This window comes from Acinetobacter oleivorans DR1, assembly GCF_000196795.1.
GTDB classification, from domain to species: domain Bacteria; phylum Pseudomonadota; class Gammaproteobacteria; order Pseudomonadales; family Moraxellaceae; genus Acinetobacter; species Acinetobacter oleivorans.
In genome coordinates this window covers 1038089-1268774 of record NC_014259.1, presented here as the reverse complement: position 1 = coordinate 1268774, position 230686 = coordinate 1038089, and the positions used below count along the sequence as shown (strand labels likewise).

General features: G+C 38.2%; 209 protein-coding genes, 5 tRNA genes and 2 pseudogenes (2 of these 216 cut by a window edge). 100 read left to right on the top strand and 116 right to left on the bottom strand.

Going from position 1 to position 230686, the window contains the following annotated elements:
* From AOLE_RS05935 to AOLE_RS05890, 10 genes are all read right to left on the bottom strand, one after another.
* Window positions 1-91, bottom strand: partial view of a hypothetical protein gene (locus AOLE_RS05935; protein WP_013197254.1) — the 5' portion only. 557 nt of this gene lie to the left of the window's left edge; the window shows 91 of its 648 coding nt (coding positions 1-91); the start codon lies at window positions 89-91; the stop codon falls past the left edge of the window.
* Between the two features lie 100 nt (window positions 92-191).
* Window positions 192-2081: a M48 family metalloprotease gene (locus AOLE_RS05930; protein ID WP_005306963.1), complete on the bottom strand. Its 1890-nt coding sequence runs from the start codon at window positions 2079-2081 to the stop codon at window positions 192-194.
* 78 nt (window positions 2082-2159) lie between these two features.
* A complete protein-coding gene (gene purF / locus AOLE_RS05925) occupies window positions 2160-3701 on the bottom strand; it encodes an amidophosphoribosyltransferase (protein ID WP_005306965.1) in 1542 nt (513 codons plus the stop codon).
* Window positions 3702-3726: 25 nt separating this feature from the next.
* Window positions 3727-4314, bottom strand: coding sequence for a CvpA family protein (locus AOLE_RS05920; protein WP_013197252.1), 588 nt, complete (start codon window positions 4312-4314; stop codon window positions 3727-3729).
* A gap of 6 nt (window positions 4315-4320) precedes the next feature.
* A complete protein-coding gene (locus tag AOLE_RS05915; RefSeq protein ID WP_004791270.1) occupies window positions 4321-5325 on the bottom strand; it encodes a quinone-dependent dihydroorotate dehydrogenase in 1005 nt (334 codons plus the stop codon).
* Window positions 5326-5414: 89 nt separating this feature from the next.
* Entirely contained in the window at window positions 5415-5894 is a 480-nt protein-coding gene (gspM, locus tag AOLE_RS05910) for a type II secretion system protein GspM (RefSeq protein WP_013197251.1), read from the bottom strand.
* Window positions 5894-7033 (bottom strand): type II secretion system protein GspL, encoded by a 1140-nt coding sequence (gspL, locus tag AOLE_RS05905; RefSeq protein WP_013197250.1) that lies wholly within the window; start codon window positions 7031-7033, stop codon window positions 5894-5896. The genes gspM and gspL overlap by 1 nt, the downstream gene beginning before the upstream one ends.
* Before the next feature lie 23 nt (window positions 7034-7056).
* Window positions 7057-7512 (bottom strand): SixA phosphatase family protein, encoded by a 456-nt coding sequence (locus tag AOLE_RS05900; RefSeq protein ID WP_013197249.1) that lies wholly within the window; start codon window positions 7510-7512, stop codon window positions 7057-7059.
* Window positions 7513-7568: 56 nt separating this feature from the next.
* Entirely contained in the window at window positions 7569-8642 is a 1074-nt protein-coding gene (locus tag AOLE_RS05895; RefSeq protein ID WP_005306983.1) for an NAD(P)H-dependent glycerol-3-phosphate dehydrogenase, read from the bottom strand.
* Between the two features lie 34 nt (window positions 8643-8676).
* Window positions 8677-9252: a nitroreductase family protein gene (locus tag AOLE_RS05890; protein ID WP_013197248.1), complete on the bottom strand. Its 576-nt coding sequence runs from the start codon at window positions 9250-9252 to the stop codon at window positions 8677-8679.
* A gap of 209 nt (window positions 9253-9461) precedes the next feature.
* Between AOLE_RS05890 and AOLE_RS05885 the strand changes: the two genes are divergently transcribed.
* Window positions 9462-9842 carry a hypothetical protein gene (locus tag AOLE_RS05885; protein ID WP_003650739.1) on the top strand — a complete coding sequence of 127 codons (381 nt, stop codon included), beginning with the start codon at window positions 9462-9464 and terminating at the stop codon, window positions 9840-9842.
* A 38-nt stretch (window positions 9843-9880) separates the two neighbouring features.
* On the opposite strand, the gene rhlB is transcribed toward AOLE_RS05885, so the two are convergent.
* Window positions 9881-11032, bottom strand: a complete 1152-nt coding sequence (rhlB, locus tag AOLE_RS05880) for an ATP-dependent RNA helicase RhlB (protein WP_004791258.1) — start codon at window positions 11030-11032, stop codon at window positions 9881-9883.
* A 103-nt stretch (window positions 11033-11135) separates the two neighbouring features.
* Window positions 11136-11348, bottom strand: coding sequence for a cold-shock protein (locus AOLE_RS05875; protein ID WP_000126912.1), 213 nt, complete (start codon window positions 11346-11348; stop codon window positions 11136-11138).
* A 375-nt stretch (window positions 11349-11723) separates the two neighbouring features.
* On the opposite strand from AOLE_RS05875, the gene AOLE_RS05870 reads away from it, so the two are divergent.
* From AOLE_RS05870 to AOLE_RS05850, 5 genes are all read left to right on the top strand, one after another.
* The gene (locus tag AOLE_RS05870; protein ID WP_004791256.1) at window positions 11724-11969 is read left to right on the top strand and encodes a sulfurtransferase TusA family protein; all 246 of its coding nucleotides are present in this window, start codon (window positions 11724-11726) and stop codon (window positions 11967-11969) included.
* 133 nt (window positions 11970-12102) lie between these two features.
* Window positions 12103-12969, top strand: coding sequence for an RNA polymerase sigma factor RpoH (gene rpoH, locus AOLE_RS05865; protein WP_004791254.1), 867 nt, complete (start codon window positions 12103-12105; stop codon window positions 12967-12969).
* 112 nt (window positions 12970-13081) lie between these two features.
* Window positions 13082-13447 carry a DUF423 domain-containing protein gene (locus AOLE_RS05860; RefSeq protein ID WP_004643452.1) on the top strand — a complete coding sequence of 122 codons (366 nt, stop codon included), beginning with the start codon at window positions 13082-13084 and terminating at the stop codon, window positions 13445-13447.
* Window positions 13448-13460: 13 nt separating this feature from the next.
* On the top strand, window positions 13461-13658 hold the full coding sequence (gene thiS, locus AOLE_RS05855) for a sulfur carrier protein ThiS (RefSeq protein WP_004791249.1): 198 nt from the start codon (window positions 13461-13463) through the stop codon (window positions 13656-13658).
* 13 nt (window positions 13659-13671) lie between these two features.
* A complete protein-coding gene (locus AOLE_RS05850) occupies window positions 13672-14457 on the top strand; it encodes a thiazole synthase (protein ID WP_001154366.1) in 786 nt (261 codons plus the stop codon).
* Window positions 14458-14594: 137 nt separating this feature from the next.
* Here the strand turns inward: AOLE_RS05850 and AOLE_RS05845 are convergent, their stop codons facing one another.
* Both AOLE_RS05845 and yaaA read right to left on the bottom strand, forming a co-directional pair.
* Complete coding sequence (locus AOLE_RS05845; RefSeq protein ID WP_023274168.1) at window positions 14595-15218, bottom strand: HD domain-containing protein; 624 nt, start codon at window positions 15216-15218, stop codon at window positions 14595-14597.
* Window positions 15219-15237: 19 nt separating this feature from the next.
* Window positions 15238-16011, bottom strand: a complete 774-nt coding sequence (gene yaaA / locus AOLE_RS05840) for a peroxide stress protein YaaA (protein WP_013197246.1) — start codon at window positions 16009-16011, stop codon at window positions 15238-15240.
* 125 nt (window positions 16012-16136) lie between these two features.
* Here yaaA and AOLE_RS05835 point away from each other — a divergent pair, with 125 nt between their 5' ends.
* Window positions 16137-16769: an alpha/beta hydrolase gene (locus AOLE_RS05835; protein WP_013197245.1), complete on the top strand. Its 633-nt coding sequence runs from the start codon at window positions 16137-16139 to the stop codon at window positions 16767-16769.
* 59 nt (window positions 16770-16828) lie between these two features.
* On the opposite strand, the gene rtcR is transcribed toward AOLE_RS05835, so the two are convergent.
* Window positions 16829-18427, bottom strand: a complete 1599-nt coding sequence (gene rtcR / locus AOLE_RS05830) for an RNA repair transcriptional activator RtcR (protein WP_013197244.1) — start codon at window positions 18425-18427, stop codon at window positions 16829-16831.
* Between the two features lie 67 nt (window positions 18428-18494).
* On the opposite strand from rtcR, the gene AOLE_RS05825 reads away from it, so the two are divergent.
* From AOLE_RS05825 to rtcA, 5 genes and pseudogenes are all read left to right on the top strand, one after another.
* Complete coding sequence (locus AOLE_RS05825) at window positions 18495-19469, top strand: ribonuclease Z (protein WP_013197243.1); 975 nt, start codon at window positions 18495-18497, stop codon at window positions 19467-19469.
* Between the two features lie 254 nt (window positions 19470-19723).
* Window positions 19724-20992, top strand: a complete 1269-nt coding sequence (locus tag AOLE_RS05820) for an RtcB family protein (RefSeq protein WP_013197242.1) — start codon at window positions 19724-19726, stop codon at window positions 20990-20992.
* A gap of 2 nt (window positions 20993-20994) precedes the next feature.
* Window positions 20995-21378 (top strand): DUF7684 family protein, encoded by a 384-nt coding sequence (locus tag AOLE_RS05815; protein ID WP_013197241.1) that lies wholly within the window; start codon window positions 20995-20997, stop codon window positions 21376-21378.
* A gap of 12 nt (window positions 21379-21390) precedes the next feature.
* Window positions 21391-21836, top strand: a pseudogene (locus AOLE_RS05810) (DIP1984 family protein).
* A gap of 259 nt (window positions 21837-22095) precedes the next feature.
* Window positions 22096-23142 carry an RNA 3'-terminal phosphate cyclase gene (gene rtcA / locus AOLE_RS05805; RefSeq protein ID WP_013197240.1) on the top strand — a complete coding sequence of 349 codons (1047 nt, stop codon included), beginning with the start codon at window positions 22096-22098 and terminating at the stop codon, window positions 23140-23142.
* A gap of 35 nt (window positions 23143-23177) precedes the next feature.
* Here the strand turns inward: rtcA and AOLE_RS05800 are convergent, their stop codons facing one another.
* From AOLE_RS05800 to pheA, 4 genes are all read right to left on the bottom strand, one after another.
* Window positions 23178-24638, bottom strand: coding sequence for an aminoacyl-histidine dipeptidase (locus AOLE_RS05800; RefSeq protein ID WP_013197239.1), 1461 nt, complete (start codon window positions 24636-24638; stop codon window positions 23178-23180).
* Window positions 24639-24808: 170 nt separating this feature from the next.
* A complete protein-coding gene (locus AOLE_RS05795; RefSeq protein ID WP_005068294.1) occupies window positions 24809-25192 on the bottom strand; it encodes a hypothetical protein in 384 nt (127 codons plus the stop codon).
* Window positions 25193-25319: 127 nt separating this feature from the next.
* Window positions 25320-27566 (bottom strand): bifunctional prephenate dehydrogenase/3-phosphoshikimate 1-carboxyvinyltransferase, encoded by a 2247-nt coding sequence (locus tag AOLE_RS05790; RefSeq protein ID WP_013197238.1) that lies wholly within the window; start codon window positions 27564-27566, stop codon window positions 25320-25322.
* Window positions 27567-27673: 107 nt separating this feature from the next.
* Window positions 27674-28783 (bottom strand): prephenate dehydratase, encoded by a 1110-nt coding sequence (gene pheA / locus AOLE_RS05785; protein WP_003650703.1) that lies wholly within the window; start codon window positions 28781-28783, stop codon window positions 27674-27676.
* Between the two features lie 185 nt (window positions 28784-28968).
* Between pheA and AOLE_RS05780 the strand changes: the two genes are divergently transcribed.
* Together AOLE_RS05780 and AOLE_RS05775 are read left to right on the top strand one after the other, a co-directional pair.
* Window positions 28969-29913 carry an alpha/beta hydrolase gene (locus AOLE_RS05780; RefSeq protein WP_023274165.1) on the top strand — a complete coding sequence of 315 codons (945 nt, stop codon included), beginning with the start codon at window positions 28969-28971 and terminating at the stop codon, window positions 29911-29913.
* A 108-nt stretch (window positions 29914-30021) separates the two neighbouring features.
* A complete protein-coding gene (locus AOLE_RS05775) occupies window positions 30022-30648 on the top strand; it encodes a hypothetical protein (RefSeq protein ID WP_023274164.1) in 627 nt (208 codons plus the stop codon).
* Window positions 30649-30698: 50 nt separating this feature from the next.
* Here AOLE_RS05775 and AOLE_RS05770 read toward each other — a convergent pair whose 3' ends face one another.
* Together AOLE_RS05770 and AOLE_RS05765 are read right to left on the bottom strand one after the other, a co-directional pair.
* On the bottom strand, window positions 30699-31844 hold the full coding sequence (locus tag AOLE_RS05770) for an acyl-CoA dehydrogenase family protein (RefSeq protein ID WP_004791229.1): 1146 nt from the start codon (window positions 31842-31844) through the stop codon (window positions 30699-30701).
* Window positions 31845-32007: 163 nt separating this feature from the next.
* Window positions 32008-33366, bottom strand: coding sequence for a dicarboxylate/amino acid:cation symporter (locus AOLE_RS05765; RefSeq protein ID WP_005307027.1), 1359 nt, complete (start codon window positions 33364-33366; stop codon window positions 32008-32010).
* A gap of 506 nt (window positions 33367-33872) precedes the next feature.
* Here AOLE_RS05765 and AOLE_RS05760 point away from each other — a divergent pair.
* Window positions 33873-34886 carry a glycosyl transferase family protein gene (locus AOLE_RS05760; RefSeq protein ID WP_013197235.1) on the top strand — a complete coding sequence of 338 codons (1014 nt, stop codon included), beginning with the start codon at window positions 33873-33875 and terminating at the stop codon, window positions 34884-34886.
* 202 nt (window positions 34887-35088) lie between these two features.
* On the opposite strand, the gene AOLE_RS05755 is transcribed toward AOLE_RS05760, so the two are convergent.
* Both AOLE_RS05755 and AOLE_RS05750 read right to left on the bottom strand, forming a co-directional pair.
* Window positions 35089-35361: a YeaC family protein gene (locus AOLE_RS05755; RefSeq protein WP_004791223.1), complete on the bottom strand. Its 273-nt coding sequence runs from the start codon at window positions 35359-35361 to the stop codon at window positions 35089-35091.
* The gene (locus AOLE_RS05750; RefSeq protein WP_004791221.1) at window positions 35358-36266 is read right to left on the bottom strand and encodes an NAD(+) kinase; all 909 of its coding nucleotides are present in this window, start codon (window positions 36264-36266) and stop codon (window positions 35358-35360) included. Before AOLE_RS05750 ends, AOLE_RS05755 begins: the two co-directional genes overlap by 4 nt.
* Window positions 36267-36451: 185 nt before the next feature.
* Here AOLE_RS05750 and mrcB point away from each other — a divergent pair, with 185 nt between their 5' ends.
* Together mrcB and AOLE_RS05740 are read left to right on the top strand one after the other, a co-directional pair.
* A complete protein-coding gene (gene mrcB, locus AOLE_RS05745; RefSeq protein ID WP_013197234.1) occupies window positions 36452-38848 on the top strand; it encodes a penicillin-binding protein 1B in 2397 nt (798 codons plus the stop codon).
* Window positions 38849-38869: 21 nt separating this feature from the next.
* Window positions 38870-39418: a tetratricopeptide repeat protein gene (locus tag AOLE_RS05740; RefSeq protein ID WP_013197233.1), complete on the top strand. Its 549-nt coding sequence runs from the start codon at window positions 38870-38872 to the stop codon at window positions 39416-39418.
* Window positions 39419-39440: 22 nt separating this feature from the next.
* Here AOLE_RS05740 and AOLE_RS05735 read toward each other — a convergent pair whose 3' ends face one another.
* Window positions 39441-40343 carry an NUDIX domain-containing protein gene (locus AOLE_RS05735; protein WP_013197232.1) on the bottom strand — a complete coding sequence of 301 codons (903 nt, stop codon included), beginning with the start codon at window positions 40341-40343 and terminating at the stop codon, window positions 39441-39443.
* Window positions 40344-40479: 136 nt separating this feature from the next.
* Between AOLE_RS05735 and hemP the strand changes: the two genes are divergently transcribed.
* Complete coding sequence (gene hemP, locus AOLE_RS05730; protein ID WP_004643472.1) at window positions 40480-40650, top strand: hemin uptake protein HemP; 171 nt, start codon at window positions 40480-40482, stop codon at window positions 40648-40650.
* 72 nt (window positions 40651-40722) lie between these two features.
* Here hemP and AOLE_RS05725 read toward each other — a convergent pair whose 3' ends face one another.
* The 4 genes from AOLE_RS05725 to AOLE_RS05710 form a co-directional block, all read right to left on the bottom strand.
* Window positions 40723-42063, bottom strand: coding sequence for a sensor histidine kinase (locus AOLE_RS05725; RefSeq protein WP_013197231.1), 1341 nt, complete (start codon window positions 42061-42063; stop codon window positions 40723-40725).
* Window positions 42060-42722 carry a response regulator transcription factor gene (locus tag AOLE_RS05720; RefSeq protein ID WP_005307039.1) on the bottom strand — a complete coding sequence of 221 codons (663 nt, stop codon included), beginning with the start codon at window positions 42720-42722 and terminating at the stop codon, window positions 42060-42062. The genes AOLE_RS05725 and AOLE_RS05720 overlap by 4 nt, the downstream gene beginning before the upstream one ends.
* A gap of 107 nt (window positions 42723-42829) precedes the next feature.
* Complete coding sequence (locus tag AOLE_RS05715; RefSeq protein ID WP_005307042.1) at window positions 42830-43189, bottom strand: NirD/YgiW/YdeI family stress tolerance protein; 360 nt, start codon at window positions 43187-43189, stop codon at window positions 42830-42832.
* Window positions 43190-43264: 75 nt separating this feature from the next.
* Window positions 43265-45022 (bottom strand): GspE/PulE family protein, encoded by a 1758-nt coding sequence (locus AOLE_RS05710; RefSeq protein ID WP_013197230.1) that lies wholly within the window; start codon window positions 45020-45022, stop codon window positions 43265-43267.
* 289 nt (window positions 45023-45311) lie between these two features.
* On the opposite strand from AOLE_RS05710, the gene AOLE_RS05705 reads away from it, so the two are divergent.
* A complete protein-coding gene (locus tag AOLE_RS05705) occupies window positions 45312-46583 on the top strand; it encodes an MgtC/SapB family protein (protein ID WP_013197229.1) in 1272 nt (423 codons plus the stop codon).
* A 19-nt stretch (window positions 46584-46602) separates the two neighbouring features.
* Here the strand turns inward: AOLE_RS05705 and tsaA are convergent, their stop codons facing one another.
* Complete coding sequence (gene tsaA, locus AOLE_RS05700) at window positions 46603-47325, bottom strand: tRNA (N6-threonylcarbamoyladenosine(37)-N6)-methyltransferase TrmO (RefSeq protein WP_013197228.1); 723 nt, start codon at window positions 47323-47325, stop codon at window positions 46603-46605.
* 101 nt (window positions 47326-47426) lie between these two features.
* Between tsaA and AOLE_RS05695 the strand changes: the two genes are divergently transcribed.
* On the top strand, window positions 47427-48206 hold the full coding sequence (locus AOLE_RS05695) for a ferredoxin--NADP reductase (protein WP_005307052.1): 780 nt from the start codon (window positions 47427-47429) through the stop codon (window positions 48204-48206).
* A gap of 53 nt (window positions 48207-48259) precedes the next feature.
* Here AOLE_RS05695 and AOLE_RS05690 read toward each other — a convergent pair whose 3' ends face one another.
* Complete coding sequence (locus AOLE_RS05690; RefSeq protein ID WP_013197227.1) at window positions 48260-49129, bottom strand: PhzF family phenazine biosynthesis protein; 870 nt, start codon at window positions 49127-49129, stop codon at window positions 48260-48262.
* 230 nt (window positions 49130-49359) lie between these two features.
* Here AOLE_RS05690 and AOLE_RS05685 point away from each other — a divergent pair, with 230 nt between their 5' ends.
* The 4 genes from AOLE_RS05685 (at window position 49360) to abeS (ending at window position 53078) form a co-directional block, all read left to right on the top strand.
* On the top strand, window positions 49360-50826 hold the full coding sequence (locus tag AOLE_RS05685; protein ID WP_081399120.1) for an aminotransferase-like domain-containing protein: 1467 nt from the start codon (window positions 49360-49362) through the stop codon (window positions 50824-50826).
* Window positions 50827-50882: 56 nt separating this feature from the next.
* Complete coding sequence (gene trhP, locus AOLE_RS05680) at window positions 50883-52253, top strand: prephenate-dependent tRNA uridine(34) hydroxylase TrhP (RefSeq protein WP_023274162.1); 1371 nt, start codon at window positions 50883-50885, stop codon at window positions 52251-52253.
* 2 nt (window positions 52254-52255) lie between these two features.
* Complete coding sequence (locus tag AOLE_RS05675) at window positions 52256-52519, top strand: YfhL family 4Fe-4S dicluster ferredoxin (RefSeq protein WP_013197224.1); 264 nt, start codon at window positions 52256-52258, stop codon at window positions 52517-52519.
* 229 nt (window positions 52520-52748) lie between these two features.
* Complete coding sequence (abeS, locus tag AOLE_RS05670) at window positions 52749-53078, top strand: multidrug efflux SMR transporter AbeS (RefSeq protein WP_003650669.1); 330 nt, start codon at window positions 52749-52751, stop codon at window positions 53076-53078.
* A 74-nt stretch (window positions 53079-53152) separates the two neighbouring features.
* On the opposite strand, the gene AOLE_RS05665 is transcribed toward abeS, so the two are convergent.
* The 5 genes from AOLE_RS05665 to AOLE_RS05645 form a co-directional block, all read right to left on the bottom strand.
* Window positions 53153-53929 (bottom strand): ABC transporter ATP-binding protein, encoded by a 777-nt coding sequence (locus tag AOLE_RS05665; protein WP_013197223.1) that lies wholly within the window; start codon window positions 53927-53929, stop codon window positions 53153-53155.
* Window positions 53930-53938: 9 nt separating this feature from the next.
* Window positions 53939-54652, bottom strand: a complete 714-nt coding sequence (locus AOLE_RS05660; protein ID WP_005307068.1) for an ABC transporter permease — start codon at window positions 54650-54652, stop codon at window positions 53939-53941.
* Window positions 54649-55338 carry an ABC transporter permease gene (locus AOLE_RS05655; protein WP_013197222.1) on the bottom strand — a complete coding sequence of 230 codons (690 nt, stop codon included), beginning with the start codon at window positions 55336-55338 and terminating at the stop codon, window positions 54649-54651. Before AOLE_RS05655 ends, AOLE_RS05660 begins: the two co-directional genes overlap by 4 nt.
* A gap of 91 nt (window positions 55339-55429) precedes the next feature.
* The gene (locus AOLE_RS05650) at window positions 55430-56215 is read right to left on the bottom strand and encodes an ABC transporter substrate-binding protein (RefSeq protein ID WP_005307073.1); all 786 of its coding nucleotides are present in this window, start codon (window positions 56213-56215) and stop codon (window positions 55430-55432) included.
* A gap of 175 nt (window positions 56216-56390) precedes the next feature.
* A complete protein-coding gene (locus AOLE_RS05645) occupies window positions 56391-57419 on the bottom strand; it encodes a LysR family transcriptional regulator (RefSeq protein ID WP_013197221.1) in 1029 nt (342 codons plus the stop codon).
* Window positions 57420-57620: 201 nt separating this feature from the next.
* On the opposite strand from AOLE_RS05645, the gene adeF reads away from it, so the two are divergent.
* Genes adeF through AOLE_RS05630 form a run of 3 tightly spaced genes read left to right on the top strand, consistent with a single transcriptional unit; the run spans window position 57621 to window position 63515 of the window.
* Window positions 57621-58841, top strand: coding sequence for a multidrug efflux RND transporter periplasmic adaptor subunit AdeF (gene adeF, locus AOLE_RS05640; protein ID WP_013197220.1), 1221 nt, complete (start codon window positions 57621-57623; stop codon window positions 58839-58841).
* Window positions 58842-58847: 6 nt separating this feature from the next.
* Window positions 58848-62027 (top strand): multidrug efflux RND transporter permease subunit AdeG, encoded by a 3180-nt coding sequence (gene adeG / locus AOLE_RS05635; RefSeq protein WP_005307082.1) that lies wholly within the window; start codon window positions 58848-58850, stop codon window positions 62025-62027.
* A gap of 12 nt (window positions 62028-62039) precedes the next feature.
* A complete protein-coding gene (locus AOLE_RS05630; RefSeq protein ID WP_013197219.1) occupies window positions 62040-63515 on the top strand; it encodes an efflux transporter outer membrane subunit in 1476 nt (491 codons plus the stop codon).
* Window positions 63516-63577: 62 nt separating this feature from the next.
* On the opposite strand, the gene glyA is transcribed toward AOLE_RS05630, so the two are convergent.
* Window positions 63578-64831 carry a serine hydroxymethyltransferase gene (gene glyA / locus AOLE_RS05625; protein ID WP_013197218.1) on the bottom strand — a complete coding sequence of 418 codons (1254 nt, stop codon included), beginning with the start codon at window positions 64829-64831 and terminating at the stop codon, window positions 63578-63580.
* Window positions 64832-64892: 61 nt separating this feature from the next.
* On the opposite strand from glyA, the pseudogene AOLE_RS20650 reads away from it, so the two are divergent.
* Window positions 64893-65054 (top strand): annotated as a pseudogene (locus tag AOLE_RS20650) (hypothetical protein).
* Window positions 65055-65077: 23 nt separating this feature from the next.
* Here the strand turns inward: AOLE_RS20650 and AOLE_RS05620 are convergent.
* On the bottom strand, window positions 65078-66307 hold the full coding sequence (locus AOLE_RS05620; protein ID WP_005307091.1) for an alpha/beta hydrolase: 1230 nt from the start codon (window positions 66305-66307) through the stop codon (window positions 65078-65080).
* Between the two features lie 249 nt (window positions 66308-66556).
* Here AOLE_RS05620 and AOLE_RS05615 point away from each other — a divergent pair, with 249 nt between their 5' ends.
* The 11 genes from AOLE_RS05615 to AOLE_RS05560 all read left to right on the top strand — a co-directional run bounded on the left by AOLE_RS05615 (window position 66557) and on the right by AOLE_RS05560 (window position 75722).
* The gene (locus AOLE_RS05615) at window positions 66557-67243 is read left to right on the top strand and encodes a 3'-5' exonuclease (protein ID WP_005307096.1); all 687 of its coding nucleotides are present in this window, start codon (window positions 66557-66559) and stop codon (window positions 67241-67243) included.
* 147 nt (window positions 67244-67390) lie between these two features.
* Window positions 67391-68023: a hypothetical protein gene (locus AOLE_RS05610; RefSeq protein ID WP_005307099.1), complete on the top strand. Its 633-nt coding sequence runs from the start codon at window positions 67391-67393 to the stop codon at window positions 68021-68023.
* 101 nt (window positions 68024-68124) lie between these two features.
* Window positions 68125-68201: transfer RNA gene (locus tag AOLE_RS05605), tRNA-Arg, on the top strand.
* 117 nt (window positions 68202-68318) lie between these two features.
* Complete coding sequence (locus AOLE_RS05600; protein WP_005307103.1) at window positions 68319-69254, top strand: ABC transporter ATP-binding protein; 936 nt, start codon at window positions 68319-68321, stop codon at window positions 69252-69254.
* Window positions 69251-70024 carry an ABC transporter permease gene (locus tag AOLE_RS05595; RefSeq protein ID WP_004791025.1) on the top strand — a complete coding sequence of 258 codons (774 nt, stop codon included), beginning with the start codon at window positions 69251-69253 and terminating at the stop codon, window positions 70022-70024. Before AOLE_RS05600 ends, AOLE_RS05595 begins: the two co-directional genes overlap by 4 nt.
* Window positions 70021-70833 carry an NADPH-dependent 7-cyano-7-deazaguanine reductase QueF gene (gene queF, locus AOLE_RS05590; RefSeq protein ID WP_013197217.1) on the top strand — a complete coding sequence of 271 codons (813 nt, stop codon included), beginning with the start codon at window positions 70021-70023 and terminating at the stop codon, window positions 70831-70833. Before AOLE_RS05595 ends, queF begins: the two co-directional genes overlap by 4 nt.
* Window positions 70834-70856: 23 nt before the next feature.
* Entirely contained in the window at window positions 70857-71507 is a 651-nt protein-coding gene (locus AOLE_RS05585) for a hypothetical protein (protein ID WP_004791021.1), read from the top strand.
* A gap of 127 nt (window positions 71508-71634) precedes the next feature.
* Window positions 71635-72777, top strand: coding sequence for a rod shape-determining protein RodA (rodA, locus tag AOLE_RS05580; protein ID WP_005307110.1), 1143 nt, complete (start codon window positions 71635-71637; stop codon window positions 72775-72777).
* 19 nt (window positions 72778-72796) lie between these two features.
* On the top strand, window positions 72797-73798 hold the full coding sequence (gene mltB / locus AOLE_RS05575; RefSeq protein WP_013197215.1) for a lytic murein transglycosylase B: 1002 nt from the start codon (window positions 72797-72799) through the stop codon (window positions 73796-73798).
* A gap of 289 nt (window positions 73799-74087) precedes the next feature.
* The gene (locus AOLE_RS05570) at window positions 74088-74699 is read left to right on the top strand and encodes a septal ring lytic transglycosylase RlpA family protein (protein WP_004791014.1); all 612 of its coding nucleotides are present in this window, start codon (window positions 74088-74090) and stop codon (window positions 74697-74699) included.
* A gap of 573 nt (window positions 74700-75272) precedes the next feature.
* Window positions 75273-75722 (top strand): Mpo1 family 2-hydroxy fatty acid dioxygenase, encoded by a 450-nt coding sequence (locus tag AOLE_RS05560; RefSeq protein ID WP_013197214.1) that lies wholly within the window; start codon window positions 75273-75275, stop codon window positions 75720-75722.
* A gap of 43 nt (window positions 75723-75765) precedes the next feature.
* Here the strand turns inward: AOLE_RS05560 and AOLE_RS05555 are convergent, their stop codons facing one another.
* The 6 genes from AOLE_RS05555 to rpsB form a co-directional block, all read right to left on the bottom strand.
* Complete coding sequence (locus tag AOLE_RS05555; protein ID WP_013197213.1) at window positions 75766-76083, bottom strand: AzlD domain-containing protein; 318 nt, start codon at window positions 76081-76083, stop codon at window positions 75766-75768.
* A gap of 1 nt (window position 76084) precedes the next feature.
* Entirely contained in the window at window positions 76085-76801 is a 717-nt protein-coding gene (locus AOLE_RS05550) for an AzlC family ABC transporter permease (protein ID WP_013197212.1), read from the bottom strand.
* 93 nt (window positions 76802-76894) lie between these two features.
* Window positions 76895-77719: an AraC family transcriptional regulator gene (locus AOLE_RS05545; protein WP_013197211.1), complete on the bottom strand. Its 825-nt coding sequence runs from the start codon at window positions 77717-77719 to the stop codon at window positions 76895-76897.
* A gap of 104 nt (window positions 77720-77823) precedes the next feature.
* Window positions 77824-78309 (bottom strand): DUF3465 domain-containing protein, encoded by a 486-nt coding sequence (locus tag AOLE_RS05540; protein WP_013197210.1) that lies wholly within the window; start codon window positions 78307-78309, stop codon window positions 77824-77826.
* A 65-nt stretch (window positions 78310-78374) separates the two neighbouring features.
* Complete coding sequence (tsf, locus tag AOLE_RS05535; RefSeq protein WP_004791001.1) at window positions 78375-79250, bottom strand: translation elongation factor Ts; 876 nt, start codon at window positions 79248-79250, stop codon at window positions 78375-78377.
* A 137-nt stretch (window positions 79251-79387) separates the two neighbouring features.
* Complete coding sequence (gene rpsB, locus AOLE_RS05530; protein ID WP_002118204.1) at window positions 79388-80140, bottom strand: 30S ribosomal protein S2; 753 nt, start codon at window positions 80138-80140, stop codon at window positions 79388-79390.
* 210 nt (window positions 80141-80350) lie between these two features.
* On the opposite strand from rpsB, the gene map reads away from it, so the two are divergent.
* The 4 genes from map to AOLE_RS05510 all read left to right on the top strand — a co-directional run bounded on the left by map (window position 80351) and on the right by AOLE_RS05510 (window position 85587).
* The gene (gene map, locus AOLE_RS05525) at window positions 80351-81175 is read left to right on the top strand and encodes a type I methionyl aminopeptidase (protein ID WP_004790999.1); all 825 of its coding nucleotides are present in this window, start codon (window positions 80351-80353) and stop codon (window positions 81173-81175) included.
* 206 nt (window positions 81176-81381) lie between these two features.
* On the top strand, window positions 81382-82452 hold the full coding sequence (locus AOLE_RS05520; RefSeq protein WP_013197209.1) for an OmpW/AlkL family protein: 1071 nt from the start codon (window positions 81382-81384) through the stop codon (window positions 82450-82452).
* A 401-nt stretch (window positions 82453-82853) separates the two neighbouring features.
* A complete protein-coding gene (locus tag AOLE_RS05515; RefSeq protein WP_013197208.1) occupies window positions 82854-84200 on the top strand; it encodes an MFS transporter in 1347 nt (448 codons plus the stop codon).
* Window positions 84201-84372: 172 nt separating this feature from the next.
* Complete coding sequence (locus tag AOLE_RS05510) at window positions 84373-85587, top strand: MFS transporter (protein ID WP_013197207.1); 1215 nt, start codon at window positions 84373-84375, stop codon at window positions 85585-85587.
* Window positions 85588-85830: 243 nt separating this feature from the next.
* Here AOLE_RS05510 and sthA read toward each other — a convergent pair whose 3' ends face one another.
* Window positions 85831-87243 carry a Si-specific NAD(P)(+) transhydrogenase gene (sthA, locus tag AOLE_RS05500; protein ID WP_004790990.1) on the bottom strand — a complete coding sequence of 471 codons (1413 nt, stop codon included), beginning with the start codon at window positions 87241-87243 and terminating at the stop codon, window positions 85831-85833.
* A gap of 196 nt (window positions 87244-87439) precedes the next feature.
* Between sthA and lipA the strand changes: the two genes are divergently transcribed.
* The 3 genes from lipA (at window position 87440) to AOLE_RS05485 (ending at window position 91687) form a co-directional block, all read left to right on the top strand.
* Window positions 87440-88453 (top strand): lipoyl synthase, encoded by a 1014-nt coding sequence (lipA, locus tag AOLE_RS05495; RefSeq protein ID WP_013197206.1) that lies wholly within the window; start codon window positions 87440-87442, stop codon window positions 88451-88453.
* A 281-nt stretch (window positions 88454-88734) separates the two neighbouring features.
* Window positions 88735-91197 (top strand): acyl-CoA dehydrogenase, encoded by a 2463-nt coding sequence (locus tag AOLE_RS05490; RefSeq protein WP_013197205.1) that lies wholly within the window; start codon window positions 88735-88737, stop codon window positions 91195-91197.
* A 106-nt stretch (window positions 91198-91303) separates the two neighbouring features.
* Window positions 91304-91687: a carboxymuconolactone decarboxylase family protein gene (locus tag AOLE_RS05485; protein WP_000043120.1), complete on the top strand. Its 384-nt coding sequence runs from the start codon at window positions 91304-91306 to the stop codon at window positions 91685-91687.
* A 38-nt stretch (window positions 91688-91725) separates the two neighbouring features.
* Here AOLE_RS05485 and AOLE_RS05480 read toward each other — a convergent pair whose 3' ends face one another.
* Both AOLE_RS05480 and AOLE_RS05475 read right to left on the bottom strand, forming a co-directional pair.
* Complete coding sequence (locus tag AOLE_RS05480; protein WP_013197204.1) at window positions 91726-92262, bottom strand: cysteine peptidase family C39 domain-containing protein; 537 nt, start codon at window positions 92260-92262, stop codon at window positions 91726-91728.
* Window positions 92263-92391: 129 nt separating this feature from the next.
* On the bottom strand, window positions 92392-93219 hold the full coding sequence (locus AOLE_RS05475) for a DUF3592 domain-containing protein (RefSeq protein ID WP_013197203.1): 828 nt from the start codon (window positions 93217-93219) through the stop codon (window positions 92392-92394).
* A gap of 284 nt (window positions 93220-93503) precedes the next feature.
* Here AOLE_RS05475 and ahcY point away from each other — a divergent pair, with 284 nt between their 5' ends.
* The 6 genes from ahcY to AOLE_RS05445 all read left to right on the top strand — a co-directional run bounded on the left by ahcY (window position 93504) and on the right by AOLE_RS05445 (window position 103364).
* Window positions 93504-94886 (top strand): adenosylhomocysteinase, encoded by a 1383-nt coding sequence (ahcY, locus tag AOLE_RS05470; RefSeq protein ID WP_013197202.1) that lies wholly within the window; start codon window positions 93504-93506, stop codon window positions 94884-94886.
* A 74-nt stretch (window positions 94887-94960) separates the two neighbouring features.
* Entirely contained in the window at window positions 94961-95797 is an 837-nt protein-coding gene (gene metF, locus AOLE_RS05465; RefSeq protein WP_013197201.1) for a methylenetetrahydrofolate reductase [NAD(P)H], read from the top strand.
* An 18-nt stretch (window positions 95798-95815) separates the two neighbouring features.
* Window positions 95816-96538 (top strand): 16S rRNA (uracil(1498)-N(3))-methyltransferase, encoded by a 723-nt coding sequence (locus AOLE_RS05460; protein ID WP_013197200.1) that lies wholly within the window; start codon window positions 95816-95818, stop codon window positions 96536-96538.
* 134 nt (window positions 96539-96672) lie between these two features.
* The gene (locus AOLE_RS05455) at window positions 96673-99525 is read left to right on the top strand and encodes a putative bifunctional diguanylate cyclase/phosphodiesterase (protein WP_013197199.1); all 2853 of its coding nucleotides are present in this window, start codon (window positions 96673-96675) and stop codon (window positions 99523-99525) included.
* 238 nt (window positions 99526-99763) lie between these two features.
* A complete protein-coding gene (locus AOLE_RS05450; protein ID WP_005307164.1) occupies window positions 99764-102034 on the top strand; it encodes an NADP-dependent malic enzyme in 2271 nt (756 codons plus the stop codon).
* Window positions 102035-102125: 91 nt separating this feature from the next.
* Window positions 102126-103364: a multifunctional CCA addition/repair protein gene (locus AOLE_RS05445; RefSeq protein ID WP_013197198.1), complete on the top strand. Its 1239-nt coding sequence runs from the start codon at window positions 102126-102128 to the stop codon at window positions 103362-103364.
* A 44-nt stretch (window positions 103365-103408) separates the two neighbouring features.
* On the opposite strand, the gene AOLE_RS05440 is transcribed toward AOLE_RS05445, so the two are convergent.
* On the bottom strand, window positions 103409-104584 hold the full coding sequence (locus AOLE_RS05440) for a S1C family serine protease (protein WP_013197197.1): 1176 nt from the start codon (window positions 104582-104584) through the stop codon (window positions 103409-103411).
* Between the two features lie 194 nt (window positions 104585-104778).
* Here AOLE_RS05440 and AOLE_RS05435 point away from each other — a divergent pair, with 194 nt between their 5' ends.
* The 6 genes from AOLE_RS05435 to AOLE_RS05410 all read left to right on the top strand — a co-directional run bounded on the left by AOLE_RS05435 (window position 104779) and on the right by AOLE_RS05410 (window position 107373).
* Window positions 104779-105537, top strand: coding sequence for a Nif3-like dinuclear metal center hexameric protein (locus AOLE_RS05435; RefSeq protein WP_013197196.1), 759 nt, complete (start codon window positions 104779-104781; stop codon window positions 105535-105537).
* 147 nt (window positions 105538-105684) lie between these two features.
* Complete coding sequence (locus tag AOLE_RS05430) at window positions 105685-106311, top strand: superoxide dismutase (RefSeq protein ID WP_003650584.1); 627 nt, start codon at window positions 105685-105687, stop codon at window positions 106309-106311.
* Between the two features lie 145 nt (window positions 106312-106456).
* A tRNA-Asn gene (locus tag AOLE_RS05425) sits at window positions 106457-106532 on the top strand.
* Between the two features lie 8 nt (window positions 106533-106540).
* Window positions 106541-106616: transfer RNA gene (locus tag AOLE_RS05420), tRNA-Asn, on the top strand.
* Between the two features lie 181 nt (window positions 106617-106797).
* Window positions 106798-106873 (top strand) — tRNA-Asn (locus AOLE_RS05415).
* 56 nt (window positions 106874-106929) lie between these two features.
* Complete coding sequence (locus AOLE_RS05410) at window positions 106930-107373, top strand: DUF2726 domain-containing protein (RefSeq protein ID WP_013197195.1); 444 nt, start codon at window positions 106930-106932, stop codon at window positions 107371-107373.
* 11 nt (window positions 107374-107384) lie between these two features.
* Here AOLE_RS05410 and AOLE_RS05405 read toward each other — a convergent pair whose 3' ends face one another.
* From AOLE_RS05405 to glnA, 5 genes are all read right to left on the bottom strand, one after another.
* A complete protein-coding gene (locus AOLE_RS05405; protein WP_035331519.1) occupies window positions 107385-107585 on the bottom strand; it encodes a hypothetical protein in 201 nt (66 codons plus the stop codon).
* Window positions 107586-107697: 112 nt separating this feature from the next.
* The gene (locus AOLE_RS05400) at window positions 107698-109002 is read right to left on the bottom strand and encodes an alpha/beta hydrolase family protein (protein WP_013197193.1); all 1305 of its coding nucleotides are present in this window, start codon (window positions 109000-109002) and stop codon (window positions 107698-107700) included.
* Between the two features lie 112 nt (window positions 109003-109114).
* A complete protein-coding gene (gene ubiA / locus AOLE_RS05395) occupies window positions 109115-109993 on the bottom strand; it encodes a 4-hydroxybenzoate octaprenyltransferase (RefSeq protein ID WP_013197192.1) in 879 nt (292 codons plus the stop codon).
* Window positions 109990-110499: a chorismate--pyruvate lyase family protein gene (locus AOLE_RS05390; RefSeq protein WP_004790961.1), complete on the bottom strand. Its 510-nt coding sequence runs from the start codon at window positions 110497-110499 to the stop codon at window positions 109990-109992. Before AOLE_RS05390 ends, ubiA begins: the two co-directional genes overlap by 4 nt.
* Before the next feature lie 126 nt (window positions 110500-110625).
* Entirely contained in the window at window positions 110626-112041 is a 1416-nt protein-coding gene (gene glnA, locus AOLE_RS05385) for a type I glutamate--ammonia ligase (protein ID WP_171056845.1), read from the bottom strand.
* A gap of 747 nt (window positions 112042-112788) precedes the next feature.
* Between glnA and AOLE_RS05380 the strand changes: the two genes are divergently transcribed.
* The 6 genes from AOLE_RS05380 to AOLE_RS05355 all read left to right on the top strand — a co-directional run bounded on the left by AOLE_RS05380 (window position 112789) and on the right by AOLE_RS05355 (window position 119589).
* Complete coding sequence (locus tag AOLE_RS05380) at window positions 112789-114330, top strand: peptide MFS transporter (RefSeq protein ID WP_013197191.1); 1542 nt, start codon at window positions 112789-112791, stop codon at window positions 114328-114330.
* Window positions 114327-116129: an aminopeptidase P family protein gene (locus tag AOLE_RS05375; protein WP_013197190.1), complete on the top strand. Its 1803-nt coding sequence runs from the start codon at window positions 114327-114329 to the stop codon at window positions 116127-116129. Before AOLE_RS05380 ends, AOLE_RS05375 begins: the two co-directional genes overlap by 4 nt.
* Before the next feature lie 295 nt (window positions 116130-116424).
* Complete coding sequence (locus AOLE_RS05370) at window positions 116425-117009, top strand: anthranilate synthase component II (protein WP_003650566.1); 585 nt, start codon at window positions 116425-116427, stop codon at window positions 117007-117009.
* A 9-nt stretch (window positions 117010-117018) separates the two neighbouring features.
* On the top strand, window positions 117019-118068 hold the full coding sequence (gene trpD, locus AOLE_RS05365) for an anthranilate phosphoribosyltransferase (RefSeq protein ID WP_013197189.1): 1050 nt from the start codon (window positions 117019-117021) through the stop codon (window positions 118066-118068).
* 9 nt (window positions 118069-118077) lie between these two features.
* The gene (gene trpC, locus AOLE_RS05360) at window positions 118078-118884 is read left to right on the top strand and encodes an indole-3-glycerol phosphate synthase TrpC (protein WP_005307209.1); all 807 of its coding nucleotides are present in this window, start codon (window positions 118078-118080) and stop codon (window positions 118882-118884) included.
* Window positions 118885-118893: 9 nt separating this feature from the next.
* Window positions 118894-119589, top strand: coding sequence for a Smr/MutS family protein (locus AOLE_RS05355; protein WP_005307211.1), 696 nt, complete (start codon window positions 118894-118896; stop codon window positions 119587-119589).
* 10 nt (window positions 119590-119599) lie between these two features.
* Here the strand turns inward: AOLE_RS05355 and xdhC are convergent, their stop codons facing one another.
* Genes xdhC through xdhA form a run of 3 tightly spaced genes read right to left on the bottom strand, consistent with a single transcriptional unit; the run spans window position 119600 to window position 124466 of the window.
* Entirely contained in the window at window positions 119600-120583 is a 984-nt protein-coding gene (gene xdhC, locus AOLE_RS05350; RefSeq protein WP_013197188.1) for a xanthine dehydrogenase accessory protein XdhC, read from the bottom strand.
* 6 nt (window positions 120584-120589) lie between these two features.
* Entirely contained in the window at window positions 120590-122965 is a 2376-nt protein-coding gene (gene xdhB, locus AOLE_RS05345) for a xanthine dehydrogenase molybdopterin binding subunit (protein ID WP_013197187.1), read from the bottom strand.
* Window position 122966: 1 nt separating this feature from the next.
* A complete protein-coding gene (gene xdhA / locus AOLE_RS05340) occupies window positions 122967-124466 on the bottom strand; it encodes a xanthine dehydrogenase small subunit (RefSeq protein ID WP_013197186.1) in 1500 nt (499 codons plus the stop codon).
* Between the two features lie 260 nt (window positions 124467-124726).
* Here xdhA and folE point away from each other — a divergent pair, with 260 nt between their 5' ends.
* Window positions 124727-125275 carry a GTP cyclohydrolase I FolE gene (gene folE, locus AOLE_RS05335; RefSeq protein ID WP_004707702.1) on the top strand — a complete coding sequence of 183 codons (549 nt, stop codon included), beginning with the start codon at window positions 124727-124729 and terminating at the stop codon, window positions 125273-125275.
* 148 nt (window positions 125276-125423) lie between these two features.
* A complete protein-coding gene (locus AOLE_RS05330) occupies window positions 125424-126575 on the top strand; it encodes an extended-spectrum class C beta-lactamase ADC-193 (RefSeq protein ID WP_013197184.1) in 1152 nt (383 codons plus the stop codon).
* A gap of 69 nt (window positions 126576-126644) precedes the next feature.
* On the opposite strand, the gene AOLE_RS05325 is transcribed toward AOLE_RS05330, so the two are convergent.
* From AOLE_RS05325 to hemE, 4 genes are all read right to left on the bottom strand, one after another.
* A complete protein-coding gene (locus AOLE_RS05325; protein WP_023274161.1) occupies window positions 126645-128528 on the bottom strand; it encodes an Lnb N-terminal periplasmic domain-containing protein in 1884 nt (627 codons plus the stop codon).
* A 70-nt stretch (window positions 128529-128598) separates the two neighbouring features.
* Window positions 128599-129069 (bottom strand): DUF3015 family protein, encoded by a 471-nt coding sequence (locus AOLE_RS05320; protein ID WP_005307224.1) that lies wholly within the window; start codon window positions 129067-129069, stop codon window positions 128599-128601.
* A gap of 148 nt (window positions 129070-129217) precedes the next feature.
* Window positions 129218-130012 (bottom strand): DUF817 family protein, encoded by a 795-nt coding sequence (locus AOLE_RS05315; protein ID WP_013197182.1) that lies wholly within the window; start codon window positions 130010-130012, stop codon window positions 129218-129220.
* Between the two features lie 5 nt (window positions 130013-130017).
* A complete protein-coding gene (gene hemE, locus AOLE_RS05310) occupies window positions 130018-131091 on the bottom strand; it encodes a uroporphyrinogen decarboxylase (protein ID WP_013197181.1) in 1074 nt (357 codons plus the stop codon).
* A gap of 302 nt (window positions 131092-131393) precedes the next feature.
* Here hemE and AOLE_RS05305 point away from each other — a divergent pair, with 302 nt between their 5' ends.
* A complete protein-coding gene (locus tag AOLE_RS05305) occupies window positions 131394-132632 on the top strand; it encodes a L,D-transpeptidase family protein (protein ID WP_013197180.1) in 1239 nt (412 codons plus the stop codon).
* A gap of 186 nt (window positions 132633-132818) precedes the next feature.
* On the top strand, window positions 132819-133505 hold the full coding sequence (locus AOLE_RS05300) for a pirin family protein (RefSeq protein WP_013197179.1): 687 nt from the start codon (window positions 132819-132821) through the stop codon (window positions 133503-133505).
* A gap of 35 nt (window positions 133506-133540) precedes the next feature.
* Here AOLE_RS05300 and AOLE_RS20835 read toward each other — a convergent pair whose 3' ends face one another.
* Together AOLE_RS20835 and AOLE_RS05295 are read right to left on the bottom strand one after the other, a co-directional pair.
* Entirely contained in the window at window positions 133541-133777 is a 237-nt protein-coding gene (locus tag AOLE_RS20835) for a hypothetical protein (protein ID WP_081399119.1), read from the bottom strand.
* 215 nt (window positions 133778-133992) lie between these two features.
* On the bottom strand, window positions 133993-134616 hold the full coding sequence (locus AOLE_RS05295; RefSeq protein WP_013197177.1) for a helix-turn-helix transcriptional regulator: 624 nt from the start codon (window positions 134614-134616) through the stop codon (window positions 133993-133995).
* A 255-nt stretch (window positions 134617-134871) separates the two neighbouring features.
* On the opposite strand from AOLE_RS05295, the gene AOLE_RS05290 reads away from it, so the two are divergent.
* Together AOLE_RS05290 and AOLE_RS05285 are read left to right on the top strand one after the other, a co-directional pair.
* Complete coding sequence (locus tag AOLE_RS05290) at window positions 134872-135840, top strand: threo-3-hydroxy-L-aspartate ammonia-lyase (protein ID WP_013197176.1); 969 nt, start codon at window positions 134872-134874, stop codon at window positions 135838-135840.
* Between the two features lie 113 nt (window positions 135841-135953).
* Entirely contained in the window at window positions 135954-136865 is a 912-nt protein-coding gene (locus AOLE_RS05285; protein ID WP_013197175.1) for an ornithine cyclodeaminase family protein, read from the top strand.
* 88 nt (window positions 136866-136953) lie between these two features.
* Here AOLE_RS05285 and AOLE_RS05280 read toward each other — a convergent pair whose 3' ends face one another.
* The 4 genes from AOLE_RS05280 to AOLE_RS05265 all read right to left on the bottom strand — a co-directional run bounded on the left by AOLE_RS05280 (window position 136954) and on the right by AOLE_RS05265 (window position 140539).
* Complete coding sequence (locus AOLE_RS05280; RefSeq protein WP_013197174.1) at window positions 136954-137574, bottom strand: M17 family peptidase N-terminal domain-containing protein; 621 nt, start codon at window positions 137572-137574, stop codon at window positions 136954-136956.
* A 17-nt stretch (window positions 137575-137591) separates the two neighbouring features.
* A complete protein-coding gene (locus AOLE_RS05275; RefSeq protein WP_013197173.1) occupies window positions 137592-139052 on the bottom strand; it encodes an alginate export family protein in 1461 nt (486 codons plus the stop codon).
* 109 nt (window positions 139053-139161) lie between these two features.
* Window positions 139162-140076, bottom strand: coding sequence for a hypothetical protein (locus tag AOLE_RS05270; protein ID WP_013197172.1), 915 nt, complete (start codon window positions 140074-140076; stop codon window positions 139162-139164).
* 31 nt (window positions 140077-140107) lie between these two features.
* Window positions 140108-140539, bottom strand: coding sequence for a DoxX family protein (locus AOLE_RS05265; RefSeq protein ID WP_013197171.1), 432 nt, complete (start codon window positions 140537-140539; stop codon window positions 140108-140110).
* Window positions 140540-140815: 276 nt separating this feature from the next.
* Between AOLE_RS05265 and AOLE_RS05260 the strand changes: the two genes are divergently transcribed.
* The 3 genes from AOLE_RS05260 (at window position 140816) to chrA (ending at window position 144081) form a co-directional block, all read left to right on the top strand.
* Window positions 140816-141703 carry a LysR family transcriptional regulator gene (locus AOLE_RS05260; RefSeq protein ID WP_023274160.1) on the top strand — a complete coding sequence of 296 codons (888 nt, stop codon included), beginning with the start codon at window positions 140816-140818 and terminating at the stop codon, window positions 141701-141703.
* A gap of 102 nt (window positions 141704-141805) precedes the next feature.
* Entirely contained in the window at window positions 141806-142732 is a 927-nt protein-coding gene (locus AOLE_RS05255; protein ID WP_023274159.1) for a chromate resistance protein ChrB domain-containing protein, read from the top strand.
* On the top strand, window positions 142729-144081 hold the full coding sequence (chrA, locus tag AOLE_RS05250; protein WP_013197168.1) for a chromate efflux transporter: 1353 nt from the start codon (window positions 142729-142731) through the stop codon (window positions 144079-144081). Before AOLE_RS05255 ends, chrA begins: the two co-directional genes overlap by 4 nt.
* Before the next feature lie 105 nt (window positions 144082-144186).
* On the opposite strand, the gene AOLE_RS05245 is transcribed toward chrA, so the two are convergent.
* The 5 genes from AOLE_RS05245 to AOLE_RS05225 all read right to left on the bottom strand — a co-directional run bounded on the left by AOLE_RS05245 (window position 144187) and on the right by AOLE_RS05225 (window position 148443).
* Complete coding sequence (locus tag AOLE_RS05245; RefSeq protein WP_013197167.1) at window positions 144187-144732, bottom strand: TetR/AcrR family transcriptional regulator; 546 nt, start codon at window positions 144730-144732, stop codon at window positions 144187-144189.
* A gap of 785 nt (window positions 144733-145517) precedes the next feature.
* Window positions 145518-145724 (bottom strand): hypothetical protein, encoded by a 207-nt coding sequence (locus AOLE_RS05240; RefSeq protein WP_013197165.1) that lies wholly within the window; start codon window positions 145722-145724, stop codon window positions 145518-145520.
* 68 nt (window positions 145725-145792) lie between these two features.
* Entirely contained in the window at window positions 145793-146020 is a 228-nt protein-coding gene (locus tag AOLE_RS05235; protein WP_003650533.1) for a hypothetical protein, read from the bottom strand.
* Between the two features lie 107 nt (window positions 146021-146127).
* Complete coding sequence (locus AOLE_RS05230; RefSeq protein ID WP_003650532.1) at window positions 146128-146343, bottom strand: cold-shock protein; 216 nt, start codon at window positions 146341-146343, stop codon at window positions 146128-146130.
* A gap of 396 nt (window positions 146344-146739) precedes the next feature.
* Window positions 146740-148443, bottom strand: a complete 1704-nt coding sequence (locus tag AOLE_RS05225) for a hypothetical protein (RefSeq protein WP_013197164.1) — start codon at window positions 148441-148443, stop codon at window positions 146740-146742.
* Between the two features lie 179 nt (window positions 148444-148622).
* On the opposite strand from AOLE_RS05225, the gene AOLE_RS05220 reads away from it, so the two are divergent.
* Window positions 148623-149507 (top strand): hypothetical protein, encoded by an 885-nt coding sequence (locus AOLE_RS05220; RefSeq protein ID WP_013197163.1) that lies wholly within the window; start codon window positions 148623-148625, stop codon window positions 149505-149507.
* A gap of 376 nt (window positions 149508-149883) precedes the next feature.
* On the opposite strand, the gene AOLE_RS05215 is transcribed toward AOLE_RS05220, so the two are convergent.
* Window positions 149884-150879 carry a hypothetical protein gene (locus AOLE_RS05215; RefSeq protein ID WP_013197162.1) on the bottom strand — a complete coding sequence of 332 codons (996 nt, stop codon included), beginning with the start codon at window positions 150877-150879 and terminating at the stop codon, window positions 149884-149886.
* Between the two features lie 154 nt (window positions 150880-151033).
* Here AOLE_RS05215 and AOLE_RS05210 point away from each other — a divergent pair, with 154 nt between their 5' ends.
* Window positions 151034-151330 carry a hypothetical protein gene (locus tag AOLE_RS05210; protein WP_013197161.1) on the top strand — a complete coding sequence of 99 codons (297 nt, stop codon included), beginning with the start codon at window positions 151034-151036 and terminating at the stop codon, window positions 151328-151330.
* A gap of 59 nt (window positions 151331-151389) precedes the next feature.
* Window positions 151390-151644, top strand: coding sequence for a hypothetical protein (locus AOLE_RS05205; protein ID WP_013197160.1), 255 nt, complete (start codon window positions 151390-151392; stop codon window positions 151642-151644).
* Between the two features lie 34 nt (window positions 151645-151678).
* On the opposite strand, the gene AOLE_RS05200 is transcribed toward AOLE_RS05205, so the two are convergent.
* The 9 genes from AOLE_RS05200 to efp all read right to left on the bottom strand — a co-directional run bounded on the left by AOLE_RS05200 (window position 151679) and on the right by efp (window position 158380).
* Window positions 151679-152062, bottom strand: a complete 384-nt coding sequence (locus AOLE_RS05200; RefSeq protein ID WP_013197159.1) for a hypothetical protein — start codon at window positions 152060-152062, stop codon at window positions 151679-151681.
* A 152-nt stretch (window positions 152063-152214) separates the two neighbouring features.
* Complete coding sequence (locus AOLE_RS05195; RefSeq protein ID WP_013197158.1) at window positions 152215-152937, bottom strand: HNH endonuclease; 723 nt, start codon at window positions 152935-152937, stop codon at window positions 152215-152217.
* Between the two features lie 3 nt (window positions 152938-152940).
* Window positions 152941-153444, bottom strand: coding sequence for an AAA family ATPase (locus tag AOLE_RS20640; RefSeq protein ID WP_264652248.1), 504 nt, complete (start codon window positions 153442-153444; stop codon window positions 152941-152943).
* A 19-nt stretch (window positions 153445-153463) separates the two neighbouring features.
* Window positions 153464-154111, bottom strand: a complete 648-nt coding sequence (locus tag AOLE_RS20635) for an ATP-binding protein (RefSeq protein WP_013197156.1) — start codon at window positions 154109-154111, stop codon at window positions 153464-153466.
* A gap of 107 nt (window positions 154112-154218) precedes the next feature.
* Entirely contained in the window at window positions 154219-154809 is a 591-nt protein-coding gene (locus AOLE_RS05185; protein WP_013197155.1) for a hypothetical protein, read from the bottom strand.
* A gap of 190 nt (window positions 154810-154999) precedes the next feature.
* A tRNA-Val gene (locus tag AOLE_RS05180) sits at window positions 155000-155076 on the bottom strand.
* 168 nt (window positions 155077-155244) lie between these two features.
* Window positions 155245-155550, bottom strand: coding sequence for a YbdD/YjiX family protein (locus AOLE_RS05175; RefSeq protein WP_004790909.1), 306 nt, complete (start codon window positions 155548-155550; stop codon window positions 155245-155247).
* Window positions 155550-157646 (bottom strand): carbon starvation CstA family protein, encoded by a 2097-nt coding sequence (locus AOLE_RS05170; RefSeq protein WP_013197154.1) that lies wholly within the window; start codon window positions 157644-157646, stop codon window positions 155550-155552. Before AOLE_RS05170 ends, AOLE_RS05175 begins: the two co-directional genes overlap by 1 nt.
* A 164-nt stretch (window positions 157647-157810) precedes the next feature.
* Window positions 157811-158380 (bottom strand): elongation factor P, encoded by a 570-nt coding sequence (gene efp / locus AOLE_RS05165; protein WP_004790907.1) that lies wholly within the window; start codon window positions 158378-158380, stop codon window positions 157811-157813.
* Between the two features lie 73 nt (window positions 158381-158453).
* On the opposite strand from efp, the gene epmB reads away from it, so the two are divergent.
* From epmB to AOLE_RS05150, 3 genes are read left to right on the top strand one after another with little or no spacing between them, the layout of a single operon-like run.
* Window positions 158454-159470 carry an EF-P beta-lysylation protein EpmB gene (epmB, locus tag AOLE_RS05160; protein ID WP_013197153.1) on the top strand — a complete coding sequence of 339 codons (1017 nt, stop codon included), beginning with the start codon at window positions 158454-158456 and terminating at the stop codon, window positions 159468-159470.
* Window positions 159471-159485: 15 nt separating this feature from the next.
* The gene (locus AOLE_RS05155) at window positions 159486-161231 is read left to right on the top strand and encodes a hypothetical protein (protein ID WP_023274156.1); all 1746 of its coding nucleotides are present in this window, start codon (window positions 159486-159488) and stop codon (window positions 161229-161231) included.
* A complete protein-coding gene (locus AOLE_RS05150; RefSeq protein ID WP_081399280.1) occupies window positions 161228-163339 on the top strand; it encodes an EAL domain-containing protein in 2112 nt (703 codons plus the stop codon). The genes AOLE_RS05155 and AOLE_RS05150 overlap by 4 nt, the downstream gene beginning before the upstream one ends.
* A 63-nt stretch (window positions 163340-163402) precedes the next feature.
* Here the strand turns inward: AOLE_RS05150 and rpmE are convergent, their stop codons facing one another.
* The 4 genes from rpmE to AOLE_RS05130 all read right to left on the bottom strand — a co-directional run bounded on the left by rpmE (window position 163403) and on the right by AOLE_RS05130 (window position 167525).
* Window positions 163403-163627 carry a 50S ribosomal protein L31 gene (gene rpmE, locus AOLE_RS05145; protein ID WP_004652835.1) on the bottom strand — a complete coding sequence of 75 codons (225 nt, stop codon included), beginning with the start codon at window positions 163625-163627 and terminating at the stop codon, window positions 163403-163405.
* 195 nt (window positions 163628-163822) lie between these two features.
* Entirely contained in the window at window positions 163823-164794 is a 972-nt protein-coding gene (locus AOLE_RS05140) for a bile acid:sodium symporter family protein (RefSeq protein WP_171056844.1), read from the bottom strand.
* A gap of 132 nt (window positions 164795-164926) precedes the next feature.
* On the bottom strand, window positions 164927-165328 hold the full coding sequence (gene gloA / locus AOLE_RS05135) for a lactoylglutathione lyase (protein WP_005307276.1): 402 nt from the start codon (window positions 165326-165328) through the stop codon (window positions 164927-164929).
* A 22-nt stretch (window positions 165329-165350) separates the two neighbouring features.
* The gene (locus AOLE_RS05130) at window positions 165351-167525 is read right to left on the bottom strand and encodes an AmpG family muropeptide MFS transporter (RefSeq protein WP_013197150.1); all 2175 of its coding nucleotides are present in this window, start codon (window positions 167523-167525) and stop codon (window positions 165351-165353) included.
* Window positions 167526-167690: 165 nt separating this feature from the next.
* Between AOLE_RS05130 and AOLE_RS05125 the strand changes: the two genes are divergently transcribed.
* Window positions 167691-170309 carry a Lon protease family protein gene (locus AOLE_RS05125; protein WP_013197149.1) on the top strand — a complete coding sequence of 873 codons (2619 nt, stop codon included), beginning with the start codon at window positions 167691-167693 and terminating at the stop codon, window positions 170307-170309.
* Window positions 170310-170359: 50 nt separating this feature from the next.
* On the opposite strand, the gene AOLE_RS05120 is transcribed toward AOLE_RS05125, so the two are convergent.
* From AOLE_RS05120 to surE, 3 genes are all read right to left on the bottom strand, one after another.
* Window positions 170360-171289, bottom strand: a complete 930-nt coding sequence (locus AOLE_RS05120) for a LysR family transcriptional regulator (protein WP_005307284.1) — start codon at window positions 171287-171289, stop codon at window positions 170360-170362.
* Window positions 171290-171390: 101 nt separating this feature from the next.
* Entirely contained in the window at window positions 171391-172215 is an 825-nt protein-coding gene (locus tag AOLE_RS05115) for a peptidoglycan DD-metalloendopeptidase family protein (protein WP_005307286.1), read from the bottom strand.
* Between the two features lie 111 nt (window positions 172216-172326).
* Window positions 172327-173097 carry a 5'/3'-nucleotidase SurE gene (surE, locus tag AOLE_RS05110; protein WP_005307288.1) on the bottom strand — a complete coding sequence of 257 codons (771 nt, stop codon included), beginning with the start codon at window positions 173095-173097 and terminating at the stop codon, window positions 172327-172329.
* A gap of 101 nt (window positions 173098-173198) precedes the next feature.
* On the opposite strand from surE, the gene AOLE_RS05105 reads away from it, so the two are divergent.
* From AOLE_RS05105 to AOLE_RS05065, 9 genes are all read left to right on the top strand, one after another.
* The gene (locus tag AOLE_RS05105; protein ID WP_005307290.1) at window positions 173199-173570 is read left to right on the top strand and encodes an MCR_0457 family protein; all 372 of its coding nucleotides are present in this window, start codon (window positions 173199-173201) and stop codon (window positions 173568-173570) included.
* A 152-nt stretch (window positions 173571-173722) separates the two neighbouring features.
* Entirely contained in the window at window positions 173723-174145 is a 423-nt protein-coding gene (locus tag AOLE_RS05100; protein WP_004790891.1) for an MCR_0457 family protein, read from the top strand.
* Window positions 174146-174271: 126 nt separating this feature from the next.
* Window positions 174272-175420, top strand: coding sequence for a D-alanyl-D-alanine carboxypeptidase PBP5/6 (dacC, locus tag AOLE_RS05095; protein WP_005307294.1), 1149 nt, complete (start codon window positions 174272-174274; stop codon window positions 175418-175420).
* 90 nt (window positions 175421-175510) lie between these two features.
* Window positions 175511-176062, top strand: a complete 552-nt coding sequence (locus AOLE_RS05090) for a gamma carbonic anhydrase family protein (RefSeq protein WP_013197148.1) — start codon at window positions 175511-175513, stop codon at window positions 176060-176062.
* Window positions 176063-176206: 144 nt separating this feature from the next.
* A complete protein-coding gene (locus tag AOLE_RS05085; RefSeq protein ID WP_005307298.1) occupies window positions 176207-176695 on the top strand; it encodes an NUDIX hydrolase in 489 nt (162 codons plus the stop codon).
* A 4-nt stretch (window positions 176696-176699) separates the two neighbouring features.
* Window positions 176700-177833 carry a tRNA 2-thiouridine(34) synthase MnmA gene (mnmA, locus tag AOLE_RS05080; protein WP_005307300.1) on the top strand — a complete coding sequence of 378 codons (1134 nt, stop codon included), beginning with the start codon at window positions 176700-176702 and terminating at the stop codon, window positions 177831-177833.
* Between the two features lie 13 nt (window positions 177834-177846).
* Complete coding sequence (hflD, locus tag AOLE_RS05075; RefSeq protein ID WP_004643577.1) at window positions 177847-178578, top strand: high frequency lysogenization protein HflD; 732 nt, start codon at window positions 177847-177849, stop codon at window positions 178576-178578.
* Window positions 178579-178633: 55 nt separating this feature from the next.
* On the top strand, window positions 178634-180022 hold the full coding sequence (gene purB / locus AOLE_RS05070) for an adenylosuccinate lyase (RefSeq protein WP_013197147.1): 1389 nt from the start codon (window positions 178634-178636) through the stop codon (window positions 180020-180022).
* An 82-nt stretch (window positions 180023-180104) separates the two neighbouring features.
* Window positions 180105-180743: a DUF2238 domain-containing protein gene (locus AOLE_RS05065; protein ID WP_013197146.1), complete on the top strand. Its 639-nt coding sequence runs from the start codon at window positions 180105-180107 to the stop codon at window positions 180741-180743.
* Window positions 180744-180783: 40 nt separating this feature from the next.
* Here AOLE_RS05065 and blp2 read toward each other — a convergent pair whose 3' ends face one another.
* The 9 genes from blp2 to AOLE_RS05020 all read right to left on the bottom strand — a co-directional run bounded on the left by blp2 (window position 180784) and on the right by AOLE_RS05020 (window position 193630).
* Window positions 180784-182982 (bottom strand): Ig-like repeat protein Blp2, encoded by a 2199-nt coding sequence (gene blp2 / locus AOLE_RS05060; protein WP_013197145.1) that lies wholly within the window; start codon window positions 182980-182982, stop codon window positions 180784-180786.
* A gap of 245 nt (window positions 182983-183227) precedes the next feature.
* Window positions 183228-183845, bottom strand: coding sequence for a cytochrome b/b6 domain-containing protein (locus tag AOLE_RS05055; protein ID WP_013197144.1), 618 nt, complete (start codon window positions 183843-183845; stop codon window positions 183228-183230).
* Window positions 183846-183982: 137 nt separating this feature from the next.
* Complete coding sequence (gene sohB / locus AOLE_RS05050; RefSeq protein WP_005307305.1) at window positions 183983-184945, bottom strand: protease SohB; 963 nt, start codon at window positions 184943-184945, stop codon at window positions 183983-183985.
* A 146-nt stretch (window positions 184946-185091) separates the two neighbouring features.
* Entirely contained in the window at window positions 185092-185994 is a 903-nt protein-coding gene (gene pstB, locus AOLE_RS05045; protein ID WP_005307307.1) for a phosphate ABC transporter ATP-binding protein PstB, read from the bottom strand.
* Between the two features lie 13 nt (window positions 185995-186007).
* Window positions 186008-187405, bottom strand: a complete 1398-nt coding sequence (gene pstA, locus AOLE_RS05040) for a phosphate ABC transporter permease PstA (protein ID WP_004790867.1) — start codon at window positions 187403-187405, stop codon at window positions 186008-186010.
* The gene (gene pstC, locus AOLE_RS05035; RefSeq protein ID WP_005307309.1) at window positions 187402-188781 is read right to left on the bottom strand and encodes a phosphate ABC transporter permease subunit PstC; all 1380 of its coding nucleotides are present in this window, start codon (window positions 188779-188781) and stop codon (window positions 187402-187404) included. Before pstC ends, pstA begins: the two co-directional genes overlap by 4 nt.
* Window positions 188782-188880: 99 nt before the next feature.
* On the bottom strand, window positions 188881-189912 hold the full coding sequence (locus tag AOLE_RS05030; protein ID WP_013197143.1) for a substrate-binding domain-containing protein: 1032 nt from the start codon (window positions 189910-189912) through the stop codon (window positions 188881-188883).
* 476 nt (window positions 189913-190388) lie between these two features.
* On the bottom strand, window positions 190389-191768 hold the full coding sequence (locus AOLE_RS05025) for an amino acid permease (protein WP_013197142.1): 1380 nt from the start codon (window positions 191766-191768) through the stop codon (window positions 190389-190391).
* A gap of 140 nt (window positions 191769-191908) precedes the next feature.
* Window positions 191909-193630: an alpha-keto acid decarboxylase family protein gene (locus AOLE_RS05020; protein ID WP_013197141.1), complete on the bottom strand. Its 1722-nt coding sequence runs from the start codon at window positions 193628-193630 to the stop codon at window positions 191909-191911.
* A 134-nt stretch (window positions 193631-193764) separates the two neighbouring features.
* Between AOLE_RS05020 and AOLE_RS05015 the strand changes: the two genes are divergently transcribed.
* A complete protein-coding gene (locus AOLE_RS05015; RefSeq protein ID WP_004643588.1) occupies window positions 193765-194250 on the top strand; it encodes an Lrp/AsnC family transcriptional regulator in 486 nt (161 codons plus the stop codon).
* Between the two features lie 70 nt (window positions 194251-194320).
* Here AOLE_RS05015 and AOLE_RS05010 read toward each other — a convergent pair whose 3' ends face one another.
* From AOLE_RS05010 to AOLE_RS05000, 3 genes are all read right to left on the bottom strand, one after another.
* Entirely contained in the window at window positions 194321-195751 is a 1431-nt protein-coding gene (locus tag AOLE_RS05010) for an aldehyde dehydrogenase family protein (RefSeq protein ID WP_013197140.1), read from the bottom strand.
* 285 nt (window positions 195752-196036) lie between these two features.
* On the bottom strand, window positions 196037-197569 hold the full coding sequence (locus AOLE_RS05005; protein ID WP_013197139.1) for a pyridoxal phosphate-dependent decarboxylase family protein: 1533 nt from the start codon (window positions 197567-197569) through the stop codon (window positions 196037-196039).
* Window positions 197570-197571: 2 nt separating this feature from the next.
* The gene (locus tag AOLE_RS05000; protein WP_013197138.1) at window positions 197572-198945 is read right to left on the bottom strand and encodes a diaminobutyrate--2-oxoglutarate transaminase; all 1374 of its coding nucleotides are present in this window, start codon (window positions 198943-198945) and stop codon (window positions 197572-197574) included.
* A 466-nt stretch (window positions 198946-199411) separates the two neighbouring features.
* On the opposite strand from AOLE_RS05000, the gene AOLE_RS04995 reads away from it, so the two are divergent.
* On the top strand, window positions 199412-200113 hold the full coding sequence (locus AOLE_RS04995) for an SIMPL domain-containing protein (RefSeq protein WP_013197137.1): 702 nt from the start codon (window positions 199412-199414) through the stop codon (window positions 200111-200113).
* 60 nt (window positions 200114-200173) lie between these two features.
* Here the strand turns inward: AOLE_RS04995 and AOLE_RS04990 are convergent, their stop codons facing one another.
* Window positions 200174-200797, bottom strand: coding sequence for a TetR/AcrR family transcriptional regulator (locus tag AOLE_RS04990; RefSeq protein WP_013197136.1), 624 nt, complete (start codon window positions 200795-200797; stop codon window positions 200174-200176).
* 118 nt (window positions 200798-200915) lie between these two features.
* Between AOLE_RS04990 and AOLE_RS04985 the strand changes: the two genes are divergently transcribed.
* Window positions 200916-201380 (top strand): hotdog fold domain-containing protein, encoded by a 465-nt coding sequence (locus AOLE_RS04985; RefSeq protein ID WP_013197135.1) that lies wholly within the window; start codon window positions 200916-200918, stop codon window positions 201378-201380.
* A gap of 35 nt (window positions 201381-201415) precedes the next feature.
* Here AOLE_RS04985 and AOLE_RS04980 read toward each other — a convergent pair whose 3' ends face one another.
* Both AOLE_RS04980 and AOLE_RS04975 read right to left on the bottom strand, forming a co-directional pair.
* Complete coding sequence (locus AOLE_RS04980) at window positions 201416-202510, bottom strand: fatty acid desaturase family protein (RefSeq protein ID WP_004790847.1); 1095 nt, start codon at window positions 202508-202510, stop codon at window positions 201416-201418.
* A gap of 12 nt (window positions 202511-202522) precedes the next feature.
* Complete coding sequence (locus tag AOLE_RS04975) at window positions 202523-203590, bottom strand: ferredoxin reductase (RefSeq protein ID WP_013197134.1); 1068 nt, start codon at window positions 203588-203590, stop codon at window positions 202523-202525.
* A gap of 140 nt (window positions 203591-203730) precedes the next feature.
* Here AOLE_RS04975 and fabR point away from each other — a divergent pair, with 140 nt between their 5' ends.
* Both fabR and AOLE_RS04965 read left to right on the top strand, forming a co-directional pair.
* Window positions 203731-204426: an HTH-type transcriptional repressor FabR gene (gene fabR, locus AOLE_RS04970; protein ID WP_013197133.1), complete on the top strand. Its 696-nt coding sequence runs from the start codon at window positions 203731-203733 to the stop codon at window positions 204424-204426.
* A 166-nt stretch (window positions 204427-204592) separates the two neighbouring features.
* The gene (locus AOLE_RS04965) at window positions 204593-205609 is read left to right on the top strand and encodes an AI-2E family transporter (protein ID WP_004790840.1); all 1017 of its coding nucleotides are present in this window, start codon (window positions 204593-204595) and stop codon (window positions 205607-205609) included.
* Between the two features lie 58 nt (window positions 205610-205667).
* On the opposite strand, the gene rapA is transcribed toward AOLE_RS04965, so the two are convergent.
* From rapA to AOLE_RS04935, 6 genes are all read right to left on the bottom strand, one after another.
* Window positions 205668-208505, bottom strand: a complete 2838-nt coding sequence (gene rapA, locus AOLE_RS04960) for an RNA polymerase-associated protein RapA (RefSeq protein WP_013197132.1) — start codon at window positions 208503-208505, stop codon at window positions 205668-205670.
* Between the two features lie 144 nt (window positions 208506-208649).
* Complete coding sequence (locus AOLE_RS04955) at window positions 208650-209288, bottom strand: RluA family pseudouridine synthase (RefSeq protein ID WP_013197131.1); 639 nt, start codon at window positions 209286-209288, stop codon at window positions 208650-208652.
* 132 nt (window positions 209289-209420) lie between these two features.
* Complete coding sequence (locus tag AOLE_RS04950) at window positions 209421-210125, bottom strand: isochorismatase (RefSeq protein ID WP_013197130.1); 705 nt, start codon at window positions 210123-210125, stop codon at window positions 209421-209423.
* Between the two features lie 62 nt (window positions 210126-210187).
* The gene (gene hemL, locus AOLE_RS04945) at window positions 210188-211486 is read right to left on the bottom strand and encodes a glutamate-1-semialdehyde 2,1-aminomutase (RefSeq protein ID WP_013197129.1); all 1299 of its coding nucleotides are present in this window, start codon (window positions 211484-211486) and stop codon (window positions 210188-210190) included.
* 42 nt (window positions 211487-211528) lie between these two features.
* Entirely contained in the window at window positions 211529-212140 is a 612-nt protein-coding gene (gene thiE, locus AOLE_RS04940) for a thiamine phosphate synthase (protein ID WP_013197128.1), read from the bottom strand.
* A 116-nt stretch (window positions 212141-212256) separates the two neighbouring features.
* Entirely contained in the window at window positions 212257-212640 is a 384-nt protein-coding gene (locus AOLE_RS04935; RefSeq protein WP_043961951.1) for a DUF962 domain-containing protein, read from the bottom strand.
* A gap of 165 nt (window positions 212641-212805) precedes the next feature.
* Between AOLE_RS04935 and AOLE_RS20870 the strand changes: the two genes are divergently transcribed.
* On the top strand, window positions 212806-214269 hold the full coding sequence (locus tag AOLE_RS20870) for a CYTH and CHAD domain-containing protein (protein ID WP_013197126.1): 1464 nt from the start codon (window positions 212806-212808) through the stop codon (window positions 214267-214269).
* A gap of 35 nt (window positions 214270-214304) precedes the next feature.
* Here AOLE_RS20870 and AOLE_RS04925 read toward each other — a convergent pair whose 3' ends face one another.
* The gene (locus AOLE_RS04925; protein WP_004790825.1) at window positions 214305-214937 is read right to left on the bottom strand and encodes a hypothetical protein; all 633 of its coding nucleotides are present in this window, start codon (window positions 214935-214937) and stop codon (window positions 214305-214307) included.
* Window positions 214938-215044: 107 nt separating this feature from the next.
* Between AOLE_RS04925 and AOLE_RS04920 the strand changes: the two genes are divergently transcribed.
* Entirely contained in the window at window positions 215045-215428 is a 384-nt protein-coding gene (locus AOLE_RS04920) for a DUF3144 domain-containing protein (protein WP_004790823.1), read from the top strand.
* Window positions 215429-215489: 61 nt separating this feature from the next.
* Here AOLE_RS04920 and AOLE_RS04915 read toward each other — a convergent pair whose 3' ends face one another.
* The 4 genes from AOLE_RS04915 to AOLE_RS04900 all read right to left on the bottom strand — a co-directional run bounded on the left by AOLE_RS04915 (window position 215490) and on the right by AOLE_RS04900 (window position 221828).
* The gene (locus AOLE_RS04915) at window positions 215490-218252 is read right to left on the bottom strand and encodes a M16 family metallopeptidase (RefSeq protein ID WP_013197125.1); all 2763 of its coding nucleotides are present in this window, start codon (window positions 218250-218252) and stop codon (window positions 215490-215492) included.
* Between the two features lie 122 nt (window positions 218253-218374).
* Window positions 218375-219193 carry a PhzF family phenazine biosynthesis protein gene (locus AOLE_RS04910; protein ID WP_013197124.1) on the bottom strand — a complete coding sequence of 273 codons (819 nt, stop codon included), beginning with the start codon at window positions 219191-219193 and terminating at the stop codon, window positions 218375-218377.
* Window positions 219194-219343: 150 nt separating this feature from the next.
* Complete coding sequence (locus tag AOLE_RS04905; protein WP_005307367.1) at window positions 219344-220738, bottom strand: L-cystine transporter; 1395 nt, start codon at window positions 220736-220738, stop codon at window positions 219344-219346.
* 208 nt (window positions 220739-220946) lie between these two features.
* Window positions 220947-221828 (bottom strand): LysR family transcriptional regulator, encoded by an 882-nt coding sequence (locus tag AOLE_RS04900; protein WP_013197123.1) that lies wholly within the window; start codon window positions 221826-221828, stop codon window positions 220947-220949.
* 48 nt (window positions 221829-221876) lie between these two features.
* On the opposite strand from AOLE_RS04900, the gene AOLE_RS04895 reads away from it, so the two are divergent.
* Both AOLE_RS04895 and AOLE_RS19725 read left to right on the top strand, forming a co-directional pair.
* Window positions 221877-223103 (top strand): YbfB/YjiJ family MFS transporter, encoded by a 1227-nt coding sequence (locus AOLE_RS04895; protein WP_013197122.1) that lies wholly within the window; start codon window positions 221877-221879, stop codon window positions 223101-223103.
* The gene (locus AOLE_RS19725) at window positions 223100-223225 is read left to right on the top strand and encodes a hypothetical protein (RefSeq protein WP_013197121.1); all 126 of its coding nucleotides are present in this window, start codon (window positions 223100-223102) and stop codon (window positions 223223-223225) included. Before AOLE_RS04895 ends, AOLE_RS19725 begins: the two co-directional genes overlap by 4 nt.
* Before the next feature lie 40 nt (window positions 223226-223265).
* Here AOLE_RS19725 and icd read toward each other — a convergent pair whose 3' ends face one another.
* Window positions 223266-224522, bottom strand: a complete 1257-nt coding sequence (gene icd / locus AOLE_RS04890) for an NADP-dependent isocitrate dehydrogenase (protein ID WP_013197120.1) — start codon at window positions 224520-224522, stop codon at window positions 223266-223268.
* Window positions 224523-224718: 196 nt separating this feature from the next.
* On the opposite strand from icd, the gene AOLE_RS04885 reads away from it, so the two are divergent.
* Window positions 224719-225507 carry an rRNA large subunit pseudouridine synthase E gene (locus AOLE_RS04885; protein WP_004790791.1) on the top strand — a complete coding sequence of 263 codons (789 nt, stop codon included), beginning with the start codon at window positions 224719-224721 and terminating at the stop codon, window positions 225505-225507.
* 118 nt (window positions 225508-225625) lie between these two features.
* Here AOLE_RS04885 and AOLE_RS04880 read toward each other — a convergent pair whose 3' ends face one another.
* Both AOLE_RS04880 and AOLE_RS04875 read right to left on the bottom strand, forming a co-directional pair.
* A complete protein-coding gene (locus tag AOLE_RS04880; RefSeq protein ID WP_005307379.1) occupies window positions 225626-227863 on the bottom strand; it encodes an NADP-dependent isocitrate dehydrogenase in 2238 nt (745 codons plus the stop codon).
* 398 nt (window positions 227864-228261) lie between these two features.
* Window positions 228262-229965 carry a M61 family metallopeptidase gene (locus AOLE_RS04875; RefSeq protein WP_013197119.1) on the bottom strand — a complete coding sequence of 568 codons (1704 nt, stop codon included), beginning with the start codon at window positions 229963-229965 and terminating at the stop codon, window positions 228262-228264.
* A 171-nt stretch (window positions 229966-230136) separates the two neighbouring features.
* Here AOLE_RS04875 and AOLE_RS04870 point away from each other — a divergent pair, with 171 nt between their 5' ends.
* Window positions 230137-230686: the 5' portion of a D-alanyl-D-alanine carboxypeptidase PBP6B gene (locus AOLE_RS04870; RefSeq protein WP_013197118.1), read on the top strand. The gene runs 770 nt beyond the window's last position; 550 of the gene's 1320 nt are visible here — the first part of the coding sequence; its start codon is at window positions 230137-230139; its stop codon lies off the right edge, out of view.

Here is a 230686-nt window from a genome sequence, read left to right as displayed (position 1 = left end):
TTTGAGCATTATTTTTTTGGCACACCTGTGTCTTAGGAATCCATACATCAATCCCTAAAGTCGCCAATATATTTCTTTGCTGCCCAATCATGTTTAAATCAATACCTCTGCTTAAGCTACATTCTAACGGGCTTGAGTTTTTTTTTCAGTGTTTTATTTCGTTCAGCTGTTTTTATAATCGTAGATGTCTTTTAAATAATCATCACACTATTTCTTTTTTGCATTTGCTCAACAATTTCTTCTGTCTCAAAGCCAAATCGCCAATAAAGTAATTCAAGTACATCTAGTTCGTCTTGTGTGATAATACGATCACTCCACAAGCACATTTCTGCAATCGCAAGAATACTAAGACGGTCACGCAATAATAAACCTGCAATGTCATTTAAAATTTCAGCCAAATCTAAAGGCTCGTCTGAAATCTCATCATAGACATACATTTCATCTGGATTAAGTAGCGAACGCAAAATACGTTCACGTACTTCTAACTGATTTGGACTATTAATTTGCTGGACATGAAGCAAGGCATCAATTAAACGAACAATTTGAGGTTTTACTTCTTCAAATGCTGTTGGCAAATGTAACGGCATTAAATTCAACTCATATTTAACCCGCTCCAGCAAAAGCGCATCTAGCAAACCAATCTCACCATCTTCTTGAATAATAAGCGCTAGTTTTGTTAGAAATTGTCGCGCAATACTTGCCGGCATATGCCCAATGTTTTTACAAGCATCATGAAATATCTGAATATGAATACGCCCATCAAGATTTAATAAAGCATCAATAATGGCATGGCTAACTGGTGCATCTTTAGGGATGAATTCTCGATATTGGCGAATCATCAAAATAGCGACCATTACCTCGCGGGAACCCGTAGCAGTTTGTAGTGCACGCTGAATGAGCTCAGGACGCTTTTTATTGCGACGCACATCACTACTAAGAGGCTTAATGGCATCATTTAATGCAAAACTAATGGGTGATAATCTTAATAAAGGCAAAGGCTGTGGAGATGACCATGGAACATAAATTTCTTTTTCAGATTCTTCTAAAAAATGAAATAAACTAAATAACGGACGATTGCGAAGCTTTTTTAAATTTTCTAATTGTAAATCTTGTAGCAAAGTCGGATTTAACTCGTAAATACGTTCACGAATACTTGGGTGAATATTCATCCAACTTTGCGGACTCAGTGAGTTAGCAAAACACATATGCGCGATTGATTCAGAATAGGCACTATGAATTTGTGAGCCAGAATGGTGAACATAAATACGCAACAAAGTCTGCGTATTAGCACTATTTTTTAATAATCGTACCGTTTTTTGGTCATTACGAAATGTGCGTCCACTCAAAGTTAAATATTTAATAAATCGGGTAATTAATACGCCTAGGCTTCCAGCTAGCCAAATAACACCACCCACTGCAACAAAGACTGTTTCAAATTTATGTTTATAACCTGGACTGTAGCGCTTAAAACCTTGTTTCGCTAATTTACTACCCCACTGACTAAATGTCGTTAATCCACTATATAAAATCTTTAATTTAGTATTCTCAACAGCCTCACCTGATAAAATTTGATTAAACTCATGACCTAACAAACCATATAATTCAAGTTTATCCAGATTTTGCAAAGCTCCCCATGTCAAAATGATCACAATATCTTTAGGGTGAAAACCTGCCGTAAGTGCATTTACGCCTACTTCATCAGGTAAAACATATAAGGTTGGAACTTTAAGTGAAAAATTTTGCGCCAAATATTCAGTAATTTTTAATGCTTCAAGCTCTTCAGGTGTACTTTCTTCTTTTACTAAACGACGCGCTTTCAGTTGTTTTGCTAAAGAATGTCCACCTTTACGCAAGATATAAAGTTCAGTAACTACCGACCAAACCATAATAAAAAGTAATAGCGCGACGAAATAAGGACTTAAGGTATGCCACCAAATGGGCTGACTATAATCAAAAAAATGGACGAGTAAACCTAAAATTAAATTTAAGATAAAAATAGTAAGCAGCACAGCAACCAAACACATAGTGATGGACCATGCCATATTCTTATTTTCGATTAGATAGTGGCTTACTTCTTTCAATGTAAATATTCCCAATTACATTGTTAGTTTTCATCATAAAAGAAAAAAGCGGGAAACACCCGCTTTTTTCAGCTATTTCTATTCTTCTTTAATGCCTGTTAAATCTACAGAAGCAGCGTCAACATTCACATCAATGTAGCCATCTTTTTTCTTTTTAGCAGAATCATTACGCTTCTGCTCCAAATTATTTAGATAAGCACCATCAATATCGCCTGTTACATAAACGCCATCAAACACCGAGCAATCAAACTCAGTTAGATCAGGTACTTTGCTAGTACGTACAGCATTTTTCAAGTCTTCCAATTCTTGGAAAACTAAACGATCAGCACCAATAATTTCCTGGATCTCTTCTACACTGCGTTCTGAAGCAATAAGCTCAGCTTTAGCAGGCATATCAATACCATAAACGTTTGGATACATCACTTTTGGTGCTGCTGACGCAAAGTATACTTTTTTTGCACCAGAATCACGTGCCATCTGGATAATTTCGTTACAGGTTGTACCACGTACAATTGAGTCATCAACCAGTAAAACATTCTTACCTTTAAACTCAAGTTCTACAGGGTTTAATTTCTGGCGTACTGATTTTTTTCGTTGTTGCTGACCTGGCATAATGAAGGTACGACCGATATAACGGTTTTTCATAAAACCTTCACGGAACTTCACACCTAGAATATTTGCAAGTTCTAATGCTGAAGTACGGCTCGTATCCGGAATTGGAATAACCACATCAATATCGTGGTCCTCACCCCAGTCACGTAAAATTTTATGGGCAAGTTTTTCACCCATTTTTAAACGAGCTTTATAAACTGAAATTCCGTCAATAATGGCATCAGGACGTGCAAAATAAACATATTCAAAAATACATGGACGGTATTTTGGATTAGCTGCACATTGTCTTGAGAATAATTCACCATCTGAATTGATGAAAATTGCTTCACCTGGTTCAATATCACGCTCAATTTTAAAACCAAGTGCTGTAATAGCAACTGATTCAGAAGCGATGATGTATTCCATCTCGCCTTTTTCAGTCATACGTGAACCATAAATCAATGGGCGAATACCGTTTGGATCGCGGAAACCAACCAAACCATGACCAGTAATCATTGCCACTACGCCATATGCACCTAGACAGCGCTCGTGTACACGAGAAACTGTGTGAAAGATATCATCTGGTGTAGGATTTAAAGTACCGTTCTTTTGCAACTCATGCGCGAATACGTTCAAAAGAACTTCTGAGTCAGAGTCCGTATTCATATGACGTAAATCTGTTTTAAACAGGTCATCATGAATATCTTCGGCATTGGTTAAGTTACCATTATGTGCAAGTGTAATACCGTAAGGTGAGTTCACATAAAATGGTTGTGCTTCAGCACTGCTAGCAGAACCAGCAGTTGGGTAACGTACATGGCCAATACCATAATTACCAAGTAATGCTCTCATATGACGAGTATGAAAAACATCACGCACCATACCGTTATCCTTACGAAGGAAAAGACGGCCTTCATGGCAGGTTACTATTCCAGCTGCATCTTGCCCACGATGTTGCAACATCGTTAAAGCATCAAACAACATTTGGTTCACTGGCGATTTACCGGCTATACCAACAACTCCACACATAGCAACCTCGCAGACAAGCTAGGAATTAATAAAAAGGATTCTTTGTCGAATGGTCGGATCGGTTTTCTAAATCTTCCGATTCGTCCATTGGTTTTGAAGGGGTGCTTGATGCACTACCTCCAGATGTTATTTGATGAAATGCCTCACTTGCAGCATCTTTAGACAATTCAGTCGCTAAAGGTGCATAAGGCAGTAAAAATTGTATAAGTACGGACTGTTTCCAGCTTGGTGAACTCTCAACCCAAGGCCCAACGCCTTGCATTGTAATCAACACAACCAACAAGCCCTTTAAGGAACCAAAAGCACCACCTGCTAAACGATTTAATGGCCCCAATTTCAGACTTTTCAAGAGGCCATTTAAAAATGCAGTGACGATCCATGTTAAAACAATGATCATCAGTGCTATAAATGCAAAAGCTGCAATTTTTTGAACAACCGGATCATGACTCAAACCAGACATGGATGGCGCAAGAAGGACAGCATATTTTGCACCCATAATTAATGCAATGATCCATCCTACCAAGTTCGCAAAGGCTTTGATAAATCCTTGTCGCAAACCGTTTAGCCCCCCAATGAGCAAAAGTATCAGAATAATGATATCAATTGTGTTCATATTCACTTAAGTCATGGCTGCAACACATTGTTTTACTAATATAGGACCGGTGTAAATCAATCCGCTATAGATTTGTACTAATGTTGCTCCAGCTTGCTGTTTGACTGCTGCTTGTTCACCCGACAAAATTCCACCCACGCCAATCAACGGGATTTGCCCTTTTAACGTTTGGGCAAACAAACGTAAGCATTCGGTACTTTTTTCAAAAACAGGCGCACCTGATAATCCGCCCGATTCATTACCATTAGGAAGGTTTTCTACACCGTCTCTAGATAAAGTCGTATTGGTAACGATTAAACCATCAATCTTAAATTGCAATAATTGTGCTGCAATAAACTCAACATCTTCAGCTGTTAAATCAGGTGCAACTTTTAAAACCAAAGGAACATAATGGTTATATTGCTCGGCAAGCTCAAGTTGCCTTTCTTTTAATGTTTGCAATAATTCAGTTAATGCATCGCCACTTTGTAAACTTCTTAAGTTTTTAGTATTTGGAGATGAAATATTAACAGTAATATAAGAGGCGTAGTTATAAACTTTCTCAAGGCAAATTAGGTAATCATCTACAGCCTTTTCTACAGGCGTATCTGCATTCTTACCAATATTAATGCCTAGAATTCCTTTAAATTTTGAAGCTTTGACATTCTCAACAAGCTTATCAACACCATCATTATTAAAACCCATGCGGTTAATAATGGCTTTAGCTTCAGGAATACGGAACAATCGTGGCTGTGGATTACCCGACTGAGGACGCGGTGTAATTGTTCCAATTTCAATAAAACCGAAACCCAGTCCAGCTAAAGAATCAATATGTGCACCATTCTTATCAAGTCCAGCCGCCAAACCTACCGGATTTGGAAATTCAATTCCCATACAGGTTGTTGGTTTTGACTCTACGCTTTGGCGTAGCAGGCCGAACTTATGTGCTTTATCAAGCATAGATAATGTTAATTCATGGGCACGCTCTGGTGCTAAACTAAACAACATCGGGCGAGCAAGTGAATATAACATACCAATCACAATCTACTGATTTTAGGTAGGCATATTATAGGCACAGGCAGCACAAAACACCATGCTTAAGAACACCATATTTTAATATGTTATTGAACCGTCGCTGTTAATTTAATCTGTCCGTCACTTGAAACCATTTCCATTTTTTGAATACTTAAGCCCATTTGTGCAAGTTGGGTTAAAAAGTTCGCTAAAATTGCATAATTCTGATGAGTAACAATAATTTGTAACTGCTCACCATTTTGTTGAGAAGTGACCGTTAAGCCTTGTTGCTGAGCTACACGTTGTATTTTTTCTGATTGACCCAACTCAAGTTCATTTGCGGGTTTCATGGTAACCGCATTGCTCTGCATCCATACCATCAAATCTTTTAAATCATTTAATCGTTGCTGTTGCTGCTCTGCCAAAGAATGCATTTTCCAAAGTGAAGCTCCTACAATAGCCACGACGACAAAGATTGTAGTAAAGACCACCATAATACGTTCACGTACAGTTAAGCGATCCAAATATTGAACGATCTGTTCAACCCACTGATCAAAGCGGTTTTGCAATTGAGTTATCATTTTCATTATTGTATTTTCACCACCCCGATTGCCCCACCACCATCGGCTTGAACATTACCGAGCTCTGCTTTGAATCCCTGCTGGTTAAGTTGCTGAGTTAAAGCTTGCAAATCATCTGCCGACTTTGCTTTTAATGCCATTGTTAATATTGACGCATCATAATTTAACTGCTGAGCTAAAATTTGTCTTTGCATTAAAATAGGCCCAACACGACTCAATAAAGAAAGTGCTTGTGTATCACCTTGCTTACTCATGCGTAAATGACTTTCAAATTGGCTTTTTATGTTCTGCTCATTCACACGACTAGAAGAACCAAACCAATATTTATATTGCTCAATCGTCTGCTCAGCGGTTTGATTAGCCACACTTTTTAACTTTACCCAGCGCAACAGGTCATAGCTAAACTGAACCACTATAATTGCTAAAATAACAGCAGCACATGCTTTCCAATAACCCGAAACAGTTTGCTCTTGCCCTTTAGCTTTAGGTAAAACATTAAAAGGATGCTGTTTAGGTTTATCTAAAGCCTGAAATTGATAAATAAATTCTGAACGCTGCTCAGCACTTGATGCTGCCATCAAGCTTTCTAATTGCTCTGATGTCAAACCACTATATTGATAATGTGTTTCAACCGGCTGGAACTCTAAAAACAATCCCAGATCATCTAGAGAATTACCAACCCATTTACTTTCACGTACAAGTAATTTCTGATCAATATTGCATAAGACTACTTGCTGATCTTGAGGTTCTGGTAAAATTAAAAAGTCTGGCAATAAAGCAACGAGTTTAATAGGCAGCAAAGCCATTGCATGTTGCCATGTTTCTACTGTTGTTTTTGCCACTCCCAATACGGTCAATTGATCAGCATGAAAATGGTGAACCACTTTCATATGATCAATCGGCAAAGTCACAAATTCTTCAAGCAAATATTTAACACCGTCTGCCCCGAGTTGCTTGTAATGAGACTTTGCCATGTGCTGCTGGAGTACCTGAGCATGGCGACTAGGGAAAAAGATGACAGCTTCTTTTCCTTGATGTAGTTGCAGATCTTGTATTAATTGATCAAGACTTACTGCCTGCAACCAGTTTTCTCCGTTAGACCAATGCCATATTCCATTGGTTTCAGGCATCCATAAATACAGCATAATGGGCTAAATGACCTTTTTAATTATATTGTGGGTACAAAACTATTTTTTTGTGTTGATAAACCAGTAGCAATCACAGCCTGATCATAAATTCGAGCTTCGGCAAGTGCAAATGGATTAAAGTTTTCATGAGTCAGTAGTTCAGCAATATGCCCTACTACATTCATATGACACACGACTACAATTGACTCATACGGAATCTGAGACAACCACTCAACTGCTTCTTTCGCATTATCGTCCGGTTTAATTTTATCGCATAACAGCACGGGAACATCTTTAAAATAAGTTTGAATATGCGCTAATGTTTCTTGAGCACGCAACAACGGACTCACTACGAAAATATCTGGCTTAACAATATCTTTTAAAAATGTTGCTGTTTGCTCAGCTTGAGCATGCCCACGAGCAGTAAGTGGACGTTTAGTATCATTACCATTTACTGGAGGAGCAGCTTCCCCATGACGAACTAATGTCAGTTGCATAAATATTCCTTGTTAATAATTCTTGCATTATAACCGTAATTTATGACATTTCTTCTTCAGACTTCATGATGAGGTAAAACAAACTCAACATCACTACGGTGCCCATTTTTCATAAGAGATAAGGCAATATTTAATGGAGGCGCCCCCTCAAAGATAACTTCATATAAAGCGTTGGTAATTGGCATATATACATCTAGTTCTTCTGCTTTACCGCGTACCTGAACAATCGTATTAATTCCTTCAGCGGTTTGTCCCAATTCTTTACTCGCTTGGTCAAGTGTTTTACCTGAACCCAAAGCATAACCAATTTGATAATTACGGCTTAATGGACTATTACAGGTTGCAAATAAATCACCCACACCAGATAAACCCAAGAAAGTAAGTGGATTTGCACCCTGCTTTACCGCGAAACGACTCATCTCAGCCAAAGCACGCGTTAAAATCATACTCTTGGTGTTTTCACCAATTTTGTAAGCTGCACCAATTCCCATTGCAACGGCGTAAATATTTTTAAGTGCTCCACCCAGTTCAACACCATGTACATCATCACTACCAAAAACTCGGAATAACGCACTATGCAGAGCGTGCTGTACAGCATAACGAACGAGTTCAGAATCACTGGCAATAACAGTACCCGATGGCATTCCCGCCATAATCTCTTTAGCGAGGTTTGGTCCAGACAATACCCCATAAGGCACTTCTGGCAATTCTTCTCGAATAATATCGCTCATGAAGCTAAAAGTTTTAGCCTCGACACCCTTGGTTAGAGAGACAATCGCTTGTGCAGTAATAAAAGGAGCAATTTGTTTTAAGACATCACGAAATGAATGGCTAGGAATGGCCACTAAAATAATATCTCGATCACATACTGCTTGTTCAAGGTCAGACACAGCACGCAATGAGGACTCTAAAACAAAGTCTGGCAAATAACGTTTATTAATATGGGTTTTATTGATTTCTTCAGCTGTATCAGCATCACGAATCCAGATCATGGTATCGCAGCCATTACGTGCAGCTAAATTCGCCATAGCCGTACCAAAACTGCCTCCACCTAAAACAGTAATACGTAATGCTGTTTTTTTATCGACCGCAACAGGTTCCACTAAATCTGTAAACTTAAATTCAGTCATGCTTTATTATCCTATTTCTTACTTCTACAGACTTTCATGCCTGCCAAACTTTTACGAATTCTTTACTTTCAATATCTGCACGCGGCGCAATCGCTTTAGCTGCCGTACCCACATAAATAATACCTGAGATTAAATCGTGTGGTTGCAATCCTAAATGTTGTTTTAACCAGTTTGATTCGACAACAGCGCCACTACGCCACATGGTAGAAAAACCTTGAACTTGTAAAGACAATAAAAGGTTTTGTATGGCAGCCCCAGTACTTAAAATCTGTTCAAAATGTGGAACTTTAGGATGATCTTGAAGTTGCGTAAGCGCTAAAATGAGTAAAGGTGCGCGGAAAGGATGTTGCTTCACTCGCTCAAGCTGTGCTGAGTCGGTTTCACCTAAATCAGCCAAAGCTTTTGCTAAAACTTCACCAAAGGCACCACGTTGCTCAGCCTCGATAACGACAAAACGTGTTGGTTTAAGTCTATGGTGGTCAGGAGCAGTTAACGCAGCTTGAAAAGCCAACTCTAATTGATCTGCATTTGGAGCAGGCTCAATCAATTGACCAATAGATTGACGTTGGTGAATATTCTGATGAATTATCTGTATTGCTGAATCCGTCATTAATATTGATCTAACTCAAAAAATTCAAAATAGATTAGCATAATCTACAGATAATCCACCATTGTATCTAGAACATAAAAATAACGAGTTCGTGCTTTGACATTTTTTTAAGACAAAACATCAAAACTTATACAACGTCTTCAAAATCAATTAGAAAACTTGTGTTCAAATAGTGAGATCTTTTGACGATTAGCGATATTAGGTGAAACATGAAAAAAATAATTTTAGCGAGTGCGTTGAGTAGTGTTGTTTTATTGCTAGGTGCTTGTGCCACTACGCCTAAGAACACTTTGGCAGTTCAAAAAGAAAATAATCAATTTGAAGTCACAGGTATTGGTAAAACGAATCTAATTGCAAAAAATAATGCGATTACTGCCGCTCAAAAAACTTGTTCAAAAAGCACCAGCCCTGTTGTGGTAGATGAAAAAACAACATACAACGGTGTATTAAAAGATGTTGTAAGCGAAAAAACTGGCCAAATGGTTGAAGCAGCGGCTGGTGTAATTGGCACCTTAACTGGCAAAAATGCATCACTTGCAAAAGACGATGATTATCAAACAACCCTTACCTTCTATTGTAAAATTAATTAATCAAAAAAAATCCCAATCAACTGATTGGGATTTTTTTATTAGCAATAACCGTCTAGACGGGTTAATGGCAATTTCTTACCAATTGCTTTTTCAATTTCCGGCAAGTAAAAAGCATCATCTTCAGATAAGAAACTAATACTTACACCTTGTGAGCCAGCACGACCTGTACGTCCAATGCGATGTACATAATCATCTGATTGCTCAGGTAAAGTATAGTTGATCACATGAGATACGCCATCAACATGAATACCACGGCCTGCAACATCAGTTGCAATCATGACGTTATTTTTACCCTGCTTAAACTGCTCTAACATTTTTAAACGTTTATCTTGAGCAATTTCACCTGAAAGCATTCCGACCCGATATCCATCTCTCTTTAAATGATCATAAAGACGGCGTACTTGATCACGTCGATTCGCAAAAATCATAACTTTATCAATAGGCTCTTCACGCAAAATATCTTGTAGTAAACGATATTTATCTTGTTTAGCGACTACATAAACGCGCTGCTCAACATCGTTGTTAGTTTTTTGCTCAGGCTCAATCTCAACAGTGATTGGCTCAAACAACCATTGTCTTGCCAAGTTAAGCACATCATAACTAAAAGTAGCCGAGAACATGAGCGTTTGACGTTGTTCCTTACGTGGGGAATAACGCACAATACGTTTTACAGAAGGAATAAAACCCATGTCCAATAAACGGTCAGCTTCATCGATGACTAAAAATTCAATTTGATCGAGCCAAACTTCTTTTTGTTCTACAAAATCAATTAGACGCCCAGGAGTGGCAACGATGATGTCGACAAAATTAGCATCTAACTGTTTCTTTTGCTTATCGAAATCTACGCCACCCAAAAGTGTCACGATGTGTAAATCTGAAAATTTTGTGAGTAACTTTGCATCGCTTTCGATTTGCAGTGCCAATTCACGCGTAGGCGCCAAAATCAAGGCACGTGGCTCACCACGAAAACGCTGCTCTTGAATTGGGTTATGTAACAAGTCATTAATTACACTAATAAGGAAAGCAGCAGTTTTACCTGTTCCTGTTTGCGCTCTACCAATCGCATCATGCCCGCCCAACGTATATTTTAAAACCTTTTGCTGAATCGGGGTCATTTGCTTAAACCCTAAAGCATCAATCGCCTTTTTAAGTTGCGGATGTAAATTCAAGGTTTCAAAACCAGATGTCATAAATACGTGCTCTAACAAACAATCTCTCTAATGAGAAGATCATTATAAACAAAAACGCCCCAATTCAAAAATTGGAGCGTCCATGATTCATCAAAAAGATGAATTAGTCTAAAGGCTGAACGTTTTCAGCTTGAAAACCTTTTTGACCTTGTACTACACTAAATTCTACGCGTTGGCCGTCACGTAAAGAACGGTGACCGTCACCAACGATTGCGCGGAAATGAACAAACACGTCATCACCACCGTTACGTTGAATAAAGCCAAAACCTTTAGTGTCGTTAAACCACTTTACTACGCCTTGTTCGCGAGCTGTCATAAGTCAATCCTCAGATGTTGAAAAAAGGACCTTCCGGTGTTGCAAACAGCAGAGCAAACAAGTGTTTAAAATATTTATAATCTTAAAGCTTGTAATCATTCTGTAAAACTATCAACAATTTCCGGTTACATCCATTTGTTATAAGATTTTTAAACCAATTTAAGTGTGTGGTAAATCTTAAAACGGTTCGAGCTTACCACGGGTTTATGACAATTAATAGAATTTTTTTCAATTATTCCCCGTATTTTTAGTCGTTTTTTTAAACAGCTTATTACAATATTTTTTATAGGTAATTGCTTGTTTCTTCTTTTATAAAATGTGCAGCATTTATAAAAAAATTTGTTAGAATAATTTTTTTAGTTGTTTTGATGATGAATGACCAACACTTCTTCTACTACAGCACCCATTGAAATTAATGCTTTGGGCCAACCCTGTCCGATGCCTTTATTAATGCTAAAACGCGAACTCAAAAAAGTATCGGGTAAACAGCTATTCTTATTAAAATCTTCTGACCCACACAGTGAAATAGATGTAACTCGTTACTGTGGTTTACATCATTTTATGTGTCAGACAACACATATATCTGAAAGAGAATTTCACTATTTAATTGAAACTCAATGATTCTTTGATAAACTAAAAGATTAGAAATTGCATAAAATTTTACATTTCTCTACCCAATTTTCCTTAATTATGAAGCTGATTCAAATTAAGATGAATTTATTGGTTATCCCATCCGATCCTACAAGGAGAAATCATGAGTGACAGCAGCAATCAATTGATGCCCCTGTCATTGTCTGCGCCCGGTGTAAACCTTGGTGCATATATCAGTACTGTCAATCAGATTCCTATTTTAACGGCCGAGCAAGAAAAAGAACTTGCTGAACGTTATTATTATGACCAAGATCTTGATGCCGCAAAAATGCTGGTAATGTCGCATTTACGTTTCGTCGTTCACATTGCGCGCAGCTATGCAGGTTATGGCCTACCACAAGGCGACCTTATTCAAGAAGGTAATTTAGGCTTAATGAAAGCCGTGAAGCGTTTCGACCCAAATATGGGCGTGCGTCTTGTCTCTTTTGCCGTCCACTGGATTAAAGCAGAAATTCACGAATACGTTATTCGTAACTGGCGTATTGTCAAAATTGCAACGACCAAAGCACAGCGTAAATTATTTTTCAATTTACGTAGTTTAAAAAAATCGAGTAAAAAATTAACGCTCGAAGAAGCTCAATCGATTGCGAATGACTTAAATGTTACTGCAGAACAAGTTCTGGAGATGGAAGGTCGTTTAACCGCTTATGATGCTGCTTTCGAAGCTCAAGGCGACGACGACGATGACACCCCACACACTGCACCTGCATTGTATCTTGAAGATAATCGCTATGATCCAGCTCGTTTAGTTGAAAATGAAGACTGGGAAGAGCAAAGTACATCTGCTTTACATGATGCAATGGATCAGTTAGATGATCGTTCGCGTAATATTTTACAACGTCGTTGGTTAGATGATGATAAATCTACTCTCCACGAGTTAGCAGCCGAATATAATGTATCAGCAGAGCGTATTCGTCAGCTTGAAAAGAATGCAATGGAAAAAATTAAAATTGCTATGTCTGCAAGCTAAAAAATAAGTTTAAAAATAAAAGGGCGTTTAGCCCTTTTGTTTTATCTGGCTATGTTTAGCCAACCCAATCTATGATAACGTTGCCCTTCATTATTCATTTGCGTTTTTTGTTATGTGGATTGCCATTTCAGCCCTTAATCTTGCCTTTGCAGTCATGTTGGGTGCTTTTGGAGCACATGGTCTTAAAGCTCATGCGAGTCCAGAGCAACTTGTTTGGTGGCATACTGCAACCGACTACTTTTTCTACCATGCTTTAGGCTTATTAGCACTTGGTATTTTAAGCAAAGTCATCCTGACGTTCCCTATTAAGTTGCCATTCATATTGATTCAGATTGGTATTTTATTTTTCTGTGGTTCACTCTATATCATGGCACTTGGATTACCGAGAATTTTAGGGGCAATTACCCCAATTGGTGGAGCATTTATGATAGCTGGATGGCTCGTTTTGGCTTGGAATGCCCTCAAATACGCAAAATAATTGGAATGTGATCATGCAAATTTATTTAAATGGCGAATTAACGGACACGCCTTGTCAAAACCTGTTGCAACTCATTCAGGAAATGGCACTTGAAGGAAAACGCTTTGCTGTTGAGCACAATCAGCAAATCGTTTCTAAAAGCAAATTAGAGCAAATCACTATTGCTCAACATGACCGTATCGAAATTATTCACGCTGTTGGCGGCGGCTAAGTCGGAGTTATCCATGCAAGACACCCCTCTCATTATTGGTTCACGTTCTTTTCAATCTCGTTTATTGGTAGGAACTGGCAAATATAAAGACTTAAATGAAACGGATTTAGCTATTCAAGCCAGTGGTGCAGAAATCGTAACTGTCGCAATTCGCCGTGTGAATATTGGACAAAATCCAGATCAACCAAATTTACTGTCTGTCATTCCACCAGAAAAATATACAATTTTGCCAAATACCGCAGGTTGTTTTGATGCTGATAGCGCAGTTCGTACTTGTATGCTAGCACGTGAGCTACTCGATGGTCATAACCTAGTAAAACTTGAAGTTCTAGGCGATGAAAAGACGTTATATCCAAATGTAACCGAAACTTTAAAAGCAGCTCGAACTTTGATTGATGACGGTTTTGAGATTATGGTCTATACCTCTGATGACCCAATCATTGCGCAAGAGCTTGAAAGTATGGGCTGTGTCGCGATCATGCCTTTAGGTAGTCTAATTGGTTCAGGTTTAGGTATCTTAAATCCGCACACTATTTCAATTATTAAAGAAAATGCAAAAGTACCCGTTTTGGTAGATGCAGGCGTTGGTACAGCAAGTGACGCTGCTATTGCAATGGAACTTGGTTGTGACGGCGTACTGATGAATACAGCAATTGCAGCTGCTCAAAACCCTATTTTGATGGCTTCTGCAATGAAAAAAGCTGTTGAAGCTGGACGTGAAGCATTTTTAGCAGGACGCATGCCACGTAAACGTATGGCAAATGCAAGCTCACCAGAAACAGGTTATTTCTTTAAGTAATTTATTTCCAAGGAATCACTGCTTTTTCAGTGGTTCCTCTCTCCTCTCATGTAGCCATTTTCACTTTTCAAAAAAGACTAGAAATCTATATCGCTTTATTCTAATTAACAGATCTAAATTGTTATATTTAGCTTAGGCTATTCTAATATTTGCTTTAAGTTCTGCTTGGCATTTAGCTCAAAATTCTTTTGGAAATATGTAGTTTGATAAAGTGGCTCAGACTGATAAAAATGCACTAAAACTTCTTTTCTTTTAATTAAATATACTTCGGGATCAACCCAAGCATACTCCTTCTGAATTTGTTGTTCATATTGTATAAAACGTTCAGGTGTTGCAGCCAAAATAGATAAATCAATATCTAATAAAAATTGCAAATCTGTTTCATTGGTTAACGCATGCTTTTGAGTCGCAAGAATCCAACGCTTTATTTTCTGCACTGTATTTACTGGTAAATATTGAGCCATGTATTGTTCAAATAACTCAGCACTCTTAAGCTCATTGTTTTTAGCTTTTGGATCATAGATCGCATCATGAAACCAAAGTGCCAATGCAACTGCATGTGCATCATTTAATTCTGATCTAATTGACTCAAGCAGATTTAAGCATTCATATATATGTTGAACAGTATGATAGGCTCGCTGCTTTTCACTATAAGCCGCAATAAGTTCATCATAGATTTTCTGCGGTTCAGAAAAATGATAATGCTGATGCAGCTCAAACCAAAAATGTTTTAGTTTTGATAAATAAAGCTGCATCATCATATATTAACCGCGCTTAGGATTATTGCTCATCACGCTTAAATACCAACTCTTTTGCTGATGAACTCTCAGCATCAAAGTAGTATCCATCAGTATTAAACGCTTTGATGTCTTCAGCTTTATTTAATTGGTTTTCAATCATAAAACGAGCCATTAAACCACGTGCTTTTTTCGCATAGAAACTAATGACTTTATATTTACCATTTTTCTGATCAAGAAAAACAGGCTTAACAATTTCAGCCTTAATTTTCTTCTCATTGACCGATTTGTAATACTCATCTGAAGCTAAGTTTACAAGTAATTCAGATTTAATTGCAGCCAAATCTTCATTAATCTGGTTTGTGATAATTTCACCCCAGAACTCATACAAATTATGACCACGCGTATTTTTTAATTTAGTGCCCATCTCAAGACGATAAGGCATCATTAAATCTAATGGACGTAATAAACCATATAGACCAGAGAGCATACGCAAATGCTGCTGTGCAAAATCAATATCTTTATCTTTTAAATGGTACGCATCTAAGCCCGTATAGACGTCACCTTTAAATGCATAAATTGCCTGACGAGCATTTGAAAAATCAAATTCGGGCTTCCAATCTCTAAATCGGTCTACATTTAATGTGGCAATTTTTTCACTAACACTCATTAAACTCGCAATTTCCGAAGCAGAAAGTTTACGGCTAACATCAATTAATTGTGCTGAGTGTTCTAACAAGCGAGGCTGAGTAAACTCATCTGTAGGTAACGCTGTTTCATAATCCAAAGTTTTTGCAGGAGAAATTAAAGCAAGCATACATAACCTGAAAAAATTATTCTTAATACCAACTATAACAGTAGATATTTTTTAATGCTAACTCGTGTTTTCAATGACGACTATCGGTAAAATAGCATCACGTATTGTTATTTAGCGGTTCTTATATGTCTGAGCAAACTTTCATCCAGGGTCCAGTAGGTAAAATTGAACTTTTCGTTGACCGCCCTGAAGGTGAAATCAAAGGCTTTGCGGTTGTTTGTCATCCGCACCCATTGCAAGGTGGAACCCCTCAACATAAAGTCCCTGCCCTTTTAACCCAAATCTTTAATGAATATGGTTGCATTGTTTACCGCCCGAGTTTTCGTGGCCTAGGTGGTAGTGAAGGTGTTCATGATGAAGGCCATGGTGAAACTGAAGATATCTTAGCTGTCATTGAACATGTTCGTAAGCTTCATGAAGGCCTACCATTTTATGCTGGCGGTTTCAGCTTCGGCTCACATGTTCTGGCAAAATGCTTTGCCCAGCTTAATCCTGAATTACGACCTATACAGTTAATTTTATGCGGTTTACCAACGGCTACTGTAGTAGGTTTACGCCACTATAAAACCCCTGAAATTCAAGGCGATATCCTACTCATCCATGGTGAGCAAGATGACATCACCTTACTTTCAGATGCAATTGCATGGGCAAAACCACAAAAGCATCCAATTACGATTTTACCGGGCGCTAATCACTTCTTTACAGGTTATTTAAAACAGCTTCGTCAAATCATTACACGCTTTATTATCATGAAATAAAGTGTATTTGATGGACATAGATTGAGTCTATGTCCATCATTTCATAAGTGCTGTAACTGCTAAAAATTATTCCAACTTAATCCAAAACGGGCTAAATATTTTTTCACTCGGTCGCTATCGTTCGTTGTATTACGTTGTTGACGAGATACTGAAAAGAGTTGTCTTCCCGCCTCTGCCATTGATTTTGAATTTTCACAGACTTTGAGCACACCTCGTAATTGAATCTGATCAAATTCATCTATCTGTTCTAGCTGCTCAGGACTCAAATAGTTCAACAAAATATCTGTATTTTTACCATTGTAAGATTCATCCTGAGTAATCCAAAGTTGCTTTAGGCGTTGAATTTCTTTTTCTACAGCTTCACGACGAATTAACTCACCATGAGATAAAGTTGCCAAACGAGTTACGCTCGCTGCTAAATCTCTAAAATTTCCTTGCCATGATGCATCTACTGATTTAGCAAACTTTAAATATGTTTCTAAAGCATCACGTTGAAAACGTAATTGTCTTTGATGAATTGCAGCAAAACGCTGTAGCTCAAAATCAATATTGGGTGCAATATCTTCTACACGGTCTTTTAAATTTGGTAAGAAGAACGTCCACGTATTCAAACGAGCCCATAAATCTTCACGAAAACGGCCAGCTTGAACCTCATTACGCAAATCACGGTTAGTACCAGCTATTAGTTGAAAATCGGCCTGAATTTCCTTATCGCTCCCAACAGGAAAAAAGCTTTTATCCTCTAGTGCTTTTAGCAGCATAGCTTGCTCATCAAGTCCCAATTCACCGATTTCATCTAAAAATAAAATGCCTTGGTCAGCACTTTTTAATAAACCAGCACGAGATGCAGCTGCTCCTGTAAATGCACCTTTTATGTGACCAAATAAGGTCGACATAGCACTATCACCACGTAAGGTTGCACAGTTAACATCGATAAAACGACCGCTTAATTGAAATTTATCTTTCTTTAATTGAAAAATCTGTTTTGCCAAATGAGACTTACCAACACCTGTTGCACCCATAATTAAAATAGGTGCACTAGAGCGGGTTGCAACTAATTCAACTTCCTCAATAAGCTGATTAAACGCTTTATTATGAGTAGAAATATTTGCTTTAAGTTGTTGCCAATTTTGTTTTTGTTCATCATCGAATCGCTGTTTTAAAACATCGTATCGAGACAAATCCAGATCAATAATTCTATATTCACCTTCTGAGGTCTTTTGCTGATTAGGTGAACTTTGGATAAGTTGAGCAGGTAAATAATGTGCATCTACCAATAAATACCAACAAATTTGGGCAACATGTGTTCCCGTTGTGATATGCAATAAATAGTTATTTTTTTCGACATCAAACGGATAGGTTTTTACAAAATCATAAAGTGCACCATAAACTTCAGCAAAATCCCAAGGGTCTCTAATACTCACCTTATGTCCAGAAACCTGAGTTTGTGGAGAAATTTCTTTTGCGTCTGCTGCTATAGATTTAACTAAATTATGATGTTGTCGATCATGTAACAATACCAATTCATCTACAAGCAAATCTTCATGCATTAACAGGCTAATCGTAGGACGCCAACGTTGCCATCGATCTGGCTTTCTCCCCTGATCAAGGGTAGAACCGACAAAGCCAATAACAACTGTTTTCTTTGCATCCGCCATAATTTCTATAAAATTTTATAAGTGTCTATAATATACAATACGCATTTGACCAAAAAATTCCAAGAATATGCTTCATTTTACTTTTTTAGGTACATCTTCGGGTGTACCAACCTTAACACGTAATGTTTCAGGATTAGCAGTTCGTAACAGCAAAAATAAGGACTGGATTTTAATTGATGCCGGCGAAGGTACACAGCACCGCGTTCAACAAGCCAGACTTTCTCTACAGAACTTAGTTGCCATTTGTATTACACACATTCACGGCGACCATTGTTATGGTTTAGTTGGTTTATTGGCAAGTGCAGGCATGAATGCCCGTAGCAAACCCTTAATCGTGATTGCACCGAAAGAAATTCAGCAATGGTTTGAAATCACTGCCCAGCTTACTGACTTACACTTATCTTACTCACTGCAATTTATTGATGTAAATGAAGTAATAAAGCCACAACAGATCACTGATGAATTCATTGTTCAAGCACACCCACTAAGTCATCGTGTTCCAAGTTTTGCTTTTAGCATTTACATCAAATCGATTCAGAAGAAGTTAGATATCCAAACCTTAACTCAGCTTGGCGTACCTCAAGGTGATATGTGGGGCCATTTAAAACGAGGCTACAATGTTGAATTTGAGGGACAAACTTTAAAAGCTCAAGACTTTATCAAAATACAAAATCAACAAGTTCATGCAATTATAGGTGGTGATAATGACCAACCTGAACTATTAGCTGATGCTTGCAAAGATGCTCAACTCCTCATTCACGAATCGACTTACTTGCAAACAGTTTTAGATAAAGTCGGCAAAGGTCCTATGCATAGCTCAGCAAAAATGGTGGCTGAATTTGCAGAACAGCAATCTTTAAGTAATTTAATTCTGACGCACTTTAGCCCCCGACATCAAGATAGAGCTGGACAGCAAGCTATTACTGAAGAAGTTCGCCAGTTTTATAAAGGTCATTTTTATTTAGCCAATGATTTTGATGAGTTTACTTTAAATGAAGCTGGACAGCTTTTAAAAGTAGATAAAAACCGTAAAACCAATTAATTAAGTATATCCAAAAAGATAGTTAAATATATTTTTATATATATTTTTAATATTAGAAACCGCCAACAAAATTCATCCGATAGAAAATAAAATTATTTTATTTATTTTTTTCAACAATTTATACACTATTTAAGTATTCTCTTTAAAAGTTGGCACACTCAGTGCAATAGTACAAAGCACACAACATCATTGGGATATTGTGAATAACACCTGCCTGCAAACGCTTGGCAGGCAGGCTTTGAAAGGAAAAGAAAATGTCTGTCATTGAAGAAATTAACCAACAAGCTCAATTTGAACAAAAGCAGCAAGAACGTTCTTATCAAGTTCTGCAAAATGAAAAAAGTATGCCAGTCAAAATGTGGACTAAAGGCGTGCTTGTTGATGACAACTCAAAACAACAATTATTGCAAACTGCTCAAATGCCTTTTATTTATAAATGGATGGCTGTAATGCCAGATGTACACTTCGGTTTAGGAGCAACTATTGGTAGCGTGATTCCAACTAAAGGGGCAATTATTCCTGCTGCTGTGGGTGTAGATATTGGTTGTGGAATGATGGCAACCCGTACAAGCTTAACTGCTTCAGATTTACCAGATAATTTACATGCTCTACGTACTGAACTAGAACAATTAATTCCCCATGGAATGACTAAGCGCGGACGTGATCGTGGTTCATGGGAAACTCCACCAGAAATGGTAGATCAAGCTTGGGCTGATCTGGTTGCAGATTTTGAATACATTTGTGCAAAACATCCACGTTTAAAAAACACCAATAATCGCAAGCACTTGGGAACTTTAGGTACTGGAAACCACTTTGTTGAAATCTGTTTAGATGAGCATGATCATGTCTGGATTATGTTGCATTCAGGTTCTCGTGGTGTAGGAAATGCTATCGGTAACCATTTTATCGAACTTGCACGTAAAGACATGCAGAAGCATTTCATTAACTTACCAAATAAAGATTTAGCATACCTAGTTGAAGGAACTGAACATTTTGATGATTACTGGTTTGCGGTAGGTTGGGCTCAACGCTTTGCGATGAAGAACCGAGAAATCATGATGCAATCTGCGATTAAAGCCTTGGCTACGATTGTACCAAAGCCTTTTCAGGCACGTTTGGAAGCAGTGAACTGTCACCATAACTATGTGGAAAAGGAAGAACATTACGGTGAAGAAGTAATGGTCACTCGTAAAGGTGCAGTCCGTGCGCGTCTAGGTGAATATGGAATTATTCCAGGTTCAATGGGAGCGAAGTCGTTTATTGTCCGTGGGCTTGGAAATCAGGAATCTTTCTGTTCATGTTCGCATGGTGCAGGCCGTGTTATGAGCCGTACTGAAGCAAAACGACGTTTTACTGTTGAAGATCAGATTGCACAGACTGAAGGTGTGGAATGCCGTAAAGATGCTGCTGTTATTGATGAAATTCCTTCGGCATATAAACCGATTGAAGATGTAATGAAAGCACAAAGCGATTTGGTTGAAGTGGTTTATACATTAAGACAAGTGGTTTGTGTTAAGGGGTGATTATGGAAAAAGATAGTTTAGATATTCGAAGCTATAGAATCAGGGCAAATGAAGAAAAGCATCTGATCCTGCCTGAGCACCCCTATTCCATCATCTTGGTTGTGGAAACCGATCAAATTCTGCCTAAATGGCGTAATTGGATCTGTGAGCAGATTGTCTATTCAAAACACTGTATTCAAGCAATGGTTACAGGGTATGAGTGTTCTATTTGGCATGATGTCCTAGATGAAACATATCTAGTTTTTTACAACTATCAACCACCAGCCGATCATTGCTTTATGACAACTTGGCATGAAGATGAAACTTTAGAAGACATTACTGAATGTGCAAAAACTACGATGCAATTAGAAGATATTTCGAACTTAGTGATTGTACATATTGAATAAAAGGTAAATAAAATGAAACTCGCAGAAGCACTTTTACTGCGAAGCGATCAACAAAAAAAGCTCGCTTCCTTAAAACAACGAATCAATGCCAATGTATTGGTACAAGAAGGTGATGAACCTAGTGAAGATCCAAATGAACTGATCAAACAGGTATTTGCTTTAACCCAAGAAAGCAATCAATTAATTTGACTAATGCACAGGCAAAACTGGAAGATGGCAAAGTATTGTTGTCTCTATTAAGTTTGCGCGATAGTTATGCTGAACAGCATAAGATTTTAATAGATGCGATTGCCAATACACGTCGAGAACCTGATCGGTATAGCTCACGTGAAATTAAGTGGAAGAAAGTCATTCCTGTTTCTAGCTTACAAAAGCAGGCGGATGATATCAGTGCGAAACTCCGTGACTTAAACGTTAAAATTCAGGCTGCTAATTGGCAAATTGATCTAATCGATTAAACAATAGATTTTGTGAAATCATTTTCACAATCAAAGTTTGGACATACTGGGCGAGTACAAGATCCTGCGTTACTCCGATCTGAGGGATTGAAAATAATTCAGGCGGCTATGGCAGCATGTGAGCCGTGCATCGATATTCACTTATCAGGCTCAGCACTATGCACCTAGTAAACCTTTGTCAAAAGCAAAGTCACACGTTACTTCGCATTACCATGTACTGACAGTATGTTCATTAAATTAGAAAATAAGGAAAATAGAAGTGAATACAGTTTTGGCAAATATGCCCAAAACCATCCAAATTGATGGTTCACAAGGTGAAGGTGGTGGACAGATTTTAAGAACCGCCCTTGCCCTCTCAATGATTACAGGTCAGCCATTTGAATTAATTAATATACGTGCAGGACGTAAAAAACCAGGGTTAATGCGCCAGCATTTGGTGTGTGTACAGGCATCTCAACAAATTAGCCAAGCCTATGTGGAAGGTGCTGAATTACATAGCCAACGTTTATATTTCGCACCTCAGCATGTTCAAAGTGGTAAATATCAATTTCAAATCGGTTCTGCGGGTAGTACAACACTGGTTTTACAAACGCTTCTACCTGTTTTGTTATTACAAAATGAAGCTACCGAACTCACCATTTCAGGGGGTACACATAATCCACTTGCACCAACAGCAGATTTTATTGAACACTGCTTTTTACCTGCTCTAGCGAAGATTGGAATTAACGTCGATTTTAGATTAAATAAAGCTGGCTTTTTTCCAATTGGTGCTGGTGAAATTCAGATTACTGTTCAGCCATGGCAAGATCGAAACAGCTTAAATTTATTAGATCGTGGTGCTTTGCAAGGCAATGAAGCTTTTGCAGCTGTATTAAATCTTTCAGAAGAAGCACAGATAGCAAAACGTGAATTAACCACATTAAGTAAAAAACTAAACTTAAGCTCTCAGCAGCAATTTCATTTAAATGGAATTAGCCAAGGCAATACAGTGTATGTGAAAGTTACTCATCAATATCACACTCAACTATTTACAGCTTTAGGTGAGATGCGCAAAAGTGCAGAGCAAATAGCTGATCATTTAGCAAAAGATGTAAATCTATATTTATCTTCACAGGCTGTTGTAGATGAGTATTTGGCAGATCAATTGCTTCTACCTTTAGCTTTAGGTCAAGGTGGTGAATTCACCGCACAATGTATTAGCGAACACACTCGTACTCAAGCAGCCATGATTGAAAAATTTATTGATTGTGAAATCGAGTTTGTAGAATTAAATCCAGATCATTTCCATATAAAAGTTAAAGTTTAAGAAGCTCATAACTGAGCTTCTTATCTCTTAAAAAATTACTCTACAGATGCTAAAGCGGTTACTAGTAGCTTCCAGCACTTCTCTACGGTATCAACCTTAACTCGTTCACCCGGTGCGTGTGCACCTTGAATATCCGGTCCAAACGAAACCATCTGTAAATCTGGATAATGTTCAGCAATAATCCCGCACTCTAAACCCGCATGAATCACTTTAAGATTTGGCTCAATGTTAAATGCCTTTTGATAGGCTTGTTGTAAACACTTTAGAGCAGCTGAGTCAGGATTTGGTGTCCAACCCGAAACTAAGGGCGTGAGTGCAGAAGCGATATTAAATTGACTAAAATGTGCCTGAATTTTTTCTGCAAAATCTTGAGCTTCTTGGTTCACCATTGAGCGAACCATTAAAACAGCTTTTCCACCCTCTCGATTTAGTTTTACCACCCCAATATTATTTGAAGTTTCAACTACGTCTGGTAAAGCTTGACTCATACTTGCAACGCCGTAAGGGCTTGTTGCTAAAGCTTGTAACCACTCGTTTTGCTGTTGTTGAGTAATGACTTCGGTTACTTCCGTGCTATTCGGTTGAATACTTAATTGCAGATTGTCATCAATACCTTGTAGCTGTTTTTTCCATGCTGTTTGATATTCATCAAGTAATTTTTCTAGTTCTGGTAACTGATTAGATGAAATTGCAATGGTTACTACTGCTTCTCGAGGTAATGCATTACGAGCTGTACCACCTGTAAATTCAACAAGTCGTCCACCAAGCTTTGCTAAATACTCATTTAAAAAGCGGGCCAGAATAACGTTGGCATTGCCACGTCCTAAATGAATATCTACACCAGAGTGACCACCTTTAAGGCCAGCAATCTGAATATTTACAACCGTCAAATTTTCAGAAATTGGTTCATACGTGAGTGATTGTTCTACTTCAACATCAATACTGCCAGCACATCCGAGATATAACTCGCCCCACTCTTCTGTATCAATATTAAATAACCATTTTCCTTTTAGCACACCTGCCTGTAAAAGCCGTGCACCGCTCATCCCTGCTTCTTCATCAACAGTTAAAAGAACTTCAATTGGTCCATGAGCAATATCATTTGAGTCTAAAACTGCCAAGGCTAAAGCTACCCCAATGCCATTATCAGCACCTAAAGTAGTATCTTTAGCAATTAACCAGCCATCTTCAAGAACTGGGCGAATTGGGTCTTTAAAGAAATCATGTACCGTGCCAGTATTGGCTTGTGTCACCATATCTAAATGGCCTTGCAGAATAACTCCAGACACATGTTCTTTACCCGCGGTCGCATTTTTACGGATAATTAAATTACCGACTTCATCTACGTAAGTTTCTAAATTTCGACTTTCAGCCCAATTTTGTAAAAATTCACGAAGTTGCTGCTCATGTTTTGAAGGGCGAGGAATAGTGCAAAGTGTTTGAAAATGCTGCCAAACCACTTGAGGAGATAACGCTGCAATATTAACTTGTGTCATGAAAACCACACTCTAATTATGTATATATCTTAATAATTTCAATATACACAATGCATTAAAGATAGGTAGGGATTTCAGGAAAGATTTTGTATTTTTATATTTAATCTAAAGAAATTGTACGACTTTTCTAAAAAGCCGTACTTCATGAATAAGTCTTAACAGTCGTATGCTTAGTTTTTCCATTCAAATGCTGAAAAGCTATGATCAGCTTTCAAACTATTTTCAACGGCCTGTGCAAGCTGACGAATAATGCTTTGTGTTTCGATTTTCTCAAACCAGTCTTGCTCTTCATCAGGATTGGCAGAGATTTCACACATCAAATGCCCTTCATGGTCTGTTTTCTGACAAGTAATCGACAAAGGTAAAAGATGATTATCAATACTCACTTCTACCTTTTCATGCTCATGCACAATATGCTGTGCATCAAAGCCATAATGCCCCAATTGTTTAAACAGTAAAGCGGCTACATATTCTTGAGTGATATGGCATTCATTTGGTGGATGATCAAGCACCCCATGTTGTGGGCAACTGGCAATAAATTGTAATTTTTTCATCCTTTGTCCTAACACTTTTATCATTATCTGCGCTTAGCATAAGCAATAAACAAACAGCAGCCAAGCCTTTAGCCCGCTGCTGCCGTTGCTATTGTGTTAGCAATTATAAAATGTGTTAGGTCAAAAGTTATTGGCTAACTTCGATTGTTAAACCTGCACGATTCGCCAACTCAGTGAAAGTTGGGAAACTTGTCGCCACAGTTTCAGTACCCTGAATTGTAATCGGACCAGAATTACGAAGACCTGCCATACTAAAACTCATGGCAATACGGTGGTCATGATGTGATTCAATTTCACCACCAGCAAAGATTGGTGACCAATCACCTGACTTACCCTTACCTTCGATAATGATTCCATCATCAGTTGGCGTGCAGTCAATACCCATGATTTTTAAGCCATCTGCCATAACCTGAATACGGTCAGATTCTTTCACACGAAGTTCTGCCGCACCAGTTAGTACCGTTTGGCCTTCGGCACAAGCTGCTGCAATAAATAAAGCTGGGAATTCATCAATTGCTAAAGGTACTTGGTCTTCTGGCATATGAATGCCTTTAAGCGTGCGTGAACCTTTAATATGAATATCCGCAATAGGTTCGCCACCAGCAATACGTTCATTTTCAACAGTTAGATCAGCACCCATCTGTTTTAAAATTTCGATTACGCCAGTACGTGTTGGGTTAATACCTACAGCTTCCAGAACAACATCGGAACCCTCAGTAATTGCAGCACCCACCATAAAGAAAGCAGCAGATGAAATATCAGATGGTACTTGAATATCAGTACCTACTAATTTACCGCCACCAACAAGAGAAATCTTGTTGCCTTCGGTTTTAACATCATAACCAAATGCACGAAGCATGCGCTCTGTGTGGTCACGAGTTGGTTCTGGTTCAGTGACTGAAGTTTCACCTTCAGCCCACAAACCAGCAAGTAAAATACCCGACTTCACTTGAGCAGATGCCATAGGTAAATCGTATTGAATGCCTTTTAATTGCTGGCTACCCGTAATGCTGACAGGTGGTGTACCTTTCTCACCGGTAGTCTGAATTTGTGCACCCATTAAACGTAATGGTTTAGCAATACGCTCCATTGGACGTTTAGAAAGTGACGCATCACCCGTCATCACTGAATCAAACTTTTGCGCTGATAGCATACCTGAAAGCAAACGCATGCTTGTACCAGAGTTACCCATATACAATGCACTTGCAGGTGCTTTTAAACCATGCATGCCTACGCCATGAATGGTCACTTCCCCATTCTTTGGGCCTTCAATGCTTACGCCCATGTCACGGAAAGCTTGCAAAGTTGCTAAAGCATCTTCACCTTCGAGGAAGCCTGTTACATGCGTAGTGCCTTCGGCAATAGCACCAAACATAATGGAGCGATGTGACACAGATTTGTCACCCGGTACGGTAAATTTACCTTTAAAAGCCTTATTTCCCGGTAAGATACTGAATTGCTGTGTCACCTTATTTTTCTCCATTAAAGGTTTTTTGGCTAACATATGATTGAAATGCTGACGTGCTGCCTGAGCATGGCCGAGTAAACCCATTAATGCATGAGAATCTTCGTTTTCAATCAATTTTCTAAGTACGGTAAGTTGCTTTTCAAAGCCATCTACAGCATTTAATATCGCTGTTTTATTGGCAAAGAAAATGTCATGCCACATTTGGGGATCACTAGCCGCAATCCGTGAGAAATCACGAAAACCACCTGCTGCATAACGGAAAATATCAAGATTATCTTCACGGTTTGCAAGTTGCTCGACCAGATTAAATGCCATTAAATGTGGTAGATGACTCGTATGCGCAAGCACTTCATCATGCTTAGCAACATCCATACAAATGACTTCAGCTTTAGCAGCTGACCAAAGTTGAATCAGTTTATCAACAGCCCATTCTGCACTTGTCGGTAACGGCGTTAAAATTACTTTGTGATTTGCAAATAGGTCAACCTTACCTGCATGAACACCCGTGTGTTCACTACCTGCAATAGGGTGTCCCGGTACAAAACCTGCTGGTAAATTTTCACCAAATACAGCTTTTGCTGCATCAACGACATTACCTTTTGTACTTCCCACATCAGTTACAATCGTGGTTTCTGACAAATAAGGTTTAATTTGCTCAAGCACTTTTTGTGTAGCACGTACGGGCAAGGCTAAAACGACTAAATCTGCCCCTTTCACGGCTTCAACAGGATCAGAAAATCCTTCTTGTATTAAGCCAAGTGATTTTGCATCTTCTAAAGTTTTCTGTGAGCGTGTAGATGCAACAACAGTTGTGGCCAACTTTTCTGCAACAATAACACGAGCTAAACTCGACCCGATGAGTCCTAAACCAATAAATGCAACTTTTTTAAATAGGGGTTGTGACATAACTTCAACTTTGCTTTTGCTCAAAGTTATTTAAACCATTGAGCAATTTGTTTTTAAGCATAATGACATGCTTATCTTGATGCATGTCATTATTCCAACATAAGTGATTACAGAACAGCAGCAGGATAAGAACCTAAAATACGAATCTCTTTCACCATTGGGCGAATATCATTAATCGCAGCAGCAACATTCTCTTGTTCGATATGACCTTCTAAATCGATAAAGAATACATATGCCCACTTTTCAGGTAATGCTGGACGAGTTTCAATACTTGTTAAGCTAATATTATGTTTTGCAAATGGCGCTAAAATTTCTAATAAAGCACCCGCACGGTCATGTGCTGAAATCAATAACGATGTTTTATCGTTGCCGCTTTGTGGAATTTTTTCACGGCCAATCACCAAGAAACGAGTTGTATTTTCGGGATTATCTTCAATATTGCTATGTAAGATTTCAAGGTTATACATGCCTGCTGCAATATCAGATGCAATCGCTGCTGAATGCCATTCGTTGCGAATACGGCGGGCAGCTTCTGCATTTGAGTTTAAAGCAACACGTTCAACACCAGGATAATGCGCGTCTAACCACTGGCGACATTGTGCCAAAGTTTGCTGATGAGCATAAATCTGCTTAATACTATCTTTACGTGTATTTTCAGAAACAAGAAATTGATGATGAATACGTAATTCAACTTCACCAATCACATTTAAATTCGATGTTTTAAAGCAATCTAAGGTATGGTTTACAACACCTTCAGATGAGTTCTCAACTGGAACTACACCGTAATGCGCACTACCTGCTTCCACTTCACGAAAAACTTCATCAATCGTTGGAAGTGGGCGTACAACCGCATCTTTACCAAAATGCTTAAGCACAGCAGATTGAGTAAAAGTACCTTCTGGCCCTAAAAATGCAATACTTTGCGGCGCTTCTAAAGCAAGGCAAGCAGACATAATTTCACGGAACAAACGTGCCATGGTTACATCAGACAAAGGACCTTGGTTACGCTCCATAACTTTACGTAAGACCTGAGCTTCACGTTCAGGACGATAAAACAAAGGATTCTCTTCGGAAGCAAATTTAGCTTTCGCAACAGCTTCAGCAAGGCTTGCGCGTCGATTTAATAATTCTTGAATCTGTTGATCCACGCTATCAATATCTTCGCGAATTTGTTCTAAACTAAGAGAAGTCGTTTTGTTTTGATCATCGTTGATCATTAGAATGCAGCCTCAGTAAAATCATCTTTTAAACGAGAGTATAACAATAGTCTGCTTTGATTTGTTAGGCAATATGGCTGTAAGAGCTTTTTTCATTAACCTTATTTGCACACATTCCGTGAATCGCTTTATTTGATAATGATTTTCATTTATCATTTGTGTAATAAATTTTATTATTCCCCATTATGCATAAATCATTTTTCTTTTTACCTTGCTGTTTCCTTTTAAGCTCATTAATAAGTAGCTCTGTTTTGGCTCAAACTTCTACACAAAATCAATCCAAAATCATTTTTCAAAATAATCAGGCACAATTTCAAATTAAATCTAAAAATACAGGCCATGATTATCTTATTCAAATTTATAAACCACCCGTTGCCCCACCCCAACATGGTTATCCAGTACTTTATATATTAGATGGCAATGCAACATTCCCAAGTGCTGCCAATATTGCCCAGTCTATTGGTGCAGGTTCAGCAAAATTAGGCCTAGACCCACTCATGATCGTCGCGGTTGGTTACCCGCAGCAAAAAACTTTTGATGTGCAAAAACGCGCTTATGATTACACACCAAAACCTTCTGCTGAATTTCAGGCACAAGGTAAATATAAATATGGCGGTGCTGACAAATTCATCAATTTTTTAAATGATGAACTCAAACCAGAAATTGCAAAACAATTTCCAGTTAATAGTCAACAACAGAGTCTATATGGACATTCTTTTGGAGGCTTGTTGGTTCTTTATCATTTTTTTCAAAAGCCAGATGCATTTCAGCGTTATTTTGCTGCAAGCCCTTCTCTTTGGTTTGATCAAGGCATGTTATTCCAACAGTTAAATCATTGGCAAAGTCAAAAACAAAGCAACTCTCCGATGCTTTTGACCACGGTCGGTACACATGAACAAGGCGGGCCTCGCACTCAACTTGATAATAAATTTAACGAAACAGATTTCTTTAAAGCTCTGGAAAATAAACGTTCAGATCAATTTACTTATTGGCATTTTTATAACCCTGCTGAACAACACATTACAAATTTGTATGCAAGTCTACCCAAAGCCCTTATGTTTGCTTCGTGCAAAGACCTAGAAAGCTGTAAATCTTTATTTGATGGGCCATCACAGCAGCCAGCCAAGTAAAAACATAATTACATTTAAAGATGATTATTTCGTTGTTCTTAAAGATAGTCCTCTTAATGCATAGATTGGTTATACTGACCCAATATGTCATAACAACAGTAAAATAGAATGAATAAAATTATTGTTTTAGGCTTACTGGGTCTTACAAGTTTTAGTTTAACGGCTTGTGGCGGTTGCCCCTTAATCGCAGGATGCAATGGTAGGGATAATTCTCCGTACTATATGACAACTGTCAGTAATCAAGTTCGTGGTATTCCAATCCCACCTAAAACCAAGCTCACCTATAAGTCCCAAAATTTCAGGCAGAAATTTGAGCAAACACATGCTTTAAAAGAGAAAAATTTATCAGGGATTGCTTTACCAGAAAATACAGCAATCATTTGGGGCGGTATGCCAGTAGACATGTTTATACAGTTTTCTAATCCCGAAATGAAAGGTTTCTCGGTCTATCCAGCACGAGGATTTAAAGCAGAATTATCAAATGAGTTTTTACGTTTATGGAAAAGTTGTGAAAGTGATTTAAACATTAACTTAAAGAATCCAAATGACTGGTCATTTAATCCTGAAAATATGAAAATAACTGGTTGTGGTGTCGTCTTTCAAGAACGTAGTGAATACACCGAAGATTCATTTCATCAAGATGAAGCAGATGAGTTTTTAAGAAAGATGAATCATGCATTACAGCAATTGCCGAAACAACAAGACTATCCTGTCATTCAACAAAAGACCAAATAGTTAAAAACAAAACAGCCTGTTCTAAGACAGGCTGTTTTTTCTCTGCTTAATTAGGCTTTGCCAATTAATCCACGTGCTACGATTTCTTTCATAATTTCATTTGTACCACCGTAAATACGTTGGATACGGGCATCTACAAAGAAACGTGAAATTGGATATTCAGTCATATAACCATACCCACCAAAAAGTTGGAGTAAGTTGTCTGCAACCTTCATTTGCATATCACTACTGAAACTTTTCAATGCCGCAGCCGTTTCTACATCTAGTTTGCCTTCTTGATATAAGGCAACGTTTCTTTCATAAAAAGCCGCTGTTGCAAGCTCATCAATTTTTGCTTGTGCTAAAACAAAACGAGTATTTTGGAACTGTGAAATGGGTTGACCAAATGCTTGACGCTCTTTTACATAAGCTGTTGCCAAATCAATCGCACCGCGAATTGCCCCAATTGCAGTAGATGCAATTGCAGTACGTTCACGAGGTAACTCTTGCATTAAATAAGCAAAACCTTGCCCAGCTTGACCAAGTAATTGGTTTTTAGGTACTTTCACATTGTCAAAAAACAACTCAGATGTATCTTGAGAATGTAGGCCGATTTTGTCTAAATTTGTGCCTTTTTTAAAGCCTTCCAAATGTGTATCTGCCAATAATAATGACACACCTTTCGCCCGTGCTTGAGGATCAGTTTTTACTGCAAGCACGACAAGATCAGCATGCTGTCCATTTGAAATAAATGTTTTTGAACCATTTAATAAATAGTGATCGTCTTGCAAAATGGCACTGGTACGCATTGATTGTAAATCTGAACCTGCTCCAGGTTCAGTCATACCAATTGCACCAACAACTTCACCTGTTACCATTTTCGGTAACCAATATTGTTTTTGCTCTTCTGTCCCGATATGTAAAATATACGGTGCGGCAATTTCAGAGTGGCAAGAAATAGCTGTTGATAATGCACAAAAGCCAGCACGTGCAGATTCTTCAACCAGCATCAATGAATAGTAAGTTGGAACCCCATAACCACCATATTCTTCTGGAACATCCACACATAAATAGCCATTTTCACCCAGTTGATTCCAAACTGAACGAGGCATGATTCCTTCGCGTTCCCATTGGTCGTAGTGAGGCGCAATATGCTCACTCATAAAACGTTTAAAATTATCACGGAATAATTCTAAATCTGCATCGTATGCCAACATAATATTTTCCTTCAGCTTTATTGTTTTATCGAATCTCATTGCTGTGCATGCTAATCATTTTTTTAGCAACTGTCATGGCATAGCTGCTCATTAAAACTGTACTTTTCAGTCAGCCAATAAAAAAGGAAGCTTTAGCTTCCTTTTTTATATAGGTTTATTTGAATTAATCTAGACCTTCAGCGACTTGAGGACTTTTTGGTTCCATCATTTTTCTGTCGACTTCATCTGGATTATTTAAAGCATCATTAAGCTTATCTTTATCTAAAGCACCGACCCATTTAGCAACAACAATCGTCGCTAAAGAGTTACCAACGAGGTTAGTTAAAGCACGTGCTTCTGACATGAAACGGTCAATACCTAAAATCAATGCCAAACCTGCAACCGGAATATGTCCAACAGCAGACAAAGTTGCCGCCATAACAATAAAGCCAGATCCAGTTACACCCGCCGCACCCTTAGATGAGATTAAGAGTACTAATAACAAAGTAATCTGATGTTGAATATCAAGCTGAGTATTCGTTGCCTGAGCAATAAAGATTGCTGCCATAGTCAAATAAATTGACGTTCCATCTAGGTTAAATGAATAACCTGTTGGAATAACCAAACCGACTACAGACTTTTCACAACCTGCAATTTCGAGTTTACGCAACATGCGAGGTAAAACAGATTCAGAAGAAGATGTACCAAGTACAATTAATAACTCTTCACGAATCATGCGAATCATTTTGAGGATACTGAATCCACTCATACGGCTGATTGTACCCAAAATCAAGAAGATAAAGAGTAGACACGTAACATAGAAGCAGAGAATTAATTGCCCTAATTGTACAAGTGAACCAACGCCATATTTACCAATGGTGAATGCCATTGCACCGAATGCACCAATCGGAGCCAGTTTCATAATCATGTTCACAATGTTAAAGAACACATGTGCAACTTGATCAATAAATTTTAAAACTGGACGTCCTGCATCACCTAACTTATGTAAAGCAAAACCAAAGAGAATTGCAAAAAGAAGGACTTGTAAGATTTCACCATTTGCAAATGCGCCAACAACCGTATCTGGAATGATGTGCATTAAGAAATCAATGGTAGATTGTGACTCACCAGAACTGACGTATTTTTGAATGCCCGAGGTGTCTAGAGTTGTAGGGTCAATATTCATCCCTACACCCGGTTTAGCAATGTTAATTACAACAAGGCCAATCAGAAGTGCAATTGTTGAAACAACTTCAAAATATAACAACGCGACGCCGCCAGTTTTTCCGACTGACTTCATGCTTTCCATGCCAGCAATACCGCTGACCACGGTACAGAAAATAACTGGAGCGATGATCATCTTGATCAAACGAATAAAGGCATCACCTAATGGCTTGAGTTTCTCACCTAAACCTGGGATATGCTGTTCAACACCATTGACAATTTGCGTTGAGCTTGGGGAAAAATGCCCTACCAAAACACCCGCAATAATCGCAATAATCACCTGAAAATAAAGTGATTTATAAATCGGTTTTTTAGCCATAACTTTACTTCAATCTATATTTCCAAGTCCGTTGGAAATACCAAAATGAAACGTCTATTCTTTACGAATACACAGCCCTAACCTTTCACATGAACACCGCAAAAGGGAAACGGTTCTTTGTAAACAAAAAACCTTCCTACTACCTCAATGAAAACAAAAAAAGTTGTTTTCTAAAACAGGAGAATACCTGAAGTTTCTAACCACTTTGAGTAGTTAGAAATAACCTCTTACTTTTTCAATAAAAAGCTGAAGATATAGGAGAATCACAGAAAATTATGATATGAGTGCTCAAAAAAAGCACAAGAAAGTGTACTCGAATTAAATAATGATTCGGTTAAATTTTTAGCTAATACGCGCAAAAAACACTCATGCAGCCTTAAGACTTTAGTATAAGAAACACTTTTGATATTTTTTCGACAGTTTTTTATGTCATATTGATTAAATACTTGTGGACATTTCATTTTGAGCTGCCTACATCCCATCATTTTTATTGTTTTTGAACCACGATGAATACTAAACGTAATATCTATAAAGATGCTGAACACCCATTCGCTCAATATGTCCGTATTTTAGGTAAGGGAAAAAGTGGTTCACGCTCTTTAAGCTATGAAGAAGCTTATCAAGCATTTAGCATGATTTTAAAAGGTGAAGTGCTTGATGTTCAGTTAGGTGCTTTTTTAATGCTACTTCGTGTTAAAGAAGAATCTATTGATGAACTCGCGGGATTTGTTCAAGCCACTAGAGATCAACTCAATTTTCAACCTTTAGACGTTGATTTAGACTGGTCATCTTATGCGGGTAAACGTAAACATTACCCATGGTTTTTGTTAGCAGCTCTTACGCTTGCCCAACATGGCTATAAGATTGTTATGCATGGTGCATCAGGTCACACGCTTAACCGTGTCTATACCGAGCAAGTTTTAGAATATCTGGGTTATCAAATTTGTCATTCTGAACAAGAAGTACGAACACAACTAGCAGAGCAAAATTTCGCATACTTACCACTAGATGTGATTTCACCAGTTTTAAGTGAACTGATTTCTTTAAGAAATGTAATGGGATTACGTTCGCCTATTCATACTTTAGCCCGTCTCATTAATCCTTTTAATGCTAAAGCTACCTTACAAGCTATATTCCATCCAGCGTATAGAACCTCTCATCAACATAGTGCACTGCGCTTAGGCTATCAAAATAGTGCTGTGATTAAGGGTGAAGGCGGTGAATTTGAGCGAAATCCAGATGCAAAAACACTCATTTGTGGCATTAAAAATGGTGAGCTCTATGAACATGAGTTACCAAAACTCACGCCTGAACGTAGTCCAACTGAAGAAGAATTAGATTTAGCAACTTTCAAAGCAGTATGGCTAGGTCAGCAGCACCATGAATACGGTGAAATGGCAGTAACAGAAACAATGGGAATTGCGCTATATACCATGGGCGTTGTTGCGAGTTTTGAAGAGGCAATGCAGAAAGCAAAAGTATTGTGGGAAACAAGAAATTCAAGCAATCTTAATGCGTAGTTAACATATGCTATCGTGAAAGTCGACATGGATGTCGACCGTATCACTGCGATACATGGAAGTATCGTCAGTGATACAAAGGATTTTTGGTTACTTTTGATCCTTCAAAAGTAATAAAAGCCTATATACTACAACTTATAAAAAACATGCTATATGAGGCTGTATGGAATAACCAAAAATAAATTTTCTGTCTTATTAAATTTTAAACAAAACGAATTGGTTTAAATTCTGGCTCATGTTTGTGGTGATCATCTTCACAAACCTCACCCTCTTCTTTCGTACCACGGTCAATATAACCACTACGCTGCTCTTCTGGTAAGTTCTTTAACTCCCAAGCAATTACAGCTTGCATACAAGTTTCACGCTGCTCTTTTGTTAAAACAACGCCATTTGGCCATTTACCAATTTCTACTGCTGTTTTTAAACGCTCTACGATCTCAGGGTTTAAAATAGATAGCATTTGTTCAATATTCATGATTCATCTCTTTGGAAAGATTCAAAATCTTGGTTCCAACCAAGTTTGGTACGGCAGGCCATATAAAAATCATAACCTGGTGGATGCAATAAACTTAGTTTAAATGGATGTTTGCGGATGTGTAAACTATCTCCAACATTGAGCGATATGCTATGTTGACCATCTGCACTCACCATTGGTAACACCCGATTTTCGCGAATAACAATCTTAATTTCGCTTTGTCCACCGACTACGATCGGACGTGATGACAATGTATGCGGATGCATTGGAACTAATGCAATCGCATCCATACTTGGATGTAAAATTGGTCCACCACCTGACAACGCATAAGCTGTTGATCCAGTTGGAGTCGAAACAATTAAACCATCACTATGCTGGCGATAAACATATTGACCATCAATGTTGAGTTCGAAGTCAATCATGTGGACCGACTTACCCGAGTGCAAAACGACATCATTTAAAGCAATGGCATCATAAATGACTTCGCCATTTGTTCGCACTTCCATTTCAAGTAAGAAACGGCGATCAAGTTGAAAATGCCCTTGAAGCACTTGGTCAAGTTTAAAAATCGCTTCTGATGGTTTGATATCGGTTAGAAAACCTAATCGACCACGGTTGATACCAATAACAGGTGTATTGTAACGAACTAAAGCTCTTGCCGCGTGGAGTAAAGAACCGTCCCCGCCAACTACAATAACTAAATCAGCAACTTCACCTAATAAATGACGGCTTACTACCTGTGCATGATCATAAGGCACTAATTCAGCAGTTTCCTGATCAAAAATGGGGTTTAAACCTAGGTTCAATAAATGATCATGAATTAAACATAGTGTTTCTACAACTGATGATTTATCTGGTCGACCGATTAACCCGACGTTTCTGAAGGACTTATGTGAAATTTGCACGAATGAGTAAGCTCCGCTGCGATACTTGCCTATAATAACATTAACCTGATTAATTTAAAAAAACATAACTACAAGATGCTGTAAAATTCAATCTAAGTTTTCCAATTATTCACAGTTTTATCATTGCAAATTGATGACAAGCTATCGCATCATTACAGGCATTGTTAGGGTTTTATCTCATTTTTATGAAGTTTGAACGTGGTATCGGTTTCTTTGCACTAATCTTTTCCATTTTGGTCATTGGTGCTTTTATTGCTCTTAGTATCTATCTGATTCGTTTAGATAATATTATCCGTGAAAAATTTGAAGGACAACGGTGGGATATTCCTGCCAAAGTGTTTGCACGACCTCTGGAAATTTATAACAACGCACCTATTTCCCAAGCAAATTTCACTCAAGAATTGAAGCTACTGGGTTACAAAACTTCAAGTAATTATGACAAGTCTGGAAGTTATGTTGCTCAAGGCAGCAACATGTATATTCACACACGTGGTTTTGACTACGGTGACAGTGTTGAACCTGAACAAGTCTTAGAGTTAAGTTTTGCAAATGATCAAGTTGTTGAAGTTCGAAGTACCAAACCTTCTTCAACTGGCGTTGCACGCTTAGAACCGTTACTCATTGGAGGAATTTATCCTCAACACAATGAAGACCGTGTACTTATTAAACTGAATAATGTCCCTAAACCACTTATTGAAGCTTTAATTTCTACAGAAGACCGCAATTTTTATCATCATCATGGTATTTCAATTCGCGGTACAGCTCGTGCACTAGTGAGTAATATCACGGGTGGAAAGCGTCAAGGTGGCTCAACCCTGACTCAACAATTAGTTAAAAACTTCTATCTCACACCTGAGCGTACATTAAAACGTAAAGTTAATGAGGCCTTAATGGCTTTGCTCATCGAGCTGCATTACAGCAAAGATGAAATTTTAGAAGCCTATTTAAATGAAGTGAATCTGGGCCAAAACGGTAGCTACTCAATTAATGGCTATGGTTTGGCTTCACAATTTTATTTTGGTTTGCCATTACGTGAACTTAGCGTTGCACAACAAGCTTATTTAGTAGGTTTGGTACAAGGCCCTTCTTTATATAATCCTTGGAAAAACCCTGAAGGTGCAAAAAAACGTCGCGACACTGTGTTAAATAACATGCGTGTGATGGGTTATTTAACTCAAGCCGAATATGAAGATGAAATTGCACGTCCTTTAAATGTATTAAGTAAACCAAGTTTAGGGCCTGCAAAATTCCCAGACTTTTTAGATATTGTGCGTCGCCAGTTGCGTACAGAATATCAAGAAAGTGATTTAACCAATCAGGGATTACGTATTTTTACGACCTTAGATCCAATTACTCAAACTCAAGTTCAAAACGCGTTTAAAGCTTCAGTAGAACGCTTAGCCAACAGCAACCCAGCACGTTTGAAAAACCTACAAGGTGCTGTACTGATTGCCCATCCTGAAAATGGTGAGCTTGTTGCAGCAGTTGGCTCTACACAAGACTTTACTGGTTTTAACCGTGCTTTAGATGCAAAACGTCAAGTCGGTTCTTTATTGAAACCTGTGATTTATTTAAGTGCGATTGAATCTGGTCGTTATAACTGGGCAAGCCAAATTGAAGATGCTCCAATCAGTGTTCCTGTAGATGGCGGTAAAAGCTGGACACCTAAAAACTATAGTGGTGGTGGACATGGTGTAGTAAGTCTGAGCGAAGCATTAGCAAACTCATACAACCTTTCTGCTGTACGTTTGGGTCAAGAGTTTGGTTTATCAACATTTACCAATAATCTAAGAAAGTTTGGTGTTGAATCAACGATTCCTGCCTACCCTTCTATTTTCCTTGGGGCAGTCAATATGTCACCAATGGAAGTGCTCGGAATCTATGAAAACTTCGCCACAGGCGGTTTTAAATATCCAACTCGTGCAATTCGCTCTGTGGTAGATGCGAATGGTCGTTTACTTGACCGTTATGGCCTGAATGTCCAACAAACGATTGATCCAGCTGTTGGCTATATCATGAACTATGGTTTACAACAGGTTATGTCTTCGGGTACTGGTCGTTCAGCCTATAGCAGCTTATCTCCAGCTTTAAAATTGGCGGGTAAATCAGGTACGACTAACGATACACGTGACTCATGGTTTGCAGGTTATTCGGGTAACCATGTCGCTGTAGTATGGTTAGGTTTAGATGACAACAAAGTAACAGGATTAACAGGCTCATCTGGTGCATTGCCAGTATGGACTAACGTAATGAAACAGTTACGCCAAACTCCTGTGAATATACGTCAACCAGACACTGTACAGTGGCAGTGGATTGATCGTGCAACAGGTGATTTATCTGCTCAGGCTTGTGATGGCGCTATGTATATTCCGATGCTAACACATACGGTTCCGCACCGTGCTACACCATGTGGAGCACCTTATTATCAAGTTGATCCAACATATACGCCACAAAGTGATAACACAACGTCTGACTCTCAGGATGATAATACCGACAGTTATATTCGTGAAAGTGAAAGTCAGATGCAACAAGATCTGTCAAATAACTCACGTGTAATTTCAAGTGGTAGTTATAACAACTAAGCGTAAACAGGAAATTAGGATATGTTGAAGAAAGGTGTTTTTTATATTGGTGCTGTTCTTATGGTCGGCTGTACAACTTTGCCCGATCATTCTGACTCCAAAGAGAAAACACCTACTCCTCCAGTCAAAAAGACGCAAACTCCATCGGGTGTAAAAATTACACCTTATGATCATCCGGAAATTCAACGCAAAAATTTACAGGTGATCGTTCCTCAACAGAAAAATCCTCAACATTTTAGTGATGATGGCAGCCAGTTACCTGCATTTAAAGTTTTAATGCAAAAAACACAGCAGGCTTATAAAAACCAGCAATGGTCAGAAGCTGAACGCTATGCACTTCAGGCACAGCGTTTAGCACCGCAAGCAGCTGAGACTTATTTATTTCTTGCACTTACTGCAAATCATAAACAGCAATATTCTAATGCTGAGTCTTTAGCACGACGTGGTTTAAGCTTTGCTCAGAGCCAAGCAATGAAAAAACAGCTTTGGCTAACTATTTTAAAAGCTGGGCAACAGCGTAATAACCCAAAAACTGTTCAAGAAGCACAACAAGCATTAAAAGCGCTCTAGCTTTTAATGCTTTTATGTCTTATTAAAAATTACGAATACCCGCCAAGCCATAAGCACCGTGTTGCTGTGCTGTGACTAAATCATCAGGACTCATGCCTCCCAAAGCGAATACGGGAATCTGGCATTTCTCAATCAAGTCATTTAAACGATCCCACCCTAATGCGCTCGCATCTGGATGGGTCTCTGTTACTTTGACAGGACTTATAAAAACAGCATCGCAGCCAATTTGCTGAGCATGTTGTAAAGAAACTGCATCGTGGCAAGCAGCAATAAAACGCACTCCCACTTCCAAGTCGCCTTTATGCAAACTCATTAATTGGGATTGCTTAAGATGTACTGTTTTTATATGAGTTTTTAACTCAGGTTTTAACTTGTGCCAAACATCGATATTCACGATTAATTTTGAAAGCTGATCGGTATCTAAAAGAGCTAACTTTTCTAGATCTGCCTGATCAAAACTATCTTTTTCACTACGCCAATACACTAAAGTGTCATCATTTTCGACTGGTGTCAGCGTAGGGCTAATTTTAATAAAATGCGGCCAATACAATCTTTTTATGATGTCTTTATTCGCTTTTGGAAAGTTTAAGTGAAGTAATTGTTCACGTGTGTACCATGCCCATGGTTGATGAATAAGATTTAATAGTTCATCAGGCACATAACTATGGAATAAATGTAAATTGACAATAATGTCGTCATATTCATGGTGAATATAATCAAATTGATGCCAATCTTTTAAACCAATACCCACTTCTTCATAGATTTCACGGCGACAGGCTTCTTCGGGTGTTTCACCCTGCTCAACTTTCCCGCCCGGAAACTCATGCTTTCCACCTTGATGCTGCTGCTCTTCGCGCCATCCAACTAGTATTTTTCCACGATGGATCAAGATTGCTATAGCGACATCGACGATTGGTTTGGGCATTTTTTTACTCTCTAAAACTTTTCTCAAGTGTAAGCAAATTTTATCATTTTATAAAATCTTAAAAATCTCATTGACAGATCTATTCGATAATGATTATCATTTAAATCGTTCAAGAACATACCACGGAGCACAACAAATGAACGCACCTTTTAGCTTATTTACTCGTAACAATGAAACAGCTCATGCCTTACCAATGTTACATTCTAACAACCTCTTTGCATTAGGCCGTGAAATCCGCATTATGCATGCTGGCGAGGAATATCGTTTACGCCTCACTCGCAATAATCGCCTAATTTTAACTAAATAAAAAATACACTCGCGTTTCAATAATATTCGTGGGAAAACAAAAAATGGATAGCATGGGTAACCATGCTATTTTTTATAATGGAAGATTAACTTCTACCCTCAAACCACCCTGTTTAGCATGCATAAAACGCAATTCACCATTATGCAATTCAATAATTTTTCTTGTAATTGAAATTCCCAATCCTGAACCTTGCTGCTGAGTACCTAATACTCGAAAAAACCGCTGTCCTAAACGTTGCAATACCTCATCATCTACACCATTTCCTGTATCTTCTATAGCGACCTTAATTTGCTGTTCGTCCTGACTAATCTCAACATGAATAGAACCTAAATTCGGACTATAACGAATGGCATTATCAAATAAATTTCTAAAAGCAATAAACAGTAATTCTTCATTCGCAAAGGTTTTAGTTTCTGTCGATAAGGTATTTGTCTCTATCAACATCTGTTTAGCATTCGCATCTAAAGTTACAGTTTCAATGACTCTAGCCAATAAGTAATTTAAATCGATAACTGTTTTTGGAAGTTGTGGCTGCTCTGCTTCATTGGGTTCTAGGCGAGCCAGAAGGAGTAAGTTTTCAAGTACTTTTGTACTTCTTGAAACGTCCTCTTGTATGCGCTCAAAGTCCTGATGAAGTTCTGGAACATGTTGATATTTACGCTGTAAAACTTGAAGGCGCATTTGTATGGCAGATAATGGAGAACGTAGCTCATGGGAAGCATCCGCTGTAAAACGCTGCTCAGCCACTAATGCCCTTTGCAATCTTGCAAGTAATTGGTTTAAAGCATCAATCACGGGTTGAATTTCGGTAATGACATCTGGGTCTTGAATTGGGTCTAAATTTGAAGCTGTTTTTTGGGCAATACGTCTAGAAAGTAAATTTAGCGCAGCCAATTGTTGCTCCGTACGCCAACTTACAATGACCCATTGCAGCAACCAGAACAACACCATAAGACCACTATAGCCTGCAAGTGCTTTGAGTACTTCTTCAATACGTGTACTCATTGGCTGAAAGACTTCAACTTCTAGTTGAGAGTCTTCTTGTTGTGCAGCCAGACTACGCCATAATTGACCATCAAACCAAAAATATGAAAAACCTTCAGATAATTTTCCTTGTTCAAAAAGTTCATGTTGATAACTATGAGAATGAGTAAGTAATTGCCCAGAGCTTAATAACTCATACTGAATATCAAATTCATCACTGAGCTGATCAAACTGCTTCATAGAATGTTTAGAAAGGTCAGAAACTAGCAAAGTATCTGAAATTTCATCCATGATTTCATCTTGCACTGACATGTTGTGATAAACAGAAAATATGGTAAGTAAGCTTAAAGCCACCAAGCCCACCACCACACTACTCCACATGGTGGTTTTAACCAGTTGTGACTGCAAAGATGAGCGATTCGATTTCATTTTAAATCTCCCATACGGTAGCCTAATCCCCGTATGGTTTTAATGCAGCTACTTCCAATTTTTTTTCGAAGCTGATAAATAAATACTTCGATGGCGTTACTTTCAATTTCCTCACCCCATGCATAGAGTGCTTCTTCTAATTGATCACGGGTAATAATATGTTCTGGATGAACCATCAGCTTACGCAATATTTGGAATTCTTTTGCCGTTAAATCAATAGACTTGCCAGCACTTAATACAACTTTCGCTTGTGTATCAAGTTGCAAATCACCCCACGTTAAAATCGATTGTTGACTTAACGTTTGTTTACGCAATTGAGCGCGAATTCGGGCAGAGAGTTCTTCTAAACTAAAAGGCTTAACCAAATAATCATTTGCGCCTAAATCTAGTCCTTCTACTCGATCATGAATGCTGTCACGTGCGGTAATAAAAATAACAGGAACATTTTTTTGTTTATAACGGATCGTTGTTAGAACTTTCTCACCCGCTAATTGCGGCAGTCCCCGATCAAGTAAAATACAGTCATAGTCATGCTGTTCGATTGCCGTAAGCGCATAATCACCTCTTTCCACCCAATCGACCTGATAACCATCTAACTCTAACCATGATTGAATACTTTCAGCTTGAGAGCGATCATCTTCTGCAAGCAAAATTCTCATCTATTTTTCCTGTTATATGCTGTTTTAATCTTGCCAAGCCTTTATAAAAAAAGCAAAGCCGCATCATTTAAATGCGGCTAAAAGTAGTAGATTCAGAGATCAATGAATTAAAACTGAACTTGATCAACCTCAATTTCTACACGTTTTAAAGGTTTATAGTCGATGTCTACTTCACCAATTAGAGTGACATTTGTATTTGCTGAAATAGGACGACCCTGCCAAAGCTCATCATCTACATCCACTGTAATGCTACCTGTCTTGTCACGAAATTGATATTTTTCATCACCTAAAGATTTTACAACCTGCCCATGTAATTTGACTGGTGTATTATCTTTTGCCGTTAATGCATGCTTAACAGTTGTCAGAGTTGCTGGTGCAATTGCTGCCTGATTCACAGGTGTATTTGCCATAGCTACGCCAGTAACAGTTAGACCCGTAGTCATTAGTATCGCTTTAAGCATTTTCATAAGATCACCTTTTTAACCACATCTTCGAATAGCGTAAGTACAACAGGCATAGATGAGGTGAATCTTAAGAAAAAGTTAATTTAATGGCACAACCCGTAATACCTCTTCTAATGTTGTAAGACCATCAATTACCTTACGAGCACCTGCAATTCTTAAAGGTTCTATACCTTCTTTTTTAGTTTGCGTTCTCAAATCATTTAAGGTCATATGGCTACTAATAAGATGCTTAAGCTCAAGACTGACTGGCATAAATTCATAAATACCGACTCGCCCTTTATAGCCTGTATGACGACATTGTTCACACCCTACTGCCTGATAAACTTTTTCTGGCATTTCCATAATGTAGTCGAATGTTAAATGTTGCCATTCATCCTCATTAATATGAGTTTGCTGTTTGCAGTGTGGACAAAGTTGTCGCACTAAACGCTGAGCCAGTACACCTAAAATAGTTGCTGCTGTTAAAAATCGCTGCACACCTAAATCATGCAAGCGAGTCAAACTGGACGGCGCATCATTGGTGTGTAAAGTTGATAACACCAAATGACCTGTAAGTGCCGCCTGAATGGCCATATTTGCTGTATCTTGATCGCGAATTTCCCCAATCATAATAATATCTGGATCTTGTCGCATAAGTGCACGAACACCATCTGCAAAACCTAATTCAATTGCGTTATTGACCTGCATTTGGTTAAAACTAGGCTCTAGCATTTCAATCGGATCTTCAATGGTACAGACATTAACCTGATCTGTTGCGAGTTGCTTTAAAGATGAATATAACGTTGTGGTTTTACCTGAACCTGTGGGGCCAGTGACCAAAATAATCCCATGGCTATTTTTTGTTAATTGCTGCCACTGTTGTAATAAACTCTGTTCAAAACCAAGTTGATGAAAAGAACGTACCAACACATCGGGATCAAAAATACGCATGACCAGTTTCTCACCAAACGCTGTTGGTAAGGTTGATAAACGGAGTTCAGTTTCTTGACCTTTAGGTGTCCGTGTTTTTAATCGACCATCTTGCGGTTTACGTTTTTCCGCTACATTTAAACGCCCTAAAATTTTAATTCGGGAAATTACGGCAGTCAGCGTATTTGATGGCATGTTATAAATGGTGTGCAACACACCATCAATACGAAACCTGACTTTACCATTGTCTTTACGCGGTTCCATGTGAATATCACTGGCACTCTGCTCGAATGCAAACTGTAAAATCCAGTCAACCAATTTCACAATATGCTGATCATTCGCATCTGGATTCTGACTATCGCCAAGTTGCAAAAGCGCTTCAACATTTTTAGTGTCACGTTCATGAGCTGCATCTTTTTGAGCGGAATTTACTGCACGACTGACCTGATAATATTCACGTAAATAGCGTTGCAACTGTTCAGGATTAAGTAATACTCGTTCAATTTTTTTAGGCGACAGACTCCGCTCTAAATTGTTTAGCCAATCTGTTTGAAATGGTTGATCTGTTCCAATCACGATTCGATCGGCATGAATTTCCACAGCTAAAATATGATTGCGAATGGCAAACTCTTGTGACATTACCTGCGTTAAAGCGCTAACATCTGCCTTTAAAGGATCAATCACAAATAAAGGGAGCTGAACCTGATCTGCAAACCATAAACACAAGCGGTTTAAACTTAAATGAGCGTGTGTGTGCTGCTGATCCTTTAAATTAAAATGTGCAATCCACTGTAATGGATGCCACTTTAACTGGTCTTTTTGGCGGTGACTTGACTGTACCAGTAATTTATCTCGTTCTGTAATCCGACCTTCTTGTAATAGTTGTTCTAGACACCAATACGTATCTATTTGTACATGTGCATTCATGCGTTATCCCCAATATATTTTTATAATATAGCAGAGATATTTCTGATTTATCTCCTCACAAATTTGCTAAACCCTACTTTTAAATATTATTTAACTTCAAATAATTAAACCAATTCTCAACTTAATATTTTTTTGCGTCATAGTTCATATCTATAAAAATACTGTGTATGTGGTTTTGTCTAAAAAAGACACTATGCTCACTATAATAAAAAGCATAAACTGAACGTGAATATATGATTTTTAAAACGATTCAAATCTACTTATAACAATAAACCAAAGAGGAAGTAATATGGAGCTTCCAATGACAATGTCATTACAAACAACTTCATTTGAAGAATTCATTACCGTTATTGCTGCGGCGCTCGGTTGTGGCTTATTAATTGGTTTAGAACGTGAGCGAAGTAAGCTTAAACATGAATATAAAACATTTGCTGGATTTCGTTCTTTTGCAATTAGTTCATTATTAGGCGCCATCTGTTTTTTATTCGGCACTGAAATTGGAATTGTAGGTGCCCTTCTCATTGGGGCAATTAGTATTGTATCTCTTAAAAATCAGCCCAATGACCCCGGTGTGACCACCGAACTTGCCTTTATTATGACTTACTTTATTGGGGCACTTTGTATTTGGAATATTTCGCTCGCTGCTGGCCTCGCCGTAATCATGACCATTATTTTACTGGCAAAGCAGTCTATGCATGGCATTGCCAGTCAGTGGATTACCGAATCGGAATTGCGTGATGGTATTTTTCTACTTGCCTTGCTGTTAATAGCACTGCCTTTAGTACCCAATAAACCCTTTTGGGGCCCAGTTTTAAATCCGCATGTGATTTTAAAATTACTCACTTTGATCTTATTTGTACAAGCACTCGCCCATATTGCGAAACGGTTACTCTCATCTAAAAACGCTTTATTACTCTCTTCTTTAGCTTCGGGATTTGTTTCCAGTACAGCGTCCATTGCCAGTTTAGGTTTAGAAGTACGCTCTGGCAGAGCCAATGCAACTACAAATGCAGGCGCTGCATTAATGTCGTGTGTTTCAACACTCATTCAAACTTTAATTATTGTGATTGGAATTAGCTTTGCTTGGTTTAAGTTGATTATATTTCCTACCCTTATTGCATTAGCAGTTTTAGCAATCTGGGCTTTCATTTTATTGCGTAAAGCAGAGCCCAGTACAACTTCGCCCGAACTCGACTCAAGAATGTTCAGCTTAAAAGAAGCCATTATTATTGCAGGCACACTCACCCTCATTCAGGCAGGTGTTTATGGCTTAAGTATCTCTTTAGGCGATGCTGGATTAATCGCAGGTACTCTGCTCGCATCTTTATTTGAAATACATGCAGCTATTGCGGCAGTCATTGTGCAAGGTGAACCTGATAGCACCCATATGACGCCTTTATTAATTGCATTTTTAGGAGGCTTTGCGGTTCATGCGCTTGCCAAAAGTGTGAACTCTGCTATTTCGGGCGGGCTACGCTATGCCCTTGCTTTTGTTCCCGCCCAACTCATTCATATGGCTATATTTATTAGTTTACTTTGGCTCAACATCCATTGGTTTTAAAAGATTTCTACTGTGCAAGCTAAGAAGTCTTCACCACATCAATGACCGTAACTACAAATTGATCAACTTTAAAATGAATATCAAAATCTGAAAATTTCATTTTATAGATTCGTTCAGCGTCTTCTTGATAGGCAGGCCGAGGATCTAAAGATAAGACTTGCTCAAGCTCATCAATGTGCTGTGAATTCATTTCATTATTTTGCAGAAAATATTTTTGCGCTGTTAACGCAGCTTCTGACCAAACGACTGACTTCCGTTCAGGTTCTGCATGTGCATAACCACTTTCTGCATCAATAATTGCATCAGAATATTGAATATAAGGTTTGATATCTAAAATTGGAGTGCCATTTAATAAATCACTTCCTGTGATATAGACCCGAACAGACTTACCGACTTTTTCCACTTTATTCAGTTTTACAACTGAAAGCCCGATTGGAGATGGTCGATACATGCTACGTGTAGCAAACACCCCAATTTTCTCATTACCACCTAAACGTGGTGGACGAACCTGTGGACGGAATTTATCGGCACTCCCCTGATTTTTGTTGTCATGAAACTGCCAAACTAGCCAGAGATGACTGAACTGCTCAATTCCCTCAAATGCCAATAAGTCATTATAAGGTTCTACCATATCGATATAAGACTCGATATTTACCAAATTAGGCTGGCGTGGAATACCAAATTTTTCGCGATATGGGGAACACATGTGGCCAATTATTGGGAAGGTGACAGAATTGTTCATCACTTTTTCTTATAAACACAATTAAATATATTCAGTTTATCGGGAATGAAATTAGATTAGAATAGCTATCTGTTTTCTTTTAATCGTGATCGAGACCTTTAATGGCTGCTTTTAACGTCGAACGCATTACTCATGTTCACCACTGGAATGACACACTTTTCAGTTTTAAAACTACACGCGATACTAGCTTACGTTTTAAAAATGGTCAGTTCGTAATGATCGGACTAGAAGTGAATGGCAAACCGTTAATGCGTGCGTATTCGATTGCAAGTGCAAACTACGAAGAAGAGTTAGAATTTTTCTCAATTAAAGTACAAGACGGTCCTTTAACTTCAATTTTGCAAAAAGTACAAGTTGGCGATGAAATCTTAATTTCTAAAAAACCGACAGGTACTTTGGTTCATGATGACCTTTTACCGGGTAAAAACTTGTACCTTTTATCTTCTGGTACTGGCCTTGCACCATTCTTATCAATTATTCGTGACCCTGAAACTTACGAACGTTTTGAAAAAGTAATTGTTGTTCATGGTACACGCTATATTTCTGAATTAGCTTACCAAGATTTAATTTTGGATGAACTTCCAAAAAATGAATTCTTTGAAGAGTTAGGTATTAAAGACAAACTTGTTTACTACCCTACAGTAACTCGTGAACCTTTCCACACTCAAGGCCGTGTAACAACTGCAATTGAAACTGGTGCTTTATTTGAAAAAATCGGTTTACCACGTTTTAACCGTGAAACTGACCGCGCAATGCTTTGCGGTAGCCCTGCATTCTTAAAAGACGTTGCTGCGTTACTTGACCAACACGGTTTAGTTGAATCACCTCGTATGGGTGAAATGGGCGACTACGTGATTGAGCGTGCGTTCGTAGAAAAATAAGATTTTTCTAATAAAAAAACCGAGGCAAAGTCCTCGGTTTTTTTATATCTGTTTTATAACTTGATTGTGCCATCAATACAGGTAACAGCCGTTCCACCGACTAAAATTTTATCCTGATGCAATTCAAGTTGAAGCTGTCCGTCACGACCTAAAGCCTGCCCCTGTGAAGAAAGAACTGTGTCATTTTGTGCTGGTAAAATACCATAGTGACGAATGAAAGATGCCACACTGCCATTACCACTACCACAAACTGGATCTTCATTTATTCCACAAGCAGGTCCAAATGAACGAACTTCTATGTGTTTTTGCTCATCATTACTTTCATAAAAACCAAAAACTGTCGCACCCGTAACTTTCATTTCTAAATCATGTTGTTTTAAGGCTACAAAGTCTGGTTGAGTCGCTAAAACAGCTTCAGCATTCACCGCTTGTAATACTATCCAACGTGCGCCTACATCAACCAATGTAGCATTCCATTGAGTATTAATTTCACATTTTAAAATTTCTGCTAATTTCTCAGTGTGCATTGCATCAAGTGGAGTAATTTTAGGCTTAGGGAGTTCAAATGAAATATGCCCTGAGTCACTCACGGTAAGTGTTACCAAACCCGCAGCACATTGCTGTACCACCTTACCTTTTTGAGCTGTCACGAGGCCTGCTTCAAGCAAAGCATAGGCAGTACCAATTGTAGGATGTCCTGCAAATGGCAACTCACTTTGTGGAGTAAAAATTCGAACCTGATAATCAGCTTGCGAATCGGTCGCAGGGAGCACAAATGTCGTTTCAGAAAGATTCGTCCAATTCGCAATTTCCTGCATCTGTTCAGATGTTAAGGTACTGGCGTCCATAATGACTGCGACAGGATTACCTTTAAATGCTTGTGAAGTAAAAACATCAACTTGTTTAAATGCAACAACAGACATAGACCACTCCTACTGATTTTAAAATTAAAAAATATGGCTTTTAAGTCCTTACCATTTTTTGATCTTACTGATTTATTTTTAACGGTCACAGTATCAGTTAATATGAAAAATAATAGACACAGTTTTCAAGTTTAGATTTGTGTTAAATGAACTAATCACAAGCAATTACAATATTTGAGTTAAATAAAAGATCACGATAAAGTGTATCCACTACCTTGGCTTTTTAATGAATTGACATGTACAAATATAAAAAAGTGAGTGATGACCTAACCTTTCAAATTCAGAATGGCAGGCAGCCTATTGGTTCACGCTTACCATCAATTCGCGACTGCGCAAATCATTATCAGGTCAGCATTAACACCGTAAAAGAAGCTTATCGTCAGCTTGAAGATCAAGGTTTAATTTCAGTTCGTCCACAGTCTGGTTACTATGTTTGTCATGCACCTTCAAACTTACTAGAGCTCGAAGAGCGTTATGTCAGTGAAGAAAAAGTATCACTTTCAGGAATTAGTTGTTTTCTCGCACAAATTGTTAAAAAGCAGATGGATCCCCACTATGTCAATTTGGCTCTGGCTTGCCCTACAGGTGAAAATTTCTACCCAATTGAACGCTTAAAACGCTTAACTGCTCAAGTTTTACGGACGCAGCCAGACATTTTTAAAAACTATACTTTACCGCCCGGCTCTATACGTTTACGTACACAAATTGCGAGGCGAAGTTTACAGCTTGGTATGTTTCTTTCAGCAGATGATATTGTGCTCACTCATGGCACCATGGAAGCTTTAAGTCTCGCGATTATGGCAACAACTCAAGCGGGTGACAGCATTGCACTTGAGATCCCTACATTTCACAATCTGTACCCACTCCTTCATAATTTAGGTCGAAAAATCATAGAAGTGCCGACTTCGCCACATACAGGTATGTGCCTAGATGCTCTTGAAGAACTCTTAAAATCTAAAAGTGTACAAGCCATATTAACTATTCCAACAGGACACAATCCTCTCGGTTTTAGCATGCCTGAAAGCAACCGCCGTCGCTTAGCAGAGCTTGCTAATCAATTTCAAGTTCCCGTCATTGAAGATGCAATGTACGCCGAATTGCAACTGACTGAACCACTCTTACCCAACATTAAGGCATTTGACCAAAATGGATGGGTTTTGGTGTGTGGTAGCTATACCAAGACTGTAGCACCTGACTATCGAATTGGTTGGTTAGAAGCTGGACGCTTCCGTAATATTGTGCAGCAGCTTAAATTTACAACCACTGTTGCCGAACCAGCTTTACTCACAGAAACGTTGGGACTTTTTTTAGAAAATGGCGGATATGATCTGCACTTAAGGCATCTTAAAAAACGCTATCAACAACAAATTGACACCATCAAATCTTATATATGTCGTTATTTTCCACTCGGTACTCGAGTCAGTCGTCCGCAAGCAGGATTTATTTTATGGTTAGAGCTCCCCGAATCCATTGATGCACTAGAACTGTTTCATCAGGCAATGGATGAAAAAATCTTATGTATGCCGGGAATTTTATGTTCGGCTGATAAACGTTTTAGTCATTGTTTACGCATAGCAGCGTGTTTCGAGCTAAATCCTAGAATGTTAAATGCTTTGATGCGCTTAGGAGAGTTAGCAAAAAATATGCTACCCGCGCAAAAAGATATAGGTCAAATCCCTACTAATTCAGTAGGTTGAATCCAAAATGTGGAGTTAATAAAATAAAACCATATATTTTTTATGCCTTTTATTTTATGAAAACTGAACTCCTTTCTCCCGCAGGTTCACTAAAAAACATGCGCTATGCTTTTGCCTATGGTGCAGATGCCGTATATGCAGGACAACCACGTTACAGTTTACGTGTGCGTAATAATGCTTTTGATCATGACAATTTAAAAATTGGAATTGATGAAGCGCATGCTTTGGGTAAAAAGTTTTATGTTGTGGTGAATATTCAGCCACATAACAGCAAATTAAAAAATTTTATTCGTGATCTTGAATCTATTGTAGCAATGCAGCCAGACGCACTTATTATGTCTGATCCGGGCTTAATCATGCTGGTGCGTGAACACTTTCCAGATGTGCAAATTCATCTATCGGTTCAAGCCAACGCCATTAACTGGGCCACTGTTAAATTCTGGAAAGATTACGGTTTAAGCCGTGTCATTTTATCGCGTGAGTTGTCATTAGAAGAAATAGAAGAAATCCAGCAACACGTACCAGATATTGAACTCGAAGTTTTTGTGCATGGCGCTCTATGCATGGCCTACTCAGGCCGCTGCCTACTCTCTGGTTATATGAATAAACGTGATGCCAACCAAGGTGCTTGTACCAATGCTTGCCGTTGGGACTATAAACTGCATGAAGCTCAAGAAGATGCAAACGGCGACGTGATTCCAGTTACTCAGCTCAACACCTCAGAAAAGTCTTGCTGCTCATCAGCACAATCAGAGACAACTTCAGCTCAAACTTTGCTTGTACAACGTAATGATGAAGAAATGTTTGCTGCTGAAGAAGATGAACACGGCACCTATTTTATGAACTCCAAAGATTTACGTGCGGTACAGCATGTAGATCGTTTAACCAAAATGGGCATCGCCTCACTGAAAATTGAAGGCCGTACTAAATCCTATTTTTATTGTGCCCGTACTGCCCAAATTTATCGAAAAGCCATTGATGATGCTTTAGCAGGTAAACCATTTGACTCAAGCTTAATGGCTCAGCTCGAAGGGTTGGCGAACCGTGGTTACACCGAAGGTTTTTTAAGACGTCATGTACACAGTGAATATCAAAACTATGCCGATGGTTCATCACATTTTGACTATCAACAATTTTGCGGCGAGGTTTTAGAGCGTTACGGTGATTATATTCGCATTGAAGTTAAAAACCGTTTTGTGGTTGGCGACTCACTTGAGCTGATGACGCCTCAAGGCAATATCACCTTTACCTTAACCGAAATGCGTGATTTAAAAGGTAACCCAATTACAGATGCTAAAGGTTCGGGGCATTTTGTTGAAATTCCACTCTCACAAGATGTTGACATCAGTTATGCCCTACTCGTACGCAATTTGCCGCATGCGAAAGAAAGTATTACTGCATCTACATTGGCTTATTCAGCGAGTTAAACATGGCACTTTTGATTACGAGTGACTGCATCAACTGTGATATGTGCTTACCTGAATGCCCCAACATCGCTATTTTTGAAGGGAGCAAAGTTTATGAAATTGATCCTCTTCGTTGTACCGAGTGCGTAGGCTTTTACGATGCGCCTACGTGTAAGGCGGTTTGCCCTATCGATTGCATAAAAACAGACCCTGCGCATATTGAGAATAAAGAGCAACTACTAGAGAAATTTAAAGGGTTAAATTTACTCGGCGAATCTATTTTTTAAAATAGTCTATAGAGGGTCAAGCTAAAGTCACTGATCCTCTTTTTATGACTATGCAGATCAATGATTGAATAAATAGCTGAGAACACTTTGCTAGTGATAAAATCAATTTATCAGTTCAGTTTGATTTACTGGTCATTTTGTACCAAAAAAATTAAACAATCGTTAAAACTGCCAAACCATTTCAACATTTCATGTAGATTGATTAAAACTCATTCTGGCGCAGCTCCCCATGTCTTATCTTTATTTAGCAATTGCGATTGCTTGTGAAGTCATTGCAACTTCAGCTTTAAAAGCATCTCAAGGTTTTACTGTTCCTATTCCATCCATCATTACAGTTGTAGGCTATGCGATCGCTTTTTATTTATTGTCCCTGACGCTAAAAACCATTCCGATCGGAATTGCATACGCCATTTGGTCGGGCGCCGGTATTATTTTAATTTCTGCAATTGGCTGGATATTTTACAAACAGCATTTAGATTTGGCGGCCTGCATTGGTCTTACTTTAATGATTGCAGGTATTATCATTATTAATGTGTTTTCTAAAAATACCCATCTATAAAATATAATTAAAAAAGTAACCGAGTAAGATGCGAATCTTTTTTAAAAAATTTCACCTTACTCGTTATAAACAGCTTATTTCAAACTGCCCGTCAAAAATTGCTTTAAACGCTCACTTTTCGGATTGTTGAGTACTTCATCAGGATGGCCCTGCTCCTCAATTTTCCCTTGATGCAAGAAAATCACCTGATTAGACACATGGCGTGCAAAACCCATTTCATGTGTCACCACAATCATGGTACGGCCTTCTTCAGCCAAACTCTGCATAACCTTGAGTACTTCACCCACCAACTCCGGATCAAGTGCACTGGTTGGTTCATCAAATAGCATCACTTCCGGTTCCATTGCCAAAGCACGAGCAATTGCTACCCGTTGCTGCTGGCCACCAGATAAAAATGCTGGATATTTATTCTCAACACTTTCAGGCAATCCAACTTTACGTAGATATTTCCGTGCACACTCTTCTGCTTCAGCACGTTTTACCCCAAGCACATGAATTGGCCCTTCAATGACATTTTCAAGCACTGTCATGTGAGACCATAAATTAAAGTGCTGGAACACCATCATCAGTTGGGTACGCATTTTTTGTAGTTGCTTTGGATCAACCACTTTTAAATTGCCTTTTTTATCAAAGACTGTGCGCAATTTTTCACCATTAAGTTTAATGGTGCCATTGCTCGGTTGTTCTAAAAAGTTGATACAACGCAGCAAGGTACTTTTACCTGAACCGGATGAACCAATAATACTAATCACATCGCCAGCATTTGCATCAAGTGATATCCCTTTCAGTACTTCATGATCGCCAAATGTTTTGTGTAAATCACGAATCACTAGTTTTGCAACGTGTTCCATTTATGTCTCCTAATGATTCGATGGCTTTAAAAATGCCAACCAACGTTTTTCCAACTTACGAAATATCCAAATCAAAATAAATGCCAACATCGCATATAACACCGCGGCAATCCCAAAAGCATTGAAAGTGTCATAAGTTGCGGCATTCACATCGCGCGCAATTTTTAAAATATCTGGAACAGTTGCTGTAAATGCAATGGTTGTCGCATGCAACATCAAAATGACTTCATTACCGTAAAATGGCAAAGCACGGCGTAACATCGACGGAATGATAATACGTGTGTAGAGTTTCCATTTGGACATACCGAAAGCTTGGGCGGCTTCAATCTCGCCATGTGGAATAGAACGAATCGCTCCTGCGAAGATTTCAGTCGTATATGCACCAGTATTGAGCGCAAATGCCAAAATGGTGCAATTTATGCCCTCTCTAAAAAATGCATCGAGCGTCTGATGTTCATGGACATAATCAAAGCTGTAAATACCTGAGTAAATAATCAGCAATTGGATGTACAGTGGTGTGCCACGAAAAACGTAGGTAAACAACCAAACAGGACCACGCAACCAAAGATTTTCTGATACTCGTGCAAGTGATAAAGGCACAGCAAGCACAAAGCCAATACCAATAGAAAGCACCAATAACCAAGCAGTCATCGCGACACCGGTCATTTGTAGGCCATCGGTCCAAAGGTATGCCTGCCAATATTGTTGAAGGATTTCAATCATAATTGTCCCTTCCTCACACCAGCAGAATAACGACGTTCAAGCCACATTAAAATCAGGTTCGACACGGTGGTAATTGCCAAATAAATCGCAGCAGCCACGATACTGAAAAAGAACAGTTGCATGGTACTTCTACCCGCATCTTGCGTAATTTTTACAATATCAGTCAGGCCAATAATAGAAACAAGTGCAGTCGCCTTAATCAAAACCTGCCAATTATTACCAATGCCAGGCAATGCAAAACGCATCATTTGAGGGAATAAAACACGTCGGAAAACCTGCCAAGGAGTCATCCCATAGGCCATTGCTGCTTCAATTTGACCCGTTGGAACCGATTGAAATGCACCACGAAAGGTCTCGGTAAAATATGCACCATAAATGAACGCCAAAGTAATCACACCAGCCACAAAAGGATTAATATCAATTTGATCCATTTGCAGTGCTTCAGTAATTTGGTTTAAACCTAACTGCAAGCTATAAAATAACAGCAGCATAATTACTAAATCAGGCACACTACGAATGAGCGTGGTATATGCAGTCGCAATATAGCGTAAAGCTTTAATATTAGAGAGTTTTGAACTCGCACCAATTAAGCCAATAATGACAGAAAGCAAAAGTGACAACAGCGCAAGCTGTATGGTCATCCATGTTCCGCTGAGAAGGAGTGGCCCATAGCCAGATAAAAACATGACTCATCTTCTCCTTAAAAACAATATCTAATATTGATGAGATGAGAATAGATTTTAAAATGTCGGCACTAAGCCGACATTTTTCACATCATTAGTAAATGTTAAAGGAGAAATATTTTTTCTCGAGTTTCTTGTATGTGCCATCCGCAATGATTGCTGCGAGAGCTTTGTCAATATTCGCTTTCAAATCTGCATCTTCTTTGCGTAAACCAATCGCTGCGCCTACACCCAATGTTTTTGCATCAACCACATTGCTGCCGACAAAAGTAAAGTTTTTGCCTTTTGGTTGTTTTAAGAAAGCACCATCAACCATGATTGCATCTTGTAAAGTTGCATCTAAACGACCTGACATCATGTCTTGATAAATCAAATCTTGGACTGGATAAGGTACAACAGTTACACCTTTTGTTGCCCAATAGGTTTTAGCATAAGTTTCTTGAATTGTGCCCTGTTGTACCCCTACACGCTTACCTTTCAATGATGCAGCTGTTGGTAATAACGGTGAGCCTTTTTTTGCAACCATACGTGTTGGTGTGTTGTAGATTTTGCTACTAAACAAAATTTGTTTCGCACGTTCATCAGTCACCGTCATTGATGAAAGAATACCGTCAAATTTTTTCGCTTTAAGTGCTGGAATCATCCCATCAAAAGAGTTTTCAACCCAAACACATTTGGCTTTGAGTTTTGCACAAATAGCATTACCCAAATCAACGTCAAAACCAGTTAACTTGCCATCTGGTGTTTTATATTCAAATGGTGCATAAGAGGATTCAGTACCAAAACGAATCACCTTCCAATCCTTTGCTTGAACATTCGTTGCAACAGCAGCCAAAACTAAGGTTGTTGAAACGAACATTTTTTTCATAAAGCTTGCCATCTTGAAGCTTCTCCTTAAAATCCAAATAAGGTGATAAAAACTTGAGTAATTTCTAAATTACTCTTCTGCCGAAATAATTGCAATTTCTATACCAGTAAATTAAGGATTTATGAAGATGTCAAAACAGCTGGTCGTATTACCTCATTAAATGTTGAAAAATCACTCAAATTTTAAGTTAGTTTTTGAGTGTGTAAGCCTCTGCCATATTTTCATTTTGAACCAATGTCCGGATGGTGTATTCATGGTTATGTTCTTTGGCACTGGCAAATTCACATTTTTGATCTAATGACATTGAGCAACCACTCAGCAATGGACAACCTGCAAATAATTCGGCTACCCAATCAACAAATACACGGACTTTAGGCGATAAATGACGGTTTTGTAGATAAACGACTGATATTGGCATAGGTGCTGGCAACCATTCAGTCAATACCTCCCTAAGCGCACCAGACTCTAAATGTTTTGCCACCATATAATATGGACACTGAATTAACCCAAAGCCCTGTACTGCCAAATCAATATATGAATCACCATCATTGACAGAAACGCGCCCTTTCACACCAACGCTGTGTATTTCCCCATCAACCATAAAATCCCAGTCGATATTGCGTCCGGTACGACTATTAAAGTAATGCACGACTTGGTGTTTTTGTAGATCATTAATAGTTTTTGGTTCGCCATGTTCCGCCAAGTAACGTGGTGCAGCAACCGTCACACACTGAATTGTTCCGATACGACGTGCCACCAAACTTGAATCTTTCAACTGACCAATACGAATGACACAATCCACCGCATCTTGCACCAGATCTACGGGGCGATCACTCATTCCAATCACCAAATCAATATCAGGATATTTGGAATGAAAATCACACAGCATCGGAATCAGAATCAACCGCCCGATTGAAGCTTTAACATCAATGCGCAGTCGTCCTCGAGGTCCACGTTCTGAATCATGAAAAGTCGATTCAACATCTTCGACATCGGCTAAAATTCGTGTAGTACGTTCATAATAAACCGCACCATCAGGTGTCAAACTGAGTTTACGGGTGGTTCGGTTTAATAAACGAACCTGTAAATGTTTTTCTAAACCCTGAATGGTTGTAGTCACAGAAGCACGCGGTAGGCCTAAACTGTCAGCCGCTAAACTGAAACTATTTGTTTCGACAACTTTGTTAAATACTTTCATGGCATGAAATAGATCCACACGCACACTCCTATCAATTAATGCATTTTTTCATTCAAACACATCAATTGTTATAAAAATACGAATAGTGTTATCGAATTTAATATATTTATTCGTAATTGACAAACTTTTATGCTCCGTTCATCCCATAAACCCTGTTTCTCCCATACGGACCATAATTAAAAGTCTGAAAACAGGTATCCAAATAAGTAGGAGCACCTCATGTCATTTTCCCGCAAACAGTTTGCGCTGTCTGCCATCTTTGTCGCCATTTTGGCAACGGGTGGCAGTTTTATGTTTTTACATGAAAATGCCGATGCAAAAGCTGCACCGACCACAGCTCAACAAGCTGCTACTGTTGATATTTCTAATGTCATCAGCAAAACCATTACCGATTGGCAAGAATATTCCGGTCGCTTAGAAGCCATTGATCAAGTCGATATTCGGCCACAGGTTTCAGGTAAACTCATTTCCGTACACTTCAAAGATGGCAGTCTGGTTAGAAAAGGCGAATTACTTTTTACCATTGATCCGCGTCCTTTCGAAGCAGAACTCAATCGTGCCCAAGCTCAACTTGCTTCAGCTGAAGCACAAGTGACTTATACAGGTTCTAATCTTTCTCGTATTCAACGTTTAATTCAAAGTAATGCTGTATCTCGTCAAGAGTTAGATCTAGCTGAAAATGATGCACGCTCAGCCAGTGCCAACCTGCAAGCCGCTAGAGCAGCCGTTCAATCTGCCCGTTTAAATCTTGAGTACACCCGCATTACTGCACCAGTCAGTGGTCGAATTTCTCGTGCCGAAGTGACTGTGGGCAACGTGGTCTCTGCGGGTAATGGAGCACAGGTTTTAACAAGTTTGGTGTCTGTATCTCGCCTCTACGCATCTTTCGATGTTGATGAACAAACTTACCTCAAATACATCAGTAATCAACGTAATTCAGCACAAGTTCCTGTCTATATGGGACTTGCCAATGAAACTGGGTTTTCTCGTGAAGGAGTCATCAACTCAATCGACAATAACCTAGATACAACCTCAGGTACGATTCGTGTCCGCGCAACTTTCGACAATCCAAACGGAGTTTTATTACCGGGTTTATATGCTCGAATCCGTCTGGGTGGTGGTCAACCTCGTTCAGCAATTTTGATTAGTCCAACCGCGGTCGGGGTCGATCAAGATAAGCGTTTTGTTGTGGTAGTCGACGCTAAAAATCAGACCGCTTACCGTGAAGTAAAACTTGGCACACAACAAGATGGCTTGCAAATCGTAAATAGCGGATTACAAGCGGGTGACCGTATTGTTGTAAATGGTTTACAGCGGATTCGTCCGGGTGACCCTGTTACCCCGCATCTTGTTCCAATGCCAAATGCACAAATCACTGCGAGCAGCACTACTCCTCAACCTCAGCCAACAGAAAAAACATCAACTCCGGCAAAAGGTTAATCACATATGAATATTTCTAAATTTTTTATTGATCGGCCGATCTTTGCTGGTGTGTTATCAGTATTGATTCTACTTGCCGGTTTACTGTCGGTATTTAAATTACCTATTTCAGAATATCCGGAAGTTGTTCCACCATCTGTGGTGGTACGTGCTCAATATCCGGGTGCAAACCCGAAAGTAATTGCTGAAACTGTTGCTTCTCCGCTTGAAGAATCCATCAACGGCGTTGAAGACATGCTGTATATGCAATCTCAGGCAAACAGTGACGGTAACTTAACCATTACGGTGAACTTTAAGCTTGGTATTGACCCAGACAAAGCTCAGCAATTGGTTCAAAACCGTGTATCTCAGGCCATGCCTCGCTTACCTGAAGACGTACAGCGTTTAGGTGTCACTACGTTAAAAAGCTCACCTACTTTAACTATGGTTGTACATCTGACTTCACCAGATAATCGCTATGACATGACCTACTTACGTAACTACGCGGTGCTCAACGTAAAAGACCGTTTGGCACGCTTACAAGGTGTAGGTGAAGTCGGTTTATTTGGTTCGGGTGACTACGCAATGCGTGTATGGCTCGACCCACAAAAAGTAGCGCAACGTAATCTCACAGCAACTGAAATTGTGAGTGCAATCCGTGAACAAAACATTCAAGTTGCAGCAGGTACCATTGGTGCATCGCCAACAAATTCTCCTGTACAACTTTCAGTGAACGCTCAAGGGCGTTTAACGACTGAGCAAGAATTCTCAGATATCATTTTAAAAACTGCTCCTGATGGCGCTGTTACCCGCTTAGGTGATGTTGCACGCGTTGAACTTGCAGCTTCACAATATGGCTTGCGTTCATTACTCGATAATAAACAAGCGGTTGCTATTCCAATTTTCCAAGCGCCAGGCGCTAATGCTTTGCAAGTTTCGGATCAAGTGCGTAGCACGATGAAAGAACTTTCAAAAGATTTTCCATCTTCAATTAAATACGACATTGTTTACGATCCAACCCAGTTCGTACGTGCCAGTATTAAAGCGGTTGTTCATACCTTGCTTGAAGCGATTGCACTAGTTGTTGTGGTTGTGATTTTATTCTTACAAACATGGCGTGCTTCAATCATTCCATTACTTGCTGTACCAGTTTCAATTATTGGTACATTCGCGCTCATGCTTGCTTTTGGTTACTCGATCAATGCGCTTTCTCTGTTCGGGATGGTACTTGCCATCGGGATTGTGGTCGATGACGCCATTGTCGTCGTCGAAAATGTCGAGAGGAATATTGAAGCAGGCTTAAGCCCAAGAGATGCAACTTATCGCGCGATGAGAGAAGTGAGCGGACCGATTATTGCCATTGCTTTAACGCTTGTTGCCGTATTCGTTCCACTCGCCTTTATGACAGGCTTAACAGGCCAGTTCTATAAACAATTTGCCATGACCATTGCCATTTCAACAGTCATTTCGGCATTTAACTCCCTTACTCTATCTCCTGCTTTAGCAGCCATGTTACTGAAAGGACATGATGCTAAACCTGATGCATTAACCCGCCTTATGAACCGTGTATTTGGACGTTTCTTTGCGCTGTTTAACCGCGTATTTACCCGAGCGTCAGACAACTATGGTAAAGGCGTAAGTCGTGTTATCTCTCATAAAGCATCGGCAATGGGTGTATATGCTGCTCTTCTAGGCTTAACGGTTGGTATTTCTTATATTGTTCCGGGTGGCTTTGTTCCCGCTCAAGACAAACAATATTTGATTAGCTTTGCTCAATTACCAAATGGCGCGTCTTTAGATCGTACTGAAGCTGTCATTCGTAAAATGAGTGACACTGCTCTTAAACAGCCTGGTGTAGAAAGTGCAGTTGCCTTCCCTGGCCTATCAATTAACGGTTTTACCAATAGCTCAAGTGCCGGTATTGTCTTTGTGACCTTAAAGCCATTCGATGAACGTAAGGCCAAAGACTTATCTGCAAATGCAATTGCTGGTGCGCTCAACCAGAAATATTCAGCCATTCAAGATGCCTATATTGCGGTTTTCCCACCCCCACCAGTGATGGGCTTAGGCACCATGGGCGGCTTTAAACTTCAACTCGAAGACCGAGGTGCCTTAGGCTATTCAGCATTGAATGATGCTGCACAAAACTTTATGAAAGCAGCACAATCAGCCCCTGAACTGGGTCCAATGTTCTCAAGTTATCAAATTAACGTACCTCAGCTGAACGTAGATCTGGACCGTGTAAAAGCCAAACAACAAGGTGTTGCTGTGACTGATGTTTTCAACACCATGCAGATTTATTTAGGTTCTCAGTACGTTAACGACTTTAACCGCTTTGGACGTGTTTATCAGGTTCGAGCACAGGCAGATGCCCCTTTCCGTGCTAATCCTGAAGATATTTTGCAGCTTAAAACCCGAAACAGTGCGGGACAAATGGTGCCTTTATCTTCATTGGTGAATGTAACTCAAACCTATGGTCCAGAAATGGTAGTTCGTTATAACGGTTACACATCAGCCGATATTAACGGTGGCCCTGCACCGGGTTATTCATCTAGCCAAGCAGAAGCTGCGGTTGAACGTATTGCTGCTCAAACTCTACCACGTGGTATTAAGTTTGAATGGACAGATTTAACTTACCAAAAAATCTTGGCTGGTAATGCAGGACTCTGGGTATTCCCAATTAGCGTTTTACTGGTGTTCTTAGTTTTAGCCGCTCAATATGAAAGTCTAACTTTGCCTTTAGCTGTAATTTTAATTGTACCGATGGGAATCCTGGCAGCTCTGACGGGTGTTTGGCTGACAGGTGGAGATAACAACATCTTTACCCAAATTGGTCTGATGGTACTGGTCGGGCTGGCCTGTAAAAATGCCATCTTAATTGTCGAATTTGCGCGGGAACTTGAAATGCAAGGGGCGACTGCTTTTAAAGCAGCGGTTGAAGCAAGTCGTCTACGTTTACGTCCAATTTTAATGACTTCTATTGCATTCATTATGGGTGTAGTCCCACTTGTTACCTCAACTGGTGCAGGTTCTGAAATGCGTCATGCCATGGGTATTGCGGTGTTCTTCGGCATGATCGGTGTAACGCTGTTTGGTTTGTTCCTGACCCCTGCCTTTTATGTCCTGATTCGCACACTGAACAGTAAACATAAATTGCATTCGGCAGCAGTTCATGAAGCGCCTTTATCTACCCCACATGATCATTAAGGAGGATATTTGATGGCTACAACAAAACAAAGCTTATTATTGTCCTCACTCATGGGAAGCCTGCTGCTTGCAGGCTGCTCTTTGGCTCCAGAATATCAACCTGCAAAGGTGATAGTTCCAGTCAAATTTAAAGAGTCTGATCCTAAATTTGAAGACAATAATTGGAAAATTGCCCAACCTGCCGATCAGCAGATTCGAGGTGAATGGTGGCGTGTTTTTAATGATGCTCAATTGAATGAGCTCGAACAACAAGCCATTTCTGGAAACCAAAGTCTTAAAGCGGCAGCAGCTAATATTCAAGCTTCACGTGCGTTACGTTCAGCAGCACAAGCTGAACGTTTGCCAAGTATTGATGCTGGCTTTGGTCCAACTCGTCAAAAACCCTCTCCTGCTTCACTAGGTTTAGATGAAAATGCCCATACATCTGCACAAACCTTATGGCGTGCTCAAGCGAATGTTTCATATGAGCTCGATTTATTTGGTCGTATCGCCAGTAGTGTCAATGCAGCAACAGCTGATGTACAGCAACAAGAAGCTTTATATCAGTCGACACTTTTAGCTTTACAAGCAGATGTTGCCCAAGGTTACTTTCTCATTCGTCAGCTTGACGCTGAACAAGCAATTTATAATCGCACTATTAAACTGCTTGGCGAGACACGTGACTTAGTTCAAACCCGATTTAAGAATGGTTTGGTCAGTGAATTAGATGTTTCTCGCGCACAAACTGAACTGGCTACCGCCCAAACCAATGCACTGAACATTGCTCGTAACCGAGCCAATGCAGAGCATGCACTTGCAGTATTGTTAGGCAAAACACCTGCTGATTTTAGCTTGGTAATTCAACCATTAACTGCAAACAGCCTCCGTCTGCCAGCAGGTTTACCTTCAGCTTTACTTGAAAGACGACCTGATATTGCTGCTGCCGAGCGTGCTATGGCAGCAGATAATGCACGTATTGGAATTGCACGCGCTGCTTTCTTCCCGAAACTAGACCTGACAGGTGCACTCGGTTATGAATCTTCAACTTTAGGTGATTTAGGTAAATGGTCGAGCCGTACATTCTTACTTGGTCCAGTCGCAGGCACTATTTTATCTTTGCCATTATTTGACGGCGGACAACGTAAAGCTGGAGTCGCTCAAGCGCGAGCTGCCTATGAAGAAAGCGTCGCAAACTATCGCCAAACTGTACTAAACGCATTTCGCGAAGTTGAAAATGGTTTATCTGACCAAAGAATTCTCGATCAGCAAATTCAGGCTCAAAGCCAAGCGCTATCTTCTTCTCGTCATGCAAATCAGCTTTCTCATCTACGTTATCGAGAAGGTGCGATTAGCTATCTTGATGTGATTGATTCAGATCGGACTATTTTGCAACAAGAACAACTTTCTGCACAGCTTAACGGCACTAGAATGATGGCTAGTGTAAATTTAATCCGTGCATTAGGTGGTGGCTGGCATAGTTTCGCGTCATCGGTAAAATCTGAAAGTTAATTCTTATCTAATTAACTTGATATAAAAAAAGCGCCATACGGCGCTTTTTTTATATTTACAACTTATTGTGCGTATACAGGGAATTTTGCACAAACAGTTTCAACTTTCGCTTTTACATCAGCAATAACTTTTTCGTCACCTTTGCTGTCAATCACGTCAGCGATCCAACCAGCAAGTTCGCGAACTTCAGCTTCACCGAAACCACGAGTTGTTACCGCTGGAGTACCGATACGGATACCAGAAGTCACGAATGGAGAACGTGGGTCATTTGGAACTGAGTTTTTGTTCACAGTAATGTGAGCAGCACCTAACCAAGCATCAGCCTCTTTACCAGTTACATCTTGCTTGATTAAAGATAACAAGAATAAGTGGTTTTCTGTACCACCAGAAACAACGTCATAACCACGAGCAATTAACACTTCAGCCATAGCTTGAGCATTTTTCACAACTTGTTGTTGGTAAGCTTTAAACTCATCAGACATTGCTTCTTTGAAGCAGATTGCTTTAGCAGCAATCGCATGCATCAATGGACCACCTTGGTTACCAGGGAATACAGCTGATTGAAGTTTTTTCTCGATTTCTTCATTCGCTTTCGCAAGGATTAAACCAGAACGTGGACCACGAAGTGTTTTGTGAGTCGTAGTTGTAGTTACGTCAGCAATTTGAACTGGGTTTGGATATACGCCAGCAGCTACAAGACCTGCAACGTGAGCCATATCAACAAAAAGGTAAGCGCCAACTTTATCCGCGATGTCACGGAAACGTTGCCAATCTACAACACGGCTGTAAGCAGAGAAACCAGCAACGATCATACGTGGCTTGTGCTCTAATGCTAAGCGTTCAACTTCTTCATAATCGATCTCGCCAGTTTCAGCGTTTAGACCATATTGAACTGCATTATAAGTTTTACCAGAGAAGCTTACTTTAGCACCGTGAGTCAAGTGACCACCGTGAGCCAAGCTCATACCTAAAACAGTATCGCCTGGGTTAAGAAGTGCTAGATAAACAGCAGAGTTAGCTTGTGAGCCAGCGTGTGGTTGAACGTTTGCGTAATCTGCACCAAAAAGTTCTTTAGCACGATCAATCGCCATTTGCTCAATGATATCCACATATTCGCAACCGCCATAATAGCGTTTACCTGGATAACCTTCTGCATATTTATTCGTAAGTTTTGATCCTTGCGCTTCCATCACAGCAGGAGAGCAATAGTTTTCAGAAGCAATTAACTCGATATGTGCTTCTTGACGCTCACCTTCAGAAGCAATTGCTTGAGCTAATTCTGGATCAAATTCAGAAATGGAAATATTGGCAAACATTAGCGGGGGTCCTATAAAATTAGGGCTTTTAAGCCGTGCTAAGATTGCGACATATTGTAGCATGAACTTTATAATTAAACAGAATGAAGTTAGCTCAGTTTTAAATAAAAATGGCTCAAGTTTTATAAAAAATGAGCCATTGTTTATAAATCAATAAAAAAGCTGCTTTAAAGCTTATATTTTAAACTTTTTCATCATTCACTTTAGCTTACAAGAAGGTTAAAAATACTTTAAATATCAATAACTCTATTGTGCTGTTAGCAAAGTCTGAACATTTCCAACAATGTTGTCTACATTACTACTCATCGCCGTATTATGGTCCCAGTTACCAGTCACATAACTATTAATTTTAGTACCTACGACAGTGGCATTAGATATCAAAATATCTGTAGCTACTTTAGGAACTGTTGTATCTGCTAGCCCCTGATAAATGATGACTGGTGTAGATACTTTTGCCTGTAAAGGTTGAGAATCTTTATCTAAGAATGTTTTAACCAAGGGTACTGCCATAAAGTTAGGTTGCGTACGTGTGTAACCATCAAGTGTCCCACCATTAGCTTTTTTATAATCATCCATAGCTTTTTTAAAAACATCTTCCAAAGGCCCAGCACAAATTGTTTCTGCTTGTGCGGCAATACCTGAAATTTGTGAAGTAAATACTTGTCCATAATCAAAGCTCGGCTGTGTGTTGCGAATACCTGCGGTAACCAAAGCCGTATAGGTATCAAGCTGTGCATAGGTTCCAATTTTAACCCCTATTGGTTGATTCGCAACTTGTGCCTCTCCAGCCACTAAAATAAAACCTAAATTAGAAGCAGGTGCTACCGCTACTGTACCTTTATAGTCTAGCTGAGCACGACTTGCATATTGTGCAGCGCTCAACGCAGCATGTCCCCCTTGTGAATGTCCGACTGTCAGCCATTTTTTTGAAGTTAATAAATTACGCTGTGATAAATAGTTACGTGTTGCAACCACGGCATCAGTAATTGAATAAGCTTCACTTTTAACATTTAAAAATGGATGTATACCTGCTGTGCCTAAACCTTCATAGTCAGGTGCAACAACAACATAACCAGCTGCAAGTAACTTACTAATTAAATCTTTTGTACTGTCTGTTAAAGCTGCTTTACTTGGTGCACAAGCATCTGCAACACCCGTAGTGCCATGTGCCCAAACGACAATTGGCCAACCGCCTGCTGGTGCTGGTGTATTTGGTGTGAATACCAAACTAGTTGCCTGTACTTCTTGGCCACTTTGACCTAACATTTTATAGGTCAAAATACTACTTTCAGCAGCAACTGATCCTAGGTTGGTGCTCGTGTAAGCATCTACTTTAACCACTGGGTTTTGAATATTATTGGTTGGAGTACCAGATGGATTAGTACTTACTGGGCTGTCATCGCTACTTCCTCCACCACATGCCGTCAACAATAAACTTGTGCTAAGAACACTGGTCATGAACAGTTTCATTTTCATTGGTATATCTTCCCTTAAATTCCATTTTTGTTTTGCTTTAGTTTTTTAATCAACATTTTCTAATGTCTTAAAAACAATTACGCCTAATCTTTATTTTTCGCAAGTTCTATTGGATGAAATTAATCTATGAAAACTTTATTTTTAATATAAATTGACGTTCTCGCTACTTTATAGCCTCACTTCATGTTTTAAAGTAGATAGCCAACTGTTACCATTCATAGCTACTTGTTATTGTTTAAAGGGCCAGTTATGCAAACCATTATTTTAGATACAGAAACACATACACTAAATGGTTTGCCTATTGAAATTGCATATGCCCCGATCGAAATTAATGAAGGCAAGCTCACCTTAGATAAAAGCAAATTGTTTGATCAGCTCTATCAAGTCGGTGCCCCTATTTCCTACGCCGCTATGGCAGTTCACCATATATTAGAGTCAGATTTAGAAAACCAGCCTCACTATAAAACGTTTAAATTACCAGAGAGCACGACTTATATTATTGGTCACAATATTGATTACGATATTGCCGCAATTGCGCGTTGCGGTGTAGATGTATCGAATATTAAACCGATTTGTACTTTAGCTTTAGCGCGTAAAGTTTGGCCTGAAGCAGAAGCACATAATATCTCCGCCCTCATCTATATGATTTCTCAAGGCAGCAGTAAAGCTCGTGAATTACTCAAAGGTGCACACCGTGCCGATGCAGATATTATTTTGACTGCTAATATTTTGATGCATATTGTCTATCATTTAAATATTCAAGATATTGAAGAGCTATACCGAGTTTCTGAAGAAGCACGTATCCCCACAACGGTTAACTTTGGTAAGCATAAAGGCACAGCAATTGCTGAACTTCCTAAAGACTATATTCAATGGTTATTACGCCAAGATGAGCTTGATATTTACCTTCGCAAAGCATTAGAAAGTGTACTTTAATGACTTAAATAGATGATATTCATCAATTCTTCATCATATTGTCATTTTTGAGTTTTATGGTTAACCCCATTTATATTTTATTAAAAACAGCACTGTTCAACTCAGAAAATTGAACAGTCTGATTTATGTATATATTGGGGAAACATAATGGCTGGTTTTTATAGAACCAATTTAGGAAGAGTTGCACTTCAACAACGCAATATTGTTTTAAATGCAAAACAAAGGCGTTTATTACTCTTGATAGACCATGAGGATTTTCAAAACTTAAATGGTGAATTTAAAAAACGCATTGCTTCTCCGGAATTGATTCAACAACTTGTCGACTTAGAACTTATTGCCCCAGCTGCCTCTACAGAAACATTAACTGATGAAGAAATTATTTTAAAAACCTCACAAATAAATAAAGTAGAAGAAAATCAAAAAGAATCTATTGGTAGCTCCATAGCACATTCCCCGAATCTTGTTGGAGAAATCCAGCTTTCCGAGCAAAAAACTTTAGATCAGTCCAGTACTACATATTTTCAACCAGTAATATCTTCTAAGGCTCTTTCTTTCGAAGAAATACAACTATTAATGATGAAAACGCTTAGCAGTTATTGCGGACTAATGACTAAACCACTTGTTCAAAGAATAGAGAAAACGACTACAATACAAGAACTTAAATTATATCAGATACACTGGATTACAAATTTACAAGAATCACGCATTCCCCCTCAGGAACTTGCAAGTGCTTTACGTACAATTAACTATTCAATTCAGCTTCTTCAAGAAAGTATATAAAATATTGAACAACTTGCTGTTTAATTAAGCATTAAAGTCACTTGGCACGTATTTCGTGCTTTACCTGCCAGTGTTTTTTTCCTATGATGTGCCCCACGCATGCGCTCGTAGCTCAGTTGGATAGAGTACAGGTTTCCGAAACCTGGGGTCGTGGGTTCGATCCCCGCCGGGCGCACCAGCTTTTATATAATAACTTCATAAATTTATCTCAATTTTATAAAATTCCGACTATTTTACTTGGTTTATTAATCATTATCGCTCAAAATATACCCCTCTTTCATAATGTGAGAATTTCATGACTGATGCTTTGGTTTTAAGAGATTTGTCCAAAACATATCGTAATGGTTTTCAGGCGTTAAAAGGTATTAACCTCACTGTGCCTGAAGGTGAATTTTATGCGTTGTTAGGCCCAAATGGTGCCGGCAAATCAACAACCATTGGTATTATCAGCTCCCTCACGAAAAAAACCTCAGGAACAGTTGAGATTTTTGGGCATAATCTCGATACACATCCATCTCTGGCAAAGCAGCAGCTTGGTGTCGTTCCTCAAGAATTTAACTTTGGACAGTTTGAAAAAACATTCGATATTTTAGTCACTCAAGCTGGCTATTACGGCATCCATAAAAAGATTGCAGAAAAACGTGCTGAACATTATTTAGAAAAGCTCGGCCTGTGGGAAAAACGTAATATACAAGCACGTATGCTGTCTGGTGGTATGAAGCGTCGTCTAATGATTGCCCGTGCCATGATGCATGAGCCTAAACTTCTTATTTTAGATGAACCTACTGCTGGTGTAGATATTGAATTACGCCGTTCTATGTGGGACTTTCTGACTGAAATGAACGAAAGCGGTACTTCTATTATTTTAACGACCCACTATTTAGAAGAAGCAGAAATGTTGTGTCGTCAAATTGCGATTATTGACCGCGGTGTAATTAAAGAAGATACCAGCATGAAGAACTTCCTTAATCAGCTCAATGAAGAATCATTTATCTTCGATTTAGCCGAACCGATTGGGCCGCTTCAGTTAAATATTATTGGTGTAAAGTTTAACTTAATCGATAGCAATACATTAGAAGTAACGATGGATAGAGCGCATACATTAAATGACCTATTCCAGCTATTAGAATCTCAAGGTATTCGTGTTCGTAGTATGCGTAATAAATCGAACCGTTTAGAAGAGTTATTTGTCAAAATGGTCGAGAAAAATCTTGAAGGAGAGGCAAAATGAATTTTAGCCAACTGCAAATTGCTCTCTGGACCATCGTTCGTAAAGAAGTACGCCGTTTTCTACGCATTTGGCCACAAACCCTATTACCACCTGCGATTACAATGAGTTTGTACTTTGTCATTTTCGGTAATTTGGTGGGTTCACGCATTGGACAAATGGGTGGCGTGAGCTACATGCAATTTATTGTGCCCGGCTTAATTATGATGGCGGTCATTACCAATAGTTATGCCAACGTTTCTTCAAGTTTCTTTAGTGTGAAATTTCAAAAAAGCATTGAAGAACTTATCATGAGTCCCGTGCCACTCCATATCATTTTATGGGGCTATGTAATTGGCGGTATTTGTCGTGGTGTATTAGTGGGTGCTATTGTGACTGCAATGAGCATGTTCTTTACTGACCTTTTCATACACAACTGGTTCGTAACTATATATACAGTCTTAATTACGTCGGTTCTTTTCTCATTAGGTGGTTTTATTAATGCAGTCTATGCAAAATCATTTGATGATATTTCTATTATTCCAACATTTGTACTTACTCCACTCACCTACTTAGGTGGTGTGTTTTATGCCATTAGTGCACTTGGTCCTTTTTGGCAAAAACTTTCTTTAATTAACCCTATTGTTTATATGGTTAATGCTTTCCGTTTCGGCATTTTAGGTCATAGCGATGTGAATGTTTCATTCTCTTTAATCATTGTGACATCATGCTGTGTTGTACTTTACGGAATTGCTTACTATTTACTTGCTCGTGGTTCAGGAATGCGTGAATGAGTGTCGAACAGTCTTTATTGGGTAAAGAAACCCAATATCCAACTAATTATCAACCTGATGTTTTGTTTCCAATTGCCCGTGCTCAGTCTCGTGAAAGCTATTCACATATTGAAGGCATTACCCAAGGTAAAGATTGGTGGCATGTTTTTGAAATCTCATGGTTAAACGCTCATGGTATTCCACAAGTTGCGATTGGCAGAATTACACTGCCCGCTTCTTCACCGAATTTGATTGAGTCAAAGTCATTAAAACTTTACTTCAATAGTCTTAATTTCACTCAATTTGATTCGAAAGAGTCATTCATTGGAACGGTTGAAAAAGATCTCTCAGCTGCTGCGGATGCAAAAGTTGAATTAACCTTATTTCAGGTTGATGATTTAGAGATTTCTAAACCTCAAGGTATTTGTATTGATGACCTTGCGCCAGAACGTTTAGAGCAACATCCTGATGCGACTCTTTTAAAACGAGATGAGTCTGGTGAAGAAGTTGAAATTGAGCTGTATTCTCATCTTTTGAGAAGTAACTGTCCAGTCACGGGACAGCCAGATTGGGGTACAGTTTTTATTCGTTTTAAAGGCAAAAAACCTTGTTATCGTAGTGTTTTAGCTTATATTATCTCGTACCGTCAGCATAACGGCTTTCACGAACAGTGTGTTGAACAGATCTTTGCCGATATTTGGCAAAATCTAGAGCCTGAGAAGCTGATGGTTTATGCAACTTATACTCGTCGCGGCGGACTTGATATTAACCCTTGCCGAGTATCGGATCTTTCATGGATGCCAAAACCGATTCGATTGGCACGACAATAAAACGAATAATTTGAGGATACACCATGCCGTTTTTTGGTTTTACCCCTTCTGAAGGCTTATTGAACGATATACAAACTGGAATTGCGAATAAAAATTCTAGCGAACCTTTATATCCACTTCGCGATAAGATTGCTTTACAACTTAATGAAGAGATTATTGATAATGTCTTAATTCAGTTAGTTCAGCATTTTCCTGCAAGTGAAAAGCGCGATACTGCCGAAAAACTAGCAGGCTATGTCAAATCAACTGTTGCTGTTCTTTTAAAGCAATTGTTAAGCAAAGCACCAAATGATGTGGTTAAACAGTCAGTAGAGTTTTCTGAAAAAAGCTTATTTAAAGACCCACAAGGCCAATATAAAGTAGGCGTAAATTTAGATGCAGGTTTAGTGACTAACCTTAAGCATAACTTTGCTGAGCTTGAAGCAGGCAATGACATTAATAAAGCTGCTTTAGCTGAGTTATATAAACAATTCGGCGATGCCATGATTAAACACTTCATGTCTGATTTTAATAAAACATTAGACCTTGGCATGATTAAACGTAAAGCAGCCGATATTGGTGCAGCAGCTGTAACAAAAGCTGTTCACATTGCGATCGACAAATTGATTCCAAGCTTAAATCGTACTGAACTAAAAGCGATGGCTGAATATCATGATGGTTTATTCTTTAACTAATAAAAAATAGACTATCGGAAACCTAGCGAAAGCTAGGTTTTTTTATTGCAAAATATTGATATACATTGCCATTAACCAAGTTTATGTTAGCATGCGCCAAGCACTGATTGACCTTAGTTAACGCCGCATGTCTCCTAGTCCACAATATAAATTTTTACGCCAAGCTCCTCGAGATGGTCTTAGCACTGCTATGCAACCATCAAAGTGGCAACAACTCCATGTTGACCCTTGGCTATGCCTATTTCTGCTCTTAAATGCGCTATTAGGTTTAACCGTACTATATAGTGCTTCTGCACAAGATGTGGGGTTAGTGAGTAAACAAGCCATGAGTTTTGGTATTGGCTTTTTAGTGATGTTTGGTCTAGCCCAAATTCCGCCAAAGGTCTATCAAGCTTTTTCACCCTATTTTTATTTATTTGGCTTATTTTCACTTTTGGCAGTCATGATATTTGGTGAAGTCCGAATGGGTGCTCAGCGCTGGATTGATATTCCGGGTTTCGGAAGTGTCCAACCCAGTGAATTCATGAAAATCGGCATGCCCATGATGATTGCCTGGTTTTTAGCACGTAAACCACTTCCCCCTAGTTTTTCACAAGTTGTTTTATCATTAATGTTAATTGGTATTCCTTTTTTACTGATTGCAGAACAACCTGACTTAGGGACATCACTTTTAGTATTAGCAAGCGGTATATTTGTTTTATTTTTAAGTGGACTATCGTGGCGTATGATCGGTGCTGCGGGAGCCTGTGCTGCAGTGGTTATTCCGATTGCTTGGGAATTTCTTTTACACGACTATCAACGTCAAAGGGTTTTAACGTTACTTGATCCAGAGGCAGATGCGCTCGGTACAGGTTGGAATATTATTCAATCTAAAACTGCAATTGGTTCTGGCGGTTTTTCAGGTAAAGGCTTTCTTGAAGGTACCCAATCACATTTGCACTTTTTGCCTGAAGGTCATACCGACTTTATTATTGCTGCGTACTCCGAAGAGTTTGGGCTCATCGGTGTACTTATTTTAGTGATTCTTTATTTTGCTATTATTTTTAGAACATTCCAAATCGGTTTACAAAGCTTCCATAACTATGGACGTTTAGTTGCTGGCGCCTTTGGTTTGTCTTTTTTTGTTTATGTATTTGTAAATGCGGGAATGGTCAGTGGTATTTTACCTGTAGTAGGTGTTCCCTTACCTTTTATGAGTTATGGCGGAACAGCTATTATTACTTTAATGGCCACCTTTGGTTTAGTCATGTCCATTCATACACATCGATAATCTGGAATTTCAAAACGATATGTTGTCTCAACACTTAAATAAAACTTTAAAAATGCTTGCTTTATGTACTGGTTTAATCAGTACAAGTCACTTCGCTCAGGCCAACGATTTTGCAACACATCCTGATTATGTAAATTTTAAACAAAAAACGATGAGCGCTTATGGGTTAAGTGGCGATCAAGTTGATGCAGCTATGAATGGTGCAAAAAATTTACCAAACATTCTAAATATTATGACTCGTCCAGGTGAAAGCAAACCTTGGTATGACTATCGTTCTATGTTTTTGGTTGAAGGAACAATTCAACGCGGTGTGCGTTTTAAAAACCAATATGCAGATGCTTTAAACCGTGCTGAACAACAATATGGTGTATCTCAAGCTGTCATTTTGGGCATCTTGGGTGTTGAGACAGGTTATGGCGCAAATAAAGGTTCATTTATTACACGTGATGCATTAGCCACACTTGCTTTTGGCTACCCTCGCCGTGCTGAATATTTTGGTGATGAACTTGCTGCTCTTATTGCATGGACTTATAAAGAAGGTTACCCAACAAGTAGTATTGTAGGTTCCTATGCAGGTGCAATTGGCTATCCACAATTTATGCCGAGTAATATTAGTAAATATGGGGTCGATTATGATGGTAATGGACACATCGATTTAAGAAACTCTGCAGAAGATGCAATCGGTTCAATCGCAAATTACTTAGCAAAACAAGGATGGCAACGCGATCAACCTATCGGGTTTATGGCACGTTATACAGGGTCAAATCCAGAGAGTGTTATTGCTAAAGATTTAACTCAACCTTTTCCATATGGTGCATTAAAGACACTCGGGGTTTCACCTTTAAATCCTTTAGTTAAAATTGATGATCTGGATATGGTGAATGTTATTCAATTACAAGACTATAATGGTCCAATTTACTATTTGACTTACCCGAATTTTCAAGTGATTACGACCTATAATAAGAGCCGTATGTATGCTACTGCTGTATGGTTATTAGGCACTGAAGTGGCTAGCCGATAGGCTAGCTTTTTTATGAGTTATGTAAAAGTCAATAAATATTTTTGTTAAATAGATCACAATACGCACAAATTTAATATTCTGTTACACTTTTGATTATTTTTTAACCTAGAACTGTAAGTTTTTGCCCTTTTTGTAACTATTTCTCGTTAAAGACTAGACACTCTCCGTAAGCGATGAATATTATCCACCCCAATGTAGCAATTGCAAAAGTGAATAATAAGACATGTTCACTTTAAATTTCAGTCAATCGCTGAAAGAAAAAAGTACATGTTCTCAGGAGTTTATACAAATGCAGTTATCGCTGAAATACGTTCTTGCACTGACGGCTAGTTTAAGCATAGCCCCATTGCACGCTGAAATGGTGCAATCTTCATCATTAAATAGTGATGTAGATGGTTCTAATTTAGCAGCTCGTGTATTGAGTAAAGATACTCAAAATTTTAATTCTCGTTTTTCTAACATTAACAGTCTTTCAATCACTGAACGTTCTGGCGATCAAATCCGTCGTCAAGCTATCGCAGCAAAAATTGAAATCCCTGAAGATGAGCCTTCAGTGATTGAAAAACTTAACACAGTAGCTTCAAACACTGTTCGTAAGTTTAGCCAAACTGGCATGGCTTCATGGTATGGTCGTCAATTCCATGGTCGCAAAACAGCAAGTGGTGACACATTCGATATGAATGCTCTTACTGCTGCTCACCGTAGCCTACCGTTGAACTGTTACATTCGAGTAACGAATAAAGACAATGGTAAAAGTGTGGTTGTAAAAGTAAATGACCGTGGTCCTTTCCATGGCAATCGTGTACTTGACCTATCTTACGGTGCAGCTAAACGTCTTGGTATTACCAATGCTGGAACTGCAAAAGTAAATATTGAGCGCGTTGATGGTCCAACTTCATAAGTTATAGACTCTAGAGCTCATGTAAAAAGCCGCAATTTTTTCTGCGGCTTTTTTATGTTTTAAACTATGAAAATAATTCCTAGCTTAGGGTAAAAAAATTATCTTTTTTAACCCTTCTCCAACCCCAGATTTGATTATTTTTCGAACAAAAAATTGCATTTATTTTATCAAAGTCTATTTCGCTTCTAAATTGCGCTTAGAGCGACTTTAATAAATTTGCGCTACCCTAGTACCATTTTTCTAAAATAAGGGCTATTTATGGCGTTTTTAGAGTAGATGAATAGAGCTTTTTCACACAATTTTCCCACCCATCTCAAAATTACACTTTTTTTGGTGTTTTCATCATTGAGCAACACAGAAAAAATATTATGAAATATTGCACCCTTTTTTTGAGTTCGAATTGACTCTTTTTTCAATCAGCGCCACATTATTTTTTTCTTCTACCCCTTCCTCAGTTTTTACTGCCAAGTCGCTATAGTTGAATAGTGTTGGTTTCTTGTCGAATTTCCCCAGAACAGGCTAAAATACATCCAGAAAAAAGAAATCAAAGTTAAAACAAGGAGCGTGCCATTAATGAAATCCGTTACAGAATGGTTTGACGAATATAGCGAAAGCCATCAAAACCCAACCAATAAACAAATTCACTGGCTCTGCGTTCCTGCCATTTTATTTTCTATTATTGGAATCATTGCCCATTTCAGCACCTTGCTCACTGCTCTATTACTTGTACTCACTTTAGTATTTTATGCTCGTTTAGATCTTGTACTTGCTGTTGCAATGGCAGCTTTACTTGTTGTTATGGCATGGCTCATTTACACCCTACCTGTAGGAGTAGGATTTTATATTGCTATTTTTGTGATTGCTTGGATCGGACAGTTCTATGGCCATAAAATTGAGGGCAAAAAGCCATCGTTCTTTAAAGATTTACAATTTTTACTCATTGGCCCCGTCTGGTGCATGGATGCCTATCTAGGAAAAATCTTACCTAAATGGAAAAGTAGACAAAAACACGCAATATCCTAATTGTTGAATTAAAGCTGGATCATCTCGATTCAGCTTTTACATTTTAGTAATTTATTAGAAAATTTATAAAATAGAAAAAAACCAAACTAGCAATAACACTTAAAAGTACTTTCTTCAGATAAAGGGCAATCACAATACAAAAGATTGCTGCATAAATATAAGGATTATCAATAATTCCTTTTAAATTATCGCCATCAAAAAAAACAACTGGAATACAAATTGCGGTTAATAAACAAGGTGCAGAATAATTAAGCATCTTATTCATAATAAGCGGCAATTTAATTTTAACAGTGGGTTCTAAAAAATAATAACGATTAAAAAAGACGATTGCTGCCAAACCTAAAATCATAAACCAAGACATATTATTGCTCCTTACCTATTTTTTCAGTTAACACAGCAACCAACATCCCGATTAATCCTGAAAGTAAAATTGCCCCTTCAACTTGATAAAATTTAAAGAAAAATCCGCTTAAACAAGTCATTAGCACACCAGCAATTACAGGCATTCCCTTACATAGCGGCACTATCATGGCAATAAAAATAGCCACAATTGAAAAATCTAAATGATAATTTAGTAGATCTGGAATCACTGTTGCCAAAAGTATTCCAACCAAGCTAAAAACTACCCAGAATAAATAAAAAGACAGACCTGCACCTAACAGATATTCTGGCTGTCTTTTTTCACCAGATGCACACACCGCAAATAATTCATCCGTTAATAAAAAACCTAAACTTAACCGTTTCGATAGAGACAAAGCAGAAATGTCATTTCTTAAAGTTAATGCATAAATAAAATGCTGAGCCGTTAAAAAGAAAATCGTCACATAAATTGTAAAAGTAGATGCCCCTTCTATTACCATGCTTAAACTAACTAATTGAGCTGCTCCAGCAAAAACAATTCCCGACATAGCAAGGGCTTTATAAAAAGATAAACCTGCATGAATTGCCATAGAGCCTGCCAAAATTGCCCAGGGAATAACAGAAATTGACAAGGGCAAAATATCCATTGCACCACGTAAAAAAAGATAGGATGGCTTATTTTTTGGAAACCTCACCAACTGATGAAGCTGAATATTCATATATAAAATCCAAGATAAAAGATCTCTCTATAAAATGCGTAATGAGAGTTGATTTATATTGAATAAAATTGCTGTAAATAAATTTTTAATAATCTAGTTATTTAGGCTAGCTACATATTGAGTAGGCGTCACTCCCATTGCTTTTTTAAAGTGACGATTAAAATGGCTTTGATCAGAAAAACCACATTGCTGTGCCACCATCGCAATTTGGTCACCCTGTTTTAATAATTGTCTTGCTTTTTGTAAGCGTGCTTGAACAAGCCAAGCATGAGGTGGCAAGCCCACATATTTTTTAAATTGTCTTAAGAAATGCCATGCACTTAGACCCACCATGTCAGCCAGATCTTGCAAAGAAAAGTTTGTTTCAGGCATTTCTACCAGTAATTCTTTAACTCTTAATATTTTTGAATATGCTTCAGGCAACTCACAAAAAGTATGATTTGATTGACCATGTCGCTTCATTAAACAGGCTAAAGTCGATAAATACATCGTTTCTTTAAGTAAAAAATTATCTTTTTGTTCTAATAAATCAAAGAGTAAACATAGTTGTTGAGCCAAACCCAAGTCACGAATGACAGCTTGAGGAAACCATGGCGCCCCACGTGAATTTTCAAAAAAATCTTGGCTGACTTCTGCCAACATTTCAGGTGTAGGATAAATTGCCCGATATCGCCAACCTGACTCTACCGCAGATGAACCCGTATGAATTTCGTCAGCGTTTACTAAAATAATGTCGCCTTTAGGAGCTACATGCAGCTGGCCTGTCCTAAAAAAAGACTGTGCTCCCTCTTCAATCACACCAATACAGTACCCTTCATGAGTATGCTTCGAAAATTGTGTTTGGTGATAATGTGCTTTTAGTAACTCTAAACCGCCCAGCTCTCGCACATGCAGATAATCGGCTTGCTCCCGCTGCATAAATACGTCTCATCTATTCAATAAAAAAACCATAGCATGTTTTAAGAAACTGAATAGAATAAAATTGCTCTATAAAAACAATCTCTTTATTTGTTTATTCGGCTTTATTGGTAGATTTGCCCATCATGTTTGAGCCAACCGCTTTCATGACGATTTTGTGGATCACGATGAGTCCAGTGCAATACACCACCTTTTGGGTTATATTCATATTCACCATAAAAATCTACGACCTCACCTTTTTTCAAATTAGGAATTTTAGGTGCTAAATCAATATTATGTGCGACTAAAATTGAAAGGCCATTTTTTAGTACAAGAATAAATTTCTGGTGTCTCGACCCATCATTGTCATCTCTTAAAATTGCTTTTACTCGGCCACTTCCCTGCACTTGAACATTACTTTGTCTCTGCTCATAAGCAGCTTTTATTGTATCCGCCCCATTATTTGAAAGTGTAGTTTCAGTATGCTGAGCTTCGGGCATGACTGATGATGGCGATTGATTTTGCTTATGCCCAGATAAATCCAGACCAAAATATGCAGCAATCAATAAAATTATGACACCACCAATACTGAGATTTTTTTTATTTGTCATTGTCTACCCTTAATTTAACTGAGATAAAAAAAGCCCCAATGGGGCTTTTTTTATTGTGATACAAATTACTTCGCAGCAGCTTGAGCAGCAGCAACTTCTTCAGCGAAGCTCATTTCTGCTTTTTTCTCAATACCTTCACCAACTTCGAAACGTACGAAGTTAGCAACAGTAGTACCAGTTGCTTTTAATACATCAGCAACTTTTTTGTCGTTGTCAATTACGTACATTTGACGATCAAGAGCAACTTCGTTCAAGTATTTATCAACTGAACCAGTTACCATTTTCTCAACGATGTTAGCTGGCTTACCAGATTCTAACGCTTTCGCTTCAGCAATTTCTTTTTCTTTAGCGATAAGGTCAGCAGGAACAGCTTCAGCATTTACAGCTACTGGGTTGAATGCAGCAACGTGCATTGCAATACCTTTACCAGTATCAGCGTCACCAGTATAAGAAACTACAACACCGATTTTTAAACCGTGTTTGTAGATAGCCAAGTTTTCGCCTTCAACGATTTTCGCACGACGAACTTGGATGTTTTCACCGATTTTTTGAACAAGCGCAATACGAGCTTCTTCAACTGTTTGACCGTCTGCTAATTTTAATTCAGCGATTTTAGCAGCATCAGTTTCACCAGCAGCTAAAGCAGCAGTAGCAACAGCTTTAGAGAAGTTAGAGAAGTTTTCGTCTTTAGCAACGAAGTCAGTTTGACAGTTAACTTCAACTAGAATTGCTTTGTTGCCTTCTTGAACGATTGTGATTGCACCGTCAGCAGCAATGTTACCAGCTTTTTTAGCAGCTTTAGCTTGACCAGATTTACGAAGGTTATCAATAGCAAGCTCGATGTCACCGTTCGCTTCTGTTAATGCTTTTTTGCATTCCATCATTGCAAGACCAGTACGGTCACGTAATTCTTTTACCATGCTTGCAGTAATTGCAGTCATGTTGATCTCCTAAAATCGGTAGAAAATAAATCTTTTCAACAAAAACGGCCCAAAGAAACTCTGGGCCGTTTGCACTCTCGACGCTTAATTTGCCACCATTACATGTCGCAAAAATGACAAGCCTGCGTCAAAACGCATTAAGCCTCAGAAGCGTCTTTCGCAGCGTCATCGCCTTTTGCTTGAGCGTTCGCTTGAGATTGAGCGTATTCTTTACCAGCAAGAATTGCGTCAGCCATAGCTGAAGCATATAGAGTTACTGCACGGATCGCATCGTCGTTACCCGGAATAACGTAATCAACGTTGTCTGGGTTAGAGTTTGTATCAACGATACCGATAACAGGAATACCTAAGTTCTTCGCTTCTTTGATTGCAATCGCTTCGTGATCAACGTCGATTACAAATAATGCGTCAGGTAAACCACCCATGTTTTTAACGCCGCCTAAAGAACGCTCAAGTTTTTCCATCTCACGAGCACGTTCTAAAGCTTCACGTTTAGTAAGCTTAGCAAAAGTACCATCTTGAGATTGAGTTTGAAGATCTTTTAAACGGTTGATAGATTGGCGAAGTGTTTTCCAGTTCGTCAACATACCACCTAACCAACGGTGATCTACATATGGTTGACCAGCGCGTTGAGCTTGTTCACGGATGATGTTAGAAGCAGCACGTTTTGTACCAACGAACAAAACTTTGTTCTTTTTGCTTGCTAATTGGTTAGCGAAGTTCAAAGCATCATTTAACGCAGGAACAGTGTGCTCAAGGTTGATGATGTGAATTTTGTTACGCGCGCCAAAAATGTATTGACGCATTTTTGGGTTCCAGAAACGAGTTTGGTGACCAAAGTGCGCGCCTGCTTGAAGAAGGTCACGCATGCTTACGTTGTAATCTGCCATTTTCTTTACCTTAAAAGTTGGGTTAGGCCTCCATATATCCGCATTCTCCACCCTTTTACAGGCACCCAGAGTAATGTGACGATATATGTGCGGATTTTTTACTCCACCTATCAAATTTGTTCGTAAAAGATATTCACGAAAAGCATTTGATAAAATGGGCGGCTATTTATACCATAGACACTTGTAAATTACCAAAAGTTTTTAGAGATCATGAACAGTACTTATACAGCTCCACGTCGATTAATCAAAACTCCAGATGAAATTGAAAAAATGCGCATTGCAGGACGACTGGCGGCTGAAGTTCTAGAGATGATCAAGCCGTATATCAAGGCGGGTGTAAGTACACTTGAACTTGATACCATTTGCCGTAATCACATTGAAAATGTACAACATGCTATTCCTGCCTGTGTCGGCTATGGTGGCGCTCCTGGACGCCCTGCTTTTCAGCACTCTATTTGTACTTCGGTTAACCATGTTGTCTGCCATGGCATTCCTTCTGAAAATAAAACGTTAAAAAACGGCGATATTTTAAATATTGATGTGACTGTGATTAAAGATGGTTATCACGGCGATACAAACATGATGTATATCGTCGGTGGTGAGACGTCTATTTTAGCCAATCGTCTATGTAAAGTTGCTCAAGAAGCGATGTATCGTGGAATGGCAACTGTTAAAGATGGTTCATATTTAGGTGATATTGGCCATGCGATCCAGAAATATGTCGAATCAGAGCGTTTTAGTGTGGTACGTGAATATTGTGGCCACGGTATTGGTACCGTTTTCCATGATGAACCTCAAGTATTACATTATGGTCAAGCTGGAACAGGTATGCGTCTGGAAGCTGGTATGACTTTTACTATTGAACCTATGGTAAATGCTGGCGTATGGCAAACTAAACTATTAGGCGATAAATGGACTGTTGTAACGAAAGACCATAAACTTTCAGCTCAATATGAACATACTATTTTAGTGACTCAAACAGGCATTGAAGTTTTAACTGCACGCCCTGAAGAGGATTTATCTCGCTTCAACTAATAGTTTAACAAACTTAAATAAAAGGCTGCTTTATGTAGCCTTTTATTATTTATTATGTATTTAAAATTAACAAATATTGCCAAATATAAACAATTATTTCAAAAAAATTACAATTATTAATTTTTAATAAACAATCATTTTAATAAAACGCGGTATGGTTGGCTCAATAAAAATCAGTAAACAAATGTCGGACATGGAGTCCATTTATGATGAAAAAGTCATTATTTTGTATGACAGCTGCCTTTTTTGCCCTGCCAACAATCACTAACGCCGCTTCACCATATTTTAGTTTAAAGGATGGTGATGGTTTCAAACGTTTTTCAGTCTCTGCTGGTCCTTTATATGTTAAACCGACTGGTAATGCTCAGCCTTTTAGAATTAATACTTCTGTTAAAGAAAATGAGCAATCTAAAGTCGGAGATATTAAAGTTAAAACAATTCAAGACAACATTTCAGACAGTAATAGTAATGTCGTTCTTGAACAGCTCATTGGTGTTATTGGTTTAGGTACAGATACGATTCCTTCTTGGCTAAGCGGAACAGCTGAGGTGCGCGGTCTAAGTCAATGGGACGCTGACAAAACAGGTTTAGAAGCCGATGATGTCACCACCTTAGGATTGATGAGTAATTACTTTTTTACAGATAATTTTTCATTAGAGTTAAAAGCTGGGATTCCACCTAAAGTTGACTTACAAGGAAAAGGGAAAATTTATGCGCCTTTTTCAGCCACAGCAAAACCCGCTGGTGGGATTCTTGGATCTATGGAACTTGAAAATAATCTTTTCATTACAGATCTTGAAGGACATGGGAGTGCCGCTTCAGCACGTGCTTGGACGCCAGCATTTGAATTTCAATATCACTTCGGCAAAACTGGTGTAAATAAATTTAGACCCTATGTTGGACTAGGGGTCATGTACGCTTATTTCAGTGAATTAGAAATGAATCCAGAAATTGAGAAAGATTTAGTCAATGCTGGTCATATGATTGTGAATATTAAAGATGGTAAAGCAGGTGCTGCTTTAGAAAGAAAAACTAGCTCAGGAGATCCTAAAGTAGAACTTGAAGCTTCAGATGCTATTGCTCCTGTAGCGACTTTAGGTTTCACCTACGACTTTAATGATAAATGGTATGCCGTTGGCTCTGTTTCCTATGCTCACTTAAAAACAGATACGACGATTACAGTAAATGATGCTAAGTATGGTGAATTAATCAATGCAAAAGCAGATATCGAAATTAACCCAATTTTAGGTTACGCCGGTGTCGGTTACCGCTTCTAACTTCTGCATCATGAAAAGCTATAAAGACTTATATAAGTTTTTATAGCTTTCTTTCACTCTATTTCGCCTAAAAATTGCTTCTTTTTAAATCAAAATGCTAAAAAAATGAGCATTTTTTATAAAAAATACAGCTGTAGAAACCTTTTCAAATTCTTATTAATACCCTCTTATTTTTTATTATTTTTCTATTCACAAACTAACTTAATAAAATTAGAAAGTAATTTTTCCTTTTTAGTAAAATTCATTTTTTGGCACAAGCTTTGCTTTATTCAGAGCATGATGAATCAATGATGATTCAATGAATAAACAAAGACGGCCAACGATGTCCGCTCTGATCGGTCTGCAGATAGGCAATAAATTGCCATGCAAATTAAATTTCGTTCAGTTCAGAGGGACGGCGTATGTCTTCAAATATCCAATTAGATGCAAAAAAAGCAACTGAAATTAAATTATTCAGTTTTTCAACTCCAGCAATGCGTGCCTTCCATATGACATGGCTCGCTTTCTTTGTATGTTTCTTTGCATGGTTTGCGTGTGCACCATTAATGCCCGTGATTAAAGGTGAGTTTGGCTTAACAAAAGATCAAATTGCTAATATTAATATTGCTGCTGTTGCTATTACTATTTTAGTTCGGCTTATTGTCGGACCACTCTGCGACGAATATGGCCCCCGTATTACGTACACCACTCTCCTATTAGTTGGCAGCATTCCAGTATTTGGTGTAGCTGCTGCCAATAGTTATGAATCTTTTCTATTCTTTCGCTTACTTATTGGTGCGATTGGCGCAAGCTTCGTCATTACTCAATATCATACAAGTGTCATGTTTGCACCTAACGTTGTAGGAACAGCAAATGCGGCAACGGCTGGCTGGGGAAATGCTGGCGGTGGAGCAACACAAGCTTTAATGCCTTTATTGCTCGGTGCAATTGTGATGTTTGGTGTTGAACAAACCATGGGATGGCGCGTGGCATTAATCGTACCTGGCGTAATGATGGTTATTGTTGGCATTCTTTATTGGAAATTAACTCAAGATTGCCCTCAAGGAAACTTTAAAGAAGTTCGCGCGCAAGGTATTGAGGTCGGAAGTGGTAAAAAAGGTGGTACTGCCATTTTAATGCAAGCCGCTCGCAACTATCGTGTCTGGATTTTATTTTTGGCATATGGTGCAAGTTTTGGAATTGAGATTTTTATCCATAACGTTGCAGCAATGTATTATGTCGATCAATTTAAAATGGATTTAAAAACGGCTGGACTAACTGCCGGAATCTTTGGTCTTTTAGCATTATTCGCTCGAGCGCTAGGCGGTATCATTTCCGATAAAGTTGCACTCAAAAAAGGTTTAGATGGCCGCACGAAAGTACTTGTGCTCATGATTTTAGGTGAAGGTTTATTCTTAATCCTCTTCTCGCAAATGAATGCTGTTGCGCTCGCTATTATTTCCATGACTATTTTTGCATTGTTTACGCATATGGCATGTGGAGCAACTTACGCTCTCGTACCCTTTATCGATCGCACTGCATTAGGTGGAGTTGCAGGGATTATTGGTGCGGGTGGCAATGTTGGTGCTGTTGCAGCAGGTTTCTTACTTAAAGGCTTACTCGATGTTCAAACTTGCCTGTTTATTTTAGGCGGTCTGGTTATGGTCGCAGGCTGTAGTGTAATTTTGATTCGCTTCACCACTGAACATAAAGAAAAAGAACAAGTTCTTTTTGAACAAGCATTACTTGAACGTAATTCAACAGCTTAATTTTTATAAGAAGCAGAGATCAAAATGATGTCTGCTTCTTCAAATTTCTTATCATAAAATATTTACATTACTCACTTTTTAATTCTTCTTAAATATTCTTATTATCTATATCGATATTTTTCGATATATCTTTTACAATAAATGACCACATTATTATAATTTTCCATTAACGATGACTAAAACTGCTCACAACTTTTCCCAGCCACTTATCTATATGCTGATTGGTAGTGCCCTTATTTTGGCTCTTTCTTTAGGTGTTAGGCATGGTTTTGGACTTTATTTGGTCCCAATGAGCCATGAGATTGGCTGGGGCCAACATGTTTTTAGTCTTGCAATCGCCATGCAGAACCTGATCTGGGGTGCCGTTCAACCTTTTACTGGCGCAATCGCAGATAAATATGGCAGTAAAATTGTGGTTGCTGTTGGCGGATTACTTTACGCCCTTGGCTTACTGTTAATGGCTTTTAGTTCAAGTGTACTCATTTTGAATTTAAGCCTAGGTCTTATTATTGGTTTAGCTTTATCAGCAACCTCTTTTACAGTTTTACTTAGTGCAGTAGGCCGAGCTGCCCCTCCAGAAAAAAGAAGTATGGCAATGGGAATTGCAAGTGCAGCAGGTTCTTTCGGTCAGTTTATTATGTTGCCATCTACCCTTCTCTTACTCAAGAATGTTGGATGGTCAGCTGCCCTAATGGTTAGTGCGCTGTTAATTGCTCTTATTATTCCCCTTGCATGGATGTTAAAAGGACCAAGCAATCAAACACCAAAAGCAATTGCACAACCTCAGCTTACATTTAAACAAGTACTGAATATAGCCAGAAAACATAAACCCTTTTGGTGGTTAGCCTTAGGCTTTTTAGTCTGTGGATTTCAGGTGGTCTTCTTAGGTGTACATTTACCCGGCTATTTAATCGATCACGGCTTTGATGCAGCTACAGGTACCGTGTTTCTGGCCCTAGTTGGACTATTTAATATTGTGGGGACTTATGGTGCTGGCTGGTTAGGAGATCGCTTCTCAAAACCTAAGTTATTAATGGCGCTTTACGGCAGCCGTGGCATTGCGATCATTGCCTTTTTGTTATTACCTTTAAGCATTTATACGGTATATGCTTTTGGAATTATTATGGGCCTTTTATGGCTCTCAACAGTTCCGCTCACGAACGGTATTGTGGCAAATATGTTTGGTGTTAAATACCTTTCAATGCTGAGCGGCATTGTATTTTTCACCCATCAAGTCGGTTCTTTCTTTGGCGGTTGGCTTGGCGGTGTTAACCATGACTTAACAGGTAATTACAATGCGATTTGGCTATGTTCAATAGCATTGAGTATATTAGGGGTAATCGTACATTTCTTTGTAAATGAGGAGGCTGTTATTCATGACGCATAATGCCTTACTTTTGAAAACAATTATGACTTTTATCCTAGTCACGCTTTTGGTGCTTTCTATAATTTTATGGAAACAAACACCGGATTTATTTGAATATTTTAACCAAGCATTTTGTCCACACTAGTATGATGAAAAGCTGAAATCATATTTTGGATTGTCATAAAAATATAAAAAACCTGTGGTGTAATGAAAATAAAAAAGCCCGCAAATTTGCAGGCTTTTTTATTGAAAACTTATTTAAAATCAAAACAAGCGATTCATACCGTTAAGTGCAGCTACACGATATGCTTCAGCCATTGTTGGATAGTTAAACGTCGTTTCAACAAAATATTTCAAGGTATTGTTTGGGCTGTGCATAACTGCTTGCCCAATGTGGATAATTTCGGCAGCGTTATTACCAAAACAATGAATACCTAAAATTTCCATAGTGTCACGGTGGAAAAGAATTTTTAACTCACCTACTGTATCACCAGTAATTTGTGCACGAGCTAAATGACGGAAAGAAGCTTGACCCACTTCATACGGAATTTTTTCTTCCGTTAATTCCTGTTCATTTTTACCAATTGATGAGATTTCAGGAATGGTATAGATACCAGTTGGGATATCACGTACTGGTTTCGCATCTTCACCACTCATGTTTGCGCCAGCACAGCGCCCTTGGTCATAAGCAGCAGAAGCAAGTGATGGCCAACCAATTACATCACCAGCAGCATAGATGTTTTCAACTTCAGTTTGATATTGATCATTTACTGAAAGCTGGCCGCGGTTGTTTGGAACTAATCCAACGTTCTCAAGACCTAAGCCCTCTGTGTTACCTGAACGGCCGTTACACCAAAGAATGGCATCGGCTTTAATCTTTTTACCACTTTGTAAGTGTAAAACAACATGGTCATCAAACGTTTCAAGATGATCCATTTGTTCGTTGTGACGAATTAACACACCTTGTTCACGTAAGTGATATGACAAAGCATCAGCAATTTCATCATCTAGATAACTTAATAGTTTTTGCTGAGTATTAATCAAGTCAACTTTATGATCTAGACCAATAAAGATTGAGGCATATTCACAGCCAATAACGCCCGCGCCGTAAATAATAATTTTTTGAATTGAATAATCAAGATCAAGAATCTTGTCCGAATCAAACACGCGAGGATGATCAAAGTCGAGACCTTGCGGATGATAAGGACGACTACCTGTCGCAATCACGATTTGCTTACAGATAATTGTCTCTTTAATACCTTCATGGCTAAAAACTAGAACTGTATTTTTATCTTGAATATATGCACGACCGTGGAAGACACCAATCTTGTTACGGTCATAAAAACGTGTATGTGTATCAACCTGTTGTTGAATCACTTTGTGTGCATTACGCAGAACCTGTTTCATGGTGAACTGTTTCCATTCACCTACTTTTTGAAACATTGGATCACGCTGATAGCGAATAATACTAGAAACTGTTTGACGTAATGCTTTACTTGGAATCGTTCCCACGTGTGCACAGTTACCACCAAGTTGATCACGCACATCTACAATTGCAACACGCTTACCAGCTTTTGAAAGCTTCATTGCCGCGCCTTCACCCGCAGGTCCAGAACCGAGAACTACCGCATCGTATTTAACGAAATTCCCACTAACGACCTCTTTTTTACGTGGCATTGAAAGCTCCTTCCTCTCTTGAATGACCATATTTTATAATAGATTATGACTAATATGCGGTGAATTTATGTATTTCTCAACCCTATATTTCTGAATAGCCACATTTATTATATGAATAGTTATTTTCCGCTATTAACTGAAGAACTTCGCTATAATACAATGTCAATGTCTCTATAAACGAGTGGAAAAGTTAGATATGTCAGAACACCGTAAACCTGAACAGGGTGTAAAACTTCGTGGCGCAGAAAAAGTCGCAAGAATTCCTGTAAAAGTTGTACCTACGGTTGAAGTGCCGCGTAAACCTGACTGGATTCGTGTCAAGATGACGGCACCAGAAGAAGTTCAGCGTATTAAAACGACTTTACGTGCTCAAAAACTCCATACCGTTTGTGAAGAAGCCGCTTGTCCTAACCTACCAGAATGTTTTGGTGGTGGTACGGCAACATTCATGATTATGGGCGATATTTGTACACGCCGTTGTCCTTTCTGTGATGTAGCTCATGGTCGTCCAAATGCGCTCGATGCTGACGAACCTCGTCACATGGCAGAGACAATTGCTAATCTTAAGCTCAAATATGCGGTAATTACTTCGGTTGACCGTGATGACTTACTTGACGGCGGTGCACAGCACTTTGTGGACTGTATCAAAGAAGCTCGCGCGCTTAGCCCTACGACATTGCTTGAGATTTTAGTACCAGATTTCCGTGGACGTATGGATATTGCTTTACGCATTATGACTGAATGTCCGCCAGACGTATTTAACCACAACATTGAGACTGTGCCTCGTCTATATAAAGCAATGCGTCCAGGTTCAGACTATCAACACTCTTTAACCTTATTAAAAATGTTTAAAGAATACTGCCCAGATATCCCAACAAAATGTGGTTTGATGGTCGGTATTGGTGAAACTGAAGAAGAAGTTATTGCATTGCTTGATGACTTACGTGCTCACGATGTTGACTATGTGACTATTGGTCAATATTTACAGCCATCTAAACAACATGCGCCAATTGACCGCTTTGTAACGCCAGAAGAGTTTGAACGTTATGCAGAGCATGGCCGCAAACTTGGCTTTAGAAATATTTGGTCTGCACCAATGGTTCGTTCAAGCTATTTTGCTGATCGTCAATACCATGGTGAACCAGTACCAGAAGTTCGTCGTAAAGTAGATCCAGCTAAAAAAATTGCTGTTCAAACCGTCGAAGCTTAATAAATTAAATATCTATAAAAAGCCCTCTAACACAGAGGGCTTTTTATTTGTATAAGAAAATCAATAACATTTCTTGACAAATCGATAAAACAAGCCATTACACTTTCACTGAAAAATATCTTATACCTAAAAGTACGATATATCCCTGCTCTAGCATATACATCAATTGCGACATAAAAAATTAAATTTAAACAGCATTAAAAATGAGCTAGTTAAGCCTTAAATCTCTCCTCGCTTTTTTGTAACTTCTAACTTGAGGGCTTATCTAGCAAGGAGCAAGTATGATTTTCCTACTCTTTGTTTTAAGTATCGTCATTCAGCTTTTTGCAATATGGGCAATTTTCTTTTTTAACCTAAACCGAATCATTGGCAGTGTAATTACGATTGTGGTAGCTATATTTACTGCACTCATATTAACGCCATGGGCTCTCATTTTAGGTATTCCTCTCATTGCTCTTAGTATCATTATTTTATTTGCACCATTACGCTTTAACCTGATTACTAAACCTGCATATAAAACATTAGCAAACTCAATGCCGAGTATCAGTACAACTGAACAAGAGGCCTTAGAAGCAGGTACCAGTTGGTGGGAAAAAGAATTGTTTATGGGGGCACCTGATTGGTCTCAATTTGAAAAGTATCCCTACCCAACGTTGTCAGAAGAAGAACAAAGTTTTATTGATAATGAAGTTGAGCTACTTTGTAGCATGCTCAATGAGTGGGAAATTCATCATCACTTAAAAGATCTTCCACCAGAGGTTTGGCAATTTATTAAAGACAAAGGTTTTTTAGGCCTCATTATTCCAAAATCCTTTGGCGGCAAAGAATTTAGCTCATTTGCGCAAAGTCGTATTATGAGCAAAATTGCTTCACGCTCACTCACCACTGCTGTGAGTTGTATGGTTCCCAATTCGTTGGGACCGGGTGAGCTACTCATGCACTACGGTACTGATGCTCAAAAGCAACAATATTTACCGGGCCTAGCTAAAGGTGAAGAAATCCCATGCTTTGGTTTAACCAGTCCAGAAGCAGGTTCAGACGCTGGTGCCATTCCAGATTCAGGTGTTGTTTGCTACGGCGAATATGAAGGTGCTCAAGTTCTTGGGCTCCGTATGAATTTCTCTAAACGCTGGATTACCCTTGCGCCAATTGCCACAGTCGTAGGTCTTGCATTTAAACTATATGACCCTGAAGGGTTACTCGGCGATAAAAATAAAACAGAGTACGGTATTACCTGTGCCCTCATTCCTGCCAGTCATGCAGGCGTGAAAATAGGAGCACGGCATTTTCCAGGCTCTCCATTTATGAACGGAACCGTAGAAGGAGAAGATGTTTTCATTCCTATTGACTGGATTATTGGTGGGCAAGAAAATGCCGGTAAGGGCTGGCGAATGCTAATGGAGTGCTTAGGTGTTGGTCGTGGTATTTCCCTTCCAGCTTTAGCAACAGCAGCAGGTGAAATGAGCTATTTAACCGTTGGTGCTTTTGCGAAAATTCGTCAACAATTTAATATTTCTGTTGGTAAATTTGAAGGCGTACAAGAAGCGACCAGTGAAATTGCCAGCGATGCCTACATGCTCGAAGCATTCCGTTATTTAGTGACATGTGGCCTAAACCAAGGTGGAACACCTGCGGTAATGACTGCCATGGCAAAATATTATGCAACTGAAACGATGCGTAAAGTCGTTAATCACGGAATGGATATTGCTGGAGGACGTGCAATTCAACTTGGACCACGTAACTTCCTTGCCCTTACCTATCAAGCGATTCCAATTGCAATTACGGTAGAAGGCGCAAATATTTTGACTCGTTCATTGATGATTTTTGGTCAAGGTTCAATGCGCTGTCACCCTTATCTTTTTGAAGAATTGCAACTTCTTCAATCTGAAGATAAAGCTAATGCAGTTCAAAAATTCGATGATTTATTATTTAAACATTTAGCCTATACCTTTAACCGGGGGGCAAAATCATTTGCTTATGGTTGGACAGGTGGCTCAAACGATGCCCCTCAATCAGTAGATCAATTTACTGCCAGTTACTATAAGACGATTAACCGTTTTAGTGCCAACTTTGCACTTGTTTCGGATATGTCACTTGGTTTACTTGCAGGAGACTTAAAACGCAAAGAAATGTTATCAGGACGCTTGGCAGATATTCACGCGCACCTCTTTATTTCTACTGCGATTTTAAAATTTTATGAAGCTGGCCAAAAAACTGAAGCTGAACAACTTCACGCTAAATTAGCTCTACAAAAAGCTTTCTTAAATATTCAGGAAGCATTTTGGGGATTATTTGAAAACTTCCCAGCTAAACTTCCAGCAACATTTGTAAAATGGATCTGTTTCCCTCTTGGCCGTGTCATTTCAAAACCTGACGATGAGTTAAAACAGCAAGTCGCTGAACTTATGATGCAAGAGCATCCTTTTAGAGAACAGCTTAAACATCACGTATTTTATTCAACTAAAGCCGATGATGTGACTGGACGTTTAGAACATACATTCCAAATTCTACGAACCCTTGAACCACTTTGGGATAAGTTTAAAAAAGCTGAATCTAAAGGCAAATTTACAGGACTTACTTTCGAAGAAAATATTGCACAAGCGATAAAAGAAGGTTTTATTACTGAAAGTGAAGCTCAACAATTATTGCAATACAACGCAATTCGATTCGATAGCATGCTTACAGATGTATTTGATAAAGATTTAAATAAAGACCTGCCTTTATCGAACCCTCATCAAATTTAGTGACTGATGCCTCCACTAATTCACTATTGCAATCACACTTGATTCGCATTAATTAATAAACAGCCATAAAAGCGTCAATCGACGCTTTTATTTTTAGGAGAAATTAATGTCTAAGCAAGATTACGAAAATGGATTAAAAGTTCGCACAGAAGTGATGGGAGAAGCTTTTGTAAAACGCGCCCAAGAAAACACCGTACCCTTTACTCAGCCTTTACAAGACTGGATTAACGAGCATGCATGGGGATCGACTTGGCAGCGTGAAGGCGTATTACCACGTAAATATCGTTCATTAATTACTTTGGCAATGTTAACTGCACTTAAGTCACCCACAGAACTCAAAGGCCATGTTCGTGGTGCACTTAACAATGGCTGTACAGTTGAAGAGATTCAAGAAACTTTATTGCACAGCCTTCCATATTGTGGCGCGCCTGCTACACAAGAAGCTTTTCGTGCTGCTTTAGAAGTGATTCAAGAATATCAACAAAAATAATTTCAATATGAGCCAGAACTCTACTGGCTCTTTTTAATCTAATTCAATTTAGTCGGATGTATCTGAAAATTACGGTCATCAATCACGATAGCTTGACGACAAATCCCTTCAACTTGACGTTGCTTTTCAAAAACTGCTGCTGACATCGGTTCAAAGCTATCAAAGAAACAGATATTTTTTTCATCTATTGAATACACAAGTGACTGGTTCCCCACTCCAGCTAGAGTATCGTAATAGACAATCACCATTTTGCCATTTTGAATTTCAGCTTGAATATCCTGATAACTTAACGCAGGTCCTGTCGGTATTTTCAATACCTTTGCTTCTTTATAACTCATTCGTTCACTTGGGCTAATATTAGGATCTTCATCTGAATGAAATGACACTTCAAATCCTAGTTTCTTTACTGCAACAGCTAAGGCAATAGTATAGGTGCCCCCTTCGTCGTGTCGGCAAACTTTAATCAACTCAGCAACATCAATTTGTACTCCATGATGTTGAAGCACCATCCAAACCGCAAAAACACCACAGTTTGCTTCTAGATTCTGCAAAGAATCAGGAATCTCTAAAGTCATAGATTCACTCTCAAGATGATATGAGGCGGATGATATATAAATCTATCTCTAAAATTAAGATTAATTAGCAAAGCTTCAATTTATAAAGCTTTGTGCAACAAAGTCGTTTGCATTTAATTTCTTAAATCGTCATGGTGCATTTTTGATATACAAAAATAAAATCCAGCTTACAAACAATACCGCCCACCCTCCTATAAAGAAGATGGCTATAAACAAATACCTTTTCGGCTTTGACCATACTTGAATTTTATTTTTTGGATTGATGACTTTCTTTATAATTAAGCCCAAAATCGCCAATAAGATAAAGATAGATACTAACTGTATACCCCATAAAATCTTTGCAAGCCATGAACCCCGTATATCAAGCCATTGTTGCGAATAAAAGAATATGGATTCTTGCGGTTTAGCTGGATTGACTAATACCACAGCCTGACCATTTAAAAATTGATGTTTCAATTTAGATTCAGAGAGCTGGCGTAGTTCTGGGGGTTCATCTGTCAATAACATTGAATATTGGCGTACTAAATCACTCTGCTCCGCTGAATAATGTTGCCCCTGATATTCATATTGATAAATCACACGCACATAGGCATAACTGACACTTCTCGAACGCCTATAAACATCTGATTTTGAATCGACCAGCTGAACCTGATAAGTAGGCTGCCAATGCGGATGCGTCCATTCAAATTCTTTTAATTGTAATTTAGGAGAAGCTCCCCAAACGATTTGCAAAAGCACATAACAAGTAAAGATTGAAATAATATGAAATAAAATCCGATGGCTTGAAATATATTTTCTAAGAATGAACAAATAAATAGTGAAATGAAATCCGATGGCATAGATCACGATGCGTAGATTTTCCCCATAGAAAAACATCAAAAAAAGCCCGAAAACTGCTGCAAGAACACCCAATATAACGACTATATTTTCTTTTAAAGAATCCAACTTTTCATTCATCCACTTATTTCACATCTTTATTTTTATCGCCAATCAAGTTTAAGACATCACCGTGCCGCTGAATACGGTTGATACGTTTTTATACAATCTACATTGGAACAAAACTAAAATGTGAGTACAATACTCCGCAGTCGAGGGATGCTGCGACTTTTTCACAGGTACATAAATGTGAAATCGCTAGGCTCGACGATTCGGTTAGACCGGCCTTCAAGAATAAGCCTCTAATCAACAACGGCATCCGCGAACATAATGATCAATTTTTATTTTTAATTAAGGAGATCGTAATGAACGCGGTTAATGCTTCATTTACAGATTATAAAGTTGCTGACATCTCTCTTGCTGACTACGGTCGTAAAGAAATCAAACTTGCTGAAGCAGAAATGCCAGCTCTAATTGGTTTACGTAAACGTTATGCAGCGTCCAAACCACTTGCTGGTGCAAAAATCCTTGGTTGTATTCACATGACCATTCAAACAGCGGTTCTTATTGAAACGCTTGTTGAATTAGGTGCTGAAGTTCGTTGGACTTCATGTAACATTTTCTCGACTCAAGACCATGCTGCTGCTGCAATAGCTGCTCGCGGTATTCCTGTTTTTGCTTGGAAAGGCGAAACTGAAGAAGAATATGTATGGTGCCTTGAACAACAAGTGAATGTTAATGGTCAACCTTGGGATGCCAACATGATTTTGGACGATGGCGGTGACTTAACTGCTCTTGTTCATGAAAAATACCCTGCTCTTTTAGAACGCATTCACGGTATTACTGAAGAAACGACTACAGGTGTTCAACGTCTTATCGAAATGTGGAAAGACGGTTCTTTGAAAGTACCTGCAATTAACGTAAATGACTCAGTTACTAAATCTAAAAATGACAACAAATATGGTTGCCGTCACTCATTAAATGATGCAATCAAACGTGCAACTGACATGCTTTTATCTGGTCGTCGTGCGCTTGTGATCGGTTACGGTGACGTTGGTAAAGGTTCTGCTCAATCTTTACGTCAAGAAGGCATGATTGTTCGTGTAACTGAAGTTGATCCAATTTGTGCAATGCAAGCATGTATGGACGGCTACGAAGTTGTATCTCCATACAAAAACGGCGTACAAACAGGTAAAAAAGAAGATATTAACCAAGACTTACTTGGCAACACTGACCTTGTTGTAACGACTACTGGTAACTACCACGTATGTGATGCTGCAATGTTAGATAGCTTAAAAGCTGGTGCAGTTGTATGTAACATCGGTCACTTCGACACAGAAATCGACACAGCTTATTTACGTGGTTACAAGTGGGTTGAAGTGAAGCCACAAGTTCATCAAGTTTATCGTTCAGAAGACGAAAACAACTACCTCATTCTTCTTTCTGAAGGTCGTCTTGTAAACCTAGGTAATGCAACTGGTCACCCATCACGCGTGATGGATGGTTCTTTTGCTAACCAAGTGTTAGGTCAAATTCACTTATTCCAAGAGAAATTTGCTGACCTTCCTGCAAACGAAAAAGCTGCAAAAATTCGTGTAGAAGTTCTTCCTAAGAAACTTGACGAAGAAGTTGCTGCGGCAATGGTTGCAGGTTTTGGTGGTGTACTTACTCAATTAACTCAAGAGCAAGCTGGCTATTTAGGTGTTGCTGTTGAGGGACCATTCAAGTCTGACGCTTACAAATACTAAGAACTTAAGGGCAGACGGTGAACCGACTGCCCTTTTTTCTAAAAATATTGTTTCGCTGTTTACAAGGATTTGACATGACTAAACGTATACCCATTTCTTTTGAGTTTTTCCCACCGAAAACTGATGCCGGTGCTGAAAAACTTCGTATTGTTCATCAAGAATTACAACTATTAAATCCAGATTTCTTCTCGATTACCTATGGTGCTGGTGGTTCTACTCGCGAACGTACTCTTGCTGCTATTGACGATTTCAATGGTAAAGGTACACCAGTTGCACCTCACCTTTCATGCATTGGTGATGATAAAACGCGTATTGCTGAGTTACTAGATTTATATAAAGCTCAAGGCATTAACCGTATTGTCGCTTTACGCGGTGACTTACCTTCTGGTCAAGTCGGGCTTGGCGAACTTCCTTATGCTCAAGATTTAGTACGTTTTATTCGTGAGCACTCAGGTGATCATTTTCATATTGAAGTTGCAGCTTATCCTGAAATGCACCCTCAAGCTGAAAACCTTGATTCAGATATCCAACGTTTTATTGAAAAAGTACAAGCTGGCGCTAATGCAGGAATTACACAATTCTTCTTTAATCCAGACTCATACTTTTATTTTATTGAACGTTTGGAAAAAGCTGGAGTTAATATTCCTGTTGCTCCTGGCATCATGCCGATTACCAATGCCAGCAATTTAATTCGCTTTGCTGATGGTACTGGCGCAGAGATTCCTCGTTGGATCCGTAAACAATTACAAGCCTATGGCGATGACAGCGAGAGTATTAAAGCTTTTGGTCATGAAGTTGTTGTGAAGCTATGTGAACGCCTGATCGCAGGTGGTGCACCAAGCTTACATTTCTATTCAATGAATCAAGTCGAACCTACTCGTCAACTCGTTGTTGATCTTGGTTTAAATTAATTTTGTAAGGCGTACCCAATGAATCGTTTTTTTATCGAAACTGAACTTACAGTTGGTTCAACTATTCAACTAACTGAATCAGTATTTCATCATTGGGTGCGTGTCTTACGTGCACAATTACAAGAACAAGCGACTCTCTTTAATGGCCAAGGTGGCGAATATCTCGCGACATTAAGCGAAATTAATAAAAAAAATGCGTTTGTCACACTTGAGAATTTTAACCCTAATAACCGTAATGCCCCATTTAAAGCAGTTCTTGGTCAGGTCATGAGTAAAGGTGACCGAATGGATTATGCCATTCAGAAAGCCACTGAACTTGGCGTAAGCAAGATTCAGCTTTTAACCAGTGACCGCTGTGAAATGCGTTTAAAATATGACCGAGATCAAAAAAAATTAGATCACTGGCAAGCTGTTGCAATTGCAGCCTGTGAGCAATGTGGCTTGAACTTAGTCCCAGAAGTATTAGCCCCTATCTCTCTTAATGAATGGTTAAGTTCTTCAGAACTTCCTCAATCTAAATTTGTTTTAGCGCCAGAAAAAGAACAAAAAGATGTATTAGCAGGCATCCAACCTGAACTTGCTTTGTTAATTGGACCAGAAGGCGGTTTAAGCGAGAATGAAATTACTCAAGCCAATCAAGCTGGTTTTATGAACTGGTGCATTGGTGACCGTGTTTTACGTACAGAAACTGCACCAGTCGTCGCCTTATCTATTTTAAATTATCGGTTTTTATCCACCTAAGTTCATTGAACATTGATTAAATCGCTATTTAAAGTTAATTTACTTTTATTGTATGAATAAAATTTCAAATTCTTTATCACTGATAAATCAGATTCTTTCTGTATATATGTAAAAAAATAGGATAGAAAAATCTTATGTCTGGGCTTCAGGAAGAATATTTACAGCATCAAACAAAAATTGAGCAGCTAAAACTTTCAATTCAATATATACGCTGGTATTTAGTTAGCTTAATACTGCTATGTCTCATCTCATACGCTATTTTTTCTTATTATTTTTTATCTTCAATAACAATATTTAACTGGTCTATGGGCCTCACTGTTGCCTCTCTTACCTGCCTATTATTTGTTCCAAATATTTTAACGCACTATCGTACTATTAACTTTATTAAAAAAGCTGATCTTATCTTACAAAGCATTTGTTTTATTTCAGGAGTTTTATTAGGGGCATCGGTTACGGTTATTCACTTTTATCTTCCTCAAGAGCTTGTCACCCTACCAGATGCTCATATTTTAATTGCTTTGTTTATCACTTCTGCCCATATCATTGGACTGACTTTTTTAACGCAACAACCTCGATACTTTTATCTCTTATTTATTCCCAGTACATTACCCCTATTAATTGCACAATTTACACATACACCCATTACTCAGCTGCCTTTTTATTTCGCCTATAACATCGCTTTCATAGCTACCATACTCTGTGCTTACGCAACTCAACGTAACTATCAAAAAATTTCTCAACTATTATTTAGAAATAAACAGCTCATTCAAATTTCAGAACAACATACCCAATGGGCTGAAGAGTTATGTGTACAACTTCAACAAGAAGTGAATAAATCGAAAGATATTGAAGCCCAGCTTCAATTTAATAACCATTTACTAGAACAAAAAGTACGTGAACGCACATACGATCTCACTAAAATGAATGAGCAACTCGAAAGCCACCACTACAATTTAGCTTTTGCAAATGAAACGGCAGGCATTCGACCTTGGGACTGGGATATTGAAAATCAAAAATTAGAAATTACCTTTTTCGATCAACAAAAGCTGACTCAAACGACCGTTATTCATCTCAATACTATTTTAGACCGCGTACATCCAAGCGATAAGAAACTGTTTAACGAGCGTTTAAAACAACATCTGGAAGGAATTACAGATCATTTTAATATCAATTTTAGGATTTTACGTCGAGATGGTTCATGGCGATGGATTCATGATGTAGGTCGTGTCATTACCAGAGATCCCAAAACACAAAAAGCGCTTCGAATGGTTGGGATGACTCGAGATATACATCAAGAGAAAAAAGATCAAGAACACTTAAGACTATCGGCAATTGTGCTTGAACAAGCAGCCGAAGGCATCTTCATTTTAGACGAACACCTAAACTATATTGATATTAACCCTTACTACGAAAAATTAACCGGATTTTCTAAATCGGAACTTCTAAATAAAGAATTATTTAGCATTGCGATTAATCAAAAAGAATTACAACAACAATTTCACACTTCAATTACCCAACAGCTCCTCGAAACTGGGGAATATATGGGTCAATTCGATGAAAAGTTTAGTTCTGGCAAAAGCGTCTATTTGTGGTTACACATCAATGTGGTCAAAGATGAGTTCCATCAAATTACAAATTATATTGGATTTGCACGTGACCTCACTGAGCAAAAACGTCAGGAACAACATCTCTCCTATTTAAAAAATTACGATAGTCTCACCCACTTGCCTAATCGTCTTTACTATTACAATCAATTACATCAATATCTTGTAAACCCTTCATATAACATTAAAAATTTAGCACTGATACGAGTAAATATTGACCGTTTCCGCGCTTTTAATGAATTTTTAAATAATGATAGTGGTGATGAGCTCCTTAAACAGTTCGCACAACGATTACGCTTAATCAATATTAATGCAATTTTAGTTGCCTATTTAAATAGTGACGATTTTGCAATTATTTATGAAATCTCTCCAATTCATCCAAATATTGAGCAATATTGCCAAAACATCCTGCAAGCGCTCAACGCACCTTTTTATATTGATAATCACGAATATTTTATTACAGCATCTATCGGTGTGGCATGCTTTCCTGAGCATGGCCGACAAATTGACCATCTTAATAACCATGCAGAACAAGCACTTTCAGAAGCAAAGCGCTTAGGGGGCAACACCATTTCTTACTATTGCAATAAAGCAGAACATCCATATAAAACTGCTGATTTAGAACAAGAGTTACGTAAAGCCATTCAAAATGATGAATTTGTCATTTATTACCAACCCAAAATTAATCTACTAGATCAATCTATTATAGGTTTTGAAGCATTAATACGTTGGCAACACCCTGAAAAAGGATTAGTCATGCCAAATATGTTTATACCTTTTGCTGAGCGTAGTAGCCTGATTTCAGATATTGGTAAAGTCGTTTTAGATAAAGTTGGAAAACAATTACAAGAATGGAAAAACGCAGGCTACACAAACGTTCAAGTCTCTGTAAATATTGTCGCTCAGCAAATACATCGTGGCTTATTACTTAATGATCTAGATGAAGTTTTGCAAAAATATAATATACAAGGTTCTGATCTTGAACTTGAAATTACTGAGTCGGCTTTATTAGACAATACAGATAACGTCAAAACGCTATTACATGCGATAAAACAACGAGATATTTCAATTGCTTTAGATGACTTCGGTACAGGTTACTCCTCTTTGGCTTACCTAACTGAATATCCAATTGATGTACTAAAAATTGACCGTGCTTTCATTTCTAAAATTGGTGATCACAAACAAGAAGCGATTGTAAATGCCATGATTGCAATGGGTAAAAGTATGGGTCTTAAATTGGTTGCCGAAGGTGTAGAAACAGAAGAACAAGTTGCCTATCTGCAAAAACAGCAATGTGATTTTTTACAAGGCTATTTCTTTAGCCGCCCTATCCCAGCTGAGCAGATTATTCCTTATCTACAAACAGATTCGCATATTTATTAATTCTTCCAACTCTCTATTTTTACATATGCTGCTTTTTCCAAAAATGAGCGTTTTTGACTGTGAGAAATAAAGAAGTAGTGTTATATTCTTTAGCATTTAGCTCACTACAGGGCTATTGGCAATTCGTCTACTATTCTCTTAATTGGTAAAAATTAAAGCATAGTAAAAGAACTGAGTTGCCTTCTCCCTGAATGAGTGATTTGACTAGTTTGCTTTTTTGTATCAAATAGAGACTCAGATGGACGATCAATCTTTAAAACAGGCCGCTTTAAATTACCATGAATATCCAAACCCAGGGAAAATCAGCGTTACCCCAAGTAAGCAACTTGTCAACCAACGAGATTTGGCTTTAGCCTACTCACCCGGAGTTGCTGCGCCATGTTTAGAGATTGAACGTGATCCTTCAACTGCTGCTAAATATACAGCTCGCGGAAACTTGGTTGCTGTAGTAACTAACGGTACAGCTGTTCTTGGTTTAGGTAATATTGGCCCATTGGCTTCTAAACCTGTAATGGAAGGTAAAGGCGTTCTCTTCAAAAAGTTTGCTGGTGTAGATGTATTTGACATCGAAATTGCAGAAAACGATCCAGATAAAATTGTAGATATCGTTGCCTCTCTTGAGCCAACCTTTGGTGGTATCAACCTCGAAGATATTAAAGCGCCTGAATGTTTCTATATTGAAAAGAAACTTCGTGAACGTATGAAGATTCCTGTATTCCATGACGATCAACATGGTACAAGTATTATTGTAGGTTCTGCTTTGCTCAATGCATTGCAACTTGTAAATAAGAAAATTGAAGAAATCAAAATTGTAGCTTCAGGTGCAGGTGCAGCAGCACTTTCATGTTTAGACTTGCTTTGTGCGCTTGGTGCTAAAAAAGAAAATATCATTGTTGCCGACTCTCGTGGTCTATTAACCACTTCACGTGAAGGCTTAGACGAATCTAAAAAACGTTATGTTCAAGATATTTCAGCATCTCAGCTTCATGAAGTAATGGCTGGCGCTGATATGTTCTTGGGTCTTTCTGCTGCTGGTATTCTCACCAAAGAAATGGTGAAACAGATGGCTGAGAACCCTATTATTTTTGCTTTAGCAAACCCAGATCCAGAAATTTTACCTGAACATGCACATGAAGTACGTTCTGACGTCATTATGGCAACTGGTCGTTCTGACTATCCAAACCAAGTAAATAACGCATTATGTTTCCCATACATTTTCCGTGGTGCACTTGACGTTGGCGCAACTACAATTAATGAAGACATGAAAATTGCATGTGTACATGCAATTGCACGTATGGCTCATGTTGAAGCTGATGCTGCAACATATGGTGAAAAATCTGCTTCATTTGGCCGTGACTATTTAATTCCACGCCCTCTTGATCAACGTTTAATTTTAGAAATTGCACCAGCAGTTGCTAAAGCTGCAATGGACTCAGGTGTAGCAACTCGTCCTATCGAAGATTTCGCTGTATATCGTCAAAAATTGTCTGAGTTTGTATATAACTCTGCATTCTTGATGAAACCAATTTTTGCTCAAGCAAAAGCTGATCCAAAGCGTATTGCATATGCAGAAGGTGAAGACGAGCGCGTATTACGTGCAGTACAAATTGCTGTTGATGAAGATTTAGCTAAACCAATTTTAGTAGGTCGTACTGCTGTAATTGAAGCGAATATCAAAAAATTAGGCCTACGTTTACAACATGGCGTAAATATTGAGATTGTTGATCAAGAACAAAACCCGATGTATGAAGAGTTTTGGAAAGATTACTATCAAACAATGCAACGCAAAGGCATCACAGTTGAATATGCTCAACGTGAAGCTCGCCGCCGTTCAACGTTAATCGCATCTCTACTGGTTAAATTCGGTAAAGCAGACGGTATGTTATGTGGTACTTACAGTAGCTATAACATTCACCTTGACTTTGTACGCAATGTTATCGGTCTTAAAGAAGGCATGAACAACTTCTTCACGTTAAATGCATTAATGCTTGAAGATCGTAATTTGTTCATTGCAGATACCTATGTAAACACTAACCCGACTGCTGAACAACTTGCTGAAATGACTATTTTGGCAGCTGAAGAAGTACGTCGTTTTGGTATTACTCCACGTGTAGCACTTCTTTCTCATTCAAGTTTTGGTAGTGACCAAACTGATTCAAGTGCTCAAAAAATGCGTGAAGTTTATCGTATTTTATCTGAGCAAGCTCCTGAGCTTGAAGTTGAAGGTGAAATGCATGGTGATGCAGCATTAGACGAAAGCATTCGTCAATTTGCATTCCCTGGTTCGCGTTTTAAAGGTTCTGCAAACTTGCTCATTATGCCAAACCTAGATGCAGCAAATATTTCATTTAACTTGTTGAAAGCGACTTCTGGTAACAACGTTACTATTGGTCCAATTTTGCTTGGCGCAGCAAAACCTGTTCATATTTTGACACCGACAGCAACTACTCGTCGTCTTATCAATATGACTGCTTTAACTGTTGCGGAAATCCAACAACAAGAAAAGTAATTTAGAAAGAGCTTTTTACGAAAAGCATCTCTAATGACTTGAGAAAACCTCTATTCTGTAGCATGATTGCTTGAAGAATAGAGGTTTTTTCATGCAAGTGTATTTAGTAGGTGGTGCCGTCCGAGATTCTCTACTTGGGCATCCCTATCAAGAAAAAGACTATGTTGTGGTCGGAGCAACACCTGAACATATGCTCGCCCAAGGTTTTCAACCTGTAGGCAAAGATTTTCCTGTGTTTCTTCATCCTGAAACGAAAGAAGAATACGCACTTGCACGTACTGAGCGAAAGTCCGGTAAGGGTTATCACGGTTTTCAGTTTTTTACTGATACCACAGTAAGTTTAGAAGAAGATTTAATTCGCCGTGATTTAACCATCAATGCCATAGCAATGGATCAAGATGGCAAATTATATGACCCCTATGGCGGTCAAACTGATTTAGAAAATAAAACCTTACGACATGTTTCAGACGCTTTTGCTGAAGATCCTTTACGTGTTTTACGTGTCGCACGCTTTGCAGCTCGATATTCTGCATATGGTTTTCATATTGCACCTGAAACCTTACAACTCATGCAAACGATGGCTGAATCAGGTGAACTTGATGCATTAACACCAGAACGTGTGTGGAAAGAAACTTCACGTGCACTCCTAGAAGATCATGCAGATATTTATTTTCAGACATTACGCGATTGCAGTGCGTTAAAACATCTTTTCCCTGAAATTGACGCATTGTTTGGTGTACCACAACGTCCTGAATATCATCCTGAAGTAGACTGCGGCATACATACTCTCATGTCTTTGCAACAAGCATGTAAGTCAAACTACTCGCTTGATGTTCGATTTGCTGTTTTAGTACATGATTTGGGTAAAGCATTAACGCCAGTTAACGAACTTCCTCGCCATATCATGCATGAAGAACGTGGCGTGAAACCCGTTACTGAGCTATGCGAACGTTTAAAAGTTCCGACTCAAACTCGACAGTTGGCATTATCGGTGTGCAAAGAGCATTTAAAATGTCATCAGATTATGTCTTTAAAACCAGGAACGGTATGGCGTCTATTACAACGCCTTGATGTATTACGCCGACCTGAGAGAGTAGAAGCTTTTGTACAGGCATGTGAGTGCGATGCTAGAGGTCGACTAGGTCTAGAAGATCGCCCTTATCCTCAAGCTCAATATATGTTAGATGCAATGCAAGTGGTTCGCTCTATTAAAGTTCAGGATTTACCTGAAAACATTAAGGGTGCTGAAATTGGCGAAATGTTAATTCAATATCGCATTGATGCTTTAACTGAGTTCAAACATCAACATCAGACACCGACACATTCTTAATTTAAGCTAATAAAAAAAGCCTCATTACGAGGCTTTTTTTTATTTTACTGTTTAGGTAACGGTATATATTGAGATTGACTATTTTGGTTTTTTCTTTCGCCAACTGTTACTACAAAGTTTTCTTGCTTCCCAGCTCGCTCAACCACTACATTAATTTCGCTATTAGGCGCTTGTAATGCAACGTAATTAATCAAATGAGATGCCGATGTGATTGGTTCATTATTTACTTGAACAATCTTATCGCCAACTTTTATACCTGCTGAAGCCGCTGGACCACTTTTTAATACATCAGCAACAACTACACCAATTTGCTGTTTTGGTGCCAAGACATCGTCTTGTGTAGGTGGTACTAAACTAATGCCTAACCATCCACGAACTACACGACCATCTTTCAAAATCGAGTTTAATACTTGTTGGCAAATTTTAGCTGGAATTGCGAAGCCAATACCTAAAGAACCACCTGATTGAGAGAAAATAGCTGTGTTTACCCCAATTAAATTACCAGCAACATCAATTAATGCACCACCTGAGTTACCTGGATTAATTGCGGCGTCGGTTTGAATAAAGTCTTCATAGGTATTAATGCCTAAATCAGAGCGCTCAGTGGCAGAAATAATACCTTGAGTTACCGTTTGCCCTACACCAAATGGGTTACCAATCGCCAAGACAACATCACCCACTTCATTACCACTTAACTTAAATGGCAACACAGGTAATTTATCTAAATCGATTTTAATGACTGCTAAATCTGTATCTGGATCCGTTCCAACAATCGTTGCTTCCGCACGACGTCCGTCACGTAATGCCACTACAATTTGATCAGCTTGAGCAATCACATGATTATTGGTAAGAATATAACCATCAGCACGTACAATAACCCCAGAGCCTAAACTATTTTCATTTTGCTGTTGTTGTTCAGGAACCTGATTTCCAAAAAATTCGCGGAATACTGGATCGCTTAACAATGGATGATTTTGTTTAACTTTTTGGGTCGTAAAAATATTAACAACTGCCGGCGCTGCAACTTTTACCGCAGCACTATAAGACACCACCCCGCCCGTTCGTGAAGTATCAACCAATGGCTCAACTTTCTCGGCAGGCATTTGTACCCCATCAACTGCAACAGTTGGTTTCGGTTGATGGTATTTTTGCCATGCAATAAAACTGGCAATTACAATAATAAGTAACACCCAAGGTAACCATGTAAAGGTGCGGCGCACGTTTATATCCTCTACGAAAAGAAGTTTTTAATTAAATTAATATATTGAACAAAAAGAGTTTTCAGTTAAGCATTTTAAATTAAATATGTCGATATACACAAAAAACTCAAAAAAGATTTGTCTAGCTTTAGTTACACAACAAAATATGTTTCTATAGCTTTAGCAATTATTTACTACTCAATTCAGGAAATATCATGGCGAATTTGCATGAAATTATTCAGTGGTGCGACCAAACCTTAAAAGCAGCAGAATTTAAAGATTACGCACCAAATGGCCTGCAAATTGAAGGTTCAACTGAAGTAAAACGTATCGTTTGTGCGGTTACTGCTTCCGAAGATGCAATTGATGCAGCAATTGCTCAAAATGCGGATCTATTACTTGTACATCATGGTTATTTTTGGAAAGGTGAACCGTATCCAATCACAGGAATGCGCGGTAACCGCATTAAAAAACTTATTCAAAATAATATTTCATTAGTCGCTTACCATCTGCCATTAGATGCTCACCCAACTTTGGGCAACAATGTAGCCATTGCAGAGAAATTAAATTTACAGAATTTAGAACCACTCGATTTAACCGAGAAACATCCGATTGGTAATATTGGATATTTAGAGCAAGCACTTTCTGTGGACGAATTTAAAGCAAAACTACAAAACAGTTTTGATTTTAAGGTGATTCATTTACCCGCTGGAAAACAAAACATTCAAAAAGTAGGTTTCTGTACAGGCGGCGCTCAAGATTTTATTGCTAAAGCAGCTATGCAAAATTGCGATGCTTATATTTCAGGCGAAGTCAGTGAACGAACTTTCTATGAAGCAAAAGAATTAGGTGTTCACTATTTTGCTTGTGGTCATCATGCAACTGAACGTTATGGAGTTCAGCGATTGGCACAAGCAATTTCACAACAGTTCGCTATTGAAAGTGAATATTTTGAATTGAATAATCCGATTTAATTAAGTCTTTTTTTCAATCTGTGTTATGCGTATTAATTAGATCTTTATTGTGTATAGTTCTTTAAAACGATGCCCTATTGTGAACAGAATCATTTACAATAGAGCCACTTAATATTGTATAACCCAGCAAATGCAAGGAATAGGAACATGACAACCATTACTTTACCTGCACTTCCATATGGCTATGATGATTTAGCGCCACATATCAGTAAAGAAACTTTAGAATACCATCACGATAAACACCACAATACCTATGTTGTTAACTTAAACAACTTAATCAAAGGAACTGACCTTGAAGGTAAAACTTTAGAAGAAATCATCAAAGCAACTGCTGGTGATGCATCTAAAGCTGGTATTTTCAACAACGCTGCTCAAGTTTGGAACCATACATTCTACTGGAATTCTATGAAGCCAAATGGTGGTGGTAAACCTACTGGCGCAATCGCTGCTAAAATTGAAGAAGCTTTTGGTAGCTACGAAAAATTTGCAGAAGAATTTGCTGCTGCTGCAACAACTCAATTCGGTTCAGGTTGGGCTTGGTTAGTTGCTGACGAAGTAAACGGTAAATTATCTATTACTAAAACTTCTAATGCAGACACTCCACTTGCACATGGTCAAATTGCTGTATTAACAATTGACGTTTGGGAACATGCTTACTACATCGATTTCCGTAACTTACGTCCTAAATACATCGCAACTTTCTTAGAAAGCCTAGTGAACTGGGACTATGCAAATGCAAAACTTGCAGGCCAACCAGCAGGCGTAGAGAAATAATTTTATTTCTTTATAAAAACCACCCTATTTTGGGTGGTTTTTTTATTTTTAATACAACAAAAGCATATTAATCAAGCAAACGATTCATTTTCTTTAATATTCTTATTGACGCTTTTAGATTTCATCCATAAAATGCGCATCAGATTCTCCAATAGCTCAGTCGGTAGAGCGACGGACTGTTAATCCGCAGGTCCCTGGTTCGAGCCCAGGTTGGAGAGCCATCTACTAATCTCCCATAGCTCAGTCGGTAGAGCGACGGACTGTTAATCCGCAGGTCCCTGGTTCGAGCCCAGGTGGGAGAGCCAAGATTCTAAAAGCCCGCATCTATTGCGGGCTTTTTCTTATCTAATCATTTAATAATTTTCTATTATTTTTAATAAAATCAATGTTTCGAATATTTTTAAACCAAACGATTAGATATTCTGACTAATTCCGTTATTAAGACTTGACCCAGCCCTCTTTCCTCCCTAAAATCCTTTTCCAGATTCTCCAATAGCTCAGTCGGTAGAGCGACGGACTGTTAATCCGCAGGTCCCTGGTTCGAGCCCAGGTTGGAGAGCCAAGATTCTTAAAAACCCACTCATCATGAGTGGGTTTTTATTTGTATGATGCCTTCACATGTTCGAATCGAGTCACTTATTTTTTATTGTTTTAGGTTGCTTAAGCACCTGCATTTTTCTTGTTGTTTGTTTACGTCCTTATTTATTTCCAAAACAAAAATTCTTTGCTCGTCCTGTCATTACCAACTTTGAAACTCAGATGTTTATTCGTTTAAAACAAAGTTTTCCAAGTCATCATGTTTTAGCACAAGTGGCTTTTAGTGCTTTGATTACCAGCAATGACTATAAAATTCGTAGTCAGTTCAACCGTAAAGTAACCGACTTTGTTGTGCTTAATGACAAGATGGAAGTAATTGCCATTATTGAGCTAGATGACCCTACCCATCTTGAAAAAGCAGAAGAAGACCGTATTCGTGATCAAATGCTCACAGAAGCAGGCTATATAGTAAGACGTTATACAAACATCCCAAGTGTACGTCAGCTACAAAAGGATATTCATTAAAAGCACTGCTATTATTTCTTTTCAGAACTTGCTGCTTCTTTTTCAGCTATTCTTTTTTCCATCTCTAAACGTTGCTGTTCATATTGTTTTTTAGTCTTAGCATCACTTTTTGCAGCCAAGAAAAGTATTCCAATAATAAAAAAAGGAATAAGCAAACCTAATCCCATTAATAACCAAGGAACAGATTTCTTTTCAACAGGTTGCTGGCTCATAACTACTTCAAACTCAAATGGTGTCAATTTTAATATACGTAACAATATAACAAAAAGAGCCACTTTATAGTGGCTCTTTTTTAAAGCTAATTTTTAAATAGATAATTAAATCTTAGAAGTTACCTGTGCAGTGAGGACTTTGGCTAGCATCTATTACTGATGGATCAAGCACGATATTTGTTTTAGCTGGCATCTTAGATTGAACAAATTGATAAATTTCAGCATTTCTACATACAATCGCTTGAGTATGGGCAGCCCCTACAACAGGTACAAATGTTACATCAGTTCCCTTGTCTCTAAGTCCTTTTTGCAATCCTTCAGTGACAGGATATGGTACAGCCATATCAGCAGTACCCTGAACAATCATGACCGGTGAATTAATTTTTTTAGTAGCTGGCTGATTATCGTCTAAGAACTTTTTAACAGTTGGATTTTCTTGGAAATTACCAGCTAAACCAGGATAATCTAAAACTGTTTTGCCAGCATTAGTCGCAAGAAAATCTCGAATGTCATCTGCAAATTTATTATGCAAATCAGTTAAACATATACCATTTTCACCAGTAGTCCCTTCTGCGAACTCAGCTATACTCTGAGAACGTTGTTGGAAAATTTCACGATAATTAAATTTAGGCTCATAAGCAGTAATACCTACTGTGGTATATGCAGCATACGCGAGTAGCTCAGCGTACACTTCTACAGCCGTACCAACAGGTGCTGTACCAGCCTGCTCTTTATCAAGAATGTCTTTAATTGCTTGCGGAGCAACTTTAGAAATAATATAACCAAGGCTAGAAGCTGGTGCCGTTGCAACCGCTCCTTTGTAGTTAGTGTCGTTATTAGCAAATTCAGCTGTTCCTAATGAAGCATGGCCTCCTTGAGACTGCCCAATTGACATCCATGAACTATTTAACTGACTACTGTAATGATCCTTTGCAGCTTTAACTGCTGCAATTGCAGATTTAGCCTCACTTCCTAAATTAAGGTATGGATGCATCCCTCGAGTACCCAAACCTTCATAATCTGGAGCAATTACAACATAGCCAGCTGCCAATAATGTATCCGCTAGAATTTTAAAGCGTGGATTAATCGTATTATTGCTTGGCGCACAACTATCTCCTACACCTACAGTGCCGTGCTCCCATACCACTACGCGATAACCATCTTTAGGCTGAGTCGCTTTAGGGAACATTACCAAAGCAGTTGCTTCAGCTGTTTTTCCTTGTACATTGACCATGTTATAAGTCATAACTTTTATAGATGAAGCACCGCTTAAGCTATCTTTAGAATAGGCTTTTTCAGACACATAAGTTTTATCGGGATTTACGCCAATATAATCATCATCATTGTCATTACATGCTGCAAGAAATAATGTTGAAACCGATAATGTTATAGCTAAAGCAATTTTTGACCGTTTCATAGAATATCCTTTTTTATGTATTATTTATTCCGCATATTTTTTTATGCACGAATATTAAGACATAAAAAAAGTGCTCTGCATAGAACACTTTTCAACCTTGCGGTCATTTTTACTATATGAAATTTAAAAATATTCCTAGAAAAATGATTAATCCAACCCAGCGATTGTGACGGAATGCCCAAAAACATACTTGAGGGTTGCGGTCTTTGGTTTTAATTGTTTGATATATAAAATCGAATGCAACAACAATTAAAGCAATGATCGCCCATGGGAATAAGATATTTTCTAAATACAGTGCAGCCCCAATCAAAACAAGGCTGGTTGCCTGTAAGAGTGCAATAATTTGGATGTCATATCGACCAAAAAGAATAGCAGTAGATTTGACGCCAATCTTTAAATCATATTCACGGTCTGTAATTGCATATTGAGTGTCATAAGCCACTGTCCAAGCCAAATTACCAAAATAAAGTAGCCAACATGTTATATCTAAAGGCTTACCCATTGCTGTAAATGACATTGGAATACCCCAAGAAAATGCCATACCTAAAACTACTTGCGGCAAATGGGTATAACGTTTCATGAAAGGATATACAAACGCTAAAACTAAACCTCCTAATGCACAGTAGAAGGTCGCTATAGGTAAAAAGAACAGTGTACAAGCACTGGCAAATATTAGTGCTAAAAATACATACACCGCTTCTTTTGGACTAATTACCCCTGTTGCTAAAGGACGTGTTTTTGTCCGCTCAACATGGGCATCTACTTTACGGTCTGCAAAATCATTAATTGCGCAACCCGCAGCACGCATAAAAATTGTACCTAATACCATCGCCAAAAGAATATGTAGAGGTGGCATTCCCTCTGCTGCAATCCAAAGCGCCCACATGGTTGGCCAAAAAACCAGTTCAGTACCAATTGGCTTATCAAATCGACATAGATAATAATAAGCTTCTAATCGCTGACGCCATGTTGTGCTTGTTGCAGTCGTCATAGTAATTCCTTGTCGTGCTGCTGATTTAAAAAAGCTTCAAAAGCCGGTAAGAATGTTTCTTGAACAATAAATTTACACCCATGCCAAGTATAGCAACTTTGTCTTGTCCAACCTTCTGGCAAACGAATGACACGGCGGTCACAAAGTGGTGTTGTTCTTTGAAATAGAAAAAAGCCAATGGGCTTAGAACCAATGTGCTGAAATATACGGGCTTTTTTTTGTAAACTTTGAATTGGAAAAATACTTTTTGCTTTAACCCATGGTTCTGCTTCACAGCCATATAAATAGGTTTCCCTTACCCACGAAGTGTGAGCATGAGACATCTTCATCCACTGACTATCTGCAAAAGTTAAACGCTGAAAATGTTCTTGAAAAGGCTTTACACTGAATTGGCCACCGCCAAGTTCAGTCAATTGTTGGGTCAATGAACCAGACGCATACAACCATGTTTTCAATTCAGGATTTAAAGTCTTTTCCTGTTTAAGTACTGGTTGTCGTTTACGCATAATCTGCTCACATGAAAACTCGCACCTAGTTTACCCCAATTTTTTGATAAAAAACGTAGAGAATTCAATCAACATTCCAAGCAATAAAAAAGCCTGCATAAGCAGGCTTTTTTATGAAAATATGTATTACAAGCTGTAGTACATATCGAATTCAACTGGGTGAGTAGTCGTATTAAGACGACGTACATCTTCAGTTTTAAGTTCGATGTATGCATCAAGCATTTCTTTAGTGAACACGCCGCCTTTTAACAAGAATTCGTGATCTGCTTGAAGTGCTTCAAGAGCCATATCTAAGCTATGAGCAACTGTTGGGATTTTTGCTTCTTCTTCTGGAGGAAGATCGTACAAGTTCTTATCAGCAGCTTCGCCCGGATGGATCTTGTTTTGGATACCGTCGATACCAGCCATTAACAATGCAGCGAAACCTAAGTACGGATTCATCATTGGGTCTGGGAAACGAGCTTCGATACGCTTACCTTTAGGGCTAGAAACGTATGGAATACGGATAGACGCAGAACGGTTACGTGCTGAGTAAGCAAGCATGATTGGCGCTTCGAAGTGAGGAACCAAACGCTTGTATGAGTTTGTAGATGGGTTTGTGATTGCATTCAATGCACGAGCGTGCTTGATAACACCACCGATGAAGTACAATGCCATTTCTGAAAGGCCTGCATATTCATCACCAGCAAACAAGTTCTTGCCATCTTTAGAGATAGACATGTGAACATGCATACCAGAACCGTTATCACCTACCATTGGTTTAGGCATAAAGGTTGCAGTTTTTGCATATTGGTGAGCAACGTTCCAAACAGCATATTTGAACTGTTGAACTTCGTCAGCTTTACGTACAAGAGTATTGAAGCTCACACCAATTTCTAACTGACAAGAAGCAACTTCGTGGTGATGTACTTCTACACGGCCTGGGCCCATGATATCTTCGATTTTTGCACACATTTCTGCACGCATATCTTGTGAAGAATCAACTGGAGGAACTGGGAAGTAACCGCCTTTAACACGTGGACGGTGACCAGAGTTACCAGACTCGTAATCTTTACCAGTAGACCAAGCAGCTTCTTCAGCGATTAATGTATGACGAGCGCCAGACATATCGATGTCCCACTTCACTTCGTCAAATACAAAGAATTCTGGTTCTGGACCAAAGAATGCAGTATCACCGATACCTGTAGATTTTAAGTATTCTTCTGCACGGCGAGCAATCGAACGTGGGTCACGCTCATAACCTTGACCAGTTGAAGGTTCAATAACGTCACAAGTCACAACTACAGTTGGTTCAGCAAAGAACGGGTCGATGAAACCAGTTTCTGCATCTGGACGTAAAATCATGTCAGATGCTTCAATGCCTTTCCAACCAGCGATTGAAGAACCATCAAACATTTTACCGTCTTCAAAAGTATCTTCATCAATAGAATCAGCTGGGTAAGTTACGTGCTGTTCTTTACCCTTAGTATCAGTAAAGCGAAAATCGACCCATTTTGCGCCACTTTCTTGTATGAGTTGAAGGACCTTGTTCGCCATGCTCATTTTGCTCCAATGAAATTTTGTTGCACTTGTTAAGTGCGTGTTAATTGCTGGTATTTATATAGCAATTCTCATACCAACTTTATAAGACTTACCTAAAACATTGAATTGTTTATAACTATCTATGATTTAGGTCCCTTGTCTTGAACCCATTATACTGTTTGCATAGTTAAATGCACCATATTCAGACATTTTCAAATTATGGCATACAAGAATAGCTCGCAATCGCCCTAATTTAGTGCAAAAGTGTTGCGCCAATATGAATCACCGCATCAATATCTAACAGTTATTCATGATCATAATACTTTCTCATATAGAAAGCTGACTTTCTTATTACAATGAATGAAAATAATAAAAGATGACTTATAAAATTTTAACCTTTAGCTGCCTCTTCTATATCTATTCATGCCTTTGCCAAAAGTTCTAATGCAAATATCTCTTCAAAAAGTACTTCTTAAAAATTTAAAAAAGTCAGCGATCGAATCATTCCTTACCTCAATAAATACTGAAGTTTTATAAAATTAGTTTTCTTTCGCTTATCAAGTTCTCTGCCGTGAAATAGGTTTTGGTCAGCTTTGGTGCAGTAAGAAACCAAAGGTTTTTTTACCATTTGTTATATACCTTTTTTATACATGACCAACTTGCTTTTCAATTTAAAAAAATCTAAAAAATAAAACATAACTTTTTTTTATAATTAAACAAACTAAAAGTTTGGTTTATTAAACTACAAATACGTTCAAAGGATTTGAAATGAAGCATGAACTCGAACAATGTGACACAGCTTTTTTCGGCCATCCAAAACCCTTAAAAACTTTATTTTTTACAGAGCTATGGGAACGCTTTTCTTACTATGGAATTCGCCCCTTACTCGTTCTTTATATGGTCGCGATGGTCAATGATGGTGGTTTAGGTCTTGACCGTCCTACCGCCGCCGCAATTGTTGGGTTATTTGCAGGCTCTATGTATCTAATGACCGTTTTAGGTGGTTGGATTGCCGACAACTGGTTAGGTCAAGCACGATCCGTCTGGTATGGCTCCCTCATTATTGCATTAGGTCATTTATCAATTGCGCTTACTCCTATCTTCGATCAATTCTTTTTTTATTTCGGCTTAGTCCTTATTGTTATTGGCTCAGGATTATTTAAAACCTGTATTTCAGTGATTGTCGGAACATTATATAAAGCTCAGGATAGTAGACGAGATGCCGGCTTCTCCATTTTTTATATGGGAATTAATATAGGTTCTTTTATTGCTCCCCTTCTTACAGGCCTATTAGCACGTGATCATAACTGGCACTTAGGTTTTGGAATCGGCGGCCTTGGGATGTTAGTTGCATTACTCATCTTCCGTGCATTAGCCATTCCTCAGCTACAAACTTTTAATGAGTTGCGTCAAGAAAATGACACTTGGAATAAACCAATTGTTGAAAATAAAAATGCGCCAAAAATTGCTTTCTCCTTTTTGCTATCTGTTGCAGTTGTTATTGCTCTTACTTTCTTTGGCGTTATTCACATCAATCCGGTCGAGGTAGCAACTTATTTAACAGTCATAATTTGCATTGGGATTATTGCTTATTTTGCATATTTACTGTTTTTCCTGAATTTAGAGCAGCATGACAAATTTAAAATTATTATTTGCTTTGTTTTATTAGCCGCCTCTGCTCTATTCTGGTCAGCTTTTGAACAAAAACCCACAACTTTTACTTTATTTGCACAAGATTATACTGACCGTATTGTTTTCGGATTTGAGATTCCAACTGTATGGTTTGAATCAATTAATGCCCTATTTATTATTATCTTTGCTCCCGTTGCAGCATGGCTTTGGGCAAGACTGGGTAAATCAAATAAAGACCCAAGCTATATCAGCAAATTTATTATTGCATTGTTATTCGCAGCAGGTGGCTTTCTCGTGATGTCTTTTGCTAGTCATTTCGCAATTGCTGGTGGCCTAGTTTCACCATTTTGGTTAGTAGGAACTTTATTTTTACTTACTATCGGAGAATTGTGTTTAAGCCCGATTGGTCTATCTACCATGACTAAACTTGCACCAGATGTTATACGTGGTCAAATTATGGGTCTATGGTTTACTGGCACAGCTTTAGGTAATCTTATCGCTGGCTTAATCGGCGGGCACGTATCGGCAGATGGCATTAATCATTTACCTACCTTATTTATGCGATGTGTTTTAGCGTTAGTGATTGGCGCAATCGTGTTATTTTTATTAAAGAAACCTATCAATAGATTAATGAACAAAAGTACCAGTAAAGTTCAACCTGAGTTGGAAACTATATGAGCGTTTTAACTGTTCCAGAAAAACTTGAGAAACTTCGTGAACTCATGCGCAATCAGCATGTAGATGCTTTGATTGTGATGAGTGCCGATCCACATATGTCAGAATATTTACCAGACTACTGGAAAGCAAGGCAGTGGTTAAGCGGTTTTAGTGGTTCGGTTGGTACGCTCGTCGTGACCCAAAACTTTGCTGGCCTCTGGGCAGATGGTCGCTATTGGGTACAAGCTGAGCAACAACTTGTTGGAACTGGCTTTGATCTTCAAAAATTAACAAGTGATGAATCTTCAACACATCTCGCTTGGATTGAAAAAAATCTACAACCAGAATCAGTCATTGTGGTAAATGGGCATACTTTATCAATTCAGCAATTTAAGGCACTCGAACATACTGCACGAGTTAATAATTATAAACTCGAAACCCAGCAAGATTTAGTCGGAGAGATTTGGTTAAACCGCCCAGAACTTCCATCAAAGAAAATTCATTTCATGCCTGAAGGGCTAAATGCCCTATCTCGTAAAGAAAAAATTCAGGCTATTCGTGAAACTTTACATAGCAAGAATATTGCGGGTCATTTCATTTCATCTTTAGATGATATTGTATGGATCTTAAATGCACGTGGACAAGATGTAGAATATAACCCTGTGTTCCTTTCACATTTATATGTCAGTGCAAAACAAACTGTTCTTTTTATTGATGCTGAAAAAGTTGATGTAAGCATTCAGCAAGCTTTGGCAGCCGATGGTATTGAAATTCGTAACTACGAAGATACAGCTAAGTTTTTAGCAAATATTTCAGATGCCTCGGTACTTTTAGATCCAGCCAAAGTCTCGATTTTTTATGAACAAGCCATCGCAAAAGATATTCGGGTTATATATGACATCAACCCGAGTACGCTTTTTAAATCGCGTAAACATGAAAGCGAAATTGCTCATATCCGTCATGCAATGGTTAAAGATGGAGTCGCGCTTTGCCACTTTTTTCACTGGTTAGAAAAAACGCTTCATCATGGTGAAAGTATTTCAGAATTGACTATTGATGAGAAAATTACAGCCTTCCGTGCTGAGCAAGAGGGTTTTATAGGCCCAAGTTTTTCAACGATTGCTGGCTTTAATGCCAATGGTGCTCTACCCCACTACCGTGCAACTGAAGAGCACTATTCATTTATCGAAGGTGATGGGCTATTGCTAATTGACTCTGGTGGACAATATGTAGATGGAACAACCGATATTACTCGTGTTGTTTCTGTAGGCGCGCCAACAGGGCAACAAAAACGTGACTACACCTTGGTTTTAAAATGTCACATTTCTTTGGCAAAAACGATTTATCCAGAAGGTTTAGCTGCTCCTCTACTCGATTCAATTTGTCGTAATACTTTATGGCAACATGGTTTAGATTATCGACATGGAACAGGCCACGGCGTAGGCTTTGCGCTTAATGTTCATGAAGGTCCACAAGTACTTTCTTATTACGCGCCTATACATGCCTATAGTAAGTTGCGTGAAGGAATGATTATTTCTAACGAGCCGGGCTTATACCATGAAGGACAATATGGAATTCGCATTGAAAATCTGGTTGCTAACAAACTTCACTCTGGATTTGAAAAAACTTACGGTGAATTTTTAGAGTTTGAAACACTAACCCTTTGCCCGATTCATTTAGATTGTATTGTTGTTGATATGCTTAATAATGAAGAAAAAGACTGGTTAAATCGTTACCATCAAACTGTTCAAGAAAGATTAGCTGAACATTTGTCTGGAGAAGTTTTAGATTGGTTGATTTACAACACTAGAGCGATTTAATCTTCTTTTTTAACTCAGGCAGAATAATTTTCTATTTCTAATGAAACGCTTATTTTGCCTGAGTTGTACTTATATACCATTTCAAAAAGGCTCACTTCTCAAAGACGTTTTTTCTGCAAATTTCTAACGAATGAAATAGTTAAACTGGTTACTTCTTTTTTTGCTATATTAGCCGCTTAGAAAGCGGCTTTTTATTTGATCAAATAAAAGTGCTTTTGAAAAAGTGAGCAATATTGTGAGTAAATCTCTAGTCACTTATTAAATATATATTAACTATCATGAGGTTAAGTTCATCATGCTTCTAATGATCGACAATTACGACTCTTTTACCTACAACATCGTCCAGTATTTTGGCGAGTTGGATCAGGAAGTAAAAGTAGTTCGCAATGATCAAGTCACTTTAGAGGATATTGAACGATGGCAACCAAAATATCTCGTGATTGGTCCTGGCCCTTGCTCACCAAGCGAAGCTGGTATTTCAATTCCTGCAATTAACCACTTTGCCGGAAAAATTCCTTTGCTTGGTGTGTGTTTAGGCCATCAAAGTATTGGGCAAGCTTTTGGCGGAAATATTGTAAGAGCCAAAACGGTGATGCACGGACGTTTATCTGATATGTACCACAGCAATAAAGGTATTTTCAGTAATCTTCCTAGCCCATTCTCGGCAACGCGTTATCACTCTTTGGTGATCGATCAGCAAACACTGCCTGATTGCCTTGAAGTAACGTGCTGGACCAATGAAGCAGATGGCTCAATGGAAGAAATTATGGGTGTTAAACATAAGACACTTCCTGTTGAAGGCGTGCAGTTCCATCCTGAATCAATCTTGAGTCAACATGGCCATCAAATCTTTAAAAACTTTTTAGATATTTATGCATAAGTGATCCCTATGAATATTCAACAAGCACTTAACCATATAACAAAAAATATTCACCTGACTCAGCCGCAAATGGAAGACATTATGCGTAGCATCATGCAAGGTGAGGCAACTGAAGCACAAATTGGTGCTTTGATGATGGGCCTTCGCATGAAAGGTGAAAGTATTGACGAAATTACTGCTGCTGCGCGTGTCATGCGTGAATTCGCTATTAAAATTGATGTCAGTGATATCAAATATTTAGTTGATATTGTCGGTACTGGCGGCGATGGGCAAAATTTATTTAACGTCTCTACAGCTTCAAGCTTTGTAATTGCGGCGGCAGGTGCAACCATTGCCAAACATGGCAACCGAGGCGTTTCAAGCAAATCAGGTTCATCTGACCTACTTGAACAAGCTGGTATTAACCTTGATTTAGACATGCAACAAACTGAACGCTGCATCCGTGAGATGGGTGTAGGGTTTTTATTTGCTCCAAACCACCACAAAGCAATGAAATATGCTGTTGGACCACGTCGAGAGCTTGGTGTTCGCAGCATCTTTAATTTACTTGGCCCGCTTACGAATCCGGCTGGTGTAAAACGCTTTGTGATTGGGGTATTTTCAGATGAGCTTTGTCGTCCAATCGCCGAAGTGATGAAGCAACTTGGTGCTGAACATGTAATGGTTGTTCATTCAAGAGATGGTCTTGATGAAATCAGCCTTGCAGCTCCTACAACTGTTGCTGAACTCAAAGACGGTGAAATTACCGAATGGACACTTACCCCTGAAGATGTCGGGATTGAGTCACAAACTTTAAACGGTTTAGTGGTAGCAGATGCTGCAGCAAGCTTAAAACTGATCAAAGATGCATTGGGTAAAAATAAATCTGACATTGGTGAAAAAGCAGCAAATATGATTGCGCTTAATGCGGGGGCAGGTATTTATGTGGCGGGTATTACTAAGACTTATGCTCAGGCTGTTACATTCGCGCAAGATATTATTTATGGCGGACAAGCTTTAGAAAAAATGAGTGTTTTGGCTGAATTTACCAAAACATTAAAACAATGTCAGGCAGATTAAGGACTTCTCATGATTAATATTCAAAATACCATTTTAGGTAAAATTGTTGACCGTAAACATGAGGAACTTGCTGCGCGTTTAAAACAACGTAATTTGCAAGATGTTGAGGAATTAGCAAAAGCTGCGACTCCAGTGCGTGGCTTTGCAAATGCTTTAAAACATAAACGTCCGGGTGTAATTGCTGAAATTAAAAAAGCGTCTCCATCAAAAGGAATTATTCGCGCAGATTTTAATCCTGCTGAAATTGCAGAGCAATATGAACAAGCTGGAGCAGCATGTTTATCGGTATTGACCGATGTTGATTTCTTTCAAGGTGCAGATGAGAATATTGCGATTGCCCGTAATCATTGTGCCCTGCCTGCTTTACGTAAAGACTTTCTGATCGATCCATATAATGTAGTTGAAGCACGTGCTTTGCATGCTGACTGTATTTTATTAATTGTTGCTTGCTTATCTGACCAGCAACTCGAAGAAATGTCTAAAACTGCGTTTGAACATCAACTCGATGTATTAGTTGAAGTTCATGACGAAGAAGAAATGGAACGCGCTTTAAAGCTTTCTGAGCAATGTTTATTAGGTGTGAATAACCGTAATTTAAAAACGTTTGATGTGGATTTAAATACATCCATTCGATTGAAAAAATTACTTCCGGCCTCACGTTTATTAATTACTGAAAGCGGTATTGCGACACCAGATGATGTGCGTATGATGCAAGAGCATGATATTCACAGTTTCTTGGTAGGCGAAAGTTTTATGAAACAACCACGTCCAGATCAAGCTTTTACTGCTCTTTTTGGACAACCTCAAACGGTTTAATGAAGATATATGAGTAATAAAGATTCATCGCTTTCTAAAGAGCAGCAAAAGTTATTGAAGCAATTTAAAAAGCAAATCTCCAATCCTCATTCAAGCAAAATCGCAAGTCAGCCTGAGACAAAACAACCTCAGGCTGAGTCTGAAGAATTGGAAAATGCAAATCTGTTTCAAAGCGCTGTAGCAGGTGTTAAACCCATCAATAATAGTAATATTGCTGATGTAAGAGTTCCTCGCGCCAGAAAAGTTGATGCTCAAACATTAGCTAAACGTGCAGCTGCCGAAGGTGGCCGTGACACTGAGCATGCCGAACTATCTGATACACAAGCTGCTTTAAATCCTGTCGCAAGTCAAGCAACGTTAAGCTATCGCATTGCGACTCTTCAACATAAGGTTTTTGAAGATTTAAAAGCAGGCAAGATGCGTTGGTTTGAAGCTGTAGATTTACACGGCTGTACCATTGAACAAGCACGTGACGCAGTTTTACAAATTATTCAGATGGCAAAAGATGAAAATCAAAATGTCATCAAAATTGTGCATGGCAAAGGCCCTGAAGCGGTCTTAAAAACCTATGTCAACGGATGGCTACGCCAACACCGCGATGTTTTGGCATTTGTAAGTGCTCCAGAAAATCAAGGTGGTACAGGTGCCGTTCTCGTACTGCTTAAACGTGCAGAAAAAAATCCAAAGTTCGAACAAAAAAAATGATCCTTTGGGATCATTTTTTTACATCAAACACCTGTAATAATTGAGCAACCACTGCAACGGCAATCGTTGCAGGTTGTTTCGATGAAATCCTCTCTATCCCGATCGGGCAAACCAAACGTTTGAATGTTTCTGGGGTATAACCACGTATTTGCATACGCTTTTCAAAAATAGCCCTTTTACTTTTTGAGCCAATCATCCCAACATAAGCAAATGGTTTTGCCGTAGGTTTCAAGGCTGAAAAACATAGTTGCAAATCTAATTGATGATCATGAGTTAAAATTAAAACTGCACCTGAACGGTCAAAATGCTCAATTTCGGCGTCTAATGTATCAGTCGTTAAACATTGCACCTGTTCCAGTAAATCTGATGGGAAAATATCATCACGCGGATCAATCCATTTCACCCGAACACCAATAGGCAATAAGCAACGGACAATTGCTTCCCCCACATGCCCTGCTCCACAAATCAGCACTTGCATGGCATAAGATTGAATCTGCTGGCTAAATTGCCATTCTTCACTACTGCCAGAATGAAACTCGAAACTTAGGTGTTGTTCTATATCCATAGTCTGCCAAGTGGATGCATTTTGATGTGAGACGGTACGCCATATATGCTTTCCGCCTCGCCATGCTTGCAAACTCGCAGATAAATGCGATGTGATATCAGTAGGTGATATTTTTTCAAACAATAACCACATTACTCCGCCACAACACTGTCCCAGCCGCGCACTGAGGTTAAAGCGTTCAATACGCCTCACAGAAGTTCCCGTTTCTTTTAACATTGCTTTAGCAATATCAATAGCCTGAAATTCTAAATGCCCGCCACCGATCGTATCGGATTGCTGCCATTGCTGTTGCAAATTAAACCGCAATAACATGGTTGCACCAACTTCTCGTGGTGTTGAACCATCAGCGCGGACCACTGTGACCAATACCATAGGCAGAGCATCGACTTGCCACGCTACAAAATCAGTCCACCATTGTAAATGTTGCATAATCTTCTACATTTTAGCCTGTGGGCGGTCAGCCAAAGCTTGTCCTCGTCCAATCGCAATTGCGCGTAAAATTTCTTCGGCAGTTGCTGGAGCATTGAGTACGAGCGGTGCATTTTCTGGAATAGCCGCCTGTACCGCCTGACGAATTGCCGAGAAAACAGATAATGCCAGCATAAATGGCGGTTCACCTACTGCTTTGGAGCGGTAGATGGTGTCTGCCTGATTTTGGTTATCAAACAGTTTGACATTAAAAATATGAGGAATGTCCACACTGGTCGGGATTTTGTAAGTTGAAGGTGCATGGGTAAACAAACGCCCTGCGTGTGGTCCTTGTGGCTGCCAATATAACTCTTCTATCGTGAGCCATCCCATCCCTTGAACAAAACCACCCTCAATTTGCCCTATATCAATTGCAGGGTTAATTGACCGTCCAACATCATGCAAAATATCGGCACGTAATACTTTCATTTCCCCAGTTAAGGTATCTAGTGCGACCTCACTGACCGCTGCGCCATAAGCATAATAGAAAAATGGACGTCCTAAATGGTTGACCTGATCATAGTGAATTTCTGGTGTTTTATAAAAACCGCTGTCCCATAGTTGTACACGCGCCATATATGCCCGTTGAACCAAATCAGGAAAAGTCCATGAATGACCATTCGCTGTTGAAACCATACTATCTTCAAAGTGGATTTGGTCAGCATCACTATCACTTATTTCTGCTGCAAGTTTTGCCAGACGCCCACGAATTTTAATACAGGCATTTTGAACAGCTTTACCATTTAAATCTGCTCCACTCGATGCTGCAGTTGCTGAAGTATTTGGAACCCGAGAAGTATCTGTTGCAATTAAGCGAACGCTATCGATTGGTAAACCCAACTCATGTGCAGCAACCTGCCGTACTTTGGTATATAACCCCTGTCCCATTTCTGTACCGCCATGGGTGATAGAAACAGTACCATCCATATATACATAGACCAGTGCACCCGCCTGATTGTAATGTACGGCATTAAACGAAATACCAAACATTAATGGGGTTAACGCAATACCACGTTTAATGATGTCATTGTTCTGATTAAAAGTATGAATGCGCTGTTTGCGTTTCGCATAATCACTACTTTGCAATAATTCGGCTACCAATTTTGGCGCAACATTATCACGGACTTCTGCCCCATAGTGCATACGGTCACGTCCAGCACCGGACTGCTCGGCAAAGAAATTGCGCTGACGAATTTCAACTGGGTCACAACTTAAATAACGAGCAATGTCATAAATAATATTTTCAATGACAAACATGCCTTGCGGTCCACCAAAACCACGATATGCAGTATTGGACACCGTGTTGGTTTTACAACGTAAGTTACGTAGCTCAACTGCATTTAAATAATAGGCGTTACCAATATGGCAAATTGCTCGTTCATTTACTGGCCCAGAAAGATCAGCCGAAAAACCACAGTTTGAAGCCAATTGCACCTTTAAGCCTTGCAGAACACCACTGTCATCAAAGGCTACAGACCACTCATAAGCAAAACCGTGACGTTTGCCTGTAGCACTCATGTCGTCATCTCGATCTAAACGTAATTTACACGGCCGGCCTGTTTTCTGTGCTGCCAAAGATGCAATGCATGCCCACTGTGCCGACTGCGACTCTTTACCGCCAAAACCACCACCCATACGGCGACTTTCCACACTGACCTGATGCATATTCATGCCTAATGCATGACAAATCAGCAGCTGCATTTCGGTTGGATGTTGTGTCGAGCAATAGACTTTTAAGCTCTGATTTTCTTGTGGAATCGCATAGGAAATCTGACCTTCAAGATAAAAATGCTCTTGCCCACCCAGCTCAATGGTTCCAGAAAGTTGATGGGCTGCGTTTTGAAATGCTTGCTCAACTTCACCATGGCTAAATTCAACAGGCGGTAACACCCACGATTCTTTTTCAATTGCATCTTGAATCGTTAAAATCGGGGTTTCAGGCACATACTCAATTTTTGCCAAGCGAACTGCCTGACGGGCTTGCTGATAACTCTCGGCCACGACCACAAATAAGGCTTGTCCATAAAATTCGACCTGATCTTCGGCAAAAATTGGGTCATCTTTTACAATTGATCCCCAATTATTTTCAACATCAATATCCTTTGCCGAAAAAACTGCATGGACACCATCAGCCAGACGTACTGCATCCAAATCAAATTTAATAATTTTACCTTTGGCACAATTCGAAAAACCGACAGCCAGATGCAATGTATTTTCAAGCTCAGGTAAATCATCGATATAGGTCGCCTGCCCAGTCACATGTAAATGGGCGCTCTCGTGTGGAATCGAGTCGCCTGCTTTAGCGGATTTTTTAGAAACTCTTAAGTCAATGGTTTGGTTCATGTTAGATCTCCACCATAGCAATCAAGTCATTCACACGAGTAATCGCTTGAGACAGGACTTTTTCTACATAAAAACGCTGTAAACAGTTTTTCGCGACGTGTAACCGATATGCCGAGCTAGCACGTCCATCATCTAAAGGTTGATAGTCTTGCGATAATGCCTCTTGAGCCTTAGCTATCAATTCTGCTGTAAGTTGCTGACCTTCCAATATGGCTTCTGCATATTTTGCACGTTTGGGAATAGCAGCCATGCCACCAAAAGCAATTCTGACATTGTGAGCGACATGATAAGTATCTAACTCACATGAAATGGCCGCACATACCGCAGAAATATCTTGCTCAAAACGTTTAGCAATTTTATAGCTAGCAAATTTAAAACGCGTCTGTCCTTCGCGAAGCGGAATAACAATCGCCTCAACAAACTCACCAAGCTGTAATGCAGTTTTTTGATAATCGAGATAAAAGTCTTCCAAGGCGATTTCACGAGTCTGCTCACCTACACGCAAAATCAATTGTGTACCTAGCGTAATTAATGCTGGCATTGAGTCACCAATAGGCGAACCATTGGCAATATTTCCACCTAGGGTTCCTGCATTTTTAATCGGCATAGAAGCAAAACGACGCTGTAATTCTTGAAAGTCAGGATAAAACTCTGAAATTTTGATGAGTGCATCACTCAAACTGACATTTGCCCCAATCGTTAAAGTATGGTCTGTGACTACAATCTTTTTCAGCTCTTCCACCTGACCAATATAAAGCATATCGCCCAAATCACGGCCCTGCTTTGTTACCCACAAACCGACATCTGTACTACCTGCAACAATCCGTGCTTGCGGTAACTGCAAACGTAATGCGGCAAAATCCAGCAAAGTCTTTGGTGCAAAGAATTGTTGACCATGATCATTTAAATGTAATGCAGGTAATGTTTTGATCTCTTTTAATACATCAATTATTTTTTGACGGTTTAATAAAACACGCGGATAGTCATATGCTTTTTGTGCTGCATCTAAAATAGGGCGATAGCCTGTACAGCGACACAAGTTTCCAGAAAGATAATCACTGATTTTATCTTTGCTTGGAGAATGTTGTTCATTTTCGTACATTGACCATAAGGACATGATAAAACCGGGCGTACAAAAACCACATTGTGAACCATGCATATCCACCATTGCCTGTTGTACTGGGTGAAGTGTTCCATCTTGTGTAGGCAATAAATTATGCAGATCTTCTACTATAAATAGGGCTTTACCATCTAAAGTCGGTAAAAACTGAATACACGCATTCACACTGCGCAATTGCAGATTATCATTGACCAACTCACCAATCACTACTGTACATGCACCACAATCGCCCTCAGCACAGCCCTCTTTTGTACCAGTCTGCCGAGTCTTACCCGATTGAGTATATTCTCGCAAGAATTGTAAGACTGTCATGGTGGGTAATACATTTTCTACTTGTTGCTGACTACCACGAAAAAAAAAGGTGATTGGACGTTCTGACATGTTTTATCCTTATGCTCTATAGTACGGCATATTTGCAAATATGATGCCATCAGGCGATCATTTATAACTTACCTCTATTAGTTGCACATTTCATGCTCAAATAATTGACTATTAACGATAAAAAACATGAAATTTATTCACCATTTATCTAATGCGTGCCGAACAGGATAAATATAGTGCGACGAGTTATGAACATCAGGGCATGTTTCTGATACAATGCCGAGCTTGTCTAATAGAGTAAATTTATACGCCTTATGTCAATGCAGCAATCGTACGCAAACATTCTGACTGCCGTCGGTGAAGACCTTAATCGTCCCGGCCTTAAAGATACGCCTGTGCGTGCGGCTAAAGCTTTTTCATATTTAACTTCTGGCTATAGTAAAACTTTAGAAGAAGTCACCAATAATGCTGTTTTCCCATCAGATAACCATGAAATGGTATTGGTGAAGAATATTGAATTCTATTCGCTTTGCGAACATCATCTCCTTCCGTTCTATGGCCGTGTTCATGTTGCCTATTTACCAGAAGGCAAAGTTCTTGGCTTATCTAAATTTGCACGTATTACCGAGATGTTTGCTCGTCGTTTGCAAATTCAAGAAAATTTAACTCAGCAAATCGCTGAAGCTGTAGCTGAAGTGACTAGCGCACGTGGTGTGGCTGTCGTTATCGATTCAGCACATATGTGTATGATGATGCGTGGTGTAGGTAAACAGGAATCTACAACTCGTACAGTTTCTTTTGTCGGAGATTTTAAAACTGACAAAGAAGCACGCCGAGAATTCTTAAGTGCAGTACCAGAAAGCTACTAATCTGGTAACTACTGCAAAAAAGCCCGACTCAGTTGGGCTTTTTTTATATTTAGATAAAGCACTTACTCTATAAAACATAACAATCAAATTATGTGATTTTTGTTATAAAAGTACACATCTTTAATTTTAAATAATTTATGAGTTAATCATGCGATTTAACAAAATTTCTTGCTTACTTTTATCCCCTCTTTTTATTTTTAATACCTCAATTTATGCAGGGAATACACCAAAAGAGCAAGAAATTAAGAAACTGGTTGATCAAAATTTTAAACCGTTATTAGAAAAATATGATGTACCCGGTATGGCGGTTGGCGTCATCCAAAATAATAAAAAGTATGAAACATATTATGGTCTACAATCCGTTCAAGATAAAAAAGTCGTAAATAGCAGTACCATTTTTGAGCTCGGTTCAGTCAGTAAATTATTTACCGCTACAGCAGGTGGATATGCCAAAACAAAAGGAACAATTTCTTTTAAAGACACACCCGGAAAATATTGGAAAGAATTAAAAAACACACCGATTGACCAAGTTAATTTACTTCAACTTGCGACCTATACAAGTGGCAACCTTGGCTTACAGTTTCCAGATGAAGTCAAAACAGATCAGCAAGTTTTAACTTTTTTCAAAGACTGGAAGCCTAAAAACTCAATCGGTGAATATCGACAATATTCAAATCCAAGCATTGGTTTATTTGGAAAAGTTGTTGCTTTGTCTATGAATAAACCTTTTGACCAAGTCTTAGAAAAAACCATTTTTCCAGATCTTGGCTTAAAACATAGCTATGTAAATGTGCCTAAAACTCAAATGCAAAACTATGCATTTGGCTATAACCAAGAAAATCAGCCGATTCGAGTTAACCCCGGCCCGCTAGATGCACCTGCATACGGCGTTAAATCGACCTTACCGGATATGCTGAGTTTCGTTAATGCCAATCTAAATCCACAGAAATATCCGGCAGATATTCAACGCGCAATTAATGAAACACATAAAGGTTTCTACCAAGTAGGCACGATGTATCAAGCATTAGGTTGGGAAGAGTTCTCTTATCCAGCACCGTTACAGACTTTATTAGACAGTAATTCAGAACAAATCGTGATGAAGCCTAATAAAGTGACTGCTATTTCAAAAGAACCTTCAGTTAAGATGTTCCACAAAACTGGTTCAACCAACGGTTTTGGAACCTGTGTTGTGTTTATTCCAAAAGAAAATATTGGTTTAGTTATGTTAACCAATAAACGTATTCCGAATGAAGAACGCATTAAAGCAGCGTATGCAGTATTGAATGCAATAAAGAAATAATCTTTTGCTAAAACAAAAAAGGGAGAAATGATTTCGTTCATTTTTCCCTTTTTTTATTCGTAATGCTATTTAAAAGAACCAAACATATCCTAGACTTGATTTCATCCAATCTCGATGATTCTGTTGTTCATAATCCCAGTTTAATCGAACGGTATTATTACTATTAATCACATATTGCCACTGAGTATTTACTCTCAAATTCCATTGGTTTTGGTCTTCCCAATACGGCAATTCAATTTGCACCACAGAGTTGAAGTGTTCAAACCACTGATTCATACAACCTAAAGTTGGGCCCATTCCCACACGCCACCCTTTATCAAGATTTGAACCTGCTTGTAGGTAGGTTTGTAGTTGCCCATAGCAAACATGTTTGCGCTCATAGTCAGCAAAGCTATATCCAACCTGAGCATTAAAATTCGCTACACCATGCTGTTTTTCTTCACTAAAAGTACCATCATGAATCGCTTCCTGACGCCAACCTAAATTAAATCCCCAACTCAGCGGTGTTTTAAAAGGTTGAATCGGGTTATAAGAATTTACTTCTAACACATCAAGACGTTCTAATTTTAAATGGTCATTTCTCCACTGTGCATTACCATTTAAAAAGAGTAATTGAGTTCCCGCACGATATCCGCCTTGAGGATCTATCAAGTCATGATAGGCTTGGCGATGACCAATTTCGATAAACTTTTCTCCTTGAACCTCGCCTGCTTTGACTGAAATATTACGTGCATTGTGACCTTGAGTTGGCTCTTTTGTTGGTCTTTTAGGTTCTTGACGCTGTTTGTCTAAATCAATCTGGCTTCTGAGTGCTAAAAGCTGGCGCAACTGTGGCTGAGCAACGCTTTCTTCTATTTTACGGCTCGTAAATTGAAGATATAAATCATCATAAGCCATCTCTAAAATTTTAGCCTGATCTTGCTCACTAAATGATTTTAAAATCTGAGAAGACTGCTGAGTGGGCATCATCGCAATTTGATGGGCCACTTTTGCTAATGAGGCACCATGCTGATGAGCTTGGGCCAATAATTGGGTTTCCAAAGCTGGTCGATATACAGGAGCTTTGGTGAGCCCTTGCTGCTGCATCGATTTAATGGTTTCCATCGGGATGGAAGCATGAGTGAATTTCTCTTGCAGGTGAGACTCAGGTTTTACTAAATCAACTAACCCTAACAATCGATAGGCGCAGTTATCACTCACAAAGTAATAAGGAAAACTCACATGTTGCATTTCCCAAATATGGCTTACTAAAAACCGTGTTTCTTCAGGTGTTAAATTTAGCTCATATTCCCATAAATCACGGCTTTCAAAATCGCCGTACTCTTTTACTTTACGGTAATAAGGCATCAGTGAATATTCACCCGGATATTGCCCTGTTAAGCCTTTCCATGCATATGACCAGTTGTCGTTTCCAGCCACAGTTGCTGCATAATTTACAGCGTAGGAAACTAAATTTAATTGTTGCTGATCTTTCGGGTCTAAACGCAATAAAGTATGCCCAAACATGGAGCTCGGATTGCCCATAAAATCTGTCGCATAAATTAATGTCGCTTTATGAGGCTTAATCTGCCCAATCCAGTTTTCAAATTCTGAACACTTCACTTGAGGCAATTCACTTTCTTGAATGCCTACTTTTTGTATGAGCCATTGACTGCGTGCTGGAAATTTACAGCGAATCGACTGATTATCTTGAGCAGGCATGAATAATGCCGAGATGTCAGCTTTCAGTTCTTCTTTTAAATTATTTTTCCCATTTTCCGACATGAAATAGCCAGAATAAGTGACATCACTTTTATGGTCTTTATTGGCATACATGAGCCTTTGCCATGTAATGTCTTGATCTAAGTTTTTCTGTTCTGCAATTGACCAATATTTTTGAATAGATGGATTTATATCTGCTGAATATGCAGTATTCACTGCCAAAGAGGCAAAAACTAAAACAACTGACTTCATTAAGCTCATCAATTTTTATCATTAAATATAAGAAAAACCCTGCCAGACGACAGGGTTTTCAGTTTCAAACTTATACGTAAGCTTTTAAAACGTCGTCTTTAGCCATTACAGTTTGTAGTGATGCTAAAACTTGAAGAGTATTTTGGTTATTTGCAGAATAGATTTCACCAAAGTTTGCTTTTGAAACTTTAAAGAAACGGTCTTTGTCTTGAGGTTTGATTTGCATTAACTCAGCAAGTACGTTCAGGCTTTCACCTTGGCCTACAGCCATATCACGTGCTAAAGCTTCTGCATTTTCATTTGTGAATGTTACAACTTGCGCTGTTACTGTTCCGCCTTGACGGCAGCCTAAAGTACCGAAAGTGATCCCTAATAATTGGTTAGTAAAAATACCGTTTGTTGTTGCAGCAAGAATTTTAGGCGCTACTCCTTTTTTGCCTGCCCAGATTTGTGTACCTGCACCACAACCCACATCGTTGTCAGCCATTGCAACACTTGAACCAGCTGCTAATAAAGCAGCTAAAGCTAATTTTTTTAACATAGATGTAAATCTCCAAAATCATTATTGATTGTTTCTTATGTGTTGTATTGTTATGTGTAATTCTTATTACACGATATTAAAGATAACGAGAAGGCTGTGATTTAGCAATTAAAAAATAAACAATATGATAAAAAGTGCAAAAGAAAAATTATCTTAAATTCCAGTTACCTTGATTATCTCTGTTGCCTAATATTTTAAGCACCAGTACTAGACTTAAAATTAATAATAAATACCACGACCCTAGCTTGCCCCAACCGACCATATGCCAAGCATCGACCTGACTTGGATAAAGCCAGATTTTATAAAATGTACTTATATTTTCAGCAATCCAGATCAGAAACGCGAGTGTAAACAAAACAGGTAACATCGGGATTTTAAATTTATGTTCATTTATTTGAAAATAAAGTTTTGTTTTCCAAAAAATAAAAATACTAATCGCGAATAAAATATAGCGAATGTCTGGAACAAAAAATTTACTCATAAAATTTATATATGAGAAAAATGCCAGTAACAGCATAGCTCCAAAACTTGGAAGTTTTTCAAAAGACACTTGAAACAGTCGTATTGAGCGTGCAAAAAAACTACCTACAGCCGAATACATAAAACCTGCAAATAAAGGCACAGTTAAAATTTTAAATACGGCGGGCTGTGGATATTGCCACGATGCAATCGCAGGATGCGTTAGGAATATTTCCATGAACATCGCCATGACGTGAAATAAAGCAATGACCTTGGCTTCCGCCCATGACTCCAGTTTTAAATAGAGTAAGCAAATCTGAATTAAAAGTGCATAGGTCAGTAAATAATCATAACGATAGAACCCCATGTATTCATGGCTTCCCATCGGTGCTGTTAAAGCAAAAGCAATTAAAAGCAAAATACCAAACAAGGCTGCCGAAACAGCCTTGCCGATAAATTGAAACGGTAAAGTTAGATATTGCACAAAAACTATCCTAGATATTTAGCACTATACTCATGCACTGTATCTACAAAGATTTTTGGTTGTGCAGGATCCACCCATTGAGTAATCCCATGGCCCAAGTTAGCAATGTAACCCGTCTTTTCGCCATTTGCGTAGGCATCGTCTAACATCGATTTCACTGCTTTTTCAATTGAAGCAGCCGAACCGTATAAAACAGCCGGATCAAGATTCCCTTGCAGAGCGACACGTCCAGCCACTGTAGTGCGAGCTGTATTTAATGGTGTCGTCCAATCTAAACCTAAAGCATCAGCACCTGTTGTGATCATTGGTTCTAACCATTGACCACCACCTTTCGTGAACACGATGATAGGAATACGTCGACCATCTTTCTCACGTTGTAAACCTGCAATGATTTTATTCATGTAGTTTAAAGAGAATTCGACATATTCACGGTGTGCTAATGCCCCGCCCCAGCTATCAAAGATCTGGATAGCCTGAGCACCTGCATCAATTTGAGCATTTAAATAGTCAATGACTGAGTCTGCTAAATGATCAAGCAAAGCATGCAAAACTTCTGGTTGAGCGTACATCATCTGCTTGGTAAAACGGAATTCTTTACTTGAACCACCTTCAACCATATAAGTTGCTAGCGTCCAAGGGCTACCAGAGAAACCAATCAGTGGAACTTGACCACCTAAAGCAGAACGAATTGTGCTTACCGCATTCATCACATAATCAAGATCTGATTTTGCATTTAACTTTGGTAAATTTGCGACATCTTGTTCAGTACGTACAGTCTTTTGAAACTTAGGGCCTTCGCCAGTTTCAAAATAAAGTCCTAAACCGAGTGCATCTGGAATAGTTAAAATATCTGAAAATAAAATTGCTGCATCTAAATCATAGCGACGCAAAGGTTGTAAAGTCACTTCACAGGCAAAATCTGTATTTTTACATAAAGATAGGAAATCACCTGCTTGTGAACGTGTTTCGCGATATTCAGGCAAATAACGCCCTGCTTGACGCATCATCCACACTGGTGTGGTATCTACAGGTTCGCGTAACAAAGCACGGAGGAAACGATCATTTTTCAAAGTCGTCATTACCAATCTCTATCTTCTTTATGTGGCAGCATCATATCAAAAACAGAGACATTTTTATAATTTCAATTTCACACAAAAAACTCGTCAATCTACTAAAAAATGCATATTTACACAAAAGTCTACTGCAAGCCTTGGGGTTTTCTGCAATACTTGCAACATGTTACATTGGGGTCATTGGATATTCTTTTAATCACTAAATTACCAATCTTGGGCTCATAGAAATGAGTTATTGGTAATTTTATGCACTTTGAGATTAGATCAATCCCCTATTGCTTATATGAAAATTCTTAAGGTTGAATTACATGTTTGTTCGCTCATTACTCGCTATGAGTTTAAGTTGTATTATTGCTAATGTTGCTTTTGCTGCTTCAACAACTGAGCAACCCCTGAACCCTAAAAAGGTATCAGCTCCTGTAGAAGATCCGATTGATCCTTTAGCAGTAGATGCAGCTTCAACTGTAAAAGCTCAAGCTTCGACACAAATTACCGCTCAAGAACAAAACGACTTAAATCGAGCGTCAACAACATTACAAAATTTACAGAAAACTGAAGATCCAAATGCTGAATCAGGCATCGCGGCGTCTACTCCAGCTGTTGCTAAAAGCAGTGCTGCGTCTACGGCTCCTGCGACAACCGCTGCATCATGGACTTTAGATAGCTTAAACTCGGCAGAATGGTCTGAAAATATTGGTAAAGGCCAACTTCCAGTTTATGCCCGTGCCCATGTAATGCTCAATAACGCACATGCTTCGCCAGGTGCAATTGACGGCATGAGCGGTAAAAATACATTAAAAGCAATTTCTTCATTCCAACAAATGAATGGTTTATCACCTACTGGTGACCTGACCAAAGAGACTTGGGATGCATTGGTTGCTAAACAAACCAAGCCAGCATTTATTGAATACACAATTTCTGATGCTGACCTAAAAGGCCCATATGCTGAGTCGATTCCTTCTGACTACGCATTACAAGCTAAAATGAAAGGTTTGTACTACACACGTGTAACCGAAATGTTGGGTGAGAAGTTTCATATTGATGAAGCTTTCTTAAAGAAAATTAACCCAACTGCGACATTCAAAAAAGCGGGTGAAAAAATCATTGTTCCAAACGTACGCAATGATTTACCAGAAGATATTCATTTGATTATTGCCCATAAAGGTGCAAAACAATTGTATCTCTTCAATAGCCGGAACCAAATGATTGCCTCATTTCCTGCAACAATTGGCAGTACTGATACGCCTTCTCCGGCCGGTACTTACAAGGTAGTTGGTGTGGCTCGTAACCCTTGGTATAGCTATTCACCTTCGAACTTCGTACAAGGTAAAAACTTAAAACCACTTTCTTTACCACCTGGCCCGAATGCTCCAGTAGGTAATATCTGGATTGGTTTAAGTAAAAAATCTTTCGGTATTCACGGAACACCAAACCCATCTTTAATTTCTAAAACAGCATCACACGGTTGTATCCGTTTAACAAACTGGGATGCAAACGATTTAGGAAATAAAGTACGTTCTGGCGTAACCGTTAAATTCCTTGAGTAATCCATATATTCTTTAAAAGACCTGCCTTCATGGCAGGTTTTTTTATTCTTAAAAAATTGATCAATAAAAAACTTTACAACCATATCAATTATGCAACGACATGTTGCAGTTAGCCTATTTTTCTAGTCTCCATAGAACATTAATATATTTCTCAAGAGATAAATAAAAAATTTGGGAGATTAAATCATGAATACTTATCTACATCGTGGTGAAGATCGAGGACATGTAAAAGCGGGTTGGTTAGAGTCTTATCACAGCTTTTCATTTGGTAGCTGGTACGATCCTAAATATATGGGTGTTAGTGCATTACGTGTGATCAATGATGACAGAATTGATGCACATAATGGTTTTGGTACACACTCGCATGACAACATGGAAATCTTAACCTGTGTGCTAGATGGAGCAATTTCACACCGTGATACGATGGGAAATGAAGGCCAAATTAAGGCTGGTGAATGGCAACTCATGAGCGCTGGTACAGGTGTGGCTCATAGTGAAATCAACAACACTGATACGCCTGTACATTTATTACAGATCTGGATTATTCCAGACGTAAAAGAAGCTGAGCCAAACTACCAGCAAATTAGCCTTGACCCACGTAATGATCCAAACAAATGGCATTTAATCGCAGGGCCTGATGCAAATGCACCGATGCATATTCGCCAAAATACAGAGATAAAGTCAGCTGTATTGGAAAAAGGACATGAGTTAAACGTTGAGCCAGTTAAAAAAGTGAACTATGTTCACGTGATTTCAGGCGTAATCCGTATTGGTGATCAAGAAGTCAAAGCTGGCGATGCTTTCGTGTTTGAAGGTAAAGCGACGATTCAGGCAACTGAAGATAGTCAATTTATCTGGTTTGATTTACCTTAAATCATTAAAAAAGCCCTTTGCATAAAAGGGCTTTTTTAATCTCCACCGCCGCCGCTATCACAGCTGCCTGAATCTGAAGATGATGAACAATCATTTGAATAACTAGAGCTATGATGACTAGAACTATTATCGTGAAAATGATGTGTTGAAGAAGATGAATAATCATGTTCGTCAGATGACGAATTGTTTTTTAGATTTTTGATTAGAGCAATTAAGCAGATCAGTCCAATACTAGAAAAAATTGCAATAAATATAATAATAAATAAATTCAAATAACGACCTCCTCATAAAACAATAGAGATGTGTGTTGTGTTCCTATTTCATTATTTAAATGAGTCATGCTGAAGAAACAAGTTGTTTTTTGATAAATAAGAGACAACTTATAAAAACAGAAAAATTGGCAGAATAACCTTTTAAAAAGCACAAAGGTTACGCAATACCAACTTCAAAAACATTATGTTCAATCTTATAAACTATAGAAAATCTTTTAATTTTCCTTTACATATAAATAAGCACTTGCTCTTGATATACCTAAATGTTGTGCAACTGTCTCGACAGCCTTTTTAATATCTAACAAACCATTATTCTTTAACTCATGTATTAATTTTTTTCTCTCATTGAGTTTTAGCATACGCGGTGTAGTGGCATGTTTTGAGGCAAATTGATCGATATATTTCCGGATTGCTTCAGTGCCACTCGGCTCCAAATTTTCAACAATATTATCAGTTTCAATTTTAGTGAAATGCTCTAAAGCACTTTGCATCCCTCTAAATAGGGTTAAATCAATATTCATGCATAAAGCAGCCACATACTGGCCCTCTTCATCTTTAATTCCAATAGACGTGCTTTTTGCGGGACGGCCATCTGCAAACTGATTTGCATAATTTGAAATAAGGTTTGGAAATTCTGGAGACATGATTCTAGCCAATCCTAATTCAGTTGCTGGATCTCCAACTTTTCGACCAGATAAATTATTGTGTATTGAAAGTATGGCATGTTCAGGATTTGTTAAGTCATGGACCACAACTTCGCAAAAAGGAGATAGCGTTTCACTTAATCCCTTTGCAATTGTATCTAGCTGAGTGAGTAAATGTTTATCACGATTGCCCAATGTATTTCCTCCAAATGACTTAGTTACTATTTCAAACCCTAGCGTAAAGCATGCAATAGTAATTTAGACTTTTTATCTAATTTTAAACTTAATGTAAATCAAAATCTTATATCTCATTGTTATCACATTAGAAAATAAAATTAGACATTTTATCTATATATATATATTTTATCTAAACAAGGTCAGTATATTGTGCGTTGCTTGAGCAATAGTAAATCTTGCATCCAAAAACATTGAATAGCATTAGGTTTAATTATGAAAAATTTAACCCTTCCCACTTATGAAGATGTCGCAGCCGCTGCTGAACGTATAAAAGGTTTTACAAATAAAACTCCTGTTTTAACTTCACGCACTGTAAACAATGAATTTGAAGCAGAAGTATTCTTTAAATGTGAAAATTTTCAGCGTGTTGGTGCTTTCAAATTTCGTGGTGCAATGAATGCACTTTTGCAATTCAATGATGCTCAGAAAAAAGCGGGCGTGGTTGCTTTCTCTTCGGGAAACCATGCACAAGCGATTGCACTGTCAGCAAAAACTCTTGGTATTCCAGCCATAATCGTTATGCCCCAAGATGCACCTGCCGCAAAAATGGCAGCAACGCGAGAATACGGCGCTGATATTGTTGAATTTGATCGCTATACAGAAGATCGGGAAAAAATTGGAAAAGAAATAGCTGAAAAAAATGGCCTGACACTCATTCCATCTTATGACCATCCTCATGTAATTGCTGGACAAGGAACGGCTGCAAAAGAGTTATTTGAAGAAGTGGGTGACTTAGATTATCTGTTTGTATGTTTAGGTGGTGGTGGCTTATTGGCAGGTTCTGCCCTGTCTGCTCGCCAGCTCTCGCCTAACTGTAAAATATATGGTGTTGAACCTGCTCTAGGAAATGATGGACAAATGTCTTTAAGAAAAGGAGAAATTGTTCATATTGATACGCCACAAACCATTGCTGATGGTGCTCAAACTCAATATTTAGGCAAATTAACATTCCCTATTATTCAAAAGAATGTTGATGACATTTTGACAGTAGAAGATGAAGACCTGATTAGCTGTATGAAGTTCTTTGCTGAAAGAATGAAGATGGTGGTTGAACCGACCGGATGTCTCGGATTTGCTGCTGCACGTAATTTAAAGCATGAGTTAAAAGGTAAACGTATAGGCATCATTATTAGCGGTGGAAACGTTGATATTTCTAAATATGTAGAGTTTTTATCTGCTTAATAAAAATTAGTGCCTATCTATGAGTTCAGTTAATACGTCATAGATAGGCATTACATACTACTGGTCTCTCGACTTATTCGAGTCTTAATTTAAATAAACTTTTGGAGATGGTGATGAGATTTATTTCTGAGTCTGAATCTTCTACTCTCATCAATCACGAACTGGCTTATGACGCGATTTACCAAGCTTTAATTGCTGCAACTCAACCCGACACTAAAAGTTTTTCTGTGGTTCATGGTCAAGGGTCCGATAGCAAAAATACCTTTAGTGTTAAGTCATCTGCGACTCAGCACTTGGCTGGTCTTAAAGTTGGTTCTTTTTGGGAAGATAACCCTAAAAATGGTTTGCCTCGCCATAACGCACTCATTTTATTATTTAATCAGACCAACGGAAAAATGGCAGCAGCCATTGAAGCAGGCAAAGTTAATGCATTTCGAACAGCTGCATCTAATGCAGTTGCGACCCACGTACTTGCAAGAAAAGATTCAAAAGTATTGGCTGTATTTGGTACAGGAAATCAGGCCAAATATGAATGTGAGGCGCTAGCGAGAATTAAAAATTTTGAACAGATTTTGATAGTAGGGCGTGACTCAAGTAAAGCTGAACAAATGACAGAAGACATCAAACACTTAGGCGTTAAGCTTCAAATTACGAGTGCAAAAGAAGCTTGTGAACAGGCTGATGTTATTGTGACTGCAACCTCTTCGCACACTCCTCTTTTTAAAGCAGAATGGGTCAAAGCTGGCACTCATATTTCATCGATGGGGTCAGATAAACAAGGCAAACAAGAGCTTCCGCCAGAGTTATTTTCACATAGTGGTTTATTTTGTGATCTTGATGTTCAGTCTAAATTTATTGGTGAATTTCAACATGCTCCTGAGTCTACAACTTTAACAAATATAGGTGATGTGCTTTTAGCAAACGCTCAAGGTAGGCAGTCTCAGGAACAAATCACAATTTATGACAGTTCAGGGCTATCGATCCAAGATTTATATATCGCCCAGAAAATTTTAGAAATTTCTTAATCTTTAAATTTAACTGCATCATTCAGGCTGATGCAGTTAAGTTAAAACATCTTTCTTTTTATAACGCTTTGCGAATTCTTTCTTAAAATCAGAATTCATCTTGAGTAAAAACTTTGGCAAAAGACGCTATATATTGCTCAGCCTTAGCCTCATAATTTTGAAAACCTGCATCAAAAACCCATCTTTCAATTTCAGATTTTTTGACTAAATTTTGCAAATAAAGCTGATGATGTTTGTCTAACTCTTCTTTTAAAATTCTTAGCATAAGTTCATTTAAACCAGCGGGAGGATTCAGACCTGTATCTAAAATACTCGGCGCAAATGCCACACTTTTGAGTTCCAGTTGATGCGCTGTCTTTACAACAGTTTTTATCGCCGTCTCGATTCGCTCTAACGTAAACTCTTCTGGTGCCCCCATCCCGATAAGTAAAACTTTAGAGGCTTGTATCTTGGTTGGCGTTTGATTTATTAAAAGAGCATCATTCAATTTCGCACTGAACCAGTTATTTTTTCGTATTTCATTTAGTCTGCCATTTAGTGCTTCATCTAAATGTGCCAAACCGCCCGAAAAAGAGCGGTTATTCATTTCATGTTCAAAAATACAAGCACAAGAAAGTTCAACCTCGGCCGAAGCACAGTCCCAAGTCACGAGTTCGATGTCTAGATTTTGATAGTGACCAATTTTAGTTTGCTTTAAATCTGTGCTCATATTTTTCTCTTCTATTTTTACCATGCATATTTAAGCTCAAGGCCTAAATAGTTTGCGTCTTTACCACCTGCTTTCTTAATGGTATCTCCGACTTCAAAGTGCACTCCTTCGGCAGCAACAGACAAGTTAGCATTTATTTTTTGGTCTGCTCTCAGTTGAATATATGCTCCCGTCCAGCTAGAGCCTTGGCCTGCTGTGTTTGCCATGCTGTTATTACCTTGGAAATAAACTGCATCATTGGTGGTTTCACGCCATTGAAAACCTAATGCACTTAACAGAGTAAGTTTATCCGAAGGCTTAAGTGTCAGAGATGGTTTTATGTGAATAATATTGCTGTAGCCACTGTAACCCGCCAAAGTAAAATATGAGCCGTTTGCAAAGAGTTGGTTAAAAGTATTGAGCTCGTTATCGTTGGCGTTTTTATCGCCTGTGGCAATATCAAACTGAACGCCTAAACGTGGTGACCAAGCTTGGTCAGCAAAGGTATAGCCTGTAATGCTACTGAGCCCCCATGCTTGAATAGTTTGTCCACCAATCCTTCCATGTTGCAGCATGCCTTCAACATCCCAATCGATATTATTCTTTTTACCCATATGGCGAAGGTCATATAAGTCGCGAATTTCATTACCCTTAACGCTTGTAAAAGATGCATTATCCCGTTCATAACGTGAGTAATAACCAGATAACTCACCTCCCCACACATTTTGTTTATCTACGCGAAAGCCACTAAAACTTAAATTACGTTTCGAGTGATCGTTAAAAGTTGAATCTTTTTCAATTTGAACAGGTCTGGTGAGATAGCCTAAAACTCTCCAATCACCATATTCATAACCCGACCAAATTCCATCGAAGGCTTGCCGAACGTTTGGTCCCTCGCGATTTGAAATAAAGCGCTGTAAGTCAAAAGCCATCTCTTGACGGCCCACTCTAAATTTAAAAGTTCCATTGTTTAAAGGACTCACCCAAGCAATAAAAGCTTGCTCTACATCGAGTCTATTTTGATCGGTACTGCTAATATTCTTTTTATCAAACGCTCGTGCATCACTGAGCTGAGTAAATAATTGTAAATGATCGCCAAAACGGGCATCGGCATGAACCTGTAATCTTTGAATTAAATAGCGGTCGGCTTGATTATTTCCGCTGCCAAATCTCGCATTATTATTGACTTCAAAACGCTCGCGAATATTCGCACCCAATGACAAATAATTATTATCGCCAAAGGGTATATATTTGAAATCATCGCCTATTTTCTTTGGTACACACGAGTTTTTTAAAACATCCCAATTTTCTTGCCAACGATTGGTTGAGATTTTTGGGCGAGCTGGACATGCATTTGTGTTTGAAGCCTCATTTTCTGCATGAGCAAATTCATAAAAAAATAAACTCCCCGTAAGCAAGACGCTCATTTTTATAATTTTAAGGTAGATTTCTGAGCACTTAATTCGATATTTTCTATCATTAGAAATAGGCTGAGCCATATGGTTATCCACGGTAATAAACAGGTCATTGCAGAGACTTCGTCATTTACACTCACATCACCCTTAGGCCATATGAGTGTCAGTTTCTAACAATCATTAAGCGAATAAATTACTTTGTAGCAGCATGAATTTCGGCAATATAACCACCTGGGAACTGTACCATCGCGGCTTCACGACCATCTGATTTATAGGTATTCACCAGTACAGATACACCTGCTTTTGTGGCTTTATCTAAAGTCTCCGATAAATTTTTGACTTCATAACCCGTCATATCGTGCCCATATGGATATGGAAGATGGCCATCAGTAACCAACACTGTCATTTTGCCGAAATCAGATTCAACGCGAATACGTCTATACGTTTCATTTGGACGTCCAATCTCTACACCAGCCGCTTTAGGATTGTCTGAAACCACTTTGCCATGTGAGAAACTCACGAACTTTTTAACGAAAGAATCAGCGCTTTGTTTTGAAATATAAATACGATTTTCTGGAACGGTTTCTAGTTTGCTATAGCTCGGTTTAGTCGTGTGCCAATAAAGCTGCATATTTACGCCACCCGGCCATTGGATGACTGCATCACGCCCGATTGGGTCAGGAAATGCATCAACAATCACATCTGCCCCATTTGCTTTGGCAGACTGGACAGCTGCATCCATATCTTTGACTAAATAGCCCGTTCTTTCTAAACCAAACGGATATGGAATTGGCGTTTTAAAACCAAATACAGACAGTGTTCCTACTGGAGTCAATACAAGCTGGGAAATGGTCTGGCTTGGTGTTGGTGTCACCTGAAAAACGCCTTGTTTAGATTTGGTCCCGCCAAAAGTCGCGACTAAGCTGTCGGTAAATTTATCGAAGTCTTCTGGGTTAACATATACATGCGTTGTATCGTATTGAGGAGCTACACCGGGCGCCTCACTTTTTACACTCGTTGTTGTTTTGGCAAAAACTTGAGGAACAATGGCAACATTGGTGCCCACTAGCATTGTGCTTAAAAGCAAGGCTGATAATGATTTACGCATAAAAGACTCCGTAAGAATTAAGTGCTACAACTTATTGTGACTTTGTTTGTTGATTAGAAAGAATGGTGACCATCACTAGAGCAGCGATGAGACCGAGATGTTCAAAGAAACTATTAAACGTGCTAAAAAATGCTGGACCTGTATGATTCCAAAAATCGTTGGCAACCAGCATCGCTATTGCGGTTAGACAACCTAAAGCCCCGGCTCCTAACCAGACAAAACGATTAAAAATAACCAAGAGTGAACCCACAATTTCAATCGCAATCGCTGTAGCTGCCCAGAGCCAAGCAGGTTGTAAACCGAAACTTGCCTGCTCTTCAATCGCCGCATGAAATCCAATTAATTTATTCATTCCACCGACTAAATAGGCTGAAACTAATGCAAGTCGAAGAAGTGGGAGCAATCCATGAATTGATAAGATCTTTTTTATCCACACAGGATTATTATTAATTAAGTCACTCATCTATTTACCTCATTGGTATTTCGATTTTTTAACACCCCTATAAAGTTATAAAAATATTAATATTTATAAGAACCATCATTTTAATTTAGATATTTAAAATGATTATTTATATGATCCACCAAAAAATTAATAAGCAGACTATATAAAATCAAAAATAAGCGTAAACTACTAGATACCTATTTAAATACAAACTGTATCCTTAAAAGATACAATGATTGATAAGTAAAAATTCATAATATAGTTTAGCGAAACACCAACTTAGCCTTTCAAAATTTAATGGATAAACTAGACTGTATTTATACTTTCATTAGCGTTGTTGAAAGTGGAAACTTCAGTAATGCCTCCAGAAACTTAGGTATTACTCGAGATCAAGTTTCTAAAAGAATTTTTTATTTAGAAAGTCTATTTAGTACATCATTGTTTATTCGTAACACTAGAAAGATGGACCTGACTCGTTCAGGGGAAAAGTTTTATCAACGGTGTAAAGTTATTGTTAAAGAATTAGACTTAGCTGCTAATGACTTCATATATGATCAAAAATATCCTGAAGGTATATTAAAAATTAGTGCACCCCATGTTTTTATTCAAACATGCTTTTCAGATATTATTTCTAATTTTTTAATTCAATATCCTCATATAGAAATTGATTTACTATTTTCAGAAAATTCAGTAGATATCAATGAACATAAATTTGATATTGTTTTAAAAGTTGAAGAAGAAATTAAAGACGTAAATAGTTTTACTCTAAACCGCTATAAAAGAAACTTCTATGCAACTCCTGCATTTTTAAATAAATATGGAAAACCTAAAAGCATAGAAGAATTAAGAAAACATAATATATACTTATATTCAAGATCAGACTTACAAAATAAAATTATTAATTCAGCTCCTCAGTTAATCTGTAATAATATAGAAATCCTTTTAGAGCTATGTAAGAAAAACAAAGGTATTTTATTTATTCCCGATTTTTTAGCAAAAAAATATGAAGATGATGGCGTTATTATTAATTGCTCACAAGACATCTTTTCATTAGAACTTCATTTTTATGCGACTACACCTTATGGCTCAAAAATTCCAAAAAAGGTTGAACTTTTCTTAGAGTCGTTGAGGCAACATTTTTCAAACTTAGAGCATTTTCAGTCATACAAAGCTATCTCTCAGTAGATCGCTTTTTTTCTTATAAGTATATAAAAAAAGCTCTAATCACGATTAACACTAGTTAAATATTTTTGTTATATACTCAACAAAATATGTTGAGTATATAACATGAATATATCATTACTCATATCTTCACTCCCTACTCAGAACTCAACCGCTCGTATGAGAGTCTGGCGTTCACTCAAAGCAAGCGGAGCCGCAACTATTCGTGATGGGGTCTATCTATTACCCATAACGCATTCTGAAAAGTTTGAAGCTATCGCGCAGGATGTAATCTCCGAGCAAGGTTCAGCTTATATCTTTCAAGCAGAAGCGTCATTAAACCTTGAAATTGTTTCACTTTTTAATCGTAATGAAGAATATGAAGCTATACGTAAACAGCTTGTTGATTTAAATCAGAATCAAAATGAAAGTGAAAAAAAAGAATTACTTAAACAAGTTCGAAAATTAAGAAAGAGCTTTGATGCTCTTGTAGAAATTGATTATTACCCTAGCGAAGTCCAAGGGCAAACGCTCAATGAACTGGTTTCACTCGAACATTCTATTGCTCGACTGGGTGAAACCAATGAACCCGTTTTTACTCAAGCAAAGATAAAGAGACTTCTAAAGAAAGATTATCAAAATCGAGTCTGGGCTACCCGCAAGCATCCATGGATAGACAGATTAGCGTCAGCTTGGCTCATCAAAAATTTTATTGATGAATCCCCACAGCTTATATGGTTAGAGTCTCCTTCTGAGTGCCCCGCACATGCGCTTGGTTATGATTTTGATGGGGCTGCTTTCACGCATATTGATAACTTCGTTACGTTTGAAGTTCTCTTGCATAGTTTTGAACTTGAAACACCTGCATTAAAAAAGATTGCGGAAATTGTGCACTATCTTGATGTAGGCGGTTTTGAACCACCAGAAGCAATAGGCATAGAAAAAGTAATTCAAGGTTTACGTAGTCAGATCAGCAACGACGACCAATTATTCGAATTGGCCAATTATATCTTTGATGGCTTATATGCCGACTTAAAAAGAGAATGCTCATGATACAAGAAAAAGAAAATTCACTGCACTCGCCCGTTGAACCTGTCACCTTTTGGCGCGCATTTCTGTTTTGGCTCAAATTAGGATTTATCAGCTTTGGCGGGCCAGCAGGACAAATCGCAGTTATGCATCAAGAGCTTGTTGAACAAAAGCGCTGGATTTCAGAAAAACGTTTTTTACATGCGCTTAACTATTGCATGCTGTTGCCCGGCCCAGAAGCGCAGCAGTTAGCGACCTATATTGGCTGGCTTATGCACCGTACCGCTGGAGGTATAGTTGCGGGTGTTTTATTTGTACTCCCCTCGCTGTTTATTTTGATCGGACTATCATGGATCTACATTAAATTCGGTGATGTTCCAGTCATTGCTGGCCTGTTTTATGGAATTAAACCCGCTGTAGTCGCTATTGTTTTTCATGCGACTTACCGAATTGGTAGTAAATCACTCAAAAATAAATTTTTGTGGTTAATTGCTGCTCTCGCTTTCCTTGCCATCTTTGTTTTAAATCTACCATTTCCACTTATCGTTTTGGCAGCAGGACTTACGGGTTATTTTACAAGTAAGAAGTATCCTGAGCTATTTTCTAGCAATGCTGGACATAAAAATAGCCAAAAAGATTATGGTATTGCTTTAATTGATGACGACACACCAACACCAGATCATGCAAAGTTCAGATGGTCACACCTGACTAAAATTCTGATTATTGCAGCGCTGCTGTGGTTTATTCCCGTGCTTGGGCTCGGCCTTTATTTCGGTTGGGATCATGCATATACCCAAATGGCATGGTTCTTTACGAAAGCAGCTTTACTTACTTTTGGCGGTGCATATGCAGTACTGCCCTATGTCTATCAAGGTGCTGTAAACTATTATGGATGGTTAAGTCCAACCCAAATGATTGATGGTTTAGCACTGGGTGAAAGTACCCCAGGCCCTCTAATTATGGTGGTTGCTTTTGTCGGTTTTCTTGGTGGCTTTAACCATGCCTTATTAGGTTCAGAACACTTATTTTTAGCAGGCGCAATCGGCGCGACTATTGTTACTTGGTTTACCTTTCTATTCTCATTTGTTTTTATTTTGGCAGGTGCGCCTGTTATCGAATCAACGCACAACGAGCTTAAATTTACAGCTCCATTAACTGCAATTACTGCTGCCGTAGTTGGCGTGATTTTAAATTTGGCACTGTTCTTTAGTTACCATGTTTTATGGCCGCATGGATTTGGTCAAGCTTTCAATTATGAAGCTGCTTTAATTGCAATTGCTGCATTCATTGCTCTATTCCACTTTGAAGTAAAAGTGATGTATGTCATTTTAGCTGCAGCTATTTTCGGTCTATTTTTATACATTGGAATATAAAAACTTTGTGATATAAAAAGAGTAATCATTAGGCTTACTCTTTTTTATGTTGTTGCTTCAGAACATGGTGAAAGTATTGGAATGCCTTGTTTAATCTGAGCAGTTTCATATTAAAAACCAATCCAACACCATATCTCTTTCATCCAAACTGTTTGAACTTAAAGTCTGTAACATCAAACCATCTATCAGGTTTAGAACCATATTTGCATCGGGTTTGAGTGCTCTGCTTTCCAGACTAAAGACCAGATCAAAAAGTTCTCTAAGCAGCCATTTTCGATATTCAACTGCCATGCCGTAAGCTCTTGGATAAATCTGTTTTATTTCAAAAATGGCTTTAAATAAAAGATGGTAAAAGCTATTCACATCGACATGTAAGCAGACAATTTCTTTGATTTTATCGACAGTCTTTGGGTAACGGTGTGAATAGACAATTGCCAGCACTTCTTCTTTCAGTCGGCTTTTTTGAAGGGTTAAGCATGTTTCAACAAGGCGTTCTTTTGAGTGAAAGTAGTTATAAAAGGTGGCTTTGGGAATTTTGGATTTTTTGACAATTAGGTCTACGCCTGTATTGTGAAATCCATAGATATTAAATAGATCTACTGCTGTATGTAGCACTTTTAATTTTTTTGAAGATGTTTCTAAATTTGGCATATTTTTACCATTATAAATTCTTGTTGTTTCTAAATGAGATACTTTTTTGGGAGAAAAAAGGCATAGCAAAGCCATAAGACTGTGCTTGGCACATCTCAAGATTTATTGTTGAACTAAGTTTTTGAGCCGTAATGACTTAAAGCCTGAAGACCCTAAAGGTAATCAAGCTGATAAATATGATTTAAGTTGTGTCGTTATAGCTTTTGGCAAAGGCTGCCAAGAAATTAAGAATGTGCAAAGCCAACTCCTTTTTATTGGGAGTTCTGCCAGACATTTATAGAATTATGGTGGCAGAACGGAAGAAGGTTGACAGACTAGTATTATCTCAAACTAGCACACCCGAAGGTGTCCCTCTCCCGTCCTACCGCTACGGGAAAGAGACGAGTGGTACACCACACAAGGCTGTTCCTCAGAAGGAAAAGCTCTGATGCGGGAGATAATATTCAGCCTGTCAAAGCCGGCTGGCAATGTGGCCAGCAGGCAAAGGATAGTGCTCTACCCTTTGGCAGTCAAGCATACAAAATGACATTTGTTTTAAATTAGATCATTAAAAAGTAAGGATAAATAATGAGATAGTTATTGTTAAATGGGGGTTTATAAAGGTGGGAATTTTGAGATATAGCGGTTTAGGAAACTAGAAATTCGCTAGTGCGGCTTCCGCCACCTGCGCTTTATTATTAAAGTTATTGTTTAATTGAGTATTTGCAATATGCCCTAAAGCTATGAGGTTTTTCTATTTTTAAAAGAACGCTATCCTGCAACGTTAAATGTACTGCGTTGATAGATTAATTTATTTTATCAATTTTAAAAATTTTACCACTTAGAGTACTTTGAAAAAACATTTCAAAACCCGGTCGTATATCTTCACCTTCAACTGTAATGTATTTTAAATTAGAAAAACATTGAGTATTAGCGAAGTAACTATCTACTGTTGCCTGAATGACGTATTTAATTCCAAACTGGTCTTTGACACTGATATTTTGTTTAAGCATGACGATATCCTAATAAAATTATGGCAGAAATAATGGACCCACCTAAATATCCAATAGCAAACTGAGTTTTAACTAACTCTATAATCTAATTTAAATAGTTGATTTATAGACGCATAAAAGGTACGCCCATCTAAATTTAAATCAACTTCAATTCCAGAGGAAAGAAGAACTCTTTTACCAACTTCAACAGTTTTAAAACCTTCACGTGTATTTTGTATTCTATTTAGAGGAATTAAAGACACTAAAATTTCTGTACCATTTTTAGATTTTGCAATTAAATCATTTATTTTTAACAATTTATATCCTAAATTAAAATTTACTTATAATCTTAAAATAACTTTAAAATTAATTTAAAGTGAAAAGCACTCATTAATGCTTTTCACTTATGACTGCTTATAATTATTTATAGAGCAACAATATTGACAGCATTTGGGCCTTTTTGGCCTTGTGCAACACTGAATTCAACACGTTGACCTTCAGCAAGAGTTCTGAAACCTGAGTTAGCGATTTCGCTAAAATGAGCAAAAACGTCTGGTCCTGATTCTGGTTGGATAAAACCGAAACCTTTAGCTTCGTTAAACCACTTAACAGTACCTTTCATGATATTTGAATTAGACATAATACATCCTAGTTTTTTTAAAAATTTAAACCATTTTATTGGTTATGAGTAACATCGAAATAATAAAGAATGGAGCTGAAAATCTGAAAAAAACGAAGGATTATGACTAATACTGCGGTACTTAGAGAAGATTTACCAAACATGACTTTTTCTAGTTATGTTCATTGTATACGAAAAATAAAATTAATCAAGTTTTCTAATATATATATTTATTTTATTTATAAAATAAGGTGAAGTTCTGGATTCTAAGTGTTGATAAGGGGGTTGTGCTCATTGCAGGTAGGCAAAGGACGGTGCTCTACCCTTTTGCAGTCAAGCAAATGACATTTGTTTTGAATTAGATCATTAAAAATGCGTAAGACTAATTTTTAAATTGGCTAAATTTCATATAGTTGGTTAATCAAATTTTTTAAAATTTTCATGAGGAGGATCTACATCAAAATGATAATAAGTTATCTCTCGTTTTAACGGATTCCCAGTAAATGCACGAGTTATTCTGCGCTTTTCATGATCATAGGTCATATTTTCTATTAAACATTGCTCAGCAACTTTTGGATTAAAATTGTATAGAGCAGCAAAATTCTTTTTAGTCCAGTTTAATACTACTGTATGTAGAGCTACAATATCTCTATAATCTTCTGAATTTTTATTAATTTTAAAACCAAAAAGATATAAACAAAATCCTAATAATGCTGCCCCTTGAAAATTGGGAAATTCATTCATTCTTAGAATTTCATTATATATAAGTCTACGCAATTTAAATTTAAAAGCTTTACCAACATAACTATTAAATCTATAAAAATTAAAAAATGTACTCCAAATAGTATTATGATAAATAGTCCAATACTCAGAAGAGTTTTTTATAAAAGAGGCGTTAGATATTATTTCAAACAACATATTTGCTAAATGATCATAAATAGTTCTATCAATATAAAAATTTTCTTTATCTATACTACGTAATTTTATTTTTTCATTTGCTCTCTTTTGCTCAAGAAGCTTTAAAAAATTTTCTATAAAATTAATTGCTACTCTTAAACGCTGATAAGTATCATTTTCCCAAAGATTGATAACACCATTTAACTTACTTAAATCAATAACTGATTTCTCCAAATTATCAATTGCATGATATATAGTATAATTATGATTAATAAATCTTTTATTTAATAAACTTTCTATGGTTATTAATACAACTCTACTATATGCTTCCCATTGATCTGCATCCCACTTTAAGAAAGGAGCATCGAACATAGTTCCTATACTTTCCACCATATCAAAATTTGAAAATACAGCTTGGGTAATAGGTTTTGAATCACCTATCAATCCAGAGTCATACCACTTATCCTCATGATATATAAAAGATTCCTTGTTACTTATTGCTTCATTCACAATATTTCTAGCAAAAACTGATATATTCACACTATATTTATTTTGATCTGAAATTTCTTCAAAAAAAGCTAAAGCTGTGATCGGCGATGAATCAATAATCACCTTACAAAATCTTTTATCAGCAATTAAATCTAATAAGTTATGCGCATGTATCTCTATTTCAGTTATATTAATTTTTTTTTGTTTTCCCTCATTATCACTTTCTTGAAAACGATGTATTAATGGAGCATATTTTATAATATTTGAAGCTGAACTAGTAAGTTCATCTGCAATGACAGCTAAATTAGTTGGAACACCTCCAATTATATATCTATAAATAATGGATAAATAACGTTTTGAATTCAACTTACCAAATACTGGAGGTCTAATAAAAGCGAACCAAATCCAAATTAAAAAAGTAATAAAAAAGGTAATAGCTAAAAAAGCCTGCCAGAGTGCTGAGGTTATAAATGTTTGGCTGAGTACAAGCCATGCAGATGCACGCCACAGATCTGTAAGAATAGTAGATAAACCAACAAAAATAACGACAGAAAAAGTAATTATCTTTAATGGTAGCGGTGCTACTTCTACTCTAAAGCGATATCGAACATCAGCAATTGTCCAAGCTAAAATCATTAAAGCCAACCCTGCTAAAAATTCGGAGAAGCCAAAAATTTTAGGATCATCCACGCTTAAAGGTGAGAAACAAATCCCATGTAAGCATTTTTCAATCACTCTCTTATCCCCAGCCTTTAAATTATTTCGAAACTCTCTAGCAATAAAGAATTTCGACTTATCTCTTTATCATATGCGATTTATTTAAAATCAGTTGAATAATTCTTTATTAATAATTAGTTTTTATTTAAATTATACCTTGCTACTTTATTTTCCCAAAAATACCCAATGAGATAAAAATGAATGATATCAATGATTTGGTAATAATAAAAGAAAATACCATTAAGAATATAAAATCTCTTGATCAAGAAGATTTAAGAAAAATAGATAAAGCTGAAGAGGAATTATTTAATTTTGATCAAGACTTCAGTCTACTTCAATGCGTAATGGATAATTATGAGTCTTTTGAATTGGACTTACAAAACTACCTTGAAAGTGGATACTCAACAGGAAATATTTTAGATTCTAAAAATTATCTGACACTTATCAGAATTATAAACAAGTGGCTATTAAATATACTTTCATCATTTAAAGCAATGATTGAACATCTAGAAACTCGAATCAAAAGAAATTTCGGAAAAGATTCTATTGAATGCAAAAAATTAAAGGAAATTTTAAGTAGAGAGTATGATGGGCAGTTTGCTTACGCCTTTTCTTATAAGTTAAGAAACTATATTCAACACTGTGGTATGCCTAAATTAAGTTTTAATATAGTTCAGGATATAAATGATCCTAGTCAAATGAAATTATCAGTACAAATAGATTTAGATAGAGATGATCTTTTACACAGTTATGATGGTTGGACGAATGTAAAGCCAAGATTAATGGAACTAGATCGCAAAATTTGTCTTTTAACTATCTTAGACGATCTAATGGACTCTTTGGTTAAGATATTAATTGATATAAAAGATTTAATAGGATATGAAAAAGCTAAAGCGGCTAAATCTTTTATGCTAGAACTGGTTAATGAAGATAATGACTATGCAAGTCAAGATTATGGAATATGTAAAAAAATGGAGCGTTCCGGAGAAAAATTAAATATAAAAATACGGATACTTAAAACAACCTTGTTAAATAGTGTAAATACTTTTGAAAAATTAATAGAAGATTATTCTACGGACTAAATAATAACCTCTCCATATACATTTATATAGGTATCTTCTGTGCATCTTTTAATTCCATTGCAATAAGAATTCTTCATCTTGTTTTAGCTTCCCCTGATTAGTACGGTAAATTTTTTTATAAACAATAAAAAAGCCCTAAACCATTATAGTTTAGGGCTTTTTAAGTCATGTAAAGCTATTCGAGTTTATATGACTTTAATGTCTTGGTAGGTATATCCAATACCAAATTAAAACTTAAGATATTGATTTAAATTACAAATAAATTAAAATAAAAATCTGGTGTACAATTAGGTGTACAAATAATTAATTACTACAGCAATCTACATACAGGTATAATTAGAGTTGCTACCCCACTTCCAGCCACACAACATTGTCCTCAAATTGTTAGCGGTTGTACATCCCAAGGGACCATATACCCATTTTGATGAGGATCAAAAATAAAAAGGTCTTCTCTTGTATTCGCAGGGAAACTAAATTTAGGGATATAGTATGTTGATGAATCACTATTCAACAATTCTATTTCGAAGTGCTGATTTATTAGTGAAGACAACGTGGTGTTGTTGCTTAATAAGTAAAATGGACCATATTTAGCACAATACATAACGATATTAGCAGTAATCGCATCCATCACATTCTCTAACGTAGCACATGAAAAAAAATTTTTGCGATCATGCTTAGTTTTATTATAAGCATCATACCAACTTAAAGATTGCGTCGGATGTGAGGCATTCCAATTAATAAAAGGCTTAAATTTTCGTACATTATAGTTTTTGAAACTAATTTGAAATTCGCCTAGGCATAATTTAGGTAACAACTTTACATAATCTTGAGTTGTAAACGTTCGACCATTAGCAGCGGGTGTGCCAGTTTTATTAAATAATGATACCCACATATTCTCTACTTCGGTGCAAGCTAAAATCAATAACTCACGGGATTTATGACCAAAGGACTGAGCACCATTCTGATCGGGTTCAACATATAAAAAAATATCATCTAATTTATCAAGTAGAATTAGTAATGCTTGTTCTGCTGAACGCTGTTCGTACATATCAATATTAAGCGCATTTTGAATATCTTCAGAATATAACAAGGATGGTCTCCAAACCCCCTCAATACTTTGCCCAATTGGTAAATTAAGAGGCTGTATATTTTGGGCTCCAAAAGTTCTAATAGCCCAGTCTTCTAAAGTCCCTTGTTTTTTCTCGATTGCAGTTAAACCTACCGATATAGTGTTTAACCCTTTATTTCCCCCATATAAGTGCACAAAATGAGTGTCAGTTTCGTACGCATACCCTAATGGGTGGGTTTCATGAATAGGTTGTACACAGCGAGGTATTGTAGTTTTCGTATTTTCATAAAAAATTCCGTTCATGATGATCCCGTAATAAATATATAATTATCAAGTAATGTTTTTTAACTAAGCATGTATCAAAAGATTAGTTTAAAATTTTCACTCCTTATTTGGCAATGAAATTCTAATTAGATTCCTATCTATTATTAAATAAAAAGCAATTAGGCAGCTAAAAATGAAAAAGAAATACATCATTACTCTTGAAGGCGATACCCCTCCAAAACTCTTCTTAGGTGAAGAAATAGCAGGTTGCAAGATCATTGAATTAAGATTAGAAGAACTGCCAAGAAGAGTTGATGCTGCATGGTTGTTAGAACGGTATTCGCTTTCAAGAAAATCACTTATAGAACACCTCCGCGTATTTAATAAAGGTAATGAAGGTAAACATCTTTATGATCCAAACGAAGTTATCCCCATCTTAGATAACTTACATTTGTTAAATATAAAAAGAGGTGCTCGGCGGAAAAACTAGAATGAATGTAGGTACTTTCATCTATAGTCCTACAAACTAAATATTAGGAAATCATCCTGATGACTACCGAAATAAAATTTGTTTTGATAACAGCTGATGAACTAACCAAATTATTGGAAGAAGCATGTGAACGTGCTGTTACTAGGATATTGGCTAATCAAGAGGATGAGTTACTCAATATAAGACAAATATGTGAGCGCATACCTGGAATGACTTACTACCTTTTTAAAAACCTCTGCAAAGAACAAAAGATAAAAAGCATAAGCGGCCGTTACTCACTAAAAAGGGTAAAAACCGCATTAGAATCTACCTAATTCATAAATCTCAAAGTACTCATAATTTAAATCTTTATGAATACTTAGGTAGATCTTTTTCAATGCTCTGAAGTTTCTTTTCCGTTCTTTTAATTTTTTCTTGGACTCGAATATTTAAAACTATCTTCATGGAGCTCATTTTCATTTCTTCTTTTATGGATTCCAACTCTGTATCAACTAAGTGCATGAAGGGCTCATTCCTATAACGTTTTGAGTAGAAGTCGAATATCTCCTGCTTAAGTAAATTAAAGGTAATGTCACAATCAAACATGACAACCTGCGTGATTGCCTCCACAGACTCTCCTGACAATGAATAATAATTTGCCTTCATAGAAACTAGATCTTGCAACTTCTTTTTTGACTCAGCCAATGTATCTACCAAATCTTTGAATTCATCAATTAATTTTTCAATATCCACAATACTTATCCTAAAGATTTTATTACGACCCCCATTGTAATTAAGAAAAGGTATATAAATCTTTATATCGTGTTAGTAGTGTCAACAGCTAATCTATAAGATGCTTCTCTCTCTATGTGTCCAGCAATATCCGGTCTTAATACTTCAGGGTTTTACCTGCGGTCTAATGTCAATTGCTTTGACCTAAAATCTAACTCCTCCATTTCATCATCCCAAAGGTTAATTTCCTCACTTTTTAATAGTTCCTTCAAAATTTGATACTCTTTCTTTCCATGTAAACAAGTAGATAAAAATGCTGCGTAAGGACTATCAGCCTGACAACTGTTCAAAAGTTTAGACAAACTTTTCCTTGCTTCATCCAAATTTATAATATTTCTAAAAATACTGTCTAACTGGCTAGCGATTTCATTACTAGCAAGAAACCGTGGAAGAACAAGCCTTTTATCATCATTAAGGTCAAGCTTAGAAATCGTTATTTCCCCTTTCAAGTCTTTTGCATAAAGTCTAAATTCTTCTAAAAAGAAATGATTTTTAGGGTAATCAACATATGGATTAACAATAGGTTCGATAACTACATCTAACGTCCATTTCTTTCTATTACATCTCTGACAAGATGGCAAAAGATTTTCCCAATCAACTACGTAGTCCGGATAAGTGTCCTTGTCTTTAAAATGCTCTATTTGCATATATGAGTCTTCTATTTGCAAGGGGCATTCACAATAAGCACATTTAAATGAACTACTATCCAGTAATGCTTCTCCTATTTCTGCATGCTTCCAAACACTAGCCTTAGTTGCCTTAAATTTATTAGTAAGCTCTTCAACTTTTTCAGCTGTCAAATATGCAGGCTTTTTGCTCCTTTCCAGTTTAATCACAGATTATTCTCCAAGACTATCTAACTGTAGCTTGAATACCGGACGTAAAGGATAATTAGGATGAAGCATTTTATCTAACTGACAATATGCTTCATATGCTTTATCTCTATTTCTTTCTTGAAGCGCCTCATCAAATCTCCCTTTTACCGATTTATAAAGCTTGGTTCTTAAATCTGCCATCCCCATAACATCTTCAAGGATTTCTTCTATTGTCCATCCTTGGTAACCGTATTCTGGATTTGGTATATCCCGAAGAACTATTTCGTTATTTAGTCTTTCTAATGCGATCACTTCTCCAGCAAAGGCTGACTGAATAACATGAGGGCTGTGTGTAGCGATGAAGAACTGTGCATAAGGGAAAAGTTCTTTAAGAATATTGATAATTCGACCTTGCCATTCAGGGTGTAAATGTAATTCGATTTCATCAATTAGTATAATCCCCTCAAAGTCCTTGGCCGCTATTCTATTTTTATCAAAACGAAAGTCTATTTCTTTTATTAATCCCAAAAGTATGAATAGTGTTGACTTAAAGCCAGACGAAAGGAATTCTAAAAAAAATCTCTCCAGTAGGAGTATCAACAAATATTTCATTACTGGTATTAAGACGTTTAAATTTAAACTCTGGATTCAAAAGGTTAAAACATGCTTTAGCTGATTCAAGATTTTTTAATTGTGTTTCTGTTAAATGATCGTAATGCTTACTATGTAACACTCTATTTAACAACCAATCTTTGATATCCTCATTTTTTACACCAGAAGAATTATTTCTCATCCTATGCGTTGAGTCTGGGTCAGCAATAATAGCTTTGACTTTTTTGTAATCAATTCCCCTATTAGTTTTTATATACAACATCAAATGTTTGTTTTCTTCATAGTTTTTATTGTTAAGAAGAAAATAGTCAGACTCATTCGGTTCAAAGTCTGTAATATCCACATGAATATCTGAAGAACCTTTTTTATCATGTTTTATTGTAATTATTGCTTTATCACTTCCTGCCCTTTTTCTAACATGATTTTTATCAAACTGGCTGAAAGAAGCAGCAATAGCATCTAAAATATTAGTTTTACCAACCCCATTCTCTCCACAAATTATATTCATTTTTGAATTTAAATTTTCGAGTTTTAAATAAGGGATTCCGCCTACATCTTTTAACTCAATAGAATGGATTTTCATCTTATAACTACCTTAATTTTCTATCTTAAATAAGATATAGTTGATAGAATACCTTACCTAAAAGCTACTTCATTCATAAACTTATAACTATTTTAAAAAATTGTTTTTTATTTTAATTCAATCATGCCACGCATTTCATAATTTTGAAATGCAAAGTCAAATGTACTAGATACTGTCTCATTTCTTTCTGATACAAATTTAAAAAGACTTCTTAATATCTCAATAACATTTTCAATATTGAAACCATTCTCATGGAATTCAGCTTTTATAAGCTCTTTGAAATTTTCTGTATCAATATCTTTAACAAAAATCAAAACACTTGAATCATCTAGGGCTCTAGGCTCTTCAGTATTTGCATTAATATAGACCGCTCTATCGCCAGCATCGGTCAAATAAATTGCAGTGAGGTGAGTAGTGTCCAACCAATAATTATCTATAATATTCCGAGCTTTATAGTGCTCAAGATATTCAATGATTTGATATATACTAGTAATGGGATTTTTAGCAGCAAAAGCTTTCACATTTTCTAGTATATCGGCACTACCACTACCAGAAATATATCCACCATTCCATTCAATAATTTTTTTTATATTATTAGAAACCACATGGGATACTTTACCATTTTGCATATAGACAGCTCTATTATCTGCAGCTATAGCTAATGATCCAGCATTTCTTATTAATACACACATTGTCATTTTTATTTTACCTGATCGAAGATAACTTAATTTAGGCTATCAGAACATTGAAAAAAATTGCACGTTAAATAGAAGCTTTATTATAAAACTGAAATTAAATTATAAAAGCAATAAAAAAGCCCCAAACCATTACAGTTTAGGGCTTTTTAAGTCATGTAAAGCTATTCGAGTTTATATGACTTTAATGTCTTGGTAGGTATATCCAGACTCGAACTGGAGACCTCTACGATGTCAACGTAGCGCTCTAACCAACTGAGCTATACACCTAGGATGGAAAGCATAATATTCATTTTTCAAAAGCAAAACAAGTGATTTTCAATTGAAAAAAATACAAATGAGCAGACTTTAAGCAAACTCTTTTTCATTTTCCAAAAAAGAAAAACGGTACATGGTTTAACCACATACCGTTTTGTTTAGCTGAATATCAATCTCAACTTAACAAGGGCATTTCTTTAAAGTACCGCCAGCCGATGGATAACGCGCATCGACACAATGACGGTAGAAAGTCTTTGCATCCATTGGTGTTAAATCAGGATGATGAGCTTTCATGTGCTCCACATAAGTCTGATAGTCTGGAACCCCAACCATCAGTCGAAAGCTTTGTTGCAAACGTTGCCACAAGGTTGCAATACGCGACCAGTTCTTTGGAGAAAGCAACAGCTCTTTTTGTGAGAGCACTGTCATTTTGATGATTTTCGCAATAATGACAGTTCCATTTTTTGCAAATTTAAAATTCATCATTACTCTCCTCGTGGGGTGACCACTTCTGGATCAGCATATACAGCAGGCGCTTCATTTACTGTTGGTTTAGGGCTTGCTAAAGCACGGCGCACAATACCAATCGAAGCAATAATCATGACAATCGAAACAATCATAAAGAAGCCACAAAGCGCAGCATTAATCTGATTCGACATCACAATATTTTGCATCTCAGCAATACTTTTAGCTGGTTTTAATATTTCACCACGAGCAATCGCATCAGAGAACTTATGCGCTTGCGCCAAGAAACCAATCTTAGGATTTTCGTGGAAAATCTTTTGCCAGCCCGCAGTCATACAGGTGATGAATAAGAAAATTGTTGGGATGATCGTTACCCAAACATATTTTTCTTTTTTCATTTTAAACAGAATGACTGTACCCAAAATGAGGGCCATCGAAGCCAACATTTGGTTACCAACACCAAATAAAGGCCATAAGGAGTTAACACCACCGAGTGGATCAATCACACCTTGATAGACGAAGAAGCCCCATCCACCGACTGCAACAGCCGTACCGACCAAGTTACCAAAGAATGAACCTGATGCTTTAACCGCTGGAATAACAATACCAACCGTGTCTTGCACCATAAAACGGCAAGCACGTGTACCTGCATCTACAGCAGTTAAAATGAATAACGCTTCAAATAAAATCGCAAAGTGGTACCAGAACGCCATCATTGAACGGCTATTGAAAATTTCCGAAATGATATGTGCCATACCAATCGCAAAGGTAGGCGCACCACCCGTACGCGATAAAATCGAAGATTCTCCGACTTCCTGTGCCAACACAGTTAACATTTCAGGCGTAACGACAAAGCCTAAATTACGCACAGCTTCTGCCGCAGTTTCTACAGTTGTACCCAGTACAGCCGCAGGCGCATTAATTGCAAAGTACACGCCTGGGTCTAAGACAGTTGCACAGATCATCGCCATAATACCGACGAATGATTCCATGAGCATACCGCCATAACCAATCACACGAATATCTGCTTCGTTATCGACAAGTTTTGGTGTTGTACCACTTGATACAAGCGCATGGAAACCAGAAATCGCACCACAGGCAATGGTAATAAATAGGAATGGGAATAAGCTACCCGAGAAAACAGGGCCAGTACCGTCAATAAAATGAGTCACTGCTGGCATTTTCAGTTCAGGTAATGCAATGATAATACCGACTGCTAAACCGAGAATGACACCAATTTTAAGGAATGTTGATAGATAATCACGCGGTGCTAACAATAACCAGACTGGTAAGACTGATGCGACAAAACCATAAATGATTAAGCACCATGTCAGCTGTGTTCCTGTTAAGGTGAAAAATTCACCCCAGTAAGGATCTGCTGCAACATGTCCACCGTAAACAATTGCAAGCATCATTAAGACGAAGCCAATAATCGAAACTTCAGCAATACGTCCCGGGCGAATAAAACGCATGTAAACGCCCATAAATAATGCAATTGGAATCGTCGCTGCAATCGTAAAAACACCCCATGGACTATGGGCAAGTGCTTTAACCACAACTAAAGCCAATACTGCAAGGATAATAATCATTACCCCAAGCGCACCAAGCATTACAACGATACCAGCAAAAGAACCCAGTTCCTGTTTTGCCATTTCACCAAGCGAACGACCGTCTCGACGCGTTGAAATAAATAAAACTAAAAAGTCTTGGACTGCACCTGCGACAACCACACCGACCAGTAGCCAGATTGTCCCTGGTAAAAAACCCATTTGTGCAGCCAAAATTGGCCCGACTAATGGCCCCGCTCCTGCAATCGCAGCGAAGTGGTGACCAAAAAGTACATATTTATTGGTGGGAACATAATCCAGACCATCGGCTAAACGGTGGGCAGGGGTTAAACGTCTTGGGTTTAATTCAAATACTTTAGTTGCAATAAATAGACTATAAAATCGATATGCGATGCTATATACACATGCTGCAGCCAGTACAAGCCAAACCGCATTAACATGTTCACCACGACTGAGTGCCAGCATCCCAAAAGAAATTGCACCTATTATTGCCACTAGGCTCCAGACCAGCTTGGAGGGAAGCGTAGATTTCGCTTGCATTGTGTCCATTCTTAACCTCTCAATAAATAACTACAGCATTTTTATATTGTTATGTACTGTTCTATCAAATCCTTGTGACTGTACTCCTCCTTTAATTTTTTTCCTCTTATACTTTCGCATAAAAAAAGGGATGATTTACATCATCCCTTCGATAATAGTGTATTTTTTAACTATTATGCACGCTCTAAATAATCGCCAGTACGAGTATCTACACGAACGCTTTCTTCTTGCTGAACAAATAACGGAACACGAACAACCGCACCTGTTTCAAGCTTAGCTGGTTTACCGCCGCCGCCAGAAGTATCACCGCGTACGCCTGGATCAGTTTCAACAATTTTTAATACAACGAAGTTCGGTGGGTTTACAGTTAAAGGTACGCCGTTGAACAACATAATCGTACATTTTTCATTTGAATCGTCTTTTAACCATTTTGCAGCATCGCCCATTGCAGTTTTGTCTGCAGCGATTTGCTCAAAAGATACAGGATCCATGAAATTCCACATTTCACCATCGTTGTATAGGTATTCCATTTCAACTTCAACAATATCAGCAGCTTCTAAAGAGTCACCTGATTTGAAAGTTTTTTCTAATACTTTACCAGTTTTAAGGTTACGTAATTTTACACGGTTGAACGCTTGACCTTTACCTGGTTTTACATATTCGTTTTCCATGATTGAACATGGGTTACCATCAAGCATAACCTTAAGGCCTGCTTTAAAATCATTTGTAGAATAATAGGCCATGAAAGGCACACTCCAAACTTAACAAGTCAACTATGCGATATAATGCGTTGTTGCATTATCTTAATCGTGTCAAATGATAAACTATTTATACCAAGAGCAAAACTGGCAATCACAACTGAGTGACCTTATTACTGATCCGTCGGAGTTGCTAAGCCTACTCGAGTTATCCTCTGATCAGCTATTATCAGGTGCGATTCTGGCTTCTGAACAGTTTAAATTGCGTGTTCCTCGCGCGTTCGTCGGAAAAATGAACGCTAAAAACCCTTTTGACCCGCTTTTGCTACAGGTTTTACCTCATCATTTAGAACTTGAAGAACATCCTGAATTTGTAACAGACCCTTTGGGTGAAGAAGCAGCAAATCAATTACCCGGTGTATTACATAAATATAAATCACGCTTTTTACTGACTTTGACAGGTGCTTGTGCCGTACATTGCCGTTATTGTTTCCGTCGTCATTTCCCCTATCAAGAAAATTTACCGAAAAATGATGATTGGCTAAATATTAAAAATTACATTGAAGCGAATCCGCACATTAATGAAATCATTTTAAGTGGTGGAGACCCCCTTACGCTTTCTAACCGTAAATTAGCACTTTGGCTAGAACGTTTATCATCTCTCAAACAAATTAAGATTCTGAGAATTCATTCACGAGTTCCAATTGTGATTCCAAACCGGATCGACGAAGAGCTAATTTCTTTATTAAAAAACAGTAGGCTGCGTATAGTTCTGGTGGTACACTCAAACCACGCTTCTGAACTCGATGACTTTACCTGTTCAAAATTGTTGCAGTTATCTGCCGAGCACATTACTGTACTTAATCAGGCAGTATTGCTTAAAGGCGTTAATGATTCTGCACAGACATTAATTGATTTAAGTTATCGTTTATTTGAAGCTCGCGTTATGCCTTATTACTTACATGTTTTAGATAAAGTAAAAGGTGCACAACATTTTGATTTAATACCATCTGAGATAGATGATATATATCGTGATGTGTTAGCGAACCTACCGGGGTATTTGGTTCCTAAACTCGTCAGGGAAATTGCGGGCGAAAAGAATAAAACACCGCTTTTTGGGGCAACAACATTTTGAGTTATATAATAAGTGATGATGAATAATGCACTATCGGACATTTTTCACAATCAAACCGAACTCACTCGTGAGCGGTTAAGCTTTTGTGAAGCCAATATTAAAGATCTTAATGAATGGGTCACTACCCTTTCTATTATGCAACTCGGCGATACGTCAAAAGCATTATTCACCGCCATTTTAGAGCTCAATGAATTAAAATGTAGTGAAACCTTACGTTTTGATCTTATACAAACGCTTCATCCCACCATTAATAACGTTCTTGCGAGTCTAGAAAAAAACTTTTTTAACCAAGGTGTTATTAGTACAGACCGTAACGAACATATTATTGAGTTAGCAATGTTGCTGCGTTGCTATTTCGCCAGTATTTATTTAAATATTGCACAAAATAGCCATGGGCAATTACAGCATCAAAAGTTTTCTCTATTTGCCTATAAGCAAAAAAAGAATTTGCAAACGGCACGTACCTTATCGACTTTTCATGCACTACAACAATTAACGAGCCTCTTATATCAGCAGCATATGCTCTATAGTGAGCCTCTTAAAGGACAGTGGCTGGTTGCACATCAGCTCTACGAAACCGCTGTTCAACACAAATATCATCTCATCAATATTAATCATATTCAGGGTATCCACCACCCTCTAGCAAATATTACCCAAGCTTATGCTCAGCTAATTTTGCTCGATATTTTAAATACGAATCAGATTCGCCAATCAGAAATTCAAGCCTTATTTCAATGTAGTTTTGACTGGGCAAGAATGATTCAAATTTTGCCGAAAGATACAGCCTTAACCAAATATGTAGTTGACCCTAGTAAAGACCATCCGCCAGTCTATAACACCAAACGCAGCTCTAATTTTAGTCCAAGCATTTTTATAGGCACACAAGCTTTACTTGAGCATGTCACTGCAACCATGCATAAAAATGCGCAATATATTTCCAAAAATGAAAAGTTTTATTTAAGCCCGGCTTTAAAGTTTCATGTTCAAACAATTTTGGGTACAACGGCTCAACGTCGTCATGAACGTTATGAATACAATGCAGAACTACAAATTTGTTTCGGTTTAAGTACGGCTCATTTCTATCTAGCGAAAGCAAAAAACTTTGAAGAAACGCTACAACTTAACAATAATTACAACTTACAAAGTGAGTCTAAAGTTTTATCCAATTTAGAGAAAAAAGAACAACAAACCACATCCTATCAACGCTTAAGTCGTGAAAGCAAAACCATTTATCAAACCACTGTTCTCGATATTAGTGTCAATGGATATCGTATTAAATGGTCTGGGGAAGCACCGAAAAATCTAAGAACCGGTGAATATATTTTAGTTAAAGAAACTTTGCATGGACAATGGCGCGGTGGCGTAATCCGCTGGATTAAACAGTCGACAGAAAAATCCCTAGAGTTAGGTTTAGAGATTTTGTCACAGGCGATGTTCCCTTGTGCAGTGCATATTCAAGCTGAGCGTCATACACGCAATTATCATCCTGCACTACTACTACAAACACAAAATCTAGAAGAAATACAAAATACGTTGATTTTACCGGGGTCACAAATTTTTAGAGAGCAACAAACAATTCATTTACGATTGGGGACAGAAGAAATCAAAGTGTATCTACTCAAAGCACAACTCATTACTCAAAGTTTTATTCAATTTCATTTCGAACTTCTGAATGAGCAGCAACAAAATCTGCTTGATCAGTTCATGATGAAAAAGAATAGCAACTCTAGCAGCCAAGATTTATGGGAAGCACTAAAGTGAGAAACTCTTTATTATCTAAAAAGTTAAAACGTACTGAAACACGTTTACTCATTATTGATGACAACCAGCTACGTTATAACCAGATTTTAAATTTATTATTGGGGAATAATTATCAAGTTCATGCGTTATTACTTGATGATCTAAAAAGTTTCGAAAAACAGTTAAATACGCCTTGGGATGCTATTATTTTTGGTCGTGCTTATGACCTAAAAATTGAACAAACCCTCTCCCTTATTCAAGCATCTGAGCAGCCACATTTACCTGTTTTATTATTGCAACCTGAAGATTATCAACCTCAGCAATATCAATCCTATATTCATAAAGGTATCTATGATGTAGTTCCATTAGAGCCATTAGATTATTTTTATATCACGCTTATTCGGACCTTGTCATATAGTCACTTATTGCAAACTGAGCAACGTCTGACCAATGAATTGGAAACTATTCATTCTCATACACAAACATTGGTGAATAACAGTCATAAAGCAGTTGCCCTCTTTCAAGAAGGCATGCACGTTAAGGCAAATACAGAATACCTCAACCTTTTTGGCTTTAAGCAAGAAGAAGAGATTATCGGCCTACCCATCTTAGATGTTTTACAACCCAATGATTTAAATATTTTTAAACAAAGATTTAAAAAGATTTCATTAGGTCAATTTGATCAGGCTCGTTTTGAAATCCAGAGTCAACATGCAGCAATTTCAGGTAATAATGCTTTAAAACTTGAATTTATTCCGAGTCAAGAAGAAGACGCCGTACAGTTAACTATTGACTATCAACTAGATTTACAAACACCTGCCAATATAGCTTTTGCTGAAAAAAGTTACGGATCCACTGCGCCTTGGCAACAAATTAATCGACAACTATCGACACACCCTGCTCAAGCGAATGCATTGGTTTTATTCAGACTAAATCAGTGCCCAGAACGAGTGTTTCAACTAGACTGGCAAACACCCGGACAATATTTTAATCAGCTGCAAAGTTTCCTGAAAGAACAGGCTCAAATGCCGATTTTCAATCTTGAACTTGGGTCATATCTTGGCGTTTTGCAAGCCGAAAACAGTACAGTCCTTAACTCCCAATTGGCTAGTCTGCAAACTTTGCAAAAAGAGCATTTATTAACGGTTAATGAACTTAATTACTCAGTACAATTCAAACTGAGTTATGCGCAAATTACAGAGCCATTAAATGAAGCTAGCTTTGCAAAGCTTCTTGATCAAACAAATCAGCAAGCCTTACCTAAAGCCAAGCCAGAAATTGAGCTAACGCCAACAATCGATATTATCCCTTCTGAACCTATCAGCTCGTCTTTGTCACTTGATTTAAGCCTTCAAGATGTTGATGCTCCAATGCCTTCACCGTTATTACAGCAGTTAAAGCAACAGCTGGCACGGGGTGAAATTCATTTAAAATATCAGCAGATTTATGATAAGCATGATCAAGAAACCCATAACTACGAAGTGACGAGTGGTTTTATTGCAGATGAACAGTGGCATGATTTAAATGATTTAGCCGCATTGCGAGATGATAGTGAACTTTCGATTCAATTAGACCGTTGGATTTTGGTCGAGGCTTGCAAGCAGCTACATAATTTCATTACGCAGTACCCGAAAGCCAAGCTGATTATTAACTTAAATATTGATATCTTACTCAAAGATAAATCAGCCCCTGAACTCATTTCGAAATTACTCACCATTATTGGTAGTAAGCAAGAAAGCCCGTTGATTTTACAATTTTCAGAGCAAGCGATTCAGCCACACCTTGCAATTGCACAGCAACTTATAGCCCGCCTACGTCAACATGGCGCAGAAATTTCAATTCGAGATTTCACATCTTCTATGTATAGTGAATCGATATTGCAACAACTTGATGTTCAATATTTAAAATTGCAATCGAAGAAGACAGAGCTATTAAACTCAGATGCTGGTTTAGCGCAATTACAAGAAAAGATTCTAAATTATTTGACTGTAAAACCTGTAGGGATTTTACTTGCCGATCTTAATGATATGAACTTATTTGCTAACGCTTGGAATGTGGAAGCACGTTTCTTACAAGGTCGTTATTTCCAGAAACGACTTGATCGATTAACAGATGTACAAGACCAATAATGGTCTTGTCGTTCATAAACAAAAAACGGGCATAAAGCCCGTTTTTTGTTTCGTTTTTCAGTATTAACGCTTGATAGAGCGAGACATACCAGAGAAACGTTGTTTGAATTTGTCGATACGACCACCAGTGTCTACATTCTTTTGCTTACCAGTGTAGAAAGGGTGGCAAGCTGAACATACGTCAAGGTAGATAGTTTCTTTACCTAAAGCAGAACGAGTTTCGATTACGTTACCGCAAGAACAAGTTGCAACTAATTTTTCATATTTTGGGTGAATATCGGCGCGCATCGTCGATTACTCCTAATTGTAGAAAGGCTTAAGCTGTTATCGCAATTGATCACTCTCAAAATAAATCGAGGAAAGCTCAAAATGAGCAGATCAACACCACAACAGACCATTCTTTTGGCCCACCGAAACCTCTAGGGTTAGAGCTAAGCACAACAAGTGGACAAGATTATACGCCAAATATTTTTTATTTGCGAATTAATCTTTAGATTTAGCCCAGTAATTTGCAATTACCCCACAAACCATTAATTGGATTTGGTGAAAGATCATAATAGGCAACACAATCATGCCTAAAGGCTGACCAATAAATAAGATTTGCGCCATCGGCACACCACTTGCCAACGTCTTTTTTGAACTACAAAAGAAAACCGTGACTTGATCTGCTCGGTTAAATCCAAAAGCACGAGGTAGATACAGTGCTAATAACATAATGACCGTTAAAAGAACTGAACAAGCAACCACTAAAATAAGCAAGGTTTTCCAGTTTACCTGATGCCAAAGACCTGCAACCACTGCCCCACTGAACGCGCCATACACCACCATCAAAATCGAGCCTTGATCGAATGCTTTAACAATACTTGGAACTTTTGCCATATAAGGAAAAATATAAGGACGTAATATTTGCCCTAAAATAAATGGCACTAACAGCAACAATGTAATTTGTATAATTGAAGCAGTCGGATCGAACCCATGTTGGCTTTGGCCTAAAATAAAAAAGCTCACCAACACTGGTGTAATAAACATACCAATCAAATTGGAAAAAGATGCGCTACAAACCGCTCCAGCCACATTCCCTTTTGCAACTGATGTAAATGCAATAGAAGATTGAACTGTAGAGGGTAAAAAGCACATAAACAGAAAACCCCAGTACAGCTGCTGGCCGAGTAGAGGTAACAGAATCGGTTTAGCTAACAAACCCAACACAGGGAAAATAAAAAAAGTAAATGCGAAGACAAGTAAATGCATTTTCCAATGCAAAACGCCTTCAATTACAGCCTCGCGAGACAGCTTTGCACCATGCAAAAAGAATAAAATTGCAATCGCGACAGTAGTCAGTGTATTGAAATATTGCGCAGCTTGACCACTGACTGGAAAAAATGTTGCTAGCAGTACCATTCCAACTAACAAAATTGTAAATCGATCAAGTGCCAATAACTTCAACATAGCCACATCCTATGATTATTTTAGATAATAAAAAACCCAGTTGATAAATTGACCATCTGGTCAAGCGTTCATCATACTGGGCTAAAAAAATAAAGCTAGACTTTTAAGACCTAAATCTTAAAGCGTCATAGTCAATTTTTAGTTATTTGTCGCATTAGCATCTTGTTGAATCAACTCGATTTTATAACCATCTGGATCTTCAACAAATGCGATAACGGTAACACCACCTTTCATTGGGCCCGCTTCACGCACAACTTTGCCGCCACGTGCTTTAATTTCTTCACACGCTTTATAGGCATCGTCAACACCAATCGCAATATGACCATAGGCATTACCTAACTCATAACTTGATGTATCCCAGTTATGGGTAAGCTCAAGCACAGTATTGGTTTCTTCATCACCATAACCAACAAATGCCAGTGTAAAGCGCCCTTCTTCATAATCACGCTTACGAAGTAACTTCATTCCTAATACTTCGGTATAGAACTTTAAAGATTGTTCTAAATTGCCTACTCGCAACATTGTATGAAGCATTCGCATATATTTATCTCCTAGGAAACCTTTATTTTGATGATTGATTAGCCAACAACTTACCTACCCATATCACGAGTAATAAAATTGGTAATCCCATCAAAAATGTAGCCGTAAAAAAGCCTGAATAACCGATATGATTCACTATTGTACCTGAGTAACCACCAATCGTTTTTGGTAACAACAGCATTAGCGAGCTAAAAATAGCATATTGCATGGCAGTAAATGACACACTCGTTAAACTAGAAAGAAATGCAATAAAAACTGCCCCAGCTAATCCAGAGGCTAAGTTATCAAATATGATGCCCATTACTAACCAAACTTTGCTATAAGGAACAACCACTTTTCCTTTCAATTCAATATCAATATTTTTATCAATCGGAATCGCAGGAATATCGGATAAACTCATACGATAACGAGGCTGATTCTCTTCTAGTTGCTTTTGATAAGAATGATTTAAAGTTAAAGTATGCGATTGCTTATTAGCTTCATAATTTGCTTCTACTTGTATTGAATTAAGTTTAGCAAGATCATTTCCAGGAACAATAACACTCCAATCATTATCTTTAATCTTGCCTTCTATTTTATCTTTTGAATTCAATAAAATGCTAACTGATTTTAGTTCACTATTTTTAGGCAGATTCAATAAACTACCATGAAGAATTACATCTTTTTTCAGCTCATCTTTATATAAAAGATTATCTCCACCAATTGCTTGAATATAAATATCTGGTTGTGATTCTGAGCTAAATAATTTTAATGGAAGGTTTATCTTTAAGGGTTCAGTATATCCCACAGGCTGAGAATCAATTGAGACTTTATCCTGAGCTGTTGTTAATGTATTACTTGGGAATTTTAATGACCAATTTCCTACTTCATCAGGGCTGGTAGTATAAGTTTGATCCCCAATATGAACCTGAACATTTTGCATAGTGGCACCAGACTTAACTAATCCAACAAAAATCAAGTTAGTAGTGCTTGCTAAAATTGCTCCTAAGAACATCATTTTCATCACATTATAGCGTTGTGCTAACATTCCTCCGAGGAAACCACCCAATATGACAAAGAAAATTGCAAAAAACTTATTAAACCAAGCAATTTCTTCTTTATCAAAATTTAAGTCTAAATAGAATAAATTAGCCATTACACCAGCAACGACATCTGAAATACGATAAAACCCTATTAACAATAAAATTGCTAAAGCAACTTTTAATCCATATCGTTTAAAGAAATCTAATAAAGGTGATAACCATGTTTCTACAACAATTTTTTTATTAATTAGACCAAATTTAATTAAACCTAGAATTACAACAACAGCAATTGATATACTAATTAAAAATTTAATAACTAAAAGTAAAAAACTTAAAAAAGCATCTTCAATAGAAAATGAATCAAAAATTAAACCGATTTGATAAAAACTAATTCCAAAAACGATGGTTGAAATAACAAAAACCGCAAATAACTGAAAATAATCTTTAGCTTGATAGTGATGCTGAATACGCTTAACTTGAGGCTCATGGATAAATAATGTTGTAATTATTCCTATACCCATTAGGCAGGCCATTAATAAATATGTAGTTCTCCATGCTTCATATATATAGTTACCAACTGCGGTACCTAGAGAAGCCGCAAATAATAATGCACCTAATTGCGTGATGATTGTAGCAGTACGATATCCAGCATTATAAGTTGAGGCTAAAACAGTTTGTACATTAGGATCTTCAGTTAATTCAATACGGTAAGCATCCACAATAATATCTTGTGTAGCTGAAGAGAAGCCAAGAAAAATAGCCGCTCCTGCCATAATAGTTAGATTTGAAAATGAACCAAACCCAGAAGTGTTCGGTAATGGATTTGTAAATGCCATTAAACAAATTGCGCAGATAACTAAAATCTGTGCAATTAACAACCAACTACGCCTTAATCCCATTTTTTTTGTTAAATAAGGAAGTGGTAATTTATCTATTAATGGAGCCCAAATAAATTTGAATGAGTAAGCTAACGCTGCCCAAGAGAACATCGTAATAGTACTTCTGTTAATTCCAGCTTCAGTCAACCAGAATGATAAGGTTGAAAAAATTAGAAATATGGGAATTCCTGAGGAAAAGCCTAAAAACAACATAATAATTGCTCGGCGATCCAAGAAGGCCATAAAAGAACTTTTCCACCCTTTTGATTCAGCACTCATTCGATTTTTATTTTCCATAAATTATAAATGTGCCTATTCAAACCCTTCTTACAATTGCTTTCAAGATTCTTTATGCAAACATTTTTGTTTTGGCGATAAAAACCGCAAGTTTGCTTGATATTTTATGCTAAACCTGTATACCTTAAGGCTTCAACCTTCGTTTTCTTTTGCTGGATATCAACAGTGACACAAAAACTTGATCAAGTGACTATTTCAACTTTATCACTCGCTAAAACAACCACCACAAACGTCACAGTAAATGCATTTCCTTCAGCTTTTGAGCAACCTGATATAAAAATGACCTTAGATAAAACCGTTTTAAAACCTGAACAACTTACACATATCCCCGATTTTGAAAAAATTCCAGCTTCAACTAAACGCATCAAACCTCTTAATAATTTTTTAGGTCAAGATCGTGCCAAAGCATCTGTAGAGGCGGGAATTTCTTTACCCTACTCAGGCTATAACATTTTTGCAGTAGGAACTGCTGGTTTAGGCAAACGTACTATGATTAAACGTTTGTTACAGCAGCACGCCAAAACAATGCCAACGCCTGATGACTGGGTGTATGTCTATAATTTCAAACAAGCACGTCAACCTATTGCTCTACGCTTTCCAGCAGGTCAAGGAACTAAGTTTCAACAAGCACATGATCAAACTTGGCAAATTATTTTAAAGCAACTTGAACGCCGTTTTAGTGCAGAGACTTATCACAATCGTATTGAACGTATCCGTCAGGAAACAGGTGATGTACAACAACAAGCGCTTGTTGAACTAACCAAAGAAGGCGAAGAACTTGATTTAAAACTCATTTCTCGTAATGAGAAACATGGTTTTGTTCCCGTACAAGTCAAAGATGATCAGGTTCAAGAACTTACCCAAACAGATATTGATGCATTAAATAGTAAGCAACGCGCTGAAATTGCGGCCAATATTCGCTATATGGATAAAAAGCTGGATCGCCTTGGTCTACATTTAGGTGATTTAGAAGATGATGCACGCGACAAAGTGTCTGTGTTAAATCGAGATATTGCAACGCAAGTTGTTATGCCAAGAATGGAGCTTATTTTAAATAAATATGGTCAAGTGAAAGGACTTGAAGATTATTTAAAACAATATGCCCAAGATATTATTGATAATGTTGAACTGATCTTAGAACAAGATGAAGATGATTTTACTCCATCAATGTTCAATCGTGTTCCAGCACGTTATCAAGCCAATGTGATTGTTGCAAATAAACCAAATAGTGGCGCTCCTGTTATTTTTGAAGACTTTCCAACGCACTATAATTTACTCGGCCACGTTGAACAGCTCACTCATAACGGCACAATTACTACAGATTTCACTCTCATTCGTCCAGGTGCTCTACATCAAGCAAATGGTGGTTTTTTAATGCTTGAGGCCGAGCAATTACTCGAACAGCCTTATGCATGGCAAGGTTTAAAGCGTGCCTTAAAATCAGGACAACTTAAGTTATCTTCTCTTGAACATATGCTGACGTTAACAGGCTCTATCTCGATAGAACCTGCTGCGGTTCCACTTGATATTAAAGTGGTTCTTATGGCAGAACCTGAAATTTATTATGAAATTTTAGAAGTAGAACCAGAGCTTGGTAGTGTATTTAAAATTCGTGCAGATTTTACTGATACATTACAACGTAATGACGAAAATGAACAAGCCTACATGCAGCTCATTGCTGACTATGTACAAGCGGATAAATTGCTTCCGTTTGACCGCAGTGCTTTAGCAGCTTTACTTACTGATTCAAGCCGTCAGGCTGAAGACCAAAGTTCACTGTCGTTACATGCTTCAACCTTAGGTGACCTGATTCGCGAAGCACATCATCATGCATTTAAAGCGAATGAGAAGCTGGTAACCGACCAGCACATTAACCTCGCTCTACAACATCGCCAATATCGCTTAGGCTATTTAAGAGAGCTTTACTGGCAAGATCTTTCACGCGGTACACAATTAATCGAAACATCGGGATACCGTTTAGGTCAGATCAATGCCCTCTCCGTGATTCATTATGCAGATGTTGAGTTTGGTTTACCTTCTCGTTTAACGGCATCTGTTTATCAAGGTGGCGGTGATATTCTTGATATTGAACGTAGTGTAGAACTTGGTGGGTCACTTCATGCGAAAGGCGTGCTGCTGATGTCTAGCTTCTTGAAAGCTCACTTTGGTCGTGAACAGATTTTACACTTCTCGGCTGCACTTGCATTTGAACAGAGCTATGGTCAAGTTGATGGCGATAGTGCAACTGTTGCTGAGCTTTCAGCGTTGATTTCTGCAATTAGCCAAATACCAATTGATCAATCATGGGCAATTACCGGCTCTATGAACCAATTAGGACAAGTTCAACCTATTGGCGGCGTAAATGCAAAAATTGAAGGATTTTATGATGCATGTAAGCTACAAGGCTTGACTGGTAAGCAAGGTGTCATTATTCCTCGTCAAAACATGCAGCATTTGATGTTACGTCAAGATGTTATTGATGCTGTTCGCAGCGGCCAATTCCATATCCATGCAATTGATACGATTGATCAGGCACTTGAAATTTTAATGGCTCGTCCGGTCGGTACGCTCGATAAGAAGGGTAAATACAGCAAAAATTCAATTTATGCAGCAGTAATGGAACAACTTGAATATTGGCAAGCCATTGAAGATGGTGCTGAAATTGAAGAAGAGCCAAAAAAGAAAAAGAAAAATAAGAAAAAAATTAAGAAGCATGAAGAACTTACTGCTGAGGATCTGCCACAAGAAAATGCAGAAGAAGTTGCTACATTAAAACAGAAGTAATAAAAAAGGGCCTGTAAAATACAGGCCTTTTTTATTTCAGACTTGCAAAATTAACGAACGATTTGAATCGCTCGCCCTCCTGCTAACTGGCTAAAATATTGTTTAAGTGCTTCAACACAACGTTGAATTTTCATTGGTTGTTGATCATGCTTGGCAACCTCTGCATACAATGTAAACGTTGGTAATTTCCAATCTGGCATGAGTTCAATCAAAGAACCATTTTTTAGTTCTTTCTGAGCATCTAAATATAAAATTCGTGCAATACCATGCCCTTGCTGACATAACGCTTTTGCAACTTGTAAATTATTACTCTGCAAACGGCTTTGCATTTCAATATTGAGCGTTTCACCTGTTTTTACATGTTGAAAATTAAAATGGCGCGAGTCATTCATGACATTAATCGACAACAATTCATGATCTCTTAAATCATTAGGATGCACAATTGGACTAGACTGATTCAGATAACTAGGAGAAGCAATCAAAATTTGATCTACAAAAGCCATCGGAATGATCGAGCTGCTCTCTTCTACAGGAGTAGAGCTCATGCGAACCGCAATATCAATTCGCTCTTCAATTAAATCGATATAACGATGTCCAACTTCGAAATGCACAGATAAACCGCGATGAGCCGACATCCAGTGAGATAATGCAGGAATGAGGTGTTGAACTGCCAAATCAGGAGTTGTCGCAATACGCAAATCCCCGATTAAGTCATCCCTCAATTCATTAATTCTGATTTTTCCCCTTTCAGCCGCCGCCAACATCTCTTGACAGCTTGAAAAAAAAGCCTGTCCGGCTTCTGTCAAACTAAGTTTACGAGTAGAGCGATGTAATAGAGTTACATCCATTTCATGCTCAAGCGAGCGTATCTGCTGACTCACCGCACTTGTTGTAATTCCTAATTCACGTGCCGCACCACTAAATGAACTTTTTTCAACCACACAAGCGAAAACACCCATCGCACGAAGCTGATCTAACATAGGTTTCCTCGAATCTAATTTTAAATTTATAAAAAATGCTTATTGTTGTAATGAAAGCAACCAATTACATTATACGAGGAAACCTAAGTTTTTTGCATTAGCTATTTTGGTAAAAGATTTATAGGATTAATCGGTTTTCCATCCAAACGAATCTGGAACTCGAGCATGACTTGAGATGCACCAGTAGAGCCCATTTCGGCAATTTTTTGTCCAGCAGTTATATTGTCACCGCTTTTTACAAACATCTTGCTATTGTGGGCATACGCACTGATATATCCGTCAATATGCTTAATTAAAACCAGATTTCCGTATTCTTTTAAGCCATCAGCTGCATAGACAACTTGACCATCAGCTGCGGCATAAATAGGGTCACCCTGATTTCCACCATAACGGATTCCTTTGACATTATTTGCCAAATTAAACCCTTGAATCACTGGTCCATTGGTCGGTTTTATCCAACGTAAGCTCGAATTTGGTGCAACTGATGCCACTGTCGTATTCGTTGACGGTACAGTAGACGGCTGAGTTACCGGTGTAACTGGTTGTGTGGTTGGTAGAGCAATGGTTTGACGTTTGATTTGCTCAGGTTGTGCCATGACTTGCGTAGATACTGTTCTTGGTGAAGAACCTTTCTTCAAACGTAATGATTGATTGACATAAATACGATATGGCGCAGGAATATCATTCATTTCGGCAATACTGATATAGTCCAGACCATAACGCATTGCGATACCACTTAAAGTATCACCTGAACGAACTGTGTAATAGTTAGGAGCCATTGCATAGCGAGAACTATTATTAATTTGTGGTTTAGAAGCACAGCCTGCCATAGCTACGGTAAAACCTACAGCCACAGACAACAACATAATTTTCATTATTTTGTCTTTTTGGATATGCACTCTGTTTTGTTGCCCAATTAAATGCATTGATCTCCCTCACTAAATGCTACAAATCATTTCGGCTAAGAGTACCAAAAAAGTAAGAGGAAACACGTTCCTCTTTTTCTTTATTCACAAAGTTATAACATTCGAGCTCAATTATTGACTCAAACTGACCTGAAGGTCTTCTAAAACGGCGTAATTTGTAGCATCCATTTGAATAGGTGTAACACTGACATAACCGTTTGCTACCGCAAAGAAATCCGATTGAATCTGGCTTGAAACACGCTCAGGATCTGTAACCGCCTCGCCTGCTAATCCAATCCAGTAAACTTGGCGTCCTCTTGGGTCGACATGGCTGGTAATAGGTTTAGATTGAGCACGGCGTCCCTGATACGTAATTTGTGCTCCTTTTAACTTCGGTACATCAGGAATATTGATATTAAAGATGTGTCGCGGAGGCAAAGCTGGCAATCCGCTTGCAATAAAATCATGTACCCACTGTGCAGCCTGAGCATAATCTTCTTTAACATTATAAGCGCGTACATCAGGACCAGCTAAAGAAACAGCAATTGCAGGTTGCTTCATTAAACGTCCTTCAAATGCAGCACCGACTGTTCCAGAATATAAAACATCATCACCTAAATTAGCGCCACTATTGATTCCACTTACGACTAAGTCAAATTCGAAATCAAACAAACCATTCATAGACAAATACACACAATCTGCTGGCGTACCATTCACAGCCCATACATCTTCGGCAATTTGAATTGGGCGCAATGGTCGATCTAGTGTTAATGCACTTGAAAAACCACTTCTTTCACTTTCTGGTGCAACCACAACCACACGTCCAAGCGGTTTTAATGCTTCAGCTAAAGCCTGTATACCTGGCGCAAAAACACCGTCATCATTCGCTATTAAAATATTCACTAAAATCTTTCTCTACAAATAAACCTAAAGGTTTTCACAATTGAATTATTTGTTGAATTATATATATTTATGCCTCCATAGCATTATAAAATTGTGAAAAAATGAAAACTTTTGCTCCTTTTTTTCAGGTATTGGGGATCAGTATCACATTGTGTACGCAAGCGGTTTTTGCAGATGAGGATATCTCAACACAAGAAGCTGATAGCTTAATTAAAGATGATATTGCGGCAACGCAAGTCTTACAGGAAATTTGTCCAGCTTTCGTAGGGACAAATAAAAAACTTGAGTCAAATACTCAAAAAATTATCACAACGTATCTTCAAGGGTATTCGAATAAATCAATTACCCTCTCTGCTCTACAAAATGATGCAGAGTTTAAAACCCTGTTAAATGAAGCACGTCAAGCTTCAAAACAAATGGACCATCATGAGCAACACGAACTCTGTGAAGAGATCGTCAACTATAAAGAATAGGTTTTTGCTCGTTTAGGGTAGAAGTTTATTTACTGAGGTTTTCTGCTTGTTATTAAGCAGAAAACCAACATAACAATACATTTTTTCCATTTTTTTAACCTGTAAATTGGTTAAGCTATCGACATATTTAAAAATTTTATTTTGGGTTATCGATGTTTATGAAGAAAAGCTTAGTTCAATCGCTCTCTTTGGTTTTACTTATGAGCATGGCAACAGTTGGTTTTGCTGCTGATAAGAAGAAAACAGCTGAAAAGAAAACCGAAAATGAAAATGTTGTTGAAGTAACTCCACAGCAAACTATAACTCCTGAAGAATTAGCTGCAATTCAAGTACTTTCTGAAATTTGCCCAAGCCTTATTGGCAAAAAAGATGCTGATTTTGCTCAAGGTTATGAACGTTTAGTAAAAGACTATTTGCCAAATGAAGCCGATCCAGTTGCAGCTTTAGAGAAACGTGCTAAAGACAAAAGTTTCAAGAAAGTCCTAAAAGAAGCGCGTAATGATGCAAAAGCTGCTGGTAACGAGCAAAACACATTAGTTTGTCAAGACGTGAAAGCTTATCAATCGCAAAACTAAATTAGTAAAAAACTCTTGAGTTACAATACTGTTTGAAAAAGCCGACTTCCCCCATAGAAGTCGGCTTTGCTTTATCCTAAAATGCTAGGTTCTTCTGCTTCATACAAGATATTGGAATTACCTAGAATGACTCGAAAAAGCGCTATTGCTGCACTCCTCCTCTTACCAAGTTTTTCTTATGCAGCAACTGTCTTATCAGCTCCGCCAGAATTAAATAATAAGTCTTATGTATTAATGGATTATGAGACAGGACAAATTCTCGCTTCTAAAAATGAAAACGAAAAGCTTGCACCTGCTTCAATGACAAAAATGATGACAAGCTACATCATTGAACAAAAATTATTAAAAGGTGAACTGACTGAAAATGAGCAGGTTCGTATGAACGAGTCTGCATGGTGTAAAGGAAGCAGCTCTGAATCATGTATGTATGTTCCTTTAAATGGTACAGCAACTGTTCTAGAAATGCTTCGCGGTATCATTATCCAATCAGGTAATGATGCATCAAAAGCAATGGCTGAACATATTGCCGGAAATGAAGGCACGTTTGCTCACATGATGAATCAGGAAGCAAAACGTATCGGTATGACAAATACCCAGTTCATTAACTCAACTGGTTTACCGGCAGAAGGTCATTATTCAACAGCTAAAGATATGGCTGTTTTAGCGCAACATATTATTAAAGACAGCTCAAGATATTACCCAATCTACTCTGAAAAAGAATTTACGTTTAACGGTATTAAACAAGGTAACCGTAATGCCTTGCTTTACACAGACCCAAGCGTAGATGGTTTAAAAACAGGTCATACAGATGAAGCGGGTTACTGCTTAACAACTTCAAGCAAACGTGGTCCGATGCGTCTCATTTCCGTTATTTTCGGAACGGATAGCGTAAATGAACGTGCTAACCAAACACGTACATTATTGTCTTGGGGCTTTGCAAACTTTGAAACTGCAAATATTCAACCAGCCAATCAAGTTCTTGCAAAAGCAAAAGTATGGTTTGGTAAAGAAGATGAAGTTCAAATTGGTCTGGCTGAAAACTTTAGTGTGACTATGCCTAAAGGCAAAGCTAACGGTATTAAAACACAGTTAGTTGTTCAACCTAACTTAAATGCACCGCTTCAAAAAGGCCAAGTTGTGGGCAAACTTGTTGCTAGCCTTGACGGCAAAGTAATTGCTGAAAAGCCATTAGTTGCATTAAAACCAGTTGAAGAAGCAGGATTCTTTGCACGCTTAATCGACCATGTTAAACAATTCTTCAGCAACTTATTCTAATTTTTGAATAGTTGAATTAAGCACTCATGCTATTTAGCCTGAGTGCTTTTTTATTTTATAATTCTTCTAAATTTTATTTTGATACTACTCATGGCAAAGAACATACGTCCTTATCTTGAACACCGTCCTCAAGTTGATACAACATGTTATGTTGATGACATGGCTATTGTAGTCGGTGAAGTTAGCTTAGCTGAAAATGTTTCTGTCTGGCCTTTTGCCGTCATTCGTGGTGACGTAAATAGTATTCAAATTGGTAAAAACAGTAATGTACAAGACCATTGTATGTTGCACGTTAGCCATAAAAATGATGCAAAACCTAATGGCTCACCTCTTATTATTGGTGAAGATGTGACAGTTGGACATCATGTGACTTTGCATGGCTGTACCATTGGCAACCGAGTTTTAATCGGAATCAATACTGTTATTTTAGATGATGTGATTATTGAAGATGATGTAATGATTGGTGCAGGAAGTTTAGTTCCACCACGTAAAGTCTTAAAAAGTGGTTATCTATATGTAGGAAGCCCTGTACAACAAGTGCGACCACTAACCGAAAAAGAATTAGCGTTTCTTCCTTATTCGGCAAGACATTATGTAAAAGTACAAAATAATCATAAAGCGGCTCAAACAGAGCAAGATTAATTAGCTCTATGAAATATCAGCAATAAAATTCTGATTTTTTAAACGATATGGTTTTGTAGTATTGCTCATATCGTTTAGCAGATCACCATAGCCAAAAACCCCTAAATTTCGTATCATACGTCTTTTAAATCATGGTGCTTTTTTATGGCCGCATGGACTCCTCATGTCACTGTTGCTACAGTCGTAGAAAAAGACGGACGCTATCTTTTTGTTGAAGAACATAGCGAGGGTTTTGTACACACAGTATTTAACCAACCTGCTGGTCATGTGGAATGCGGTGAGTCATTAACTCAAGCAGCCATTCGAGAAACACTTGAAGAAACAGGTCATCATGTTGAAATTGATGCCTTGCTTGGTATTTATACATATACCCCGCCCATGTTTCCGGATCGCACCTATTACCGCTTTTGTTTTCTAGCACATGTGACTCAAGTTGAAAATAATCCTCAACTCGATACTGGTATTGTAGCTGCTGTATGGATGACACCAGATGAGCTCAAAGAATCTGCTCGTGCTCGTAGTCCACTCGTACTCAAAGCAGTTGAAGATGCCATGAAAGGTCACCATTATCCTTTATCGCTTATTTATGAGCACCCTTTCTCTCCCTCATTAACTTCTCATTTGGATGCCTAGTCCTATGCAACAACGTGTCATCGTCGGTATGTCTGGTGGTGTAGACTCTTCTGTTTCTGCAGCACTTTTACTTCAACAAGGATATCAAGTTGAAGGTCTTTTCATGAAGAACTGGGAGGAAGACGACGGCACGGAATACTGTACGGCAATGGAAGATTTAGCCGATGCTCAAGCAGTAGCAGATAAAATCGGTATTAAACTCCACACAGCAAACTTTGCTATGGAATATTGGGACCGTGTGTTTGAACTTTTCTTAGCTGAATATGCAGCTGGACGCACCCCAAACCCAGATATTTTATGTAATAAAGAAATTAAGTTCCGTGCATTTTTAGATCATGCCATGACTTTAGGTGCAGACTTTATCGCGACTGGTCATTATGCTCGCCGTGGTGAAACTGCATACAACTCGAAAGGTGAAGCATACGCACCGTTATTACGTGGTGTAGACAATAACAAAGACCAAACTTATTTCTTGCATGCTGTGCATGGTAAAGAAATTAACAAGACCCTATTTCCAGTAGGTGAGATTGAAAAACCAGAAGTCCGCAGAATTGCTGAAGAACTTGATCTTGCTACAGCCAAGAAAAAAGACTCTACAGGAATCTGTTTTATTGGCGAACGTCGATTTAATGACTTCCTTAAACAATATTTGCCCGCTCAACCTGGAAAAATTGTACTTGATACAGGTAAAGAAGTTGGTGAACATCACGGTCTGATGTACTATACGCTCGGTCAACGTGGCGGAATTGGTCTAGGTGGTTTGAAAGGTGCAGCAGAAGGTGCATGGTTCGTACTACATAAAGATATTGCCAATAATCGCCTCGTTATTGGTCAGGGACATGAACACCCCCTCATGCAAAGCACACAGCTTTGGAGTGAGTCAATTGACTGGGTGGCTGGTGAACAGAATATTCCTGTTGAAGGTTTACGCTGTACAGCTAAAACACGCTATCGCCAACCTGATCAGGCATGTACAGTTTTTATTGATGAAAATAGTGAACACGGTGTACGAGTTGAGTTTGATGAACCTCAGCGTGCTGTTACACCGGGTCAAAGCGTTGTATTTTATTCAGATGAAGTTTGCTTAGGCGGGGGTGTCATTCACCATACAAATGCCCCTACACCAAATTTTATTTAAGGGAATGAATGACATGGTGGAGTTACCATTTCAACAATCACAAGCCTTGAATGTTCGCCAAAACCGTGCCCTTGCCTTGGCGGGGGTATTTCAGGCTACCCAGCTCACGCACATGACAGCTTTAACGGGTCAGCAGAGTATTGGTGAAAGTGGTAACTTCTATTTTGAGCTGTTAATCAAAGCGAGTTTAAATATTCGCCCTACAGTCAACAATGGTGTTCAAACATTAGATTTTTTTAATCAGTTGGCAGATATTTCTTTGGGGCTTAAAACCCTCGAAAATTGTATTACTCAACCTTTTACAAACATGCCTAAATCTCGCCTTCCAAAAATGGGCACTGCCAAGCTTCCAATGTCATATGCGATGTCTCTTTTGCAATTAGAAAAGAAGGTCTATAGCAATCCTGAATACGTTGCAATTATTGAAAAAGCTCAGCAAAAGATTTTAAAACAGCTTTCTTTTTTTGATAATAATTACTTACACCCAAGCATTTTAGCCAATTTGGCTCAAACTTATGTTGATACTGCTGGGCAGATTAACCCTCGCATTCTCGTTCGTGGTAATGCAGAAGCATTTAAAGATACCAACCATACTAACCGCATCCGTGCTTGTCTGTTTACTGGCTTACAAATGGCCCATTTATGGCGACAACTCGGTGGTAGTTCGTGGAACATGATTTTTAGCAAACGTAAATTGCTACAGGATATTCAGGCACTTGCTCGTTTACAGTATCAAGTCATCTAAGGCTGTAAAGAGATTATTTTTTGTTTTATGTTTATTCCAACATTAAGGAATCGTTATGAACGCTTTAACCGCACTATCACCATTAGATGGACGTTATGCCAGCAAATGTGATGCGCTACGCCCTTTTCTTTCTGAGTTTGGTTTAATTCATGCTCGTGTCACTGTAGAAGTGCGTTGGTTACAAGCACTTTCTAACCGTCCAGAAATTGTTGAAGTTGCTCCTTTTTCAAATGAAACAAATGCAGCTTTAGATGCAATTGTTAGCAACTTTTCTGAAGAAGATGCTAACCGCATTAAAGAAATTGAGCGTACAACTAACCATGATGTAAAAGCTGTTGAATATTTCTTAAAAGAGAAAATCGCAAGTATCGCTGAATTACAAAATGCAGGTGAATTCATTCACTTTGCATGTACTTCAGAAGACATCAATAACTTGTCTCATGCACTTATGCTTAAAAACGGCCGCGAAGTTTTAGTATCAAGCATGAAGCAAATTTTAAATGCGATCTCTACTTTAGCAACAGCTCACGCTGAACAACCAATGTTGTCTCGTACACACGGTCAAACTGCAAGCCCAACAACTTTGGGTAAAGAAATGGCGAACGTTGCATACCGTTTAGCTCGCCAAATTAAACAGTTTGAAAATGTTGAGCTACTCGGCAAAATCAATGGTGCTGTAGGTAACTACAATGCTCACCTTTCAGCTTACCCAGATGTTGACTGGGCTGCACATGCTCAAGCATTTGTTGAATCTTTAGGTTTAACATTCAACCCGTACACGACACAAATCGAACCACATGACTACATGGCAGAGTTGTTTGATGCGTTACGTCGCTTTAATACGATTTTAATCGACTTTAACCGTGACGTATGGGGTTACATTTCTTTAGGTTACTTCAAACAAAGATTGAAAGATGGTGAAGTTGGTTCTTCAACTATGCCACACAAAGTTAACCCAATTGACTTTGAAAACTCTGAAGGTAACTTAGGTATTGCGAATGCTGTATTGGCACACTTAGGCGAAAAATTACCAATTTCTCGCTGGCAGCGTGACTTAACTGACTCTACTGTACTTCGTAATATGGGTGTTGGTTTTGCGCAAAGTTTAATTGCTTTTGATGCGTGTTTAAAAGGTGTTGGTAAACTTGAGCTCAATGCAAACCGTTTACTTGAAGATCTTGATCAAGCTCAAGAAGTTTTAGCAGAGCCAATTCAAACTGTTATGCGTCGTTATAACGTTGAAAAACCATATGAAAAGTTAAAAGCATTAACTCGTGGTCAAGCAATGACTCGCGACATGATGGTTAACTTCGTAAATGGCGATGAACTTTCTCAAGTACCAAGCGAAGAGCGCGCACGTTTAGCTGAACTTACTCCTGCAACTTACACAGGTAATGCAGCTGAACAAGCTAAACAAATTAACGATTTAATTAGCAAAATCTAATTAAAAACTTCATAAAAAGCGGAGCTTCGGCTTCGCTTTTTTATTACACTGATATAAAGCACAATAAAGTTATATTTCTAAAATGATCGAAAAACAATTCAAACTTAAACACTATATTGCTCTTGGCATTATTTTTATTGCCATCATATTGTCTGGCATTCAGCCCCTTGAATTTGAAGCTTATTTACTTCATCAGGTGGGTACAATTTTTATGTTAGTCCTCTTATTTATTATTTTTAAAAAGATTGGTCTCGATTATTTAAGTTTTACTTTCTATTTAGGTTTTTTGCTCATCCATATTATCGGTGCACACTACCTGTACTCATATGTTCCATACAATGACTGGATTCAACAGATATTCAATTTTAATCTAGATCAATACATGGGATGGTCTCGTAACATGTATGATCGTTTAGTTCATCTTGCCTATGGAGTTTTACTCTACCCTCTTATTTATCGAGTTTTTCAAGTTTGGTTACCGACAGCTCGACCTTTTACTCTGTTTTTACTTGTGATCCAATTCGTCATGGCATCTAGTGTCTTTTATGAACTCATTGAGTGGGTAATTGCGATTGGCTTATCGCCAGAGCAAGCCGAAAATTATAATGGCCAACAAGGCGACATGTGGGATGCCCATAAAGATATGTTATTAGCAACGATCGGTGCAATTCTCTATGGATTCGTAGCTCTTATAAAAACACCTAAAATAAATAATTCATAAATAAAAAAAGCGCTCAATGAGCGCTTTTTTTAAAAATTTTTTAGACGACTGAATAAGTTTGATCTAACAGATTTGATAAATCTGAAGAAGTCGTATTTGGTAGAGGCTGTTCTAGATTCGTTGTGACATCACTCGCTGTATTATTTACTTCGCTCTGCTCATTCACTACAGGTTTAGAGTCTGTTGCAGATAAAATTTTTGCGATTGGGTCAGAAGCATCCGTTGAAGAACTTTTTAATAAATCATCTAATGCCACAGATTTTTGCTGCTGACTAGTCGTTTCATTGGTTGTAGTTTGCGCTAACTTTAATGTATTTAATCCGACACTATCCGCCACAGAAGGAACCACTTCATTTACATCACTACTGACAACTTCACTCGTACTCGCCACTTTTGGTGCGACGACATAAAAGGTAAATGGTGAACTCACTTCACTCGTCAGCCCAGCTACATCTGTTTGCACGAAAGTAATCGTATGTTTACCAATGGCTAAATCTTTATCAAGCATAAATGACCAATATTTATTTGCATCTACTTGACCAACTTTAAGAATGGAAATTGCGACTCCATTATCATAAATAGTTAAGGTTGCGTTAGCTTCAACTTGAACAGTAAATTTTGGTTTAGCATCATCGGTTTCAGAACCTGCTGTAATTGCTCCTTTTAGAGGCCCTACATCATCATCTAAACCTCTTAACACAGGCTTAGCAGGCGGAATCGTATCTTTATCACTCCCAACAATTTCCAGCGCAGTAGATTTATTTCCAGAACTATCGGTTGCTATTACTGAACCTTTTAAGCTATCGGTTAAAGCAGGAGAAATCGCGATTGTAAATTTTCCATTCGCATCTGCTGTTCCAGTACCAATAACCTTATCTGCTGAGTTTTTGATTTCTATTTTTGCATTGGGCTCAGCTGTACCAGTAACTGAAGTTCCGTCTGCATTCACTTGAGCTGTAGGTTTATCTGGCGCTATGGTGTCATAGCCAGAAGTGACTTCTAAAGGCTTAGATTTATTCCCTGCTGCATCTTCAACAATGATTGTCGCCTTTTGTGATTCTTTTAAGGCAGAAGAAAGCGTAATTTGAAACTCACCTTGCGCATTTGCCGTACCAGTTCCAATGACTTTACCATCAGGATCTTTTATCTGAACTTTTGCATTAGCCTCTGTTTTTCCTTCAACCACTGTTCCTTCTTTATTTACTTCAATTAAAGGAGCTGCTGGCGGAATAGTATCTTTACCTGCAAAAATGGGTGTTGCTTCAGATTTATTTCCGGCAGCATCCTGAGCAATGACTTTACCACCAGCTTCACTCGTCAAAGGTGGAGTTAGCTTTAAAGAAAAGATTCCTTCTGAGTTTGCTTTTACAGTTCCTAATAATGTTCCGCTAGCATCATAGACATTTACAGTAGCATTCGCTTCAGTTTTACCATCTAAGATCGAACCATCTTCATTTAATTGAGCCTGAGGAGCATCTGGCGCAATTGTGTCTTTAGTACCAGTTACAAGACCTGGTTTAGAAATATTACCCGCAGCATCCTCAGCTAAAATATTTAATTTATTTCCATTTGCTAAAGGCTTATCGAGTTTAATTGTAAAATTACCACTTGCATCTGCAACACCCGTTGCGACCGTATTACCAGCAGCATCTTTAATATAAATTTTTGCATTTGCTTCTGCTTTACCAGTAACCGTAACGGTATCATCGGCAACAGTAGCAGTCGGTGCAGCAGGTGCCAAGATATCTACAGGTCCTGAAGAATCATCTTTGTCATCTTTATCAAAAGCCCACAAATATAAACCTTCAGCAGCTAAAACTGCTAAACCAGCTTTTAACACATTACCCATCGAAAACGTTGGAGAATCATCAACCGCTATTGTTGAAGCTGGTTGGCTAGTGCTTGTATAGGCTAAATCTGTGACATGGTTTAAACCTGTATAGTCGATCACCTTACCTTGTGCGTCGAATTGGGCTTCAACAAATTTTCCGTGTTCAGTCGGAAAAACAAGTGAATGGTCTGTTGTATTTGTTGCTTCATTAAAGAAATTTTCTAAAACAAGGGTTTCACCATTTTTTAAATGGATGATAAGACTTCCACCTTGCTTTTCCATCGATGCTATATCTTTTTGACTTACACCAATTTGAATGATTGCTGGTTGGTTTAAAACCACTTTATTGAGCTGACCATCTTGTAGAACGTCCAAACCCTCTTTGGATGCCACAATTATTCTTGTCATTATTTCCTATCCTGAATTTCAGTTATATTTTTAAATGTCTAACTTTTTAAATGATTCATCTAAAAGCTATTTTATTGCTGTTTAAAATATCAAAACCATGTGTTTATCACAATTCAAAAAGCATGTTTATCAATAATTATTTTTGACTTTTAATTAAAATATCTATTTCTCATAAAACTCATATCAAGCTTAAATTTCACCGTGTTCGAGTATTTACTAAATCTCTCATATATTAAGGCTATCATTTACATTCGTAAGTAAAAGAAGCTAAAAGTACCTATCAGAATCAAAAGAAATAAAGCAGCAAATTTAGTTATTTTCGCATCTAACAAGGTCATTTTTAGCATACTCCAGCCCTGAAAACGTTTTGCAAAAATGCTATTTAGAATAAGAGTTGAAACATGCAATAAAACCAAAGCTAGAAACAAGTTTGCAAAAAATTCGTGTAGGTCTTTCAAAGAAAAATTAACATGTTCAGTCGCATACCCTAGCCCCACCACAATTGGAATCACGAGAAATATAAGTACAATTGAAGTTTGAAAAAGTGCAATACTGATTGAATGAATTGAATTTTTAGAAAAAATACTCTTAAAGTTTGAATGACTTAAGGATTTTTTGACCGCATTTATCGCTATGTTACTTCGCTTTTTAATACCGAACGGTGTTGTACTTGAAATACGTGGACTCAAAAAATGCCAGATCACTCGCGCAGTAATACTAATAAGAAGTACGTAACCAAACATCATATGGACTTGGTGCAGATCTTCATTGTCTCCTGTGAAGTAAGCACCAATAAAACCAAGCATAATAATGATATGTAAAATACGTATGAGAAGATCAATGTGTGGCCATGTTTTTGACATCACAAAAACTCAGAAGTGAAAAGTTAACTATAACTTTTACAATTGAAACTTAAACAAATATTAATCAAATTTCTTTCATCACTCACATAAAAAAAGAGCACCCTTACAGGCACTCTCTTTTTCAAAATTTAGCTTAATTAAAATCTAGTATCACGCATTTGTACTAAGGTTGAATTGGCTTTGGCCAAAGTGTCTGCAACTTTATTCATTACAGCCGGAATCAAGCTATCTGCCATTTGAGCCGCCTGTAAACCTAACTTTTCGCCTAAGGTCGCTTTCTTACGTGTATTAATCACATAAACATCATGTTGTGGTAATAACGCTAATAGATACTCATCAGATGTTTGTAATTTATCAACAAGGTTTAGCTCTAGCGCATCTTCACCATACCAATGCTCACCTGTTGCCACTTTATCAACATTAAGTTGTGGACGGTACTTTTCTACAAAGTGTTTAAATAACACATGAGTTTGTTGAAGCTCTTCTTCGAACTTAGCTTTACCTTCAGGGGTATTTTCACCAAACATCGTGACAGTACGCTTATATTGCCCTGCTGTGTAAAGCTCGAAATCTACATTGTGTTGTTTTAAAAGACGGTTAAAGTTTGGAACTTGAGCAACCACACCAATTGAACCAACAATAGCAAACGGCGCTGCAATAATTTCATTTGCAATACATGCCATCATGTAGCCGCCACTTGCTGCTACTTTGTCTACGCAAATCGTCAAATGGAAGCCTGCATCGCGTAAGCGTACCAATTGAGCTGCTGCTAGACCATAGCCATGTACCATGCCACCCGGGCTTTCAAGGCGAACGACAACACGGTCACGACCTGCTTTAGCAGTTGCTAAAATGAGGGTTATTTCTTCTCGTATATTTTCAACTGCTGAAGCTTGAATATCACCCTTAAAATCTAAAACAAAGATTTTTTGATTATTTTTACGGCGAATTTTAGCTTCTTTAGCAAGTTGTTGAGCCAATTGTAAAAGTTCTAAACGGCTTGCAGTTGTTTGTGCAATTTTTTTTCTCTGTTCATTTACACGTGCATTTAAATGACTCACACGTATTTCTGCAGGGAGTTTAGGCAAATGGAATAACATAAAATTCTAAGCTCATAAGTTATCTTTTATAGCCTTAAGATGTGGTCGTTTTGATTAAAATTCAATAGCGTTTTTGCAAAATAGAGTCATTTTCATTTATAAAATAAAAAAAGAGCACATGGCTCTTTTTTTATATGGATGACTAATTAACCGAATCGTCCAGTAATATAAGCTTCCGTCAACTGGTGGTCAGGTTGAGTAAAGACTTTTTCAGTTGAGTTAACTTCAATCAAATCACCTAAATGGAAATAAGCAGTACGATCAGATACACGTGCCGCTTGTTGCATTGAGTGAGTCACAATAACAATTGTATATTGCGTTGATAATTCAGAAATTAATTCTTCGATTTTTGCTGTTGCGATTGGGTCAAGCGCAGAACATGGCTCATCCATCAAAATCACTTCTGGACTTACTGCAATCGTACGAGCAATACATAAACGTTGTTGCTGACCACCTGATAAACCAGTACCCGGTTGATTCAAACGGTCCTTCACTTCGTCCCATAGACCCGCTTTACGTAAGCTATTTTCAACAATTTCTTCAAGATCATATTTATCGCGCGCTAGACCGTGAAGTTTAGGGCCGTAAGCCACGTTATCAAAAATAGTTTTAGGGAACGGGTTTGGCTTTTGGAATACCATACCAACCTGAGCACGTAATAATACGACATCAAGGTTTGGATCATAAATATTGTGGTTATCGAGTGTAATTTTACCTGTCACACGGCAACCATCAATGGTGTCATTCATACGATTTATCGTACGAAGAAAGGTAGATTTACCACAACCTGACGGTCCAATAAAAGCAATAACTTCGTTCTTGTAAATATCGAGGTCAATACCTTTAATCGCTTCAAAATCACCATAATAAACATGGGCATCTTGTGCACTAATTTTGATTTCGGTTGAGTTCTGCTTTTTTGAAGTTTGTGGTTCAAAATGCGAAACATACGAAGTGCCATGATTCTGCGATTTATCTGTAAATTGAGATTGTTCAGTGTTCACTAACTTATCCTTTTCTAAGGAATTCGTAATATCAATAGTATTCATTATTTATCCTCTATTACCAACGCACTTCGAACTTTTTACGTAACCAAATTGCAAGACTGTTTAGACCAATCATTAGTGCAAGTAGTACGATAATCGCAGCGGCAGTACGGCCTTCGAAGAAGTTACGCAACTCATTACCTTGCCATAAGTAAACTTGGACAGGTAATGCAGTTGATTGATCAAATGGTGTTGCTGGAATACTTGCAACGAATGCACTCATTCCAATTAAAAGTAAAGGTGCAGTTTCACCAAGCGCATGAGCAACACCAATAATTGAGCCGGTCATAATGCCTGGTAAAGCTAATGGTAAAACGTGGTGGAAAATGGTCTGGAACTTAGAAGCTCCCAAACCAAGTGCGGCTTGTCGAATAGAAGGTGGCACTGCTTTTAATGAAGCACGCGTAGTAATAATGACTGTTGGTAATGTCATCAAACTTAAAACTAAACCACCGACTAGCGGAGCCGATAAAGGTAAATGCATCCAGCCAATAAAAATTGCCGCACCGAGTAAACCAAACACAATTGAAGGAACAGCAGCAAGGTTATTGATGTTAACTTCAATAATGTCTGTGACAATATTCTTTGGAGCAAATTCTTCAAGATAGATTGCGCTGGCAACACCAATTGGAATCGCAATAATGATCACAATCAGCATCATGAATAATGAACCCATAAATGCGCCAGCAAGACCACTAATTGCTGGTGAACTACGAGAGTCCGGATTCTTAAACAAGTTCAAATTGAACGTATTTTCAAGAACACCTTTTGCTTTTAGTTCATCCGCAAGTTTACGTACTTCTGGTTCAAGTTGTTGCTGATCATCTGGCAATGAACGGTCAATATTACCTTTTAACCAGACATCAACATTGGCATCGCCCAAGAAATTAATATTTTCTTTTTTACCAATGAGTGATGGGTCTGCAAAAACCATGTCACGTAAACGATAAGCCTCTGAACTTGCATAAAGACTACTTAAGTAATCACGCTCACTAGCAAGTGCAGGATCTTTGGCAATCATTCCATTTACAATAATGCCATCCCAATCCACCATACCCATTTTAGTTTGCCAATCGACATAACGCTCTTGGTAATGAGCAGGTGTTTCACCTTGAGTACGTACAGGTACTGGACCTGCATCAATTACTTTCGGATCGAAGTAAATTGGAACATTCATGCTCGTTTGCCAAAAAGCAGGTAAACCTTTTGCCAAAATACTGCTAAACAATAGCGCTACGAATGCAAGACCAATAACAACTGCCGATAAACCAGCAAAACGGAAAGCTTTTTCTTTACGGTGACGTTTAGCCAATGACTTTTCAATCACTTTTTTACGGCGATCACGTGCTTGAGCAGCAGCTTGTGGATCAAATACGTTCTGATCCATAGGAGACGATGTATTTGATGTACTCATTCGTATTGCTCACGGTATTTACGCACAATGTACAGTGCAACAATGTTTAAACATAAGGTAATCACAAAGAGTGTCAGACCTAACGCGAATGCAACCAAAGCTTGTGGGCTGGCGAAGTCAGTATCACCAGTTAACTGTTTTACGATCGTAACGGTCACTGTCGAAACAGCTTCAAATGGATTTGCATGTAAAAGTGGACTGTTCCCTGCTGCCAAAACCACAATCATGGTTTCCCCTACGGCACGAGAGACAGCTAATAAAAAGGCACCAGTAATACCCGGTAACGCAGCAGGTAAAACGACTTGACGAATTGTTTCTGACTTAGTTGCTCCAAGTCCTAAAGAACCGTCACGTAAGGCACGAGGTACTTGGGTAATAATGTCGTCTGATAAAGAAGAAACAAACGGAATAATCATAATCCCCATCACGAAACCAGCAGTTAAAGCACTGGTCGCGTTAATTTCAAGACCAACGTAAGCACCAGCTGTCTTGAAAAATGGTCCAATAATCATCATGGCAAACACACCATAAACAATTGTTGGAATACCCGCTAAAACTTCAATTGTTGGTTTTGCCCACGAGCGTAACCACGGGGAAGCATATTCAGCTAAATAAATGGCAATCATTAATCCAATGGGTACGGCAACTAATAAAGCAATGCCGCTGACCATGAGTGTGCCCCAGAGTAATGGCAATAAACCATAACTACCTTCTGCATTACCCGAAGTACTAAAGCCTGGGTTCCACTCTGTCCCGAAGAAGAAATCAAGCGGGCTTACAAAACGGAAGAAGTGCATTGCTTCGCCAAACATCGACATCACAATACCGATGGTTGTTAAAATCGCAACACCAGAACATAAAATCAAAGCAACATTAATTGCACGTTCAACTTGGTTACGTGCACGATATTGTTGATTAATCTTTTTCTTTGCCCACACTAAACCTAATAAAGCTGCACAAACTACAACAGCAAATTTGGCAAAAGAGCCGATGGTTTGAAATTTTGCGAACTGTTGTGCAGCAGCTAATTCATAGGCTGCTGGCTTATCACTTACCCCAAAACCTGAAGCAATCGCTTGAACACGATCAATCAAGACACTTCTGCCAGCTTCATCAAGTGAGGCACTTACAGATGCAGGAATATTATTAAAGATAATGTGATTTAAAATACTTGGTTCAACCAAGCTCCAAATGATCAAAATTAAAAAAGCAGGGATACCGCACCAAAGACCAACCAGTGCACCATAATAACCAGGACGAGAATGTAATGTCGCCGAGTTGCTTCCCTTACCTGCTAGGCTACGGCTCTTTCTCAGCCCAAGTTGATATGCGATTGCCACAAGGGCTAACAACACACCGATAAGTAGCAGATTCATGTACTCTCCACTGTTTTCTCAATTGTCATAATTTGGAAAAACAAGTTAGACAAAAAGGCTGATGAACTCTCAAGATCACCAGCCCCTATTCAAACTAACTTATTTAACAGTTTTACCTGCTTTAAAGTCAGCCAATACTTTTGCACGTTCAGCATCAGACATTGCGATTAAGCCATCACGTTCAGCTTTAGAGCCTTTACCTGTTGCTTTTTTGCTTACGAAATATTCTACATATTGTGGTAAGCCTTTAACTGATTTTAAATGTTCGCCTTTCACGTAGAAGAATAATGGACGAGACACAGGATATGTACCGTTCAATACAGTTTTCTCAGATGGAACAACGTTATTTACAGTTGCTACACGTAACTTGTCACGGTTCATATCATAGAAACTTAAACCAAACACGCCTACTGCACTTGGAGAAGTCTTTAAGCGAGCTAGAGTTTCTGTATAGTCACCAGCAATTTCAATTACACGGCCATCTTTACGGAAAGTAGAACATGCTTTCTTCTGAGCATCTTTATCTAAGTTCTTGAAGTATTCATACGCTTCACAACCAGCATCAACCATTTTCTCTTGGAAAACTTCACGAGTACCGTGGTTAGATGCAGGAATTACAAGAGTAATTGGTTCATTTGGAAGTGATTTATCAATCTGGTTCCAGTTTGTATATGGGTTTGGAACCAATTTACCATTTGAAGGTAATTGTGCAGCTAAAGCAGCAAACACATGGTAAGGTTTTAATTTATAAGCTGCTTTGTGTGAGTTAGACGCAAATACGATACCGTCGTAACCAATTTTGATTTCTTGAATTTGTTTTACACCAGCTTTGTTACAAGCTTCAATTTCAGTGCTTTTAATTTTACGAGAAGCGTTAGCAACGTCGATTGTGTTATCGCCAACACCTTGACAGAATTGTTTCAAACCAGCAGAAGAACCGCCAGAACCAACTACAGGAGTTTTAAATTGAGGAAATGTATTACCAAACTCTTCAGCTACAACGCTGGCAAATGGTAGTACAGTTGAAGAACCAGCAATTTGAATCGTATCACGAGCTGCATTTGCAGTCGTTGTTACAGCTGCCCCAGTTACTGCTAACGCAATTGCGATTTGACGTGGATTTAAGCGCATTCTGTTCTCTCTCATTAATGCAATAGGTTGTACGTCACTTTTTGTTGAGTGCTTGTACGCTCTTCGATAGCTGCATTGTGAATAGAAAATATGACAATTAAGTTACAGTATGATGACGCTTTAATGATTTCGATATTGTTAATTGTCACATTATTATTTTTTATCTTTTATCAAATATTTAATTCAATCTGAGTGGATATTTTACTCTGTATATTAGTCTTTATTATGACACTGATTAAAAATATAGATTTTAAGTATTCATAAAATATAAAACCAAAAGATATTATAATTATTTTAAAAATCGATAATTTAACTGTATTTTTACTTTTACTACTAAAAATAATTTTATTACTAAAATTCTGATCAAAAATTACGATAGATAATAATTTCTTTGTAACATGAAAATAATATGACAAAAGATAAAGGGTTACCTACCGTATGTAAGGTAACCGCAATATCGTTGTAAATTTAGTGGATTAATTCGATTGCACTTCTGGCATTGCGACCATTTTTCTGCGGTATTTGAAGAAATACATCAGCGCTAAAACAGCAAGCCAGATTGGACCCAAAATAACGGCCAATCTCATATCAGGCGTCATTGCCATAATAATAAGAATAAAGCATACAAAGCTAATGGTTAAGTAATTACTCCATGGACTCATAATGCTTTGGAACTTAGTTTGGCGGCGTTGTAATTTCATTGCTTTGGTAAATTTCAAATGTGTGACTGAAATCATGAGCCAGTTAATAACAAGTGCAGCTACAACAAGCATCATAAAGAGCTGAAAGGCTTGTCCAGGAATCAGGTAATTTACGACCACACATATTGCTGTGATTGATGCAGAAACAACTGCTGCTGGAACTGGAATACCACGGCTATTTACTTTTTTCAAAATTGCCGGAGCATTGCCCTGCTCTGCTAAGCCATGCAACATACGGCTATTACAATAAATACAGCTGTTATAAACTGAAATAGCAGCAATTAAGACTACAAAGTTTAGAACATTCGCAACACCATTACTGTTTAATGACTGGAAAATCATGACAAATGGGCTACCGCCTTCTGCCACCATATTCCAAGGGTAAAGGCACAGTAAGATCCCAATAGCACCGATGTAAAAAATTAAAATACGATAAACAATTTGGTTCACTGCTTTTGGAATAGTGGTTTCAGGTTTTTTCGTTTCAGCAGCAGCAATACCAATAAGTTCTAGACCACCAAATGCAAACATAATAACGGCTAAAGCCATGACAAAACCGTGAATCCCATGCGGGAAGAAACCACCGTGTTGCCATAAATTTGCAATACCTGCTTGCGGACCAGCCGAACCTGTAAATAAGAGATAAGTACCAAAACCAATCATGCTTAAAATTGCAACAATCTTAATGCAGGAAAATAAGAATTCGGATTCCCCAAAAAAGCGAACATTCACCAAGTTAATGCCGTTAATTAAAATAAAGAAAAATAAAGCAGTCAGCCATGTCGGAATTTCAGGCCACCAAAACTGAATGAAGGTTCCAATTGCACTGAGTTCAGCCATACTTACCAGCACATACAACACCCAGTAATTCCAGCCAGACATAAAACCAGCCATTTTGCCCCAATACTTGTTCGCAAAATAACTAAAAGAACCACTTACTGGTTCCTCAACAACCATTTCACCTAAATGACGCATAATTAAGAAAGCGATAATTCCAGCAATTGCATATCCTAATAAAATTGAAGGACCTGCCAGTTTAATCGTTTGAGAAAGACCTAAGAATAACCCTGTTCCGATCGCACCTCCTAACGCGATGAGTTGAATATGCCGATTGGATAAGCCTTGTTTTAACTCGTGCTTATTGTTTGCATCCATAACATTATCTCCAATGTTGGTGTCACTTCCTGTACACCTTTATTCAGCACCATATCCGAAGGCCAGAAACCGACCTTCGGAAATACGTTTGTTTTAATATGAGTCCATTTAATTTTAAGAAGACTTGTCCTATCTTCTATTTAAAAAGAGCTTGCATCCTTACATTTAATAGGCTGGGAACGCTCCTTTAAAATTTCGTAGCCACGATCGCCGTAATCAAAACGCGCGATGACTGAAGCAAATTTTTTCAAACTTACTGGCGCATCCATTGCTGGTAGTTTTAATTCAATAAAAGTTAACTGATCATTTAAATGAACATTCTCTAAAACACTTCTAAGCTGTCCGGCAGTTTCAACCACATAGGTCGTATGGCCTTTTTTACCGTTAAATACCGCAGGAATTTCGGTGTATTTCCAGTTTTGCACGTCGTTATAGGCTGCGTTTTCACCCATAATTAAGCGCTCAATGGTGTAGCCGCCATTGTTCAGTAAGAAAATAATAGGTTTTAAACCGTGACGAATAATTGTAGAAAGCTCTTGTACCGTAAGCTGGAAAGAACCATCGCCAATAAACAAAATTTGACGGCGTTCTGGAGCAGCCAACAAGCTACCAAGTAAAGCTGGCAAGGTATAACCGATTGAACCCCAAAGCGGCTGAGCAATATATTTAGCTGTAGCAGGAAGTTTTAAACCGGACAAAGCTGAGTTTGAAGTTCCTACCTCACCAATAATCACATCATCTTCTTTTAAGAAACCTGCAATATAGTTCCAAAGCACATCTTGGCTTAGCTTTTGTTGAGCTGGGGCTTCAATTACTTTCTGTGGCTGTTTTTCAAGAAAAGGCATTGACGATTTACGTGGTGCAACTTTTTTATTTAGCTCAACAAGTAACTGTCCAATTTCAATACCTGGAAAATCCTGACCAAAAATGTTCAGACCATAAGATTTAATTTCAATGTAATTCTTGGTCTCAATTTGATGAGTAAATACAGCTGAGCCTACATCTGTAAAACGTGCACCAATACCTATTAGGCAGTCAGATTGCTCAATAATATTTTTCACATGCGGTTGGCTTGCCCCACCTACATAAGTTCCAATATAACGAGGTGAGCCTTCATCCATAATATTTTTTGCAGTATTCATACCCGCAAATGGAATTGAGCATTTTTGAGATAAATCATTTAAAAGTGAAGTTACACCAAAAACTGAAGCTTCATTGTCAATAAGAAGTGCTGGACTTTTTGCATTGTTCAAAATGTCACAAAGTTTGCTTACCACACTTTGCAATAAGTCTGGTTCAACAGATGGATAACTTAAATCAAGTGGGCGGTCAGTAACTTCAATTTTAACGTGAGTAATATCTCCCGCTAACTGGATGTGCACAGGGCGACGTTCAAGGAAACACTGACGTAATACACGATCAATTTCAAAAGCTGCATTTGCAGGAGTTAAACGTGTTTGAGCAACTGTGAACTCTTTCATACAGTTCATAATATTGTCGTAATTACCATCGACAAGCGTATGGTGAATTAAAGTGCCCTTTTGAACTGCATGTAAAGGCGGAATACCTGAGATATGAATAAGAGGTACATTTTCTGCATATGCACCTGCAATGCCATTAATCGCGCTTAAATCACCTACACCATAAGTAGTTGCTAAGGCAGAAAAACCGTTAATTCGTGCATAACCATCTGCTGCATAGGCAGCATTTAATTCATTACAATTTCCGATAAATTCGAGTTCCGGATCTGCTTCAACTTGTTCGAGATATGAGAGGTTAAAATCACCAGGTACACCAAAAAGATGTTGGATACCCATTTGTTTTAAACGAAGATTTAAAAAGTCACCGATTTCTATGAACATTGCTCTATATCCTTTGAGACCAATTTTTATTCCATAGAAAAATAATATTTCATCTACCTTTTAGATTTCGTGCATAATGAAAACGCATTTTAATAAAAATACATGATTTGTGTATCATAAAAGGATTTTATGCAATGGATAAGTTCGACTGGCAAATCATTCAGGCACTACAAAAGAATGGACGGCTCACCAATCAGGAAGTTGGAGATTTAATCGGTTTATCTGCTTCTCAATGTTCTAGAAGAAGACAGCTACTTGAGCAAAAAGGCATAATTTTAGGTTATACAGCCCGTATCCAGCAACAAGCTCTAGGGCTGGAAGTCACAGCGATGATTCACATTAATTTAAGAACACACGAGGCAAAATCTCAGCAGGCATTTCAAGAACTTATTGAAGCAGAAGATAACATTCAAGATGCATTTTCAATTAGTGGCGATGCGGATTTTATTTTAAAAGTCGTTGCTGAAAACTTAGAACAGCTTTCTCAATTTGTAACCGAAAGATTGCTTTCTTATAATTTTATTGGTCACATAAAGTCTTACATTGTTCTGAAAAAAATCAAAGAACAGAATCATTTTTTAATCAAACCTAAAGGTCACGGTTACCATCACACGACTTAAGCAGATTAATATTTAATAAGATAATTTAAAATAAAAAAGGCGGATCTATCATCCGCCTTAGAATTAATATTTAGACTTTACTGATATGGACTGTTTGCCCGATCGTATTTTCAAGTAAACCTTCTAAACCAAACTCAGCACCTAATCCTGACATTTTCCAGCCACCAAAAGGTGCATGAGGCAGGACTTCTGCATGGGTATTAATCCAAACAGTACCGCATTGAAGCTGAGTCGCATAAGTTTGAGCAGCTTGAATATCAGAAGACCAAATTGAACCACCCAAACCAAACTCGCTGTCATTAGCACGGGCAATTGCATCGTTGATATCTGTATATTTTAAAACAGGCAACACTGGACCAAATTGCTCTTCTTGTACCACGCGGCAAGAGTCAGAAACTTCAGTCAAAATAGTGGGCGCAATAAAGTAGCCCTGCTCTGGTAAGTGCTGGTGACCAGAAAGCGCTTTTGCACCCTGCTCTATGGCTTCAGCAATAAGCGCTTTCACTTTGTTATATTGCATTTGATTTTGTACCGGACCAAACGTTGTAGAAGACTCCATTCCACCACCCACAACTTGAGCATTGGCAATGTCAGCTAACTTTTGAGATAGAGCTTCATATTGGCTTTCATGTACATATAAACGTTTTAACGCCGCGCACGTTTGACCAGCGTTCAAGAATGCCATATTAAAAATCTTAGCTGCAATTTCATCGATATTTGCATCTGGCAATACAATACCAGCGTCATTACCGCCAAGCTCTAATGTTAAATGTTTTAACTGTTGAGCTGCACCAGCCATAATATGTTGACCAGTTCGAGTTGAACCCGTAAACACGACTTTTTGTACATCTGGATGAGAAGATAATGCTTCACCAATCTCACCTGCACCTACCACAATTGAAATAACACCCGCTGGAACTTCTTGCTGAATGATTTCACATAGACGCAAAGTTGATAGCGGTGTGTATTCAGAAGGTTTGCTAATAACAACGTTACCCGCGCGTAAAGCAGGCATGATATGCCAAACTGCAATCATGAGGGGCCAGTTCCACGGAGTAATTGAAGCCACTACACCTAATGGTTGGCGATGACGTTCAATACGCTTGGTTTCACTGTCTTCAATTACTTCAACAGGTAAATCCATAGCAGCGGCATAGCGAGTCCAACCAATTGCACCCTGCACTTCCATTTGCGCGAGTGCCAGTGGTTTACCTTGCTCCAGCACAACCAGCTCTGCAAGCATTTCAGCGTGCTTTTCAATACCATCTGCAATTTTGTTTAAAATTGATTTACGTTCATCATGTGAAACTTGTTGCCAAGCTTTAGAGGCTTGTTTAGCTGTACTCACTGCTTGATTCACCTGCTCAACCGATGCTTTTGCACAGCGTGCGGCTGTTAGACCTGTAGCAGGGTTAATAACTTCTAGTTCACCCTGTTCACCTGAACAAGATTGACCGTTAATAATCAGTTTAAATTCATTAAGCACATTAACTTGTTGCATTTCTTCTTCCTTGTCTTAATTGTAATTACAGCCACTTACTTTTTTCAGTTAAAACGGGATTATTTAAAGTAAGTACGATATTGATATATCAATGTGACCAAAAATATTGGGGACATACCAATACAATAAGAAATTTGCATAAGATAGATCATGCATAATTATTTTTGTTTTTGAAAAATATGCATGGTTTGTGCATATTTCTATTTACTCATACACATTTTGAATAAAAGAATCTGTAATAAAAAAGCCCAGCAAGAAGCCGGGCTTTTTTTGTTATCAACTCAATTAGTCGATTGGTGGTACATAGTTACCAGAAGCAATCGCATCTTTAATGCGGTCAGCTTCAGCCAATACTTGACCTAAAAGGTTTTTAACATTTTCGAATGTCACAACAGGGCTTAATGTTGTCATTTTCAATGACTGTACATTACCAACTTTTGTTACACCGATATTTGCTTCACCACGAGCAAACAATTCGTCTGCTACGTTTTGGTTCAAGCTATCGATAAACTCAACTGGGTAGCCTTGTGGCACAACACGGAACAATACTGAAGCAAATTGTGGTTCAACTAAAAGCTCTAAACCGTCAGTTGCCTTGATGTAATCTGCAACTTCACGAGTAAGTTTTACACCATGGTCAATCATTGAACCGTAAAGGTCTTCACCTAGTGATTCAATTGTCATCCACAATTTCAATGCATCAAAACGACGAGTCGTTTGTAATGACTTAGAAACAAGGTTTGGTACACCATGTTCTTCGTCATAAGCAGAGTTCAGGTATTCAGCTTCGTAGTGCATGAAACGGTAGTTCGCTTCGTCTTTCAACAAGAACGCGCCACAGCTAATGCTTTGGAAATAATGCTTATGAAAGTCGAGGGTAATCGAGTCAGATAACTCAATACCATCAAGCATTGCACGGTAGTCATTTGACAGAATTAATGCACCGCCCCATGCCGCATCGATATGCATCCATGAACCATATTTCGTCGTGATTTCACGAATTTTCTTCAATGGATCAATTGCACCAGCATCAGTTGTACCTGCTGTCGCAACAACACAAGCAACCACTTTGCCTTCTGACTGCAAATGCGCCATCGTTTTTTCGAGAGCATCTACATCCATCTGTGCATTTTCATTCACAGGAACAGTCACAACTGACTGGAAGCCCATGCCCATCATTGCCATGTTCTTTTGCACAGAGAAATGTGCATTTTCAGAACAAATAACTTTGACGTTTTTCATTGCTTCAGCTGGAATACCATCACGCTGTACAGACCACGGATTACCGTTTTCGTCTTTCCAGTTTTTCGAAATGCACCAGTCACGAGCAAGTAACACACCCATTAAGTTAGATTGAGTACCGCCAGAAGTGAAAACACCTGCCTGACCAGAACCATAACCAACTTTTTGACGCAACCAATCAATGAGCTGAACTTCCATTAATGAACCGGCTGGGCTTTGATCCCATGAGTCCATAGACTGGTTAGTTGCATTGATTAACACTTCCGCAATCTGGCTCATCACCATGGTTGGGCAGTGTAAATGCGCTAATGAATGTGGATGATGTACTTTTAAGCTTTTATTTAAGAAAAGCTCAATCATACGTTGAAGTGATTCTTGTACACCCATACCTTCTTTTGAAGGTTGGAAAGAAATTGCTGAACGCAATTCTTTAATGCTACCGCCTGTGTACATCTTTTCATTTTGCAACCATGCTGAAACGGCTTTTACCGCTTCGCCCATTGCTGACTCATAGTCAGCAATGGATTGTGCATCATTGCAGAGTAACGCTTTACGATGTTCTGCAAAATCCACCATACTTATGCGCCTCGTACTGCAACCAATGCTTCTGCAATTGCTTTCTTAAAGCGAGCAACTACTTCAACACACTCTTCTTGAGTGATGATAAGCGGGCAAAGTAAACGAATTACTGTACCGTTACGGCCGCCTTTTTCAAGCAATAGTTTATTGTTGAAACAAGCAGTTTGAATTGCAGCAGCTAATTGTGAATCCGCAGGAAGCGAACCAATACGGTCAGCTTGTTTACGCTCGTCAACAATCTCAACACCGATCATTAAACCGCGACCACGTACGTTACCGATACATGGGAATTCTTGAGCTAATTTTTTAAATTCAGCTTGTAGATAATCACCACGTTCTTGCGCATTTTGAGCAAGATTTTGTTCAGTAATCGTTTTTAATACGACAAGGCCTGTACCCATAGCAAGTTGGTTACCACGGAAAGTACCAGTGTGACCAGCAGGCTGCCAAGCATCAAATTTACGTTTAATACCTAATACTGCAAGTGGTAAACCACCACCTACTGCTTTAGACATTACAACAACATCAGGTTCAATACCTGCATGTTCAAATGCAAACATTTTGCCTGAACGTGCAAAGCCAGCTTGAACTTCGTCTAAGATTAAAACAATGTTGTGCTTTTCAGTCACTTCACGGATTTTTTGCAACCATTTTACTGGAGCTGTAACTACGCCGCCTTCACCTTGAATTGCTTCAAGAATAACAGCAGCCGGTTTTGTTACACCGCTTTCAACGTCTTCGATAAAGTTTTCAAAGAAGTAAGTTAAAGCGTCAACACCAGCTTCACCACCTAAACCAAGTGGGCAGCGGTATTCATGCGGATATGGCATGAATTGCACGCCTGGCATTAAACCGTTAACTGCATTTTTTGCACTTAAGTTACCAGTCATAGCAAGTGCACCATGGGTCATACCATGATAACCGCCAGAGAAACTGATCACTGAACTACGGCCAGTGTAAGTCTTAGCAAGTTTAATTGCTGCTTCAGTTGCGTCTGCACCAGCAGGACCACAGAACTGCAAGCAGTATTCTTCTTTACCACCAGGTAAATATGCTAACAATGCTTCAGTGAATGCATCTTTTAAAGGTGTGGTTAAGTCTAAAGTATGCAATGGCAAACCACTTGCCAATGTATCTTGAATACTTTGAATCACCGCAGGATGATTATGACCTAAAGCCAATGTACCTGCCCCAGCTAAACAATCAAGGTACTCTGTACCTTCAACATCAGTAACCCAGCATCCTTGTGCTTTCGCTATCGCTAACGGTAATTTACGTGGATAGCTACGAACATTTGATTCCATTTGACTTTGGCGAGTCAAATAATATTCGTTAGTAGCATTAGTGGCAGGGTTAACGGAAGTAACGCTCATATCGGATTACCATCTCTGATAGGGGTAGAAAGAAATAAGTCTGGTGACTTTTGGTCCTTTGACTCGGTGCTTTATAGAACTAGTAAAGACACTTATTTTATATCTTGTAACTAGGAGCGCGATGATACCTAATTTTACAAGAAAAAAAACGTCTTTTATGTACTTTACTCATCTAATCTTATTGAAAAAATGTATCATCCCAATAGTTAAGATGAATTATCATCATACTATGTGACAACCTAAAGAAAATATTCTTTTTTTATATTACTTTGATTTTTTAAGTTACATTGACACACTTTATTTTTAAGTATTTATTTTTTAAAGATTTTATATTTACCAAAATTTAAAAAAACTGATCTAAATATTACAAATACGCCACAAAATCTGCAAAAGTTATGCATAACTTATGTTTAACATTTCTTAATGAAAAAAATTAAATTTATATTAATTTTTAAAGGAAAAAATTATGCGTACTTTAGTTGTCTCAACCCTTCTTTTAGGTTCTCTCCTCAGCCCTTTAGTTTTTGCTCAGGATGATAATGCTTTGAACTATAATATTGTGAATGTACAAGCTGAAGCTTCTCGTCAAGTTTCTAATGATGAAATGCACGCAACTTTATATATTGAAAAAAGTAACAAACAACCAGCCGAACTTTCAAATCAGATTAATCAATTAATGAATCAGGCACTTGCCGTTTCTCGTAAATATCCACAAGTAAAAGTGGAAACTGGTGCTCAAAGCACTTATCCAATTTACGATAACGATAGTAATAAGCTAAAAGAATGGCGTGGCCGCGCTGAAATTCGTCTTGAAAGTAAAGACTTTAAAGCAGCAAGCCAGTTAGTCAATGAATTGCAACAAAGCTTCCAAACTCAATCGATTAATTTTACGGTTTCAGATGAGCAACGTAAAAAAGTTGAAAATGATTTGATGGTTGAAGCATCTAAAAACTTTCAACAACGTGCTCAAATGTTGACTCAAGCATGGAATAAAAGCCAATACACGCTCGTTAACTTAAACTTAAATACTAACAACTATTTCCCTCAGCCTGTAATGAGAGCGAGTATGGCTAAGTTTGCTATGGCTGAAGCTGCACCAGCTCAAGACATGGCAGCTGGTGAGTCTAAAATTACTGTGAATGCAAACGGTTCAATTCAATTTAAATAATTTCTTTCTCTAAAAAAGCCGCATGAAATATGCGGCTTTTTTATGTATGAATCAAAAAACTTAACTCAAATTTTGCAAAGAATCCCAAGCAGCTTTCGCCAGAATATCTTTATAAACTTTTGGATCGGACTTTACACGTTGTGATAACCACGCACGGCAGTAGTTTTCTGTAGATCCAATGACTAATGAAAGTAATAGCTCATGCGGTATAGATTTTAAAAACTCAGCTTCAGCATAATTTGAAATTTCGCTAAAGATCTTTTGATTTCTTAATTTATTTTTCTGAATAAGACGTTCCTGATCTTCCCCCTGCATCACACTAAAACGAGCAGATATTAAAAATTTAGCAAACTCAGGCTGTCCACTAACCCAATCAACATAGCTGTGAATAAAAGCATATAACACTTCTTGAAGAGATTTTGTACCCTCCAAATATTCATCTCTTAATGCCGCTTGGTCATCTAAAGCTGCAAAGAATAAAGTCGCAACAATCCCTTCTTTATTTTTAAAATGGTGATAAATGGCCCCTACACTGCTGTCAGATTTCGAACGAATCATTTCAATGCTAGTGGTTTCAATTCCATTCTCTAAGAAACAAGACAAGGCATCTAATAAAATCTGTCTTTTTAAAGCAGCCCTTCTGCCTGGATATAACCGTTCTAATAACTCTTGTGCAGATTGCATTGTTTGTTTCCTAACCAGTTATCGGAGATATTCTGAATGACTTGACTCACTTTTGTAAACAGAATTATATTCTGTTAAAGAATATAATTCTGTTTTTATTAATATGGAGCTTTAAATCATGGCAACCACTTTAGAACTTTGGAACAAAGTGTCTACTTTTCCGAAAGGAAAATGGACTTTCTCACGCATGCTATGTTTAAAAGCACCTTATTTCGGCAGTATTTCTCCGCTATTTATTGAGTTAAAACCTAATTATTGTGAAATAGCCATTAAGAAAAAACGTTCTGTTCTCAATCATATTGGAACAGTTCATGCGATTGCGATGTGTAATATGGCCGAGCTTGCAGGTGGAACAATGACCGAAGTCACTGTACCTTCTACTCATCGCTGGATTCCTAAAGGTATGACTGTCGAATATTTAAAAAAGGCAGAAACAGACTTAATTGCAGTTGCAACGCCTGTAGAAAAAAATTATGACTGGGATAAAGCTGGCGAATATTTAGTAAATGTAGAAGTCTATGATTCCCAGAAAGAAAAAGTCTTTCAAGCGACAATTACCATGTGGATTTCTAAAAAGAAGTAATAAAAAAGCCCTGAACTGATAAGGGCTTTTTTTGATTATTTTTTAAAGGGTAAAGCATATTTAAAGATACGACCCACAACCTGTCCAAACTGTTTAGCCAGACTTGCATTATTGTAATTTAGACCATATTTTTTACATACAGCTTCAACTTTTGGAGCCATTTGGCGATAACGGCGCGCAGGAACATCAGGATATAAATGATGCTCGATTTGATGGCTCAAATGTCCGCTTAAGATATGTAATGCTTCTGAACCTTTTAAATTTGAAGAACCACGAATCTGGCGCATATACCAGTGACCACGGCTTTCTTCCTGTAAAACAGACTTTGGAAATACTTCTGCATCTTTTGTGAAGTGACCACAGAAAATAATCGTAAACGTCCAGATATTACGAAGACCATTCGCAACCAAGTTTCCTGTCAATACAGGTAATGCCGCTGGCCCTGCAATTAATGGGAAAAAAACGTAATCTTTGAAAAGCTGGGTACCAATCTTTTTATTTACTGGTTTCAATTCTTCCAAGAATTTAGCCATGCTCTTACGCTTGTAAAGAACGCGACCAATTTCAAGGTTCTGAATCGCTACGCCCCATTGGAACAATAAGCAAAATGGAATGCTATAAACGGGTTGAAGCAAGAAACCAGGTTTCCAACGTTGCTCTGGGAATAAACGAAGTAAACCATAACCAATATCATCATCGATACCTTTAATGTTGGTATATGTGTGATGTTTATAGTTATGCGTTTGGCGCCAGTTATCAGAAGTACCGACCGTATCCCATTCGTAGGTTTGACCATTAAATTTAGGATCGTTCATCCAGTCGTATTGGCCATGCATCACATTATGCCCAAGTTCCATGTTTTCCATAATTTTAGAAAAGCCTAATAGACCTGTTCCTAAAATCCATGCTGGTGGGAACCAACCTGCAAATAAACAAGCTCGGCCTAGAAAACTACTGTAACGAACTGCTGCATAGACACGGCGGATATATTTAGCGTCTTTCTCACCCAAATCATCCAATACTTCTTGTTTGATCTGATCAAGCTCTTTTGCAAATGCGTCAAGTTCTGCTGGAGTCAAATCGCGATTTTTAGGATTTTTAAAATATTCGACTTTCACTGGCATATTCATAAAAGTTCTCTCTTAAAGATCAATAACTAGATCAGATTGTGCTGAGTTCACACAAATTTTGAGTAATTGGCTTGGTTCGGTATTTTCACTACCGTTGAGTAAGTTACGTGTAGAACCTTGAGCTTTACTACAAACGCACTTATTACAAATTCCCATACGGCAGCCATGTGTTGGCTTAAGACCTTCATGTTCAAGACTCACCAAAATTGATTCGCCTTTTGGAATTGCAATAACCTTATTAGACTGGGTTAATGTGACATTTACATAACCAACTTCTGCCGTACTATCACGCGTTAAGCTAAAAGCTTCCGTTAATACAGTCGGTGCTTTTTCAAAAAGCTGTTCCACTGTTGAAACGAAACCAGAAGGTCCACATGCATATATGGTGCTATTTTCCAAATCGTCTACTAATGCTAAATGCTCTGCATTTAAACGTTCATCATTTGGTGTTTCTTGTGTATAGAAAACCTGATAACTAAAATTTGGAAATTGCTCTGCAACTTTTTCAAAGTATTCAACAAAAGCTGCATCTGAGCGTTGCTTTACCCAATATAAAAGCTGTACTTGAACTTTATCTAACTGCTGACTTTGTTTAATTGCAGTGATTAAGCTCAACATTGGGGTAATACCACTACCCGCAGCTAACATAATTAATTTCGGCGTATTGATGTTTTGTTGCATGTCACCATAAGGCTGACCAAGCTCAAAAACATCACCAATTTGGCTTTCAGTCATAAACCAGTTACTGACAATACCATCAGCTACTTTTTTAATCGTTAAGCGTAAATGTTGTTCGTCAATTTGCGTCAAGCTATAAGTACGTTCATAACGACGACCAGCAATTTCAACAATGACAGGATGATGCTGACCAGCAACACCTACTTTCACTAAACGGTTACATTTTAATGTAAGACTTACCATGTCATGAGCGACAAATTCTTTTTTTACAATTTGAACAAGCCCATGTTTTACCGACCATAAAGGATTAACTTTTTGTAGCCAGAAGTTAGCCATTTCTTTATCAAAGATGGCTTGTGTCAATGAATTGAATAGAGAATTTCTCTTTTCGATTACTTGCATAGATGGACGCTCTGTCGCTCTTTTTTAATTATTATACACATGTATATATATTTGTATATACACCCGTACTTTTAATTACAATTTCACAAGTTCAGCTTCTAAGGCTATAATCCTGAGAGTTTACAAATATATTGAACAGCATGACCCAATCTTCACTTTCTCAGAACCTGAATGACACACCTCAACAACAAGATGTCATTGAAATTAAAACAGCTACGCGTTCTGTGGGAAGAAAAGCGACAATTACTAAAGAAGAACTTTTTCAGGCTGCTCTAAATCTGATTGGCCCACAAAAGAGTATTGCTTCATTAAGTTTACGTGAAGTAGCACGAGAAGCTGGCATTGCGCCAAATAGTTTCTATCGACACTTTAAAGATATTGATGAATTAGCAATTTCTTTAATTGACCGTGCAGGTATCGTCTTACGTAAAATTATCCGACAGGCTCGCCTACGTGCTTCCTTGCAAGAAAGTATTATTCGCAGTTCTGTCGATATTTTTCTTCAACAGCTCGATGCCGATGAAGGTAATTTAAGCTTATTACTACGCGAAGGTTTTACAGGTTCTACTTCTTATAAAGCAGCGGTTGATCGTCAATTAAACTTCTTCCAGCAAGAACTACAAGAAGATTTAATTCGTCTAGAGCACTTAAATAATAACCACTTATACCACCCTGAACTTGTTGCAAAAGCAATTACACAACTTGTATTTCACATGGGCGCTAAAGTGATTGATCTTCCAATTCATCAACGTGCGGAAGTTGCTGAGCAAACGATGATTATGATTCGAATGATTTTAGAAGGTGCTCGGCATTTGGATGAAGCAGAAATTCGTTAAAATTGTCTAATGAATGGCTTGTTAATAAACAGGCCATTTTTACATCTAACTCCTCTATTTTCCAATAAAAATATAATTCACCGATTGAAGCGAATAGCTTGCGAGAGTATAAATAATTATTCCATTTGCTCTTTCTTCTATATTCCCAACGATCTCAGGGATCAACATGCAAAATTTGAATAATCGTCAAAGTCTGATTGCAAGCTACATTCTTATGGGCATCTTTTTGCTTTCGGTTATCCCATTACATCTATTAGCAAGTTTTTTTGCAGGCTTTCTTATTTATGAAATTATTATTAGCTTAAGCTCGGTTGTCGAACGTTATATTGATGGTCAAAGAGCCCGCATTTTTATTAGTATTTTATTAAGTATTATTACGATTTCACTAATCGCCTTTTTCTTTACAAGTTTAATCAGCTTTGTGGTTCACGATTTAAAAGGTGTAGGCATCCATAATATCAACAGCAAAGTCGATCAAACCCTGTTGCATTTACAAGCTGAAATTAGCAAATATCTTCCCGGTTATATTCCCGATAGCGTGACAGAATTAAAAGATGAAATTTTCGCGTTTATGAAAGATAACGTGACCATATTAAAAAATACCAGCTCTGATATTTTGCATAACTTCGTGACGATGGTTATGGGCCTCATTATCGGTATTTTGGTCGCTATACATGGTTTTCACCGCCGTACCCCCCAACCTGTTTTTAAATCTCTTCTGATCCAACGTATTCAGAAACTATCAATTTCATTTAAAAATGTTGTTTTTGCACAAATAAAAATTTCAGCAATTAATACGCTGCTCTTTATTTTATTTGCATTTGTTTTATTACCGCTTTGGGGAGTGCATCTTCCTTTTGCCAAAACGCTTACTATTTTGACCTTCATGTTTGGACTGATTCCAATTTTAGGTAATCTTATTTCCAATACATTGACGTTCATTGCCGCGCTTACTGTTTCACTCGGACTCGCAGGTGCAGCATTACTTTATCTCGTTCTGGTTCATAAACTTGAATATTTTATTAACGCTAAAATTATTGGGCATAAAATCAATGCAAATGCATGGGAGATTTTATTAGCAATGCTAGTATTTGAGTCAATTTTTGGCTTAGGAGGTTTAATCGCAGCTCCAATTTTCTATGCATATTTAAAATTAGAATTAAAAGATGCGGGTCTCATCTAATTCAAAATCTATCTATAAAAAAAGCCGCCCTCTAGGCGCTTTTTTTAGTTTGAGTTAATTATGGCTTAACCACAACTAATACTTGAATCGCTTCTGGTGTAACAGTTAAACCATCAAGCAAGCTCAAGCCTTCTTTTTGCAGCTTTTGTAAACGTTCAATTTCATCTTGACGAATACTTGGATTGAACTGTTTTAAATAAGTTAAACGGTCAATTTCATATTGCCATTTATTGCCATAGTGTTCTTTTGCTTGCTGCTGAAGCTGTGGCAAATCAACTTTCGCGATATCCAACGCTTGTTTATAACGTTGCTCAATAATATCACGGCGAGCTTTAACCACCTGACGACAGCTATTGCCATCTAAGTGATGTAAATATGGTTTCAAAATTGCTGGATCAATTTTTTCAGACAAATCTTGACCAGTTTCGCTTAATAGCACACGAATAAGCTGCTTAGGCAAGCTCGATGGTAAGTTCAACGCCTTAGGCGCAACTACATCGACTTTAAACCATACTTCAATTAATACTGAACCCTGCTTTAACGCATTAGATTTGAGTACAGCAACATTAGTACTACCAAATGATTGCGTACGAATCATTTCCATCACACTTTCAATGAATGGATGCTCTAAAGTTAAATATTGGGCATCTTCACGAAGCTGAGCCTGATCGCGATAGAAAGTAGCGGTCATACCTTCTTCGTCTAGTGCCAAACCTTGCACTTGCATTTGGTCTGTTGGACGAATAATCACAGTACCGTTACTTTGCTCATCAAAGTCGATATTGGTTGAAGACATGAAACGCTTCACAAACATTGGTAGCGTTGTGTTGTCATCATAATCCTCAAGTGCCTGAACAATCTCTTGCGCCACGATAGGACGACATGAGTTATATTCAAGTAAACGATCTCGGCCCGCTTGAAGTTCAGCTTCTAAAGCTTGACGCTGAACATTCACTTCTTCAAGCAAATCTTCAAATGTTTGACCTTGGTCTGCAAGCAAACAGTCTTTCAATTCAACAATAAAGTTTTCTTGCAGCGTTTGGGCTGTTGGCGAAATATTGCTGAAAATATTAAGCGCTTCATTGTACCAACGGAACATACGCTCTTGAGCTGTTCCAACAAGATATGGCACATGAATCTGAATACGGTTTTCTTGACCAATACGATCTAGACGTCCAATACGTTGCTCTAAAACATCTGGGTTCGCTGGCAAATCAAATAAAATTAGATCACTGGCAAATTGAAAATTACGACCTTCCGAACCAATTTCCGAACACAGGAGAATTTGTGCACCATAGCTTTCTTCAGCAAAATAAGCCGCTGCTTGGTCACGTTCAAGTAAGCTCATGCCTTCATGGAACATTGCAGTACGTATGCCTGCATGCAAACGCAATACATTTTCTAGAGCTTCAACAACTGGTCCACTACGCGCAATTAAAAGCACTTTTTTATGCTTGAGATCTTTGCGCAGAATTTCCATTACCCATAGCACACGTGGGTCATTTTGCATCCACGAACCATCAAGTTGTGCTTCTTCTGGCCACATTTGCTCACGCAGTTTCCCATCTTTTGACCAATCTTCTGGTGCTGGTAATGGTGCTGGCTGACAATCACGCCCTGGGAAGCCTTGAATTGCTTCACGCGTATTACGGAATAAAATACGACCTGTACCGTGACGGTCTAATAATTCGTGAATTGCTCTAAAGCGTTGGTCAGGTTGGTCTTCAATACTGTGACCTAATAAGCCTTCTAAAGCAGATAAATGCTCTGGAGCTAAAGGCTGATCAGACATGAGTACTTCAGCAATTTTTGCAGTCTGCTGGTATTGAGTTTCTTCATCTAAGAAGCGCTCTAAACTACTAAAACGCTGCGGATCAAGTAAACGTAAACGTGCGAAATGACTTTCCACACCAAGCTGTTCAGGTGTTGCTGTAAGCAATAACACCCCAGCGGTATTTTCAGCAAGCTCTTCAATTAAATCGTAGCGATCATTACCGCCTTCTTCTTCGCTCCACATCAAATGATGTGCTTCATCAACCACGAGCAAATCGAAGCCAGCTTCTATGGCTTGCTCACGTAAATCATCATGGTCAACCATTAAGTCAACGCTGGCAATAATGCATTGCTCAGTCAAGAACGGGTTAAGTTCTGGATCATGTTCTTTAATAGATGCGGTACGTGTTAAATCAAACAGAGAGAATTGCAAGTTAAAACGACGGCGCATTTCAATCATCCACTGATACTGTAAAGAATCAGGGACTAAAATAAGAATTCGTTCTGAGCGACCGGTTTTAAGCTGTTGGTGGATAATTAAGCCAGCTTCAATTGTTTTACCCAAGCCCACTTCATCGGCAAGTAAAACACGAGGTGCAAAACGTTTACCAACTTCGTGTGCGATATAAAGCTGATGTGGAATTAAACCAACACGGGCCCCAACCATGCCACGTAGAGGGCTATTCTGCATTTGTGCTTGCATAAGCATCGCTTCAATACGCAGGTCATACCACTCTTTATAGTCGACCTGACTTGCAAGCAAACGATCTAAAGGTTTCGATAACTGAATTTGTGCACCGATACGTGTTTCATTCAGCGCTTTACGATCTTGCTCGCCATTTTCTAAAGTACGAACAACGTTGTAACGCAAAACACCATGTCGGTCTTCAACAGACTCAACAATCCACTTCTTGCCTTCTTGGTCTTGAACTTCATCATTTGTGTTAAAGATGATACGAGATAGTGGAGCATTATTACGTGCATAGACACGTGTCTCATCACTTTTGGGGAATAAAATGCTGACAGATCTTTCATCTACATCAATAAGCACACCTAAACCGAGTTCAGTTTCTGTGTCTGATAGCCAACGTTGACCAATAGCATACTGCTGCAATTTTTCCACCTTTCTCTCAAGTTCGCACTACATATTGTACGATGCAAATTAGCTTATTTTTGCATCTTTTTATGTAGTCTTTAAAGCAAAATTTTGAAGCAAAAACCAATTAAATGACTTTGCTACAAAAAATCACGCATTAAAATTTTTACATTAAAACGGTACAGGACAGTCAAAAGTTAATGTTTCTGCTGTGACAGGATGATTAAAACTTAACTGTTTGGCATGCAAACATAAACGCGGAACAAGTTGTTGCTCCGATGTTGCATACAGCGTGTCACCTACAATTGGATGCCCAAGATATTGCATGTGTACACGGAGTTGATGGGATCGGCCCGTAATTGGTGTTAATTTCACACGAGTTACAGGCTGTCCCTGAATCTGAAAATGTTCTACTGCCTGCCAATGTGTTAAAGCAGGTTTGTTGTGAGAAGCGTCGACAATATGTAAAGGTGGTCGGCTTGGATCATAGATGACAGGAATATCTACTGTCCCCTCACCCTCTAAATGACCTGCGACAAGCGCTTCATATATTTTTGAAGTCTGACGATCTTGAAATTGACGCGCAATCGCACTTTGACCGCGCTTTGATAAACCAAATACTAAAATACCTGAAGTATCTCGGTCTAGACGATGAATGAGCAAAGTTTTAGGTTCAATCGCAACCAACCTTGTCAAAACGCTATCATGTAAATCACCTTTACCAGGAACACTCAAGATGTCCGAAGGTTTATGAATCACCATAAAATCATCATCACGATAGATCAGATGTTCACTTAGAAAATCACTCAAAGTTGTATTCCCAAGGCAAGATGAAAAACAAGCGGGCAATAATAAAAAGCTTACGTCCGAATTACAATGCCGTTCGGGTAAATTAACAGCATAATTTGCAAATATTATGGATCACTTGGAGTCTATAGTTAATCAAGGCTTCAATAACTGCATAATATGCTGCAATGTCGGTGCTTGCATTATCTCTTCAGTGCTCAAGCTCGCACCATTCGCACGCCACAGTTCGACCAGATAATCAACAGCAGACTGATCTAAACCGTAGTTTCGTAAATCAATTTCAGGATGAATCTCCATCGGGTGTCGCCCCACTTGTTCAGCAATTGCCAATAAGATTCCTTTATCCGACAAAATATATTCAGACGGCGCACTTAAAGACCATAGGCGCATTAAGGTCTGTGTATTTAAATGTTTTATATGGTCAAAACTGATCTTTTCAACCCATTGAATGTGCTGCTCTAGATTCGCCGCCAAGATCGCATCATTTACAATAGCTACATAATCGGTAATAGATAAAACAAGCTGCATGACTTGTTTAAACAGAGGTGACAAATCACCAGCCATCACAACTTGGGCTTTGCTATTTGATGACAGTCGCTGCCCTAACTGCAACATGGTTTGTTGAAGCTGAGATGCATCAATAAAAATAACTGGAATTTCGAGTGCTTGTGCTCTTTTACTTAGCAATTCTAAATGATCAGCTAATGGCTGGTGTGCCCAGTCAGGTGATTTTTCAAGTTCATTTAGCCCAACCATGAGCAAAATACTTTGCGTAGACTCAATCGACCAATTTGAAGTATTTGCTGCTAATTGGATTTTTCGAGGTAAGGGATAAAACATTGTTCTCTACAAATATAAAAATAGCTCAAATTAAAAAGCCCGTTTTAAACGGGCTTTTTTGCTTACTTCATTTCAGCGAAAGTTTCTTTGGCAGCTTGAATCGTATATTCGATATCTTCATCAGAGTGAGCAGATGAAATAAAGCCTGCTTCAAATGCTGAAGGTGCCAAGTTTACTCCACGCTTTAACATGCCATGGAAGAACTTTTTGAAAGCTTCAATATCACACGCCAACATAGAGTCAAAACTTGTAATGTCTTCTTGGTCTGTAAAGTAAAGACCGAACATTGCACCAGCTTGCTGAGTTTTAAATGGAATACCTGCTTCATTAGCTGCGGCTTGTAAGCCTGCAAGTAACTTTTCAAGTTGAGCAGATAAATTGCTGTAAAAGTCTGGTTGGCGTAAATGTTTAAACATCTCGATACCCGCGCGCATAGCAAGTGGGTTTCCAGACAATGTACCTGCTTGGTATACGCCGCCTAAAGGTGCGATACATTCCATGATTTCACGCTTACCACCAAATGCACCTACAGGTAAACCAGCACCAATAATTTTGCCTAAAGTTGTTAAATCAGGTTTAACGTTATAAACCGATTGAGCACCACCTAAAGCAACACGGAAACCTGTCATCACTTCATCAATAATAAATACAGATTTATATTCATCACACACATCACGAATAGCTTGTAAGAAACCGTCGATTGGTTTCACCATATTCATGTTACCCGCGACAGGCTCAATAATAACGCCAGCAATTTCATGACCAAATTTGGCAAAACATTCTTTTAATGCTGCAATATCGTTGTAAGGTAACGTTAAAGTGTGTTTAGCAAAATCAACAGGAACACCCTTTGAAGTCGGTTCACCCTCACCTAAAGTCAGTAAGCCTGAACCTGCTTTTACTAAAAGTGAGTCAGAGTGACCGTGGTAACAACCTTCAAACTTCACGATCTTGTCACGGCCAGTGTAACCACGCGCTAAACGAATAGCCGTCATGGTCGCTTCTGTACCAGAGTTCGTCATACGCACCAATTCAATTGATGGCATGATTTCACAAATAATATCTGCCAATGTTGTTTCGTGTACGGTTGGCGCACCAAAACTTAAACCATCTTCTGCGGCTGTTTGTACTGCTTTAATAATTTCTGGATGAGCATGACCCAAAATCATTGGTCCCCAAGAACCAACATAGTCAACATAACGCTTACCATCTACATCCCATAAATAAGCACCTTTTGCTTTCTCGATGAAAACAGGTGTTCCTCCAACGCCATTAAAGGCACGTACCGGAGAGTTCACACCACCTGGAATGTGTTTGCTGGCTTGTTTAAATAACTGTTCTTGCTTTGGAGATAAACTCATGGAAATGCTCGTCTTAAATATCTAAAAAATAATTTTGAAAGCTTAAGAAAATAATTGTGCCCAGGCCTGTACACGGGCAGGAATTTCAGCAGTTGATCGGTCTAATATATCACTAATGACTGCACAGAGGTCAGCCCCAGCCTCAATCACAGGTTTTGAGTTTTCAACAGTTAAACCACCAATCGCGCAAATTGGTAAATCATATTGGGCTGCTGCTTGCTTAATCACTTCAATACCCACATTACCTGCTTCAGGTTTTGTAGAGGTCGCGTAGACTGCACCAAATGCAATATAAGTCGCGCCATCTGCAATTGCTTTTTGGGCGAGTTCTAATGAGTTTAGACAAGTACGACCAATAATGACGCCTTCTGGTAATTGCGATTTTGCATCAGTAATTTCACCGTCACTTTGCCCTAAATGCACACCTAATCCAAACTGAACGGCCAGTTTTAGGTCATCATTAATCACAAAAGGAACTTGATATTTTTCACATAAAAGTTTGATCTGTTCAACTTCTGCGGGTTGGTCTGCTTTTTCTACTTTCTTACGGCGGTACTGTAAAATTGCGACCTGATGAGTTGCGAGTGCGGCGTCTAATTTTTCTAATAATAATTGGATTGGGTCATCATTGGTAATGAGATATAAACCGCGCATACTCTACTCTCGCTTTAAAAAACTTCGCTAGTATAACGGATTTATAGGACATCATAAGTACCGATTGATATAGGCTTACCAGTACCAATCGGTATATTTAGAATAGAAAGTAAAAATTAACTTGGTATTTTATCAAACTTGCGATCAGTCAAACTCAAACGACCACGTGCAACATCAGATAGCATTCGCCAATCAGAAATAAAGCTATAGAAAGGTTGTTTAAAACTGGCAGGCTTATTTTTTTCAAACACAAAATGTCCAACCCATGCATTTGCGTAACCCGCTACCAAACCATAAAGCACATATTTGGCTTGTTTCTTACGAATTGCTTTTGAAAAAAAGTATATGCCAATACTGCTACCCACCACATGCAAGCGTCTGCTCATGATGTTACGGTGTTCGGTTAAATAAAAACGATAAAATTCCTGATAGTTTTTAATCGGCAATTCAAACTCTGGCTGAGCTTCATGGTTGAAGTTTACTGGTGCATTCACGATCATCTTCCTGATTTTTATTTGATCAAAACGTCACCTGATTGTACACCTAAATAAAAGCCTAGCGTCATATGTTTGATTGTAACTTTCTCTATCAAAAGCATTACTTTTAGGACTAAGCTATTATACTTATTCAAGATAGTTTAAATACCTGATTCAGGGAGATATATTATGGTCGAAGTCGAACTAAAGTTTCAGTTACCTGAATCGAAGAAAAAAACTGTCCAGCAATACTTAAAAAAACATAAAGCGAAATATATTCACTTACAGGCAAAGTATTACGATACCCCTGATCGATTACTCGCAAAAAATGGCATGGCTCTACGTTTACGTAAAGAAGATAATCAATGGGTACAAACATTTAAAGCCGCAGGTCAAAGCCACCTGCACCGTGTTGAAGAAGAAATTCATTTAGGTGCGTGTGACCAAGAACCTGACTTAAACCTTGCGTTATATCAAGATAATAAAGTCGTAACTGATTTAATCAATGCGGTTTTAGGAACGCAAGCTGAAAAACTAAGTTTGCAGTTTGAGACCGATGTACAGCGCACCTATCATGTGTTTGAAGCAGATAATACAGCTATTGAAGTTTGTTTAGATGACGGCGTCGTAAAAACTGCAGATACACAAAGTATAATTTGTGAAGTCGAATTTGAACTTAAGCAAGGCGCAGTAAAAACGCTAATTCAATTTGCACAGCAATGGATTAATCGTTATGCCCTTTGGCTTGATGTCAGAAGTAAAGCCGAGCGTGGGAATTTATTAGCACTGGGGCAAGCAGCCTCACCCGCTGTACATGCCAAAGCGCTGACATTAAATAAAGATATTACTGCTGAACAGGCTCTAAAAAAGATTATCGAAAACTGTTTAGGACAATTCTTACCAAATATGGCTGTAATTGCCGATGGTGTTGCCGAACCTGAGCATATTCATCAGGCACGTGTAAGTTTACGTCGTTTACGCAGTGCACTAAAACACTTCTCTGGTTGGTCAAGCGAGCTAAATCCTATTTGGGAAGAACAAATTGCGGAGCTTTTCCGTAAGCTTGGAGACACTCGTGATGAAGATGCTATTCGTACCGAGGTGTTACCTGTCATTCAACAACATGGTTCACCTGAGCTTTTACTACCCGTTTCAGTTCAGCCCTCAAAAGAACTCTCAACAATCTTTACCTCTGCGGACACGATTAAGCTATTACTCGATTTATTAGCATTTGCGTATTCAGAAGAAGATTCAAAGAACAAAACAGGTGGGTTAAAAAAACATATTAAAAAGAGTTTAGATAAATTACATCATAAAGTGATTAGCAATGCTGAGCACTTCTCTGAGCTTGAAGTGACTGAACAGCACAAAATACGAAAGACAGCTAAGCAGTTACGTTATTGTGTTGAATTTATTTCAAGTCTTTATCCTGACAAGAAAGTACAGCAATATTTAAAACATCTACAACCTGTACAAAACACCTTAGGTCAATATAACGACTTATTTATTGCGGAAGGTATTTTCAATAAAGTTGTCGAAAATGACTCATCTTTCTGGTTTGCATTAGGCTGGGTAAAAGCCAAACAACCTCACCTACAAAAACGGTCTGCCAAAGCTTTACAAACTTTTAGTCAAACTGAAACTTTTTGGTAATTTATAAAAAGTCGCTGTAAACAAGCAGCGACTTTTTATCGGTACTTACCAAATACTTTCCACACGCCATTATCTGCTAATGGGTCGTTATAGCTATCACTACGTTGCTTTCTTGGCTTATCACGGGCATCGACCAATTTAAAATGCGGTTCTACCCCTAACACAATACCATTAGTATAAAAACGCGAACGGGTATATTCACTTTGCCCGTGCTGGAATACATACGTTCTTAAATCGATAAATTCACGGTGAGCAACTAAAGCCGCGGTATCATCGCTCTGCAACCATTCTTGCATCGTAAAAATCTGATCAGTTTCGAACTGCCCGCACTTTTCGATAAGACTTGCAACACCACGGAAAGTTTTCGATTCTTTTGCGCGTGTTTTATTAATCCGAATTCGGTCTACATGAAAAAAGAATAGCGGTAAATTTAAATGACTTGGCAAATGAATGGCATCTGGTAATTCATCTTCCATAAATGGCTGGAAAAGTTCTTGTGCCCTTTCAATTAGACCTTGCCATTGGCGATAATAATTTTCGACTTCTTCTTGCAAGCCATAATAAATCGGCAACCCTTCGACATGCTCTAAATATTGAGGTGGAAAAACATGCTGGCGTAATAAAGCAATATCTGTTTTTAAACTTTGAATAGCAATCGCATCTTGCATATTAGACTCTCCAACCACTACTTAGGCTATTTACAGACTAAGTCAAAGGTTTTGTTTCCGCAAGCGTTTGCCTATAATAAGCAGCTCTATTTTTGCGGGAATAAGTCATGTCTCAAAAGATTAATGCAACAGATATTACTGAAGAAGAAGCGTTAAATGCGGTTTTCTTTGAGCGTGCGGATGAATTCATTAAACAAGCCAATGATTTTTGTCGCCCGCCAAAAGGTGAAAAGCCAGATCCAGCCGAACTGCGTGGTCAAGTAAGCGCAGCAATGTTGTTTGCTAGTGCCCGTTTTAACACGTGGGTAGCAGCAAATAATTTTAAAGATGGCGAAGAAATGCGCGCTGCTAAAGATCAAGTGATGTCTTATCTTGTGCAACAATTTCAAATGATGCTTGAAGATAACTTTGATGAGTACTGTGAACAGTTCGAAAATTATTTACGTTTCCGTAAAAATGAAGATTTTCATGCGCATAAACATGATCATTAAGATGATTTAAACATCCAAATAAAAAGCCACAATTTAGTGGCTTTTTATTTGCGATAAGACTTTATTTTTTTGCTGCCTGACCATACTGATCAGCCATCACTTCGACTAAATGTTCAGGTTTAATATACTTTTTAATTACTGCATTTACGTCATCAACAGTCAGTTTAGTCAAGTTCTGATCATGTCGAACACGGTCTTGTAATGTTTTATCTGTTTCAAGCTGTAGATTTAACATTCCATGAATATTACGCTCATCTTCTAATGCCGTAACGCGTTTCTTCATGATATCTGCTTTAGCAGCTTCAAGCTCTTGCTCAGTCACACCATTTTTCAACAAGTCATTTAACACTTTATGTATTGATGCAGATACTTGTGCTGAGCGACCAGAAGTATAATTTGCACTAATGCTTAAGGCCCCTACATTCGTATCACGGTCAAGTTGCAGCCCACTTCCAAAACCATAAACTAGCGCATTTTTCTCACGAAGCTCTTGAGCCAAACGTGATGAAATTTGAGACTCACCTAAAATATAGTTAAGTAAAATTAATGCAGATGCATCTGGATGGTTTTTCCCAACTGGAATTGAAAGCACACTCTGATAGCTACCAAATTCGCGCTGCTCAGATAAAACATGAACTTGCTGAGCTGGAAAATCAACATGATTAATCAAGATTTTTTGATAAGGCTGTTTACCATTCCAACGACCAAATTCCTGATTAAGTAATTTCTGCATTTTTTTCGCATCAAATTTACCCGTAATAGCAATTTGAGCATGGTTCATTGCAAAGAAACGTTCATACAACTCTTTCACTTGCTCTTGAGTTGCATTTTTCAATTGCTGTTTTGCCAGTTCAGGTTCAAAGTGATAACGCAAATCACCCGGTTGATATTCTTCAAGCAAACGTGAAAGTGTTAAGCCAGCCACGACATCTGGCTCGGTATAAGGACGATCAAGACTTGATAAACTTTGCGATTTAATTAAATCAAATTGAGATTGCTCAAATTTCGGATTTTTCATCACATCCAGAACAAACTCGAAAAACTCATCAAATTTTTCTGATTTAGACTGAATATTAATGGTCATGCCATTGCCGTCAGCACTTGCATAAGCCGCGCCGCCCGCATCAATGGATTTATCAGCAATATCTTGCAAACTGTATTTATCAGAACCACGAAGCAATAAGTATGAAGTTAAATCAACGACCGTACCCTTATTAAATAAAGATTTTTCTGTTCCAAAGTCCATCGTAATCGTTGCATAAGTACGATCATCACGTGTTTCAACTGGGAATAAAGCATACTTCATTCCATTTTTCAGTTTTCCACGGATAATCTTTTTCTCATTGCTTTCAACATATTGCTTAGAAGTTTTTAAAAACTCCGCAACTTCTTGTTGATATACCTTTGGATCTTTTAAAGGCTCTGCCTTTGCTTCTACCTGATCTAAAGTCTTAGGTGCTTCTTTTGCATTCTGCTGTTGAGCTTTTTTCTGATCTTCAGGTGTTGGCAAAATATCACCGTCAATTCGATGCTCAGCCACAAGGAATTGTTTTAAAGTTTGATTCACTTGGTCTAACTTAACGTTTTCTACTGAATCTAAATCTTTAAAATATTGATCCCACTGACCGCCAGCGACAGTGTAATCACTTAAACGTGACCCAAGTGCTACCGCATCTTTAGTAATTAAATCGCCTTGAGTTTTCATTAAACTCTTAACACGATTTAATTCAACTTCAGTAAAAGGCTTTCCTTTCTCAATACCAGCGAGCAAAGAGCTTTCAACTTTTTTAGGGTCATTACTTGGTGCATAAATGGCACCCAGAAACACCACATTAAAATCTTGGTCTAACCACGTACTCGCATCAACATTTGTGGTAATGCCTGTTTCAACCATATTCTGATATAAATGACCACTTGGCTGCATGGTATATAACAAAGGCGCTAAAGCGAGCGTCGGCTGAATTTTGGTATTTTTACCATTCATATAGATATGGAATTTAGCGAGATCGCTCCCCTTTTTCACCACAAACTGACGATTTTTTATTTTTGTAGAGTCGAGCACAGGAATCTGTACAGGCTTAGGAACATCACGCGCCGCGATTGGGCTAAAGTATTGATCAATGGTTTTTAAAACATCTGTCTTATCGAACTTACCTGAAATCACCATGACTGCATTATTAGGCGCATACCAGCTACGATAGAACTGATTCAATTCAGGCATTTTAATAGATTTAAGCTCAGGTAAATCACCAATCGGTAAACGACCTAAATATTGGTTACCATAAGCTGACTTCCACATTTGATCCATCAGGACAGCAAAAGGCTGATCCATACGGACTTCACGTTCGCGTTTTACGATTTCAATTTCAGAAGGAACAAATTTTTCTTGGAGAACTAATTTGTCCATACGTTCCGATTCAAGATATAACACTTCATTGAGCGCAGTCTTTTCCGGACGAACGATATTGGTATATTTGGTCGAGTAATAATCGGTGCTGGCGTTCGTCATCAAAGTATATTGATCTAGACGACGCTGGAATTCTTCCCCTTTAACATTTTTTGTCCCTTTAAAAGCCAAGTGTTCAAGCAGATGAGCTAAACCGCTTTTACCTTGTGGGTCATTTAATGAACCTGTTAAATAAATGGTATTAATAAAGATTTTATTTTCTTTGTCGTTCGGTGCAAGTACAACCCGAAAACCATTATCTAATTTATATTCCTCAATATTTTGCTTGCTTTTTACTAGTGTGGTTTGTGCAAAAGAAGCAGCACTTAAACCAAGAATACATAGGGAGAGAGTCAGTTGTTTAAACTGCATAAACATATAAATACCAATTAATTTGAATAATAAAAAATCAATAGTTGTGGGACTATAGTAGGAAATTTAAGCTGACATTAATAGTAAAGATTTGAAAAAAAAGCCGTTTATTTAAACGGCCTTATATTTTAAAGAAAAATTTCAGCTTGCATATAAAGTTTTCCATACCCTGAAATTTCAATACGCTCTTCAGACAGGATATTGCAATATAAAACGCCTCCACGGCTAGAAGCCTGATAAGCCAAAATATTATTTTTTCCCAGCTTTTCTGCCCATAACGGCGCTATTGCGGTGTGAACTGAACCTGTAACAGGGTCCTCATTAATACCCGCGACAGGTGCAAAATAACGCGATACACAATCGTATTGCTGGTCTGCTTTTGAGGTAATTGCAACATCCATGTCTTTTGCTGTAATAGCAGTACGTAACTTACCTAAAGTTTTGAGCAAACTCATATCAGGCTGCTCATCCAACACATCTTGCACTGACTCATATTCAACAATATAAGCGTAATCATTTTGATAAACCGCTTTAAAGGGTTTGGTTAATGCTTGACGTAAAACAGCCGGATAATCTTCGAGTTGATGAGCTTTACGAATTGGAAAATTCATTCTGATTTTGCCATCATCATCTTGATGAACGATAAAAAGACCTAAGTTTCGGACATGAAAATTAATGGTCTTTTTTTCCGTAAAATCTTTAAATATTACAAAAGCACTAGCAAGAGTCGCATGCCCACAAAAATCGGCTTCAACTGTTGGCGTAAACCAACGAATTTCATAATTTTCAGCGTCTATGATTTTTACAAAAGCAGTCTCAGATAAATTATTTTCAAGTGCTATCTTTTGCATTAAATCTACATTTAGCCACTCTTTTTCAACAATCACAGCCGCAGGATTGCCACGAAACAACTCTTTTGTAAAAGCATCGACTTGATACATTTTCATGATAGTGCTCTCTTTTGTAATAGATCCATTTTCGAAAATTATTTAAAAGAAAAACAGATACAGTTTTTTAAAAATTAACATCACAGGGGCAATTTAAGCATGTAAAAAAAACGGCTCATCCAAAGTGGATGAGCCGTTTAATACTAAGTCTTAATGATGTTGAGTTAACTCAATTTCATCTTCACTATTTAAGATATCTTTATCGGTCTGTCCCATAAATTGGCTCGTAACTACGCCGGCAGTCATTGAACCATTTACGTTTAACGCAGTACGTCCCATATCAATGAGGGGTTCGATTGAGATCAGCAATGCAACTAAAGTCACAGGTAAGCCCATAGCAGGAAGAACAATCAGTGCAGCAAAAGTCGCACCACCACCTACTCCGGCAACCCCAATTGAACTTAAAGTCACAATACCCACTAACGATGCAATCCACATTGGATCTAGCGTGTTAATTCCCATGGTTGGCGCAACCATGACTGCCAACATTGCTGGGTACAAACCCGCGCAACCATTTTGACCAATGGTCGCACCAAAAGAAGCAGAAAAACTTGCAATAGATTCAGGAATACCTAAACGGCGAGTTTGCGTTTCAATGCTCAGTGGAATACTGGCAGCACTTGAACGGCTGGTAAATGCGAAAGTCAGAACAGGAGCAACTTTTTTGAAGAACTTAACTGGAGAAACGCCTGTCAGGGTCAAAATAATGGCATGCACGACAAACATGATGGCTAAACCTAAATAAGATGCCACCAAGAAACCGCCTAGATTTAAGATATCTGCCACATTCGAACTTGCCACAACTTTGGTCATGAGGGCAAAAACACCATACGGTGTAAGTGTCATCACTAAACGAACCAACTTCATTACCCAAGACTGTAAAGTCTGAATTGCAGTCAGAATACGCTGGCCTTTCTCTGCATCATCTTTCATTAGGTTAAGCGCAGCTATACCTAAAAAGACAGCAAAAATAACCACACTAATAATTGAAGTTGGGTTTGCACCAGTTAATTCAGCAAATGGATTACTTGGAATAAAGGAAAGAATAAATTGCGGTACACTTAAATCAGTAACTTTGCCTACATAATCTGTATTAATGGCAGTTAAGCGTGCAGTTTCAGCAGCACCTTGCACTAAACCTTTTGCCGTTAAGCCAAATAGGTTAGTAACAAATACACCTACGAGTGCAGCAATCAGCGTTGTAAAGAGTAAAGTGCCAATCGTATAAAAACTGATTTTGCCTAAAGATGAGGCTTGGTGTAATTTTGCAACTGCTCCCAAAATAGACACAAATACCAAAGGCATAACGACCATTTGTAAAAGTTTTACATAGCCGTTTCCAACGATATTAAACCAGCTAATAGATTCAGCAAGAATCGGATGGCCACCGCCATAAATCAAATGTAGTCCTAAACCAAACACTACACCTAGAACTAAGCCAGCCAGAACTTTTTTCGATAAGCTCCAGTCTGTTTTACGTGTTTGGGCGAGTAAAAATATTAACCCGACAAAAACCACAATATTAATGATTAAGGGTATATTCATTCCCAAACTCCAAATTATTGCTTGTGTCATCTTTCAAGGGGGCATATTTGACCATAGCCGGTCTATATAAACTACCCTTTTCAACAATTTTATAGCATCAAGATGATTACAAACTTGCGTGAGAATATAAAATGACTTTTAAATACATATATATCACTTTTAATTTATAAATTAAGTGAGATATTTATGTATAAAAACCAGCCTCTACTTAAGCAACCTTTAATTCAAATTGTTGCTCAATAAAATGAATAAATTGCTTTAAATTGGTTCCCCATGTTTCTGGTAACTGGGCAACTAAATATGTAGTGAAAAAAGCAGATTCCGTATTTAGTCCAAAACAATTAACTAAAACTTTATCTGCAACTTTTGTGAGATATGATTTCGGTAATAAAGCAAAACCAACGCCCAACTCTACACAACTCACGATTCCGTCAAGGCTTCCCATTTCCATAATTTGCGAAGGCGGAATACTAAAGTCATTCAAGAAAAGCTCTATGGCATGTCGATATGAACAACCTTGCCGAAATGCAATAAATCTGGTCTTTGCTAGGGTTGCCTTGTCTGGAAAACTCTGTTGTTGCTTAGGGCAAACCAAAACCAGCTCTTCATGCCACACAGGAAAACTATATAACTCAGGAATCGAATGTTTAGATGCTATAAAAGCACAGTCCAATTCCCCCTGATGTACCGCATTTAATAAATAACGGGTTGGATGAGTTTGAAGCTCGATGGGCAAAGTAGGATATTGCTGCATAGATTGATTGAGCAACTGTGGCAAACGTATTGCTGCGGTTGTTTCCATGCTGCCCAAACGAATGGTTTCATTCGGGTCAATATCACCTTCTTGAAAGATCTTTTTAGCTTTGTCATGCAGTGCAATCATTTGAACAGCGTAACTATGTAGCTGTTGTCCGGCATTCGTTAAAGTCACAGGGTTATTACGATTGAATAGAATAACCCCTAACTCTTCTTCAAGTTTTTTTATATGGCTCGTGATATTCGATTGAACCGTATACATTTTTTGGGCAGCCAATGAAAAACTTCCACTCTCTGCAACAGCTAAAAAAAACTCTAAAGACTTAAGTAACATTTCACTATCTCAAAATAAGATAATTACCATCATATTAAATCATTTTTAATGATTGATAAACTCGCTTTTAATAATAAAAAAATTGAGCGTCTTCTCATGTCTACGTTTTATCGAATGAGCTTAATTGTCTTTTTGGCAACTTGTTTGGGAATTGGTGTTTTTAGATTTTCCTATACCGCACTCATGCCCATCATGATCGAGCAGTACCACTGGACCCATGATTTTGCCAGTTACTTAGGCAGCGCAAATTTATTGGGATATCTCATTGGTGCCTTATTAGCGCTATTAAGTATTAAAGAAAAGTACGTCCCATCCATGATCGTACTTTCGACTATAGCCGGTAGCCTCAGCCTACTATGCTGTTCATTCATGGATATGCCTTTGGTGTGGTTCATTTTCTGGCGCACAATTTCAGGTATTGCTGGTGGCTTACTTATGATTTTGGCGCCTAGCTTTGCAATGAAATACATCCCCACCACGCAAAGATTAAAAGTTAACTTTTTAGGATTTAGCGGAATTGGTGTGGGTGTGTTATCTGCCACCATTATTATTCCCTTACTTAAAAATATGCCCGTGCATTATGTTTGGGATATTTTTGCGGGTATTTCTTTATTAGGAAGCTTAACTCTTTATCGCTTATTAAGTGGTAATACGGCCCAGATTATTAAACCGCAATCGACAACTCTAGCAACCTCACAAAAATCACGTTTAGGCCTTGTCATTATTATTGCCTATATGTGTAGTGCCTTTGCCTATATTCCACATTCTTTGTTTTGGATGGATTATTTATCTCGAACTCTGCATTTTCCATTGCAGCAAAGGAATTTATTTTGGGTTCTCTACGGAGTGGGAAGCTGCATTGGTGCATTTGTCGCTTATTACTTAAGCCGAATAGTGGGATATATACAGGCCATTAAATGGCTCTATGGCATTTACTGCCTAGCCGTTGTTTTACCTTTCCTTTCACAGACCACTTCTTTACTAGCTTTGTCTTCACTTCTGACAGGCTTACTGACTCCTGCAACCGTATTTATTAGTTCTTATAGTCTGCTACAGATTTATGAGCAACGTTATCAAAAGCTTTGGAGCCTTGCCACCATTGGGTTTGCTAGCACTCAGCTTTTAGGTGGGGTTGTCATTAGTACTTTGCATCATTTGCATTGGTCTTATGCCCACCTCTTTCTTTTGGGTGGAATCGTTCTTCTTTTTGCGGTTTGCCTTTTATTTCCTGTACGCCCTTCTTTCACCTCAACTCTCGGAGAAACCAAATCGTGAAAACTCTGCTCTTTCCTTTATTTCTAGTTGCTTTCGTTCTTGTTATTCAAGCCCTAGACCAGAGTTATCAAAAGAAAACTGGTTTTATTAAAACTCCGAAGCATCCAGAATTTATGCAATAAAGAAAGCCCTCAATCGAGGGCTTTCTTATGCAAAATTTATTTAATCTTCCATATGTTTGATAATCGCATCACCAAATTCAGAACAACGTAATAAGGTTGCACCCGGCATTAGGCGTTCAAAATCGTAAGTTACGGTTTTAGCTGCAATCGCTCCAGCAATTCCTTTAATGATCAGGTCAGCAGCTTCTATCCAGCCCATATCACGTAGCATCATTTCCGCAGAAAGAATAATAGAACCTGGGTTTACTTTATCCTGACCTGCATATTTAGGCGCAGTACCATGAGTTGCTTCATAAACTGCAATTGCACCACCAATATTTGCACCAGGGGCAATACCAATGCCACCTACTTCTGCTGCCAAAGCATCAGAAATATAATCACCATTTAAATTTAAAGTAGCAATAACCGAGTAATCTGCTGGACGCATTAAAATTTGTTGTAAGAATGCATCTGCAATGACATCTTTAATAATGATGTCTTTACCAGTTCTAGGATTTTTAATTTTAACCCATGGACCACCATCAATTAGTTCTCCACCGAAACGATCTAGAGCCAGTTCATAGCCCCACTCTTTAAATGCCCCTTCGGTGTATTTCATGATATTTCCCTTGTGAACAAGGGTCACAGAAGGCTTGTCATTTTCAATTGCAAACTGAATGGCTTTACGGACTAAACGCTGTGAACCTTCTTTAGATACAGGTTTAATTCCAATTCCGCATCCTTCAGGGAAACGGATTTTTGTGACACCCATTTCTTCTTGAAGAAACCTAATCACTTTTTTAGCTTCTTCAGAATCGGCTTTCCATTCAATCCCTGCATAGATATCTTCCGAGTTCTCACGGAAAATCACCATATCTGTTAATTCTGGGTGCTGAACAGGTGAAGGAACGCCTTCAAACCAACGTACTGGACGTACGCAAACATATAGATCTAATTCTTGGCGTAAGGCAACGTTGAGTGAACGAATGCCTCCACCCACTGGAGTCGTTAACGGACCTTTGATTGATACAACGAATTCTCGAAGTGCTTCGAAAGTTTCTTCCGGCATGTAGTTGCCATAAATTTTATTGGCTTTTTCACCGCAATACACTTCCATCCATTCGATTGAACGCTTGCCACCGTAAGCTTTTAAAATAGCAGCATCCACGACTGCTTTCATGGTTGGTGTAATATCCACACCAATACCGTCACCTTCAATGAAAGGAATAATTGGATGATTTGGTACGTTCAGTGACAGGTCTGCATTTACTTTAATTTTGTCACCGTCAGCAGGAACCACGATCTTCTGATAACCCATTGTGTAAATTCTCCCTTTTATAATACTTAATTAACTAAAAATAATTATCGATAAACAATACTTTCAACTTTTATTAACGCATAATAGCTTAATCGAATTTAATTCTTTTTGAGATTTATGTGGGAAATAAGCAAATTTCACACTTAAATATAGCTCAATGTTTTCTCTAGTTATTTGAAAGAAGAAGCCATTTTTTATGAAAATTGTCATTCTCAACAAGCCTTATGACGTTCTCTCCCAGTTTCGTAAAGACGAAGCACATATGACCGTCTCGGACTTTGTTGATGACCCGACTTTGCGCTTGGCAGGCCGTCTTGATATGGACTCTGAGGGTTTAGTCTTTTTAACCGATCATGGTGGTCTGAATCAGTTCATTACCAATCCTGCAAATAAAAAATACAAAACGTATTTAGTTCAAGTTGATGGCGATGTAACTGAAGAAGCGCTTGAGCAGCTTCGTAAAGGTGTAGAACTTAATGATGGTATGACGCTTCCAGCTACTGCCATTAAAGTAAGTGAACCTGAATGGTTATGGGAACGCAACCCACCTGTACGCTATCGCGCAAATATTCCAACATCTTGGGTCGAAATTTCAATTTGCGAAGGCCGTAACCGTCAAGTTCGTCGTATGACTTCTGCGGTAGGTTTTCCAACTTTACGTTTGATTCGTACTAAAATTGGTTCAATTGATTTAGTTCAACTCGGTTTAAGGCCTGGAGATGTGAAAGAAATCGAACCTTTGCTTTATCCTGACTTTAAAGATGTTCCTGCGGAAGAGCCTTATCGTTCACGTTCATATGTGAAAAAACCAGGTGGTACTGGCGGCAAACCGATGGTTCGTAAAAACAAAGATGGTTCTGCGAAAAAGTCTGGTACAAAACGTATTTGGCAAATGGATGAAAGTGAAAAGCCACGTCGTAAGACTAATGGTACAACTCGTCCAAATACAAAAGCACCACGTGGTCGCGGACGTAATAGTCGTTAATATCTAAATTTTCAAAGCTCATTTCGGTGGGCTTTTTTAATGCCATTTATTTTTATAAAAATAAAAAAAGCCGGTGTTTATACACCGGCTTTTGAGCTATTCACTAACGAGTTAGTAATTAAGCACCAACAGTTGCAAGAGCTGCATTAAATGTAGCACTTGGACGCATTACAGCATCTACTTTTGCTTTATCAATTGCATAGTAACCACCGATGTCAGCTGGCTTACCTTGTACTTGAGCAAGTTCAGCAACAATCTTCGGTTCTTCTTCAGCTAATGTTTTTGCAAGTGAAGCAAATTTAGCTTTTAACTCAGCATCTTCGTTCTGTGCAGCAAGTGCTTCTGCCCAGTAAAGTGACAAGTAGAAATGGCTACCACGGTTGTCAATCTCACCTGTACGGCGTGATGGAGACTTACCATTATCAAGTAACTTGTCAGTTGCTTCATCAAGAGTCTTCGCAAGTAACTTAGCACGAGCATTATTTTCTTTAATGCCCATTTCTTCTAAAGAAGCTGCTAGAGCAAGGAACTCACCCAGCGAATCCCAACGTAAGTGGTTTTCTTCAACAAGCTGTTGTACGTGTTTTGGCGCTGAACCACCCGCACCAGTCTCGTACATACCACCACCCGCCATAAGCGGAACGATAGATAACATTTTCGCAGAAGTACCAAGTTCCATAATTGGGAACAAGTCAGTTAAGTAGTCACGTAAGATGTTACCAGTCACAGAAATAGTATCTAGACCACGTACTACACGCTCAAGTGTGTAACGCATTGCACGAACTTGAGACATAATCTGGATATCAAGGCCAGTCGTGTCATGATCTTTTAAATACGTTTGTACTTTCTTGATCAATTCATTTTCGTGTGGACGGTACGGGTCAAGCCAGAAGATCGCAGGCATGCCTGAGTTACGTGCACGAGTTACTGCAAGTTTTACCCAGTCACGAATCGGAGCATCTTTAACCTGACACATACGCCAGATATCGCCTTCTTCAACATTTTGAGTCAATAACACTTCACCAGTGTCAAGATCGGTAATGTTTGCAATACCAGCTTCAGAAATTTCAAAAGTCTTGTCGTGAGAACCGTATTCTTCAGCTTTTTGAGCCATCAAGCCAACGTTCGGTACAGTACCCATAGTCTTCGGATCGAAGTTACCATGCCACTTACAGAAGTTGATCATTTCTTGGTAAATACGGGCAAATGTTGATTCTGGCATAACAGCTTTAGCATCATATTGCTTACCATCAGCACCCCACATTTTACCACCAGCACGGATCATTGCTGGCATAGAAGCATCAACGATGATGTCGTTTGGTGAGTGGAAGTTTGTGATGCCTTTTGCCGAGTCAACCATTGCAAGTGCAGGACGGTGTTCTTGACAAGCATGTAAGTCTTCAATGATTTCTTCACGTAATGAAGTAGGAAGAGTTTCGATTTTCTCGTATAACCCAGCCATACCGTTATTAACGTTAATGCCTAATTCGTCAAATAACTTACCGTGTTTTTCGAAAGCTTCTTTGTAATAGATTTTCACACAGTGACCGAAAACGATCGGGTGTGAAACTTTCATCATTGTCGCTTTTACGTGTAGAGAGAATAAAATTCCCGCTTCTTTACAATCATCAAGTTCTTTTTCATAGAAATCACAAAGTGCTTTCTTGCTCATGAACATTGAGTCAATGATTTCGCCTTCTTGAAGCGCAACTTTTGGCTTAAGAACAATGCTCTTACCACTGGTCGTGATAAGTTCCATTTTCACATTACGTGCGCGATCAAGTGTCATTGATTTTTCACCATGGTAGAAGTCACCTTCTTCCATATGTGAAACATGTGTTTGTGACCACTGTTTCCACTCGCTCATTGAATGAGGGTGTTTTTTCGCATAGTTTTTAACTGCTGCTGGTGCACGGCGGTCAGAGTTACCTTCACGAAGGACAGGGTTTACTGCTGAACCAAGGCACTTACCATAACGAGCTTTGATTGATTTTTCTTCTTCGGTTGCAGGATTTTCCGGATAATCAGGAATTGCATAACCTTTTGATTGAAGCTCTTTGATACATGCAGTTAGTTGCGCAACAGACGCACTAATGTTCGGGAGTTTGATAATGTTAGTATCTGGATCTTGTGTAAGACGACCAAGCTCTGCAAGGTTGTCGGATACCTTTTGCTCTTCACTTAGGTAATCAGCGAATTCTGCGAGCACACGTGCAGCTACAGAGATGTCACTTTTAATAATCTCGATGCCAGCTGGCTTAGTAAAGGTCTCAATGATCGGCAGTAGCGAATAGGTCGCCAATAGTGGCGCCTCGTCAGTCAGTGTGTAAATAATAGTTGACTTTTCACCAGCCATATATAGCCCCTTCCGTTTGATTGAGTGTTGAGGACCGAGCTTTTGGCCCAGTGCCTACGAACCGATATGCTTAAATAAAACCCTGAGAGTATCGGCTCTCATTGCCTTCCAGTCAACGAAATATCCAGTGATAACGACATTTCGCAGCGAAATAATACATAATTCAAATATATAGATAATTTTCTGATATCTAAGTCATTGTAATACGCACATTCAGATCACTTTTCAGGCATTAAAAATCATTAAATTACATGAGATATCTTTCAGTGTTCTGACAATTATTATACTTTTCATTCAAAATAAACTCAAAGGCAAAACGGGTTTCGCCATCTGGAAGGACTTAAAAGTAAAAACCGATGTGCAAAACATCGGTTTTTTATAAACTATTTAGCTTTAATCTAAGCTTTTAACCATTTTTCAGTTTTAGCTTGATCTTCAACGATAAGTTCAACTTCGGTTAAATCAGATGTAGCGCAATCGACTTCAAAAGAGATTAACTCATCACGACGGAAAGCAAAGACAGTATAAGTTCCGCCCTGCTTTGCATACTTCTCAATAAGCTTAGTGGATGCTTTTAAACCATCAATTGCAATAATCACATCATTGGCAGAAATACCTGCTTTCGCTGCTGCACTATCACGGCGGGCACTTTGCACAAGCACACCTTCAGGCTTATCAGCAAGTTTTAGGCCTAATGGCAAAGATTTGTCGGTTTTAACTCTATAGCTTAGGCCAAACTCAGGAAACAATTGATCAAGTGGTAATTCATCAGTCGTGTTAATCAGATGATTAATTTGTTCAATCCAATTATCACCCGTCAGTTCTTTACATAAATCAAAAATGGTTCTTTCGTTTACTTGCATACCATTTTGAGTATTTTCATATAATCGACGCATTAAAGCATCAAGACTAGAACCACGTAGACGTAAGCCTAAATCTAGGCACAACGCAACTAAAGCACCCTTATTGTAGTAACTCGTACCCGCGTTATTTGAGTTTTCATCTTGACGATAAAATTTAATCCAAGCATCAAAACTTGATTCGGCCACTGTTTGAACAAAACGGCCTGGGTTTTGTAAATAGCGATCAATTTGTGCTTTGAGTAAATCAAGATAAGACTTCTGAGAAATTACACCACTACGCAATAAAATCAAGTCGTCATAATATGAAGTAAAGCCTTCAAATATCCAAAGTAAAGAGGTATAACCTTCTTGATGCAAATTATAATTTGCAAAGTTTTCTGGACGGATAAACTTTACTAACCATGAATGAAAATATTCATGACTACATAAGCCTAAAAAGCGTTGATAATCTTTAGAAGGTTCAGCTGGTTCATTTGATTTTGGCAAATCGTCACGCGGTGTAATCAGACTTGTACTATTACAATGTTCTAATCCACCATAACTATTCCCTGTTGCCATCGTCATAAAGGTATAGTTTTTAAATGGCGCTGAACCGAACATATTTATTTCGGCTGCACAAATCTTTTCAATGTCGGCTTTTAAGCGATCAACATTGGCATTATGTGGGCCAGAAATTACAAACTCATGTTCAATATCATGTGTTTCAAAACGAAAACGTGTTTGATCAGCCAATTCAAACGGGCTATCAATCAATTGATCATAATGATCAGCTTTTAAAGTAAAGCGACCTTTAACTAGACTTTTTGAAGCCAAACCTGTTGCTAACTGAAAATGCTTTAATTCATCTGGCAAGAACACTTCGACTTCACAAGCAGATTGTTCTTGGCCTTCTAAAGCTAAACATACACATGCTGGATTGATATATAAGCGGGTCTGATCGACATATGCACCACGTACAGACAAATCATATGCATATACATCATATTCAATCGTCATTAACTCATGATCGGTATTAAATAAACGCCAACGATTCTTGCTCGTTTTTTTAATATCCAACAGACGTCCAGCTTCATCATAAGCTTTAACGGCTTCAATATGTTTTGAGAACTCTCGAATTAGATAACTACCCGGAATCCACGTTGGCAGCCAAAGTTCCTGATTCGGATTGGCTAAAAAACGAATTGTAACGTGAACAAGGTGTTGTTTGTAATCATCGAACTCAATTTGATAATGCAACATAAATTCTTCAATTTAAAAATAAGAACGGCTTCGCATTAGATTATCACTTTTTTGTATCGTCTTGCGTACATGTATTTTTTGGCAACAATTTCCACTAGCCATCCATTAAAAAAAGGCATAGCATGCTGTGCATCTGTGTCCCGTATTTGCCAGTAAAAGTTAAGGTCATCCGTGAAATTTTTTCTATCTCTTTTTACCCTCTTCAGTATTTTCTGCACCACTCTAACCAATGCTGCGCTACTCAATATTGCACCTGAAAGTGTTGAAGCCGCTGCATGGACTATTGTAGATACTCAATCGGGTCAAATCATTGCCGAGCATAATAGCCACGTGCAACGTGCGCCAGCATCTTTAACCAAAATGATGGTTGCCTATATTGCTTTAAAAGAGATTAAAGCCGGAAAGCTGAAAAAAGAAGAAATCATTACTGCAACACCAGTAGTTGGTGTCGTGCAGTGGGATGAATCACAAATGTATCTTAAAGCTGGTGAACAAATTTCTGTTGATCAGTTATTGGCAGGTTTAATTGTTATGTCTGCGAATGATGCAGCCGTGACCTTAGCTGAAAAAATTTCTGGTGATGTTCCCCATTTTGTACAACGTATGAATCAGGAAGCTCAGGCTTTGGGTATGAAAGATACCCATTTTAGTAACCCTCCTGGAATTACGATGCCGGATCACTACACTACAGCACATGATTTAAGCTTATTAGGTCAGGCTG

Bases quoted from the DNA above. Each gene is read 5' to 3' on its own strand.
- AOLE_RS05260 (WP_023274160.1), top strand. From the start codon at position 140,816: ATGGATAAACTAGACTGTATTTATACTTTCATTAGCGTTGTTGAAAGT.
- AOLE_RS04990 (WP_013197136.1), bottom strand. From the start codon at position 200,797: ATGCAATCTGCACAAGAGTTATTAGAACGGTTATATCCAGGCAGAAGG.
- AOLE_RS05540 (WP_013197210.1), bottom strand. From the start codon at position 78,309: ATGACAAATAAAAAAAATCTCAGTATTGGTGGTGTCATAATTTTATTG.
- AOLE_RS05230 (WP_003650532.1), bottom strand. From the start codon at position 146,343: ATGTCTAATTCAAATATCATGAAAGGTACTGTTAAGTGGTTTAACGAA.
- AOLE_RS05455 (WP_013197199.1), top strand. From the start codon at position 96,673: ATGTCTGGGCTTCAGGAAGAATATTTACAGCATCAAACAAAAATTGAG.
- AOLE_RS05390 (WP_004790961.1), bottom strand. From the start codon at position 110,499: ATGCGTAAACGACAACCAGTACTTAAACAGGAAAAGACTTTAAATCCT.
- AOLE_RS05895 (WP_005306983.1), bottom strand. From the start codon at position 8,642: ATGACTGAATTTAAGTTTACAGATTTAGTGGAACCTGTTGCGGTCGAT.
- AOLE_RS05000 (WP_013197138.1), bottom strand. From the start codon at position 198,945: ATGAGCGTTACTTCCGTTAACCCTGCCACTAATGCTACTAACGAATAT.
- metF (WP_013197201.1), top strand. From the start codon at position 94,961: ATGACTAAACGTATACCCATTTCTTTTGAGTTTTTCCCACCGAAAACT.
- thiE (WP_013197128.1), bottom strand. From the start codon at position 212,140: ATGCGCGGTTTATATCTCATTACCAATGATGACCCAATCCAATTATTA.
- efp (WP_004790907.1), bottom strand. From the start codon at position 158,380: ATGGCCTATTATTCTACAAATGATTTTAAAGCAGGCCTTAAGGTTATG.
- AOLE_RS05100 (WP_004790891.1), top strand. From the start codon at position 173,723: ATGTTTATGAAGAAAAGCTTAGTTCAATCGCTCTCTTTGGTTTTACTT.
- AOLE_RS05545 (WP_013197211.1), bottom strand. From the start codon at position 77,719: ATGCAGCGGGAGCAAGCCGATTATCTGCATGTGCGAGAGCTGGGCGGT.
- AOLE_RS04935 (WP_043961951.1), bottom strand. From the start codon at position 212,640: ATGATCGTGAATGCACCAGTAAACTTCAACCATGAAGCTCAGCCAGAG.
- pstB (WP_005307307.1), bottom strand. From the start codon at position 185,994: ATGAATACTATTGATATTACGAATTCCTTAGAAAAGGATAAGTTAGTG.
- queF (WP_013197217.1), top strand. From the start codon at position 70,021: ATGAGTGTCGAACAGTCTTTATTGGGTAAAGAAACCCAATATCCAACT.
- AOLE_RS05900 (WP_013197249.1), bottom strand. From the start codon at position 7,512: ATGCAACTGACATTAGTTCGTCATGGGGAAGCTGCTCCTCCAGTAAAT.
- AOLE_RS05820 (WP_013197242.1), top strand. From the start codon at position 19,724: ATGTCTGTCATTGAAGAAATTAACCAACAAGCTCAATTTGAACAAAAG.
- gloA (WP_005307276.1), bottom strand. From the start codon at position 165,328: ATGCGAATGCTTCATACAATGTTGCGAGTAGGCAATTTAGAACAATCT.
- AOLE_RS05055 (WP_013197144.1), bottom strand. From the start codon at position 183,845: ATGTCAAAAACATGGCCACACATTGATCTTCTCATACGTATTTTACAT.
- trhP (WP_023274162.1), top strand. From the start codon at position 50,883: ATGAAAACTGAACTCCTTTCTCCCGCAGGTTCACTAAAAAACATGCGC.
- AOLE_RS05370 (WP_003650566.1), top strand. From the start codon at position 116,425: ATGCTTCTAATGATCGACAATTACGACTCTTTTACCTACAACATCGTC.
- AOLE_RS05675 (WP_013197224.1), top strand. From the start codon at position 52,256: ATGGCACTTTTGATTACGAGTGACTGCATCAACTGTGATATGTGCTTA.
- AOLE_RS05885 (WP_003650739.1), top strand. From the start codon at position 9,462: ATGAAAAAAATAATTTTAGCGAGTGCGTTGAGTAGTGTTGTTTTATTG.
- AOLE_RS04925 (WP_004790825.1), bottom strand. From the start codon at position 214,937: ATGCAAGATGCGATTGCTATTCAAAGTTTAAAAACAGATATTGCTTTA.
- pstC (WP_005307309.1), bottom strand. From the start codon at position 188,781: ATGAATCTGCTACTTATCGGTGTGTTGTTAGCCCTTGTGGCAATCGCA.
- sohB (WP_005307305.1), bottom strand. From the start codon at position 184,945: ATGTTATTCCATTTGCCTAAACTCCCTGCAGAAATACGTGTGAGTCAT.
- AOLE_RS05065 (WP_013197146.1), top strand. From the start codon at position 180,105: ATGATCGAAAAACAATTCAAACTTAAACACTATATTGCTCTTGGCATT.
- AOLE_RS05015 (WP_004643588.1), top strand. From the start codon at position 193,765: ATGGATAAGTTCGACTGGCAAATCATTCAGGCACTACAAAAGAATGGA.
- AOLE_RS05270 (WP_013197172.1), bottom strand. From the start codon at position 140,076: ATGCGTAAATCATTATCAGCCTTGCTTTTAAGCACAATGCTAGTGGGC.
- AOLE_RS05915 (WP_004791270.1), bottom strand. From the start codon at position 5,325: ATGTTATATTCACTTGCTCGCCCGATGTTGTTTAGTTTAGCACCAGAG.
- AOLE_RS04900 (WP_013197123.1), bottom strand. From the start codon at position 221,828: ATGTTACTTAAGTCTTTAGAGTTTTTTTTAGCTGTTGCAGAGAGTGGA.
- AOLE_RS05655 (WP_013197222.1), bottom strand. From the start codon at position 55,338: ATGTTTTTATCTGGCTATGGGCCACTCCTTCTCAGCGGAACATGGATG.
- AOLE_RS20635 (WP_013197156.1), bottom strand. From the start codon at position 154,111: ATGAAAATCCATTCTATTGAGTTAAAAGATGTAGGCGGAATCCCTTAT.
- AOLE_RS05005 (WP_013197139.1), bottom strand. From the start codon at position 197,569: ATGGTGGATTTTGCAGAACATCGTAAAGCGTTACTCTGCAATGATGCA.
- AOLE_RS20870 (WP_013197126.1), top strand. From the start codon at position 212,806: ATGGTCGAAGTCGAACTAAAGTTTCAGTTACCTGAATCGAAGAAAAAA.
- trpD (WP_013197189.1), top strand. From the start codon at position 117,019: ATGAATATTCAACAAGCACTTAACCATATAACAAAAAATATTCACCTG.
- AOLE_RS05285 (WP_013197175.1), top strand. From the start codon at position 135,954: ATGAGATTTATTTCTGAGTCTGAATCTTCTACTCTCATCAATCACGAA.
- AOLE_RS05555 (WP_013197213.1), bottom strand. From the start codon at position 76,083: ATGTCTTGGTTTATGATTTTAGGTTTGGCAGCAATCGTCTTTTTTAAT.
- blp2 (WP_013197145.1), bottom strand. From the start codon at position 182,982: ATGACAAGAATAATTGTGGCATCCAAAGAGGGTTTGGACGTTCTACAA.
- AOLE_RS04985 (WP_013197135.1), top strand. From the start codon at position 200,916: ATGGCAACCACTTTAGAACTTTGGAACAAAGTGTCTACTTTTCCGAAA.
- AOLE_RS05220 (WP_013197163.1), top strand. From the start codon at position 148,623: ATGAATGATATCAATGATTTGGTAATAATAAAAGAAAATACCATTAAG.
- AOLE_RS04895 (WP_013197122.1), top strand. From the start codon at position 221,877: ATGATTGATAAACTCGCTTTTAATAATAAAAAAATTGAGCGTCTTCTC.
- AOLE_RS04905 (WP_005307367.1), bottom strand. From the start codon at position 220,738: ATGAATATACCCTTAATCATTAATATTGTGGTTTTTGTCGGGTTAATA.
- AOLE_RS05210 (WP_013197161.1), top strand. From the start codon at position 151,034: ATGAAAAAGAAATACATCATTACTCTTGAAGGCGATACCCCTCCAAAA.
- AOLE_RS04880 (WP_005307379.1), bottom strand. From the start codon at position 227,863: ATGGCTGGTGAAAAGTCAACTATTATTTACACACTGACTGACGAGGCG.
- AOLE_RS05265 (WP_013197171.1), bottom strand. From the start codon at position 140,539: ATGAGTGACTTAATTAATAATAATCCTGTGTGGATAAAAAAGATCTTA.
- AOLE_RS05920 (WP_013197252.1), bottom strand. From the start codon at position 4,314: ATGAACACAATTGATATCATTATTCTGATACTTTTGCTCATTGGGGGG.
- abeS (WP_003650669.1), top strand. From the start codon at position 52,749: ATGTCTTATCTTTATTTAGCAATTGCGATTGCTTGTGAAGTCATTGCA.
- AOLE_RS05435 (WP_013197196.1), top strand. From the start codon at position 104,779: ATGGCGAATTTGCATGAAATTATTCAGTGGTGCGACCAAACCTTAAAA.
- AOLE_RS04915 (WP_013197125.1), bottom strand. From the start codon at position 218,252: ATGTTTATGCAGTTTAAACAACTGACTCTCTCCCTATGTATTCTTGGT.
- AOLE_RS05780 (WP_023274165.1), top strand. From the start codon at position 28,969: ATGCATAAATCATTTTTCTTTTTACCTTGCTGTTTCCTTTTAAGCTCA.
- hflD (WP_004643577.1), top strand. From the start codon at position 177,847: ATGGTGGAGTTACCATTTCAACAATCACAAGCCTTGAATGTTCGCCAA.
- AOLE_RS05720 (WP_005307039.1), bottom strand. From the start codon at position 42,722: ATGAGAATTTTGCTTGCAGAAGATGATCGCTCTCAAGCTGAAAGTATT.
- AOLE_RS05800 (WP_013197239.1), bottom strand. From the start codon at position 24,638: ATGACACAAGTTAATATTGCAGCGTTATCTCCTCAAGTGGTTTGGCAG.
- AOLE_RS05600 (WP_005307103.1), top strand. From the start codon at position 68,319: ATGACTGATGCTTTGGTTTTAAGAGATTTGTCCAAAACATATCGTAAT.
- AOLE_RS05170 (WP_013197154.1), bottom strand. From the start codon at position 157,646: ATGGACACAATGCAAGCGAAATCTACGCTTCCCTCCAAGCTGGTCTGG.
- AOLE_RS05595 (WP_004791025.1), top strand. From the start codon at position 69,251: ATGAATTTTAGCCAACTGCAAATTGCTCTCTGGACCATCGTTCGTAAA.
- mnmA (WP_005307300.1), top strand. From the start codon at position 176,700: ATGCAACAACGTGTCATCGTCGGTATGTCTGGTGGTGTAGACTCTTCT.
- AOLE_RS05690 (WP_013197227.1), bottom strand. From the start codon at position 49,129: ATGTCTGTTGTTGCATTTAAACAAGTTGATGTTTTTACTTCACAAGCA.
- AOLE_RS05330 (WP_013197184.1), top strand. From the start codon at position 125,424: ATGCGATTTAACAAAATTTCTTGCTTACTTTTATCCCCTCTTTTTATT.
- hemP (WP_004643472.1), top strand. From the start codon at position 40,480: ATGAACGCACCTTTTAGCTTATTTACTCGTAACAATGAAACAGCTCAT.
- rodA (WP_005307110.1), top strand. From the start codon at position 71,635: ATGTCTCCTAGTCCACAATATAAATTTTTACGCCAAGCTCCTCGAGAT.
- rpmE (WP_004652835.1), bottom strand. From the start codon at position 163,627: ATGCGCGCCGATATTCACCCAAAATATGAAAAATTAGTTGCAACTTGT.
- AOLE_RS05305 (WP_013197180.1), top strand. From the start codon at position 131,394: ATGTTTGTTCGCTCATTACTCGCTATGAGTTTAAGTTGTATTATTGCT.
- AOLE_RS05445 (WP_013197198.1), top strand. From the start codon at position 102,126: ATGCAAGTGTATTTAGTAGGTGGTGCCGTCCGAGATTCTCTACTTGGG.
- AOLE_RS05825 (WP_013197243.1), top strand. From the start codon at position 18,495: ATGCTTCATTTTACTTTTTTAGGTACATCTTCGGGTGTACCAACCTTA.
- tsaA (WP_013197228.1), bottom strand. From the start codon at position 47,325: ATGAACAATTCTGTCACCTTCCCAATAATTGGCCACATGTGTTCCCCA.
- AOLE_RS05860 (WP_004643452.1), top strand. From the start codon at position 13,082: ATGTGGATTGCCATTTCAGCCCTTAATCTTGCCTTTGCAGTCATGTTG.
- AOLE_RS05130 (WP_013197150.1), bottom strand. From the start codon at position 167,525: ATGGAAAATAAAAATCGAATGAGTGCTGAATCAAAAGGGTGGAAAAGT.
- AOLE_RS05175 (WP_004790909.1), bottom strand. From the start codon at position 155,550: ATGATGAATTTTAAATTTGCAAAAAATGGAACTGTCATTATTGCGAAA.
- AOLE_RS05325 (WP_023274161.1), bottom strand. From the start codon at position 128,528: ATGAAGTCAGTTGTTTTAGTTTTTGCCTCTTTGGCAGTGAATACTGCA.
- AOLE_RS05610 (WP_005307099.1), top strand. From the start codon at position 67,391: ATGGCTGGTTTTTATAGAACCAATTTAGGAAGAGTTGCACTTCAACAA.
- AOLE_RS05030 (WP_013197143.1), bottom strand. From the start codon at position 189,912: ATGCGCTTAAATCCACGTCAAATCGCAATTGCGTTAGCAGTAACTGGG.
- lipA (WP_013197206.1), top strand. From the start codon at position 87,440: ATGTCAGAACACCGTAAACCTGAACAGGGTGTAAAACTTCGTGGCGCA.
- rpoH (WP_004791254.1), top strand. From the start codon at position 12,103: ATGAGTGACAGCAGCAATCAATTGATGCCCCTGTCATTGTCTGCGCCC.
- AOLE_RS05765 (WP_005307027.1), bottom strand. From the start codon at position 33,366: ATGGCTAAAAAACCGATTTATAAATCACTTTATTTTCAGGTGATTATT.
- AOLE_RS05550 (WP_013197212.1), bottom strand. From the start codon at position 76,801: ATGAATATTCAGCTTCATCAGTTGGTGAGGTTTCCAAAAAATAAGCCA.
- AOLE_RS05665 (WP_013197223.1), bottom strand. From the start codon at position 53,929: ATGGAACACGTTGCAAAACTAGTGATTCGTGATTTACACAAAACATTT.
- xdhC (WP_013197188.1), bottom strand. From the start codon at position 120,583: ATGCAACATTTACAATGGTGGACTGATTTTGTAGCGTGGCAAGTCGAT.
- AOLE_RS05650 (WP_005307073.1), bottom strand. From the start codon at position 56,215: ATGGCAAGCTTTATGAAAAAAATGTTCGTTTCAACAACCTTAGTTTTG.
- ahcY (WP_013197202.1), top strand. From the start codon at position 93,504: ATGAACGCGGTTAATGCTTCATTTACAGATTATAAAGTTGCTGACATC.
- AOLE_RS05870 (WP_004791256.1), top strand. From the start codon at position 11,724: ATGACCAACACTTCTTCTACTACAGCACCCATTGAAATTAATGCTTTG.
- AOLE_RS05185 (WP_013197155.1), bottom strand. From the start codon at position 154,809: ATGACAATGTGTGTATTAATAAGAAATGCTGGATCATTAGCTATAGCT.
- AOLE_RS05290 (WP_013197176.1), top strand. From the start codon at position 134,872: ATGAAAAATTTAACCCTTCCCACTTATGAAGATGTCGCAGCCGCTGCT.
- AOLE_RS05410 (WP_013197195.1), top strand. From the start codon at position 106,930: ATGTTCGAATCGAGTCACTTATTTTTTATTGTTTTAGGTTGCTTAAGC.
- AOLE_RS05215 (WP_013197162.1), bottom strand. From the start codon at position 150,879: ATGAACGGAATTTTTTATGAAAATACGAAAACTACAATACCTCGCTGT.
- AOLE_RS05375 (WP_013197190.1), top strand. From the start codon at position 114,327: ATGAGCGTTTTAACTGTTCCAGAAAAACTTGAGAAACTTCGTGAACTC.
- AOLE_RS05850 (WP_001154366.1), top strand. From the start codon at position 13,672: ATGCAAGACACCCCTCTCATTATTGGTTCACGTTCTTTTCAATCTCGT.
- AOLE_RS05485 (WP_000043120.1), top strand. From the start codon at position 91,304: ATGTCTAAGCAAGATTACGAAAATGGATTAAAAGTTCGCACAGAAGTG.
- AOLE_RS05120 (WP_005307284.1), bottom strand. From the start codon at position 171,289: ATGTTAGATCAGCTTCGTGCGATGGGTGTTTTCGCTTGTGTGGTTGAA.
- AOLE_RS05025 (WP_013197142.1), bottom strand. From the start codon at position 191,768: ATGGATGCAAACAATAAGCACGAGTTAAAACAAGGCTTATCCAATCGG.
- AOLE_RS05115 (WP_005307286.1), bottom strand. From the start codon at position 172,215: ATGCATTTAATTGGGCAACAAAACAGAGTGCATATCCAAAAAGACAAA.
- adeF (WP_013197220.1), top strand. From the start codon at position 57,621: ATGTCATTTTCCCGCAAACAGTTTGCGCTGTCTGCCATCTTTGTCGCC.
- chrA (WP_013197168.1), top strand. From the start codon at position 142,729: ATGATACAAGAAAAAGAAAATTCACTGCACTCGCCCGTTGAACCTGTC.
- AOLE_RS05585 (WP_004791021.1), top strand. From the start codon at position 70,857: ATGCCGTTTTTTGGTTTTACCCCTTCTGAAGGCTTATTGAACGATATA.
- AOLE_RS05770 (WP_004791229.1), bottom strand. From the start codon at position 31,844: ATGTTGGCATACGATGCAGATTTAGAATTATTCCGTGATAATTTTAAA.
- AOLE_RS05355 (WP_005307211.1), top strand. From the start codon at position 118,894: ATGAGTAATAAAGATTCATCGCTTTCTAAAGAGCAGCAAAAGTTATTG.
- AOLE_RS05615 (WP_005307096.1), top strand. From the start codon at position 66,557: ATGCAAACCATTATTTTAGATACAGAAACACATACACTAAATGGTTTG.
- epmB (WP_013197153.1), top strand. From the start codon at position 158,454: ATGATAAACTATTTATACCAAGAGCAAAACTGGCAATCACAACTGAGT.
- AOLE_RS05570 (WP_004791014.1), top strand. From the start codon at position 74,088: ATGCAGTTATCGCTGAAATACGTTCTTGCACTGACGGCTAGTTTAAGC.
- AOLE_RS05245 (WP_013197167.1), bottom strand. From the start codon at position 144,732: ATGCCAAATTTAGAAACATCTTCAAAAAAATTAAAAGTGCTACATACA.
- rhlB (WP_004791258.1), bottom strand. From the start codon at position 11,032: ATGACATCTGGTTTTGAAACCTTGAATTTACATCCGCAACTTAAAAAG.
- AOLE_RS05695 (WP_005307052.1), top strand. From the start codon at position 47,427: ATGGCTGCTTTTAACGTCGAACGCATTACTCATGTTCACCACTGGAAT.
- AOLE_RS04965 (WP_004790840.1), top strand. From the start codon at position 204,593: ATGCAAAATTTGAATAATCGTCAAAGTCTGATTGCAAGCTACATTCTT.
- AOLE_RS05815 (WP_013197241.1), top strand. From the start codon at position 20,995: ATGGAAAAAGATAGTTTAGATATTCGAAGCTATAGAATCAGGGCAAAT.
- AOLE_RS05380 (WP_013197191.1), top strand. From the start codon at position 112,789: ATGAAGCATGAACTCGAACAATGTGACACAGCTTTTTTCGGCCATCCA.
- AOLE_RS05490 (WP_013197205.1), top strand. From the start codon at position 88,735: ATGATTTTCCTACTCTTTGTTTTAAGTATCGTCATTCAGCTTTTTGCA.
- AOLE_RS05275 (WP_013197173.1), bottom strand. From the start codon at position 139,052: ATGGCTCAGCCTATTTCTAATGATAGAAAATATCGAATTAAGTGCTCA.
- xdhB (WP_013197187.1), bottom strand. From the start codon at position 122,965: ATGAACCAAACCATTGACTTAAGAGTTTCTAAAAAATCCGCTAAAGCA.
- AOLE_RS04920 (WP_004790823.1), top strand. From the start codon at position 215,045: ATGTCTCAAAAGATTAATGCAACAGATATTACTGAAGAAGAAGCGTTA.
- fabR (WP_013197133.1), top strand. From the start codon at position 203,731: ATGACCCAATCTTCACTTTCTCAGAACCTGAATGACACACCTCAACAA.
- AOLE_RS05085 (WP_005307298.1), top strand. From the start codon at position 176,207: ATGGCCGCATGGACTCCTCATGTCACTGTTGCTACAGTCGTAGAAAAA.
- mrcB (WP_013197234.1), top strand. From the start codon at position 36,452: ATGAAGTTTGAACGTGGTATCGGTTTCTTTGCACTAATCTTTTCCATT.
- gspM (WP_013197251.1), bottom strand. From the start codon at position 5,894: ATGAAAATGATAACTCAATTGCAAAACCGCTTTGATCAGTGGGTTGAA.
- AOLE_RS05510 (WP_013197207.1), top strand. From the start codon at position 84,373: ATGACTAAAACTGCTCACAACTTTTCCCAGCCACTTATCTATATGCTG.
- purB (WP_013197147.1), top strand. From the start codon at position 178,634: ATGAACGCTTTAACCGCACTATCACCATTAGATGGACGTTATGCCAGC.
- AOLE_RS05740 (WP_013197233.1), top strand. From the start codon at position 38,870: ATGTTGAAGAAAGGTGTTTTTTATATTGGTGCTGTTCTTATGGTCGGC.
- icd (WP_013197120.1), bottom strand. From the start codon at position 224,522: ATGGGTTATCAGAAGATCGTGGTTCCTGCTGACGGTGACAAAATTAAA.
- AOLE_RS04980 (WP_004790847.1), bottom strand. From the start codon at position 202,510: ATGAATATGCCAGTGAAAGTCGAATATTTTAAAAATCCTAAAAATCGC.
- AOLE_RS05705 (WP_013197229.1), top strand. From the start codon at position 45,312: ATGGAGCTTCCAATGACAATGTCATTACAAACAACTTCATTTGAAGAA.
- AOLE_RS05405 (WP_035331519.1), bottom strand. From the start codon at position 107,585: ATGAGCCAGCAACCTGTTGAAAAGAAATCTGTTCCTTGGTTATTAATG.
- AOLE_RS05320 (WP_005307224.1), bottom strand. From the start codon at position 129,069: ATGTTAAAAAAATTAGCTTTAGCTGCTTTATTAGCAGCTGGTTCAAGT.
- pheA (WP_003650703.1), bottom strand. From the start codon at position 28,783: ATGATCAACGATGATCAAAACAAAACGACTTCTCTTAGTTTAGAACAA.
- ubiA (WP_013197192.1), bottom strand. From the start codon at position 109,993: ATGACGACTGCAACAAGCACAACATGGCGTCAGCGATTAGAAGCTTAT.
- AOLE_RS05515 (WP_013197208.1), top strand. From the start codon at position 82,854: ATGTCTTCAAATATCCAATTAGATGCAAAAAAAGCAACTGAAATTAAA.
- AOLE_RS05475 (WP_013197203.1), bottom strand. From the start codon at position 93,219: ATGAATGAAAAGTTGGATTCTTTAAAAGAAAATATAGTCGTTATATTG.
- sthA (WP_004790990.1), bottom strand. From the start codon at position 87,243: ATGCCACGTAAAAAAGAGGTCGTTAGTGGGAATTTCGTTAAATACGAT.
- hemE (WP_013197181.1), bottom strand. From the start codon at position 131,091: ATGACGACTTTGAAAAATGATCGTTTCCTCCGTGCTTTGTTACGCGAA.
- AOLE_RS05280 (WP_013197174.1), bottom strand. From the start codon at position 137,574: ATGAGCACAGATTTAAAGCAAACTAAAATTGGTCACTATCAAAATCTA.
- AOLE_RS05755 (WP_004791223.1), bottom strand. From the start codon at position 35,361: ATGAATATTGAACAAATGCTATCTATTTTAAACCCTGAGATCGTAGAG.
- AOLE_RS05205 (WP_013197160.1), top strand. From the start codon at position 151,390: ATGACTACCGAAATAAAATTTGTTTTGATAACAGCTGATGAACTAACC.
- mltB (WP_013197215.1), top strand. From the start codon at position 72,797: ATGTTGTCTCAACACTTAAATAAAACTTTAAAAATGCTTGCTTTATGT.
- AOLE_RS05725 (WP_013197231.1), bottom strand. From the start codon at position 42,063: ATGAAATCGAATCGCTCATCTTTGCAGTCACAACTGGTTAAAACCACC.
- AOLE_RS05090 (WP_013197148.1), top strand. From the start codon at position 175,511: ATGGCAAAGAACATACGTCCTTATCTTGAACACCGTCCTCAAGTTGAT.
- AOLE_RS05430 (WP_003650584.1), top strand. From the start codon at position 105,685: ATGACAACCATTACTTTACCTGCACTTCCATATGGCTATGATGATTTA.
- AOLE_RS05835 (WP_013197245.1), top strand. From the start codon at position 16,137: ATGTCTGAGCAAACTTTCATCCAGGGTCCAGTAGGTAAAATTGAACTT.
- folE (WP_004707702.1), top strand. From the start codon at position 124,727: ATGCAGCAATCGTACGCAAACATTCTGACTGCCGTCGGTGAAGACCTT.
- map (WP_004790999.1), top strand. From the start codon at position 80,351: ATGAACAGTACTTATACAGCTCCACGTCGATTAATCAAAACTCCAGAT.
- AOLE_RS05020 (WP_013197141.1), bottom strand. From the start codon at position 193,630: ATGTTCATAGAAATCGGTGACTTTTTAAATCTTCGTTTAAAACAAATG.
- purF (WP_005306965.1), bottom strand. From the start codon at position 3,701: ATGTGTGGAGTTGTTGGTATAGCCGGTAAATCGCCAGTGAACCAAATG.
- AOLE_RS05660 (WP_005307068.1), bottom strand. From the start codon at position 54,652: ATGATTGAAATCCTTCAACAATATTGGCAGGCATACCTTTGGACCGAT.
- AOLE_RS05890 (WP_013197248.1), bottom strand. From the start codon at position 9,252: ATGACGGATTCAGCAATACAGATAATTCATCAGAATATTCACCAACGT.
- AOLE_RS04950 (WP_013197130.1), bottom strand. From the start codon at position 210,125: ATGTTTTATCCCTTACCTCGAAAAATCCAATTAGCAGCAAATACTTCA.
- adeG (WP_005307082.1), top strand. From the start codon at position 58,848: ATGAATATTTCTAAATTTTTTATTGATCGGCCGATCTTTGCTGGTGTG.
- AOLE_RS04910 (WP_013197124.1), bottom strand. From the start codon at position 219,193: ATGAAAATGTATCAAGTCGATGCTTTTACAAAAGAGTTGTTTCGTGGC.
- yaaA (WP_013197246.1), bottom strand. From the start codon at position 16,011: ATGCTTGCTTTAATTTCTCCTGCAAAAACTTTGGATTATGAAACAGCG.
- AOLE_RS05760 (WP_013197235.1), top strand. From the start codon at position 33,873: ATGAATACTAAACGTAATATCTATAAAGATGCTGAACACCCATTCGCT.
- AOLE_RS05520 (WP_013197209.1), top strand. From the start codon at position 81,382: ATGATGAAAAAGTCATTATTTTGTATGACAGCTGCCTTTTTTGCCCTG.
- AOLE_RS05795 (WP_005068294.1), bottom strand. From the start codon at position 25,192: ATGAAAAAATTACAATTTATTGCCAGTTGCCCACAACATGGGGTGCTT.
- AOLE_RS05620 (WP_005307091.1), bottom strand. From the start codon at position 66,307: ATGAAAATGAAACTGTTCATGACCAGTGTTCTTAGCACAAGTTTATTG.
- AOLE_RS05155 (WP_023274156.1), top strand. From the start codon at position 159,486: ATGATGAATAATGCACTATCGGACATTTTTCACAATCAAACCGAACTC.
- AOLE_RS05255 (WP_023274159.1), top strand. From the start codon at position 141,806: ATGAATATATCATTACTCATATCTTCACTCCCTACTCAGAACTCAACC.
- AOLE_RS05240 (WP_013197165.1), bottom strand. From the start codon at position 145,724: ATGCTTAAACAAAATATCAGTGTCAAAGACCAGTTTGGAATTAAATAC.
- AOLE_RS05300 (WP_013197179.1), top strand. From the start codon at position 132,819: ATGAATACTTATCTACATCGTGGTGAAGATCGAGGACATGTAAAAGCG.
- rpsB (WP_002118204.1), bottom strand. From the start codon at position 80,140: ATGGCAGATTACAACGTAAGCATGCGTGACCTTCTTCAAGCAGGCGCG.
- AOLE_RS05630 (WP_013197219.1), top strand. From the start codon at position 62,040: ATGGCTACAACAAAACAAAGCTTATTATTGTCCTCACTCATGGGAAGC.
- AOLE_RS04885 (WP_004790791.1), top strand. From the start codon at position 224,719: ATGAAAATTGTCATTCTCAACAAGCCTTATGACGTTCTCTCCCAGTTT.
- AOLE_RS05450 (WP_005307164.1), top strand. From the start codon at position 99,764: ATGGACGATCAATCTTTAAAACAGGCCGCTTTAAATTACCATGAATAT.
- hemL (WP_013197129.1), bottom strand. From the start codon at position 211,486: ATGAGTTTATCTCCAAAGCAAGAACAGTTATTTAAACAAGCCAGCAAA.
- AOLE_RS05735 (WP_013197232.1), bottom strand. From the start codon at position 40,343: ATGCCCAAACCAATCGTCGATGTCGCTATAGCAATCTTGATCCATCGT.
- AOLE_RS05010 (WP_013197140.1), bottom strand. From the start codon at position 195,751: ATGCAACAAGTTAATGTGCTTAATGAATTTAAACTGATTATTAACGGT.
- AOLE_RS05875 (WP_000126912.1), bottom strand. From the start codon at position 11,348: ATGACAGCTCGCGAACAAGGCGTAGTAAAGTGGTTTAACGACACTAAA.
- AOLE_RS05460 (WP_013197200.1), top strand. From the start codon at position 95,816: ATGAATCGTTTTTTTATCGAAACTGAACTTACAGTTGGTTCAACTATT.
- AOLE_RS05715 (WP_005307042.1), bottom strand. From the start codon at position 43,189: ATGAAAATGCTTAAAGCGATACTAATGACTACGGGTCTAACTGTTACT.
- AOLE_RS05775 (WP_023274164.1), top strand. From the start codon at position 30,022: ATGAATAAAATTATTGTTTTAGGCTTACTGGGTCTTACAAGTTTTAGT.
- glyA (WP_013197218.1), bottom strand. From the start codon at position 64,831: ATGTTTGCCAATATTTCCATTTCTGAATTTGATCCAGAATTAGCTCAA.
- tsf (WP_004791001.1), bottom strand. From the start codon at position 79,250: ATGACTGCAATTACTGCAAGCATGGTAAAAGAATTACGTGACCGTACT.
- AOLE_RS05790 (WP_013197238.1), bottom strand. From the start codon at position 27,566: ATGTCACAACCCCTATTTAAAAAAGTTGCATTTATTGGTTTAGGACTC.
- AOLE_RS05845 (WP_023274168.1), bottom strand. From the start codon at position 15,218: ATGATGATGCAGCTTTATTTATCAAAACTAAAACATTTTTGGTTTGAG.
- xdhA (WP_013197186.1), bottom strand. From the start codon at position 124,466: ATGTCAGAACGTCCAATCACCTTTTTTTTTCGTGGTAGTCAGCAACAA.
- trpC (WP_005307209.1), top strand. From the start codon at position 118,078: ATGATTAATATTCAAAATACCATTTTAGGTAAAATTGTTGACCGTAAA.
- AOLE_RS05710 (WP_013197230.1), bottom strand. From the start codon at position 45,022: ATGAATGCACATGTACAAATAGATACGTATTGGTGTCTAGAACAACTA.
- rtcR (WP_013197244.1), bottom strand. From the start codon at position 18,427: ATGGCGGATGCAAAGAAAACAGTTGTTATTGGCTTTGTCGGTTCTACC.
- AOLE_RS04975 (WP_013197134.1), bottom strand. From the start codon at position 203,590: ATGCAAGTAATCGAAAAGAGAAATTCTCTATTCAATTCATTGACACAA.
- AOLE_RS05400 (WP_013197193.1), bottom strand. From the start codon at position 109,002: ATGAAACGGTCAAAAATTGCTTTAGCTATAACATTATCGGTTTCAACA.
- AOLE_RS04875 (WP_013197119.1), bottom strand. From the start codon at position 229,965: ATGTTGCATTATCAAATTGAGTTCGATGATTACAAACAACACCTTGTT.
- dacC (WP_005307294.1), top strand. From the start codon at position 174,272: ATGACTCGAAAAAGCGCTATTGCTGCACTCCTCCTCTTACCAAGTTTT.
- glnA (WP_171056845.1), bottom strand. From the start codon at position 112,041: ATGAGCATGGCGAACAAGGTCCTTCAACTCATACAAGAAAGTGGCGCA.
- thiS (WP_004791249.1), top strand. From the start codon at position 13,461: ATGCAAATTTATTTAAATGGCGAATTAACGGACACGCCTTGTCAAAAC.
- gspL (WP_013197250.1), bottom strand. From the start codon at position 7,033: ATGCTGTATTTATGGATGCCTGAAACCAATGGAATATGGCATTGGTCT.
- AOLE_RS05480 (WP_013197204.1), bottom strand. From the start codon at position 92,262: ATGACTTTAGAGATTCCTGATTCTTTGCAGAATCTAGAAGCAAACTGT.
- pstA (WP_004790867.1), bottom strand. From the start codon at position 187,405: ATGAGTACATCAAATACATCGTCTCCTATGGATCAGAACGTATTTGAT.
- AOLE_RS04995 (WP_013197137.1), top strand. From the start codon at position 199,412: ATGCGTACTTTAGTTGTCTCAACCCTTCTTTTAGGTTCTCTCCTCAGC.
- AOLE_RS05560 (WP_013197214.1), top strand. From the start codon at position 75,273: ATGAAATCCGTTACAGAATGGTTTGACGAATATAGCGAAAGCCATCAA.
- AOLE_RS05105 (WP_005307290.1), top strand. From the start codon at position 173,199: ATGAAAACTTTTGCTCCTTTTTTTCAGGTATTGGGGATCAGTATCACA.